The 230686-nt window shown below is 71.1% G+C and carries 200 protein-coding genes, 3 tRNA genes, 1 other RNA gene and 5 pseudogenes (1 of these 209 cut by a window edge); 94 read left to right on the top strand and 115 right to left on the bottom strand.

Annotation, left to right across the window (positions count from 1 at the left end; genetic code table 11):
* Positions 1-556, bottom strand: the beginning of a protein-coding gene (locus AB0E24_RS08150) for an aminotransferase class I/II-fold pyridoxal phosphate-dependent enzyme (protein WP_093705450.1). It extends 842 nt beyond the left edge of the window; the window shows 556 of its 1398 coding nt (coding positions 1-556); it begins with the start codon at positions 554-556; its stop codon lies off the left edge, out of view.
* 181 nt (positions 557-737) lie between these two features.
* Here AB0E24_RS08150 and AB0E24_RS08145 point away from each other — a divergent pair, with 181 nt between their 5' ends.
* The 5 genes from AB0E24_RS08145 (at position 738) to AB0E24_RS08125 (ending at position 5402) form a co-directional block, all read left to right on the top strand.
* Positions 738-1712 (top strand): substrate-binding domain-containing protein, encoded by a 975-nt coding sequence (locus AB0E24_RS08145; protein WP_093705448.1) that lies wholly within the window; start codon positions 738-740, stop codon positions 1710-1712.
* A 104-nt stretch (positions 1713-1816) separates the two neighbouring features.
* Positions 1817-2626 (top strand): deaminated glutathione amidase, encoded by an 810-nt coding sequence (locus AB0E24_RS08140; RefSeq protein WP_359375485.1) that lies wholly within the window; start codon positions 1817-1819, stop codon positions 2624-2626.
* A gap of 8 nt (positions 2627-2634) precedes the next feature.
* Positions 2635-3570 carry an ABC transporter substrate-binding protein gene (locus tag AB0E24_RS08135; RefSeq protein WP_079258083.1) on the top strand — a complete coding sequence of 312 codons (936 nt, stop codon included), beginning with the start codon at positions 2635-2637 and terminating at the stop codon, positions 3568-3570.
* A 24-nt stretch (positions 3571-3594) separates the two neighbouring features.
* Positions 3595-4593, top strand: coding sequence for an amino acid ABC transporter permease (locus AB0E24_RS08130; RefSeq protein ID WP_359375483.1), 999 nt, complete (start codon positions 3595-3597; stop codon positions 4591-4593).
* The gene (locus AB0E24_RS08125) at positions 4590-5402 is read left to right on the top strand and encodes an amino acid ABC transporter ATP-binding protein (RefSeq protein ID WP_370684907.1); all 813 of its coding nucleotides are present in this window, start codon (positions 4590-4592) and stop codon (positions 5400-5402) included. The genes AB0E24_RS08130 and AB0E24_RS08125 overlap by 4 nt, the downstream gene beginning before the upstream one ends.
* 82 nt (positions 5403-5484) lie before the next feature.
* On the opposite strand, the gene AB0E24_RS08120 is transcribed toward AB0E24_RS08125, so the two are convergent.
* The 5 genes from AB0E24_RS08120 to AB0E24_RS08100 form a co-directional block, all read right to left on the bottom strand.
* A complete protein-coding gene (locus AB0E24_RS08120) occupies positions 5485-5934 on the bottom strand; it encodes an NUDIX hydrolase (RefSeq protein ID WP_069860854.1) in 450 nt (149 codons plus the stop codon).
* Positions 5935-6041: 107 nt separating this feature from the next.
* Positions 6042-7685: a CHAD domain-containing protein gene (locus AB0E24_RS08115; protein ID WP_359375787.1), complete on the bottom strand. Its 1644-nt coding sequence runs from the start codon at positions 7683-7685 to the stop codon at positions 6042-6044.
* Between the two features lie 16 nt (positions 7686-7701).
* A complete protein-coding gene (locus AB0E24_RS08110; protein ID WP_069860855.1) occupies positions 7702-9957 on the bottom strand; it encodes an RNA degradosome polyphosphate kinase in 2256 nt (751 codons plus the stop codon).
* Between the two features lie 428 nt (positions 9958-10385).
* The gene (mshD, locus tag AB0E24_RS08105; protein ID WP_069860856.1) at positions 10386-11318 is read right to left on the bottom strand and encodes a mycothiol synthase; all 933 of its coding nucleotides are present in this window, start codon (positions 11316-11318) and stop codon (positions 10386-10388) included.
* A 62-nt stretch (positions 11319-11380) separates the two neighbouring features.
* The gene (locus AB0E24_RS08100) at positions 11381-12448 is read right to left on the bottom strand and encodes a PDDEXK nuclease domain-containing protein (protein ID WP_359375479.1); all 1068 of its coding nucleotides are present in this window, start codon (positions 12446-12448) and stop codon (positions 11381-11383) included.
* A 187-nt stretch (positions 12449-12635) separates the two neighbouring features.
* Here AB0E24_RS08100 and AB0E24_RS08095 point away from each other — a divergent pair, with 187 nt between their 5' ends.
* Complete coding sequence (locus AB0E24_RS08095) at positions 12636-14456, top strand: bifunctional metallophosphatase/5'-nucleotidase (protein WP_079258086.1); 1821 nt, start codon at positions 12636-12638, stop codon at positions 14454-14456.
* Positions 14457-14511: 55 nt separating this feature from the next.
* Here the strand turns inward: AB0E24_RS08095 and AB0E24_RS08090 are convergent, their stop codons facing one another.
* From AB0E24_RS08090 to AB0E24_RS08080, 3 genes are all read right to left on the bottom strand, one after another.
* A complete protein-coding gene (locus AB0E24_RS08090; RefSeq protein ID WP_359375477.1) occupies positions 14512-15687 on the bottom strand; it encodes a macrolide family glycosyltransferase in 1176 nt (391 codons plus the stop codon).
* 339 nt (positions 15688-16026) lie between these two features.
* Complete coding sequence (locus tag AB0E24_RS08085) at positions 16027-17013, bottom strand: NADPH:quinone reductase (RefSeq protein ID WP_079258088.1); 987 nt, start codon at positions 17011-17013, stop codon at positions 16027-16029.
* Positions 17014-17360: 347 nt separating this feature from the next.
* Positions 17361-18197, bottom strand: a complete 837-nt coding sequence (locus tag AB0E24_RS08080) for an enoyl-CoA hydratase/isomerase family protein (protein WP_079258089.1) — start codon at positions 18195-18197, stop codon at positions 17361-17363.
* A gap of 107 nt (positions 18198-18304) precedes the next feature.
* On the opposite strand from AB0E24_RS08080, the gene AB0E24_RS08075 reads away from it, so the two are divergent.
* The gene (locus AB0E24_RS08075; protein WP_079258090.1) at positions 18305-18697 is read left to right on the top strand and encodes a winged helix-turn-helix transcriptional regulator; all 393 of its coding nucleotides are present in this window, start codon (positions 18305-18307) and stop codon (positions 18695-18697) included.
* A gap of 135 nt (positions 18698-18832) precedes the next feature.
* On the opposite strand, the gene AB0E24_RS08070 is transcribed toward AB0E24_RS08075, so the two are convergent.
* From AB0E24_RS08070 to AB0E24_RS08060, 3 genes are read right to left on the bottom strand one after another with little or no spacing between them, the layout of a single operon-like run.
* On the bottom strand, positions 18833-19096 hold the full coding sequence (locus tag AB0E24_RS08070) for a DUF397 domain-containing protein (protein WP_332840718.1): 264 nt from the start codon (positions 19094-19096) through the stop codon (positions 18833-18835).
* Positions 19097-19101: 5 nt separating this feature from the next.
* Complete coding sequence (locus AB0E24_RS08065) at positions 19102-19413, bottom strand: DUF397 domain-containing protein (protein WP_308311479.1); 312 nt, start codon at positions 19411-19413, stop codon at positions 19102-19104.
* 12 nt (positions 19414-19425) lie between these two features.
* Positions 19426-20277 (bottom strand): helix-turn-helix domain-containing protein, encoded by an 852-nt coding sequence (locus AB0E24_RS08060; protein ID WP_359375472.1) that lies wholly within the window; start codon positions 20275-20277, stop codon positions 19426-19428.
* A gap of 127 nt (positions 20278-20404) precedes the next feature.
* Between AB0E24_RS08060 and AB0E24_RS08055 the strand changes: the two genes are divergently transcribed.
* The 4 genes from AB0E24_RS08055 (at position 20405) to AB0E24_RS08040 (ending at position 25199) form a co-directional block, all read left to right on the top strand.
* Positions 20405-20896: an ATP-binding protein gene (locus AB0E24_RS08055; protein WP_359375470.1), complete on the top strand. Its 492-nt coding sequence runs from the start codon at positions 20405-20407 to the stop codon at positions 20894-20896.
* A gap of 83 nt (positions 20897-20979) precedes the next feature.
* Positions 20980-21909, top strand: a complete 930-nt coding sequence (locus AB0E24_RS08050) for an RpnC/YadD family protein (protein ID WP_359375468.1) — start codon at positions 20980-20982, stop codon at positions 21907-21909.
* 7 nt (positions 21910-21916) lie between these two features.
* Positions 21917-22177 (top strand): hypothetical protein, encoded by a 261-nt coding sequence (locus AB0E24_RS08045; RefSeq protein WP_359375466.1) that lies wholly within the window; start codon positions 21917-21919, stop codon positions 22175-22177.
* Between the two features lie 565 nt (positions 22178-22742).
* Positions 22743-25199, top strand: a complete 2457-nt coding sequence (locus tag AB0E24_RS08040; protein WP_359375464.1) for an NACHT domain-containing protein — start codon at positions 22743-22745, stop codon at positions 25197-25199.
* 196 nt (positions 25200-25395) lie between these two features.
* Here AB0E24_RS08040 and AB0E24_RS08035 read toward each other — a convergent pair whose 3' ends face one another.
* Positions 25396-27921: an ATP-dependent Clp protease ATP-binding subunit gene (locus AB0E24_RS08035; protein ID WP_069860863.1), complete on the bottom strand. Its 2526-nt coding sequence runs from the start codon at positions 27919-27921 to the stop codon at positions 25396-25398.
* Positions 27922-28396: 475 nt separating this feature from the next.
* Here AB0E24_RS08035 and AB0E24_RS08030 point away from each other — a divergent pair, with 475 nt between their 5' ends.
* The gene (locus AB0E24_RS08030; protein ID WP_069860864.1) at positions 28397-28990 is read left to right on the top strand and encodes an SCO3374 family protein; all 594 of its coding nucleotides are present in this window, start codon (positions 28397-28399) and stop codon (positions 28988-28990) included.
* A gap of 5 nt (positions 28991-28995) precedes the next feature.
* Here AB0E24_RS08030 and AB0E24_RS08025 read toward each other — a convergent pair whose 3' ends face one another.
* The 10 genes from AB0E24_RS08025 to AB0E24_RS07980 all read right to left on the bottom strand — a co-directional run bounded on the left by AB0E24_RS08025 (position 28996) and on the right by AB0E24_RS07980 (position 37786).
* Entirely contained in the window at positions 28996-29331 is a 336-nt protein-coding gene (locus AB0E24_RS08025; RefSeq protein ID WP_069860865.1) for a histone-like nucleoid-structuring protein Lsr2, read from the bottom strand.
* 220 nt (positions 29332-29551) lie between these two features.
* Complete coding sequence (locus tag AB0E24_RS08020; RefSeq protein ID WP_069860866.1) at positions 29552-30073, bottom strand: amino-acid N-acetyltransferase; 522 nt, start codon at positions 30071-30073, stop codon at positions 29552-29554.
* 22 nt (positions 30074-30095) lie between these two features.
* A complete protein-coding gene (locus tag AB0E24_RS08015) occupies positions 30096-30491 on the bottom strand; it encodes a BlaI/MecI/CopY family transcriptional regulator (RefSeq protein WP_079258096.1) in 396 nt (131 codons plus the stop codon).
* Positions 30492-30702: 211 nt separating this feature from the next.
* A complete protein-coding gene (locus AB0E24_RS08010; protein ID WP_069860868.1) occupies positions 30703-30885 on the bottom strand; it encodes a hypothetical protein in 183 nt (60 codons plus the stop codon).
* Positions 30886-31004: 119 nt separating this feature from the next.
* The gene (locus tag AB0E24_RS08005) at positions 31005-31820 is read right to left on the bottom strand and encodes a hypothetical protein (protein WP_359375459.1); all 816 of its coding nucleotides are present in this window, start codon (positions 31818-31820) and stop codon (positions 31005-31007) included.
* 368 nt (positions 31821-32188) lie between these two features.
* On the bottom strand, positions 32189-32986 hold the full coding sequence (locus AB0E24_RS08000) for a type III pantothenate kinase (protein ID WP_069860870.1): 798 nt from the start codon (positions 32984-32986) through the stop codon (positions 32189-32191).
* A gap of 3 nt (positions 32987-32989) precedes the next feature.
* A complete protein-coding gene (nadC, locus tag AB0E24_RS07995; protein WP_069860871.1) occupies positions 32990-34030 on the bottom strand; it encodes a carboxylating nicotinate-nucleotide diphosphorylase in 1041 nt (346 codons plus the stop codon).
* Positions 34027-35886, bottom strand: coding sequence for an L-aspartate oxidase (locus AB0E24_RS07990; RefSeq protein ID WP_359375456.1), 1860 nt, complete (start codon positions 35884-35886; stop codon positions 34027-34029). The genes nadC and AB0E24_RS07990 overlap by 4 nt, the downstream gene beginning before the upstream one ends.
* Positions 35883-36854, bottom strand: coding sequence for a pantoate--beta-alanine ligase (panC, locus tag AB0E24_RS07985; RefSeq protein ID WP_359375454.1), 972 nt, complete (start codon positions 36852-36854; stop codon positions 35883-35885). Before panC ends, AB0E24_RS07990 begins: the two co-directional genes overlap by 4 nt.
* Positions 36851-37786: a Rossmann-like and DUF2520 domain-containing protein gene (locus AB0E24_RS07980; protein WP_069860872.1), complete on the bottom strand. Its 936-nt coding sequence runs from the start codon at positions 37784-37786 to the stop codon at positions 36851-36853. Before AB0E24_RS07980 ends, panC begins: the two co-directional genes overlap by 4 nt.
* A 147-nt stretch (positions 37787-37933) precedes the next feature.
* On the opposite strand from AB0E24_RS07980, the gene AB0E24_RS07975 reads away from it, so the two are divergent.
* The 3 genes from AB0E24_RS07975 to AB0E24_RS07965 all read left to right on the top strand — a co-directional run bounded on the left by AB0E24_RS07975 (position 37934) and on the right by AB0E24_RS07965 (position 41257).
* Positions 37934-39277 (top strand): threonine aldolase family protein, encoded by a 1344-nt coding sequence (locus tag AB0E24_RS07975; protein WP_359375452.1) that lies wholly within the window; start codon positions 37934-37936, stop codon positions 39275-39277.
* 306 nt (positions 39278-39583) lie between these two features.
* Positions 39584-40666: a DUF5937 family protein gene (locus tag AB0E24_RS07970; RefSeq protein WP_359375450.1), complete on the top strand. Its 1083-nt coding sequence runs from the start codon at positions 39584-39586 to the stop codon at positions 40664-40666.
* A 219-nt stretch (positions 40667-40885) separates the two neighbouring features.
* Positions 40886-41257 carry an ArsR/SmtB family transcription factor gene (locus tag AB0E24_RS07965; RefSeq protein WP_102935041.1) on the top strand — a complete coding sequence of 124 codons (372 nt, stop codon included), beginning with the start codon at positions 40886-40888 and terminating at the stop codon, positions 41255-41257.
* Positions 41258-41287: 30 nt separating this feature from the next.
* Here AB0E24_RS07965 and AB0E24_RS07960 read toward each other — a convergent pair whose 3' ends face one another.
* Both AB0E24_RS07960 and AB0E24_RS07955 read right to left on the bottom strand, forming a co-directional pair.
* Positions 41288-42001: a response regulator transcription factor gene (locus tag AB0E24_RS07960; RefSeq protein WP_069860877.1), complete on the bottom strand. Its 714-nt coding sequence runs from the start codon at positions 41999-42001 to the stop codon at positions 41288-41290.
* Between the two features lie 94 nt (positions 42002-42095).
* A complete protein-coding gene (locus AB0E24_RS07955) occupies positions 42096-43292 on the bottom strand; it encodes a sensor histidine kinase (RefSeq protein ID WP_100809307.1) in 1197 nt (398 codons plus the stop codon).
* A 108-nt stretch (positions 43293-43400) separates the two neighbouring features.
* On the opposite strand from AB0E24_RS07955, the gene AB0E24_RS07950 reads away from it, so the two are divergent.
* Complete coding sequence (locus AB0E24_RS07950; protein ID WP_359375447.1) at positions 43401-44423, top strand: SAM-dependent methyltransferase; 1023 nt, start codon at positions 43401-43403, stop codon at positions 44421-44423.
* A 337-nt stretch (positions 44424-44760) separates the two neighbouring features.
* Positions 44761-45903, top strand: a complete 1143-nt coding sequence (locus AB0E24_RS07945; protein ID WP_069860880.1) for an NADH-quinone oxidoreductase subunit D — start codon at positions 44761-44763, stop codon at positions 45901-45903.
* An 84-nt stretch (positions 45904-45987) separates the two neighbouring features.
* Here the strand turns inward: AB0E24_RS07945 and AB0E24_RS07940 are convergent, their stop codons facing one another.
* From AB0E24_RS07940 to AB0E24_RS07925, 4 genes are all read right to left on the bottom strand, one after another.
* Entirely contained in the window at positions 45988-47133 is a 1146-nt protein-coding gene (locus AB0E24_RS07940) for a hypothetical protein (protein WP_167746839.1), read from the bottom strand.
* A 141-nt stretch (positions 47134-47274) separates the two neighbouring features.
* A complete protein-coding gene (locus AB0E24_RS07935) occupies positions 47275-48234 on the bottom strand; it encodes an ABC transporter substrate-binding protein (protein WP_102935044.1) in 960 nt (319 codons plus the stop codon).
* A 217-nt stretch (positions 48235-48451) separates the two neighbouring features.
* Entirely contained in the window at positions 48452-49189 is a 738-nt protein-coding gene (locus AB0E24_RS07930; protein ID WP_069860883.1) for an ABC transporter permease, read from the bottom strand.
* Positions 49189-49872, bottom strand: coding sequence for an ABC transporter permease (locus tag AB0E24_RS07925; RefSeq protein WP_069860884.1), 684 nt, complete (start codon positions 49870-49872; stop codon positions 49189-49191). Before AB0E24_RS07925 ends, AB0E24_RS07930 begins: the two co-directional genes overlap by 1 nt.
* A gap of 141 nt (positions 49873-50013) precedes the next feature.
* On the opposite strand from AB0E24_RS07925, the gene AB0E24_RS07920 reads away from it, so the two are divergent.
* The gene (locus tag AB0E24_RS07920; RefSeq protein WP_232639482.1) at positions 50014-51171 is read left to right on the top strand and encodes a betaine/proline/choline family ABC transporter ATP-binding protein; all 1158 of its coding nucleotides are present in this window, start codon (positions 50014-50016) and stop codon (positions 51169-51171) included.
* A gap of 142 nt (positions 51172-51313) precedes the next feature.
* Here the strand turns inward: AB0E24_RS07920 and AB0E24_RS07915 are convergent, their stop codons facing one another.
* On the bottom strand, positions 51314-52447 hold the full coding sequence (locus tag AB0E24_RS07915; protein ID WP_359375441.1) for an alpha/beta hydrolase: 1134 nt from the start codon (positions 52445-52447) through the stop codon (positions 51314-51316).
* A 168-nt stretch (positions 52448-52615) separates the two neighbouring features.
* Between AB0E24_RS07915 and AB0E24_RS07910 the strand changes: the two genes are divergently transcribed.
* The 6 genes from AB0E24_RS07910 (at position 52616) to AB0E24_RS07885 (ending at position 57564) form a co-directional block, all read left to right on the top strand.
* Positions 52616-54448 carry a phosphatidylglycerol lysyltransferase domain-containing protein gene (locus AB0E24_RS07910; protein WP_069860887.1) on the top strand — a complete coding sequence of 611 codons (1833 nt, stop codon included), beginning with the start codon at positions 52616-52618 and terminating at the stop codon, positions 54446-54448.
* A gap of 35 nt (positions 54449-54483) precedes the next feature.
* Positions 54484-55362, top strand: a complete 879-nt coding sequence (folP, locus tag AB0E24_RS07905; RefSeq protein WP_079258109.1) for a dihydropteroate synthase — start codon at positions 54484-54486, stop codon at positions 55360-55362.
* Entirely contained in the window at positions 55359-55844 is a 486-nt protein-coding gene (locus AB0E24_RS07900; protein WP_069860889.1) for a nuclear transport factor 2 family protein, read from the top strand. Before folP ends, AB0E24_RS07900 begins: the two co-directional genes overlap by 4 nt.
* 208 nt (positions 55845-56052) lie before the next feature.
* Positions 56053-56412: a dihydroneopterin aldolase gene (gene folB, locus AB0E24_RS07895; RefSeq protein ID WP_069860890.1), complete on the top strand. Its 360-nt coding sequence runs from the start codon at positions 56053-56055 to the stop codon at positions 56410-56412.
* On the top strand, positions 56409-57002 hold the full coding sequence (folK, locus tag AB0E24_RS07890) for a 2-amino-4-hydroxy-6-hydroxymethyldihydropteridine diphosphokinase (protein ID WP_359375437.1): 594 nt from the start codon (positions 56409-56411) through the stop codon (positions 57000-57002). The genes folB and folK overlap by 4 nt, the downstream gene beginning before the upstream one ends.
* A 61-nt stretch (positions 57003-57063) precedes the next feature.
* Positions 57064-57564: a DUF3180 domain-containing protein gene (locus tag AB0E24_RS07885; RefSeq protein WP_069860892.1), complete on the top strand. Its 501-nt coding sequence runs from the start codon at positions 57064-57066 to the stop codon at positions 57562-57564.
* A 66-nt stretch (positions 57565-57630) separates the two neighbouring features.
* Here the strand turns inward: AB0E24_RS07885 and folE are convergent, their stop codons facing one another.
* The 6 genes from folE to dacB form a co-directional block, all read right to left on the bottom strand.
* Positions 57631-58236, bottom strand: a complete 606-nt coding sequence (folE, locus tag AB0E24_RS07880) for a GTP cyclohydrolase I FolE (RefSeq protein WP_069860893.1) — start codon at positions 58234-58236, stop codon at positions 57631-57633.
* A gap of 127 nt (positions 58237-58363) precedes the next feature.
* The gene (gene ftsH, locus AB0E24_RS07875; protein WP_069860894.1) at positions 58364-60406 is read right to left on the bottom strand and encodes an ATP-dependent zinc metalloprotease FtsH; all 2043 of its coding nucleotides are present in this window, start codon (positions 60404-60406) and stop codon (positions 58364-58366) included.
* Positions 60407-60649: 243 nt separating this feature from the next.
* Entirely contained in the window at positions 60650-61189 is a 540-nt protein-coding gene (hpt, locus tag AB0E24_RS07870; protein ID WP_069861363.1) for a hypoxanthine phosphoribosyltransferase, read from the bottom strand.
* Positions 61190-61250: 61 nt separating this feature from the next.
* Entirely contained in the window at positions 61251-62396 is a 1146-nt protein-coding gene (tilS, locus tag AB0E24_RS07865) for a tRNA lysidine(34) synthetase TilS (protein WP_079258111.1), read from the bottom strand.
* Between the two features lie 196 nt (positions 62397-62592).
* Positions 62593-63735, bottom strand: coding sequence for an Rv3626c family coenzyme F420 biosynthesis-associated protein (locus AB0E24_RS07860; protein ID WP_069860896.1), 1143 nt, complete (start codon positions 63733-63735; stop codon positions 62593-62595).
* An 87-nt stretch (positions 63736-63822) separates the two neighbouring features.
* Positions 63823-65421 carry a D-alanyl-D-alanine carboxypeptidase/D-alanyl-D-alanine endopeptidase gene (gene dacB, locus AB0E24_RS07855; RefSeq protein ID WP_147968404.1) on the bottom strand — a complete coding sequence of 533 codons (1599 nt, stop codon included), beginning with the start codon at positions 65419-65421 and terminating at the stop codon, positions 63823-63825.
* Between the two features lie 86 nt (positions 65422-65507).
* On the opposite strand from dacB, the gene AB0E24_RS07850 reads away from it, so the two are divergent.
* A complete protein-coding gene (locus AB0E24_RS07850; protein WP_069860898.1) occupies positions 65508-65999 on the top strand; it encodes an inorganic diphosphatase in 492 nt (163 codons plus the stop codon).
* Positions 66000-66127: 128 nt separating this feature from the next.
* On the opposite strand, the gene AB0E24_RS07845 is transcribed toward AB0E24_RS07850, so the two are convergent.
* The 3 genes from AB0E24_RS07845 to AB0E24_RS07835 all read right to left on the bottom strand — a co-directional run bounded on the left by AB0E24_RS07845 (position 66128) and on the right by AB0E24_RS07835 (position 69765).
* Positions 66128-67831: a threonine/serine exporter family protein gene (locus AB0E24_RS07845; protein ID WP_069860899.1), complete on the bottom strand. Its 1704-nt coding sequence runs from the start codon at positions 67829-67831 to the stop codon at positions 66128-66130.
* Between the two features lie 210 nt (positions 67832-68041).
* Complete coding sequence (locus AB0E24_RS07840) at positions 68042-68749, bottom strand: DedA family protein (protein WP_079258114.1); 708 nt, start codon at positions 68747-68749, stop codon at positions 68042-68044.
* A 257-nt stretch (positions 68750-69006) separates the two neighbouring features.
* Complete coding sequence (locus tag AB0E24_RS07835; protein ID WP_167502196.1) at positions 69007-69765, bottom strand: MerR family transcriptional regulator; 759 nt, start codon at positions 69763-69765, stop codon at positions 69007-69009.
* A 125-nt stretch (positions 69766-69890) separates the two neighbouring features.
* Between AB0E24_RS07835 and leuE the strand changes: the two genes are divergently transcribed.
* Entirely contained in the window at positions 69891-70586 is a 696-nt protein-coding gene (gene leuE, locus AB0E24_RS07830; RefSeq protein ID WP_359375784.1) for a leucine efflux protein LeuE, read from the top strand.
* Between the two features lie 66 nt (positions 70587-70652).
* Complete coding sequence (gene gad / locus AB0E24_RS07825; RefSeq protein WP_347235993.1) at positions 70653-72062, top strand: glutamate decarboxylase; 1410 nt, start codon at positions 70653-70655, stop codon at positions 72060-72062.
* A 37-nt stretch (positions 72063-72099) separates the two neighbouring features.
* Here the strand turns inward: gad and AB0E24_RS07820 are convergent, their stop codons facing one another.
* From AB0E24_RS07820 to AB0E24_RS07790, 7 genes are all read right to left on the bottom strand, one after another.
* Positions 72100-73689, bottom strand: a complete 1590-nt coding sequence (locus AB0E24_RS07820; RefSeq protein ID WP_359375429.1) for a hypothetical protein — start codon at positions 73687-73689, stop codon at positions 72100-72102.
* 72 nt (positions 73690-73761) lie between these two features.
* Complete coding sequence (locus tag AB0E24_RS07815; RefSeq protein ID WP_069860904.1) at positions 73762-74547, bottom strand: ABC transporter permease; 786 nt, start codon at positions 74545-74547, stop codon at positions 73762-73764.
* Positions 74544-75593 (bottom strand): efflux ABC transporter ATPase subunit, DrrA-related, encoded by a 1050-nt coding sequence (locus AB0E24_RS07810; RefSeq protein WP_359375426.1) that lies wholly within the window; start codon positions 75591-75593, stop codon positions 74544-74546. The genes AB0E24_RS07815 and AB0E24_RS07810 overlap by 4 nt, the downstream gene beginning before the upstream one ends.
* Before the next feature lie 147 nt (positions 75594-75740).
* Positions 75741-76370: a PadR family transcriptional regulator gene (locus tag AB0E24_RS07805; protein ID WP_079258118.1), complete on the bottom strand. Its 630-nt coding sequence runs from the start codon at positions 76368-76370 to the stop codon at positions 75741-75743.
* A gap of 155 nt (positions 76371-76525) precedes the next feature.
* Positions 76526-77092: a DinB family protein gene (locus tag AB0E24_RS07800; protein ID WP_069860906.1), complete on the bottom strand. Its 567-nt coding sequence runs from the start codon at positions 77090-77092 to the stop codon at positions 76526-76528.
* 113 nt (positions 77093-77205) lie between these two features.
* Entirely contained in the window at positions 77206-78663 is a 1458-nt protein-coding gene (locus AB0E24_RS07795) for an aldehyde dehydrogenase family protein (RefSeq protein WP_069860907.1), read from the bottom strand.
* A gap of 91 nt (positions 78664-78754) precedes the next feature.
* Positions 78755-79618 (bottom strand): Sco1979 family transcriptional regulator, encoded by an 864-nt coding sequence (locus AB0E24_RS07790; RefSeq protein ID WP_069860908.1) that lies wholly within the window; start codon positions 79616-79618, stop codon positions 78755-78757.
* Positions 79619-79923: 305 nt separating this feature from the next.
* On the opposite strand from AB0E24_RS07790, the gene AB0E24_RS07785 reads away from it, so the two are divergent.
* On the top strand, positions 79924-80412 hold the full coding sequence (locus tag AB0E24_RS07785; protein WP_174882588.1) for an ATP-binding protein: 489 nt from the start codon (positions 79924-79926) through the stop codon (positions 80410-80412).
* 145 nt (positions 80413-80557) lie between these two features.
* Here AB0E24_RS07785 and AB0E24_RS07780 read toward each other — a convergent pair whose 3' ends face one another.
* Positions 80558-81709 (bottom strand): site-2 protease family protein, encoded by a 1152-nt coding sequence (locus AB0E24_RS07780; protein ID WP_069860909.1) that lies wholly within the window; start codon positions 81707-81709, stop codon positions 80558-80560.
* 62 nt (positions 81710-81771) lie between these two features.
* Entirely contained in the window at positions 81772-82053 is a 282-nt protein-coding gene (locus AB0E24_RS07775) for a DUF397 domain-containing protein (RefSeq protein WP_100806878.1), read from the bottom strand.
* Between the two features lie 267 nt (positions 82054-82320).
* Here AB0E24_RS07775 and AB0E24_RS07770 point away from each other — a divergent pair, with 267 nt between their 5' ends.
* The 6 genes from AB0E24_RS07770 (at position 82321) to AB0E24_RS07745 (ending at position 88066) form a co-directional block, all read left to right on the top strand.
* Positions 82321-84009, top strand: coding sequence for a bifunctional 3'-5' exonuclease/DNA polymerase (locus tag AB0E24_RS07770; protein WP_359375421.1), 1689 nt, complete (start codon positions 82321-82323; stop codon positions 84007-84009).
* 248 nt (positions 84010-84257) lie between these two features.
* The gene (locus tag AB0E24_RS07765; protein WP_069860912.1) at positions 84258-85295 is read left to right on the top strand and encodes a rod shape-determining protein; all 1038 of its coding nucleotides are present in this window, start codon (positions 84258-84260) and stop codon (positions 85293-85295) included.
* Positions 85296-85448: 153 nt separating this feature from the next.
* Positions 85449-86045, top strand: a complete 597-nt coding sequence (locus AB0E24_RS07760; protein ID WP_069860913.1) for a sigma-70 family RNA polymerase sigma factor — start codon at positions 85449-85451, stop codon at positions 86043-86045.
* On the top strand, positions 86042-86854 hold the full coding sequence (locus tag AB0E24_RS07755) for a zf-HC2 domain-containing protein (protein WP_079258121.1): 813 nt from the start codon (positions 86042-86044) through the stop codon (positions 86852-86854). The genes AB0E24_RS07760 and AB0E24_RS07755 overlap by 4 nt, the downstream gene beginning before the upstream one ends.
* 112 nt (positions 86855-86966) lie before the next feature.
* Entirely contained in the window at positions 86967-87512 is a 546-nt protein-coding gene (locus tag AB0E24_RS07750; RefSeq protein WP_037955421.1) for an RNA polymerase sigma factor, read from the top strand.
* Positions 87509-88066 carry an anti-sigma factor family protein gene (locus tag AB0E24_RS07745; RefSeq protein ID WP_359375417.1) on the top strand — a complete coding sequence of 186 codons (558 nt, stop codon included), beginning with the start codon at positions 87509-87511 and terminating at the stop codon, positions 88064-88066. Before AB0E24_RS07750 ends, AB0E24_RS07745 begins: the two co-directional genes overlap by 4 nt.
* Positions 88067-88301: 235 nt before the next feature.
* Here the strand turns inward: AB0E24_RS07745 and AB0E24_RS07740 are convergent.
* The 5 genes and pseudogenes from AB0E24_RS07740 to AB0E24_RS07720 form a co-directional block, all read right to left on the bottom strand.
* A pseudogene (locus tag AB0E24_RS07740) lies at positions 88302-88625 on the bottom strand (signal peptidase II); the annotation flags it as partial.
* 377 nt (positions 88626-89002) lie between these two features.
* Positions 89003-90280, bottom strand: a complete 1278-nt coding sequence (locus AB0E24_RS07735) for a glycoside hydrolase family 5 protein (RefSeq protein WP_069860917.1) — start codon at positions 90278-90280, stop codon at positions 89003-89005.
* On the bottom strand, positions 90277-90624 hold the full coding sequence (locus AB0E24_RS07730) for a response regulator transcription factor (RefSeq protein ID WP_069860918.1): 348 nt from the start codon (positions 90622-90624) through the stop codon (positions 90277-90279). Before AB0E24_RS07730 ends, AB0E24_RS07735 begins: the two co-directional genes overlap by 4 nt.
* A gap of 284 nt (positions 90625-90908) precedes the next feature.
* The gene (locus AB0E24_RS07725; RefSeq protein ID WP_231981393.1) at positions 90909-91982 is read right to left on the bottom strand and encodes a glycoside hydrolase family 6 protein; all 1074 of its coding nucleotides are present in this window, start codon (positions 91980-91982) and stop codon (positions 90909-90911) included.
* A gap of 17 nt (positions 91983-91999) precedes the next feature.
* Positions 92000-93163 (bottom strand): S8 family serine peptidase, encoded by a 1164-nt coding sequence (locus tag AB0E24_RS07720; RefSeq protein WP_250854019.1) that lies wholly within the window; start codon positions 93161-93163, stop codon positions 92000-92002.
* Between the two features lie 294 nt (positions 93164-93457).
* On the opposite strand from AB0E24_RS07720, the gene AB0E24_RS07715 reads away from it, so the two are divergent.
* From AB0E24_RS07715 to AB0E24_RS07665, 11 genes are all read left to right on the top strand, one after another.
* Positions 93458-93967 (top strand): GtrA family protein, encoded by a 510-nt coding sequence (locus tag AB0E24_RS07715; RefSeq protein WP_069860920.1) that lies wholly within the window; start codon positions 93458-93460, stop codon positions 93965-93967.
* Positions 93964-95259 carry a glycosyltransferase gene (locus tag AB0E24_RS07710; RefSeq protein ID WP_069860921.1) on the top strand — a complete coding sequence of 432 codons (1296 nt, stop codon included), beginning with the start codon at positions 93964-93966 and terminating at the stop codon, positions 95257-95259. The genes AB0E24_RS07715 and AB0E24_RS07710 overlap by 4 nt, the downstream gene beginning before the upstream one ends.
* Entirely contained in the window at positions 95249-97699 is a 2451-nt protein-coding gene (locus AB0E24_RS07705) for a glycosyltransferase family 39 protein (RefSeq protein WP_359375412.1), read from the top strand. The genes AB0E24_RS07710 and AB0E24_RS07705 overlap by 11 nt, the downstream gene beginning before the upstream one ends.
* A gap of 24 nt (positions 97700-97723) precedes the next feature.
* Entirely contained in the window at positions 97724-99427 is a 1704-nt protein-coding gene (locus AB0E24_RS07700; protein WP_102935057.1) for a hypothetical protein, read from the top strand.
* Between the two features lie 255 nt (positions 99428-99682).
* Complete coding sequence (locus AB0E24_RS07695) at positions 99683-100027, top strand: hypothetical protein (protein ID WP_231981390.1); 345 nt, start codon at positions 99683-99685, stop codon at positions 100025-100027.
* Between the two features lie 2 nt (positions 100028-100029).
* Complete coding sequence (locus tag AB0E24_RS07690; RefSeq protein WP_069860924.1) at positions 100030-101937, top strand: PAS domain S-box protein; 1908 nt, start codon at positions 100030-100032, stop codon at positions 101935-101937.
* Complete coding sequence (locus tag AB0E24_RS07685) at positions 101934-102623, top strand: response regulator (RefSeq protein ID WP_147966554.1); 690 nt, start codon at positions 101934-101936, stop codon at positions 102621-102623. Before AB0E24_RS07690 ends, AB0E24_RS07685 begins: the two co-directional genes overlap by 4 nt.
* Positions 102624-102892: 269 nt before the next feature.
* Positions 102893-103591 carry a phosphatase PAP2 family protein gene (locus tag AB0E24_RS07680; protein ID WP_359375408.1) on the top strand — a complete coding sequence of 233 codons (699 nt, stop codon included), beginning with the start codon at positions 102893-102895 and terminating at the stop codon, positions 103589-103591.
* 5 nt (positions 103592-103596) lie between these two features.
* Positions 103597-104286: a response regulator gene (locus AB0E24_RS07675; protein ID WP_069860927.1), complete on the top strand. Its 690-nt coding sequence runs from the start codon at positions 103597-103599 to the stop codon at positions 104284-104286.
* The gene (locus tag AB0E24_RS07670; protein ID WP_359375406.1) at positions 104283-106208 is read left to right on the top strand and encodes a GAF domain-containing protein; all 1926 of its coding nucleotides are present in this window, start codon (positions 104283-104285) and stop codon (positions 106206-106208) included. The genes AB0E24_RS07675 and AB0E24_RS07670 overlap by 4 nt, the downstream gene beginning before the upstream one ends.
* 71 nt (positions 106209-106279) lie before the next feature.
* Positions 106280-107281 carry a polyprenyl synthetase family protein gene (locus tag AB0E24_RS07665; RefSeq protein ID WP_359375404.1) on the top strand — a complete coding sequence of 334 codons (1002 nt, stop codon included), beginning with the start codon at positions 106280-106282 and terminating at the stop codon, positions 107279-107281.
* On the opposite strand, the gene AB0E24_RS07660 is transcribed toward AB0E24_RS07665, so the two are convergent.
* Genes AB0E24_RS07660 through AB0E24_RS07650 form a run of 3 tightly spaced genes read right to left on the bottom strand, consistent with a single transcriptional unit; the run spans position 107266 to position 109028 of the window.
* Positions 107266-108459 (bottom strand): glycosyl hydrolase family 8, encoded by a 1194-nt coding sequence (locus AB0E24_RS07660; RefSeq protein WP_359375402.1) that lies wholly within the window; start codon positions 108457-108459, stop codon positions 107266-107268. The two genes, AB0E24_RS07665 and AB0E24_RS07660, sit on opposite strands and share 16 nt — an antisense overlap.
* Positions 108456-108626, bottom strand: coding sequence for a hypothetical protein (locus AB0E24_RS07655; RefSeq protein WP_167459922.1), 171 nt, complete (start codon positions 108624-108626; stop codon positions 108456-108458). Before AB0E24_RS07655 ends, AB0E24_RS07660 begins: the two co-directional genes overlap by 4 nt.
* Positions 108627-108671: 45 nt before the next feature.
* Positions 108672-109028: a PRC-barrel domain-containing protein gene (locus AB0E24_RS07650; protein ID WP_069860932.1), complete on the bottom strand. Its 357-nt coding sequence runs from the start codon at positions 109026-109028 to the stop codon at positions 108672-108674.
* A 182-nt stretch (positions 109029-109210) separates the two neighbouring features.
* Here AB0E24_RS07650 and AB0E24_RS07645 point away from each other — a divergent pair.
* Positions 109211-109285, top strand: a pseudogene (locus tag AB0E24_RS07645) (hydrophobic protein); the annotation flags it as partial.
* A gap of 118 nt (positions 109286-109403) precedes the next feature.
* Here AB0E24_RS07645 and AB0E24_RS07640 read toward each other — a convergent pair.
* Positions 109404-110297, bottom strand: coding sequence for an RNA polymerase sigma factor SigF (locus tag AB0E24_RS07640; RefSeq protein WP_359375399.1), 894 nt, complete (start codon positions 110295-110297; stop codon positions 109404-109406).
* Between the two features lie 366 nt (positions 110298-110663).
* On the opposite strand from AB0E24_RS07640, the gene AB0E24_RS07635 reads away from it, so the two are divergent.
* The 21 genes from AB0E24_RS07635 (at position 110664) to AB0E24_RS07535 (ending at position 132268) form a co-directional block, all read left to right on the top strand.
* Complete coding sequence (locus AB0E24_RS07635; RefSeq protein ID WP_069860934.1) at positions 110664-111041, top strand: ArsR/SmtB family transcription factor; 378 nt, start codon at positions 110664-110666, stop codon at positions 111039-111041.
* A 143-nt stretch (positions 111042-111184) separates the two neighbouring features.
* On the top strand, positions 111185-111907 hold the full coding sequence (locus AB0E24_RS07630) for a DUF4232 domain-containing protein (RefSeq protein ID WP_359375396.1): 723 nt from the start codon (positions 111185-111187) through the stop codon (positions 111905-111907).
* Positions 111908-112110: 203 nt separating this feature from the next.
* Positions 112111-112581 carry a MarR family winged helix-turn-helix transcriptional regulator gene (locus tag AB0E24_RS07625; RefSeq protein WP_069860935.1) on the top strand — a complete coding sequence of 157 codons (471 nt, stop codon included), beginning with the start codon at positions 112111-112113 and terminating at the stop codon, positions 112579-112581.
* Between the two features lie 37 nt (positions 112582-112618).
* Positions 112619-114148: an MFS transporter gene (locus tag AB0E24_RS07620; RefSeq protein ID WP_359375394.1), complete on the top strand. Its 1530-nt coding sequence runs from the start codon at positions 112619-112621 to the stop codon at positions 114146-114148.
* A gap of 3 nt (positions 114149-114151) precedes the next feature.
* The gene (locus AB0E24_RS07615; RefSeq protein ID WP_359375392.1) at positions 114152-115342 is read left to right on the top strand and encodes a M24 family metallopeptidase; all 1191 of its coding nucleotides are present in this window, start codon (positions 114152-114154) and stop codon (positions 115340-115342) included.
* On the top strand, positions 115339-116400 hold the full coding sequence (locus AB0E24_RS07610; RefSeq protein ID WP_079258134.1) for a hypothetical protein: 1062 nt from the start codon (positions 115339-115341) through the stop codon (positions 116398-116400). The genes AB0E24_RS07615 and AB0E24_RS07610 overlap by 4 nt, the downstream gene beginning before the upstream one ends.
* On the top strand, positions 116397-117476 hold the full coding sequence (locus tag AB0E24_RS07605) for an ornithine cyclodeaminase family protein (RefSeq protein ID WP_069860939.1): 1080 nt from the start codon (positions 116397-116399) through the stop codon (positions 117474-117476). Before AB0E24_RS07610 ends, AB0E24_RS07605 begins: the two co-directional genes overlap by 4 nt.
* A gap of 86 nt (positions 117477-117562) precedes the next feature.
* Positions 117563-118138, top strand: a complete 576-nt coding sequence (locus AB0E24_RS07600; protein ID WP_359375389.1) for a LeuD/DmdB family oxidoreductase small subunit — start codon at positions 117563-117565, stop codon at positions 118136-118138.
* The gene (locus tag AB0E24_RS07595; protein WP_102935066.1) at positions 118135-119412 is read left to right on the top strand and encodes a 3-isopropylmalate dehydratase large subunit; all 1278 of its coding nucleotides are present in this window, start codon (positions 118135-118137) and stop codon (positions 119410-119412) included. Before AB0E24_RS07600 ends, AB0E24_RS07595 begins: the two co-directional genes overlap by 4 nt.
* Complete coding sequence (locus AB0E24_RS07590; protein WP_359375386.1) at positions 119409-120659, top strand: 3-isopropylmalate dehydratase large subunit; 1251 nt, start codon at positions 119409-119411, stop codon at positions 120657-120659. The genes AB0E24_RS07595 and AB0E24_RS07590 overlap by 4 nt, the downstream gene beginning before the upstream one ends.
* Positions 120656-121156, top strand: a complete 501-nt coding sequence (locus AB0E24_RS07585) for a LeuD/DmdB family oxidoreductase small subunit (protein WP_100806863.1) — start codon at positions 120656-120658, stop codon at positions 121154-121156. Before AB0E24_RS07590 ends, AB0E24_RS07585 begins: the two co-directional genes overlap by 4 nt.
* Before the next feature lie 183 nt (positions 121157-121339).
* On the top strand, positions 121340-122296 hold the full coding sequence (locus tag AB0E24_RS07580) for a LysR family transcriptional regulator (protein ID WP_069860943.1): 957 nt from the start codon (positions 121340-121342) through the stop codon (positions 122294-122296).
* Positions 122297-122504: 208 nt separating this feature from the next.
* Positions 122505-123923: an MFS transporter gene (locus AB0E24_RS07575; RefSeq protein WP_359375383.1), complete on the top strand. Its 1419-nt coding sequence runs from the start codon at positions 122505-122507 to the stop codon at positions 123921-123923.
* A 52-nt stretch (positions 123924-123975) separates the two neighbouring features.
* Entirely contained in the window at positions 123976-125670 is a 1695-nt protein-coding gene (locus AB0E24_RS07570) for a dihydroxy-acid dehydratase domain-containing protein (protein ID WP_359375381.1), read from the top strand.
* 29 nt (positions 125671-125699) lie between these two features.
* A complete protein-coding gene (locus AB0E24_RS07565; RefSeq protein WP_359375379.1) occupies positions 125700-126989 on the top strand; it encodes an FAD-dependent oxidoreductase in 1290 nt (429 codons plus the stop codon).
* Between the two features lie 10 nt (positions 126990-126999).
* The gene (locus AB0E24_RS07560) at positions 127000-128301 is read left to right on the top strand and encodes an aconitase X (RefSeq protein WP_069860947.1); all 1302 of its coding nucleotides are present in this window, start codon (positions 127000-127002) and stop codon (positions 128299-128301) included.
* Complete coding sequence (locus AB0E24_RS07555) at positions 128298-128750, top strand: aconitase X swivel domain-containing protein (RefSeq protein ID WP_069860948.1); 453 nt, start codon at positions 128298-128300, stop codon at positions 128748-128750. The genes AB0E24_RS07560 and AB0E24_RS07555 overlap by 4 nt, the downstream gene beginning before the upstream one ends.
* Before the next feature lie 129 nt (positions 128751-128879).
* Positions 128880-129692, top strand: a complete 813-nt coding sequence (locus AB0E24_RS07550) for an IclR family transcriptional regulator (protein WP_069860949.1) — start codon at positions 128880-128882, stop codon at positions 129690-129692.
* A 286-nt stretch (positions 129693-129978) separates the two neighbouring features.
* Positions 129979-131046, top strand: coding sequence for a Rieske 2Fe-2S domain-containing protein (locus tag AB0E24_RS07545; RefSeq protein WP_079258142.1), 1068 nt, complete (start codon positions 129979-129981; stop codon positions 131044-131046).
* The gene (locus tag AB0E24_RS07540; RefSeq protein ID WP_069860951.1) at positions 131043-131312 is read left to right on the top strand and encodes a hypothetical protein; all 270 of its coding nucleotides are present in this window, start codon (positions 131043-131045) and stop codon (positions 131310-131312) included. The genes AB0E24_RS07545 and AB0E24_RS07540 overlap by 4 nt, the downstream gene beginning before the upstream one ends.
* Complete coding sequence (locus AB0E24_RS07535; protein WP_359375375.1) at positions 131309-132268, top strand: PDR/VanB family oxidoreductase; 960 nt, start codon at positions 131309-131311, stop codon at positions 132266-132268. Before AB0E24_RS07540 ends, AB0E24_RS07535 begins: the two co-directional genes overlap by 4 nt.
* Positions 132269-132409: 141 nt before the next feature.
* Here AB0E24_RS07535 and AB0E24_RS07530 read toward each other — a convergent pair.
* From AB0E24_RS07530 to bldG, 11 genes are all read right to left on the bottom strand, one after another.
* Positions 132410-132483, bottom strand: a tRNA-Thr gene (locus AB0E24_RS07530).
* A gap of 103 nt (positions 132484-132586) precedes the next feature.
* The gene (locus AB0E24_RS07525) at positions 132587-134131 is read right to left on the bottom strand and encodes an alpha/beta hydrolase (protein WP_359375373.1); all 1545 of its coding nucleotides are present in this window, start codon (positions 134129-134131) and stop codon (positions 132587-132589) included.
* A gap of 209 nt (positions 134132-134340) precedes the next feature.
* Positions 134341-135558, bottom strand: coding sequence for a DNA polymerase III subunit delta' (locus tag AB0E24_RS07520; RefSeq protein WP_283885970.1), 1218 nt, complete (start codon positions 135556-135558; stop codon positions 134341-134343).
* A gap of 428 nt (positions 135559-135986) precedes the next feature.
* Positions 135987-139274 carry a dTMP kinase gene (tmk, locus tag AB0E24_RS07515; protein WP_359375370.1) on the bottom strand — a complete coding sequence of 1096 codons (3288 nt, stop codon included), beginning with the start codon at positions 139272-139274 and terminating at the stop codon, positions 135987-135989.
* 147 nt (positions 139275-139421) lie between these two features.
* On the bottom strand, positions 139422-142262 hold the full coding sequence (topA, locus tag AB0E24_RS07510; protein WP_079258146.1) for a type I DNA topoisomerase: 2841 nt from the start codon (positions 142260-142262) through the stop codon (positions 139422-139424).
* A 212-nt stretch (positions 142263-142474) separates the two neighbouring features.
* A complete protein-coding gene (locus AB0E24_RS07505) occupies positions 142475-142672 on the bottom strand; it encodes a hypothetical protein (RefSeq protein ID WP_069860957.1) in 198 nt (65 codons plus the stop codon).
* 375 nt (positions 142673-143047) lie between these two features.
* Positions 143048-144622, bottom strand: a complete 1575-nt coding sequence (locus tag AB0E24_RS07500) for a DUF7059 domain-containing protein (protein WP_359375367.1) — start codon at positions 144620-144622, stop codon at positions 143048-143050.
* 207 nt (positions 144623-144829) lie between these two features.
* Entirely contained in the window at positions 144830-145396 is a 567-nt protein-coding gene (locus AB0E24_RS07495) for a small secreted protein (RefSeq protein WP_231981387.1), read from the bottom strand.
* Between the two features lie 238 nt (positions 145397-145634).
* Positions 145635-148073: a sodium-translocating pyrophosphatase gene (locus AB0E24_RS07490; protein WP_147966629.1), complete on the bottom strand. Its 2439-nt coding sequence runs from the start codon at positions 148071-148073 to the stop codon at positions 145635-145637.
* An 882-nt stretch (positions 148074-148955) separates the two neighbouring features.
* Entirely contained in the window at positions 148956-149384 is a 429-nt protein-coding gene (locus tag AB0E24_RS07485; protein WP_359375364.1) for an ATP-binding protein, read from the bottom strand.
* Positions 149385-149476: 92 nt separating this feature from the next.
* Positions 149477-149818: an anti-sigma factor antagonist BldG gene (gene bldG, locus AB0E24_RS07480; protein ID WP_014061729.1), complete on the bottom strand. Its 342-nt coding sequence runs from the start codon at positions 149816-149818 to the stop codon at positions 149477-149479.
* A gap of 54 nt (positions 149819-149872) precedes the next feature.
* Between bldG and sftH the strand changes: the two genes are divergently transcribed.
* A complete protein-coding gene (sftH, locus tag AB0E24_RS07475; protein ID WP_351372896.1) occupies positions 149873-152329 on the top strand; it encodes a DNA 3'-5' helicase SftH in 2457 nt (818 codons plus the stop codon).
* Between the two features lie 111 nt (positions 152330-152440).
* Here the strand turns inward: sftH and AB0E24_RS07470 are convergent.
* From AB0E24_RS07470 to ssd, 7 genes and pseudogenes are all read right to left on the bottom strand, one after another.
* Positions 152441-152743: pseudogene (locus tag AB0E24_RS07470) on the bottom strand (Rv3654c family TadE-like protein); the annotation flags it as partial.
* Positions 152718-153098, bottom strand: a complete 381-nt coding sequence (locus tag AB0E24_RS07465) for a TadE family type IV pilus minor pilin (protein WP_359375361.1) — start codon at positions 153096-153098, stop codon at positions 152718-152720. The gene AB0E24_RS07465 and the pseudogene AB0E24_RS07470, both read right to left, overlap by 26 nt.
* A 433-nt stretch (positions 153099-153531) precedes the next feature.
* Complete coding sequence (locus AB0E24_RS07460; protein ID WP_069860964.1) at positions 153532-153729, bottom strand: DUF4244 domain-containing protein; 198 nt, start codon at positions 153727-153729, stop codon at positions 153532-153534.
* Between the two features lie 258 nt (positions 153730-153987).
* Positions 153988-154806: a type II secretion system F family protein gene (locus AB0E24_RS07455; RefSeq protein ID WP_359375358.1), complete on the bottom strand. Its 819-nt coding sequence runs from the start codon at positions 154804-154806 to the stop codon at positions 153988-153990.
* A complete protein-coding gene (locus tag AB0E24_RS07450; protein WP_069860965.1) occupies positions 154796-155731 on the bottom strand; it encodes a type II secretion system F family protein in 936 nt (311 codons plus the stop codon). Before AB0E24_RS07450 ends, AB0E24_RS07455 begins: the two co-directional genes overlap by 11 nt.
* Positions 155728-156894 carry a TadA family conjugal transfer-associated ATPase gene (locus AB0E24_RS07445; protein WP_079258150.1) on the bottom strand — a complete coding sequence of 389 codons (1167 nt, stop codon included), beginning with the start codon at positions 156892-156894 and terminating at the stop codon, positions 155728-155730. Before AB0E24_RS07445 ends, AB0E24_RS07450 begins: the two co-directional genes overlap by 4 nt.
* A complete protein-coding gene (ssd, locus tag AB0E24_RS07440; protein ID WP_359375355.1) occupies positions 156891-158000 on the bottom strand; it encodes a septum site-determining protein Ssd in 1110 nt (369 codons plus the stop codon). Before ssd ends, AB0E24_RS07445 begins: the two co-directional genes overlap by 4 nt.
* Before the next feature lie 454 nt (positions 158001-158454).
* Here ssd and AB0E24_RS07435 point away from each other — a divergent pair, with 454 nt between their 5' ends.
* The gene (locus AB0E24_RS07435) at positions 158455-159291 is read left to right on the top strand and encodes an HAD family hydrolase (RefSeq protein WP_359375353.1); all 837 of its coding nucleotides are present in this window, start codon (positions 158455-158457) and stop codon (positions 159289-159291) included.
* A gap of 404 nt (positions 159292-159695) precedes the next feature.
* Here the strand turns inward: AB0E24_RS07435 and AB0E24_RS07430 are convergent, their stop codons facing one another.
* On the bottom strand, positions 159696-160523 hold the full coding sequence (locus AB0E24_RS07430) for a Fic family protein (protein WP_359375351.1): 828 nt from the start codon (positions 160521-160523) through the stop codon (positions 159696-159698).
* A 102-nt stretch (positions 160524-160625) separates the two neighbouring features.
* On the opposite strand from AB0E24_RS07430, the gene AB0E24_RS07425 reads away from it, so the two are divergent.
* Complete coding sequence (locus tag AB0E24_RS07425) at positions 160626-161630, top strand: ATP-binding protein (RefSeq protein WP_069860969.1); 1005 nt, start codon at positions 160626-160628, stop codon at positions 161628-161630.
* A gap of 178 nt (positions 161631-161808) precedes the next feature.
* On the opposite strand, the pseudogene AB0E24_RS07420 reads toward AB0E24_RS07425, so the two are convergent.
* A pseudogene (locus tag AB0E24_RS07420) lies at positions 161809-162012 on the bottom strand (hypothetical protein); the annotation flags it as partial.
* 547 nt (positions 162013-162559) lie between these two features.
* Between AB0E24_RS07420 and AB0E24_RS07415 the strand changes: the two are divergent.
* The 6 genes and pseudogenes from AB0E24_RS07415 to AB0E24_RS07390 all read left to right on the top strand — a co-directional run.
* A pseudogene (locus AB0E24_RS07415) lies at positions 162560-163531 on the top strand (carbonic anhydrase); the annotation flags it as partial.
* Between the two features lie 72 nt (positions 163532-163603).
* Positions 163604-165607: an acetate--CoA ligase gene (gene acs / locus AB0E24_RS07410; RefSeq protein ID WP_173963268.1), complete on the top strand. Its 2004-nt coding sequence runs from the start codon at positions 163604-163606 to the stop codon at positions 165605-165607.
* A gap of 317 nt (positions 165608-165924) precedes the next feature.
* Entirely contained in the window at positions 165925-167316 is a 1392-nt protein-coding gene (gene nhaA, locus AB0E24_RS07405; protein ID WP_069860972.1) for a Na+/H+ antiporter NhaA, read from the top strand.
* A 116-nt stretch (positions 167317-167432) separates the two neighbouring features.
* Positions 167433-167894 (top strand): phage holin family protein, encoded by a 462-nt coding sequence (locus AB0E24_RS07400; RefSeq protein WP_069860973.1) that lies wholly within the window; start codon positions 167433-167435, stop codon positions 167892-167894.
* Positions 167891-168817, top strand: coding sequence for an alpha/beta fold hydrolase (locus tag AB0E24_RS07395; RefSeq protein ID WP_079258157.1), 927 nt, complete (start codon positions 167891-167893; stop codon positions 168815-168817). The genes AB0E24_RS07400 and AB0E24_RS07395 overlap by 4 nt, the downstream gene beginning before the upstream one ends.
* 143 nt (positions 168818-168960) lie before the next feature.
* A complete protein-coding gene (locus AB0E24_RS07390) occupies positions 168961-169164 on the top strand; it encodes a hypothetical protein (RefSeq protein ID WP_075200444.1) in 204 nt (67 codons plus the stop codon).
* A 122-nt stretch (positions 169165-169286) separates the two neighbouring features.
* Here the strand turns inward: AB0E24_RS07390 and AB0E24_RS07385 are convergent, their stop codons facing one another.
* From AB0E24_RS07385 to nth, 3 genes are read right to left on the bottom strand one after another with little or no spacing between them, the layout of a single operon-like run.
* Positions 169287-170489 (bottom strand): MarP family serine protease, encoded by a 1203-nt coding sequence (locus tag AB0E24_RS07385; protein ID WP_069860975.1) that lies wholly within the window; start codon positions 170487-170489, stop codon positions 169287-169289.
* Between the two features lie 12 nt (positions 170490-170501).
* Positions 170502-171188: an NUDIX hydrolase gene (locus AB0E24_RS07380; RefSeq protein WP_173963267.1), complete on the bottom strand. Its 687-nt coding sequence runs from the start codon at positions 171186-171188 to the stop codon at positions 170502-170504.
* Positions 171185-172030 (bottom strand): endonuclease III, encoded by an 846-nt coding sequence (nth, locus tag AB0E24_RS07375; protein ID WP_359375345.1) that lies wholly within the window; start codon positions 172028-172030, stop codon positions 171185-171187. Before nth ends, AB0E24_RS07380 begins: the two co-directional genes overlap by 4 nt.
* A 248-nt stretch (positions 172031-172278) precedes the next feature.
* Between nth and AB0E24_RS07370 the strand changes: the two genes are divergently transcribed.
* Positions 172279-172953: a Crp/Fnr family transcriptional regulator gene (locus tag AB0E24_RS07370; protein WP_014061749.1), complete on the top strand. Its 675-nt coding sequence runs from the start codon at positions 172279-172281 to the stop codon at positions 172951-172953.
* A gap of 158 nt (positions 172954-173111) precedes the next feature.
* Here the strand turns inward: AB0E24_RS07370 and AB0E24_RS07365 are convergent, their stop codons facing one another.
* From AB0E24_RS07365 to sp36, 4 genes are all read right to left on the bottom strand, one after another.
* Positions 173112-173942 carry an MBL fold metallo-hydrolase gene (locus tag AB0E24_RS07365; RefSeq protein WP_069860977.1) on the bottom strand — a complete coding sequence of 277 codons (831 nt, stop codon included), beginning with the start codon at positions 173940-173942 and terminating at the stop codon, positions 173112-173114.
* Positions 173939-175000 (bottom strand): NUDIX hydrolase, encoded by a 1062-nt coding sequence (locus AB0E24_RS07360; protein WP_359375342.1) that lies wholly within the window; start codon positions 174998-175000, stop codon positions 173939-173941. Before AB0E24_RS07360 ends, AB0E24_RS07365 begins: the two co-directional genes overlap by 4 nt.
* A 234-nt stretch (positions 175001-175234) precedes the next feature.
* Positions 175235-175705: a RidA family protein gene (locus AB0E24_RS07355; RefSeq protein WP_069860979.1), complete on the bottom strand. Its 471-nt coding sequence runs from the start codon at positions 175703-175705 to the stop codon at positions 175235-175237.
* Positions 175705-175860, bottom strand: coding sequence for a Sp36 family protein (gene sp36 / locus AB0E24_RS07350; RefSeq protein ID WP_087684235.1), 156 nt, complete (start codon positions 175858-175860; stop codon positions 175705-175707). Before sp36 ends, AB0E24_RS07355 begins: the two co-directional genes overlap by 1 nt.
* 72 nt (positions 175861-175932) lie before the next feature.
* Between sp36 and bagA the strand changes: the two genes are divergently transcribed.
* Together bagA and bagB are read left to right on the top strand one after the other, a co-directional pair.
* Positions 175933-176910: an ATPase BagA gene (gene bagA, locus AB0E24_RS07345; RefSeq protein ID WP_069860980.1), complete on the top strand. Its 978-nt coding sequence runs from the start codon at positions 175933-175935 to the stop codon at positions 176908-176910.
* Positions 176911-176963: 53 nt separating this feature from the next.
* Positions 176964-178331, top strand: coding sequence for an ATPase BagB (bagB, locus tag AB0E24_RS07340; protein WP_069861390.1), 1368 nt, complete (start codon positions 176964-176966; stop codon positions 178329-178331).
* Between the two features lie 610 nt (positions 178332-178941).
* Here the strand turns inward: bagB and AB0E24_RS07335 are convergent.
* Positions 178942-179277, bottom strand: a complete 336-nt coding sequence (locus AB0E24_RS07335; protein WP_069860981.1) for a WhiB family transcriptional regulator — start codon at positions 179275-179277, stop codon at positions 178942-178944.
* Positions 179278-179662: 385 nt separating this feature from the next.
* Between AB0E24_RS07335 and AB0E24_RS07330 the strand changes: the two genes are divergently transcribed.
* Entirely contained in the window at positions 179663-181921 is a 2259-nt protein-coding gene (locus AB0E24_RS07330; RefSeq protein WP_093704865.1) for a transglycosylase domain-containing protein, read from the top strand.
* A 202-nt stretch (positions 181922-182123) separates the two neighbouring features.
* Here the strand turns inward: AB0E24_RS07330 and AB0E24_RS07325 are convergent, their stop codons facing one another.
* On the bottom strand, positions 182124-182594 hold the full coding sequence (locus AB0E24_RS07325) for a GatB/YqeY domain-containing protein (protein WP_069860983.1): 471 nt from the start codon (positions 182592-182594) through the stop codon (positions 182124-182126).
* 77 nt (positions 182595-182671) lie between these two features.
* On the opposite strand from AB0E24_RS07325, the gene AB0E24_RS07320 reads away from it, so the two are divergent.
* Together AB0E24_RS07320 and AB0E24_RS07315 are read left to right on the top strand one after the other, a co-directional pair.
* Positions 182672-183601: a metallophosphoesterase gene (locus tag AB0E24_RS07320; RefSeq protein WP_173963266.1), complete on the top strand. Its 930-nt coding sequence runs from the start codon at positions 182672-182674 to the stop codon at positions 183599-183601.
* Between the two features lie 106 nt (positions 183602-183707).
* Positions 183708-183781: transfer RNA gene (locus AB0E24_RS07315), tRNA-Pro, on the top strand.
* A gap of 254 nt (positions 183782-184035) precedes the next feature.
* Here the strand turns inward: AB0E24_RS07315 and AB0E24_RS07310 are convergent.
* Positions 184036-184440: a pyrophosphohydrolase domain-containing protein gene (locus AB0E24_RS07310; RefSeq protein WP_069860985.1), complete on the bottom strand. Its 405-nt coding sequence runs from the start codon at positions 184438-184440 to the stop codon at positions 184036-184038.
* Positions 184441-184677: 237 nt separating this feature from the next.
* Between AB0E24_RS07310 and AB0E24_RS07305 the strand changes: the two genes are divergently transcribed.
* The 5 genes from AB0E24_RS07305 (at position 184678) to AB0E24_RS07285 (ending at position 187823) form a co-directional block, all read left to right on the top strand.
* Positions 184678-185100: a TOBE domain-containing protein gene (locus AB0E24_RS07305; RefSeq protein WP_069860986.1), complete on the top strand. Its 423-nt coding sequence runs from the start codon at positions 184678-184680 to the stop codon at positions 185098-185100.
* Between the two features lie 179 nt (positions 185101-185279).
* Complete coding sequence (locus AB0E24_RS07300) at positions 185280-185855, top strand: TerD family protein (protein ID WP_069860987.1); 576 nt, start codon at positions 185280-185282, stop codon at positions 185853-185855.
* A 106-nt stretch (positions 185856-185961) separates the two neighbouring features.
* Positions 185962-186750: a hypothetical protein gene (locus AB0E24_RS07295; RefSeq protein ID WP_359375335.1), complete on the top strand. Its 789-nt coding sequence runs from the start codon at positions 185962-185964 to the stop codon at positions 186748-186750.
* Positions 186747-187337, top strand: coding sequence for a TerD family protein (locus AB0E24_RS07290; protein WP_069860989.1), 591 nt, complete (start codon positions 186747-186749; stop codon positions 187335-187337). Before AB0E24_RS07295 ends, AB0E24_RS07290 begins: the two co-directional genes overlap by 4 nt.
* Positions 187338-187394: 57 nt before the next feature.
* Positions 187395-187823, top strand: coding sequence for a DnaJ family domain-containing protein (locus AB0E24_RS07285; protein WP_100806842.1), 429 nt, complete (start codon positions 187395-187397; stop codon positions 187821-187823).
* A gap of 185 nt (positions 187824-188008) precedes the next feature.
* On the opposite strand, the gene AB0E24_RS07280 is transcribed toward AB0E24_RS07285, so the two are convergent.
* The gene (locus AB0E24_RS07280) at positions 188009-188395 is read right to left on the bottom strand and encodes a VOC family protein (RefSeq protein WP_069860991.1); all 387 of its coding nucleotides are present in this window, start codon (positions 188393-188395) and stop codon (positions 188009-188011) included.
* Between the two features lie 150 nt (positions 188396-188545).
* Positions 188546-189325: a VOC family protein gene (locus tag AB0E24_RS07275; RefSeq protein ID WP_069860992.1), complete on the bottom strand. Its 780-nt coding sequence runs from the start codon at positions 189323-189325 to the stop codon at positions 188546-188548.
* Positions 189326-189610: 285 nt separating this feature from the next.
* On the opposite strand from AB0E24_RS07275, the gene AB0E24_RS07270 reads away from it, so the two are divergent.
* Positions 189611-190888 carry a cytochrome P450 gene (locus tag AB0E24_RS07270; RefSeq protein ID WP_069860993.1) on the top strand — a complete coding sequence of 426 codons (1278 nt, stop codon included), beginning with the start codon at positions 189611-189613 and terminating at the stop codon, positions 190886-190888.
* A 334-nt stretch (positions 190889-191222) separates the two neighbouring features.
* On the opposite strand, the gene AB0E24_RS07265 is transcribed toward AB0E24_RS07270, so the two are convergent.
* Positions 191223-191597 carry a nuclear transport factor 2 family protein gene (locus AB0E24_RS07265; protein ID WP_069861392.1) on the bottom strand — a complete coding sequence of 125 codons (375 nt, stop codon included), beginning with the start codon at positions 191595-191597 and terminating at the stop codon, positions 191223-191225.
* 98 nt (positions 191598-191695) lie between these two features.
* Between AB0E24_RS07265 and AB0E24_RS07260 the strand changes: the two genes are divergently transcribed.
* A complete protein-coding gene (locus tag AB0E24_RS07260; protein ID WP_359375331.1) occupies positions 191696-193561 on the top strand; it encodes a S9 family peptidase in 1866 nt (621 codons plus the stop codon).
* Here AB0E24_RS07260 and AB0E24_RS07255 read toward each other — a convergent pair.
* The 14 genes from AB0E24_RS07255 to AB0E24_RS07190 all read right to left on the bottom strand — a co-directional run bounded on the left by AB0E24_RS07255 (position 193458) and on the right by AB0E24_RS07190 (position 209418).
* Positions 193458-194354, bottom strand: a complete 897-nt coding sequence (locus tag AB0E24_RS07255; RefSeq protein WP_359375329.1) for an SURF1 family protein — start codon at positions 194352-194354, stop codon at positions 193458-193460. The genes AB0E24_RS07260 and AB0E24_RS07255 overlap by 104 nt on opposite strands.
* A 190-nt stretch (positions 194355-194544) precedes the next feature.
* Positions 194545-195612 (bottom strand): hypothetical protein, encoded by a 1068-nt coding sequence (locus tag AB0E24_RS07250; protein ID WP_359375327.1) that lies wholly within the window; start codon positions 195610-195612, stop codon positions 194545-194547.
* 392 nt (positions 195613-196004) lie between these two features.
* Positions 196005-196580 carry a SigE family RNA polymerase sigma factor gene (locus tag AB0E24_RS07245; protein WP_030829843.1) on the bottom strand — a complete coding sequence of 192 codons (576 nt, stop codon included), beginning with the start codon at positions 196578-196580 and terminating at the stop codon, positions 196005-196007.
* Positions 196581-197028: 448 nt separating this feature from the next.
* Complete coding sequence (locus tag AB0E24_RS07240) at positions 197029-198120, bottom strand: aspartate-semialdehyde dehydrogenase (RefSeq protein ID WP_079258170.1); 1092 nt, start codon at positions 198118-198120, stop codon at positions 197029-197031.
* Positions 198117-199397, bottom strand: coding sequence for an aspartate kinase (locus tag AB0E24_RS07235; RefSeq protein ID WP_069860998.1), 1281 nt, complete (start codon positions 199395-199397; stop codon positions 198117-198119). The genes AB0E24_RS07240 and AB0E24_RS07235 overlap by 4 nt, the downstream gene beginning before the upstream one ends.
* 418 nt (positions 199398-199815) lie before the next feature.
* Positions 199816-200481, bottom strand: coding sequence for a DUF5063 domain-containing protein (locus tag AB0E24_RS07230; RefSeq protein WP_069860999.1), 666 nt, complete (start codon positions 200479-200481; stop codon positions 199816-199818).
* A complete protein-coding gene (gene recR / locus AB0E24_RS07225) occupies positions 200474-201073 on the bottom strand; it encodes a recombination mediator RecR (RefSeq protein ID WP_069861000.1) in 600 nt (199 codons plus the stop codon). Before recR ends, AB0E24_RS07230 begins: the two co-directional genes overlap by 8 nt.
* Positions 201074-201367: 294 nt before the next feature.
* Complete coding sequence (locus AB0E24_RS07220) at positions 201368-201703, bottom strand: YbaB/EbfC family nucleoid-associated protein (RefSeq protein WP_079152819.1); 336 nt, start codon at positions 201701-201703, stop codon at positions 201368-201370.
* Positions 201704-201832: 129 nt separating this feature from the next.
* Complete coding sequence (locus AB0E24_RS07215; protein WP_359375321.1) at positions 201833-204439, bottom strand: DNA polymerase III subunit gamma and tau; 2607 nt, start codon at positions 204437-204439, stop codon at positions 201833-201835.
* Positions 204440-204577: 138 nt separating this feature from the next.
* Positions 204578-204674, bottom strand: an RNA gene (gene ffs / locus AB0E24_RS07210) — signal recognition particle sRNA small type.
* Positions 204675-204868: 194 nt separating this feature from the next.
* Entirely contained in the window at positions 204869-206380 is a 1512-nt protein-coding gene (locus AB0E24_RS07205; RefSeq protein ID WP_359375319.1) for an MFS transporter, read from the bottom strand.
* Positions 206381-206552: 172 nt separating this feature from the next.
* Positions 206553-207902 (bottom strand): 1-acyl-sn-glycerol-3-phosphate acyltransferase, encoded by a 1350-nt coding sequence (locus AB0E24_RS07200; RefSeq protein WP_359375317.1) that lies wholly within the window; start codon positions 207900-207902, stop codon positions 206553-206555.
* Positions 207899-208747 carry a phosphatidate cytidylyltransferase gene (locus AB0E24_RS07195; protein WP_250849777.1) on the bottom strand — a complete coding sequence of 283 codons (849 nt, stop codon included), beginning with the start codon at positions 208745-208747 and terminating at the stop codon, positions 207899-207901. Before AB0E24_RS07195 ends, AB0E24_RS07200 begins: the two co-directional genes overlap by 4 nt.
* Positions 208744-209418 carry a CDP-alcohol phosphatidyltransferase family protein gene (locus AB0E24_RS07190; RefSeq protein ID WP_099014233.1) on the bottom strand — a complete coding sequence of 225 codons (675 nt, stop codon included), beginning with the start codon at positions 209416-209418 and terminating at the stop codon, positions 208744-208746. Before AB0E24_RS07190 ends, AB0E24_RS07195 begins: the two co-directional genes overlap by 4 nt.
* Positions 209419-209897: 479 nt before the next feature.
* On the opposite strand from AB0E24_RS07190, the gene AB0E24_RS07185 reads away from it, so the two are divergent.
* Positions 209898-209985: transfer RNA gene (locus AB0E24_RS07185), tRNA-Ser, on the top strand.
* Positions 209986-210595: 610 nt separating this feature from the next.
* Complete coding sequence (locus tag AB0E24_RS07180) at positions 210596-211657, top strand: hypothetical protein (RefSeq protein WP_069861006.1); 1062 nt, start codon at positions 210596-210598, stop codon at positions 211655-211657.
* Positions 211658-211765: 108 nt separating this feature from the next.
* On the opposite strand, the gene AB0E24_RS07175 is transcribed toward AB0E24_RS07180, so the two are convergent.
* The 3 genes from AB0E24_RS07175 to AB0E24_RS07165 all read right to left on the bottom strand — a co-directional run bounded on the left by AB0E24_RS07175 (position 211766) and on the right by AB0E24_RS07165 (position 214298).
* The gene (locus AB0E24_RS07175) at positions 211766-212296 is read right to left on the bottom strand and encodes a flavoprotein (protein WP_359375313.1); all 531 of its coding nucleotides are present in this window, start codon (positions 212294-212296) and stop codon (positions 211766-211768) included.
* A complete protein-coding gene (locus AB0E24_RS07170) occupies positions 212293-213567 on the bottom strand; it encodes a helix-turn-helix domain-containing protein (RefSeq protein WP_359375312.1) in 1275 nt (424 codons plus the stop codon). Before AB0E24_RS07170 ends, AB0E24_RS07175 begins: the two co-directional genes overlap by 4 nt.
* Positions 213568-214130: 563 nt before the next feature.
* Positions 214131-214298: a hypothetical protein gene (locus tag AB0E24_RS07165; protein WP_174882660.1), complete on the bottom strand. Its 168-nt coding sequence runs from the start codon at positions 214296-214298 to the stop codon at positions 214131-214133.
* 253 nt (positions 214299-214551) lie between these two features.
* Here AB0E24_RS07165 and AB0E24_RS07160 point away from each other — a divergent pair, with 253 nt between their 5' ends.
* Together AB0E24_RS07160 and AB0E24_RS07155 are read left to right on the top strand one after the other, a co-directional pair.
* A complete protein-coding gene (locus tag AB0E24_RS07160) occupies positions 214552-215718 on the top strand; it encodes a sensor histidine kinase (RefSeq protein WP_099014250.1) in 1167 nt (388 codons plus the stop codon).
* Positions 215706-216380, top strand: a complete 675-nt coding sequence (locus AB0E24_RS07155) for a response regulator transcription factor (RefSeq protein WP_069861010.1) — start codon at positions 215706-215708, stop codon at positions 216378-216380. Before AB0E24_RS07160 ends, AB0E24_RS07155 begins: the two co-directional genes overlap by 13 nt.
* Positions 216381-217029: 649 nt before the next feature.
* Here the strand turns inward: AB0E24_RS07155 and AB0E24_RS07150 are convergent.
* Both AB0E24_RS07150 and AB0E24_RS07145 read right to left on the bottom strand, forming a co-directional pair.
* On the bottom strand, positions 217030-219654 hold the full coding sequence (locus AB0E24_RS07150; RefSeq protein ID WP_359375308.1) for an FtsX-like permease family protein: 2625 nt from the start codon (positions 219652-219654) through the stop codon (positions 217030-217032).
* Positions 219651-220427, bottom strand: a complete 777-nt coding sequence (locus tag AB0E24_RS07145) for an ABC transporter ATP-binding protein (RefSeq protein ID WP_093706551.1) — start codon at positions 220425-220427, stop codon at positions 219651-219653. The genes AB0E24_RS07150 and AB0E24_RS07145 overlap by 4 nt, the downstream gene beginning before the upstream one ends.
* 386 nt (positions 220428-220813) lie before the next feature.
* Here AB0E24_RS07145 and gdhA point away from each other — a divergent pair, with 386 nt between their 5' ends.
* On the top strand, positions 220814-222160 hold the full coding sequence (gdhA, locus tag AB0E24_RS07140) for an NADP-specific glutamate dehydrogenase (protein ID WP_099014253.1): 1347 nt from the start codon (positions 220814-220816) through the stop codon (positions 222158-222160).
* Between the two features lie 75 nt (positions 222161-222235).
* On the opposite strand, the gene AB0E24_RS07135 is transcribed toward gdhA, so the two are convergent.
* The 6 genes from AB0E24_RS07135 to AB0E24_RS07110 form a co-directional block, all read right to left on the bottom strand.
* Entirely contained in the window at positions 222236-223351 is a 1116-nt protein-coding gene (locus AB0E24_RS07135; protein ID WP_102935120.1) for a PP2C family protein-serine/threonine phosphatase, read from the bottom strand.
* A 95-nt stretch (positions 223352-223446) separates the two neighbouring features.
* Complete coding sequence (locus tag AB0E24_RS07130) at positions 223447-224226, bottom strand: IclR family transcriptional regulator (RefSeq protein WP_069861014.1); 780 nt, start codon at positions 224224-224226, stop codon at positions 223447-223449.
* Positions 224227-224413: 187 nt separating this feature from the next.
* Positions 224414-224872, bottom strand: a complete 459-nt coding sequence (locus AB0E24_RS07125; protein ID WP_102935121.1) for an SRPBCC family protein — start codon at positions 224870-224872, stop codon at positions 224414-224416.
* Between the two features lie 124 nt (positions 224873-224996).
* Positions 224997-226262 (bottom strand): NAD(P)/FAD-dependent oxidoreductase, encoded by a 1266-nt coding sequence (locus tag AB0E24_RS07120; protein ID WP_250850636.1) that lies wholly within the window; start codon positions 226260-226262, stop codon positions 224997-224999.
* A gap of 182 nt (positions 226263-226444) precedes the next feature.
* Positions 226445-227869 carry an amidase gene (locus AB0E24_RS07115; RefSeq protein WP_359375304.1) on the bottom strand — a complete coding sequence of 475 codons (1425 nt, stop codon included), beginning with the start codon at positions 227867-227869 and terminating at the stop codon, positions 226445-226447.
* A gap of 165 nt (positions 227870-228034) precedes the next feature.
* Positions 228035-230431 (bottom strand): terpene synthase family protein, encoded by a 2397-nt coding sequence (locus AB0E24_RS07110; protein ID WP_359375302.1) that lies wholly within the window; start codon positions 230429-230431, stop codon positions 228035-228037.
* Positions 230432-230686: the final 255 nt, after the last annotated feature.

The following is a 230686-nucleotide window of genomic DNA, read 5'->3' as shown; positions in this document are numbered from 1 at the left end:
AGAGCAGTTGCACCCCTTCGTAACCACCGCCCACGGCCATCCAGGCGTCCGGCCGGTAGGGCCAGCTGTCCGCTACCGCCGCCAGCAGGCCGTCGGTGATGGCCGTCCGCGCGTAGTCGTTGAGCCGCGGGGTGCGTGCCCCGGCGAGCAGGGCACTCTCCAGCGGGGGCAGCAGGGCGGGATCGGGGGCCGCGACGGCGAGGTCAAGTGCGAGATGGTCGCCGAAGTCCCCGACGCGTTCATAGCGGGTGGGATGCGGAACGGTGGGCGGACCGCTGACGACGCTGCCGCGGCGGCCGAGTGTGGCGATCATCCGGTGCTTGCGCAGCACCGCCCATGCCTCCGCCACGGTGCCGGGGCTCACCCCCAGCCCGGCGGCGAGCGCGCGCACGGTGGGCAGCGCGCTGCCCGGCGCCAGTTCGCCCGCCCGGATGAGATCGGTCATGGCGGCCGCGATACCGCGTGCGCTGGTGTCCGGGATACGGGCGGCCAGCCCGGCCACGGAGGCCGGATCCCCCGGCCGTGCGACGGCCGGATCCGCGGTGTTCTCCTGCATCGGCACACCCCTCGTGGGTCCTGTCGGCCGGCGGACGGTCAGCAGATTACGACACGGAAAAACTATGTTCGGTAACAGAACAGACCTTGTCTACCGGAATCACTGAACAATAGCCTGCCTGGCATCGCGCAGCCGAATGCGAGCTTTGCGCCGAAAATGCCATGTGCAAGGAGTACGTACTGTGTCATCTCCCGTGATAAGACTGGGACTTCGCGACTGGGACCATCTGGTACCCCTCGCCTCCGGGCTCGTCGAGATCCCCGGTTTCACGGTCCGCGTCGATGCGCGGGACGTCACCCCCGACGTCCTGACCGAACCCGGGCTCGACGGCGGTGAGACCTCGTTCAGCCGCTATGTCCAGGCCCGCGCGGCGGGGGACGACCGTCTTGTCGGGCTCCCCGCGTTCGTGATGCGCGGCTTCCGCCACCGCTGCGTCCTGGTGCGCGAGGACAGTCCGCTGCGCTCCCTCGGGCAGCTCGCCGGGGCCCGTATCGGGCTCACCGGCTGGCCCGACTCCGGCAACACCTGGACCCGGGCCCTGCTGCGCGCCGCGGGAGTGGATCTCGCGGGCGTCCGGTGGCTGGTCGGACCGCTGACCGCCGACGAGACCGGCAAGGACCGGGTGGGCGGCCGGCCGCTGCCCGCGGGCGTCTCGGTCATGGCCGAGGGCGAATCCCTGGTGGACGAGCTGGCCGCGGGCCGGCTGGACGCGGTGCTCTCGCCCTTCATGCCGCGGGAGCTGTTCACCAGGACCAGCCGCTTCCGTCATCTGCTCGACGACCACCGCACCGAGGAGCGCGCCTACTGGGAGGCCACCGGGTTCGTCCCCGGCATCCATCTGGTGACGCTCAAACGGGAGGTGGTCGAGGCCCATCCGGAGCTGCCCGCCGCCCTGCTCGCGGGACTGGAGGAGTCCAAGCGCCGGTGGCTCGGCAGGCGCCGGCTGCTCGCCGACACCACACCGTGGCTGCTGCACGAACTGACCGAATCGGCACGGCTGTTCGGCGACGACTGGATGCCGTACGGGACCAAGAGCAACGCGGAGATGACCCGGGCCTTCTGCGAGGAGCTGTACGCCCAGGGCGTCTGGCCCGAGCCCATCGACCCCGAGGTGATCTTCCCCGACCCCGCCCTCGCCGCCGTCCCCGCGCTCTGAGCCCCGCCCTACGCCGCCGTCCCCGCACGCCGACCCCCGCTCCCGCCGCCCTTCCCGCACTCGCCGCCGTCCCCCGCACTCCGACCCACTCCGGAGCACCACATATGCGCATCGCCGTAGGACAGTTCGCCGCCACCCCCGACTGGAAGGACAATCTGGCCGCCTGCCAGGAGCTCACCGCCCAGGCGGTACGGGGTGGCGCGGATCTGCTCGTCCTCCCCGAGGGCGTGCTGGCCCGCTTCACCGAGGACCGCCACCGCATCCGCGAGGTGGCCCAGCCCCTCGACGGCCCCTTCGTCTCCGAGATGCTCGCCGCCACCGCCGGGTCGGCCACCACCGTGGTGGTCGGCATCCATGAGCCGTCCGAGGACGGCCGGGTGTTCAACACCCTGGTGGCGCTGCGCGACGGTGAGCTGATCGCCCGCTATCGCAAGATCCACCTCTATGACGCCTTCGGCGATCTGGAGTCGGCCAACGTCCGCCCGGCGGACGAGCCGCCCGTCGTCATCGATGTGGCGGGCACCAAGGTCGGCCTGATGACCTGCTACGACATCCGCTTCCCCGAGCTGGCCCGGCTGTTGGTGGACGCCGGTGCCGAGGTGCTCGCCCTGCCCGCGGCATGGGTGCGCGGCCCGGCCAAGGAACGGCACTGGGAGGTCATGATCACCGCACGGGCCCTGGAGAACACCTGCTGGGTGGCGGCGAGCGGCGAATGCGGTCCGCGCAACATCGGCAACAGCCTCGTCGTCGACCCACTCGGCACCGTCCGCTCCCGCCTCGCCGCGGCCCCCGGCCTGGCCTGGGCGGACGCCGCTCCCGACACCACCGCCGCGGCCCGTCGCGCCCTCCCCGTCCTGGCCAACCGCCGGTTCGCCGTCGACCCCACCGTCATCCCCCTCGGAGCGCCCCAGTGAGCATCCCCATGAGACGTCCCCTGGCCACCGCGGCCACCGCCCTGTCCTGCTGTCTCGCCCTGGCCGCCTGCGGGGCCAACCCGCCCCAGGCGGAGGGAGCCGGCGGCTCCTCCGGCGGCGACGCGAAGGCATCGGCCAAACTCCCCGAGGACAAGGCGCTGCACGCGCTGCTGCCCACGAAGAACCGCACATCCGGCACGCTGGTGTCGGTCAACAACGGCTCCTTCCCGCCGTACGAGATCGCCGGTTCGGACGGCCACAGCCTCACCGGAGCCTCCGCCGACCTCGCCGATTCACTCGGCCAGGTCCTCGGCGTGAAGATCCGGCATGTGACCACGGACGGGCTGCCCAGCCAGCTCACCGGCATCAAGGCGGGCCGCTACGACTTCGCCCTCGGCCCCGTCGGCGACTTCAAGGACCGGCAGGGCGCCAACGACTTCGTCGACTGGGTGCGGGAATTCGTCGTCTTCGCCGTGCCCAAGGGCAATCCGCACCACATCGGCTCACTGGCCGACACCTGTGGACAGCGGATCGCGGTGATGGCGGGCGGCTCCGCCGAGGGCGTCATCAAGAAGCAGGCGCTCACCTGCGAGAAGGACGGCAAGAAGCCGGTGAAGGTCCAGTCCTACAAGGACCAGCCCGGTTCCATCCTGGCCGTGCGCTCCGGCCGTGCGGACGCCTTCTTCTCCTCCCAGGCGCCGCTCACCTACTTCGTGGCGCAGGCCAAGGACCAGCTCGAACTGACCGGCACCGGCAAGGGCAACGGCTTCGACGACCTCTACCAGGGCGCGGTCGTGGCCAAGGGCTCCCCGCTGCGCGACGTGCTCCTCAAGGCGCTCCGGAAACTCATCGACGACGGCACCTACGGAAAGATCATGAAGAAGTGGGGCCTGTCCGCCAACACCCTCGACAAGCCGGGCGTCAACCTCGGCGGCGAGTCCTGATCCTGTGAGGAGGTGAGCCCAACCATGGCCACCACGCAACCGCCGGCCACCCGGGACGACCCCGGTGCGGCCGAGCTCCCGCCCGGCGCCGTACCCGACGTCGACGTGGCCGGGGCGTCCCCCGTCCGCCATCCGCTGCGCTGGCTCGCGGTCCTGCTCCTCGCGGTCCTCTGCGCCCAGCTCATCCACTTCCTGATCACCAACCCGCACTTCGAATGGGGCACCGTCGGCGCCTACTTCGGAGCCCAGGTCATCGGACAGGGCATCGCCACCACGGTCGAACTGACCGCGATCGCCATGCTCATCGGCGTCGCCGGCGGGGTGCTCGTGGCGGTGGGGCGGATGTCGGAGAACCGCGTGCTCAGCACGGTCTGCGGCGCCTACGTCTGGTTCTTCCGCGGCATCCCCGTCCTGGTGCAGCTGGTCTTCTGGTACAACCTCTCGGCGCTACTGCCGAGGATCTCCTTCGGCGTGCCGTTCGGCCCCGAGTTCATCAGCGGGCAGACCAACACGCTCATCACCCCCTGGCTCGCCGCCATCCTCGGCCTCGGCCTCAACGAGGCCGCGTACATGGCCGAGATCGTGCGCGGCGGTCTGCTGGGCGTCGACCAGGGTCAGACGGAGGCCGCCGCCGCGCTCGGCATGGGCCGCGCGAGGATCCTGCGGCGGGTCGTCCTGCCGCAGGCCATGCGCTTCATCATCCCGCCGACCGGCAGCCAGGTCATCAACATGCTGAAGGCGACCTCGCTGGTGAGCGTGCTCGCGCTGGCCGATCTGCTCTACACCGTCCAGTCGATCTACAACCGCACCTTCGAGACCATCCCGCTGCTGATCGTGGCGTGCCTGTGGTACTTGGTCATGACGTCCGTGCTGTACGTCGGCCAGTCGTTCATCGAGCGGTACTACGCCCGCGGGGCGACCCGCCACGCGCCCCAGGGCTTCTGGGCCTTCGCGCTCTTCCGCCGGCGCCCGGACACCCCGTCCCCGGCGGCGGACGGCCCCCTCGCCAAGGAGGAGACATGACGGTCCAGGACCCCCAGGCGGCCTCCGCCCCCGAGGCGGCCACCGAGGAGGTGCCGATGGTCGTGGCCCAGCGGGTCCGCAAGCGGTTCGGGCAGCTCGAAGTGTTGCGCGGTATCGACCTCGAGGTGCGCCGGGGCGAGGTCGTGGTGCTCCTCGGACCGTCCGGTTCCGGTAAGTCGACCTTCCTGCGCTGCATCAACCACCTGGAGCAGATCGACGCGGGCTCCATCCATGTGGAGGGCAGGCTGATCGGCTTCCGGAAGTCCGGCGGCCGCGTCCACCATCTGCGCCCGCGCGAGGTGACCCGGCAGCGACGCGACATCGGCATGGTGTTCCAGCACTTCAACCTCTTCCCGCACCAGACCGTCCTGGAGAACGTCATCGAGGCCCCGGTCGGTGTGCTCGGCCTCCCCAAGGCCGAGGCACGGAAGACGGCGACGGAGCTGCTGACGCGGGTGGGGCTGGCCGACAAGGCGGCCTCGTATCCGCGCCAGCTGTCCGGCGGTCAGCAGCAGCGCGTGGCCATCGCCCGCGCCCTGGCCATGCGGCCGAAGCTGATGCTCTTCGACGAGCCGACCAGCGCCCTGGACCCCGAGCTCGTCGGCGAGGTCCTGGCGACCATGCGCGACCTGGCCCGGGACGGGCTCACCATGCTCGTGGTGACCCATGAGATCGGGTTCGCGAAGGAGGTGGCGGACCGGGTCGTGTTCATGGACGACGGCCAGGTACTGGAGAGCGGCACCCCGCGCGAGGTGCTGGACAGCCCGACCAACCCCCGCACCCGGGCATTCCTCTCCCGCTTCCTCTAGCGGAGCCCGGCGCTGACGGGGAGCCGCCCCCGTCAGCGCACCGGGCCCCGGCAGCGCCTCGGGTCAGCACGCAGGGCCCGGTTCAGGACGGCCGCAGGGCGTGCAGCAGGGCGTCGATGAGGGTGCGGTCGTGGTCGTAGGTGAGGCGGTTACGGGCCATGTCAGGGGGCAGCCAGACCAGCCGGTCGACCTCGCGGTTGGGTACGAAGGTCTCGTCGTCGACCGCCTCCGCCGCCCAGTAGCGGACCTCCTTGGGGCGGCCCCTGGCCACGTAGTGGAGGGTGGGCAGCACCGCCCCCGGCGCGCAGCCCATCCCGGTCTCCTCGGCGACCTCGCGCACCGCGCCGCGCAGCGCGTCCTCGCCCTGCTTGAGCTTGCCCTTGGGGTGGGACCAGTCGTCGTAGCGGGGGCGGTGGACGAGGGCGATCTCCAGGCGGCCGCCGTGGGGGGACCGTCGCCACAGCACACAGCCCGCCGCCAGCACCGTCCCGGTGTCCGCTCCCCCGTCACCATGGGAATTCCGCCGGTTCATCCGCCGTCTCTCCGTTCCGTGGCTCTCGCTGTCCTCCGCGTGCGTCGTGCGTTCGTGCGTCGTGCGTTGTGTGGCGTGCGTTGTGTGGCGTGGGCCGCCGTCCGTCGTCAGGAGGCTCTGGCGGCCACGCGCCGCCAGATCCGGCCGAACGCGAAGCGGGCCGCCTCGACCTCATGCCGCTGATCGGCGTGGAGCACCCCCAGCGCGTACGCCGTCGCCGGGGCGATCCGGGGCGTACGGGCGGCCGCGGCCGCGGCGGCGGCCGCCTCGGCCGCGTCGCGGTGGCGCTCCAGCGCCTGCCCGGCGGCCAGCAGCCGTACGGACAGCGGCGGCTCGGCGTCCGCGGCGCCGGGGCCGGTCGGCCCGGTCCCGTTGGCCCCGCTCGGCCCGTCCTGCTGCCACGCCGCCCGGTCCAGCACCTCCAGGGCGTACCGCCGCAGCCGCAGCAGATGGCGCACCTGGTGCCAGGGGGCGTCCTGGCGCTCGCTGGCGGGCGGGGCGTCCGCGGCCGAGGTCGCCGCCAGGCCGTGGACCAGCGCCTCCGCGTTGTACGGATGTCCGGCGCGGATCAGCGGCAGCGCCTCCACCGCCTCGGTCAGCCGCCGGTTCGCCAGGTCGGCGAGCGGCGGCAGCACCTGTCCGGCGGGGCGGGCGGCGCCGGCGTCGTCGAGCGGGGCCTCGGAGGCGAGCAGGGCGACGGTGTCGGCGACCGCGTGGAAGCGTGAGGAGCCCAGCGCCTCCAGGGCCGCGGTGTGGGCCCGGGTCCTGGCCAGGGTGAGCTGGCGCTCCAGCAGCGCTCCGGCGCGGGCCGCGCCCACGGTCAGCGCGCCGCCGCGGGCCTCCTCCTCGGCACCGGCCCGCTGGTGGGCCGCGCCCGGCTGGCCGGTCCGCTCGCCCTTCTCGCCCTTGGTGCCCCGGCCGCCCTTGTCGCCGCGCTCGCCACGGCGGCGTCCGGCCGTCCGGCCCTCGTCCCGGTCCCTGGACGTCCCGGCCGCGCCCTCGGCGCCGCCGCCCGTATCGGCCGGACCGGGCCGCGCACCCTGCCCCCCGACAGGGTCCGCGGCCCCGCCTCCCGGCGCGCCGGCGGCCAGGGAGACGCTGCGGCGGGCGGCACGGGGGGAGCGGGGCACGGAGCCGGGGGCTCCGGGGGCGCCGGAGGGGCCGCCCGCGCCGTCGACCGCGACCGTGACCCCGCCGCGCGCCGTGCGCGCCGCGCTGGCGGCGGTGGCATGCGCGGCGTTCGCGCTCGCGGTGTGTGCGGCGCCCACGGCGCCATCGGGGAGCCGTTCACCGGGTGTCGTGGCCTCGGCCTCGCCCTGCGGCGACCGGTCCGAGGGGCCGCCCGCGCCCGAGAGCCGGTGCAGGGCGCCGCGCAGCCGCTCCAGCCGCTCCTCGTAGGCGTGCTCGCGCGCCAGCGTGCCGGACAGCCAGGCCAGCTCGGTCCGCAGCTCATCGGACCAGGCCGTGTCGGTGAGCGGGCGGTAGACGTAGAGTGCGCCGCTGATCCGCCGTGCGGAGCGGCGCAGCAGCCGGGCGGCCTCGGCCGCCTCCTGGACGTCGGAACCGCTTTCGCGGTGCAGCCGCAGGCTGCGGAGGAAGTCCCCGGCCTGCGCGTGCAGATACGCCGAGAGCACCTCTCCGGCCGTCACCGACTCCCACGAAGGTGCCGCCACGGCCTCCGCCGCCCGGTCCGTCACACCGTCGTTCCCGGGGCGGGACGGGTCGGCGGCCGGATCGGCGGCGCCCGTCATCCCGGCCGGTGGCAGGTCATGTCGTCGAACCACGCCGTCGCCTCCGGGCATCGATGAGCATCTCCTGAACGTTCCGCAGCGGCTGGCCGTCCGCGTCCGTGGCATGCCGGGTCCACTCGCCGTCCGGGCCGAGGTGCCAGGAGGAGGTGGAGTCGGACATTCCGGTATCCAGCAGGCGGTTGAGGGCGGCGCGGTGGCCGGGGTCGGTGACCCGTACCAGCGCCTCGATCCGGCGGTCGAGATTGCGGTGCATCATGTCGGCGCTGCCGATCCACACCTCCGGCTCGCCGCCGTTCCCGAACGCGAATACGCGCGAATGCTCCAGGAACCGTCCGAGGACCGAGCGGACGCGTATGTTCTCGGAGAGCCCCGGGACGCCCGGCCGCAGCGCGCAGATGCCGCGCACCCACACATCGACCGGCACCCCGGCCTGCGAGGCCCGGTAGAGGGCGTCCACGACGGCCTCGTCGACCATCGAGTTGACCTTGATCTTGATGTAGGCCGGGCGCCCGGACCGATGGTGGGTGATCTCCTTGTTGATCCGGGTGATCAGCCCGCCGCGCAGCGACTTCGGCGCGACCAGCAGCCGCCGGTAGTTCTCCCGCCGGGAGTAGCCGCTCAGCCGGTTGAAGAGGTCGGAGAGATCCGCGCCGACCTGCGAGTTCGCCGTCAGCAGCCCCAGGTCCTCATACAGCCGGGCGGTCTTGGGGTGGTAATTGCCGGTGCCCACATGCGAGTAGCGGGTCAGGGTGTCGCCCTCCTGGCGGACCACCAGCGACAGCTTGCAGTGCGTCTTCAACCCGAGCAGACCGTAGACGACATGGCAGCCCGCCTCCTCCAGCTTGCGCGCCCACTTGATGTTGGCGTGCTCGTCGAAGCGGGCCTTGATCTCCACCAGCACCAGCACCTGCTTGCCGGACTCGGCGGCGTCTATGAGCGCGTCGACGATCGGCGACTTGCCGGAGGTGCGGTAGAGCGTCTGCTTGATCGCCAGCACATCCGGGTCGGCGGCCGCCTGCTCAAGGAACGCCTGCACGGAGGTGGAGAAGGAGTCGTACGGGTGGTGGAGCAGGACGTCCCGCTCGCGCAGCGCCGCGAAGATATCGGGCGGCGAGGCGGACTCCACCTCGGCGAGATCCCGGTGGGTGCCCGCCACGAACTTGGGGTACTTCAGCTCCGGCCGGTCCAGCGCGGCTATGCCGAAGAGACCGGTGAGGTCGAGCGGCCCGGGCAGCGGATAGACCTCCGCGTCCGAGATCTTCAGCTCGCGCACCAGCAGGTCCAGCACATACGGGTCGATGGACTCCTCGACCTCCAGCCGCACCGGGGGCCCGAAGCGGCGGCGCAGCAGCTCCTTCTCCAGGGCCTGGAGAAGGTTCTCCGCGTCGTCCTCCTCGACCTCGAGGTCCTCGTTGCGGGTCACCCGGAACATGTGGTGCGCGAGCACCTCCATACCGGGGAAGAGCGCCTCCAGATGCGCCGCGATCACGTCCTCCAGCGGCACATACCGCTGCGGCGACGCCTCCAGGAACCGGGAGAGCGACGGCGGAACCTTCACACGTGCGAAGTGATCATGCCCGCTCACGGGGTTGCGCACCACGACCGCGAGATTCAGCGAAAGCCCCGAGATGTACGGGAAGGGGTGCGCCGGGTCCACGGCGAGCGGGGTCAGCACGGGGAAGATCTGCTGCCGGAAGAGGGTGAAGAGGCGGGACTGCTCCTTCTCGGTGAGATCCGGCCAGCGGACCAGATGGATGCCCTCCTCCGCGAGCGCCGGGGCGACGTCCTGCTGGTAGCAGGCGGCATGCCGGGCCATGAGCTCACGGGACCGGTTCCAGATCAGCTCCAGCACCTCGCGCGGCTGGAGCCCGGAGGCCGAGCGGGTGGCGACCCCGGTCGCGATGCGCCGCTTGAGCCCGGCGACCCGCACCATGAAGAACTCGTCCAGATTGCTGGCGAAGATCGCCAGGAAGTTGGCCCGCTCCAGCAGTGGGGTGGCCGGATCCTCGGCCAGCTCCAGCACCCGCTCGTTGAACGCCAGCCAGCTGCGCTCCCGGTCCAGGAACCGCCCCTGCGGCAGCTCCCCGCCGTCCGCGTCCGGCCCCGCGCCCTCCTCGTAGGAGTCCAGGTCGGCGTCGAGGTCAGGGTCGAGCGAGCGCACCGGTCGCATGGCGACAGCATGCGGCCGGTGGGCCGCGATGGACCCGACCGAGGGCTGGTGCTGAGGCTGGGGCTGCGGGGAAACCGATGCCGGACCGCTGGTGTGGCTCATGAACTCATTGTTCCGCGCCGGAGGCGAATACGGCGTGGCGGAAGCGGGTGCGGAAACGGCACGGAGCCTCCGGTTCGACGAATTCGGCACAGCGGGCTGCATTCAGTGATGCTCGCAACCGAGGTTGAATCGCCGGTAACGGACACATGGCGCGTAGGAAATCGGGACCCATCCCCCAGGGGTCCCGCCCTCTTCACGCCCCGGGCGCCCGGCCCGCCCCCGCTGGCTCAGGCCCGGCCCCGTGGGCCCGAATCACCGTCCTCGCGGGCTCAGGCCCCGCCCCCGCGGGCCCGAATCACCGTCCTCGCGGGCTCAGGCCCCGCCCCCGCGAGCTCAGGTCCCGCCCCCGCGGGCCCGGATCTCCGCCCCGCGGGCCCTGATCCCACCCCCGCGGGGCCGGATCTCGCCCCCGCGGGCCCGGATCCCGCTCAGGTTTCGGTCCGGTACATCAGATCCGTCTCATGGGTGACGAACCCGAGCCGTTCGTACACCGCCACCGCGGCGAAGTTGTCGGCATCCACATAGAGCATCGCGGTCGGCAGCCCCCGAGCCGCCAGATGCCGGAGCCCGACCGAGGTCAGCGCCTTGCCAAGGCCGCCGCCCTGGGCGTCCGGGCGCACCCCCACCACGTACACCTCCCCGAGCCGCTCCTCGGCATGCACCTTCGTCCAGTGGAATCCGACGATCTCCCCGCCGCGCTCGGCCAGGAAGAACCCCTCCGGATCGAACCAGGGCTCACCCTTACGGTCGTCAAGGTCGCGCTGGGTGAGCGAACCCTGTTCGGGGTGGTGGGCGAAGGCCGCAGCGTTCGCCGCCAGCCAGGCGGTGTCGTCCTCGCCCGGCCGGAAGGTCCGTACGGTCACGCCCTCCGGCAGCGCCGGCTCCGGAAGCCCCAGCTCCGCGAGCGACCCCAGGGGCCGCCGCATCTGGCGCAGCTCCCGGAACAGCGTCAGCCCCAGCACCTGCGCGAGATGCCGCGCCGAGGCATGCCCCCCGTGCGCCCACACCCGCAGCCGCTTCCCCGACTCCTTCAGCAGGGTCACCCCCAGCGCCCGGCCGTGCCCCTGCCCGCGCCGCGCCGGATGCACGACCAGTTCGGCGGCCGGGGCCTCCACCGGGTCGGTGTCCTCCAACTGCGCATACCCCGCCAGCTCCCCGCTCGGCTCGCGCAGCACCAGGTGCCGCACCCCCTCCCGCCGCCCTCGCAGCTGCAACCGCCCCTGCTCGGACACGGCCTGCTGCCCGTCGATGCGCGCGGCCTCCGCGATCAGCCGCAGCACATCCCGCGCCTCGGCGGACGACAGCTCCTCCAGCACATCGAGCCGCCGGGCACCGGATGTCTCGTTCACCACGTCATTCATGGGGCCGAGCCTACGGCGGCCCAATTGTGCAGCAAGCTGCTGGACAATTTGTTACCAGCGGGTCACCCGGCTGCCCCGTCCCCGTCGAGGATGTCGTCGGCGATACGGGAGAGGTCCTCGGCGCTGGGCATCAGCTCCCGCACATGGGGCGGCAGGGCGGCGTATGTGCTCACGGCGAGCGGTGCGTTGTTGCTCCGCAGGGCGTACTCGATCGTCCCCTTGTCGCGGCTCCTCGCGATGAGGATCCCGAGCGTCGGATCATCGCGCTCCTTGTCCCGCACCAGGTCGTCGACGACGGTGACATAGAAGCCCAGCTGGCCGAGGTGCGCGGGGCGGGCCTTGTCGGTCTTCAGCTCGATGACGACGTAGCGGTGCAACTTGCAGTGGTAGAAGAGCAGGTCGATCCGGAACTCCTCGTCCCCGACCTTGATGGGGTACTGCCGTCCGACGAAGGCGAAGCCCACCCCGAGCTCGGTCAGGAACCGGACGAGTTGCTGCACCAGCGCGTCCTCAAGGTCGCGCTCTGCCACCTTGCCCGACAGCCGGGTGAAGTCGACTCGGTACGGGTCCCTGACGACCTCGTTGACTGCGTCGGAGTCCTCCGGGACCGTGGCGTCGAAGTTGTTGAGCGCGGCGCCCTGGGTGAGGTGCAGCTGGGCGTCGATCCAGTGGTCGAGCATGACGCGGGACCACCCCTGCTGCACGGCCCGCTGAGCATAGAAGTCCAGCTCAGGGCGAGTCTTGCAGCGGCCCATCAGCAGGGTGATGTGGCCCCAAGGCAATTGGGCAACAGCTTGTTGCCCAATTTGTTCGGGCCATGTTCGAGCCATCTGCTGCATGTACTTGAGATTCCGCGCGCCGAAGCCTCGCTGGTTCGGAAAGGCAGTACGCAATTCGGTCGAGACCCGGTCGATGACCTTGGAGCCCCACCGCTCCCTCTCAGCCCGCTCAAGGATCGTCCGGCCGACTTCCCAGTACATCTTGATCATCTCGGTGTTGACCTTGAGCTGAGCGCGCACGCTCGCCTGCGTGACGATCGCCTTGAGGTCATCGACCAGTTCGAAGAAGCCCGGCGGGAGCTCGGACCCCTGTGCGGGGATGGGCGTCCGCTTCGTGAGTTCGTTCTGCATGATCCGCACGCTCACATAACGAACCGGCACCCAAACCGCCTATCGTTACATTTCCTCCGAACGGGCGAAGTCGCCCCACACCGTTGACCATCGGCCACCAGCTCTTAACCTCCCGCCCCTGCCCCGCTACGCGCGTTGACCGTAAGCTGCGCTGCACCATCCATCACGGGTCATACAAGGGGACGACATGCCAGCGAGACCTCAACGGCGCGGGGCGGGACGCCGGTTGGCCACGGGATTCGCGGTGCTGGCCGCCGCGGCCGGGGTGCTGACCGCCGTGAGCCCGGCGGGCGCGGACAGTGCCGCCGCCTCGGACGAGCACCGGCCCGGGAGCACCGTCGACGTACAGCTGCTGTCCTTCAACGATCTGCACGGAAACCTGGAGCCCCCGCAGGGCTCCTCGGGCACCGTCGCCGAGACCCAGCCGGACGGCACCACCAAGACGATCCCGGCGGGTGGCGCCGAATACCTCGCCACCTCCCTCCGTAACGCCCGTAAGGGCCACGACTACTCGATCACCGCCGCGGGCGGCGACATGATCGGCGCCAGCCCGCTGTTGTCCGGGCTCTTCCACGACGAGCCGACCATCGAGGCGCTCAACAAGCTGGACCTCGATGTCACGGCGGTCGGCAACCACGAATTCGACGAGGGCCGCACCGAGCTGAACCGGATTCAGAACGGCGGCTGCCACCCCAAGGAAGGCTGCTACGAGAAGGGCAAGACCTTCGAGGGCGCCGACTTCCCCTATCTCGCCGCGAACGTCACCGACGAGAAGACCGGCAAGCCCATCCTCAAGCCGTACACCGTGTGGCAGCACAAGGGCGTGAAGATCGGCTTCATCGGGGTCACCCTCGAGGGCACCCCGGACATCGTCACCGCCGAGGGCGTCAAGGGCCTGAAGTTCCACGACGAGGTCGAGACGATCAACAAGTACGCCAAGGAGCTCCAGCGCAAGGGCGTGAAGTCGATCGTCGCGCTGATCCACGAGGGCGGGCTGCCCGCCTCCTCCTCATACAACTACGACTGTGACAACGGCGGCGCGGGCAAGGGCATCTCCGGCCCCATCGTCGACATCGCCAAGAACATCACGCCCACGGTCGACGCCCTGGTCACCGGCCATACCCACCAGGCGTACACCTGCACCATCCCGGACCCGTCCGGCACCCCGCGCACAGTGACCTCCGCGGCCTCCTTCGGCCGCCTCTACACCGACACCACGCTCACCTACGACCGCCGCACCGGCGACATCGTGCGGACGAGCGTCAAGGGCGCCAACGCGGCGAACCACGTCGTCGACCGCGACCAGCCCAAGGCCCCCGACATGACCTCGCTCATCGGGCGCTGGAACAAGCTGGCCGCCCCGGTCGCCGGCAAGCCCGTCGGTTATATCTCCGCCGACGTCAACGGCCGCGGCTCCAGCGCGTACGAGACGCCCCTGGGCGACGTCATCGCCGACGGCCAGCTCGAAGCGCTCGCCCCGGCCGACAAGGGCGGCGCCCAGCTCGCCTTCATGAACCCCGGCGGTATCCGCTCCGACCTCGCCTACACGGCGTCGGGCAGTGAGGGGGACGGGGTGGTGACCTACGGCGAGGCGTTCACGGTCCAGCCGTTCACCAACATGATGAACGTGATCGACCTGACCGGCTCCCAGCTGATCACCGCGCTCCAGCAGCAGGTCAGCGGCTCCAACGAGGCGTCCCCCAGGATCCTCCAGGTCTCCAAGAGCCTCACCTACACCCTGGATCTGACCAAGTCCGGCAAGGACCGGATCGTCACGGACTCGGTGAAGCTGAACGGCGAGCCGATCGACCCCGCCAAGACCTACCGCGTCGCGCTGAACGAGTTCATCGCGGGCGGCGGCGACGGCTTCCCCGTCTTCAAGGAGGGCAAGAACAAGCTCGTCGGCGCCTCCGACCTGGACACGTTCACGGCCTACCTGGGCGCGCACTCCTCGCAGTCCGCGCCCCTGGACCCGCCGAAGGCGGACCGCATCACGATCGTGAAGTAGCCGCCCGACGCCCAACGATGGCCCGGCCGCTGGTGGCGGCCGGGCCATCGTCGTGTCACCGCAGCGCGTCCTCGATCAGATCGGCGGCCCGCCCGGTGCCGCCCTCGGCCCGCGCCTCGGCCTTCAGCCGCGCCGAACGCCGTGCCACCTCCGGATCCGTGGTGAGTTCGGTGAGCGCCGCCCGCAGCGCCCCGGCGGCGGCGTCCGCCGTGTCGATACGGCGGGCCACCCCCAGCTCCACGAGCCGGTCGGCGTTCATAGGCTGCTCGGCGCCCTGCGGTACGGCGATCATCGGCACCCCGCAGTACAGACCCTCACTGCTGCCGCCCATCCCCGCGTGGGTGATGAACGCGTCGGCCCGCTCCAGGATCGCCAGCTGCGGCACCCAGTTGTGGACCTCGATGTTCGCCGGGATCTCCCCCAGCTCGCCCGGGTCGACGTACTTGCCGATCTGGAGCACCACATGCCACCCGGGCAGCTCGCCGAAGGCCGCGACACACTCGCGGTAGAAGGCGGCCTGCCGGGTGTACGCCGAGCCCAACGAGATCAGCAGCACTTTCTCCGCGTCGGCGGGGCGCTCCCACCCGCCCTGGTCGGCACGGTCGCCGAGGCACGGTCCCACGAACGTCACCACCTCGGTGTTCACCCGGTCGGCGTTCGGCTGCATCGCGCGGGGAATGAGCGCGACACAGCGCGGCGGCAGACCGGAGAAGGCGTTCGGATCCGTGGTGGTCGCACCGGACTCCGCGAGCCACGTCGCGAACTTCTCCTGATACACCTCCGCGCCGGGAAGGCTCATGATCTGCGCCCCGATCTCGTCGTGATACCCCTCCCAGCCCACGATCGTCGGCGACAGCTGAACCAGCGGGCGCCCCTGTGTCTCGGCGAGCACCCGGGCGGGGTACGCGCCGATGTCGTACAGATACAGATCGGCCGGATCGCGGTCGTACACGGCGCGCAGCTGGGGCAGGGCCTGCATGGCGTCGTCCAGGAACAGGGTCATCGCGGCGATCGGGTCCGCCGGCCAGTCGTTGTCGGCCACCGGCAGGGTGGAGTCGAACGGCACGAACTCGGCACCGGTCGGCTTGATGACGTCCGCCATGGAGGCACCGTTGGCGTACGTCACCCGATGCCCGCGCGCCACGAGCTCACGGATGATCTCGAGGCTGGGAAGGGTGTGGCTGATGGCGGGGATGCCGACCATGGCGATATGCGCACGGCGACGGGACATGAGACATCACTCGTTTCAGATCTACGGCGAGATGGACACGACGGCCCGGCGCAGCGGCGATGTCGCCGGTGCGCGGGGCGAGACGGCGTGTCAGCCGTAGATCTGACGGAACGAGTCCATACGGATGACGGTACCCCGGTCGGGGACCGGTCCGCCTCTCTGTTTTGCAGCCTCGGCAAGCGGTAAGTACCCGCTCAGCGCCGGGCCCTGGGGTCACGAACGCGACGGGCCGTCGCGCCTTGGAAGTCATCTCGTCCGGCTGGGTGCGTTGTTGGCCGGCCGGCTCGATGGATGCGGCAAGCCGCGGCTACGAGTTCGTTGTGAACCCTGGTGGACCGATCAACGCAGGTCGAGTACGGCCTTCCCGATGATGCCGTTCTCGACGGCCTCGTGTGCGGCCGCGACGTCGTCGAGGCTGAAGGAGTGCACGGGCAGTGGCGTGAGGGCGCCCTCGCGCAGGGCCGCGGTGATCTCGGCGGCGGCACGCAGCAGCGCATCCCGCGGTTCGGTGAGGAACAGCGCGAACCGCAGCACCAGGTTGGACCACATGAGCCGGAAGACCGGCAGGGTCGGGTCGTCGGGCTGTGCCGCGTAGGTCACGACGGTTGCTCCCGGGCCGGTGACGGCCAGGTCCAGTTCGAGGTTGTCGGTCAGCGAGACCTCGATGATCCGGTCGACGGGCCCGACTCCGTCGAGGATCTGCCGGGCGGCGTCGGCGTCGCGGTAGTTCACGACGAGATCCGCACCCGCGGCCTTGGCCAACGCGGCCTTTTCCGGCCCGCTGACCGTCGTCACGACCCGTGCGCCCGCGATCCGGCCGAGTTCGATCGCGTAGTGCCCGACGGCGCCCGCACCGGCCGCGACGAGTACGGTGCGGTCGCGGGGCGAGCCATCGGCGTGCAGGCACCAGTGCGCGGTCATCGCCGGGATGCCGAGGCAGGCGCCGAGCTCGTCGGAGATCCCGTCCGGCAGCGCGACGGCCTGCTCGGACGGCACTACGGTCCACTCCGCCGCGGTCCCCCACGGATGGCCGGCGCCGGCCATCCAGATCCACACGCGTTCGCCGACCCGGCTCGGGTCGACGCCTGCGCCGACCGCGTCGATCGTGCCTGTGCCGTCCTGGTGCGGGATGCGGCCGGTGTGCTCGCCGACCCGCTGGAAGTCCTGCGGGGTGGAGTTCAGCCGCATGAACATGTCCCCCGGGTTGATCGCGGAAAGTGCGACGCGGACGCGGACCTGGCCGGGGCCGGGTTCGGGTCGCTCGACGTCGAGCACCCGCAGCACGCTCTTCGCTGGACCGGGCGTGTCGTAGAAGGCTGCCCTCATTGCTTCGTCTCTCCTCTTGGTTGTGGCGCGTTGGTTGTGGCGCGGTCCACGGCGCTGGTCAGGGACCGCGCACGGCACCGCGGCGGGGGCCGGTACCGCGTCGTGGTCTGATGTCCTCGGCCGTGAGATCGCCGCCTCGCGAAGGGTCGGCTGAGACGGATCGAACGTGCCGCGGATCATCGGCGGGCCCGATCGCGTTCGTCCCGCGTTGTGGCCGACAACTGGGACTTTGGGCCGTTTGTGCGTCGGCGAGCTGTCCGCCGAGGCGTGGGTCACATGGCCGACCGCGGGCTCACCGGGACGCGAGGGGGTGGCACCGGTCGGTCCAGCAGGCCATGACTTACGCCCTACAGGTCGGCAGCGACGCTTCGCATGACCGACTCCAGGTCGCGCTCGCCCGCCGGAGTCTGCGCACCTCGCTCCAGTGCCCCCGTCATGAGTCGTGCCGGCAGTTCCCCGCTCACCAGCTCGGCCCATGCGTCGTTTTCCGCTCGCAGGCCCTCGGTCAGGTCCGCCGGAGGCACCAGCTGCTTGGCGGCGGCGATGAGCTCCGGGGAGAGCGCGGCGATCTTCTCCGCCACCCCGTCGACGAACGCGTCCAGCCCGTCCGCGGGTACCGCACGGTTGATCCATCCGTAGGCGGCCGCGGTGTCCGCATCCACCAGGTCGCCGGTGAGCAGCAGTTCCAGCGCCCGGTTGCGCCCGACCCGGTCGCGCAGGTACTGCGTGCCTCCGCCACCCGGCACGATGCCCATCAGCACCTCGCTCTGGCCGATGCCCGCGGTTTCCCGCGCGGCGAAGGTCATGTCGGCCGCCGCGACGAACTCGGCGCCTCCGGCTCGCGCCTTGCCCGCCAGTTTGACGATCGTCACCTGCGGCTGGTGACGCAGCAGCTCACCGACCCCCTGGAAAAGGTTGGCGTCCGGGTTGAGGTCCGCGATCTCCCGCAGCTCTTCCATCTCGTCGAGGATGTGGATGTCGACGTGCGCGATGAAGAACTCGGGGTTGGCGCTGGAGAACACGATGACGCGGACCGAACGGTCGTCCCGCAGTGTCGCGAGGGCGTCGTGCAGTTCGCGGATCAGGGTTCCGCTAAGCACGTTGACAGGGGGATTGTCCAGGGTGATCCGCGCGACTCCGCCATCGATGACGCCGCGAAGTGTCGTGTACTGGTCAAGACTCATAAGTGTTCCAAGGTTTGCGGTGAGCTAGTAGGTTTGCAACGCATACCAACCCTGGTCTCCGCGCCATGAACGGTCAATAACGCACTTTTCGATAACCAAGGATCTTGATGGATACCAGCCCCACACCCCCGCCGCCCCAGGTCACTCCGCGATTCAGTGCCGAATGCCCGAGCCGACCCATCCTCGATCAGATCTCCGACAAGTGGTCGATGATGGTCATGGCGGTCCTGGAGCAACCGACGCGGTTCAACGAGATCAAGCGACAGCTGGAGGGCGTCACACAGCGGGTACTGACCCAGACACTGCGGAGACTCGAACGCAACGGCATGATCCGGCGCCGGGTGCTCGAAACCTCCCCGCTCGGCGTGGAGTACTCCCTCACACCACTCGGCGAGTCGTTCCGCGGCCCTTTCACATGCCTGCACAATTGGACGATCGAGCACAGCGACGAGGTCCTGTCGGCGCAGCATGAATACGACGCGCGATCATCGGGACGGTAGCCGCGCTACCCACCCCCGACGATCTCGGTGACCAAGCGGGCATAGACGGCCACATGGGGTCGAATGGCATGGGTGATCGAGCGGACCATGGCCTGGCCCGCCGGATGTCGCCGGCTACATCACCGCTACGACTTCTTACGCTCCGCCTTCCTGGACGCGGTCGAACGCGCCGGCCTTGGCCTCGCGTATGAGGAACCGCAACGCGGCCGGGGTGGCGGTCAGAACGATGTGGGGGTCATCACTTTCCCGGAGCCTGATCTTCCCGTCGCGTGCGGCAGCGACGTAGACGCAGGATGACGCCTCTTCGCTGAACGTGGACTTCCGCCACTCAGTGGCAATGTCGATGCAGTTCGACGACTCTCCGCTGTAGAAAGACCTCCGCCACTGGTTCGTGGGCACGTGTCTCAGTCCCCGAGAGTCCGGTCGAGGTTCCCGGCCCTTACGGCCTGTATGAAGGCGCGCAGGGCGGCGGGTGTGGTGGTCAGGACGATGCCGGGCTCGTCGCTCTCCCTGAGCAGGACGGCGAGGTCGCTCGCGGCGACGCCCACGCAGTTGCCCGCGTCCCCGCTGCCAGTGGACTTCCGCCACTCAGTCGCCACGTTCACGCAATTGCCCGCGTCCGCGCTGTGGGTGGACTTCCGCCAGTCAGCGGCGACGTTGATGCAGTTGGACGAGTCTCCACTGTAGGAAGACTTCCGCCAGTCAGATATGGGCACTTCGAAACCCCTTCAGATTCCTCGCGAGATGCGATGGATGAAGTCTCTTGACGCGGCCGGATCGAGGGCGCCGCCCTCCATACGTTCGAGCACAGTCCGATACTTGACCAACTGCGCCTCCGAGTCGAGAAACTCACAGCCGTGATGGACGTCGAGCTGCACAGTGTCGAGTTGCGGAACAGGACCGTGGACGTAGTCGATCGGTTGACCATTACCGGGGAACGTGCCCCGCCCGAAGGGGACCACCAGAACCGTGATGTTGGCTTCCTCGCTCATCTCGCCGAGGTGGGTCAACTGAGCGCGAGCCGTATCCGCTCCGCCGAACTGCATACGCAGCGCCGCCTCATGGATGATCGCCGTATAGCGCACGGGTTCGTCGCGGTGCAGGATCTCCTGCCGTCTGATGCGGAGGGACAACCGGTGCTCCACTTCGTACTGCCGTAGTGGTGGCACAACCTCCTGGAACAACGCGCGAGCGTGGTCCGTCGTCTGCAACAGGGCCGGAATGTGGATCGCCAGGGCCACCCGCAGCTCGGCGGCATGATGCTCAAGCTCCGCCACGTCGATGAGCGCGGCGGGCAGACGCTCTCGATACTCGTCCCACCATCCTCGCGTGCGTCCACCTGTCATGTCGGCCAAGGCGTCGACGAGGGCGTCATCAGGGCAGGTGTAGTTACGAGCGAACGCTCGCACCCGGCCCGAGCTCACCGGGTACCGACCGGCCTCGATACTGCTCAGGCGGGCCTGGTTGATGCCGTGCTGCGCGGCAGCAGCGGTCGAGGACAAGCCAGCGCGTTCCCGGAGCTTCCGAAGTTCGGCGCCCAGTCGGCGCTGCCTCACGGTAGGCGTGTTGTTTGGCGGCATCGGTTCTCCCCTATCACCCACACGAGTTCAATTAGCAGCCTTGCTGCTGATTTCGTAGCAGGTCTACCACCGACTGCCCTACGGTGTGGCCCAAGCCACCCAACTCCACCCGACCGAGGGAGACTCCATGGCCAACGTACCGCCGTCCTCCGACCCCTGGACGTACTCCCTCCGCCTGCCCAACGACCCACGGGCCGCACGCATCTCACGCGCCACCCTCCGGGCGGTCCTCGCCTCCCACGGCATGGCCGAGCTGACCGACACGGCGGAACTCCTGACCTGCGAGCTGGTCACCAACGCCGTCCGCCACTCCGACGGCCCGACCCAACTCCGCATCCGCCACCTCTGCGAAAGCCGCCTGCGCGTCAGCATCTGGGACACCAACCCCACCATCCCCGCACCCTTCGACGCCCCACCCAGCCGCCTCGACCGCTTCACCGCCCTCACCGAGGCCGCCGCCAACCTGGACGCGACCTCGGGGCGCGGCCTGCTCATCGTCCGGCTGTGCGCCGACAACTGGGGCGGCTACCCCCTCGCCGACGACCTCTTCGGCATCAGCGGCAAGCTCCTCTGGTTCGAGCTCACCCCCCACCAGCACGCTTACGAGATCGCCGCCTGACCCCACACGGACCTTTCCCCCAATCGGGTGATCACCGGTCATTTGCCCCGTGCACATGCTCCGATGACCCTACGTTCACACACATGGTCAGTTCGCGGCACGAGGCCGCACATCGCATCTTTCAAGAACGACCGGAGTTACTCACTCCGGTGTTCCGCATCCTGGATCTGTCGCCGCCCGAGAAAGCGGCGGTTGAAGTACTCACCCCGGATGCCACCGAGATACGGCCGCTGGAACGTCGCGTGGACAGCGTGCTGCGCGTCAAGCCGTTCGCCGGCGGTGACTTCCTCCTGGCGATCGAGGCCCAAGGGCGCTGCGACCCCGACAAGGCAGTCAACTGGGGGTACTACGTGTCGTATCTGGCGGCGAAATACAAGCAACCGGCTCTGCTGCTCGTAGTCTGCCAGGACAAGGCAACCGCCGAGTGGGCGACCGGCCCCTTCCGGGTTGGCGTGGACGACTGGACGGCGCTGTCCGTACATCCACTGGTCCTGGGCCCTGGGAACGTCCCAGTGATCCTCGACCCGGACGAGGCCGCCCAGGACCTGACCCTGGCGACCTTCTCGGCCTTGACGCATGGCAGCCACCAGGATGCCCCGGCCATACTGAAGGCCCTGGCTCGGGCCATGGGAACCGCCGACCCTGAGTCCGTCAGCTACTACTCGGAATTGCTGGAAATCGGCCTGGGGAGTACTACCCCAGCGGGAATCACCTGGAGGAACGAGATGAGCGTGGGTACCTACTTCCCCGGCCGTGGCACCCTCATCGAGGAGACCTTCCTGAAGGGGAAGGCAGAGGGCAAGGCAGAAGGCAAGGCAGAGGGGGCGGCAGAGGGGGAAGCCCGGGGCCGAGCCCAGGGCGTACTGGGCGTCTTGGAGAAGCGAGGCATCCCCACCCTGGCCGCGACGCGCGACCGCATCACCGACTGCACCGACCTCGGCACCCTGGACCGCTGGTTCGACCGCGCCTTCACCGTCTCCACCGCCGACGAGCTCTTCGCCGAGAACGGCTGACGACACCGTGGCCGTAGGTAGCTACTTCCCCGGCCGGGGGACCCTCGTCGAGGAGACCTTCCTCAAGGGCAAAGCGGAGGGCGAAGTCCATTCGCGGGTACAGGGTGTGCTGCGCGTTCTGGAGAAGCGAGGGATCACCACCCCGCCCGAGACCCGCGACCGCATCACCGACTGCACCGACCTCGGCACCCTGGACCGCTGGTTCGACCGCGCCTTCACCGTCTCCACTACCGATGAGCTCTTCGCGGTGGAGGAGTCGGACCGGTAGTCACCGGGCGGGCCCGGGGCCAACCCGGGAGCCGTGCCACCGCCGGGTGGTCGCCGACGCGGCGGGAGGGGGCGGGGTCGGAGGGGTGGTGTCCTGGACGCTTACGTGTATTTGTGGCGCCAATCTCCGGCCCACGCAAGTCCCCGGCTAATGGCGCCGTAAATATACGGTCCAGGGCGCCGCCCCGGAGGCCCCGCCCCCGGCACCCACCACGAACAGCAGGCGCCCCACAGCAACCACCCACGCACCCGCACCGCGCACCCACCACCCGCCGCACCGCACCGCACCGCGCACCCACCACCCGCCACACCGCACCGCACCGCGCACCCACCACCCGCCACACCGCACCGCACCGCGCACCCACCACCCGCCGCACCGCACCGCACCGCGCACCCAACAGCACCCCCGCGCCCGGCATCGCACCGCACCCACCGCCCGGCGCCCCCGCTCCGTGCGACCGGCCGCCCCCGGAACTCACGCCGAACCCCCACCCATCCGGCACCGACCGTGCCTACCCTGGTGGCTTCTGAACGGCGAACAACAGTCACCGGGGGGACGGGGCCTCATGGATCCCGCAGCCATAGCCACACTGGTCCAGGAACTCTTCGTCGCCGACGGGCCGGTGGACCGGCCCGTCCGCATCGCCTCCCTCGTCGCCTTCCAGGGCGACCACCGCACGCTCACCGAACGGGACCTGCCCCGGATCGCCTCCGCGCTCATCGAAGACGTAGCGAGAGAATTCGACGACGACACCACCGATCAGCCCCGCACCGAGCTGACCGACGCCCTCGCCCGCACCCTCCACGCCCTCGGCACCGTCGACCTGGACGACCTACGAGCTGTCCGCCTCGGCCCCGAAGCGTTCGCCCGCCATCTCGCCATCGCCGCCCCCGACGCCGACGCCGAACTGGACCCGGCGGACGCCCGTACGCACGCCTCGCTGCGGGAGGCCGTCTGTGCGCACATCCTGCGCTTCCTCACCATCCGCTCCCCCTTCGTCGCGGCCGCAGAGGACGCCGCGTTCGAGGAGCGCTACGCCCAGGACATCGTGGCCGCCCACGACCATCTGACGATCTACGGCATCGATCTGACCCACTCCCCCGACAGCTGGCCGCTGGACGCCGCCTATCTCAGCCTGGAGACCGAGACCGACGCGGGAGGCCCCAGCGCCCCCGCGGAACAGGCCCTCGCCGGACGCGACAGGGTGCTGCTGTGGGGCGTGGCGGGGTCGGGCAAGACCACGCTGGTGCAACGGCTCGCGGTGTCCGTGGCCCGTGGCGACCTCCCGGCCCCGCTGGAGGGGCTGCGCGGTCGGGTGCCGTTCGTGCTCCCCGTACGCCGGTTCCGCCGCGACGGCTTCCCGGAACCGGACGCCTTCCTGTCCGCCATCCGCTATCCGCACAGCGACGCCCAGCCGCCGGGATGGGCCGAGCGGGTGCTGTCCCACGGACGCGGGCTGATGCTCGTGGACGGCGTGGACGAGGCCCCGGAGGAGGAGCGTGAACGGCTCCGCGAAGCGCTGCGCGAGCTTCCGGCGCGCTATCCGGGAAATGTCTGGCTGGTCACCTCGCGCCCTTCCGCCGTACGGGAGAACTGGCTGGCCGCCGAGCGCTTCACCGAGCTGAAACTCTCCCCGCTCAGCCGAGAGGGCGTCACCGCGTTCATCCGGCGCTGGCATGCGGCGGCCCGCCAGGACATCTCCGACCCGGCCGATCTGGACCGGCTGAGCGGTTACGAGGAAACGCTGCTGGACGCCGTAAGGATTACCCGGGACCTCGGCCGGCTGGCCACCAATCCGCTGATGTGCGGTCTGCTGTGCGCACTGCACCGGGACCGCCGCGGCTATCTGCCACGGGGCCGGAAAGCCCTCTATGACGCGGCCCTTTCCATGCTCCTGGAACGGCGCGACCGCGAGCGCGCCATGCTGCCGCCCGATGGAATCGACCTCCCCCAGGAACCGAAGATCCAGCTCCTCCAGAAGCTGGCGCACTGGATGCTCGTCAACGGCCGGTCCGAAATGGACCGGGCCGCCGCCATCGAGACACTCGCCCGGTACATCCCGGCCATTCCGCACGCGGAGCGGCAGGGCGCACCGGAGGAGATCTACCGCCATCTGCTCAACCGGACCGGACTATTGCGCGAGCCCACACCCGGTTCGGTCGATTTCGTGCACCGAACGTTCCAGGACTATCTCAGCGCGAGAGCGGTCGTCGAACGGCACGATTTCGACTTCCTGATCGACCACGCACACCTGGACGACTGGGAAGAAGTGATCAGAATGTCCGTCGCTCTCGCCCGTCCCGATGAATGCGCCTACCTCCTGGAGGGGCTGCTGGCGGCCCGTAAAGACGCCAGGCCCGTCCATGCCCGCCATCGCAAACTCCTGGCGGCCGCATGTCTGGAACACGCGACGGAGCTGGACCCCGAGGTGCGTTCCCGGGTGCATCGCTATACCCGCGATCTGGTACGTCCGACCTCGCTGGAAGGGGCCCGGGCGCTGGGCTGGATCGGGCCTATCGTGCTGGAAATGCTCCCCGATCCCAGCGGGGTATCCGATGAGGAAGCCCACCGGCTGGCCGTCACCGCCACCTCGATAGCCGACGACCGCGCCATCGACTATCTGGTCCGGCTGCGGGACCGCGCCTCCTGGGCGGTACGGGCGCGGCTCGCGGCCGCCTGGCGGCGATATGACACCGACCGTTACGCCGAGGAAATCATCGCCCATCTCGATGAGCGGGAACTCGACTTTCCGGTGTCGGACCTGGAAGAGCTACGGGCGCTCCGCAGGCTGGGCGGCCGCCCCTGTGTCCAGATAGCCGGTGCGCTCACCCCGCAGCAGCTGATCGAGGGCCTGGTGGCCGAGCGGCTGACCGAGCTGTGGCTCGCCTACGACCTGGGCGCGGACCTGGATCTGAGCTGGCTGACCGCCTTCCCCCGGCTGACCATCCTGCGGCTGAGCCAGCGCAACACGGAGGTGACCGGGGTTCCGGAGGGCGTCCAGGTCATCGTGGCGGGCGCGTAAGCGCAGACCCCGAAAGGGCCCTGGCAGGCCCTCAGAGGCCCTGGAACCCGGGGGCGGGGCCGTCACCCCGGCACCCCAACCAGGCACGCTCAGGGCGCACCAGGGCCCGCCAGGAAGGCGTACGCACAAAAGGGGGCCGCCCCGGACCGGATGGTCCGGGGCGGCCCCTGGCATGACGGCGGCTGACTACACCGCGTCACGCCTCCTTGCTCAGGTTCGGGCCCGCGCCACCGGCGGCGGACTCGATCGGCGGGGTGTCCGGCAGCGCCGACTTCTCCTCGCCGCGGAAGGTGAACTTCTTCTCCTCACCCTCACCCTCGGTGTCCACGACCACGATGTGGCCCGGACGCAGCTCGCCGAAGAGGATCTTCTCCGAGAGCACGTCCTCGACCTCGCGCTGGATCGTCCGGCGCAGCGGCCGGGCGCCCAGGACCGGGTCGTAGCCGCGCTTGGCCAGCAGCTTCTTGGCCTCGCCACTGAGCTCGATGCCCATGTCGCGGTCCTTCAGCCGCTCGTCCACCTTGTCGATCATGAGGTCGACGATCTGGATGATGTCGGTCTCGGTGAGCTGGTGGAAGACGACGGTGTCATCGACACGGTTCAGGAACTCGGGGCGGAAGTGCTGCTTCAGCTCCTCGTTGACCTTGGCCTTCATCCGCTCGTAGCCGGTCTTCACATCGCCCTGGGCGGCGAAGCCCAGGTTGAAGCCCTTGGAGATGTCCCGGGTGCCGAGGTTGGTGGTCATGATGATCACCGTGTTCTTGAAGTCCACGACCCGGCCCTGGGAGTCGGTCAGCCGACCGTCCTCCAGGATCTGGAGCAGCGAGTTGAAGATGTCCGGGTGGGCCTTCTCGACCTCGTCGAAGAGGACCACGGAGAACGGCTTGCGGCGCACCTTCTCGGTGAGCTGGCCGCCCTCCTCGTAGCCCACGTATCCGGGCGGGGAGCCGAAGAGCCGCGAGACGGTGTGCTTCTCGCTGAACTCCGACATGTCGAGCGAGATCATCGCGTCCTCGTCGCCGAAGAGGAACTCGGCGAGGGTCTTGCTGAGCTCGGTCTTACCGACACCGGACGGGCCCGCGAAGATGAACGAGCCGCCGGGGCGCTTGGGGTCCTTAAGGCCCGCACGCGTACGCCGGATGGCCTGGGAGAGCGCCTTGATGGCGTCCTTCTGGCCGATGACGCGCTTGTGCAGCTCGTCCTCCATGCGCAGCAGGCGGGAGGACTCCTCCTCGGTCAGCTTGAAGACCGGGATACCGGTGGCCGTGGCCAGGACCTCGGCGATCAGCTCCTCGTCGACCTCGGCGACGACGTCCATGTCGCCGGCCTTCCACTCCTTCTCCCGCTTCGCCTTGGCGGCCAGGAGCTGCTTCTCCTTGTCGCGCAGGCCCGCGGCCATCTCGAAGTCCTGCGAGTCGATCGCGGACTCCTTCTCCCGGCGCACATCGGCGATCTTCTCGTCGAATTCGCGCAGGTCCGGCGGTGCGGTCATACGGCGGATCCGCATCCGGGAGCCGGCCTCGTCGATCAGGTCGATCGCCTTGTCCGGCAGGAAGCGGTCCGAGATGTAGCGGTCGGCCAGGGTGGCGGCCGCGACCAGGGCCGAGTCCGTGATCGAGACGCGGTGGTGCGCCTCGTAGCGGTCCCGCAGGCCCTTGAGGATCTCGATGGTGTGGGGCAGCGACGGCTCGGCGACCTGGATGGGCTGGAAGCGGCGCTCGAGGGCCGCGTCCTTCTCCAGGTACTTGCGGTACTCGTCGAGCGTCGTGGCGCCGATGGTCTGGAGCTCGCCCCGCGCCAGCATCGGCTTGAGGATGCTCGCGGCGTCGATCGCGCCCTCGGCGGCACCCGCACCCACCAGGGTGTGGAGCTCGTCGATGAACAGGATGATGTCGCCGCGGGTGCGAATCTCCTTGAGCACCTTCTTCAGGCGCTCCTCGAAGTCACCGCGGTAGCGGGAGCCGGCGACCAGGGCGCCCAGGTCCAGGGTGTAGAGGTGCTTGTCCTTGAGGGTCTCGGGCACCTCGCCCTTGACGATGGCCTGGGCCAGCCCCTCGACGACCGCCGTCTTGCCGACGCCGGGCTCGCCGATGAGGACCGGGTTGTTCTTGGTGCGGCGCGAGAGCACCTGCATGACCCGCTCGATCTCCTTCTCGCGCCCGATGACCGGGTCGAGCTTGGATTCGCGGGCGGCCTGGGTGAGATTGCGGCCGAACTGGTCCAGGACGAGCGAGGTGGAGGGAGTGCCCTCCGCCGGGCCGCCGGCGGTGGCGGCCTCCTTGCCCTGGTAGCCGGAGAGCAGCTGGATGACCTGCTGCCGCACCCGGTTCAGATCGGCGCCCAGCTTCACGAGGACCTGGGCGGCGACGCCCTCGCCCTCGCGGATCAGGCCGAGCAGGATGTGCTCCGTACCGATGTAGTTGTGGCCGAGCTGAAGGGCCTCGCGGAGCGACAGCTCCAGGACCTTCTTGGCACGGGGGGTGAAGGGGATGTGCCCGGACGGGGCCTGCTGGCCCTGCCCGATGATCTCCTCCACCTGCTGGCGGACCGCCTCGAGCGAAATCCCGAGGCTCTCCAGGGCCTTAGCGGCGACACCCTCACCCTCGTGGATCAGGCCCAGGAGGATGTGTTCGGTGCCGATGTAGTTGTGGTTGAGCATCCGGGCTTCTTCCTGAGCCAGGACGACAACCCGCCGCGCGCGGTCGGTGAACCTCTCGAACATCGTTAATCGCTCCTCAGAGCGGTCAGAAAGATCGGGGACGATCCCCTCCCTGTCCTTCCGCATGCTAGTCCCGCAACCCGGGACAGCTCATTCCAACTGCCGACAACCGTCCGGATCACCCCCGCTCGCGCGGGGCAAACAGCACTGGCCTCCTGCCCGAACAGCCGACAACTGCTTCAACCCGATGGTGCGAGACGATGTTCCCGCAGGCCAGGCATCTACGCCCACCGCCAGTACGCCGATGGCGAACGCCGCTTCCTCCCGACACGCGGACCGCCCCTCCCCACTAGGGATGTCTTACCCGCAAGCACAGATACTCCATGCCGTACGGGCCGGTTCCATCCGCTACGGGCGAACAACCTTGCGCCCGTTCACCGGCCCTGTAGGCCCTCTGGTGGGCACGGTGCGCACACGGACGCGTGCGGCGCGTCATCGCCCGCGTAACCAAGCGGGAGGGCGGGAAGTTCTGCTGGACATGATCCTCAGGGCCCACGGCGCGAGGCCGTCCGCACCGGCCGCCCGGTCACTCTGGTACGAGCGGGAGCTGGGCTGGCCGACGGCCGGCAGCGATCCCGTCGAACTGCTCACGGGGGTGGCCTTCGACGTGATCGAACTACCGGCCGTGGCCGGTTTCGCGATGCTGCGGCGCGTGCCGCGGACCGGTCCGGTCGCGGTGGAGGGCGCCTGGATGCGGCTCCTGGTGGCCCCGGGCAGCTCCGACGAGCTTCCGGGGCTGCTCGACTGGCTGGAGTGGGGCGGTGTGGCCCTGGACCTGGGCGCGATCGGCGCCGGAGGCCGGATCACCGCGCCGTGCCCCGCCCGCTCCTGGCCACCGCCCCTGGCCGCCGGGGCGCCCGGAGAGCGGTGCCCGCAGGAGGCCGCCGTATGGCTGCGACCTCCCGACCCGAAGGGCGAGGTGGAGCCGACGCTGCCGAGGGCAGGCTTCGGGGGCGATGGGGGCGCCCCCGATCTCGTACGGCTCGTGGGCGCGGCGGCTACGGAGTGCCACCGAGCCCGATTGTCGCGCGCCCGGCCGCTGCCCAGGCAGCGGCGAGCCGGGGATAGCTGACGCGCTCAGCCGTTGGCCTTCTCGTACGCCTCACGCACGGTCGCGGGAACACGGCCGCGGTCGTTGACCTCGTAGCCGTTCTCCTTGGCCCAGGCGCGGATCTTCGCGGTGTCCTGGCTGCCGCCCGACGCCGCGCGGGTCTTGCCCCGGCCGCCGGCAGCCCGGCCACCGGTGCGCCGGCCGCCCTTGGTGAAGGGCTCCAGGGCGTCACGGAGCTTGTCCGCGTTGTTGGTGGTGAGGTCGATCTCGTAGCTCTTGCCGTCCAGAGCGAACGTCACGGTCTCGTCCGCCTCGCCGCCGTCGAGGTCGTCGACAAGAAGGACCTGAACCTTCTGTGCCATGGGGTTCCTTTCAGGGAAACGGGGGGCTCGGGGGCACAGCGTTACCCGCTGATGACTCACCCCCCAGGTAATTACACTACGAGAGAATAGGAAACCGCTTTTCCCGGAAAAACACAAACCCCCCGCGAAGGTTCGACCGATCCACCAAGCGGGAAGGCTCATGGAAGGTCATGTTCCGGAGCTATGTGATAGGGGAGCGATTCGGACATAGGGCCCGCGATCACAGTTGCAGAAGCATCCGGCTGTTGCCAAGGGTGTTCGGCTTCACCCGTTCGAGACCAAGGAACTCGGCGACGCCCTCGTCATAGGAACGCAGGAGCTCGCTGTAGACATCGCCGTCCACCGGCGTCTCGCCGATCTCCACGAAGCCGTGCTTGGTGAAGAAGTCGACTTCGAAGGTGAGGCAGAAAATGCGCCGCACACCGAGCCAGCGCGCGGTCTGGAGCAGCTTGTCGAGCACCAGATGCCCAACACCGGTCCCCTTGAGAGTCCGATCGACGGCGAGAGTGCGGACCTCCGCGAGGTCTTCCCACATGACGTGCAGCGCTCCGCAGCCAATGACCTCAGCGTCCTCGTCGCGCTCGGCGACCCAGAACTCCTGGATGTCCTCGTAAAGCGTCACGGTGGCTTTGTCGAGCAGGATGCGATCGTCCACGTAGGAGTCGATGAGACGGCGCACGGCCCGTACATCGCCGGTCCGGGCACGGCGGACGGTGACTACTTTTGATAGTGGGGAGGACATGCCCGGACGCTATCGCCCCGGGTCATCGCCCCGACTCACCGGGGCTCTCCCCCGACTCCCCCAGTTGTGCGACACGCATGGCATCCCGCAGTGCGTCGCGCTGCTCTTCGGACATCATCCCGAAGAACGCGACGAGAGCGGCCGCGGGGTTGTCACTGGTCGACCACGCTTCGTTCATCAGTGCGGCCGAGTAGGCGGCGCGTGTGGAGACCGCGGCATATCGATAGGCGCGGCCTTCCACCTCCCTGCGCAACCACCCCTTGTGATGGAGGTTGTCCATTACGGTCATGACCGTCGTGTAGGCGATCGAGCGTTCCCGCTGAAGGTCTTCCAGGACTTCCCGGACCGTGACCGGGCGGTTCCACTTCCACACCCGCGTCATGACCGCGTCTTCGAGATCTCCCAATGGCCGAGGCACACCGAGAATAATAGTGGGAGATGTCCCGAATGTCCGGAGGTCCACGGAGTTTGCTCGGGAAAAGCCACACGCCCCGGGACGCGATGCGTCCCGGGGCGTGTTGCGACCGTGGTGTGGCGCAAGGGCGGCGGCGCCCAAACGGGTCCGATGAACCCGATCGATCCGGGTGGCCCGATCGATCCGGGTGGCCCGATCGATCCGATCAGGCCGATCAGGACGGCTCGCGCTCCGGGGCCGGGCGTTCCGCCTCGGCGTGGGCCGCCAGCGCCGCGTCCACCGCGGCGTCCTCCTTGGCCTTGTTGGCGCCGCCCTGGCTCTTCACCATCGTCACGATGAGCGCGGTGAAGGCCACGGCCATCACAATGGGCGGGACCAGCGCGGAGACGTAATCCATGGCTCTCGGCCTCCTTTTGCTCGAGACCACCAGATTACGCGGCGCGCCGCGGCCTCCCGGAGCCGGGCACCGCTCCCGGGCGGGGCGGCCCCGGGCCAGGGGGGGCGCCGGGCCGCGGGTCAGGCGGAGCGGGCCCCGGTGCCGGGGTCGAGCCTCGAATCGTGCTCCGGGGGCGGCGTGGGGCGGCGGCGCTTGGGCGGGAAGACCTCCGCCGGCGTGGGCACCGGACGCCCCGGGCGTGGCGCCCGGCGGCCCGGCTCCCGGCGCTTGGGCTCCTCGCGGTCGCCGTGCTCGGGCGCCGGGGGCTTCTTGCGCGGCTCCCGCTTCGGCTCGTCGGCCTTCTGCACGGCCTCCCGCGCGGCCTCCTCCCCCTTCCGGACCGGCCCCCGCACGGCCGTCCGGGGGCCCGCCGAGACCCCGCCGGGCAGGGCGCGCAGCCGGGGCGCCACCGGGCGCGTACGCGGCTCCACGACGGCGCCGGAGCGCTCCGCCAGCCGGGCGCGCACGCCCCGCTCGGCAAGGCGCTCGCAGTGGTTCAGCAGCGCGCGCCGGCGCGTCGTCTCACCGCCGCCCGCGGCCGACCCGCACAGCGTGCGGAGCGCGGCCAGATCCTCGGCCAGCGGCTCGTAACCGGCCGCGAGGGCGCCCTGGAGCTGCTCGAGATAGCCGACGGCGGCACCGGGCAGAGCGGCGCGGTAGCGGGCGAGCTCGTCGAGCAGGAACGCTCGCAGCCGCCCGCCCTCGCGGACCGCTTCGTCCACCGCCTCGGCGAGCCGGAGACAGTCCTGGACCTCCTCCGCCCGGTCCGGGCCGAGGGGGCCGGCAGAGGGAGTGACGGGGTCGGGTTGGAGGGCGATGGCGAGGGCGCGTCGGAGCACACGCAGCTCATCCGCACTGAACGCCATTCCGCCGCGGGATCCATATGGCGTGGGCATGGGGCGACTTTAAGTGCTAAGCGGACAAATTTCGCTGAGCGCCGGACGGTGCGGCGCGTTGCGGACACCAAGCCGCCATACGGACGCAAAGCCGCCATACGGGGGAAGTGCCGGACGGGACCGCGCCGAGGCGGTCCCGTCCGGACCCGGCACCCGGGGGCGGACCGTCGCATCCGGGTGCCGGTGTACATGGTCGACGGCCCTTCCGCTTGTCAATACGGAATTCGAAGTGCCGTCATTCCCTTGACCGCCCCTCGCCCCAATGGCGAAGAGCGATCAGCGCCCCCGACGAATCCAGAGCGCGGGAATTCGTTTCGGAATGCCGTCAATGCGGTCGAGCACGCAGGTGAAGAGGTGATCGCCGGTGCTCAGCCGCGCGAGACGTTCCGCTCGTAGACCAGTCTGAGGCCGATCAGGGTCAGCCAGGGCTCATGCTCATCGATCACTGAGGATTCTCCTAGCACCATGGGCGCCAGCCCACCGGTGGCGATCACGGTGACGTCCTCCGGATCCTTGGCCAGCTCCCGCGCCATCCGGCGGACGATCCCGTCCACCTGCCCGGCGAATCCGTAGAGGATGCCGGACTGCATGGCCTCCACCGTGTTCTTCCCGATCACGCTGCGCGGACGGGCCAGCTCGATCTTGCGCAACTGCGCCCCGCGTACGCCCAGCGCCTCGACCGAGATCTCGATACCCGGCGCGATCACCCCGCCCACGTACTCACCGCGGGCGCTGACCGCGTCGAAGGTCGTCGCGGTGCCGAAGTCGACGACCACGCACGGGCCCTCGTACAGCTCGACGGCGGCCAGCGCGTTGATGATCCGGTCGGCGCCGACCTCCTTGGGGTTGTCCACCAGGATCGGCACACCGGTCTTCACGCCCGGCTCGACCAGGACGGACGGCACATCGCCGTAGTAGCGGCGGGTCACCTCGCGCAGCTCGTGGAGGACCGAGGGGACGGTGGAGCAGATGGAGATGCCCGCGATGCCGTCGCCCAGCTCCTCGCCGAGCAGCGGATGCATGCCCATCAGGCCCTGGAGCAGGACGGCGAGTTCATCGGCGGTGCGGCGGGCGTCGGTGGAGATCCGCCAGTGCTCGACGATCTCGTCCCCGTCGAAGAGGCCCAGCACGGTGTGGGTGTTCCCGACGTCGATGGTGAGGAGCATGGGTCAACTCACCTCGGCGCCGCGCAGGTCCAGGCCGATGTCCAGGATCGGGGAGGAGTGGGTGAGCGCGCCCACGGCCAGATAGTCGACGCCCGTCTCGGCGTACGTACGGGCGTTGGCGAGCGTCAGCCGCCCCGAGGACTCCAGCGCGGCGCGCCCGGCCACCAGCTCGACGGCCTCGCGGGTCCGCTCCGGGGTGAAGTTGTCCAGCAGGATGAGGTCCGCGCCCGCCGCCAGGACCGGCGGGATCTGGTCGAGGGTGTCGACCTCCACCTCGATCGGCACGTCGGGGAACTCGGCCCGCACCGCGCCGAACGCCTCCGCGACGCCGCCCGCCGCGATCACATGGTTGTCCTTGACCAGCGCCGCGTCCGAGAGCGACATCCGGTGGTTGGCCCCGCCGCCGCAGCGCACCGCGTACTTCTCCAGGGCGCGCAGCCCCGGAGTGGTCTTACGGGTGTCACGGACCTTGGTCCTCGTCCCCTCGAGGGCATCGGCCCACGCACGGGTCGCGGTCGCGATGCCGGAGAGCCGGCACAGGAGGTTGAGCGCGCTGCGCTCACCGGTGAGCAGGTCGCGGGTGCGGGTGCGGACGCTGAGCAGCTTCTGACCGGCCGCCACCCGGTCGCCGTCCTCGACATGCCGCTCGACCTCGAACTCGTCGGTGCAGACCACGGACAGGACCGCCTCGGCGATCCGCAGCCCCGCGACGGTGCCCGCCTCCCGGGCCGTGAAGTCGCCGGTGGCGAAGGCGTCCTCGGGGACGGTGGCCACGGTGGTGACGTCCACGCCCTGGTCGAGGTCCTCCTCGATGGCCATATGGGCGATGTCCTCGACCTGCACGGGGTCGAGTCCGGCGCCGGTCAGCAGCTCGGCCAGATCGGGGTCCAGACCGCACTCCATCGGGTCGAGCCCCATGCCGTCGGCGTCGTCACCGCCGCAGCCGCAGGCGTCGCCGCAGCCCGCCCCCTCACCGGGACCGCCGATCTGGAGCAGCGGCAGGGACACGGGTGGTTGACGGTCTTCGGAAGTGCTGCTGCTCACGGGCGGGACTCCGTCTCGGCTCTGGGGGTGGTCGGTGGGGGAAACGCTTCGGAGTCCGTGGAACGGACATCGAGGGCGCCGTCCGGGCGGAGGGTGACCAGGAGGTGGCGGCGCCAGACGGCGTCGTCCCGCTCGGGGCGGTCCTCGCGCCAGTGGCAGCCGCGGGTCTCCTCACGGCGGAGCGCGGCGGCGACCAGGACCCGGGCGACGAGATGGAGGTTGGTGGCCTCCCAGGTCTCCACCCCGGGCTCGGCCGTCTTGCCGTCCCGCCGCAGCTGCGCCGCGGCGTCGTCGTGGACGCGGTCCAGCCGGTCGGCGGCGCGGGCCAGGCTCTCGGCGGAGCGGAGGACTCCGGCGCCGTGGGTCATGATGTGCTGGATCTCGTAGCGGGCCTCCGAGGCGAGCAGGGGCGCGCCGGCGGGGGCCCCGAGGGCGTCGGGAGTGTCGGTGGCATCCGGGTCCGACGGCCCCGTCCGCTCGCCCGGCCCCTCGGTCCGCCCGGCGGCCCCGGCGGGCTCCGCCCCGGCGGCGATGCCCTCTGCGATGCCCTCTGTGACGCCCTCTGTGATGTCCTCCGCGATGCGCTCCGCGAAGACCAGGCCCTCCAGAAGGGAGTTGGAGGCCAGGCGGTTGGCGCCGTGGACGCCGGTGCAGGCGACCTCCCCGCAGGCGTAGAGACCGGGGACGGTGGTGCGCCCGCGCAGATCGGTGCGGACCCCGCCGCTCGCGTAGTGCGCGGCCGGGGCGACCGGGATGGGCTCGGTCACCGGGTCGATGCCGTGCGTACGGCAGGCGGCGAGGATGGTCGGGAAGCGGCGCTCCCACATCTCGGCCCCGAAGTGGCGGGCGTCCAGGTACATATGCTCGGCGCCGCGCTCCCGCATCCGCCGCATGATGCCCTTGGCGACGATGTCACGGGGCGCCAGCTCGGCCAGCTCGTGCTGTCCCCGCATGAAGCGCACCCCGTCGGCGTCCACGAGATGGGCGCCCTCGCCCCGCACCGCCTCCGAGACCAGCGGCTGCTGGCCCTCCGCCTCCGGGCCCAGCCACAGCACCGTGGGATGGAACTGCACAAACTCCAGATCGCTGACCTCGGCCCCGGCGCGCAGCGCGAGCGCCACCCCGTCGCCGGTGGAGACGGCGGGGTTGGTGGTGGCGGAGAAGATCTGGCCCATGCCGCCCGTGGCGAGGACGACCGCGCCCGCCCGTACCGCGCCCACGCCGTCCCGGCGGCCCTCGCCCATGACGTGCAGGGTGACCCCGGCCGTCCGGCCGGCGCCGTCCTTGAGGAGATCGAGCACCAGGGCGTTCTCCACGGTGTCGATACCGGCCGCGCGCACCGCCTCGACCAGGGCCCGGGAGATCTCCGCGCCGGTCGCGTCGCCGCCCGCGTGGGCGATCCGGCGGCGGTGGTGGCCGCCCTCGCGGGTCAGCAGGATCTCGCCCGTGTCGTCGTCGGCGTCGAAGCGGGCGCCGGTGGCGATGAGCCGGCGCACCGCGTCGGGCCCCTCGGTGACCAGCGTCCGCACCGCCCGCTCGTCACAGAGCCCGGCGCCGGCCACCAGGGTGTCGTCCAGATGCTGCTCGGGGGTGTCGCCCTCGCCGAGGGCGGCGGCTATGCCGCCCTGGGCCCAGCGCGTGGAGCCGTCGTCCAGGCGGGCCTTGGTGACCACCGTGACCCTGGCCCCGGCCGCGGCACAGCGCAGCGCCACGGTCAGCCCGGCGACCCCGGAGCCGACGACCACGACATCGGCCTCGATGGCCCAGCCGGGGGCGGGGGCGCGCAGGGCGGTGGCGGGGGTGGCGGCGCGCGGAGCGAGGGCGGCGGCCGACGGCCGCCCGGTCGGACGGCTCATCGGGCGGCTCCGATCCACAGGCGGATGTTGTCTATCAGGCGGGTGGCGCCGACCTTGGCGGCGACGGCCAGCACGGCCTCGCCGGTGTGCGCGTCGGAGACCTCGGTGAAGTCGGCGGGATCGACCAGGCCCAGATAGTCCAGGGCGAGCGGCGGTTCGAACCCCGCCGCCTCGTCGAGCACCGCACGCGCCGCGGACCGCACCGCGGCGGGCGACGCGACCCGTATGAGCTCGTGCTCCTCGGCGCCGACCGGGCCCTCCCCGGCCGCCAGCAGCCCCGCGTCACGCCCCGCGAACAGCGCCCGGGACAGGGCCAGCGCGGTGTCCCGCTCCTGGGCCGACAGATAGCGGTTACGGCTGGAGAGGGCGAGCCCGTCGCCCTCCCGGACGGTGGGGACGCCGACGATCTCGACCGGGAAGTCCAGATCGCGGGTCATCCGGCGGATCAGCGCCAGCTGCTGGGCGTCCTTCTCGCCGAAGAAGGCGACATCGGGGCGGGTGATGTGGAGCAGCTTGGCGACGACGGTGAGCATCCCGTCGAAGTGGCCGGGGCGCGAGGCGCCCTCATAGCGCTCGCCCATGGAGCCCGCCGTGATCCGGATATGCGGCTCACCGCCCGGATACACCTCCTCGGCGGACGGGGCGAAGACGATGTCCGCGCCCGCCTCGGCCGCCACCTTCAGGTCGGCGTCCAGGGTGCGCGGATAGCGGTCGAGGTCCTCGCCCGCGCCGAACTGCAAGGGATTGACGAAGACGGTGACGGTCACCAGGCCCTTGGCACCCACCCGGGCGCGGGCGGTGCGGATGAGCGAGGCGTGTCCGTCGTGCAGCGCGCCCATGGTCATCACGACGGCCGCCCGCCCCGGCACGGCGAAGTGGGCGAACGCCGCGTCCAGCTCCGGGCGATGGCGGAACAGCTCCACATCAGGCTCCCCGGGCAGCGCCTTGGTCCACAGCTTCGGGCTCATGCCTCGCCACCTCCCCGGCCGCGTGCGTCGGTGACGTCCGAGAGCACGCCCAGCAGGTCCTCCGCGAGCTCCGGCTTGAGCAGGCCGTGCGCGAGCGCCCGGTCCGCGGTCGTACGGGCCATGGCCAGATAGCCGGCGACGGCGTGCGGGGCGTGCCGCCGCAACTCGGCGACATGGGCGGCGACCGTGCCCGCGTCACCGCGCGCGACCGGGCCGGTCAGCGCGGCGTCGCCGCTGCGCAGCGCGTTGTCCAGCGCGGCGCCGAGGAGCGGGCCGAGCATCCGGTCGGGGGCCTCGACGCCGGACTCGCGCAGCAGCTCCATGGACTGGGCGACCAGCGTCATGAGGTGGTTGGCGCCGATGGCGAGGGCCGCGTGGTAGAGCGGACGGGACTCCTCCGCGATCCACTCGGGCTCCCCGCCCATCTCGATGACCAGCGCCTCGGCCGCCAGCCGCAGCTCCTCGGGGGCGGTGACGCCGAACGAGCAGCCGGCCAGCCGCTGGACGTCCACCGGGGTGCCGGTGAAGGTCATGACGGGGTGCAGCGCGAGCGGCAGCGCACCGGCCCGCAGCGCTGGCTCCAGCACGCCGACGCCATAGCGGCCTGAGGTGTGCACCAGCAGCTGCCCGGGGCGCACCGCGCCGGTTTCGGCGAGGCCGCCGATCAGCTCGGGCAGCGCGTCGTCGGGGACGGTGAGCAGCACCAGCTCGGCCCGCGCCAGCACCTCCGAGGGCGGGACGATCGGGACTTCGGGGAGCAGGGCGGCGGCCCGGCGCACGGAGGCGTCGGAGACACCGGAGGCGGCGACCGGACGGTGCCCGGCCAGCCGGAGGGAGGCGGCGAGGGCGGGGCCGACACGGCCCGCGCCGACGACCCCGACCGTGAGCCGGGCAGGGCGGTCCCGAGGCTCGGGGAGTGGTTGAGCATTCACGCGACAGCGGCCTTCCGTTCCAGTCCTCAGGGGGTACCGGACGATTCCCCGCCATGCTACGCGAGTGGTTCCGGGGGGTTTGGCCGCACGCCCGGGCCTGTGGACAACTCTGTGGTCCGAAGGACAGCCGTGCGACATGATCTGCCCATGAAGGACGAGGCAGGCGAGGCGGACGAGACGGGCGGCACGGGCGGCACGGGCGGCGAGGCGGACGAGGCGGACGGGGCGTCAGCCGCGGCGGACGACACGGCGGACGACACCGAGGCGGCGGCGCGAGCCCGCCGCCTCGCGGCCTGGCACGGCTCGGAGCGGACGCTGGCGCACGGGCCCGCGGAGGGCCGGATCGCCGAGCGGCTGGCCGCCCTCACGGCCGCCCTTACAACCGGCACCACGACTGCGACCGGCACCACGACCGGCACCACGGCCGACGCCCCGCCGTACGGCGGGGACGGCTGGGTGGACGTCTACGGGGACGGCATCGTCGAGGAGCTGGAGCGGCGGGTCGCCGGGCTGCTCGGCATGGAGGCCGCGGCGTTCTTCCCCACCGGCACCATGGCCCAGCAGATCGCGCTGCGCTGCTGGGCGGGGCGCACCGGCGATCCGGTGGTGGCGGTCCATCCGCTGGCCCATCTGGAAGTGCATGAGCGGGACGCGTATGTGACGGTGAGCGGACTGCGCGCGGTGCGTCCGACGGGCGAGCCGCGGCCGCCCACCGCCGAGGAGATCCGCGGCGTCGACGAGCCGTTCGGCACGCTCGCCCTCGAACTCCCGCTGCGCGACGCCGGATTCGTCCTGCCCACGTGGGAGGAGCTGGTCGAGGTGGTGGAGGCGGCCCGGGAGCGGGACGCGGTGGTGCACTTCGACGGGGCGCGGCTGTGGGAGTGCACGGTCCACTTCGGCCGGGAGCTGCCGGAGATCGCCGCGCTGGCGGACTCCGTCTATGTGTCCTTCTACAAGTCGCTCGGCGGCATCTCGGGAGCGGCACTGGCCGGGCCGGAGACCCTGGTGGCGGAGGCCAGGGCGTGGCGCCACCGGTACGGCGGCCAGCTCTTCCAGCAGTGGCCGACGGCGCTGGCCGCGCTGGACGGCCTGGACCGCGAGCTGCCGAGGCTCCCGTCATACGTGGCACACGCGCGGGTGGTGGCCGAGGCGCTGCGGAAGGCGTTCACGGCCGCGGGGGTGGGGTGGTCCCGGGTGCATCCCGAGGTGCCGCACACCCACCAGTTCCAGGTGTGGCTGCCGTATCCGGCCGCGGTGCTGGACGAGGCGGGGGTGCGGCTGGCGGAGGAGACCCGGACGACGCTGTTCCGTCGCTGGCGGGAGCCGGGGCCGCCCGGTCTGGCCATGACGGAGGTGACGGTCGCCTCACCCGCACTGGAATGGACGGCCGACGACGTCACGGCCGCGGTCGGCGCCTTCCTCGCAACGGTCCGGGAGCTCATGAACGGGGACGGCGGACCGGCGCCGCAGGGCGGCCAGGCCCTCCCGTAGCGCCCTTATAGCGCGCAGAGCGTCCGTAAGGCGGCCATGGCGACCGCGGCGGCGGCCCTGGCGACCGGCCACCGCGGCCCGGACGTCGCGGTGCTCCCGCAGTTCCCGGAGGGTGCGCCAGTCGTGCCGGCCCGGTGCGGGCGGGGCGGATTCACCGCGCCGGGCGGCCCGGTACAGGTCGAGTACGTACTGCTCGGTGAGGGACATGGCTCGACGGTCCGCCCGGCCCCAGGCTCCGGTCACGCCGTTTGACGATGGACGTCAAACGAGGGCGGCGCGGGTGACGGGCTCCCGCACCATGGGCTCATGGCCAATGTCATCGACATCGCCGGGCTGCCGTCCGAGCGCATCGTCTTCAGCCCGTCCCCGCTCGCCGAGCTGGGCGCGGCGCTGCATGTGCTGTCCGAGCCCGCCCACCACCCCGGGCTGCACGGCTGGGCCACCGCCACCGCCTCCGGGCTGAAACCGGATCTCGCGGACCGGCTCTGCGAGGCGGACTTCCTGTGGCGCTCCGCCCGCTCCGATCTGCTGCTCCCGGCCGTCCCCGGGGCGACGCTCGCGGAGGAACTGGACGCGCTGGACCGGATCGACGACGAGACGTTCGTGGCGGCCGCCTTCGAGATCGCCTGCTCCACCTCGTACTCCCGGCAGACCCCCTCGCCGCTGGTCGACGCGGGCGAACGGGCCCGGGTCCGCGAGATGGCGGCCGCCCGGGGGCCGCGGCAGGCGGCCTTCACCGACCGCATGCTGGAGGACCCGGACGGGCTGCGGGTGTGGTTGCGGCGGCTGCTGGAGGACTGCGACCGGGCGTTCTTCGCCGACACCTGGCGGCGGGTGCGCATCCAGCTGGCCGCCGACGCCCGTCACAAGGCCGAGCTGCTGCACCACAAGGGGCTCGCGGAGGCGCTGGTGGCGGCCTCCGCCGCGCTGTCGCTGTCGGAGGACGGGGGCAGCATCGTCGTCGACAAGCTGGCGGGCGGCCGTACGAGGGCGTACGGCGACGGCATCACCTTCATCCCGACCACCTTCGGCTGGCCGCATCTCATCGTCGTGCACGCCCCCGGCTGGCGCCCGGTGATCCAGTACCCGGTGGCCACCCCCGAGCTCCCGCCGCCCGCCGCCCTGGAGCTCGTCCAGTGCCGCCTGGAGGCCCTGGCCCACCCGATGCGGATGCGGCTGTGCCGCACCCTGGCCCGCGGTCCGCACACCACCGGTGAGCTCTCCGAGTCGTACGGCATCACGCCCCCGGAGGTCTCCCGCCATATCGCCGTGCTGAAGAAGGCCGGTCTGCTCACCACCCGCCGCCGCGGCCGCTATGTGCTGCACCAGCTCGACCTGGCGTCGGTGGCCCGGCTGGGCAGCGACTTCCTGGAGGGCGTTCTGCGCTGAGCGGATCGGCGGAAGTCGGCTGCGGTTCGGTGGCGCCCCGAAGGGGCGCGGGGCCGTGTCGATCTGCGGCTCCGCCGCGCGGGCGCGACCAGCCACGACGGCGCCGCAGACGATCGACGGCAGGTCGCGGCACTTCCAGCTAAGCGCTTAGCTCCGCCTAAGATGCTCAACCGAGCGCGAACGGAGCCGGGGCCATGAGCGCCGAGGAGCGGAGCAGCGATGAGCGACCGAAGCCACCGGACCGCACCCGAGCACACCCACCCCGACGATGTGGCCGTGCGGACCGCGCTCGCGGCGCTCGCCGACCCCGTACGGCTCCAGCTGGTCCGCGAGCTGGCCGCGGCGGCCGACTGGGAGCACGCCTGCGGCACCTTCGACGTGCCCGTGGGCAAGGCGGCCCTCAGCCACCACTTCTCGGTGCTGCGCGCGGCCGGGCTGATCGAGCAGCGCGACATGGGCCCCAGGCGGGTCAGCCGGCTGCGCCGCCCCGAGTTCGACCGGCGCTTCCCCGGACTGCTCGACCTGGTGCTGCGCGAGCGGCAGGACGGGGGCGAGGACGGGCGGCAGGGCGAGCGTCCGCCGAAGCGGTAAGGCGGCCGTGTCGACCGTAAGGACGCCGCCTCAGCGAGCCGATCCGGCCGATCCGGCCGGCCCCGCCGGACCCCCGGCCCGCACCAGCCCCGTCTCGTAGGCCATCACCACCACCTGCACCCGGTCCCGCAGCTCCAGCTTGGTGAGGATGCGCCCCACATGGGTCTTCACGGTGGCCTCGGACAGCACCAGCCGCGCCGCGATCTCACCGTTCGACAGCCCCTGCGCGACCAGCAGCACCACCTCGCGCTCCCGGTCGGTGAGCCGCTCCAGCCCCGGACGGGCCCGGCCCCCGGAGCCACCGGCCCCGCCGCCCGGCAGCATCGGCGCGAACCGGTCCAGCAGCCGGCGCGTCGTACTGGGCGCGACCACCGCGTCACCGCTGTGCACCGCGCGGATCGCCGCGAGCAGCTCACCCGGCGGCACATCCTTGAGCATGAAGCCGGCCGCCCCGGCCTTCAGCGCCGAGAAGGCGTATTCGTCCAGGTCGAAGGTGGTCAGGATGATGACCTTCGGCGCGTCCTCGCGTTCACATATCCGCCGGGTCGCCTCCACCCCGTCGAGTTTGGGCATCCGGACGTCCATGAGGATGACGTCGATCGCCGTGGAGCGCACCGCCGCCAGCGCCTCCACCCCATCGCCCGCCTCGGCGACGACCTCCATATCGGGCTGGGCCGCGAGCACCATCCGGAAGCCGGTGCGCAGCAGCACTTGGTCATCGACGAGCATGACGCGGATCGACATCCGGACGGGTCCCTTCCCTCTGGCCTGACGGCCGGCTCCCTCTGGACGGGCAGCCATCCCACAGCACCTACGCCTGAAGCACCTACAGAATCGCTCAACGGACCGGCTTCAGCGGCAGCAGTGCGCTGATCCGGAAGCCGCCGCCCGGCCGGGGGCCCGCGTCGAGCGTGCCGCCCACCATGCCGACGCGCTCCCGCATCCCGATCAGACCGTGGCCGCTGCCGTCGGCGCCGCCGTCCTGGTACATCTCGCGCTGCGCGCCCCGTCCGTCGTCCTCGACCAGCAGCCCGAGGCCGTCGTCGAAGTAGGTGAGGCGGACACTGGCGCCCACGTCCGGCCCGCCGTGCTTACGGGTGTTGGTGAGCGCCTCCTGCACGATGCGGTACGCGGTCAGCTCGACCCCGCTGGGGAGCTGGCGCGGGCTGCCCACGACCTTGAAGTCCACCGGAAGCCCGGCGCCGCGCACCTGCTCCACGAGCTCGTCGATCTGCTCGACGTCCGGCTGCGGGACGTATTCGTTCTCCTCGCCCGGCTCCCCGGTGCGCAACACGCCCAGCAGCCGCCGCATCTCGGCGAGCGCCTGGCGGCCGGTGCCCGAGATCGTCTCCAGCGCCTGCCGGGTCTGTTCGGGCGAGCTGTCCAGGACGTACGCGGCGCCGTCCGCCTGCACCACCATCACCGACACGTTGTGCGCCACCACATCGTGCAGCTCCCGCGCGATCCGGGCGCGCTCGGCGGCCACCGCGACCTTCGACTGCGCCTCGCGCTCCTTCTCCAGCCGGGCGGCCCGCTCCTCGAGCTGGGCGTAGTAGGCGCGGCGGGTGCGGATCGAGTCGCCGAGCACCCAGGCCAGCACGAACGGGATGGAGACGAAGACCACCGAGACGACATCCTCCCACCAGCCCTGCTGGGAGTGCGGCCAGCGGAGGGTCGCGAGAGGGGCCGCGCCGAACGCCATCGCCAGCGCGAAGCGGGAGGCCGGGCGCGAGGAGGTGACCGCCACCGTGTAGACGATCACCAGCATGGCGAAGTCGGTCGGATTGGGCTTGAGGTTCGTGGCCATCTGGGCGAGACCGCACAAGATCGCCAGCACCAGCATCTTCTCGGGGGCGCGGCGACGCAGCGCGATCGTCGCTCCCAGCGCCAGGATGATCGGCGCGCCCACGGTGCGGGGGCCCCGGCCCATCGACGCCTCCGAGAGCCACAGGAAACCGAAGCCGACGAGGAGGACGGCCCAGAAGGTGTCCACCCCTGTCGGATGCCTGCGGAGAAATTCGTAGAGGCGCTGCACGTCACCCAGCGTAGGCACCGCTGAACCCTCTCGGGTCAGCCCGAGGGGCGATCCGTACCGCCCGGTCCTACTCCCCAAGGTGGAGACCACTCCGCATAGCGTGGCGGTGTGGCGAGTGAGAAGCATGAGTGGAGCGGATGGCGTACGGCGGCCGAACGGGCGCTGTACGGAGCGGGCGGCTTCTATCGGCGCCCGGAGGGCCCCGCAGGGCATTTCCGCACGTCGGTGCATGCCTCCCCGCTCTTCGCCCGGGCCGTGGCGAAGCTGCTCGGCCGGGTGGACGAGGCGCTGGGGCGCCCCGCCGAGCTGGCGCTGGTGGACCTGGGCGCCGGCCGCGGTGAGCTGCTCACCCGGGTGCTCGCCCTGGCCCCCGGGCTGCCGCACGGGCTGGGCCGGCGGCTGCGCCCGTACGCGGTGGAGCGGGCGGAGCGGCCGACGGGCCTGGACCGGCGGATCGCCTGGCTCGACGCCCCGCCGGACGGCTGCGCGGGGCTGCTGTTCGCCAATGAGTGGCTCGACAACGTCCCGGTGGACATCGCCGAGACCGACGAGGACGGGGTGCCGCGCCGGGTCGAGGTGGATCTCACCTCCGGGGACGGCACCGAGCGGCTGGGCGACCCGGTGGACGGCGAGGACGCCGCGTGGCTGGCCCGCTGGTGGCCCCTGGCGGGCGCCGAACCGGGGCTGCGCGCCGAGATCGGCCATCCGCGCGAGACGGCCTGGGCGCGGGCCGTGGGCTCCCTGCGGGCGGGGTTCGCGGTCGCCGTCGACTACGCCCATGAACGCGCCGCCCGGCCTCCCTTCGGCACGCTGACCGGCTTCCGCGAGGGGCGCGAGGTCCGGCCCGTCCCCGACGGCTCCCGCGATCTGACGGCGCATGTCGCGATGGACGCGTGCGCCGCCGCGGCCGGGCCCGGCTCCGGGCTGCTGACCCAGCGCGAGGCGCTGCGCGCCCTGGGCCTCGACGCCCGCCGTCCCCCGCTCGCCCTGGCCTCCACCGACCCCACCGCCTATGTCCACGCCCTCAGCGCGGCGGGCGAGGCCGCCGAGTTGACCGATCCGGCCGGTCTGGGCGCCTTCACCTGGCTGCTCCACACGGTGGATCTGCCGTACGACGTGCTCCGGCCGTAGCGGGTGTCACGGGGCTCGACGCCCGCGGCGGGCCGTTTCCCCCACCCGCCCCTTCCCACAACCGGGACTCCACCCCAGACCCCGGGCCCCACCACGCAGCACATCGGCACACGGCTCCCCCGCCGGGCGGGGCTCCACCCCTGGACGGGACTCCACCGCCCGGCGGGACTCCGCCACCGGGCGCGGCTTCCCCGCCCGGCAGGGCTGGGCCGCCCGACAGGACTGGGCGGCCCGACAGGGCCAGGCCCCTGGGCCCCGGGGTCCAGGGGCGGAGCCCCTGGTACGGGAAGGGGCGGGTAGGGGAAAGGCCCGCCGGGCAGCTGAGAGACTGGTACGCATGACGGAGACGACGGTCGGCATCGGCGGCGCCGCGGAGAGCACCGACATGGTGCTCAACATCGGCCCACAGCACCCCTCCACCCATGGAGTGCTACGGCTGCGGCTGGTCCTCGACGGAGAGCGGATCCGCAGCGCCGAACCGGTGATCGGCTATATGCACCGGGGCGCGGAGAAGCTCTTCGAGGCGCGCGACTACCGCCAGATCATCATGCTCGCCAACCGCCACGACTGGCTCTCCGCCTTCTCCAACGAACTCGGCGTCGTGCTCGCCGTCGAGCGGATGCTGGGCATGGAGGTCCCGGAGCGCGCGGTGTGGACCCGTACGCTGCTCGCCGAGCTCAACCGGGTCCTGAACCATCTGATGTTCCTCGGCTCCTACCCCCTGGAGCTGGGCGGTATCACGCCGATCTTCTACGCGTTCCGGGAGCGCGAGGACCTCCAGCACGTCATGGAGGAGATCTCCGGCGGCCGGATGCACTACATGTTCAACCGGGTCGGCGGCCTCAAGGACGACCTCCCGGCGGGCTGGCTGGGCCGTGCCCGGCAGGCGGTGGCCGAGGTCCGTTCGCGGATGGGCGTGTACGACGACCTGGTGCTCGGCAACGAGATCTTCCGGGGCCGCACCCGCGACGTCGGCGTGCTGGCCCGCGAGACGGTGCACGCGTACGGGGTCAGCGGCCCCATCGCCCGGGCCTCGGGCGTCGACTTCGACCTGCGGCGCGACGAGCCGTATCTGGCCTACGCGGATCTCCAGGACGTCCTGCGAGTCGCCATCCGCCAGGAGGGCGACTGCCTCGCCCGCTTCGAATGCCTGCTGGAGCAGACGCACAACTCCCTGGCGCTGGCCGACGCCTGTCTGGACCGGATCGACGAACTCCCGCCGGGGCCGATCAACCAGCGGCTGCCGAAGGTGCTCAAGGCGCCCGAGGGCCATACCTACGCCTGGACCGAGAACCCGCTCGGCCTCAACGGCTACTACCTGGTCTCCAAGGGCGAGAAGACGCCGTACCGGCTGAAGCTCCGCTCGGCCTCGTACAACAACATCCAGGCGCTCACCGAACTGCTGCCGGGCACCCTGGTGGCCGACATGGTGGCGATCCTGGGGTCGCTCTTCTTCGTCGTCGGCGACATCGACAAGTAAACATCGACGAGCCGCTGACGAGCCCCTGACGGGCCGCCGACGAGCCGCCGATGAGCCCGCGGGCGAGCCGCGCGGGCGATCCCCTTACGAGATCGCGCTGCGCAGCTCCCCGAGGTCGATCTGCTCCGTTTCGTCGTGTGCGGTCAGGTCGATGACCTCGCCCACGGCGCCCTTCCTGGTCTCCGCGATGGTCTCGTCGCCGATGACGTCCGCGAGGTCCTCCTCGGCGGCCGGTTCGGGCTCCCGCTTCTGCTTCTTCGGGTGGTGCTTCTTCTGGGTGCCGAAGTAGTCGAAGCCGCTCTCCGAACGGGAGGCGGCCCGGCGTGCCGCGGCATACGGCACCACCGCCGAGGCGGCCGTACGGGCGTGGGCGCGCGGCTCCTGGGGGCCGTCGCCGTCCTGCCCGCCGGCCGCCGGGGGCTTCCCCAGCGTGGCGGCACCGTCCTTGCCCCGGTTCTCGCGCCGGCCCTTACGGTCGTCGCGCTCCGGGGCCGTCTCCGGGGCCTGCTCCGAGTCGCTCTCCGGGCTGTTGTCCCGGTTGGTGTCCGGGTTGTTGTCCCGGCTGTTGTCCGAAGCCCCGGTCCGGGCGCCCTCGGCGGCGGCCTGTTCGCGCCGCTCCTTCTGCCGCCGGGCGCTCTCCCTGAGCCGGCTCAGCGCCTCGTCGGCCTTGGCGTACGCGGCGGGCGACGGCACGATGAGCAGGGCGGCGGACTCGTCCGGCTCATCCGGTGCCGTGGCCTCGGCGGCCCCGGCCTCCAGCGCCTTCGCCGGGGACGCGGCCTCCAGCGCGAGCCTGCGGCGCCCCTCCAGGGCGCTGGCCCGCTCGGTCTCGGCCGTGGCGTAGCGGCGCAGCAGTTCGGCGTGTTCATTGCGCAACCGGGCGAGCTCGGCGCGCTTGGCGCGCAGCCGGGTGTTGAGCGCGGTGCGGAGCTCGCTCGCCTTCTCGGCGTCCGCCTCGAGCTCCGCGATCCGCTCCTCGTACTTCATCTCCTGGCGCGCGGTCTCGCTCGCGGCCTCCGCGACCCGGCGGCCGGCCGAGCGGTCCCAGCGGCGCAGCAGAACGGCCCCGACGACCGCGGCGCCGGCCGCGGTCGCGGCAAGCCCACGGATCACGACCGTATCGCCGACCAGCCAGGCACCGGCGGCGCAGGTTATTGACACGACCGCGACCGAAGCGGAGGGGAGGAGCCTGTGCAGGGGTGGGGATTGGCGGTGGCGTCCACGTGGCATGGCCCGAAACTTACCGTGCAAAGGGGTCGCTTGGGTGCCCGCCGGGCCAGATCTGTTGTCAATCCGTTGGCAAATGCGGCGGTTGTGTGCCCGTGATCCCTTGCCGAGCCCTCCCGAGCCCTTGCCGACGGGGATTTGATCCTACTTCACCAGTCCCTTGTCCTTGAGGTAGTCGGCGGCCACATCCGCCGGCTTGAGCCGCTCGGCGTCAACTTTCTTGTTGAGTTGCCTCAGATCGGCGGTCGTCAGCACCTTGGTGAGCTTGTTCAGGGTGTCCGCGATCTTCTGCGAACCGGCGGACTTCGCATTCACCACGGGAAGTACGTTGTCGGCATTCTGGAGATTTTTGTCATCGTCGAGCAGGACGAGCCCGAACTGATCCAGTGTACTGTCCGTGGTCGTGGTCAGGACCATCTGGTCCTTGCCGTCCTTGACCGCCTGCTTGGCCTGGACGCTGCCGATGTCCAGCGGGTCGATCCCGGCGATGTCGATGCCGTACCTCTTCTCCAGACCCGGCTGGCAGAAGGGCCGCTGGGGGCATTCGTCGCCCGCCGCCAGGGTCACCTTCTGCTTCGACTTCCCCAGGTCGGAGAGCGTCTTGAGATCATGTTTCCCGGCGAACTCACGGCTGACCGCGAAGGCGTTCTGGTCCACGGCCTTGCCCGCGTCCAGCACCTTCAGCCCGCGCGGTTCGGCGAGCTTCTTCAGCGCCGTGACCGTCTTGTTGACGTCCGAGGAGGCCACCGGGGCGGCATTCGGCCCGTTCTTCTTCTGGTTCAGGAATTCCGCCAGCGTCGCCGCGTACTCCGGTACGACATCCATCTGGCCCTTCTCCAGGGCCGGTTCATACAGCTCACGGGCGTCCACCGTCTTGATGGAGGTGGAATAGCCGGAGTCCTTCAGAAGACCCGCGTACAGCTCCGCGAGGATCTTCGACTCGGAGAAGGAGGCGGATCCGATCACCAGCGAGCCCTTGCCCGGTTTCCCGGAGCTGTCGCCGCCGCCCGACTTCTCCAGGCTGTCCCCGCCGCAGGCGGTCAGTCCGGCCGTCAGTGCGGCGACCCCCGCCACGGCGGCAGCCGCCCGATAGATCTTGCTCATGATTCCCCATCCGTAGTTGTGGCCGCGTCGTCGGCGTTGTCGGCGCCTTCCGCGCTTCCCGCGCTTTCCGCGTCGTCCGCGATATATGCGTCATCCGCGCTCCGCACGGTGTCCGCGTTGTCCATCCGCGTTGTCCATCCGCGTTGTCCATCCGCGTTGTCCATCCTGGGGGACGCACGCATCGCGTCCGGCCTCGGGAGGGCCCGGCCCGCGGGTGCTACGTCGTGAGCGCCGGGGAGGCCGGTGCCTGGTCGGCGGGCGGGCGACGGGCCGCGGCCGACCGCCGCCCCGTCCTGCGCCGCATCGGGTCGAGCGCCAGCCCCAGCACCACGAAGACGCCCTCGACGACCAGCGCGAGGGCCGCGACCAGCACCGCACCGGCCACCACCTGGGGGGTGTCGGTGAGCCGGAAGCCCGCGGTGATGATCCGGCCGAGACCGCCGCCGCCGGGCAGCGCGGCCAGCGTCGCGGTGGCCACGACCTGCACGGCGGCCGTCCGTACGCCCGTCATGATGAGCGGGAACGCCAGCGGCAGCTCGACCCTGCGGATCAGCTGGCCGCCCGTCATCCCCATGCCGCGGGCCGCCTCCACGACCTCCCGGTCCGCCTCGTGCACCCCGACATAGGCGTTGGTGAGCAGCGGCGGGATGGCGAACAGCACCAGCGCGATGATCGTGGGCCACTGGCCGTGCGTCCCCAGCGGGCTGAGCAGCAACAGCACCAGTACGGCGAAGGTGGGCACCGCGCGCCCCGCGTTGGAGATGTTGACCGCGAGCGCGCCGCCCTTGCCGATATGGCCGAGGGCCACGGCGATCGGCAGCGCCACCAGGCACGAGATCGCCAGGCAGGCGAAGGTGAGGAAGAGGTGCTGGCCCAGCCGGTGCCACACCCCGTCGGGGCCCACCCAGTGCGAACCGGTGGCCAGCCAGGTCCACGCCTCGGTGACGATGTCCATCAGGTGGTGCCCTTCCGACTCTTGCGTGCCCACGGCGTCAGCAGCCGCTGGACGGCGAGCAGCAGCAGATCCGCCACGACCGCCAGCGCCACGCACAGCACCGAGGCGGTGAGCACCTCGGCCTTGAAGAAGCTGCGCATGCCCTCGTAGATGAGGTTGCCGAGGCCGCCGTATCCGATGATCGCGCCCACCGTGGTGAGCGAGACCGTGGAGACGGTGGTGATCCGCAGCCCGGCCATCAGCGCGGGCAGCGCGAGGGGCAGTTCCACGCCGAAGAGCAGCCGCAGCGGGCCGTACCCCATGCCCCGGGCCGCCTCCCGCGCCTCCTCGGGCACCGAGGCGAGCCCGGCCATGATGTTGCGCACCAGGATCGTGAGCGAATAGAGCACCAGACCGGTGATCACCACCGCGACCGAGACCCCGAACACGGGCAGCAGCAGCGAGAACATCGCCAGCGACGGCACCGTGTAGAGGATCGTGGTCAGCCCCAGCACCGGACCCGCCACGGCCCGCCAGCGGCGGGCCAGCAGCGCCAGCGGAAAGGCGACCAGGAGACCGATCGCCACCGAGGCGAGTGTGATCCATACATGTTCGAGCGTCGCGTCCGTCAGCTCTTGACCGCGTGTGCGTACATACTCACCGCATATCCACTCGTTACTGATCAGACAGTTTCCGTCGGCCATACGCTCACCTCCCCCGTCGGGTCGCGGGCCGGTTGCTCATCACAATTTCCAGGTGACCCTAACCCCGGGAGATGACAATCTCGTCCGATCGCCACACAACAGCAACAATCTCTGCCACGAATGCGGCAACAATGGGGAGCCATGATCCGTTTCGAACATGTCACCAAGCGCTACGGCGATGGCACGACGGCCGTGGACGACCTCTCCTTCGAGGTGGCGGAGGGTGAGCTGGTCACCCTGGTCGGCCCCTCGGGCTGCGGCAAGACGACGACGATGAAGATGGTGAACCGGCTCATCGAGCCGACATCGGGGCGGATCCTGGTGGACGGCGAGGACATCGCCGAAGCGGATCCGGTCACCCTGCGCCGCCGGATCGGCTATGTCATCCAGCAGGTCGGGCTCTTCCCGCACAAGACCGTGCTCGAGAACACCTCCACCGTGCCGCATCTGCTGGGCTGGCAGCGGAAGAAGGGACGGGAGCGCGCCGCCGAGCTGCTCGACCTGGTCGGCCTCGACCCGTCCGTCTACGGCGACCGCTACCCCGACCAGCTCTCCGGCGGCCAGCGGCAGCGCGTCGGAGTGGCCCGCGCACTGGCCGCGGATCCGCCGGTGCTGCTGATGGACGAGCCGTTCGGCGCGGTCGACCCGGTCGTTCGCGAGCATCTCCAGACCGAATTCCTGAGACTTCAGTCACAGGTGCGCAAGACGGTGCTCTTTGTGACCCATGACATAGAGGAGGCGGTCCGGCTCGGCGACCGCATCGCGGTCTACGGCTCGGGGCGGATCGAGCAGTTCGACACCCCCGCCACGGTGCTGGGCGCGCCCGCCACCCCGTATGTGGCCGACTTCGTCGGCGCGGACCGCGGGCTGAAGCGGCTGTCGGTCACCCCCATCGAACCCGGCGACCTGGAGCAGCCGCCCGTGGTCCACCTGGACGACCCGCTCTCCAAGGCGGCCGCCAAGCTGGCCGCGGAGGGGGCGCGCTGGGCCGTGGTCCTGGACGACGCGGAGCGGCTGCACGGCTGGATCCCGGCGGAGGCGGCCGACGGCGAGCGGGGGACCGTACGGGACCACGCCCGGCGGATGGAGGCATGGCTGCCGGTGGGGGCGCCGCTGAAGCAGGCGTTCAGCACGATGCTCCAGCACGACGCGGGCTGGATCGCGGTCCTGGACGAGGACCGCTTCCTCGGCGTCCTCACCCCGGCCCGGCTCCATGAGGCCCTGCGCCGCTCGATCGACGCCGACGCGGGCGGTATCGCGCGGGGGGAGGTCCGGCTCCAGACCGTCGCCGACGTGTAGGTCCGCGGGGGCACGGGGCTGTGTCGATGTGCGGCTCCGCCGCGGCTGGGTCGATGTGCGGCTCCGCCGCGTGGGCGACCGGCCACGACGGCGCCGCAGACGATCGACGGCAGCTCAGGGCACTTCCAGCAGCTCAGGGCACTTATAGCGGAGCGCTCAGGCGGCCGCCGAGCCATTCCAGGGCGGCGGGGACCTCCCGTTTCCAGGTGTTGAAGTTGTGGCCGCCGGTGCTCAGGATGATCGACGAGACGCGGGTCGGCTCCCCGCGCCGGTTCAGCCGCTTCACCTTGTTCACGAAGCGCACGGTGTCCCGGTAGTTGTCCTCGCCGTGCCGGCTGCTGGACACCAGGAGCGACACCGGCGGCGCGGGCTTGTGGTCCAGCCGCCACATCAGGTCGTTCTCCCGCTTCAGCCGCTCGCTGCCGCCGAAGAGATCGCCCGTGGTCGCGTCGATCGGGGCCTGGTACGACGGGGAGAGCCCGACCGCCGTGGAGTAGGCGTCGGGGTGACGCATCGCCATCTTCAAGGCGCAGTAGCCGCCGGTGGAACTGCCGATGACGCCCCAGTTACGGGCCCGTTTGCCCACCCGGTAGTGATCGGCCACGGCCTTCGGCAGGTCCTTGGTGAAGAACGTCTCGGTCCGCGGCCCGCCGGGCACGTCCACGCATTCGGTGTCGCGCGGCGGGGCGACCGTCGGCCGCATCATCACCAGGACGAGGGGTTGCATCCTCCCCGATTTGACCAGCTTATGCGAGTTCTGGGGGTATTTCAGGCCATTGATAAGAGCTTCGGCGGTGCCCGGGTATCCGGTGAGCACCAGTGCGGCGGGGAAGGTCCGCCGGGCGTACTCCGGCCGGAAGTACTCCGGCGGCAGATAGATGTACGCGGGGCTCGCGATCCCGGAGACCGGCCCCCGGATGTTCACCTTCTCCAGGCGTCCGGCGACCTTGGGCGCCGAGTCGCCCGCCACGGCCAGGCGCCGGGTGTCGGTGACCCGCACCCGGGTGCCCGGAGTGTCATGGTCCACCACGACACCCGGATCGTCCTGCGTACCGAAGAGGTCGGACCAGGAACCATAGAATCCGAAGGACTGATTGGCGAACAGTCCGAACGCCACGAACACGGACAGCTGCGTCCCCAGTAGCATGCCGACCCGGCCGAGCACGGGAGCCACTCCGCGCCCGGCCAGCCGGGGCCACAGCCATATCGTGGCCGCGAACAGCAGCAACGCCGCGACGGCCGCCGCGATCACGATGTTGTTGCTCGTGAGACCCATCACTATCTTTCTGCCGGGCGGCCGGCCCCCCGTGCCGCCGGGGGAACCTCCCGGCCGTAACCGGGGAATGAACCCCGTTCCTTTGAACGCCGTCTTACAGGGCGCAAATCGTGCGGATGCCGTGCAACAGAACCGAAGATTCTCTTGACCGAAGCGACGGGAATACACATGTCTGACAGTCAAGATGCCGAAACATCTGGGAAGGTTCCCACCCGGATACGGCGCCTGCTGCGCGGCCCCAGGCCGGAGGCGGTACCCACCGTCGTCGGCACCGCCTGCACGCTCATCGGGCTGATGGACATCGTCTTCCCCCGGCTGCGCCACAGCAGGGTGCACGCCCTGGCCGAGCTGCTGCCCGGCGCCGTGAGCTCCCTGGCGGCCGCCGCCTCGATCGTGGTCGGTCTGCTGCTGCTGATGCTGGCCCACGGCCTCAAACGGCGTAAGCGGCGGGCCTGGGTCGCGGCGGTGGGGCTGCTGCCCGTCGGCGCGGCCGCCCAGCTGCTCTACCGGCACTCGGTCATCGGCATGGTGCTCTCCATCGTTCTGATGGGGGTGCTGATCCGCTACCGCGCCGAGTTCGCCGCGCTGCCGGATCCGCGCAGCCGCTGGATGGCGCTGGCCAACTTCGTCGTCATGGGCGCGGTCAGCGTCACCCTGGGACTGCTCATCGTCCGTTCGCATCCGGACACCATCGAAGGAAGTCCGTCGCTCAGCGAACAGCTGGAGCATGTCCTCTGGGGCCTGTTCGGCTTCGAGGGGCCGGTCGACTACCGCCACGGCGCGGACTACACCGTCGGCTACTCGCTCGGCGCGCTGGGCCTGCTGACCGTCGCCACCACCCTCTATCTCGCCTTCCGCCCCGAACACCCCGCCGCCCGCCTCACCCCCGGGGACGAGGAGCGGCTGCGGGACCTGCTCGCCGCCCACGGGCGCCGCGACTCGCTCGGCCACTTCGCGCTCCGCCGCGACAAGGCCGTGGTCTTCTCCCCCACCGGCAAGGCCGCGGTCTGCTACCGCGTGGTCTCCGGGGTGATGCTCGCCAGCGGCGACCCGGTCGGCGATGTGGAGGCATGGCCCGGCGCGATCGCCCGCTTCATGGAGGAGGCGCGGGCCCACTCCTGGACCCCGGCGGTGATGGGGTGCAGCGAGACCGGCGGCGAGGTGTGGACCCGGGAGACCGGCCTGGACGCGCTCGAACTCGGGGACGAGGCCATCGTCGATGTGGCGGACTTCACCCTGTCCGGGCGCGCCATGCGCAACGTACGCCAGATGGTCAAGCGGATCGAACGGGCCGGCTACGAGACCCGGGTGCGGCGCGCCGCCGAGCTGGACCCCGAGGAGCTGGAGACCATCCGGCGCGCCGCCGCCGACTGGCGGGGCACCGACACCGAGCGCGGCTTCTCGATGGCGCTCGGCCGGATCGGTGACCCGGCGGACGGGGACGCGGTGATCGCCACCGCCCACAAGGCCGCCGACGAGGGCGCCGAGGAGGGTCCGTACGGGGACCTCAAGGCCGTTCTGCACTTCGTGCCGTGGGGCCGGGACGGGATGTCCCTGGAGCTGATGCGGCGCGACCGGAGCGCCGACCCGGGCATGAACGAGCTGCTGATCGTGGCCGCGCTGCGGGCCGCCCCCGGGCTGGGCGTGGAGCGGGTGTCGCTGAACTTCGCGATGTTCCGCTCGGCGCTGGCGCGCGGCGAGAAGCTGGGCGCGGGCCCGGTGCTGCGCGGCTGGCGGGCGCTGCTGGTGTTCCTCTCCCGCTGGTTCCAGATCGAGTCGCTGTACAAGTTCAACGCGAAGTTCCAGCCGCGCTGGGAGCCGCGTTTCGTGGTCTTCCGCAACACCCGCGACCTGCCCCGGATCGGCCTGGCCGCGATGCAGGCCGAGGGCTTCGTCTCGCTGGCCCTGCCCCGGCTGCTGCGCCGCGGCCGGCGCCCCGAGCCCCGGCCCTGCGCCCATCGGGACGTGGACGAGGGCCGGGCGCTGCAACAGGCGGCCTGATCCAGAAGGCGCCCCCCTGCGCCTAGGCTGGGCACATGAGCACGTTGCATGGGCGGGGCCGGGTGGCCGGATTGCCGGAGTGGGACCGGTGCGCGGTGATGGGCGTGGTGAACGTCACTCCCGACTCCTTCTCCGACGGCGGCCAGTGGTTCGACACCGACCTGGCCGTCAAGCACGGTCTCGATCTTCTCGCCGCCGGGGCCGACCTGGTGGACGTCGGCGGTGAGTCGACCCGGCCCGGCGCGGCCCGCGTCGACGAGGCCGAGGAGCTGCGCCGGGTGATCCCCGTGGTCCGGGAGCTGGCCGCGGCCGGGGCCGTGATCAGCGTGGACACCATGCGGGCCGCGGTGGCCGAACGGGCCGTGCAGGCCGGGGCCCGGCTGGTCAACGACGTCAGCGGGGGCGGCGCCGACCCCGCGATGGTGCCCATGGTGGCCGCGGCGGGGGTGCCGTTCGTGGTCATGCACTGGCGCGGCGAGTCGATCGACATGAACAACCGAGCGGTGTACGCGGACGTGGTCGGCGAGGTGGTCGCCGAGCTGCGGACCGGTCTGGAGCGGGCGGTCGCGGGCGGTATCGACCCCGAGCGGATCGTGGTCGACCCGGGGCTGGGCTTCGCCAAGAACGCCGGGCACGACCTGGCACTGGTGGCCCATCTGGCCGCGCTGCGCGAGCTGGGCCGGCCGCTGCTGGTGGCGGCCTCCCGCAAGCGGTTCCTGGGCCGCGTCCTGGCCGGCGACGAGGGCAGCCCGCCGCCCGCCCGGGAGCGGGACGCCGCCACGGCGGCGGTCTCCGCGCTCGCGGCGCGCGAGGGCGCCTGGGCCGTCCGGGTGCACGAGGTACGGGCCAGCGCCGACGCGGTGCGCGTGGCGCGGGCCATCGAAGCGGCCGAGACCACGGCGGGAGCGCTGTGACTTCCCTTACGGACAACGAGCGTGTGGCGCTGGTGAACACCGCGCTGTACGACGCGATGGAGCAGGGCGACCACAGCACCCTTCAGCGGCTGTGGCTGGACTCCCCCGACACCGAGGTGTCCTGTGTCCACCCGGGCTGGCCGGTGCTGCGCGGCCGGGGCGAGGTGCTCCGCTCCTACGCGCTGATCATGGCCAACACGGACTACATCCAGTTCTTCCTGACGGATGTCGAGGTGTCGGTGATGACCGACACCGCCCTGGTGACCTGCACCGAGAACATCCTCAGCGGCGCCCCCGCGGAGGAGGAGGGCCAGCTCGGCCCGCTGGTGGGCCAGCTGGTCGTGGCGACGAACGTGTTCCGCCGGACGGAGGACGGCTGGAAGGTGTGGTCGCACCACGGCTCCCCGGTGCTCGCGGAGAGCGACGACGACGAGCCGGGCGGTCCCGAAGGCCCCGCCGACGACGGGTTGCTGCCGGGCTGAGGTCACCCCGTTCGAGCCCCGCGAGGTGGGGGTAGAAGGCTGTGGCGCGGAGCGTCGGCAGCGGGCACCGCCCACCCCATGGGCGAGTGCCGTCGGAGCCCGCAGGTAGATTCGAGGCAGGTACCCCCGCATACGGCAGGGGACGGGTGGTGCGTTCCGGCCAGGATGGGACGTGCCCGCGTACCGACGACCAGCAGGAGTGATTCAGGTGGATCGTGTCGCGCTGCGCGGCCTGAAGGCTCGCGGGCACCACGGTGTGCTACCCCACGAGCGCGAGGAGGGCCAGGACTTCGTCGTGGACCTCGTGCTCGGCCTGGACACTCGGCCCGCCGCGGCTGACGACGACCTCGGCAAGACCGTCCACTACGGCGTGGTGGCGGAGGAGGTCGTGGACGTGGTGCGGGGTGAGCCGGTCGATCTGATCGAGACGCTGGCCGAGCGGATCGCGGACCGGTGCCTCAAGCACGACGTGGTACGGGAGGTCGAGGTCGTGGTGCACAAGCCGCAGGCCCCGATCACCGTGCCCTTCGACGACGTGACCATCACCATCACCCGGAGCCGAGTATGAGCAGCAGCGACCCGACCGTGCAGCCCGTTCCCATCTCCGTGGTGGAGCAGGTGGACGCCGCCGATGTGACGTTGAGCAACCCCAAACGGGCGGTGATCTCGCTCGGCAGCAACCTGGGCAATCGCCTGGAGACCCTCCAGGGCGCCATCGACGCGCTGGAGGACACCCCGGGCCTGCGGGTCAAGGCCGTGTCGCCGGTGTACGAGACGGACCCGTGGGGCGTGGCGCCCGGCACCCAGGCCACGTATTTCAACGCGGTGGTGCTGATCAAGACGACGCTGCCGCCGTCCTCGCTGCTGGAGCGCGGCCATGCGATCGAGGAGGCGTTCGAGCGGGTGCGGGACGAGCGCTGGGGCCCGCGCACCATCGACGTGGACATCGTGGCGTACCAGGACGTGGTGTCCGACGACCCCCAGCTGACCCTGCCGCATCCGCGCGCCCATGAGCGCGCCTTCGTGCTGGTGCCGTGGCACGACGTGGACCCGCAGGCCGAGGTCCCCGGGCGCGGGCCGGTCGCGGGGCTGCTGGCCGCGATGGGCCAGGAGGGGGTCCGGGTCCGCGTCGACCTGGAACTGCGACTGCCGGAGTAGACGTTGATCCGGATAGGTTCCGGACACGTTGGCACGTACTGAATTGAGGGGCGACCGCTCGGTGAAGCAACTTCGGATCGGGGTGCTGGTCGGGCTGTTCGCCGTGGCCGGCGTGGTGTCGTGGGCGGGTGCCCGGCTGTGGGACACCTTCGGATCGCTGCCCAGCGTCCCGGTGGCCGCGCCGATCGTGCTGGCCCTGATCGCGGTCGTGCTGACCGCCACCGCGCTGTCGCTGCGGTCCCGGCTGCGCGCCCAGCGGGAGCGCGAGCCCGACGCCAAGGGCGTGGACCCGATGGTGGCCGCCCGTGCGGTGGTCTTCGGGCAGGCCAGTGCGCTGGTGGCGGCGCTGATCGCGGGGATGTACGGCGGTGTGGGCGTCTTCCTGGCCATGGATCAGCTCGATGTGCCCGCCCGCCGCGATCAGGCGATCTACGCCCTGGGCTCGGTCCTCGCGGGCGCGGGAGTGGTGGCGGCCGCGTTCTTCCTGGAGCGGGTCCTCAAGCTGCCCGAGGACGACGACAACGACGGCGGCAACGGCCCGAGCGCCACGGCCCGCGCCTGAGGCCCACCGGGGCACGGCACGGCGCCACCGCTGGGCTCGATGCCTCGCCGAGCCGTGTGGCGCCGCTCAGCGGGCCATGATGAGGCTCATGGCCTCGGCCCGGGTGGCCGGGTCGCGCAGCTGGCCGCGGACGGCCGAGGTGAGGGTCTTGGCACCGGGCTTGCGCACCCCGCGCATGGTCATGCACATGTGCTCGCACTCCACCACCACGATCACCCCGCGCGGCTCCAGTATCCGCATCAGGGACTCGGCGATCTGGGTGGTCAGCCGCTCCTGGACCTGGGGGCGGCGGGCGAAGACATCGACCAGCCGGGCCAACTTGGACAGCCCGGTGATCTTGCCGTCGTGGGACGGGATATAGCCCACATGGGCGACGCCCACGAAGGGCACCAGATGGTGCTCACAGGAGGACATCACCTCGATGTCCTTGACCAGCACCATCTCGTCATGGCCCAGGTCGAAGGTGGTGGTGAGGACGTCCTCGGGCTCCTGGTGCAGCCCCGCGAAGATCTCCTTGTACGCACGGGCGACCCGGCCCGGCGTATCGCGCAGCCCTTCCCGGTCGGGGTCCTCGCCGACGGCGATCAGCAGCTCGCGGACCGCGTTCTCGGCGCGCTTCTCGTCGAAAACGCCAATGGGGCTCTCGCCGTCCAGCGTCACCGGGTCGGTCATGGAGCTGCCTCGTTCCTCACATACAACACACGAACGCGTAAATGCCGCGTCCACCAGGCTAGAACCTGGTGGACGCGGCATTCATTCCGGGGCCACCGGGGACGGACACCGCCCCCGGTGGCGGGGGTCAGTGCTCCGAGCCGGAGCCCGAGCCCTCGGGGTGCTCGGGGCTGTCCTCCGGGGTGGTGGCCTTGGTCAGCGAAGCCGCCGAGGTGGGCTGGGCACCGTTGGCCGGGGCGAGCTCCTTGGGGGAGAGCACCGGCGGACGGGTCGAGGGCGTACGCCGCGAGGAGCCGGTCCACGCCGGGCGGGCCGGGCGCTTGACGATCGGGGCGAAGATCTCGGCGATCTCCTCCTTGTTGAGCGTCTCCTTCTCCAGCAGCGCCAGCACCAGGTTGTCCAGGACGTCCCGGTTCTCGACGAGGATCTCCCACGCCTCGTTGTGCGCGGCCTCGATGAGCTTCTTGACCTCTTCGTCCACCAGCGCGGCGACCTCTTCCGAGTAGTCGCGCTGGTGAGCCATCTCACGGCCGAGGAACGGCTCGGAGTTGTCGGAGCCGAACTTGATCGCGCCGAGCCGCTCGGTCATGCCGTACTGCGTGACCATGGCGCGGGCCGTGGTGGTCGCCTTCTCGATGTCGTTGGACGCGCCCGTGGTCGGGTCGTGGAAGACGAGCTCCTCGGCCGCCCGGCCGCCCATCATGTAGGCGAGCTGGTCCAGCATCTCGTTGCGCGTGGTCGAGTACTTGTCCTCGTCGGGCAGGACCATGGTGTAGCCCAGGGCCCGGCCGCGGGAGAGGATCGTGACCTTGTGCACCGGGTCGCTGTTCGGAGACGCCGCCGCGACCAGGGCGTGACCGCCCTCGTGGTACGCGGTGATCTTCTTCTCCTTGTCGCTCATGATCCGGGTCCGCTTCTGCGGTCCGGCCACGACTCGGTCGATCGCCTCGTCCAGGAAGTGGTTGTCGATCAGCTTCTTGTCGCTGCGGGCCGTCAGCAGGGCGGCCTCGTTCAGCACGTTCGACAGATCGGCACCGGTGAAGCCGGGGGTGCGGCGGGCGACGGCCGACAGGTCGACGTCCGGGGCGACCGGCTTGCCCTTCTGGTGGACCTTGAGGATCTCCAGCCGACCCTGCATATCCGGGCGGTCGACGGCGATCTGCCGGTCGAAGCGGCCCGGGCGCAGCAGCGCCGGGTCGAGGATGTCGGGCCGGTTGGTGGCGGCGATCAGGATGACCCCGCCCTTCACATCGAAGCCGTCCATCTCGACGAGCAGCTGGTTCAGCGTCTGCTCGCGCTCGTCATGGCCGCCGCCCATACCGGCACCGCGGTGCCGGCCGACGGCGTCGATCTCGTCGACGAAGACGATGGCCGGGGCGTTGGCCTTGGCCTGCTCGAACAGGTCGCGGACCCGGGAGGCACCCACACCCACGAACATCTCGACGAAGTCGGAGCCGGAGATCGAGTAGAAGGGGACACCCGCCTCGCCCGCGACGGCGCGCGCGAGCAGCGTCTTACCCGTACCGGGCGGGCCGTAGAGCAGCACACCCTTGGGGATCTTGGCGCCGACGGCCTGGAACTTCGCCGGCTCCTGGAGGAACTCCTTGATCTCCTGGAGCTCCTCGACCGCCTCGTCGGCCCCCGCCACATCGGTGAAGGTCGTCTTCGGCGTGTCCTTGGTGATCAGCTTGGCCTTCGACTTCCCGAAGTTCATCACCCGGGAGCCGCCGCCCTGCATCTGGTTCATCAGGAACAGGAAGACCACGACGATCAGTACGAACGGGAGCAGCGAGAGCAGGATCCCGACGAAGGGGTTCTGCTTCGACGTCGAGACGTTGTACCCATCGGGGATCCCATTGGGCTTCTGAGCATTGGCCTGAAGAGTCTTGGCCAGATCGACGCCCTGGTCACCGATGTAGGTGGCCTGGAGCTTGTTGCTGCCCGAGATCTTGGCGACGTTGTCCTTGAGCTCGATCTTTACCTTGTGCTCGTCGCCGGTCGTCAGTTCGGCGGACTGGACCTGGTTCTGGTTGATCGCCTTGACGACCTGACTGGTGTCCACCGACTTGTAGCCGCCGGACGAGCCGACGACCTGCATCAACACGACCACGGCGAGGACGGCCAGCACGATCCACATGACCGGCCCACGGAAGTAGCGCTTCACGTCCATCCATACGGGGCGAAGCCGCCCCGTCCCTCCTGCCACAGTGAGGCACGGCACCTTGGAGGGGCGCCTGTGCGTGCGGTGTATTTGCGGTGTATGAGCTGTGTAATCCTCAGTCTCGAAAAAGACTGACCTTCGGACGGTACCCCAGCATTGTCACCCGACGCCGCCGTGGACTGTTAACAAAACCGCCTTCCCCTGCTCCAACGGCGGAAAACCCCGCCAGGTTCCCAGGGGCCGCGGCGCCCGTCAGCCGCCGTAGACGTGGGGGGCCAGGGTGCCGACGAACCGCAGGTTCCGGTATTTCTCGGCGTAGTCCAGGCCGTAGCCGACGACGAACTCGTTGGGGATGTCGAAGCCGACCCACTTCACCTCGATGGCGACCTTGGCCGCCTCCGGCTTGCGCAGCAGGGTGCAGACGTTCAGCGAGGCCGGCTCGCGCGAGCCCAGGTTCGACAGCAGCCACGACAGCGTCAGTCCGGAGTCGATGATGTCCTCGACGATCAGGACGTGTTTGCCCTTGATGTCGGTGTCCAAGTCCTTCAGGATACGCACCACACCGGAGGACTGGGTGCCCGCGCCGTAGGACGACACGGCCATCCAGTCCATGGTGACGGGCGAGGACAAGGCGCGCGCCAGATCCGCCATCACCATGACCGCGCCCTTGAGCACGCCGATGATCAGCAGATCCTTGTCCGCGTACTCCTCGTCGATGGCGGCGGCCAGTTCGGCCAGCTTCGCGTTGATCTCTTCCTCGGTGATGAGGACCGACTTGAGGTCGGTGCCCATGTCCTTGTCGTCCACCCGCGCCACTCTCGTTCGACTAACCGGCTCAACTGGCTCGGGCGGATCAGCCCTGCCGGATGACCAGTCTGCCACCCTCCCGGCGGACCTCGACGCGGCCGGGGAGGTTGATGGCCCGCTGCCCCCGCCAGCCGGTGATCAGCCGGTCCACCTCTTCGATATGGCGGGCGAAGAGCGAACCGGCGGGGGCGCCCGCGGCGATGGCGGCGCGGCGCAGCACCCGGCGGCGGACGGCGGTGGGCAGTCCGCGCAGGCCGACGGTGTCGAGGTGCACGGCCTGCGCGCCACCGGCCGCCGCCGGTGCGGTGGTCATCACATCGGCCTCGGCGCGGGCGGCCCAGGCGTCGAGGGCGTCGGCGTCGTCGCGGGAGAGCTGGGCGGTGCGGGCGAGCGCCTCGACGACGCCCTTGCCCAGCGCCTTCTCCAGGATGGGCAGCGCCTCGTGGCGGACCCGGGAGCGGGTGTAGGACGGGTCCACGTTGTGCGGGTCGTCCCAGACGGGCAGCGACTGGGCCAGACACGCCTCGCGGACGGTGTGCCGGTCCAGCTGGAGGAAGGGGCGGCGGTAGCGGCCGCCGGTCCCGGAGACCCAGGCCATACCGGACAGCGAGCGGATGCCGGAGCCGCGGGCGAGCCCCAGCAGAACCGTCTCGGCCTGGTCGTCACGGGTGTGGCCGAGCAGCACGGCGGTGGCGCCGTGGCGCTCGGCGGCGGCGTCCAGCGCGGTGTAGCGGGCGTCCCGCGCGGCGGCCTCGGGGCCGCCGCCCCGGCCGACGGCCACGGCGATCGCCTCGACCGGCGCCAGGCCCAGGGCCCGCATCCGGTCGGCGACCTCGGCGGCGCGGGCGTCGGACCCCTGCTGGAGGCCGTGGTCGACGGTGACCCCGCCGGCGCGCAGACCGGCCCGCGGGGCCTCGAAGGCGAGGGCGGAGGCGAGTGCCATGGAGTCGGCGCCGCCGGAGCAGGCGGCGAGCACGAGGGGGGCGTCGGGGCGGGGAGCGGAGCCGCGGAGGGCGGCGGCCGGACGCGCCGGAGCGGGGGCGGAGGCCGGGGAGGGAGCCGGGGGCGAGGTGGGAGCGGAGGCCGGGGAGGGGGTGGCGGCCGGGGGCGAGGCCGAGTGGGCGACGAGGATGTCGTGGAGGACGCGGCGGACCGCGAGGCGTATCGCGGCGACCGCTGGATGGGGACCCATGTCCGTTTCCCATCTGTCATTCGAGGGGGTGCCTCGGGGGTGCGAGGGGGACTGTTCGTCACGCTGTGTATGTCGATGGTGACAGAAGCGAGCTGTTCCCCGAGCATCGCACGCCTACCCGTCGCCAACGGTCCCTCGGACGAGTGATTAAAGGGGGCGTTCGTCCGTTTCCGCGTGTGCCGGAGGTGTGCCGGTTCTAGGACTCCGCCTTACGGTGCACCCGCGCGACCCACTCCCCGGGTTTGCTGATCTCCGCCTTGGTCGGAAGGGTGTTGGGCGAGGTCCAGACCCGGTTGAAGCCGTCCATGCCGACCTGGTTCACCACGGCCCGTACGAATCGCTCTCCGTCACGGTACTGCCGCAGCTTGGCGTCGAGCCCCAGCAGCTTGCGCAGCGCCTGGTCCAGCCGGCCCGCGCCGCTCGCCCGGCGCTTCTGGAACTTCTCCCGGATCTCCGCGACGGTCGGCACGACCTCCGGCCCCACCCCGTCCATCACATAGTCGGCGTGGCCCTCCAGCAGCGACATCACCGCGGTCAGCCGGGCCAGGATCTCGCGCTGGGCCGGGGTCTGGACCAGCTCGATGATGCTGGGCGCCCCCCGCCCGTCCTCGTCGTGCCCCTCGTCCCCGGGGCGGCCGCCGCCGCTGAGGGACTGGACGGCCTCGCGGACCCGCTCCAGCAGGGTGGCCGGGTCCACGTCGGTCTCGCCGAGGAACGCCTGGATCTCGGACTCGATGTGGTCGCGCAGCCACGGTACGGCGGTGAACTGGGTGCGGTGGGTCTCCTCGTGCAGCGAGACCCACAGCCGGAAGTCGTGCGGGGCCACGTCGAGCTCGCGCTCCACATGGACGATGTTGGGCGCCACCAGCAGCAGCCGCCCGCCGCCCGGGGAGCCGGGCAGATCGCGGGTGGCGGGCGCGAAGGTCTCGTACTGGCCGAGCACCCGGGAGGCGAGGAAGGACAGCAGCATTCCCAGCTCGACCCCGGTCACCTTGCCGCCCACCGCGCCCAGCACGGCCCCGCCGGGCAGCCCGCCGCGCCGGTCCTGCACCTTGCCGAGCAGCGGTTTGAGGATCTGCCGGAAGCCCGCCACATTGGCCCTGATCCAGCCCGCGCGGTCCACGACGAGGACGGGGGTGTCGGAACCCGGGCCGCCGGAGACGGCCATCCGGGTGAAGGCGCGAACGTGCTCCTCCGAGGACTTGGCGTGTCGGCGCAGCTCCGCGACGACGGCACGCGCCTCGTCGCGGCTCACCTCGGGCCCCGGGCGCACCAGCCGGGTCGCGGTCGCGACCGCGAGATTCCAGTCGACCATCTCCACACCACCGATGCTCGTCATGGCTTCACGGTACGTGGCCCGCGCCCCATCCGGGAGGACACCAGGGTCCGCACAGGCGGCCGCCCGGCGTCCGGAGCACCCCCGCGCTCAGCGGCAGCCGCAGTTGGCGAGGGCCGAGGCCATCCGGTCCAGGGCGCGCTGGGCGCCGTTGGCGTCGGTGGTTCCGTTGGTCATGAACGCGAAGACCAGCAGCCGCCCGTCCGCGTCCACGACCGAGCCCGCGAGGCTGTTGACCCCGGTGAGGGTGCCGGTCTTGGCGCGGACCACGCCCCGGCCGACCGCGTCCTGGGCGTAGCGGGTGCGCAGGGTGCCGGAGAAACCGGCCACCGGCAGCCCGGTCAGCAGCGACCGCAGTTCGGGGTGGTCGCGGTCGGCGGCGCGCACCAGCACCTGGGCGAGCAGCCCGGCGGACACGTGGTCGGCGCGGTCCAGCCCGCTGCCGTCCGCGATCCGCGCACCGCCCAGCGGCAGCCCCAGCTTCCGCAGCCGCTGGGTCACGGCCTTCGCCCCGCCCTCGAAGCTGGCGGACCGGCCGGCGGCGAGGGCGGTCTGCCGGGACAGGGCCTCCGCGATGTCGTTGTCGCTGGTGGTCAGCATCCGCTCGACGAGCGAGGACAGCGGCTGGGAGCGGACGGAGGCCACCGTCCGGGCGCCCTTGGCGGCCTTGCGCGACCGGGGCTCGTCCTTCACCTCGACCCCGCGGTCGCGCAGCATCGACGCGAAGGTGGCGGCCGCGTCGGCGGCCGGGTCCTCGGCGCGCGGGGCCGGGCCGTGGTCGCTGTCGTCCTTACGGCCTTCATCGGCCATCAGGGGGACGACGGGCGAGAGGTTCTCGTTGGGGCCGATCGGGTGGAGCTTCGCCCCGGAGTACAGCGAGGTGTCGTAGCCGAGCCGGTAGGTGCCCGCACCGCGCTTCTTCAGGGCGCGGGCGGTGTCATCGGCCAACTGGCGCAGTGCGGCGGGGTGGTCGTCCCCCTTGACGGCCCGTGCGGTGAGCGTGGGGTCGCCGCCACCGACCAGCACGATGTCGTTCTTCCCCGCGCCCGCCACGACGCTGGTCCTGATGCGGTGGTCCGGGCCGAGGGCGGAGAGGGCCGCGGCCCCGGTCGCGAGCTTGATCGTCGAGGCGGGGATCGTGGCCGTGCCCGCCTTGGCGCCGAACACCTGCTGACCGCTGGTCACATCCATCACCGCCACCGAGCGCTCATCGCCCAACGCGGGGTCGTCGAGCAGCGGTTCGAGCGTGTCGGCGAGCCCCGCCCCGGTGGGCGGCGGCACGGCGTCCGCACCGCTGTCCGGCGACCGGGGCGCGGACCGCGCGCCGAGCGCGGCCAGCACGGGCGCCGCGCTGGGCGCGGGCTCACCCGAACCGCCGTCCCGCCCGTCGCCCGGGGCCCGCCCGTCGGCGGCGCGGGCCCGTTCGGCCGTCCGCTGACCGGCGTCCCAGGGCCCGGCCACGAGCACCGACACCACGGCGACCACCAGACCGGTCGCGGCGGAGACCGCCACCAGCTGCCAGGTCCGCTGCTGTTCCCGGGGCGTGCGCCGCCACTCGCGCCGGGCGCGGGCGCGTACGCGGTTCCACTCGCGCAGCCCACGGCCGCGCACCCGGTCGAACTCGCGTCGCCCGCGGCTCAGCCGGTGCCTCAGCCACTCCCTGACCTGCCACGATCGGGCTTCAGGCACGACCGACCAGCCCCTTTCGCCACCACACACCTGCGTGGGGGACACTTAATCACCAGACGTATGTGTTGATCATGGAGGAGCCACCCGTGGAGTTCGACGTCACCATCGAGATCCCGAAGGGTTCGCGGAACAAGTACGAGGTGGACCACGAGACGGGTCGCATCCGCCTTGACCGGCGACTCTTCACGTCGACCAGCTACCCCGCGGACTACGGCTTCGTCGAGAACACCCTCGGCGAGGACGGCGATCCGCTGGACGCACTGGTCATTCTCGACGAGCCGACGTTCCCCGGCTGCCTGATCAAGTGCCGTGCCATCGGCATGTTCAGGATGACGGACGAGGCAGGTGGCGATGACAAGCTGCTTTGCGTACCGGCCTCGGACCCCCGGGTGGAGCACCTGCGTGATATTCACCACGTTTCAGAGTTCGATCGCCTGGAAATCCAGCACTTCTTCGAGGTCTACAAGGACCTTGAGCCGGGGAAGTCGGTCGAGGGGGCCGATTGGGTGGGCCGCGCCGAGGCCGAGGCCGAGGTGGAGGCGTCCATCAAGCGTCTCGAGGCCGCGGGCGGCCACTGAGCCCCCGTGCGGAATTCTTGAGTGTTCTTGAGTCCTGATCACGCCGGGAGGGCGGGGCACCGTGTCGGGTGCCCCGCCCTCCCGCGTATCCGGGACATCGGCGGCCGCCGGGGCGGGCGCCGCCCCGGTCAGAAGCCCCTCGTGCGCTTGGCGGCGCGGCGGTCGGCGGGGGCGGTCGCTCCGGGCGTCTTCAGGAAGAGGCGCGCGGCTTCGCTTCCCAGGTTCACCCCTATGGCGATCGCCAGGGCCAGTGCCGCCGCCTGGGTGAGGTGCGGAATGCCGCGGTCCAGGTTGCCCTGGGCCAGGGCGAGCAGCCCGAAGTAGGTCGCGCTACCGGGCAGCAGCGGCCCTATCGCCGCCGTGACGTACGGCAGCGCCGAGGCGTATCGATAGCGCGAGAGCAGCTGGCCGAAGAGGCCGACCACACCGGCGGCGACGGTCGTGGCGGCCACGGGCGGGACGCTCGCGGTGTCCGCCAGCGCGCCGTAGACCACCCAGGCGACCCCGCCGTTGAGCGTGGCGAACAGCACGGTGTGACGTTCCTGCTGGAGCAGGATGCAGAAGGTCAGCGCGAGCAGCATCGCCGCCAGGATCTGGATGTACGGCCGCTCCACATGGCGCAGCGCCGCCTCCGGGTTGAGCTTGGCATCGAGCTGGAGGCCCCCGTAGAGCACCGTGAGCACCCCGCACACGATGCCCACGATCAGATAGCCGACCTCCAGAAGGCGCGCCGCCGCGGTGATGTAATAGCCGGTCAGCCCGTCCTGGACGCCCGCGACCAGCGCCCGCCCCGGGATCAGCGCGAACAGCCCACCGGTGATCACGGCGGACGCCTGGAGCCCGGAGTTCGCGAGGCTCAGCGCCACCCCTATCGCGGCGGGCGGCATCGCCGCGGCCACGAACTGGTAGAACTCCGGAAGCCCGCGCCCGGAGGCCAGCCACGCCAGCCGGTCACCCAGCATCGCGCCGAGGGCCGCCGCGAAGAAGACCGGCCAGTCACCGCCGACCAGCATGCTCGCCGCGCCGGCCAGCCCTCCACCGGCCACGGTGAGCGCCCAGCCGGGGTAGGGGTGGCGGTTACGGCGTATCTCGGCGAGCCGCCGGTACGCCTCCTCCAGGGTGAACTCCTCCTGCGAGGTGATGTCGTCCACCAGCCGGAAGACCGCGGAGAGCCGGGTGTAGTCGGTGCCCCGGCGCCGTACGGTCCGGCTGGCGGTGACCGGGTCGTCGACCAGCGAGGGCTGGTAGCTGACCGACAGCAGGGTGAAGGTGACGGTCGGCTCGCAGCGGTCCAGCCCGTAGGCGTGCGCCACGCCGAGCATCGCCGCCTCGACGTCCTCGGCCCCCTCGCCGCCCGCGAGCAGCAGCTCGGCGATGCGGAGGGTGAGGTCGAGCACACGCGGCACGGCCGGACCCGTGTCGTCCTGCCGCTCGATGCGCTCGGGGGCCGGGCGCTCGCTGATCGGCATGCGCAGCATCGTGCGCATCCGGTCCTGCCAGGGGGCGTCCTTGGTCAGCCGGATGACGGGCAGGCCGTTCGGCGGGGTGATGGCGGGGAAGCCGCCGGTGGTCTGGTTGTTTGAAGGGGTGATCACCCCTGCGGGCGGTACGAAGGCCGAGCCCTCGGGTTCGGCGGGAGCATCCGCGGTCAGCCCCTCGGGGACGGCGAACTCCGAGGTCGGGTGCTCGTCCTCGGGTGGCGGCGGCAGGGGTATACCCAGGGGCGGTGTGAAGGCGCTGTGTGCCTCGTCGGACAACGGCTTCTGGTTCTCCCCCGTGTCCGCGTCCACCGCGCCCGTCCCACGCGGCACCTGCTGACGATCCGACCTCACGTCTCCTCGCTCCTCACCAGCCCTCCCCGTTCGATTCCCGGCGGCCGAGGATGCAGCATCGGCGGCCACCGGAGCCCATTGTGCGGGGCGGTGACCGCCGAGGGGGAGTGGGGGCGGTGTGTGGCGGGTGTGAAGCCCGCTGGCAGGAGCGGCGGAGAGACGGCGGAGGGGTCGCGTGGCCCCGCGGGCGGGTCCGCGCGGCCCCTGCGGTCAGCGCTTGGCGTGGCGCCCGCGCGGCCCCTGGGAGGGGGCTCCAGCGGCCGGTCCCTGGGGCTCCGGCTGGGCGGCGGCCTCCTTCTTCGCCTTGCCGCGGGCCCGGAGGAACTCGATCACGATCGGGACGATCGACAGCAGCACGATCGCGATCAGCATCAGCTCGATGTGCTGATGCACGAAGTCGACCTTCCCGAGCGCCGACCCGAGCAGGGTGACACCGGTGCCCCACAGCACGCCGCCGATGACGTTGAAGATGATGAACGAGCGGTAGTTCATCCGGCTCACGCCCGCGATGATCGGCGTGAACGTCCGCACGATGGGCACGAAGCGGGCGAGGATCAGCGACTTCGGGCCGTGCTTCTCGAAGAACTCATGCGCCTTCTCCACGTTCTCCTGTTTGAAGAGCTTGGAGTCGGGGCGCCGGAAGAGCGCCGGTCCCACCTTCCGGCCGAAGAGATATCCGACCTGGTCACCGACGATCGCGGCGATCGCCACGGCCACGCACACCAGCCACAGCTCCTGCTTGATCACATCGGTGGTCACCAGCAGACCGGTGGTGAAGAGCAGTGAGTCGCCCGGCAGGAAGAAGCCGATGAGCAGGCCGGACTCCGCGAAAACGATGGCCAGGACGCCGAGCAGACCGAAGGTTTCGATCAGATAGTCCGGGTCCAGCCATTGAGGGCCGAGCGCGAGGGTGTACACGGGTGTGAGGCTCCTGGGTCGAGGGAAGCAGGCTCGTGCGCGGCCCGGCCGCAGGGTCGGGGCGGACTGATGGGTCTTCGCAGTGTGCCGCCCAAAGCTATCAACGCCGTGTGCGTGCCCTTGGTTCCCACCGCCCAGGAGGCCCCCAACGGCCCCACCGCCCAGGGATGCCCCTAGCGGTCACCCTCCGGGGATGCCCTTGGCGGTCACGGTCGCCCTCCGGGGATGCCCTTGGCGGTCAGCGCCCAGGGATGCCCCTAGCCGTGCCGCTCCGCGTTGGCGAGGATCGCGTCCCGGAGATAGGCGGCCAGCCCCGGCCCGGCCTTGTCGATGTTCTCGGTGAAGCGGTGGTCCGAGACATACATCCGGCCCAGACAGGCGTGCAGCTCATGGCCGCACTCATAGTGGTTCCGGCAGATCCCCTGCCGGTGCTCCTCGGCGAGGTCCATCGCCGCCTCGGACTCCGGCGGGGTGCCCGCGGCCATCAGCGCGAGGAAGCGATTGCTGAGCTCGTCCGCCTCCTCCTGGATCCGCTTCCAGTCCTCCTTGGTGTACGAGGCCGTCCTGCGCTGGGACTCCTTGTACGCCTCGGTGCTCCCCCAGCGCTGCTCGACCTCCTCCTGGTAGTCGTCCGGGTCGAAGTCCCCGAAGACCTCGAACTTCTCCTCGGGGGTCAGATTGATGCCCATCTTCCGCGCCTCCATGGCCCGTTCGACGGCGGCGGCCATCTTCTCCAGCCGCTCGATCCGGTCGGTCAGCAGCCGGTGCTGACGCCGCAGGTGGGCCTGCGGATCGATATCCGGGTCGTCGAGCAGCACCGCCACCTCCTCGAGCGGAAAGCCGAGCTCCCGGTAGAACAGGATGCGCTGGAGCCGGTCGAGGTCGGCGTCGTCGTAACGCCGGTGCCCGGCCGCGCTGCGGGCGCCGGGGCGCAGCAGCCCGATCTCGTCGTAGTGGTGCAGCGTGCGCACCGTGACGCCGGCGAAGCCCGCGACCTGTCCCACGGAGTAGCTCATGGCCTGGTCCGCTCTCCTTCAGTTCGGTACGGGTTCCACGGTGCGTCCTCACGTCGCGTGAGGTGCAAGTCCGGATGGCGAAATCCATTGGGCGGCGTGGCGAGGCCGCTGCCATCCTGCCGATTGTGCTGGGGATAACTGATCTTTCAACGTATCTGGCCGGTCTGGCGCTGATCGTCCTGTTGCCGGGTCCCAATTCGCTGTATGTGGTGTCGGTCGCGGCCCGCCGTGGCCCCCGTACCGGCTATCGGGCGGCGGCCGGGGTGCTGTGCGGGGACGCCGTGCTGATGGCGCTGTCGGCGGGCGGGGTGGCCTCGCTGCTGCACGCGAGCCCGATGCTCTTCGCGGTGGTCAAGTTCGCGGGTGCGGGCTATCTGACCTGGCTCGCGGTGGGCATGCTGCGCGGGGCGCGGACGCTGTGGCGCCGCCGGCCGGGCGCCGCGGAGGCGGCCCGGAGCGCCGCGGCGGAGCGGGACGCGGACGGGGCCGTGGACGCGGCCGCCGGATCCGCCGAGGGTGAGCGCCCGTACCGCCGAGCGCTGGTCATCAGCCTGCTGAACCCGAAGGCGATCCTCTTCTTCATCTCCTTCTTCGTGCAGTTCGTGGATCCGGACTACGCCCATCCGACGCTGTCCTTCATGGCGCTGGGCGCCTGGGCACAGCTGTTCAGCATCACCTATCTGTCGGTGCTGATCTTCAGCGGTACATATCTCGCCGCCACCCTCCAACGGCGTCGGCGACTGCGGGCGGGGCTCTCAGCGGCCGCGGGCACGGCGTTCCTCGGCTTCGCGGCGAAGCTGTCGCTCAGCAGCGCGGGATAGCGGGCCGGGCGCGGGGCACGGCGCGGGACCGGGGCATACGAGAGATATACGCCTAATTTAACGAAGGTGGCACTTCATAAAGGCACTCCCGGCCCACGCCGGGACGAACGCTCCGAGTTCTCCACCAACCCGGTCTACGACGAGGCCAATCCGGTCAGCGGGATGACCGGCAAACCCCCGCGCCACTGCCTCCCCGACGGGCCGATGGCGCCCACGACCGCGTATCAGTTCGTCCATGACGAGCTGATGCTGGACGGCAACGCCCGCCAGAACCTCGCCACCTTCGTCACCACGTGGATGGAGCCGCAGGCGGGCAAGCTGATGTCCGACTGCCTCGCCAAGAACATGATCGACAAGGATGAGTACCCGCGCACCGCCGAACTGGAACGGCGGTGCGTGGCGATGCTCGGCCATCTGTGGCACGCACCCGACCCGGACGCCGTCGTGGGCTGCTCCACCACGGGGTCGAGCGAGGCATGCATGCTGGCCGGAATGGCCTTCAAGCGGCGCTGGGCCAAACGGAACCCGGTGAGCTATCCGGCGACCGCCCGCCCCAACCTGGTCATGGGGACCAATGTCCAGGTGTGCTGGGAGAAGTTCTGCGACTTCTGGGAGGTGGAGGCGCGGCAGGTGCCCATGGAGGGCAACCGGTTCCACCTCGATCCCCAGGCCGCCACCGAACTGTGCGACGAGAACACCATCGGCGTCGTGGCGGTCCTCGGCTCCACCTTCGACGGCTCCTACGAACCCGTCGCCGAGGTGTGCCGGGCGCTGGACGACCTCCAGGAGCGCACGGGCCTGGACATCCCGGTGCATGTGGACGGCGCCTCGGGCGCGATGATCGCGCCGTTTCTCGACCCGGACCTGCGGTGGGACTTCCAGCTGCCGCGGGTCGCCTCCATCAACACCTCGGGCCATAAGTACGGCCTGGTCTACCCCGGGGTGGGGTGGGCGCTGTGGCGTACGGCGGAGGTGCTGCCCGAGGATCTGGTCTTCCGCGTCGACTACCTCGGCGGCGACATGCCGACGTTCTCGCTCAACTTCTCCCGCCCCGGCTCCCAGGTGGCCGCCCAGTACTACACCTTCGTACGGCTGGGCCGGGCGGGCTACCGCGCCGTCCAGCAGGAGGCCCGCGATGTGGCGTGCTCGCTCGCCGAGCGGATCGAGGCGTTCGGGGACTTCACCCTGCTGAGCCGCGGCGATCAGCTGCCGGTGTTCGCCTTCACCACGGCGGAGGGGGTCGGCGCCTTCGATGTCTACGACGTCTCCCGGCGGCTGCGCGAACGCGGCTGGCTGGTGCCCGCGTACGCCTTCCCGCCCAACCGGCAGGACCTGTCCGTGCTGCGGGTGGTGTGCCGCAACGGCTTCTCGGAGGACCTCGCCGATCTCTTCCTGGCGGACCTGGGGTCGCTGCTGCCCGAGCTGCGGTCACAGCCCGCGCCCACGGGGAAGACCGTCACGGCGTTCCACCACTGAGGCGCCGGGCCGCCGTCGGCTCCGGAAGTGGCGGCGGTCAGCCCGTCTGGGCCGGGGCCCGGAGCAGTTCGGCCCGGCGCCGGACCGCCTCCAGCGCACCGGGTCTGCGGCCGGGCACCCTCCCCCGCAACTCGATCAGCAGCGGGGCGAGGGCCCCGGCCCTGACCCGGTCCTGGACGAACTGCCACTGGTGGTGCGCCCGGTCCACGGCCCCCTCGACCTCGGGGTGCCCGGCCGGTTCCCCGTTGCCGAGCCGCGCGTCGGCCACCGCGAGCCACAGCTCGCAGGCGCGGGCCGGGTCCCCGGCGATACGGGAGAGATCGGCGCGGACCTCCAGCCAGTGGATCGCCTCGTCGGAACGGGGACCGGCCGTCCGGAGGGCCTCCTGCTCCCAGGCGGCCGCCATCGAGGCCGCCTCGCTGTGCCGCCCCGCGTTGGCCGCCTCGAATATCGCGATGTGTGTCGCGAAGAGCGGATCGGACACGGGCGCCTGACCGGGCGGCGGGGGCACGGAGGCCCGTCCGGGCGGCGGGGGCACGGGGGCGTGTCCAGGTGGCGGAGGCACGGGGGCGTGCGTCGGCCGGGGCACGCGCAGCGAAGGGGGCGCCGGCAGGGGATCGGCGGGGCGGAACGATTCTGGAGGGCCAGGCGGCATGGGCGGCGGGGCGGTTACCGCCGGTCCGACGGGTCCGGCCGCGCCGAGGGGTCCGGTCGCCCCGGCCGGTCCAGTCGCCCCGGCCGGTCCGGCCGCTCCTGTCACCCCCGCCTGCCCGGCCGATATGGCCTGCTCGGCTGCTCCGGTCGGCCCGGCCGATACGGGCTGCCCGGCCGATACGGGCTGTGCGGCCGATACGGGCTGCGCCCCTGCTCCGGTCCGCCCCGTCCACACGGCCCACGGGGCGGCCCCCGGGGCGGGGGCGGCGTCCGGGTCCGGGTACGGCTCGCCCGGCCCAGCGCCGTCCAGCAGCAGTTCGGGGCCGGTGCCCAGCCCCGCCTCCATCGCCGCCCGCTGGTGCAGCAGCGCGAGCGGCGGTCGTTCGGCGGCGGCCCGCAGCAGCCCGGCGAACGCCCGGCTGTAGTCCGGCGTCGCCGTCTCCCGCCTGGGCGGGGCGGGCGCCACCGTGCCGTACAGCGTCAGCCCGGCGGCGAGCGCGGACGGTCCGGCGGCCCGCAGCGGCTGCCAGGCCGTCTCGTCGGCCACCAGATCGGCGACCACGACGGTGCTGCCCGGCGGCCGTCCGCCAAGCTCGGACGCCAGCCAGTGCCAGGGCAGCGCCGTGTAGCGCGCGGTCCTCGGCGTCGTACGGGCCAGCGCCAGATGCGGCAGCCGCTGCTTCGCGTCGAGGGTGAGCTGGCCCGCGAGATGGACCAGCACCGGGCCCGGATGCGCGGCCGCGGTCCGCAGATGTGTCAGCACGGTCTGCGGGTCGACCGGGTCCACGAGTTGGACGACGCTGGCGCCGCCGGGCGTGCCCAGCAGCGCCGCCGGTGGTACGGCGGCGAGCTGGGGCAGCGCGGCGGCCGCGTCCATCAGTCGCTGTTTGCCGGCCGGGCCGGCGGCGAGCAACAGGGCGTATCCGGGCCCGCTCACCGTCTCCGCCCCCGTGCCCGACCTGTCGTTCCCCATACCCGCACCGTATCCGCAACCGACGACGACCGGAGGGGGCGCGACCGCGCGGCGCCCGGATCCGGGCCGCCGTCAGCGGCTGAGGCGGCCGTAACGCCGCACGGCGAGCGGGAGGAAGACCGCGATCAGCCCCAGCGGCCAGCAGACCGCGAGGAGTTGGGCGTGGTCCGCGGACCAGGAGCCGCCACCGCCGCCGGGACCGCCGAACAGATCGCGGATCGAGGTGGCCGTCGCCGACATCGGGTTCCAGTCCGCGAGGGCGCCGAGCCAGCCGGGCATGGTCTCGGGCGAGGCGAAGACATTGGAGAGGAAGCCCACCGGCCAGACCAGGATCTGCACGGCCTGCACCATCTCCGGGCGTCCCGCGGCCATGCCCAGGTAGATGCCGAGCCACAGCATCGCGAACCGCAGCCACAGCAGCAGCCCCACGGCGAGCAGCCCGTCGCCGAGCCCGCCGTGCCAGCGCCAGCCCATCGCCAGACCGACCCCGAGGAGGACGAACAGCCCGAGCGCCGACTGGAGCATGTCCAGCACACTGCGCCCGACCAGGACCGCCGAGCGGGCCATCGGCATCGAGCGGAAGCGGTCGATGACGCCCTTGTTGAGGTCCTGGGTGATGGCGAGCATCGTCCCTTCGAGGCCGAACACCATGGTGAGCGCGAGCGTGCCCGGCACCAGGTAGTCCTTGTAGTCGCCGCCGCCCGGGACGGTCATCCCGCCGCCGAGGAAGTAGGCGAACATCAGCAGCATCATCACCGGGAAGACCAGCTGGACGGCCACCTGGACGGGCTGCCGGGCCCAGTGGGCGAGTCCGCGGCGGGTCATGGTCCAGGAGTCGATGAAAGTCGCGGTCGTCATACGGAGCTCTCCTCCTTGGCCGTCTGCTCCTTGGCCGTGCGAGCCGTGGCCGTGCCCGTGCTGGCCGTGGCCGTGTCGGCCCTGGACGTGTCCGCCGTGGCCGGCTCCCCGGTGAGGTGCAGAAAGACCTCGTCGAGGGTGGGGCGGCGCAGCACGATGTCCTCCGCCTCGATCCCGGCCGACGCCAGGGCCCGTACGGTCTCGGTGAGCGCCGCGACCCGGTCGGTGACCCGTGCGCCGAGCCGCCGCCGGTCGGGGTCGGTCTCGACCTCGGCGGCGTGGGTCGCCATGCCCACGACCGAGGCGGCGGCGGACAGTTGGCCCGCGTCGCGCAGCACCACCTCGATGCGGTCACCGCCGAGCCGGGCCTTGAGCTCGTCGGCGGTCCCGTCGGCGATGGACCGCCCGCCGTCGATCACGCAGACGCGGTCGGCCAGTTGGTCCGCCTCCTCCAGGTACTGGGTGGTGAGCAGCACGGTCGTACCGCCGTCCACCAGCGAGCGGACCGCGTTCCACACCTCCGTACGGCCCCGGGGGTCGAGCCCGGTGGTCGGCTCGTCCAGGAAGAGGATCGGCGGCCGCATGATGAGGCTCGCCGCGAGGTCCAGTCTGCGCCGCATACCGCCGCTGTACCGGCCGACGGCCTTGGTACCGGTGGATTCGAGGCCGAACCGCTCCAGCAGCTCGTCCGCGCGGGCCGCCGCCCGGCGGCCGCCCAGGTGGTAGAGGCGGCCGAACATCTCCAGGTTCTGCCGTCCGCTCAGCTCCTCGTCCACCGCGGCGTGCTGGCCGACGAGGCCGATGCGGTAGCGGACCTGGTCGGGGTCGCGCAGCACGTCGTACCCGGCGACCTCGGCCCGGCCGCCGTCGTGCCGCAGCAGGGTGGCCAGAATCCGTACGCAGGTGGTCTTGCCCGCGCCGTTGGGGCCGAGCACGGCGTGCACGGTGCCCTGCGGGACGGTCAGGTCGAGTCCGGCGAGGGCTTGTTTGTCCCGGTAGGTCTTCCGTAGCCCTTCGACGACGATCGCGGAATCGCTGTCGGCCAAGGTCTTCCCCTCTCCCTCTGCACTTCTCCGCACCGCGTAGTCAAGTTTGACTACGTGCGCCGGAAGGTACTGCCCGAAGCGGTCCCTAGTCAAACTTGATTAACACCGACGGCCGCCGTCAGCCGCCCTCGGCCGGCATGGATTTCCTCAGTCCGTATCGGGCGCGGCGTACGGGTTGGGGACGCCGTCCGGCAGGACGTCCACCGAGCGCTCCCCCTCGCCCGCCATCACATACGCCCCGCCCTCGAGCCGCTCGATCAGCCCACGGGTCCACTCAGCGCCGCTGTCCGCGGAGTGCACCCAGAACTTCATGATCTCGCCGATATGGCCCCACTCCTCGGGGGTGCCCTCCGGCGGCGTCCAGTGCCGGGTCACCTCGGCCCGCCACTCCTCCAGCGCCGACACCCGCCGCTTGAGCAGGTCGATCGCCTCGGCCCGGGGCAGGTCGACGATGAATCCCACCCCGGCCGTCAGCTCGTCGACCTTCTGGTCATGGCGCAGCAACGCCTCCCGCAGCAGCCGGAAGAACTCCTCCTCGCCCGCCCCGGTCAGCTCGTACTCGGTCCGGGGCGGCCCACCGACCGTGCTCGGCGCCACGTCGTGCGCGAGCATCAGGCCCTGCTTCGCCATCTGCTTCAGGGCGTGGTAGATCGACCCGGGCTTGGCGTTGGACCACTCATGCGCACCCCAGAACTCCAGGTCGTTACGGACCTGATAGCCGTGCGCCCGCCCGTGCTGGCGCACGGCCCCCAGCACCAGCAGCCGGATCGCTGACATGCCCGCTCTTCTCCATCCTGGTCCCGCTCCCCGCGGTGACCAGGCTAGGGCCTGTCGTCAAAGGGGGCCGCCCTGGTCCCGACGCCCGGCACGGCCGCTCGCGGCCGGGCGCCCCCTTCGACGACAGGCCCTGGGCCGTCACCGGCCCCGGCGGATCACCGCTCCAGGATCGACCAGTCGGGCTCCGGCGCCGCCCCCGTCTCGAAGACGAGGTCGAAGGCGCCCTTGCCGTCGATCGTCTCGCGGATGATGTCGGCGTGACCGGCGTGCCGGGCGAGCTCCTCGATCAGGTGGAGGACCGCCCAGCGCCAGGTGCGGGTGCCGCCCTCGTCCCAGGGGAGCCGGAGCGCCTCGAACGTCTCGTCCAGCGACGGCAGGGCCCGTACGGCCTCCTCGGTCTCGCGCGCCACCTCGTCGTACAGGGCGAGCAGCGCCTCCACCGTCTCGTCCTCGGTCGGCTCGAAGGTGCGCTCCCACTCGGCCATCTGGTCCCTGGGGTCCCCCACCTTGCCCTGGAGGACGCGCAGCCAGCCGCGCTCACCCGTGACCGCGTGCTTGAGCAGCCCGGCCAGCGAGAGCACGCTCGCGCTGGGCACGCTGCGCGCCTGCTCCTCGGTGAGGCCGTACACCGAGCGCCGGATGCCGCCGCGCTGCGCCTCCAGGTACGCGAGCAGCGCGCCCCGCTCGTCCTGACATGCCTCGGGGCTCACGATCACGGGCATGGCTGCCGCCTCTCATCTGGAGGGCGCCCGGGTCCGGCGCCCTTCGATGAACCCCACGCTAGGAAGGCTTGCGGTCAGCTTCTGTCCGCGAGCCGTCCCCGCCCCTCCCGGCCTCAGAACGGGAACTGGCTCCGGCCGTGCTGGATGGAGATCCACTTGGTGGTGGTGAAGTCCTCGATCATCGACTCCCCGTTGAGCCGACCGAGACCGGAGTGCTTCTCGCCGCCGAACGGCACGATCGGCTCGTCGTGGACCGTGCTGTCGTTCACATGGATCATGCCGGTGTGGACCCGCTGGGCGAACCGCACCCCGCGCTCGATGTCGCTGGTGTGCACGGCGCCGCTGAGCCCGTAGTCCGTGTCATTGGCGATCCGCACCGCCTCGTCGTCGCCGTCGAACGGGATCAGCGTCACCACCGGGCCGAAGACCTCCTGGCCGAGAATCGCCGACCCCTCCGGGACCCCGCTGAGCACGGTCGGCCCCATCAGGCTGCCCTCGGTGCGCCCCCGGACCAGCGCGGTGGCGCCCTCGGCGATCGTCTGGTCGACGAGCTGGGCGATCGCCTCGGCCTGGCCCTCGTTGATCAGCGGGCCGATATGGGTGGTGGGGTCGCCCGGGTCGCCCACCTTCAGCGTCTCCACCTTGGCCACGAACCTCTCGGTGAACTCCCGCTCGATCGCCCGGTCCACCAGCACCCGGTTGGCCGCCATGCAGACCTGCCCCTGGTGGACGAAGCGGCTGAAGACGGCCGCGTCCACCGCGTAGTCCAGATCGGCGTCGTCGAGCACGACCAGCGCGCTGTTGCCGCCCAGTTCCAGGACCGTGCGCTTGAAGTGGGAGGCGGCCACGGTGGCGACGTGCCGGCCGACCTTGTCGGAGCCGGTGAAGGAGAGCACCTTCGGTATGGGGTGCTCGATCAGGGCGTCGCCGATCTCCGCGATGTCGGTGATCACGACATTGAGCAGCCCGGCGGGCAGCCCGGCCTCCTCGAAGATCTTGGCGACCAGGCCGCCGCCGCAGACCGGGGTGTTCTGGTGGGGCTTGAGGACGACGGCGTTGCCGAGGGCCAGCGCGGGGGCGACCGACTTCAGCGACAGCAGGAACGGGAAGTTGAACGGGCTGATCACACCGACCACGCCCACCGGCAGCCGGTAGAGGCGGTTCTCCTTGCCGTCGACCGGCGACGGCAGGATGCGGCCCTCGGGCCGCAGCGCGAGGTGGATCGCCTCGCGCAGGAACTCCTTGGCGAGATGCAGCTCGAAACCCGCCTTCACATGGGTGCCGCCGCACTCCGCGATGATCGTCTCGGTGAGCTCCTTCTCACGGTCCTCGATGATCCGCAGCACCCGCTCGAAGACCGCCCGCCGGGCATAGGGGTTGGTGGCTCCCCACTCCGGCTGCGCCCGCTCGGCCGCCCGGTAGGCCAGGTCCACCTCCTCGACGGTCGCCACGGTGATGGAGGCCAGCTTCTCCCCGTTGTAGGGGTTGAAGTCGACGATGTCCCAGGAACCGCTTCCGCCGCGCCACTCGCCGTCGATGAACTGAAGGGCCAACTCGGAGAAGTAGGACATGTCATCCCTATCTGCTGGCCGCGGTGTCGATCACCGACGGCCGCGCACGTGTGGGGGGATATTCCTGACGTCATGTCATCCTACTGACGGGTCAATCCTCGTGAAGGAGCCCGTGGAGCAATTCCCGGCTGTCCCCGGGCGAGAGGCTGTCCGCGCTGAGCCGCTCCAACACCCGCTCGTACTGGGCGACTTCATCCCTCTTGTCGAGGTAGAGCGCGCTGGTGAGCTGCTCCAGATAGACGATGTCGGGCAGGTCGGACTCCGGGAAGCGCAGCCGGGTGAACGCCCCGCTCTCCCCCGCGTGCCCGCCGAAGGCGAACGGCATCACCTGGAGCGTCACGTTCTGCTGCTCGGAGACCGTGATCAGATGGCGCAGCTGGGCGGCCATCACACCGCGCCCGCCGTACGGGCGGTGCAGCGCGGCCTCGTCCAGCACCACATGGAACGCCGGGCCGCGCTCGGAGACCAGCAGCTTCTGCCGCTCGAGCCGCAGCGCCACCCGCCGCTCCACCTCCCCGGAGCACGCCTGGGGCTGGCCGCGGGTGACCACGGCATGGGCATAGCCCTCGGTCTGGAGCAGACCGTGGATGAACTGGACCTCGTAGCAGGCGATATCGGAGGCGGCGCCCTCCAGGCCGACATATGTCTGGAACCAGCCGGGAAGCACATCGCCGTAACTGTGCCACCACCCGGCGACATTGGCCTCGCGGGCGAGCCCGAGCAGTGCCGTGCGCTCGGCGTCGTCGGTGACCCCGTACAGCGTCAGCAGGTCCTCGATGTCCCGCGCCTTGAAGCTCACCCGGCCCAACTCCATCCGGCTGATCTTGGATTCGGAGGCCCGGATCGAATAGCCCGCCGCCTCGCGGGTGATGCCTCGGGCCTCGCGCAACCGCCTGAGCTGTGAGCCCAGGAGGATGCGGCGCACCACCGATCCACTCGACTCGCCTGCGGCCATTTCCGCGACCCTCCCTGTACGGAAAGCATCCTTGCGAACGGCGCCCCCGCGGTCCCTGGGGGCGAAGTCTGCCACTGATCGGGCTCCGCGCCGTATGCGCGTCGTTACTCAACCCGAGGATGTACGCCAGTGTACGGAGTCAGAAATCCTGCTAAAACCCCTCGGATCGGACCAACTGGCCCGCGTGCACGTGCATCTGCCCTTGCATCTGACGTGGGCATTCGGAACCATAGGTTGTGCGCACGTGCTAGCTGGTACGAAATCTGGCCAGAGTTCGTCACGGCCACGGATGCAGGAGTGCTCGCATGGGGAGCGAAGGTTCGGCCCTGCTGGAACCCTTGTGGCAAGGGCTTACTGTCATCGACCCCTCCGCCGTCTCCGGATCCGTCTCCTGCGTCCTGCCCGCCCGCTATGAAGCGGTCAAGGACGCCCGCCAGTTCACCGGCTGGACGTTGCGGCAGTGGGACATCCCCGAACTACTCGACGAAGTGGCGCTCGTCGTCTCCGAACTGGTCACCAACGCGCTCCGGCACGCCCTGTCCGGCGCCGGAGCGGCCGGTGGGCCGGAGCGGCCGGTGCGGCTCCATCTGATGCGCGGGCCCTCCCGCCTGGTGTGCGCCGTACGCGACCCCAGCGAGGTGGGCCCGGTGGCGGGCGAGGCGGGCTGCGGCGAGGAGTCCGGGCGCGGGCTCCATCTCGTGGAGTCCTTCACGGACGGCTGGGGCTGGCAGCCGCTGGTGGGCACCCCCCGCGGCAAGATCGTCTGGGCCGTGTTCCTCCTTCCCTCGGCGTGAGCCCCGGCTTCCCGCGCCCGGGACCGGCTTCCCCCGCCTGAGGCCGCGGTCTTCCTGGAGCCGGCGCGGAACGCGGACGGCTGCTTCCCGCCGCCGCCCGGGTACCGTCTTCCCCCCGCGTGAGACCGGCCGCTGGGCCGGGCGGTCACGGACGGCTGGACTCCGGCGGGGCCGTGGTGATGCCCAGGCCGTGCAGCTGGAAGAGCCGCTGCACATCGTGCATCGTGACGATCCCCTCGAGCTGCCCGTGGTCCACCACCAGCACCGGCATCCCGCCGCCGCCAGGACGCGCCCGCTCCAGCACCTCGCTCAGCAGCTCACCGGAGTCGGCCACCGTGCACCGCGCCAGCGGAATCGCCACATCGCGCACCCGCTGGGTCTCCCGGGCCTCGGCCGGCACCGCCGCGAGCGCGCGCAGCTGGACGACCCCGCTGGGCCGTCCCTCGAAGTCCAGCAGCGGCATCACCGAATGCCGGGCATGGGCCGCCACATCGTCGATGAACCGCCCCACGGTCAGCCAGTCGGCCCCGGCGGCGACCGGCGCCGTCATCGCGTCCGCCACCCGCACCCCGCGCAGCGCCGTGTTGACTCCGGCCCGCTGCCGCTCCGCGTTGGCGATGATCACCATGAAGAGGCCGATGAGCGAGAGCCACAGCCCGCCGGTGTTCCCGCGCAGGAAGGAGATCCAGCCGGCGGCGATGAGCAGCACGCCGAGGACCTGCCCGCTGCGCCCGGCCGCCCGTTCGGCGCGGTCCCTGTCCCCGGTGCGCCACCAGATCACCGCCTGCACCACCCGTCCGCCGTCCAGCGGCGCGGCGGGCAGCAGATTGAAGACGCCCAGCAGCAGATTGGCCCAGCCGAGCCAGATCAGAACGGCCGTCGGCACGCCCCAGCCGGTGAGCGCGTGCACCCCGACCCCCGCACCGACGGCGACCCCGCCGATGACCAGGCTGGTGAGCGGCCCGATGACGGCCACCCAGAACGCGACCCCGGCGGTGCGGGGCCGTCCCATCTTGGTCATGCCGCCAAGCGCCCACAGCGTCACGTCCTCCACCGAGACGCCCTTACGGCGGGCGGCGACCGCGTGCGCGGCCTCATGCAGCAGCAGGCTGCCCATCAGCAGCACGGCGCCGACGATGCTGGCGAAGGCGTAGACCGCACTGGTCCGGCCGGGGGTCCACGCGGGCAGCGTCTCGTGGCCGAGCCCGTAAGCGAGCAGCACTATCAGGACCGGGACGCTCCAGTGCATCCGCAGTGGAACCCCGAGTACTCGTCCGACGCGGACCGAGCCGTTCATCGCCGTCTCACATGGGTCGGGTCCCCCCGCTCACCATTACCAGTGTCGCGCGTCCGCGGCGATCAGCCCAGACCGGCGGGATCGTGCGCCAGATGGTCGAACTCGCCGTCCTTGGCGCCGAGCAGCATCGCCTCGACCTCGGCCGGGGTGTAGATCAGCGCCGGGCCGTCGGGGAACCGGGAGTTGCGGACAGCCACGTCCCCGCCGGGCAGTTTGGCGAACTCGACACAGGACCCCTGGGAGTTGCTGTGTCTGCTCTTCTGCCAGACGACCCCCTGAAGGTCCGCGGCCGCCATGCCGTTGTAGGGGTGGTCGCGCACAGGGCTTCTCCACTGTTCGTGCATACGTGCAGCTGTCAACTGTCCGGGATCATAGCTGCGTTCCTTTGCCAACGCATGGGCGAATGCATTTGCGTATGCGCAGGTAGATGCATAAGCAGATGCACGTGCACCATGCGTATCTGCATGATCACCCGGCACCCGCAATCTTCTGCCCGGAGTGAAGAAGAACAGTCGTCATGAATGACGTCCGGGTCCCCCTCCGGGTTGAGCGGGCCTCGTCCTCGGGCCGTCGCCGGACCGTTGTCGGACCCCCCTGCCAGACTCACCGGCATGAGATGGGCCGCGGCGGAGACGGACGACGGGGGTGTTCGTCTCTGCCCGCTCGGCCCCGGGGGAGCGGCCGCCGGACCGGTTGTCGAGGTCACGGCGGAGCAGGGCGGGATCGCCGAGGCCGTGCGGTCCCGCCCCGAGGCCGACCGATGGGTGTGGCGGTCCACCGCCGAGGTCTATCCACGGCTGCTGGCCGCCGGGGTCAGGGTCGAGCGGGCCTATGACATCGAGGCGGCCGAGGCGCTGCTCCTCGGCCATGAGGGGCGCTCGGGCGCCCCGCGTTCACTCGCCGCCGCCTGGGCGCGGCTGCACGGGCTGCCCGTCCCCGAGGATCCGCCGCCCCGCGTGGCCGGGGCCCAGCCCTCGCTCTTCGAGCCCGGTCCGCCGCCGCTGCCGCCGGGCACCGATCCGCTGGACGCGCTGCTCGCGGTGTACGCGGGGCAGCTGGTGCGCACCGAGGCGGCCGAGCACCCGGACCGGATGCGGCTGCTGACCACCGCCGAGTCGGCGGGGATGCTGATCGCCGCCGAGATGCGGCGCGCCGGGGTGCCCTGGCGCGCCGACCGCCACCGCGAGCTGCTGGACGAGCTCCTCGGGGAGCGCTATCCGGGCGGTCTGAAGCCGCAGCGCCTGGTCGAGCTGGCCGAGGAGGTGTCGCGCGCCTTCGGCACCCGGGTGCGGCCCGATCTGCCCGCCGAGGTCATCAGGGCGTTCGCCCGCGCGGGCATCGCGCTCGGCTCGACCCGCGCCTGGGAGCTCGAGCGGATCGACCACCCCGCCGTGGAGCCGCTGCTGCGCTACAAGAAGCTCTACCGGCTGCACACCGCCCACGGCTGGGCCTGGCTCCAGTCCTGGGTGCGCGACGGCCGCTTCCGCCCCGAGTACCTGCCCGGCGGCACCGTCTCCGGCCGCTGGACCACCCACGGCGGCGGGGCGCTCCAGATCCCCAAGGTGGTGCGGCGCGCGGTGGTGGCCGATCCGGGGTGGCGGCTGGTGGTGGCCGACGCCGACCAGATGGAGCCCCGGGTGCTCGCCGCGATCTCCCGCGACCCCGGGCTGATGGAGGTCGCGGGCAGCGGCCGGGATCTGTACGCCACACTGTCCGACCGCGCCTTCTCCGGCCGGCGCGACCTGGCCAAGCTGGCGCTGCTGGGCGCGGTGTACGGCCAGACGTCCGGCGACGGGCTGAAGCATCTCGCGGCGCTGCGGCGGCGCTTCCCGGCGGCGGTCGCGTATGTGGACGACGCGGCCCGCGCGGGTGAGGAGGGTCGGCTGGTGCGCACCTGGCTGGGCCGCACCTGCCCGCCCGCGGGCGGCGGCGCCGGGGAGCCGGCGGACGAGGCGGGGCTGCCGCGCGATCAGGAGGAGCCGTCGTACGGCAGCACCGCGAGCGCCCGCGCCCGGGGCCGCTTCACCCGGAACTTCGTGGTGCAGGGCAGCACCGCCGACTGGGCCCTGCTGATGCTCGCCGCGCTGCGCCGGTCGCTGACCGGGGCTGGGCTGCGCGCGGAGATCGTCTTCTTCCAGCACGACGAGGTGATCGTGCACTGCCCCGAGGCGGAGGCCGAAACGGTCCGGGAGGCGATCGCCGAGGCGGGCGAGACGGCCGGCCGGATCGCCTTCGGCCCGACCCCGGTGCGGTTCCCCTTCACGATGGCCGCGGTGGAGTGCTACGCGGACGCGAAGTAGGACACGCAGCAGGCACGAAGCGGGACACCAAGCGGGACGTGAAGCGGGCACGAAGCGGGACACCAAGCAGGACACGAAGCAGGCACGAAGCAGGGCACCGAGCAGGACGCGCCGTGGACGGCCCAGGGGTGCGGCCGCTCCCCCGACCGGCGCAGCCCCACAGGCAGCGGGCCGGATCGTCCCCACACGATGAGAGCGGAGGGCCGCCGTGCCGCGGCCCGCCACGCCGCCCACAGGGGAGACCTGCCATGACCATCAGTCTCGAGGCACTGCGCCGCTGCTCCATCGCCGTCGACCTCGGCGCGGCCAGGACGCGTGTCTACCTCAGGCGTACCGGGCTCATCGTCGACGAGCCGACCGTCGCCGCCGTGAACACCCACACCGGCGGGCTGATCGCCGTCGGCACGCTGGCGGAGCGGATGACCGGGCGGACACCCGCGCATATCCGGGTCGTACGGCCGGTCTCCAACGGCACCGTCGTCGACATCGCCATGGCCCAGCGGATGCTGCGGCTGCTGCTGGGCAACAAGCTGCGGCGCGCCTGGCGGCGGCGGCCGCTGGTCAGCGCCGCTGTCTGTGTGCAGCACGACGCCGACCCGCTCGCCCAGCGCGCCGCCATGGAGACGCTCATCGGTATCGGCGCCAAGCGGGTCGAGCTGGTGGACGCCCTGATCGCCGCCGCCGTGGGCTGCGGTCTGCCGGTGGAACGGCCCGAGGCAACGATGATCGTGGTGTGCGGCGCGGCCACCACCCAGGTCGCGGTGTTGTCGCTGGGCTCGATCGTGGCCGCCGAGCGGGTGCCGGTGGGCGGGGAGACCGTGGACCACGCCGTCGTCCAGCATCTGCGCAACGAACACGCGCTGATGCTGCCCAGTCAGGCCGTCCGCCCGCTGCATCTGCTGCTCAAGGATGTCGCGGACGGGGCGCAGACCGCGGAGAGCACCGAGGTGCACGGCCGGGATGTGGCCACGGGGCTCGCCCGGACCGTACGGATCGATGTCGAGAGCGTGCGCACCGCCATCCGAACCCCGCTCACCGCGGTGCTGGACGCCATCGGCACGGTGCTGCGCCACTGTCCGCCCGATCTGGTGGCCGACCTCGCCGACCGCGGCATCATGCTGGCCGGCGGGAGCGCGACGCTGCCCGGGTTCGACACGCTGTTGCGCGAGGCCACCGGAATGCCACTGAACATCGCCGACCACCCCGACGTCTGCGCGGTCGAGGGGCTCGGCGCGATGCTCGACGGCAAGGTGCAGCCCCTGCTGCTGGACGCGATGGTCTCCTGACCCGTCCCACGCCTCCATGCCCAACTCCTGACCGCTGATCGGAAATTCTTCGCGACGCGTTGAGCGGCTGCCTGCCCCCGTGCGTAGAGAAGGGGGAAGAGGCCGACATGGCCGCCGATCCCCCCCGGGGCTCAGACCGGGAGTCGTCCGTTGATGTTGTCCAACTCAGGTCAGGTCCTGGAGGTTCAGGTGCACGACGACGCCGCCGTGGCCGATGAGCGTCCGTCAAGATCCCGGCGTGGTACGCCCGACGAACGGCTCATGCGCGCGCTCTACCAGGAGCACGCCGGACCGTTGCTCGCGTTCGTGCTGCGTCTGGTCGCGGGCGACCGTCACCGTGCGGAGGACGTCGTCCAGGAGACCCTGGTGCGCGCCTGGCGGAACGCCGACCAGCTGTCCCGGGCCACCGGCTCCATCCGGCCCTGGCTGGTCACGGTCGCCCGGCGGATCGTGATCGACGGTCACCGCAGCCGGCAGGCCCGGCCGCAGGAAGTCGACCCCTCCCCGTTGGAACTCATGCCCGCGGAGGACGAGATCGACCGTGCGCTGCGGCTCATGACCCTGACCGACGCGATGCAGGACCTCAGCGACGCCCATCGCGAGGTGCTGGTCGAGACCTACTTCAAGGGCCGGACCGTCAACGAGGCGGCCCAGACCCTCGGCATACCCAGCGGGACGGTACGGTCCCGGGTCTTCTACGCGCTGCGCTCCATGAAGCTCGCGCTCGAGGAGAGAGGAGTAACGGCATGACAGCGCAGACGCACCACGCGGGACATGACGCCGTTGGCGCGTATGTGCTCGGCGTGCTCGACGAGGCGGACGCCACCTATTTCGAGGAGCATCTGGCCGGCTGTGACCGATGCGGACGGCAGCTGGACGAGCTGACCGGACTGGAGCCGCTGCTGGCCGATCTGGCCGCCGACGTCCCCGGGATCCACGGCAGCCCCGGGCGGCCCCAGGTCACGGGCCACACTCCGCATGCCTTCAGCGCCACTCCCAACGCCATCGAGACCCTCACCGCGCGCCCCGGCCCCACCCTGCTCCACCGCATGGTCGGCGAGGCGGCCGCGTCCCGCGCCAAGCGGCGGCGGCGCGGGCTGTACCTGGTCGCCGCGGCGGCCGTGCTGATCGTCGGCGGTCCGGTCGGCACGATCGCGGTCACCTCAGGCGGCTCGGACAGCTCCGTCTCGGCCGCCCCCACCGAGAGCGCCCTCTTCCAGGGGATGCCCGACAAGGTGCAGGCCACCGACCCGGACACCAAGGTGAACGCGGCGGTCGCACTGGAGGACAAGATGTGGGGCACCGATGCCGTTCTGCGGCTGAAGAACCTCAAGGGCCCTCTGGAGTGCAGCCTGGTCGCGGTCTCCAAGGACGGCCATGAGCAGACGATGATGACCTGGACCGTGCCCGAATGGGGCTACGGGATCAAGGACAGCCCCAAGCCGGAGGCCAGAGATCCGCTGTGGGCCCATGGCGGCGCGGGCATGAAGCGTGCCGATATCGAGCGCTTCGAGATCCGTACGGCCGAGGGAAAGCGGCTGATCTCCCTGAACGTCTGAGTCGCCACTCGGATCGCCGATCATCCCATGCGGCGTGGTGAGCGGGATGTTACACAGAGTGTGATATGTCGTGCGTCGCGTCCCGGGGGGTCTTGATCCGAGGAGGCACCCCGTGGCTGACCCGGACGCCCATCAGCAGCGCATGTTCGCTCAGTATGTGCTGCCCGAGGTGGAGGTGCTGCTGCGCGTGGCCATGTCGCTGACCACCCAGCGGGCGGACGCCGAGGATCTCGTGCAGGACACGTTACTACGGGCGTACCGGGCAGTCGGCCGTTTTGACGGGAGACATCCACGGGCCTGGCTGCTGACGATCATGCGGCATGCGGAGGTCAGCCGGCGCCGCCAGCGCCGGCCCCGGCTGCTCGACGATCCGGACACGGAGCTGGAGCGGCTGGTCCCGGCCCGGGACGCGACACCGGAGGAGCTGGTGGTCGACACGACGTTCGACGAGGCCGTGGACGCGGCGTTCACGGCGCTTCCGCTACGGGATCAGCAGGTGGTGCGGCTGGTGCATGTGGACGGGCTGTCGTACGCGGAGGCCGCACAGGTGCTGGACGTCCCCAAGGGGACGGTGATGAGCAGGCTGCACCGGGCGCGCAAGCGGATCCGGAACCAGCTGCTGGCCGCGGGAGTGGAATCGGAGCGAGGTGGCGCATGAGCAGATGGACATGGTGGCGGACCGCACGCACCACGCGAACCAGGCAGCCCACCGGACGGCTCCGGACCACCCGGTGCCCCCTGGGCGCGCCGCTGCTCCAGTCGTACCTGGACGGGGAGCTGGACGCGCCGGCCGCGGCCCGGGTGCGCGGCCATGTGGCCGAGTGCCACCGCTGTGCCCGGGAGCTCGCCGTCTACCAGCGCATCAGCGAGGCGCTGGCCGCCCGCGCGACGATCGACGAGGCGGTGCTCGACCGGCTCAGGGACTTCGCGGAGTCCCTGGCGGAGCGGGAGAAGTCTCTCGTGGAGCGGGAGAGCCGGGAGCCTGGGGCGGAGGCGGCGCCGCCGGAGCCGGTCCCGGGGACGGAGACGGTGCCGACGGAGCCGGTCCCGGGGACGGAGACGGTGCCGACGGAGCCGGTCCCGACGGAGACGGTGCCGACGGAGACGATTCCGGGGACGGCGGAGACGATTCCGGCGGAGACGGTCCCCGGGACGGCGCCGGGGGCGGATCGGGACGCGGATCAGGGCGCGGTGCACAAGGCCGGAGGCTGACGGCCACCGGATCGGGCACCACGCCCGGGACACTCGTAGCCGGGGCACTCGTAGCCGGGGCACTCGTAGCCGGGGCACTCGTACCCGGACCGCCCGTAGCCGGACCGCTCGCGCCCGGACCGCTCGCGCTCGCGCCCGGCAGCGTGGCCGCCCGTTCGCGGGAGGTCCTGCGCAGCAGCAGGGCCGCGATGAGCGCGGTCCCGGTGATCAGGGCCACATCGGCGAGGTTGAACACCGGCCCGTGGGCCTCCAGCGTGATCCAGTCGATGACGGCGCCGCGCAGCGGGCCCGGCGACCGGATCATCCGGTCGGCGCCGTTGCCCATCGCTCCCCCGGCGATCAGCCCCAGGCCCAGCGCCGCGCCCCGGCCGCGGGCCCGCAGCCCCGCGGCGGCCGCGCCCAGCGTGGCCACCGCGCCCGCGATCGTGATCACCACGATCAGCGCGGGCCTGCTGTGGCCGAGGCCGAAGGCCACCCCGGTGTTGCGTACCAGCAGCGCGCAGAACGGCCCGAACCGGTCCTGTGGCCCCACGGTGCCGCTCCAGGCGGCCAGCGCCATCGCCTTGCTCAGCTGATCGGCCACGATCACCACGAGCGCGACCAGGGGGAAGAGCAGCCGGCCGGTCGCCGGACGGGGCTTCATCATCGGCCTCCCTGGGGTGGGGGGCCGGTCCGCGGGCGCGGTCCGCGGCCCGGGAAGGAAACCCACCGGGCCGCCGCCCCGCTTCCCTTTCGGCGGAACGATTCCGGGCGAATGGGATCCAAGGGCCCGGGAGCCCTGGGGCCGGAGGCCGGGAGCCTGGGGCCCGGGAGCCCGTAGCCCGGAGGTGAAAAGGCGAGGGCCCGCAGGCGGCTGCCTGCGGGCCCTCGCTGCCGACCACTGCCGAGATCCGCCATGGGGTCATCGGCGGTGTACCGAAGGGGTCACTCCGACGATCACTTCCCCTTCTTCGGCTCCAGGAGCGGCGTCTGGTACTTGGCCAGCATCTTCATCTTGTTCTGGTCGATGGTCTTCCAGTCGTTCTTCAGCACACCGCCGGTGTCACCCGAGTCCGGGTTCCAGGTCCAGTAGGTGTAGCTGATCTGGTTCTTCTTGAGGTAGTCCATCAGGGCGTTCTGCCAGACGGCCTCGGAGCTGTTACCAGCGGTCTTCCGGCCACCGAACTCACCCAGCAGCAGCGGGGCGATGTTCTGCTTCTTGATGTACGCCCAGTGCTTCTCCCAGATGGCCGGCATGTTCTTCGGGAAGTCCTTCGCCGTGAACCAGTTCTGGTTGTAGACGCCCGGCCCGTAGTCATGGGCCGAGTAGACGACCTTGTTCGGCTCATCGAGCTTCACCGGGTACTTCTTCACACCCTGGAGGTCACCGCCCCACCAGAACTGCTCGTTCTTGTGGCGGTCCGTACCCTCGACGAAGATCAGCCAGTTCTTGTTGACCTTGTGGATGGCGTTACCGGCCTTGGTGGCCGCCAGGCGCCAGTCGGTCTTGGGGTTGCCGTCGCCCCACGTGGCCTGGCCACGCGGCTCATTGTGCAGGTCGGCGCCGATCACCCGGTCGTTGTTCTGGTAGCGCTTGGCCAGCTTGACCCAGTCGCTCTGCCACTGCTCCTCGGTGAGCTTCTGGGAGTACCACAGCTCACTCTGGCTGTACTGGTCCGGACGGTGCTGGTCCAGGATCACTCGCATGCCCCGGTCGGTGGCACCCTTGACGATCTTGTCCATGAGCTGCTGAGCCGTGAGGCCCTTCAGATCGGGGTTCTTGTGGAAGTCGATGCCATTGGGCTTGGACGACGACTTGAACATCTCGTTCGAGTACGGCAGGCGCAGCGTGTTGAAGCCCTGCTTGGCCATCTGGTCCAGCATCGACTCCCAGCTACGGGTCCACAGGCCGTGCGGCGCGAAGGTCTCGGTCTCGAAGCCGAACCAGTTCACACCGGTCAGGACGACCTTCTTACCGTCGGCGTCGACGATGTCGCCCTTCTTGGTGGACAGGGGGCCCTCGGCACCCGCACCGGTGGCCTTGACGCCGGCGGCGGAGGTGGTGGTGACGGCCGACTGGCCATCGTTGTTGTTCACCGCGAAAGCGGTGACAGTGCCACCCACGGCAGCAGCAGCGACGACGGCCGCCGCGATACCGAAGCGGAGACGCTGCGAGCGCGGCGCGCGCTTGGTCTCGGTGGTCGGGGCGTTGTTCTGGTCCATGGGGGAATTCATTCGCTCATGCTCCTGAGGAATTCGGGTACTGCGGTTTTCAGGACGCTGGGGTTTTTCGTCGGAGATTCCAGACATTCCATCTGCGGGTCGGAGACTGCGGTAAGCCGGACAATCCGCGCGTACGGTAGGAGTTCGCCGATCAGGCGGACCAACCGCGGCGTTTGCCGACTGCGCTCATCCACGTCGATCAGCACCACATCCGGCTGCATATGGTGGACCAGAGAAATTGCTTCTCGGGCCGACCCTGCAATTCCGGATAGCTCCAGTCCGGGCTCCTCGACTACGAGATCGGCGAGAGCGCTCAACACCAATGGGTGGCGCTCCACGACGAGGACTCTGTGCATCGATGGGAGCTCCTTCGGGGCTTGTCCTTTCGCTTCACGACATTAGGTAGTAACCGCTGCCGGAATCGCCGTACGCCTGGCTGAAATCTGCGTACCTCAATTGAAGGGATTCCGGGCACACCAAACGGCCGAATTCCGCGTACCTCAATTGAGGTACGAGAATTCGGCCGTTTTGTATGGGTTATGTCTGATTTGCGGGGGTGCTCCGGGGCGGTCAGGGCATACGAAAGGCGCCGGTCACGGGGTGACCGGCGCCGAAGCGGGGATCGGAGGGGGCCTGGAGGTCAGCGCGTCAGCCGGTACGCGTAGCCGGGCACGAACATGCCCGCACCGGCGGCGCAGCCGTCCGCCTGGCCCGGCTGCTTCACCCACAGGAAGGCATCGATCCCGGGGATGCCCGTGGCGGCCGTGGGGGGTCGGCCCAGCTTGCGGCCCGGCGGATCGCAGAAGCTGTGGTTACGCGTGGCCCCCGCCCCGTTACGGCTGGTGTCGATCACGACCCCCAGCCGGGGCAGGCGTAGCGCCCTGATCACGGACAGTCCGTAGCGCACCTCGTCGGCGGTGGTGTTGAAGTTGGAGACGTTGACCGCTATCCCGTCCCCGTACCGCTCTATACCGGCGCGCCACAGCCGCTCGGCCATGGTGGACGGGGGCAGCCAGCCGGAGTTTCCGGCGTCGTAGTAGATCCGGGCCCGTGGGGCGCCGCGCTGGAGCGCCCGCGCCGCGTACGACAGCGCCGCGTACCGCTCGGCCTGCTGCCGCCGCTTGAGACAGCTCATATGGGCGAGCGCGTCCGGTTCGATGATGACGATGGCGCGCCCGCGCCCTATCCCCCGGGTGAGGGCGTCGCTCCAGCGCTGGTAGGCGGCCGTGTCCCCGGCGCCGCCCGAGCTCATCTGCTGGCAGTCGCGCTGGGGGATGTTGTAGGCGACCAGCACCGGCAGGCGCCGGTCGGCGGCGGCGGTGCGGACGATGGTGCGGGCCCGCTCCTCGATCAGGGACTCATCGGTCTCGGTGAGCCAGGCGGCCTGTGGCTCGGCGGCGATCCGCCGGGAGATGGCCGCCGCCCGCCGGTCGTGCGGATGGTCCCGTACCCAGGTCGCGGCCGGGTTGTGGGGGTCGGTGTAGAAGCGGGTCGTGGCCGGGAAGAACGGTTTGGCGATGGGGAGCGACGGCTTGGCGGCGGGCCTTCGCACCGGGCCCACGAACAGGGCCTGGACCGTGGTCGCCGCCATCACCACCTCGACCACCAGCACCATCACGATCAGCTGGGCGACGCCCCGCCCCGCCCGGGAGGTGCGTCCGCCCGCCGGCGGACGGGGGCCGCGATCGCGACCTCGCAGTTTCGTGATCATCATGGCGAGTCCAGCCCGGCTCAGCCGTTGTGGGAGTTGTCGGGCGGCGGCCTGCGCCGGCTGATGAGCACCACCGCCACCACCGCGAGCACCACCAGGACCCCGGCCACCACCCCTATCGTGACCAGCGCGGATTCATCCCCCTCGGCTCTGGAGGCGGAGGCGGCCGGGGAGGCGTCCGAATGGCGGCGGGGGGCGGAGAGCTCGGCGGAGGCGGGCGGCGCGGCCCGGTCGGCCAGCGCCTTGGCCGGGGCGATCACCCCGTACCCGTAGCGCGGGTCATGGCCCGCGGACCCCTTGCGGTCAGCGGTGTCGATCAGCTTCTGGACGACCTGCTTGGCGTTCCAGCGGGGGTGCTCCGAGCGCAGCAGCGCGGCGCCCGCCGCGACCCAGGGCGCCGCGAAGCCGGTGCCGTCGCCGGTCCAGTAGTCGTTGTTGCCGGAGGTGGTGAGGATGGCGACGCCGGGGGCGGCCAGCAGGGTCTTCCCGCCGTGGTGGGAGGAGGTCCACACGGCGCCCTTCTTGTCGGTGGCCACCACGGCGACCACACCGGGGAGGGCGGCCGGGTAGGTGGGCCGGTTGCCGATCTTGCCGTTGTCGCCCGCGCCGGCCACGACCACGGCGTCCTTGGCCACGGCGTATTTCACCGCGGCCCGCAGCGCGGGGGTGGGGCGCTTGAAGGAGACGGCCAGATCGATGACGCGCGCGCCATTGCCGACCGCGTGGCGAATGGCCTTCGCGGTGGGGTCGGCGAGGGGTTTTCCGTCGCGGTAGACGCCGAGCGGCATCACCTTGGCCTCGGGCGCGAGGCCGTACACCCCGTCGCCGCGGTAGTTGCGGCCGGTCCCGGCGATGATCCCGGCGGCATGGGTGGCCTGCTCGGCCGTCTCGTCGTCGTCCCGGGTGCTGTAGCCACCGGTGCCGCCCGCGAAATCCTTTCCGCGGACCACGCGCCCGCGCAGATCAGGATGGGATGCGTCGACCCCGGTGCCGATGACCGCCACGGTCACTCCGGCGCCTTTGCTGATTTTCCAGGCGCGCTCCGCCTTGAGCGCGGTGAGCGCCCATTCGGAATCGTGCAGCCCACCGGAATCGGAATCACTTGCCGCAGCCGGCGTGGCCAGTGCAAGAGTCATCACCGCGATGACCGCTCCGGCCCGGCCGGCGAATGGATGGCGTGACATCACATGACCTGACATTACGTCACCTACTCTCCTCGCACAGGACGCAAGGCCGTCCGGCCCATTTCATCTTTGGGCATCCCCCGCAGGTACTGACACCCGCGGGAGGGTGAACGACCCGTCCCTTCTTTGGGGGACCGGCCCGGATAGCCGGAACCCGGCTCTCCCCAATACGGGGGACCGGAGGGGTCCGCCGAAGGTGTACCACCCGCTCCCCCGGGCGCGGGTACTACCTCCTTTTCGGGTGACGCACTCTTGGGTCAATGGCGATAAGAGCCTCCTGTCGAGGGAGTCGCGATGCAGCGTTTCCGAACGTTCAGCGAGCGCACCGGAGAGCGGGACGAAGAGGCGGATACCACCGCCGGTAATGCCCGTAGGCGGACCGGAATACTCTCGCGAGCCCTCCCGGCCCGGAACCCGATGGCCGGTATGCCCGGTCTGGCCCTGCGCTTCGCGGTGGTCGGCGGAGGCGGTGTGGTGGTGAACACGCTGGTCCTCTACGCCCTGTATCACTGGGCAGGACTGCCGCTGCTTGCTGCGTCGTCGATAGCGGTGGAACTCGCGGTGGTTCACAACTATCTGCTGAACGACCGGTGGACCTTCGCGGCGGGCGATCCGTCCCTCCGGCGATTCATCAAGTTCAATATCACGGTCCTGGGCGGACTCGGGGTCAATGTGCTCATCGTCTGGACTCTGGTACGCACCGGAATGCATCTGCTGCTCGCTAATTGCCTCGGCATCGCGGCGGCTTTCGCGGTCAACTTCGCGTCGAGTACCGGTTGGGTCTGGGGGAGGCGGAGCCGATGATCGTCCCCATCATCTACCTGGTGCTGATCGTGGTCTCGATTCTGCTCACCGTGCAGTCGGCCCATGTCCTCTATCTCATGCTCTACACCTGGGACCGGGCGGATGCCGAACGGAGGGCCAGGGCGCCGGATGAATTCCTGCCGCCCCAGATCTCCTTCAGTGTCCTACTGCCCGCCCGGCATGAGGAAGACGTCATCCAGAGCACCATCGAGCGCGTGGTGCGGGCCAACTATCCGGCCGAACTGCTGGAGGTCTTCGTGATCTGCTCACAGGACGACGACGGCACGATCAAAAAGGCCGAGGAGAAGATCGACGAGCTGAAGCGGGAGGGGCTCCACAATGTGCGCGTCGTGGTGTTCGACGACCAGCCGGTCAACAAACCGCACGGCCTCAACACCGCTCTTCCGCACACCGCCAACCAAGTGGTGACGATCTTCGACGCGGAGGACGACATCCACCCGGAGATCTTCAGCCTGGTGAACACCGTGATGGTGCAGGAGAAGGTCAGGGTGGTCCAGGCCGGAGTGCAGTTGATGAACTACGAGTCCAACTGGTACTCGACCCTCAACGTCCTGGAGTACTTCTTCTGGTTCAAGAGCCGGCTGCACTACCACGCCCACTTCGGCTCGATCCCGCTCGGCGGCAACACCGTCTTCTTCGCCCGTGAACTGCTGCTGCGGCTCGGCGGCTGGGACGACCGCAACCTCACCGAGGACGCCGACATGGGCCTGCGGATATCCGCCATGGGCGAGCGGGTGCGCGTCGTCTACGACGACCGGTATGTGACCAAGGAGGAGACCCCGCCGACCCTCGGCCACTTCATCCGGCAGCGCACCCGCTGGAGCCAGGGCTTCATGCAGACCCTGAAGAAGGGCACGTGGAAGAAGATGCCGACGCGCAAACAGCGCTGGCTCGCCTTCTACGTCCTGGTGTTCCCGCGCGGGCAGGCGCTGCTGGGCCTCTATCTGCCGATCTCGCTCGGCATGATCCTGATCCTCAAGGTGCCGGTGCTGATCGCGCTCTGCTCGTATCTGCCCGTACTGCTGCTGGCCGCGCACTTTCTGGTCCAGGCGGTCGGTCTGTACGAGTTCACCGGCGCCCATGGCCTCGAAGCCTCACCGAAGGCCCTCGTGCGCATGGCCATCGCCTGGTTCCCCTTTCAGATGGTCCTCGCGTACGCCGCGCTGCGGGCCATGCGGCGCGAGATGCTCGGCCGCCACGACTGGGAGAAGACACAGCACGTAGGCGCCCACCGAGCCACCACCGAGGAGGCGGAGTCGCGTGTCGGATAACACCACGCCCTCGCGGCCGGCGGCCCTCGGCGCGGAAGGTCGGAAGACCGCGGCGGACAAGAAGACCGCGCCGGACGAGAGCACCACGCCGACTGAGGGCACCACGCCTGCCGAGGGCACTGCACCGGACAGGAGTGCCCCGCCGGACAGAAGTGCCGCGCCGGACAAGAGCGCCCCACCGGACAAGAGCACCGCGCCGGGTAAGAGCACCGCGCCGGGCAAGAAGACCGCGAGCGCCAGGCCGGATAGGGGCATCGCACCGGGCAAGAAGACCACACCGGGCACGAGCACCACACCGGCCAAGGGCACCGTACCGGCCAAGAAGACCACGCCCGACAAGAGCACCGCGGCGGCCAAGAACGCCGCGGCGGGCAGGAAAACCGCGCCGGGCGACAGGCCGATGACGGGCAAACCCACCACACCGGCCAGGAGCACCGCGCCGGGCAAGACCACCGCACCGACCAGGAGCGCCACACCAGGCAAGACCACCGCACCGAACAAGAGCGCCACACCAGGCAAGAAGACCGTGGCGGCCAAGAGCGCCGCGCCGGGCAAGACCACCGCGGCAGCCAAAAGCACCGCACCCGGCCAGAAGACCGTGCCGGGCACGAGCGCCACACCAGGCAAGAAGACCGCGCCGGGCAACAAGCCGATGACGGGCAAGACCACCGCACCGGGCAAGAAGACCGTGCCGGGCAGCAAGCCCATGACAGGTAAACCCACCGCACCGACCAAGAAGACCGCACCGACCAAGAAAGCCGCGGCGGGCAAGAAGACCGCGGCGGGCAAGGGCGCCGAGGCGCCCGCGCGGCGTCCGCGCCGCGGCCCGCGGTTCTCCGTGGCGCGCGGCTGGTTCCCCCCGCTGGGCACCAAGGGCAGGATCGCCCTGATCCTCTCCCTGCTGACCGGGCTGGTCAGCCACGGCTACCACCTGTTCCGCTATCCCCTGTACCTCACCGACGAGGGCATCTATATGCAGCGGGCCTGGTCGGTGGTGCGGGAGACCAGCCTCTCCCCGTACACCTACGACTACGACCACGCCCCGCTGGGCTGGATCACCCTGGCCGGATGGGCCTTCCCGCTGCCGAAGCAGTTCGAGGCATTCGGGAACGCGATCAACACCGGACGGTTTCTGATGCTGCTGGTGCATATCGCCAGCGTCTATCTGTTGTTCGAGATCGCCCGGCGGCTGTCCGGCAGTGTGCTGGCCGCCACCGTCACCTCGTTCCTCTTCAACGTCTCGCCGCTCGCGGTCTACTTCCAGCGGCAGGTCCTGCTGGACAACCTAATGATCTTCTGGCTGCTGCTGAGCCTTTTCATGCTGCTCCGCCGGGAAGTCACGATCAGATCGGTGTTCGGCGGCGGAATGGCGCTTGGAATCGCCCTGATCACCAAGGAGAACGCGATCTTCTTTGTGCCCAGCTTCGTATATCTGCTCTATCGGAGGGTCAAAGGCTCGGCCAGCAGTCGGTTCACCAGCACCCTCTGGCCATTCGCCGCGGCCACCCCGATCGGCGCCTATGTGACCTACGCACTGCTCAAGAACGAGCTGCTGCCGAGCGGATTCGACTTCGATCTGAACAATCCACCCGCGGACCACGTCTCGCTGCTCTACACCCTGTGGTGGCAGCTCAACCGTAACCAGGGCACCCTCTTCAGCCACACCGGACTGCTTCAGACCAGCTGGCTGGTCCGGGACAAGTTCCTGCTGATCGCCGGGGTGTGCGCGATGGTGATCTGCCTGTGGATCGGCCTGCGGGACCGCAAGCGCAATCTGGGCTTCCTGGTCGCCGGGACGCTGGCCCTCGGATACGCCTTCTATCTGGTGCGCGGCAGTGTGGTGCTGGACTTCTATGTCACCCCGCTGATCCCGATGCTCGCGCTCAACCTCGGCATGGTGACGGACCGGCTGCTCAAGGGCACGTTCGCCAATCGGTTCATCCGTGGTGCGCATTCCGTGACCCGGGTCGCCGTGCCATCCTTCGCGGCCTTTCTGCTGCTGGCGTCGCCGGCCTCCGGATATCTCGTCCACACCAATACAGAGGGCCATACGCAAATCGCCGACCAGTACCAGTCGAAGATCAATCTCACCGGAATGCAGCATGCCCAGATCGCCTGGGTGCGCAAGCATGTACCGCCGAATTCACGCATCATCATGGACGACGACCTGTGGGGTGAACTGCACGATATCCGCCCCTTCTATCCGTACGCGCACTCCCACTGGAACGCCTCGTCCGACCCGGATGTCCGCGACAAACTGTTCAAGAAGAGATGGCAGAACGTGGACTACATCATCATGTCGAACAAGATGCGCAGATCCATGATGCTCAACAACTCCGACGGCCGGGAGAACTGGATCCTCCAGGCGCTACGAAATTCCACCCGCGTCTGGTCGGTGACCGAGGGCAACATCAGGCTGGAAATCTACCGTGTGCAGTAGCCATGGGAAGAGGAGGTGAAGGCCATGCCTGAGTACGACGACGACTGGGATGTTCCGGAGAACAGGGATGATCCCGAGAACGAGGATGAAACCCCCGACGAGGAGGAAATCCCCGAGGAGGAAGACGTCTCCGCGGAGGAAGAAATCCCCGAAGAGGAAGACACCCTCGAAGAGGAGGAAATCCTCGAGGAAGAGGACGTCCCCGAGGAGGAGGAAGAAATCCTCGACGAGGAGGACATCCCCGAAGACGAGGAAGAAATCCTCGAGGAGGAGGAAGTCCCGGAGGAGGAAAGCCCGGCGGAGGAAATCCCCCTCGCCGAGGAGAACCTCCCCCACCAGAAGAACACCCTCGACGAGGAGAACACCCCTGACGGTGGCAAGAAGAAGAAGCTCACCTGGAAGACCGTCCTGCTCGCTCTCGTGGTCTTCGCGATCATAGGATCGCTCGTCCAGGTGGTCGCGCGCGGCGGTTTCGGAGGCGCCCTGAACACCACCGGCAGCGGAGGCGGGAGCACCCCGAAGAAGGGGCAGCACTCCCGGCAGGAGCAGGAGATACGCCCGCCCAAGCAGCCCAAGACCATCAGGCTGGGCAACCAGCGGGTGCCCCAGGCGTCCGGGCCGATCATCGTGATCAACCCCGGTCTGGTCACCCCGGGCGGCAGCGCCGCGGTCGAGGGCGGTGGCTTCGACAAGAAGGCCACGGTGGACATCCTGCTCAAGGCCCGGAAGTCGGACACCAAGGGCCGCGCCATCGGCAGTGTGCGCTCGGACCGGTTCGGATCGATCTACGCCCGGTTCACCATGCCCGAGACCGCGGGCAACCGGCCCGCGACGCTGGTCGCCCAGCAGCGCGGCAGCAGCAAGACGGCGGAGGCCAAGGTGATCACCGGTGGCGCGGTCGGCACCGCGAAGATCAACAAGATGGTCGGCCGCCCCGGCGATGTGGTGACGGTCACCGCCCGCGGCTTCCGCCCGGGTGAGCCGATCGACGTCTTCTGGGGACGGACCACCGGCATCCCCGTGACCACGCTGCGCACCGACAGCAGCGGCAGCGTCGGCCAGGCGGCGATCAAGGTGGGCGTGGCCCCGACCGGCTCCAGCACCCTGGTCCTGGTGGGCAAGCGCAGCAAGACCACGGCCACCGCGCCGTTCCAGATGCTGGCCATGTACCCCGCGATGAAGTCCAAGCCGTACGCGCTCAAGGCCGGTCAGCGGATCACGCTGTCCGCCAACAAGTTCGCGCCCGGTGAGCGGGTGCTGGTCTACATCAACTCCACCGGCGGGCTGCCGGCCTTCACCGCCCAGGCGAACGGCATGGGGCAGATCCGCGATGTGGCGTTCAACGTGCCGTTCGGCCTCAAGGGGCGGCAGACGCTGATGGCGATCGGCGACCAGAGCCGGGCCGTGGTCCGCTCGGGCTTCACCGTGCTGCCGTACACCCCGTCCGCCGAGCCCAGCGCCTTCGGCGGCAGGGCGGGCACCACGCTCAGCTTCTATGTCGCGGGGTTCGCCCCGGGCGAGACGGTGGACGCCTACGCGGGTTCGGGTTCGAAGGGCCAGCGCAAGATCGGGACCTTCCAGGTGGACAGCCGGGGCAAGGCGTCCGCCGTGGGCTCGTACAAGATCACACCGGCCGATGAGAGCGGTGTGGCCTTCCAGCTCGTCGGCCAGAAGAGCGGTGGCATCGCGAAGGCGAGCATCAACATGTCCCAGGGACACGGAGATTAGGGACGGCAGACGGCACCGGGGAAGAACGTGGGCCGGACCGCGCCGGACCGGGGGAGACGGCGGGAACGGCGAGCAGAGCGGACCCACGTTCCAGGGAGTGGCCGGCCGCCGGCGGCCGTAGGGCTGCTCACCAGTTCCATAGATGTACCATGCGTCCTGGAGTGTCCTATGAGCGTAATTTTCGGCCCAAACTCACGAAGAGTCCTACAATTCCTGACCCATATCGAGGACCTCTCCCCAGAGGAAATCGACCGAGTGGCCGATCTGTGGAAGCAGACGTCCAGCCAGACCCGCGCCGAGGGCTGGGCGGTGGTCCACCGCACCACCACGGCCGAGGAGCGGTACCGGATCCTGGTCGCCGCCTCGGTGGCGCGCCGGGCTGCCCTGGACACGGCGCGTCACCACCAGCGACACGACTGGGCCTTCTGGGCCGCGGTATGGGATGCCGCGACCGCGGTCGCCGTCTGCGACCGCATCGGAAGCCACTACAACGTGCTGGTCGCACCGCTGGCGGCGGTCATGCCGTCGCTGGCGCACTGCCGGCGCGATGAACTCAGCACCCGCGAGCTACAGGGTGCCGTCCTCAAGGGAGGTGGGTAGCGATGGGCGACAACCGGATCGATGTTGTGGTGGCCGATGACGACCCGGCCGTCCGGGAGGCGCTCGCCGACCTCATCGACTCCCACCCGGACCTCGAGCTGGTGGGCCTGGCCATCAACCATGAGCAGGCCGTACGCGCGGCGGTCGACCACCGCCCGCAAGTCGTGATCATGGATGTGCATATGCCCCGGGGCGACGCCCCCAGCAGCGTCCGGGCCATCCGCGACCAGGTTCCCGACGCCCGGGTGGTGGCGCTTTCCGCTCACGGCGAACGCGAGACCGTACTGAACATGCTCGCCGTCGGAGCCAGCGGCTATCTGGTCAAGGGCACCCCCGCCGAGGAGATCCTCGAGGCGATCATCCGGGCCGCCCGCGATCAGTTCAGCATGTCCGCGGAGCTCCTGGCCGACTGCGCGGAGCCGCTGCGCCGCGCCGAGCGCGCCTCCTGGCGGTTCGAGGACCTCGTCGGCAACCGCCTCGAGGACTCCTATCTGGAGCTGCTCGGCCACGCACCGTGCGGAGTCCTGATCGTCGGCCCCCGCGGCCGGATCGAGTACGCCAACCCCCACGCCCGGCACATGTTCGGCTACGGCTCGGCCGAGCTGCGCGACAAGCGGCTGCGGGACCTCGTTCCCGAGCGCTACCGCACCGCCTCCGAGCAGCTGATCGGCCGGGTCTTCACCGCGCCCTCGGCGATGACCGGCCGCCGCCGCGACGGCACCGAGTTCCCCGCCCAGTTCAGCGGCGGTCACCTCCAGGGCCGGCAGCCCCGCGGAGTGGTCTTCATCGCCGACCTCAGCCAGCTGCGGGCGGCCGAGAGCCGGTTCCGCCAGCTCATCGAGTCCTCCCCGGACGCGATGCTGATCGTGGACACCGGCGGCCGGATCCAGGCGGCCAACAATCGCACCGAGGCGCTCTTCGGCTACGACCGCGACCATCTGATCGGCCGCGCCGTGGAGGCGCTCCTGCCCGACCAGCCGCTCACCGTCTCGCTGCGCGAATGGGACGACAGCCTGGAGGAGCCCGTGGGCCACAGCATGGAGCTGGTGGGCCGGCGCAGCGACACCAAGCAGTTCCCCGCCGATGTCAGCATCAGCCCGCTGCGTACGGAGGAGGGCCTGCTCACCGTCCTGACCATCCGCGACATCACCGAGGTGCAGCGTGCCCAGTTCGTCCTGGAGCGCAGCCTGGAGCTGCTGGAGGTCACCGACCGCGACCGCCAGGCGCTGCTCAGCCATCTGGTCCACGCCCAGGAGGCCGAGCGCGGGCGGATCGCCGCCGATATCCACGACGACACCATCCAGGTGATCACCGCGGCCAGCCTCCGCCTCCAGCAGCTGCGCCGGCGGCTGCGCGACCCGGATGAGCAGCGGGTGATGGACAAGCTGGACGAGACCCTGAAGCTCTCGCTCAGCCGGCTGCGCCAGCTGATCTTCGACCTGCGGCCGTCCAGCCTGGAGCACGGCTGTCTGGCCGGGGCGCTGCGCGGACTGCTGGAGCAGATACGCACCGAGACCGGTCTCACCTACCGGCTGGAGGACCGGCTCACGGCCAACCCCCCGGCCGAGACGATGGCGCTGATCTACCGGACCGCCCAGGAGGCGCTGGTGAACGTGCGCAAGCACGCCCACGCCAAGACGGTCCACGTACAGCTGCTCGGGCTCGACGACGGCTGCCTGGTGCGGATCGTCGACGACGGCGAGGGCTACAACCCGCTCGAGGTCGAGTCCCGCCCCGGCCACCTCGGAATATCCCTGATCCAGGAACGGGCCCAGATCGCGGGCGGCTGGTGCCGGATCGAAAGCGCTCCGGGCGCCGGCACCACCGTGGAGTTCTGGGTGCCGCTCGGCGCTCCCCCGGACGCGCCACTCGGCGCCGCCGACTCCCCCGAAGGGGACCCCCAGCCGTGACCGCACCTCCCGATCTGACGAAGGTGCTGATAGTCGAGGACCACCGGGTGGTGGCCGAGGGGCTGTGGGCCCTGCTGGCCGAGTACTCGGATCTGACGGTCGTCGGCTGGGCCGACTCGGTCGCCGAGACCGTGCCCATGGCCAAGGAGCTGAAGCCCGATGTGGCACTGGTCGACTTCCGGCTGCCCGATGGCACCGGGGCCGACGCGGCGGGCGGTATCCGGGCCCATGACCCGTCCGTCGCGATCGTGATCCTCAGCGCCGACGCCAGCGACTCGGCGCTGCTGGCCGCAGTGGAGGCGGGCGCCTGCGGCTATCTGCTGAAGTCGGCGAGCGGCGACGAGATCGCGGCCGCCATCCGCTCGGCCGCCGAGGGCGAGACCCTCATCCCGGCCAGCACGCTGGTGGAGGTGCTGGCGCGGCACCGCGAGGACGCTCGGTCCACCGCCGAGCAGACCGAGCGCCTGGAGAGCCTGACCCCGCGCGAGCAGGAGATCCTCACCCTGATGAGCCAGGGTCTGGACAACCGGGCGGTCGCGGAGCGGCTGAGCATCAGCTACGCCACCGTGCGTACGCATGTGCGCCGGATCCTGGAGAAGCTGGACGCGCGCTCACAGCTGGAGGCGGTCGCGAGGGCGGCCGAATTCGGCTTCAAGCCCGCGCAGCCGGACGGCCCGGAGGAGTGACTCGGTGACGTGCGTGCGTGAAGTGCGTGCGTGAAGTGACGGGCTGATCCGGCCCGCCCCCTATCCGCCTTCGGCATGGCCGTGGCCCCCTCTGGCGCAGGGGGCCGTTCGTCGTAGCGGGCGGATCCCCCGCATGGGCCGGTACGGATGGGGGCGGGACCAGTGGGGGTCGGGCTTGGGGGGCCGGTGCGGGGTCGCCCGGGGCCGAATGGGGCAAAAAGTCCCCCTTCGGATGGAATCACGGGGATACCGAGACGGGTTTCCTCCCCATGCGAGTCCCTGGACGGATCCGGATCCGATGCCCGCTGAGCCGCGGGCACGCGATCGCCTTCCTGGTGGTCGCCGCCTGTTACGCGGCGGTCCTCGCGGCCGTGTCCAGCGGCTCGCAGCTCGTCCGGTTCGACTGGCAGGTGGCCCTGTTCAAGCCGTACAAACAGTGGCCGCAGCTCCGGCCGGTGCTGGACGCCTTCGTCATCACCGGCCAGCGCGGCCCCACCGCACTGGCCGCCCTGGCCTGGGCCGTCTGGCGCGGTCGGCGGACCGGAAGCCTGCGTCCGCCGCTGGTCGTGGGCGTGGCGCTGCTGCTGCTCAATGTGAGCGTCGGCGCCGTCAAGATCCTCACCGGGCGGCTCGGCCCGCACGAGGCCCGGATCCCCGGGACCGCCGAGCTCCTCCACGGCGGCATGGTCTTCCCCTCCGGTCACACCGCCAACGCCGTCGTCGTCTGGGGCACCCTCGCCTATCTCGCCGGCCACCACCGGCGGACCGGTGCGGCGGCCGCCTGTGTGATGGCGCTCGGCGTCGGTCTGACCACCGTCTATCTGGGCACCCACTGGGTGAGTGACGTCCTGGGCGGATGGGCGGCGGGCGTCCTCGTCCTGCTGGCCCTCCCGCTCTTCGAACCGCTGATAGCGACCGTTTCCGCGTATGTCTCCGCTCATGTGGCGGGGTACTCCATGGGCAGGTGAACCAAGTGGCGCTTCGCGTGCTGATCGCAGACGACCATGCGGTGGTCCGGCAGGGCCTGCGCATGATCCTTGGCCTCGACAACGAAATCAAGGTGGTCGGCGAGACCACCAACGGCCGGGAAGCCGTGCGGCTGGCCCGGGAGCTGTGCCCCGACGTCGTCCTGATGGATCTGCTGATGCCGGTGATGGACGGCGTATCGGCCACGGCGGAGATCCGCCAGGACCTCCCCGAGGTCGAGGTGGTGGCGCTGACCAGCTCCCTCGACGACGCCATGGTCATGGGCGCGGTCCGGGCGGGGGCCATCGGCTTCCTGCTGAAGAACGCCGAGGCCGACGACCTCCGCAACGCGGTGAAGGCCGCGGCCGCGGGCCAGATCCATGTCTCGCCCGCCGCGATCTCCCGGTTGATGGGCCAGGTCAGGGAGCCGAGCGGTCCGGAGCAGCTCACCGAGCGGGAGACCGAGGTCCTGACCATGCTCGCGCGCGGCAAGGCCAACAAGGAGATCGCCCACGATCTGCGGATCGGCCAGCAGACGGTGAAGACGTATGTGAGCCACATCCTGACCAAGCTGGGGGTGCACAGCCGGACCCAGGCGGCGGTCTACGCGGTGCAGTCCGGCCTGGTACCGGCAGGTGAGCTCACCCCTCCGGAAGCAGTCGAGTCGACGACGAGGGAGCAGTGGTGGTCGGCGTGATCAATACACGGTGGACCCCGATCCGGCGGAGGCGGAGCGCCAGCGCGCTCGCCGAGGTCACCCAACACATCCTGGCGGGCGAGACCGCCGACGCGACACTCCGGCTGATCGCCCGCCGGGTGCGTGAGCTCCTGGGCGCCGATATGGCCCGGGTGATGGTGCTGGAACCGGGCGACGTCCTGACGATACGGGCCACCGACGGCGCCCCGTGGACCGCGCCGAGCGGACCGCTGACGCCCGGCGGGTCCTCCCCCGCCCGTCAGGCGATCCGCGCCGGACGGCCCACGGTCTCCGGCGACGAACGGCGGCCGCGCCGCCGCGGCCGGGACCCCCGGCACGCGGTCCCGGCCTCGGTGCTGGACGCGCCGCTGCTGGTGCGCGGCCACCCCGTGGGGGTGATCGAGGTGGCGAACCGCGGCGGCGGGCGCGTGCTCACTCACGCCGATGTGAGCACCGTGGGGCTCTTCGCGGCGGCCGCGGGCCATGCGGTCGCCCAGATCCGGCACCGGGAACATCTGCGCCGGCTGGCGTCCGCGGCAGCCGGACCGGGCGCCTCCTGTTCCGGTTCCTCGGGGCCCTCGGGGCTTCCGGAGGCTTCCGGGTTCGCGGGGGCGTCAGGGGCTTCGGCTCCCTCGGGGGCTTCGGGTCTCCTGGGCCCTTCGGGCCGCTCGGCCTCTTCAGGTCTCCCGGGCGCTTCGGGTCCCTCGGTCCTTCCCGGTCCCGCCGGTCCTTCGGCTGCTCCCTGGGGCACGCCGGTGTCCCCCCGTCCCTCCGGCCCCTCCGTACGGCGGACCCTGGACTCCCTGGCCGCGGGCGCGGTGGCCCGTACCGGCGCCGCGAGCTGCACGGTCTATCTGCTGGAGCCCGGACCGTCGGCGAATCTGCGGCTGGTCGGCGGCGGCCACGGCCACACCCCGCCCTCGCGCAAACCGGCGCTGGAGGCGATCGCCGGCGCCGCGCCCGTCATCCACGGCGGCGGCCGTACCGGCGCGGACGGCGAGGGACCGGCGCGGGGCGCGGTGGCCGCCTGGCCGCTGCTGCGCGAATCCACCGCGATCGGCGCGATGTGCTGCCACTTCCCGCCCGGCCGCGACCCCGGCGAGGCCGACATCACGCTCCTGGAGGTGATCGCGGGGCATGCGTCCTGCGCGGTGGAGAACGACCGGCAGCGGGGGGCCACCCAGGAGAAGGCCGTCCACGAGGAGCGGCAGCGCATCTCGCGCGAGCTGCACGACTCGGTCTCGCAGGCGCTCTACGGCATCGCGCTGGGCGCCCGTACCGCTCGCGAGATGCTGGAACGCGACATCGACAGCGCCGAGCCGGTGGAGCGGACCGAGCCGGTGAGCCGGGTGGAGTTGGCGGGGCGGACCGATCCGGCGGCGGTGCACGAGACCGTCGCGGAGGTGGTGGACCTCGCCGAACTGGCCGAACTCGCCGAGCCCATCGAGTACATACGGCGGCTCGCGGACGCCGCGATCGCCGAGACCCGGACCCTGCTGTGCCGGCTGCGGCCCGAATCGCTGGAGACCGAGGGCCTGGTCGCCGCGCTCACCCAGCATGTCGAGGCGCTCCGGGCCCGGTACGGCATCGCCACCGAGGCGAAGCTGGACGCCGAACCGGAGACCACCCCGGAGGCCAAACACGCCCTGTACCGGATCGCCCAGGAGTCGCTGCACAACGTCGCCAAGCATTCGCAGGCCCGGAACGTACGGCTCCATCTGCTCAGCGAACCCGGAGCCATCACGTTGACGGTCGCCGACGACGGCGTGGGCTTCGACTGCAAGGGCTCCTTCCCCGGCCACCTCGGGCTGCTCTCCATGCGGGAGCGGGCCCGTGAGGTGGGCGGCACGCTGAACGTGGACAGCCGCCCGGGGCAGGGCAGCCGCATCCGGGCCAGGGTCCCGGCCACGCCGGACCCCTGAGCCGCCGCGCTGAGATCTGCCACCGACCGGCCGGCGACCAATCGCTAACGACATATGAGACATTTCTCTCCATGCAGCCGACCGTGCGGGACCGCGCGCTGGCGGACGGCCTCCGGGCCGGACAAGCGGCGGTGGAAGAGGGCCTGTTGCGGGCCACCAAGAGCGATGTGCCGTTCATCACCGAGGCCGCGCGGGAGCTGACGCGCTCGGCCGGACGACCGCTCCGGCCGCTGCTGGTGCTGCTGGCGGCGCGGTTCGGCAACCCCGGCGCCCCGGGCGTGGTGCCCGCCGCCGTCGTCGTCGAGCTGACCCATCTGGCCACCTACTACCACGACCACGTCCGGGGCGAGGCGGCCGCGGGGCACGGCGCCCCACGCCCGGACGCCGACTGGGACGACGACGCCAACTGGGACAACACGGTGGCGGTGCTCACCGGTGACTTCCTCTTCGCCCGCGCCTCGCACCTCCTCGCCGACCTGGGGCCACAGGCCGTACGGCTCCAGGCCCAGGCGTTCCGGCGGCAGGTCACCGGCCAGATCCTGGAGACGACCGACCCGCGCGGCGGCCGCGACCCCGTCGAACACCATCTGGAGGTGCTGGCGAGCCGGACCGGCTCGCTGACCGCCGTCTCCGGACAGCTGGGCGCGCTGGCCTCGGGGGCGGACGCCGACGTCACGGACGCCCTCGCGCGGTACGGCGAGTGGCTGGGCCTGGCGAGCCATCTCGCCGAGGAGGTGGCGACCCCCATCGCCCGCCGCCCCACCCTGCCCCTCCGGCTGCTGGCCGGTGGCGCCGACCGGGAGCTGTACGAACTGCTCACCGGACCCGCCGATCGGGCCGGATACGCGGAGGCGATGGCGCGGCTGCGCACCCACCCGGTCCTGGACCGGACCCGCGAGGAGACCGTCCGTCAGGCCGACGCGGCCCGCGCGGCCCTGTCGACGCTGCCCGACTGCCCGGCGAGGGACGCCCTGGAATCGCTCTGCGAGACGGTGACCCGGCGGGCCGCCGCGTCACCGTCGCACGGGCCGGACGCCCCTGGTTCGGCCGAGCGCCCTTACGGCACCCAGTAGTTGCGGCTGACCACCAGCATCGACTGGAGCTGTACCCCCGCCGCGTAGGCGCGGGCCGGATCGGGCGGGGAGCCGCACATACGCGCCCACAGCGCGTCCAGCCACCCCTGCGCCCCCGCACCGTCCTCATCGTCGTCTCCACCGTCCGTCATCGCGGCGACCGCGAACGGCGCGAAGAAGGCGGGCGAGCCCGGGTCACCGTAGCCCGTGCCGTCGAGCCGGTATCCGCTCCGGATCCGCGCGGGATCGCCTCCCGTCGCCGCTCTCGCCCAGCGGCTGAATCCTCGGGCGACGGCCCGGGTCCGTGCGTCGCCGCTGGTCACCGCGTCGGCGCCGAGCCGCCAGGGGTCGCGGCAGGCGTTCCAGTGGTAGTCGCCGTCATGCGGGCTCTCCAGGACCTGCCCCCGCGCGGGCCGCGGATCGCCGGACGTGGTGTCCACGACGAAGTCGGGGAGCAGCCCGGTGGCCGGGGCGTGGCGGGTGCGCAGCGCACCGGTCAGCGACAGCTGCGCGGCCAGCACCTCGTCCCACCGGGGATCGCCCGTGGCCGCCCGGAACGCCCGGAAGTGGTCCGGCATCCAGTCCGACGTGCGGGAGATCTCGTCATAGCGGCCGGATGACCAGTCGCCCAGCTTGGTGAGCCGGGTGGCGCCGTGCACCTCGCTCTCCATGACGGCGTCGATCCGCCGCAGCGCGAGCGCCCTGTAGTCGCCGTGGCCGCCGCCCCACTGCCGGTCCGCGAGCAGCAGCCCGTACGCGATGTCGAGGTCGCCGTCGGTCGCCGAGTCCCGTCCCCCGGCGTCGCGGCCACCGGCGTCCTGCTGGGCGGCGTGCAGATCGGGGTGGTTGACGGAGGGGTGGGCCAGGACATGCCGGAGGATGCCGTCGAAGAGGGCGTGGGCGTCGGGGTCGGCGCCCGCCATCAGCGCGGTGATCACCAGCCCGTAGCCCTGGGCCTCGGCGACGAAGGGGTGCGCCGCGTCGGGGGTGAGCACCGCGCACCGGCCCGGACCGCCCACCTCGTCGCCCGACCGGAGGAAGTACGCCTTCCACCGCCGGTAGTGCTCCAGGACCCGCCGGTCGGCCGCCGCCGGGTCGCCGGAGGGCCGGAGCGTACCGGGGGCGTAGGGGATGGCCCGCGCCCCGAACGGGACCCTGGCCTCGTCGCGTCCCGTCATCGGATCCGGCGCCGCCGGGACCGCCGCACGAGCCGCACCAGCCCGAGCACGATGTCGACCACCAGCACCACCGCGCCGATGATCAGCAGATAGCCCAGGCCGTGCACCACCCAGCCGATGATGCCCAGCACGATGGCCACGATCACCAGAAACAGGAAGAGCGCCACGGCCGACACCTCTCCTCGAACGTCAAGCGTCCTCGACTTCGGCCATCAGCGGCGGGCGAGCTGCCGCCCACCGCCCGGACCCGACTGGTACGACTTCCCGTAGTGCTGGAAGATCGCCCCCTCCTGCTCCGCGGGCAGCACATCGTCCATGCCGAGCGAGGGTGCCTTCTTCACCAGCGACCGCGTGTAGGAGACCCGCACATAGCCCGGCCCCAGCACGGCGTCGTCCACCGGGACGAACACCAGACGGTGACGGGTGGGCAGCCCGGTGCGGACGGTGGCCATGGCGGGCTCGTCGGTGGCCGTGGCCACGTAGATCGCCTCGAGCACACCGATCTTGCGGCCCTGCTCATCGACGACATCCTGGTCGCGCCACTCACGGATATCGGCTGGCTGGATCATGACGTATCACCCTCTGACCTCTGCCCCTCCAGCCTGCCTCCGCTCACGGTGAGACGCCACGCCATCCCTCCACCAGGAGTAATCGGACCGGTTAAGATCTGCGGCTCCGCCGCGCGGGCGCGACCGGCCACGACGGCGCCGCGGACGATCGACGGCAGGTCGGGGCACACCCAACGGAGCGCTTGGCCGTCTGGCTGCTCGGGTTCATCGTCCGGCCGACGGCCGGTGGGCGGCGCGGCCGGTGGTACCGCTGGTAGCCGGAGGAGGTACGGACAGTCCGAAGGGGCCCGGCCGGAGAAATCTCCGGCCGGGCCCCTTCGACGGGTGTTCCGTTGTGATCACCGATACGGCGGCCGTGCGATCACACGCGCGCGCCTACTCCTCGGTGAGCATTCCGCGCCGCAGCCGGCCGAGCGCACGGCTGAGCAGCCGGGAGACATGCATCTGGGAGACGCCGAGCTCGGCGCCGATCTCCGACTGCGTCATCTCCTCGCCGAACCGCATCTGGAGAATGCGGCGGTCCCGCTCACCGAGCTGCTCCATCAGCGGCTTGAGCGCGTGCAGGTTCTCCACCGCCTCCATGGCCGGGTCGACGTCGCCGAACCGGTCCGCGTACGTGGTCACGCGCGCGGCCCCGGTCTCCTGGTCGGCGGGCGCGTCCAGCGAGGTGGTGAGATAGCCGTTGCTGGCCACCAGCCCGTCGATGACCTCGTCCTCGGTCAGCTGAAGGTGCTCCGCGAGCTCGGCCGTGGTGGGCGAGCGGTCCAGCCGCTGGAACAGCTCCTCGTTCGCCTTGGCGAGATCGATCCGCAACTCCTGGAGCCGGCGGGGCACATGCACCGCCCAGCTGGTGTCCCGGAAGAACCGCTTGATCTCACCGACGATGTAGGGGACCGCGAAGGTCGTGAACTCCACCTCGCGGCTCAGGTCGAACCGGTCGATCGCCTTGATCAGCCCTATGGTGCCGACCTGGACGATGTCCTCCATCTCCACCGAGCGGTTGTGGAACCGCCGGGCGGCGTACCGGACCAGCGAGAGATTGAGCTCGATAAGGGTGTTCCGCACGTATTGGTATTCGTGCGTCCCCTCGTCCAGCTCCGTCAGCCGGTCCAGGAACGTCTTGGTCAGCGCCCGCGCGTCCTTGGGCGCCACCTTCGCCGGATCGTCCACCAAAGGCAGATCGGCCGGTCCGGCGGTCTCAACTGTCTTCAGTGCAATGTCATTTACCCGAACATCATGTGCCTGCTCAGCTTCGGCTGCTGTCAGCATCGACATTGTCACGGGTGCCGTGTCGTTCACTGTCGCACTCCCTGTATCGGCTGCATGCATAGGCTGATTGGGGTCCCGCCTACCCACCCTCCATGTCCCCATGCCTCATTCCTCCGGACGCGCGGTGAGTCGGCCAGGACCACCAGGCCCCCGACGAGGGCCAACGCCATGAGCACGGCCCCGAAGACGGTCGTTCCCGTCGTCAGCCTCACCGCGTCACCGAGGTAACTCACCGTCACCGGCAGTACGCCCGCGGGAAGATAGGTCCGCCACGACGACTCCCCCCGACGCTAGTACGACTTCAGTCGAACCCAGCATGCAGTACGATCGGACTCGTACAGAGAGTCGCGCGACGAGGACCCGCCCATGACCCCGCACACCACCCGCCCCGCCATCCGGACGCTGTCCGAACCCCCCGACCTCCCGCCCCCGCTCCCCGAGCCGGCCGTGGAGGACATCCGGCTGGAAACGGTCCTGGCCGCCCTGAGCGACCCCCTCCGCCTCCGGATCGTGCGCAAACTGCTCCTCGAATCGGAGCGGTTCGACCACACCTGCGGCTGGTTCGGGCTCGACCGCCCCAAGTCCTCCCTCACCCACCACTTCAAGGCCCTGCGCGAGGCGGGCATCACCCGCCAGCGCCAATACGGCCTGGAGCGCCGCAGCCACGTCCGCATCGCCGACCTCAACGCCCGCTTCCCCGGGCTCCTGGACCTCGTGGCCGACTGGACCCCGCCCGAGGGATGACGGGGGTGACAGCAGGCGGGGGTGACAGCAGGGGAGGCGAGAGGGCTGACGGCACGGGCTGACGGCGAGCGTTAGCCGGACGTTAGCGAAGCGGCAGCGGTCGTTAAGGGAACGCCAGCGGCGGCCGACACCATGGATGGTGCGTGAGCAGGAACCGCACCTACCGGAAGCCCTTGGGGGTCGTCATGTCGCACCACATCCGTAACCGCCGCATCCGCAAGGCCGGGGTGGCCGCGCTGATCGCCGCCGCCTCGGCCGTCGCCCTCACCGCGTGTGGGAGCAACGACTCCTCGTCCGACGCCAAGGGGAGCTCCTCCTCCCACGCGTCGTCCTCCGCGAGGTCGTCACAGTCGGACGCCTCGGTCCACAGCCAGGCGGGCAACCAGGCGGACAAGCAGGCGGCGACCCTGGGCGGCGGGACCGACAAGGCGCGGGCGGCCACCGAATGCCAGCCGGGAACGCTGCGGGCGAAGCTGGACACGGCAGGCATCTCCCAGGCGGGGATGAACCACCGGGGGACCTTCCTGCGGGTGACGAACACCGGCGACGAGACCTGCGTCATCAGCGGCTACGCCGGAGTGGCCCTGGAGGGCGCCGGACACACCGCCATCGAGACCACCGCCCGCCACGGCAGCACCTACTTCGCCACCGACCCGGGCTCCCACCCGATCACCCTCGCACCGGGCAAGAGCGCCTGGGCCGACCTGGTGTGGACCACCACCGGCGCCTCGACCGCCCATGCGAAGTACCTCCAGATCTCCCCGACGGGCAGCAACTCCCACAGCACCGTCCCCTTCGCCCAGGACCTGGACAACGGCACCCTGTCCCTGACCGCCTGGTCCTCCAAGCCGCCCATCAACGGCTGACCGACCGCCGAAGCACGAAGAACCCCGTAGGGCTGCTGAGCAGCCCTACGGGGTTCTTCGTGCTTCGGCGGCCCGCACCGCGAACTTTCGGATCCGCGCCCGCGGAATTTCTTTGGAACGCCCCCTTGCCCCACCCATCCGGGCGGTTGTAACTTCCTCGCACAACAACACTTCGGGCACCGGACAGTATGGAGACCTAACTGATGGTGGATCACGATTCCCTTGGGCCCGCACCGGAGCCCGTCGCCACTCTCGGAGAGGTTCTTCTGGCGCTCGGCGGGCGCCTCACCCGACTACAGACGGAGATTCTCGCCGGGCTCGGACAACCGCTCACGATCCGGCAGTACCGCATCCTCTCCAGGGTCGACGCCGGAAATACCTCGCTCACTTCGCTGTCGAAACTGGCGCGCCGGAATCTCTCCACCATGTCGCAGAGCGTCGACAAACTCGTCCAGCAGGGACTGCTGACCCGGAAGACCTCCGAGAGCAGCCGTCGCACGATGCAACTCGCGCTCACCGCCGAGGGTGCCGCTGCCCTGGACGCGGGAAACCGGGCGCTGGCGAAGTTCACCTCTGAACTCACCACGCGTATGCCGCAGGAGCTCCAAGACCAAATTCTGCCGGCGCTTCAACAGTTGTTCACCGACGTCCAGGGGGACCTTGACGACCGCTGATCAAGGGGGCGTAAGCCACAAGGAGGTGGCATCGTTCGTGACCGACGCATACCCGACCGGCAGCCGACAGAAGACCGAGCACGGCTCGTCGGAACTTCTCACCGCACTGGATGACTCCGCGTTCACCAAACGGCACGGAGTCATCTATGGGACCGCACTCGCCGGGCATTTCCTCGACGGTTTCGTCATCAACACGACGGGCGTCGTCCTGCCGGGAGTCATCGCCACCTACCACATCACCAGCAAACAGGCGGGCTACCTCAGTTCGGCGCTCTTCCTCGGCATGCTGGTCGGCGCGGCGATCGCGGGAATCGTCTCCGACCGGCTGGGCCGGAAGTTCCCCCTCGCCGTCTGCCTGCTGATCTTCGCCGGCTTCTCCGTGCTGGCGGCCCTGTCGTGGAGCTATCCGTCGCTGATGGCGGCGCGGTTCTGCCAGGGCATCGGGCTCGGCGCCGAGATCGCGGTCGTACTGCCGTACATCACGGAGTTCGTACCGTCCCGGCACCGTGCGCCGCTGGTCACGACCGCCACGGCGGCCTGGCTCGTGGGGCTGCCGGTGTCCGCGCTCGTCGGCACGGCCGTCGTGCCCACGTTCGGCTGGCGCTCGATGTTCTACATCGGGATCGCGCCCGTCGTCGTCAGCGTCGTGATGCTGGCCGTCCTGCCGGAGTCGGTGCGCTATCTGCTGCGCAAGCAGCGTCATGCGGAGGCACAGCGGGTGGTATTCGCCCTGTCGACCGCGCGGCCGGCGTCGTCGGCGGCCCGGCCCGCGAACACCGCCGCGAACGTCCCGTCCGCACCTGAACAGCGCACGGCGGGCTCCGTACGGAAACTCCTCACCGGCCGCTATCTGAAATTCACGGTCTCGCTCTGGTTCATGGAACTGTGCGCCGGAGCCTTCCTCTACGGCCTTTCCACCTGGCTCCCCTCCATTCTGGAGAAGAAGGGAATCGGGCTCATCGGCAGCCTCGCCTACACGGCGATCATCACCGCGGCCGGTGTGCTGGGCGCGCTGCTCGCCGGATATGTGGCCAAACGCGTGGGACGCCGTCCTGCCATTGTCTGCGGGCTGTTGCTCAGCGGTCTTCTCTGCCTGTGGTGGGGCGCCGTCTCCACCACACTGCCCGTCATCATGATCGGCTGTGTCGCGACGTTCTTCGGCAGTGGAATAGCGGGCAGTACGCTCTTCGTCTACGCGAGCGAGCTCTATCCGACCTTCAACAGGGCCACCGGGCTCGGCTGGGCCGCCGCATGGCAGAAAGCCGGCGGGCTCGTCATTCCCACCGTCATCGGCTGGGTTCTCGCCCTGCACTCCTCCAATTACATCTTCTTCGTTCTCTTCGCGGTGATCTCACTGCTGGCCGGTATCTCCGGCCTCGTCGCCACCTTTGAAACCAAGGGAAAGACGATCGAGCAGATCGCCGCGTTCCTGGAGCCGGACCGGACGCACAACATCGGCGAAAGCCTCGTCGGCGCCGCGGCCTCCCCCTCTTCCCCCTCTTCCCCCTCTGCCCCACATCCCGTCACCGGATTCACCGCACAGTACGACCAAGAAACAGGCAGGTGAAGAATGACCACGGTCAGCGATGCAGCGACATCCGCATCGGCCACCGCGTCCGACGGCCCTGAAGCCGACTCCACGGAACGCACTCTGCGACACGCCAAAGTCCGCGCCGCCATGGCGGAGAACGGACTCGACGCCGTTCTCGCGTACGGCCCCGGCTGGCGCCGGGAGAATGTGCGCTATTTCGCCGACGCCCGCGTCACCGGCAGTTCGTCCTTCGTGCTCTTCCCCGCGTCCGGTGAGGTCGCCGCCTTCTCCACCCGCCGCAGCGACCTGCCGGAACTGCGCCGCAGGGGCTGGGTCGACAGCGCGGACACCCTCGACGTCTGGGACCCGGCGCCGCTCACCGACCGGCTGCGCGAGCTGCGGCCGCGGCGCATCGGCATCGCCCACTACGAACTGCTGCCCGCGATGCTCGCGAACGCGCTGCGCACCGCGCTGCCCGGCACCGAGATCGTCTCGGCCACCTCCCTGCTGGACGGGGTGCGGATGGTCAAGAGCGACTGGGAGCTGGCCCGGATGCGGCGCAGCGCCGCCGTATGCGCCGCCGGCTGGGACGCGTTCGTGGACGTACTGGAGCCGGGCCTGCCCGAGTACCGGATCGTCGCCGAGGTCGAGGCCCGGATCAAGGAGCTGGGCGCCGAGGACAACTTCATGCTGATCGCCTCCGGCAAGGACGAGGTGCGCGGTATGACGGCGCCGACCCCGCGGGTCCTCCAGGCCGGGGACATGGTCCGCACCGAGCTGACCCCGCAGATGGACGGCTACTGGCTCCAGATCTGCCGCTCCGCCGTCGTCGGGAAGCCGAGCGAGGGCCAGTACCGCTCGTTCGACCTGTTCAACGAGGCCGTGGAGGCCGGTATGGCGGCGGTGCGCCCCGGCGTCACCGCGCACGACGTGGCCAAGGCGCAGAACGACGTCTTCCGTGCGCACGGCTACGGCGAGTACTGCACGAGCCAGTACACCCGGGTCCGCGGCCACGGTCACGGTCTGCACCTGGACGAGACCCCGATCATCGAGGGCAACGAGACCGTCCTGCCCGAGAACGCGGTCTTCATCATCCACCCCAACACCTTCACCCCGCTGGCCGGATACCACGTGCTCGGCGACCCGGTGCGGGTGACGGCCGACGGCTGCGAAGTGCTGATCTCCACCGAACGCAAGCTGTTCCACAGCGAGAAGGGGGTGTCGGCGTGAAGCGCGGACTCGTGGTGCTCGACCCGGCCGAGGTTCCTGCCGACGAGTGGCAGGCGCGCACGGCCGCCGTCCAGGCCGACCTCGCCGCCCAGGGCGTCGATGTGGCGCTGGTGTACGGCGATGTCTTCGCCTCCGACGACATCGCCCATCTGACCAACCTCTGCATCTACTGGAACGAGGGCATGCTCGCCGTGCCCGCCTCCGGCGAGACGGTCTTCCTGACGAAGCTGTCGCCGCGCGTCCACCCCTGGATGCGGCGGATCTCCACCGTCGAGCGCATCGAGAGCGGTCGCGGCTTCGGCGCGCTCGTCACCAAGCTGCTCGGCGAGCGGCCCGCGGGCACGGTGGGCCTGGCCGACGCGGCGCGCTGGCCCGCGGCGATCGTGGACGAGGTGCGCGCCGCCCTGCCGGGCTGGCAGGTGCGGGAGCTGCCGGGCCTGGTCGGCGACCGGCGCGCCGTGGTCTCCGAGCATGAGCTGGCGCTGCTGCGCACCGGCGCGGAGGTCGTCGGACGGGCGGCGCACGAGGCGTGTGGCGCGGGCCTGACGCCCTTCGCCCGCACGGCCACGGTCGAGCGGATCGTACGTGGCGCGGGGTTCCTCGACGTCCAGACCAACACCACCCAGGCGCCGGACGGCGTGGTGGGCGTCCAGGTCACCGGCCAGTACCGGACCGGCTGGCTGCACGCCGCGCGCCTCGCCGGCGCCGAGGACAGCGCCTGGGCCGGCACGCTGCGCGCCGCGCTGGACGCGGCCGTCGATGCCGCCAGGGCGGGCGCGACGGGCGAGACGCTCGCGGAAGCCGCCGCCCCCGCGCTCGCGAAGCTGCCGGAAGGCACCGACGCACAGGTGCGCTGGGTCAACCAGACCGACCTCGCGTCGGCCGGTGAGTACCGCAGGCGCGCCGCCTCGGACCCGCTGCCCGCCGGGGCCGTCGTCGCCGTCACCGTCGATGTGCTCTTCGCCGCGGGCGACTACGCGGCGCTCGCCGACACCGTGCTCGTCACCGAGGGCGGCGCGCGGAACCTGACCGGCACGCACGAGGAGGCCGCGAAGTGAGGATCCTGTCCAACGACGACATCCAGAAGGTGCTGACCGCCGAGGAGTGCCTCGACACGCTGGCCACCGCCTACCGGGAGCTGTCCCGCGGCCAGGGCGCCAACCGCCCCCGCAACCACACGTACTTCCCGGTCAAGGACGACCGCTGGCCCGGCTTCGGCTTCCGCTTCAAGTCGCAGGAGGGCGGCAACGTCTCCAGCGGCGTATGGGCCCTGCGGATCACCTCCGACATGGCGGGCGTCGAGACCCTGCCGAGCGGTGTGCAGCGCCGCCGGCTGATCCCGGCGGCCCCCGGCAAGCGGTACGTGGGCCTGGTGACCCTCTACAGCCTCACCACACTGGAGCCGCTGGCGATCCTGCACGACAGCTTCGTGCAGAAGATGCGGGTCGGCGCCACCTCGGCGCTCGGCATCCGTGAGCTGTCCCGCGAGGACGCCACGGTGGCCGGGATGTTCGGCTCGGGCTGGCAGGCAGAGGCGCATCTGGAGACGCTGCTGCTGGTGCGCCCCGGGATCGAGGAGGTGCGGGTCTACAGCCCGACACCGGAGAACCGCGAGCGGTTCGCGGCGACGTGGAGCGAGCGCACGGGCCGCAGGATCGTCCCGGTCTCCGACCGCAGGGACGCCGTGTCGGGCTGTCAGATCGTCACCTGCGCGACGGCCGCGATGGATCCGTGCTTCGACGGCGCCTGGCTCGACCCGGGCACCCATGTCACGGCGATCACCTCGCCCGACGGCACGGCGACCCGCCGTGAGCTGGACGACACGACCTTCGACCGGGCCGACCGGATCACCGTCCTCTCCCGCGAACAGGTCCACCACGACAAGCAGTTCGACATCCTCGGGCCGGTCGAGCGCGGCCGGCTCGCCTGGGACGACATCCGCGAACTCGGCGAACTGCTGCTCGGCGACGCACCGGGCCGCACCTCCCCCGACGACATCACCGTGTTCGCCAACAACACCGGTATGGGCGTGCAGTTCGCCGCGGTGTGCGCACGTGCCCTGGAACTCGCCGAGCGGGAGGGCCTGGGCCACGAGGTGCCGACGGACTGGTTCCTGGAGGAGACCAGCCCCTGATCCGGGCCCGCGTACCGGCAGGCCCGCCCTCTCCCCCCGGCGGGCCTGCCGCCCGGCCACGGACGACAAAAGGAGAACCACACACCATGAGCACACCGACCCAGGACGCCGCCGCGGACGCGGCGGCCGGCCGCCATCGCGTCGGCGGCCCCACCATCACCTTCGGCGAGAGCGTCAACACCGACGTCATCATCCCGGGCCGCTACCTCGTCAGCATCGACCCCGCGGAACTCGCCGAGCACGCCTTCGAGCCGCTCGGCCCCGAGGTGCAGCAGCGGCTGCGGGCCAGCAGGATCGTCGTCGCGGGACGCAACTTCGGCTGCGGCAGCGCCCGCGAGCAGGCCGCCACATGTCTGATCGGCGCGGGCGTCCAGGCCGTCGTCGCGGCCTCGTTCTCCCGGGTGTTCTTCCGCAACGCCATCAACACCGGCCTGGTCGCCGTGGAGTGCCCCGACGCGGTCGCGGCGCTCAAGGCCGCCGGTGGCGAGGGCGACATGTGGGTGGACTACGACGCCGGCACGGTCGAGGTCGCGGGCCGGACCTTCCACTTCGCGCCGTACCCGCAGGGCCTCAAGGACATCCTCGACGACGGCGGCCTCATCCCGCATCTGATGCGGGACTCCGCACCCAGTACGACAGAACAGGAGGGGGCGGCCCGATGACCACCACCGCACCCAGGACGTTCGCGCAGAAGGCGATCGAGCGCGCGTCGGGCGAGAGCGGTCTCGCCCCCGGACAGATCGTGGACGCCTACCCGGACGTCTATATGAGCCACACGGCCAGCTGGCGCTGCATCCGCACGCTGGAGCGCATGGGAGTCGACACGCTGTACGACCCCGACCGGGTGGCCATGGTGATGGACCACATCTCGCCCGCGATGAACGCCAAGACGGCCGCCGACCACCGGCTGTGCCGCGAGTTCGCCGACCGTATGGGCATCAAGAACTTCTACGACGTCAACGCGGGCATCGCGCACATCGTGCTGATGGAGAACGGCCTCATCCGCCCGGGGCAGTTCGTCATCGGCACCGACTCCCACTCCACGATCTACGGCGCGCTCGGCGCGTTCGGCACCGGCGTCGGCTTCAGCGAGATCACGGCGGCCTGGGTCACGGGCAAGCTGTGGGTGAAGGTACCGGAGTCGGTCCGTATCGAGATCGAGGGCGAGCTGCCCGCGGGCAGCTACGCCAAGGACGTCATGCTGAAGCTGATCGGCGACCTCGGCGCCGACGGGCTCACCTACTGCTCGGCCGAGTTCGGCGGCTCCTACGTCCGCTCCCGCTCGGTGTCCGAGCGGATGACGTTCTGCAACCTCGCCATGGAGATGGGCGCCAAGAACGCCTATGTGGCACCCGACGCCACCACCCGCGCCTACCTCGCCGACGAGGCGGGCGTCGGCGCCGACGGCTACGAGGAGCTGCTGCCCGACGAGGGGGCCGACTACCGGCAGACGGTCACGCTCGACGGCACCGCCCTCACCCCGAAGATCGCCGTCCCGCACACCGTGGACAACGTCGTGGACGTCGACGAGGTCAGCGGCACCCGTCTCGACCAGGTCTTCATCGGCTCCTGCGCCAACGCCAAGTACGACGACCTGGAGATCGCGGCCGGTGTCCTCAAGGGCCACAAGATCGCCCACGGGGTGCGCCTGGTGGTGACCCCCGCGTCCAGCGCGGTCATGGCGAAGGCGTCCGAGACCGGTGTGCTGGCCACCCTCGTCGAGGCCGGGGCGATGATCACCAACGCGGGCTGCGGCGCCTGCGCGGGCAACGGCGGCGCGATGGCCGACGGCGAGGCCACCCTGTCCACGGCCAACCGCAACTTCCAGGGCCGTATGGGCAGTTACCAGTCGAGCATCTACCTCGGCAGCCCGGCGACCGCCGCCGCCTCCGCGATCACCGGCGTCATCACCAACCCCGCGGAGGTGTTGAAGTGAACCTGGTCGAGAAGATCCTCGCGCGGGCGAGCGGCAAACCGTCCGTGGAGCCCGGCGAGATCGTCATCGCCGAGGTGGACATGCTGCTGATGCACGACCTCAGCGGCTATCTCACCTCCGGCGTCTACGACAAGCAGGTCGGTCTGCCGATCCCGCACCCCGAGCGCACCCTGATGGTCTTCGACCACCACTACTCGCCGCCCACCGAGCAGCAGGCCGATGTGCTCCACCACAACCGCGAGTGGGCCCGCCGCACCGGTATCAACCTCCTGGACTGCGGCAACGGCAACCTCCACCACGCCGCGGTGCGCGGCGGCTTCGTCAAGCCCGGCATGATCGTCGTCGGCTCCGACAGCCACACGCCCGTGCACGGCGCGCTCGGCGCCCTCGCCGTGGCGCTCGGCAACGACTCGCACGCCGGCACGGTCCTCCCGTACGGCAAGGCGTGGTTCCGGGTGCCCGAGACCGTGCGGATCGAGCTGACGGGGGAGCCACGGCTCGGCACGACGCCCCGGGACATCGCCCTGTGGCTGACCGCGGAGATCGGCGAGGGCACGATGAACTACAAGGCGCTGGAGTTCACCGGGCCCTACGTCAAGCAGCTGGCCTTCTGGGACCGCTGGCTGTTCCCGCTGCTCTGCGTGGACCTGGGCGCCAAGAGCAGCTACGTGGAGCCCGACGAGGTCACCGAGGCGTTCGTGCGCACTCTGCCGGGCGGCCTGCCCTACGACCTGCCGCGCGGTGACGGCGGCGAGGCCGCGACCGTGCTGCGGTACGACGTGAGCGATGTGGTGCCCCAGGTCGCCTGCCCGCCGACGGTCGGCAACGCCAAGGCCGTCTCGGACGTGGCCGGCCGCCAGGTGCGGTACGCGGAGCTCGGCGGCCACGGCGGCGGCCGGATCGAGGACATCAGGACGGCCGCCGAGGTGCTGCACGGCCACACCGTCCACCCGGACACCCGTTTCAACATCGTGCCGTCGAGCCGCGAGGTGTTCGCGCAGGCCGTGCGGGAGGGTCTGGTGCTCGCGCTGCACGAGGCCGGCGCCACGTGGTTCCCGCCGAGCACCGGCTCCAACCAGGCCATCAACATGGGCGCGATGGCGGCGGGCGAGGCCATGATCTCCACCCATGCCCGCAACTTCCCCGGGCGCAACGGCAGCACCCGGGCCGAGATGTACCTGGCGTCCGCGCGGACCGTGGCGGCGTCGGCCGTGGCGGGCGAGATCGCCGAGAGGAGCACCCGGTGAGGTTCGAGGGCAGGAGCTGGACGTTCGGGGACAACATCCCGACGGACCGGCTCGTGAAACCGCAGTACGTGTTCGAGCCCGTGGAGGTCATGGCGCAGCATGTGCTGGAGGACCTGGACCCGGAGTTCCCCCTCCAGGTCGCCGCGGGCGACATCGTGGTGACCGGACGGCACTTCGGCCAGTCCTCCGGCCGCGCCATCGCGACCAAGGCGCTCAAGGGCACCGGCATCGGCTGTGTGGTCGCCGAGTCCTTCGCCCGCACCTTCTACCGCAACTGCTTCGAGGTGGGGCTGCCCGCCATCGAGGTGCCCGGCATCAAGGACCTGGTGAACCGGGGCGACGTGCTCTCGGTCGACCTCTCGGCCGGCGAGGTGGTCAACACCACGACGGGCGCACGGGCCACCGGCTCGCCCGCGGACCCGTTCCTGATCGACATGCTGGAGGCCGGCGGCCTGATCGCGCTCGCGGCGAAGCGCCCGGAGCTGTTCGGCACCTGATTCCGGCATCTGATTTCGGCACCAGATTTCGGCATCTGATGGGGACGCCGTCGGCACGCCGCCGGCCCGGCACCGCGGCCGCGGACCGACGGCCGGCGGCCGCCGGGACGGCCCCGGCCGACCGGACATCCCCGGAGCGGAGGATGGAAAGAGCCGGCCTGCCTGCGGCAGAATCCCGAGCCCATGAGCCCACGGCAGTCCCGCCCCACGCACCTCGCCAACCTCGACCTCAACCTCCTGGTGACGCTCCGAGCGCTGCTGCGCGAGCGGAACGTCACCCGGGCCGCCCGGAACCTCGGCGTCACCCAGCCCGCCGTCAGCGCGGCGCTGTCCCGGCTGCGCCGGCATTTCGGGGACGAGCTGCTCGCCCGGGTACACGGCGCCTACGTCCTGACGCCGCTCGCCGCGCAGCTGGCCGGGCAGGTCGAGACGGTGTGCGCGGCCGCCGAAAGGCTCTTCGCGACCGGCAGGGCGTTCGACCCCGCGACCACCGAGCGGGAGTTCACCCTGCTGATGGCCGACTACCCGGCGACGGTCCTGGACCCCCCGCTGTCCCGGCTGTTCGACCACGAGGCACCCCATGCGGCGCTCCACCTCCAGCTCATCAGGGAGACCCTGGGCAGTGGCGCGGGCGACGCGATCCGGCTCGTCGACGCCATGGTCTCCCCGCCGCTCGGCCACTTCCGCACCCCGGGGGTCGCGTCGGTTCCGCTCTTCCACGACCGGTGGGTCTGCGTCGCGTCCGCCGGCAATCCGCTGTGCGAGGCCGAGTCGTTCGGCATCGAGGACCTGGCGCGGCTGCCGTGGGTGGTGCCCTACCACCGGGACGAGGGCTACCCCTCGGCCGCTCCGGCGACCCGGCAGCTGACCGCCCTGGGCATCCGGCCGCGCATCGCCGTACGCGTGGAGAGCTACCGGGCCGTACCCGACTTCATCACCGGAACGCGGCGGGTGGCGCTCGTTCCGGAGCGGCTCGCCGCACCGATCGCGTCCGCGCACGGGCTGCGCACGCTCACCTGCCCGGTACCGCTCGATCCGCTGGAAGAGCATCTGTGGTGGGACGCGAGCCACGACGAGGACCCGGCGCACAGCTGGCTGCGCGACCTGATGGTCCGCGCCGCGGCCTGCCTCGACGCATAAACGCCGTTGATGCCGCCCAGTCGAACGCTCTATTGACCTGGGCATTCCCTCCGGTGAAGCGGGCTGCCTACGGTGCGGGGCACGCGATGAGAGCCGCCTTCGCGGCACAGCCCCCTTCCCCAGGAGCCCTCATGCCCCATGCCCTGACAGAGCTGTGGTCATCACCCGCGTCCCCATCGTGGCCGGCCCCGACGGCGAGGAGACGGCCATGAGCGCCACCCGACCCGTCGTGGAAGTGGCCCCGATCGTCGAGCGCCAGCGCGCCAGCCGCTACTGGCTGCTGATGTACGCCGTCTGCTGTCTGATCACCTTTCTCGACGGCTTCGACTTCCAGATCCTGTCGTTCGCCGCCACCTACATCCGCAAGGACTTCGGGTTCACCGGGACCCAGCTCGGCACCCTGGCCACGGTCGGTCTCTTCGGCACCATGATCGGCGCGCTGATCATGGGCTATCTGGCGGACCGTATCGGGCGCCGTCCCACCATCGTCGCGTCCGTCGCCGGTTTCGGCCTCTTCATGCTCGGTTTCGCCTATGCGGACACCTACGCCCACCTGTTCGCCCTGCGGTTCGTCTCCGGGCTCTTCCTCGGCGGGGTGCTCCCGCTGACCTGGGCCCTGGCGGCCGAGTACGCGCCGAAGCGGTTCCGGGTGACCGCCGTCTCCATCATCATGGTCGGCTACACGCTCGGCGGCGCCGCCGGTGGTCCCGTCTCCAACTGGCTGATCCCCGAGTACGGCTGGCGATCGGTGTTCGTCGTCGGCGGCGTCTGCTCCCTGCTCACCCTCCTCGCGGTGCTGCCGCTGGTGCCCGAGTCGGTGAAGTTCCTGGTGCTGAAGGCCCGCCCCGGCAGCGATGAGCGCGTTTCCCGCATCCTGCGCCGCTTCCAGCCGGGCCTGTCCATCGAGCCCGGGACCCGCTTCACCACCGAGGCCCAGGAGCAGGCGCACTCGGGGAAGCGGTTCACCCCCACCCAGCTCTTCCGCGGCCACCTCGCCGCCATCACACCCCTGCTGTGGCTGGTCTACCTCCTCTCCTCGGCGCTGATCTACTTCCTGGTCTTCTGGACCCCGATGATCAACGAGCAGATGGGCTTCAGCGTGAGCGCGGCCGCCACCATCGCCGCCCTGGCGAGCGTCGCGGGCGCCGTGGCGCAGCTGTTCATCAGCCGGTTCGTGGACCGCAAGGGCGCGGGCATCATCCTGTGGATGCCGCTCGCGGCCGTCGTCTGCATGCTGACACTGGGCACCGGAGTTCTCGGCCCGGCCGTCTACGTCGCCTTCGTCATCGGCGCCAAGATGTTCGTCAACGGCGGCCATGGCGGTATCACCAGCATCGCCGGCACCTTCTACCCGACGGGCATCCGCGCCAACGGCGCCGCCTGGGCCTCCTCGGTCGCCAAGGTCGGCGCCATGGTCGGCCCCTGGCTCGGCGGCGTCATCCTCGACGCCGGTCTCGGGGCACACGGCGCGTTCACCGTGTTCGCGGCCTGCCCTGCCGTGATGGTGCTGGTGCTGTTCGTGCTCGGCCGGGTCCAGCGCCGGCTGCCGGCCGAGGCGGAGGGGGCGCTGTCCGTGGAAGCACCCACGACCGGCGTGACTCCGGTGAGAACGGCGGCCCCCTCCTGACCGACGCCTTGGCCACAGAAGCGACCACGAAGAACGAGGAAGGAGTCAAGGGATGTCCACCGAGCCGCGCAGCAATCATCCGGTCGGGTCGTCTCGCTGGGCGACGACGCGTACGCAGTGGAAGGCGCTGGGCTACGACGACGAGGAGATCCGCCGGCCCAAGATCGCCATCGTCAACTCCTCTTCCGGGCTCGCGCCGTGCTTCGCCCATCTCGACGAGGTCGCGGAGGCCGTCCGCCGGTCGGTGTACGACGCCGGCGGGCTGGGCTTCGAGATCCGCACCGTCGCGCCCACCGACTTCATCATGGCCGCCGGCCGGGGCGGCGGGTATGTGCTCTCGGGCCGCGACCTGGTGTCCTACGACATCGAGGCGGTTGTCGAGGGCGCGCGGCTCGACGGGATGATCTGCCTCGCGTCGTGCGACAAGACGACACCCGGTCAGCTGATGGCGGCCGCGCGGACCGACGTCCCCACCGTGATCGTCGCCTGCGGCTACCAGAGCTGCGGTGTCCTCGACAACGGCCGCCGCGTCGACATCGAGGAGGTCTTCGCCGATGCCGGCAAGCTCGCCGCGGGCGCCATCGGCTTCGACGACCTCTGCCGGATGTCCGACCGCGCCATCACCGGCCCCGGTGTCTGCCAGGGGATGGGCACCGCCAACACCATGCACATCGTCGCCGAGGCGCTCGGCATGGCGCTGCCCGGCTCGGCCCCCACCCAGGCCAACAGCGAGACGATGTGGGCGGCCGCGCGGGCGGCGGGACCGGTCGTCATGGCCGCCGTCGAGGCTGACCGGCGCCCCAGCTCGGTCATGACGCCCGCCGCGTTCCGCAACGCGGTGACGGCGGTCATCGCGGTCAGCGGCTCGATCAACGCGGTCAAACATCTGGAGGCGATCGCCGCGGAGTCGCCGTACGACATCGATGTCCACCGGCTCTTCGAGGAGATCGGGCGGGATGTCGGCCCGATAGCCGCGGTCCAGCCCAACGGGCCCACGACCATCGACGAGTTCGACGCCGCGGGCGGCGCCCGGGGCGTGCTCCGGCAGCTCGGCGACAGGATCGGCGGCTCGGCCATCACGGTCTCGGGCACATCGATGGCCGAGGCCGTCGCCGGTGCCCCCGTCGACGCGGAGGTGATCCGCGCCGAACCGATGCGCCCCGAGTCCACCATCGTCGTGATGCGCGGCAATCTGTGCCCCGACAGCGGAATCGTGAAGCTGTCGGTCACCGAGAACCGGGCCCGCACCTTCCGCGGTGCGGCGCGCGTCTTCGAGTCCGCGCCGGAGGCCACCGAGGCGATCGAGCGCGGCGAGGTGCTGCCGGGCGAGGTCCTTGTGCTGCGGGGTCTTGGCGTCACCGGCACACCGGGGATGGGCATGGCCTCCAACGTGGTCTTCGCGCTGGCCGGTTCCGGCCTGAGCGAGCGAGTGGCGTTCGTGACCGACGGGCAGCTCTCGGGCCTCGTCAACAAGGGCGTCGTCGTCGGCGAGATCTCCCCGGAGGGAGGCGTGCCGGGCCCGCTGGGGACCGTCCGCACCGGTGACGAGATCGCGATCGACGTCCCGAACCGGACCGTCGACCTCCTGATCGACGCCGAAGAGCTGAACCGCCGGATCGAGGCGTACGCCGAAACACGCGCGCCACGGACCTGGCCGGCGCGGCCCGGCTCCTGGCTCGGTGTGTACGCCGGGGCCGTGGAGCCGCTCGACCGGGGCGCCACGCTGCGCCGGCCCGCCGCCAACTGACCAACCACCTTCCGGGAGAAGACCACACCATGCCCCACCCCCTGTCCGATCTCGTCGTCCACACGGTCACCAAGCCGGCCGACGCTCCGGCCGAACGGCTCGACGCCGACATCCTCGTCGTCGGCGCCGGTATCGCCGGGCTCTCGGCGGCCATCCAGGCGCGCCGCCTCGGCCGCGATGTCGTCCTGGTCGACGCGCTCCCGGTCCTCGGCGGCCAGTGCGTCAATTCGATGATCGGGCTCTTCTGCGGGATCTACGGCAACGCGCCCGACTACCGCCAACTCACCCACGGCATCTTCGGCGAGCTCTTCGCGGCGCTGGAGAAGACCGACGACCTCCACTACAACCGCACCCACACCCAGACGGTGACCTACGACGAGGTCGCCCTCGGCCGCTGGTTCGAGAACATCGTGGACGAGCTCGGCATCCGGGTGGTCCTCGGCGCCTCCGTCAGCGGCGTCGGGATCGAGGGCGGCGTCATCGAGCGGGTCGACTTCGCCACGCGCTTCGGCCCGGTGAGCGTCACCGCCCGCGGTGTCGTCGACGCGACCGGCGACGCGGCGCTCGCCTGGGAGGCGGGGCTGCCCTGCCAGGTCCCGGACCGTACCGTCTGGGGCTCCCAGCAGATCCGGCTGGAGGGGCTGGACGAGTCCGGCAAACCGGAGCCCGCCGAGCTGGTGGCCCGGGTCGATGAGAAGGCCGCCCAGTACGGCCTGGTCCGCCGTGACGGGCTCGCGTTCTTCTTCCCCGGCCGCGACACGGCGGTGATGAACATGACCCATGTCGAGGCCCCCTTGGGCGCGGTCGAGGCCGCCGACGCGCAGCTGCGGGGCCGCGCCCAGGCGGACCGGGTCGTGGAGTTCCTCCGGCGGGAGTTCCCGGCGGCGTTCCGCAACGCGCGGGTCCGCGCCTATGGGTTCCCGGGGCGCCGGCAGACCCGCTGGCTCGCCGCCGCCCACCGGCTGACCCTGGACGAGGTGCGGGGAGAGACGAGGTTCGAGGACGCCGTCGCCCGGACCGCCTGGCCGGTCGAGCTGCACGACCGGGTCGAGGGCTACGTCTGGGAGACCTTCGGCCCCGACCACGTCCACTACGTCCCGCTGCGCAGCATGCTCTCGCCACGGGCGCGCAACCTCGTGGCCGCGGGCCGCTGTGTCGACGGGGACGCCGCCGCGCTCTCGAGCGTCCGGGTGATGGGTCCGTGCTCGGCGATGGGCCTCGCCGCCGCGCACGCCCTCGATCTGACCCTGGGCGAGGACGTCCACCAGATCGATCTGACGGCGCTGCGCGACCGCGTCCGCGAGAACGTCGAGGGCTGAGGAGGAGTCGATGGTCGCTCTGACCGACGAAGAGAAGGCCATGCGCGACGGCCGGGACGGCGATGCCGTCGCGGCGGCGATGGACCTGCTCATCAGATACGCCGACGCACTCGGTGCCGCGCACCTGTGCGAGACCCGCAATGTGGCGGGGACCAACACCCAGCCCTCGCCCGCCAAGACGCAGCTGTTCGAGGAGGGCGGCTGGTCGAAGGCGTTCGCGGTGATCAGCCTCGACTGCGACGACGACATCGAGGTGCCGCGGATGAAGGTGCCGACCTGCCAGCTCCAGCACGGCTTCGGCGACGACGCGCTGGGGATCATGCCGTACTCCGAGCGCAACATCGAGCTCCAGGCCGACGCCGAGTCGTTCTACAGCTCCAAGGGCGTCAACGTCCTGGCCACATGCACGCCCTACCAGGTGGGCAATCTGCCGACCTACGGCGAGCACATCGCCTGGATGGAGTCCTCGGCGGTGGTCTACGCCAACTCGGTCCTCGGCGCGCGCACCAACTGCGAAGGGGGCGCCTCGACCGGGTCGGCGAGCATCACCGGCCGGATCCCCTGCTGGGGCAACCATCTGGTGGAAAACCGCTACGGCACCCATCTGATCGAGTCCGGGCTGCGGATGACCGGCTTTCAGGACTGGGGCATGTTCGGCTACTTCGTCGGCGACGCGGTCCAGGAGGCGCGCCCGGTCATGGTCGGCGACCTCGGCCAGCCCGACCTGGCGGACCTGAAGCACTTCGGGGCGGCCGCCGCCTCCTCGGGCGGCGTCGAGATGTACCACATCCCGGGGCGCACCCCCGATGCGCCGACGCTGGAGGCGGCCTTCGGCGGCGCCGCCCCGCCCGAGCCGCTGCGCTACGGCGAGGCGGAGCGCCGCGCGATCTACGACTCGCTCAACTCCATCGGGAACAGCGACGATGTCGACTTCGTGCTGATCGGCTGCCCGCACGCCTCGCTCGAACAGATCGGCCGGGTCGCGCGGGCGCTCGAAGGCCGCACGCTGTCGGCCGGGACCGAACTGTGGGTCATGACGCCGCGCGCGCTGCGTGCCGTCTCGGACCGCAACGGGTGGACGGCCACCATCGAGCGCGCCGGGGGCCGGGTCCTGACCGACTCCTGCCCGGCCATGTCGCGGGTCGCGCCCACGGGCACCAAGGTGTTCGCCACGGACTCGGCCAAGCAGGCGCACTACCTGCCGGCGATCCTCGGCATCGAAGCCTGGTTCGGCACCACCGAGGAGTGCGTCGATGCCGCCGTGACCGGTCGCTGGCGCGGCTCCCTGGCCCCCGCGGCGGTGGTCCGATGACCAGCGCCGCGGGGACCCGGCTCGTGCTCCGCGGCCGCGGCATCGTCCCGGGGCGCGTCGAGGGCCGGGCCCTGGTCTCCCACGAGACCATCTCCGGCTGGGGCGGGATCGACCCGGCCACCGGCACCATCATCGAGCGCAGACACGAGCTCTACGGCGTCTGCTTCACCGGCAAGGTGCTGGTCTTCCCGGGGGCGAAGGGTTCCTCGGGCTGGTCCGGCTTCTTCCAGTCGACCCGTCTGATGGGCACCGCGCCGCTGGCGATGGTCTTCACCAACCTGACCACGAAGGCCGCCCTCGGCGCGATCGTGACCCGCGTCCCGACGGTGACCGAGTTCGACGACGACCCGGTCGCCAGGATCGCGACCGGCGACCGGGTCGAGGTCGACGCCGACAACGGGCTGGTGGTCGTGTACGGACCGCGGTCGCGGCCGGGTCATCCGCGATGACGAGCCCGCGCTTCACGGCCGTCCTCGAAGAGGCCCGCTCCGGCCGGTACAGGACCGGCCGGTACATCGTTGGACGGGCCTCGCCCCCGGCGGTCCCCCGCCGGGGGCCCGAGCGTCCCGAGGCCGCCCATGCCCGGTAAGAACGCCACGACGGGCGGGCGCGACGCCCGTTCCCTCAGCCTCCGCACACTCGATGTGCTGGGGGCCTTCGGTGCCGCCCGGCCGCGGCTCACCCTCTCGGAGCTGTCCCGCGCGAGCGGCCTCTCGCTGACGACCACCCACCGCATCGTCGCCGACCTCCTCGAATGGGGTGCGCTGGAAGAGGCCGACGGCGGCTACCAGGTCGGACTCCGGCTCTGGGAGGCGGCGTGCGCGGCGCCCCGCGGGCTCGCGCTGCGGGAGACCGCGCTGCCCGCGATGGAGGACCTCTACGAGGCGACCCACGAGAACGTGCAACTGGCCGTGCGCGAGGGGCTCGAGGTCGTCTACGTGGAGCGCATCACCGGCCGTGGCGCGGTCCGGGTCCTCACCAAGGTCGGCGGGCGCTTCGCCCTTCCGGCCACCGGCGTCGGACTGGTGCTGCTGGCCCACGCGCCTCGGGAGGTTCAGGAGCGGGTGCTGGCCGAGCCGTTGCGGCGCTGGACGCCGTACACCGTCACCGACCCCGCGGTGCTCCGCAAGATGCTCGCCGACGTGCGGTGCGCCGGGACGGCCCGCAGCGACCGCCAGGTGACGGAGGACGCGTTCTCGGTCGCCTGCCCGGTGCGTGGCGTGGGCGGTGAGGTGGTGGCGGCGCTCTCCGTCGTGGTGCGCTCCGACGGCCCCCTCACCCCGAAGGCGCTGACCCCCGCGGTACAGGCGGCCGGCCGCAGCATCTCCCGGGCCCTGGGCTGGGAACCGGCCCGGCCGGCGGGTGGCGGGCGTCTGCTGGGCGCGGGCTGAGATTCCGATGGGGCGAGCCGAGATTCCTTCCGGACATCGGAAGTGCCCTAGGCCGCGGAGGGCGGCGTCGGCCACCGTTGGGCGGACCCGGTCGTCGCACCGGGGCGTGGACCGGGACTCGGAGCGGGACTCGGACCGGGACTCGGACCGGGCTCCGGACCGGGCTCCGGACCGGCGTTCGTTCCGGGCCTGGACCAGGCGAACGCCGGTCCGCGCCTCGCGGTTCGGCGCGGCGTTCGGCCGGTCGAGGGACAGTCGGCCGGTCGAGAGACAGAAGGAGACACCGATGCCCAGTTGGCCCTTGAACCAGTGGTACATCGCCGCGTACGGCGAAGAGATCGGCGACGGCCTGCTCGGCCGCACCATCTGCGGAGAGCCGCTCGTCTTCTACCGGACCGGCGAAGGCGAGGTCGTCGCGCTGGCCGACCGGTGCGTGCACCGCCGGTACCCGCTGTCGCGCAGCCACCTCAAGGACGACCAGATCATCTGTGGCTACCACGGCTTCACCTACGACAAGACCGGCGTCTGCGTCGCCGCACCGGCCCAGAAGCGGATCCCGCGCACGGCCCGCGTCCCCGCCTGGACCGTCCATGAGCAGGACTCGCTGGTGTGGGTCTGGATCGGTGACCAGGAACTGGCCGACACCGCCCTCATCCCACGGGCACCCTGGCTGGACTCACCGGACTACACGGTCGTCCGCGGCATGGAGCCGCTCAAGGCGCGCTACAGCCTGCTGGTCGACAACCTGTTGGACCTCTCCCACGAGACCTACCTGCACGGCGGCTACATCGGCACCCCGGAGGTCGCCGAGACGCCGATCACGACCGAGGTGGACGAGGACGCCGACGTCGTCTACGTGAGCCGCCATATGGACGACGCCGAATGCCCGCCGTTCTACTCCAAGTCCACGGGCATCGAGGGCCGGATCACCCGCTGGCAGGACGTCGAGTACCATGCGCCGTGCCTCTATCTGCTGCACAGCCGGATCGCCCCGACCGGCGTCCTGCCGCCGGAGGATGGCCCGGACGACCAGGCATTCCATGTCGAGGTGACCTACGGGATCACCCCCTCGACCGAACACGAGACCCTCGACTTCTGGATGGTCGCGCGCGACTTCGCGCTCGACGACGAGACGGTCACCGAGTTCCTCGCGACCAACAACCACACGGTGGTCATGCAGGACGTCGTCGCCCTCGACCTGCTCGAAGAGGTCGTCGAGAGCGAGAAGGAGAACTACCAGGAGCTGTCGATCAACATCGACACCGGCGGCCTGGCCGCCCGCCGGATCCTCGCCAAACTGGTCGCCCGCGGTGAGCGGAAGACGGCCGGGGCGGCGCCGGTGGCCACACCATGAGCAGCGTGAACCAGGTCGGCCCCGCCGCCCCCGTACGCGCGGATCTGCCGTCGCCGACCAAGATGCTCAAGGGGCGGACCGTCTACCGGGTGGTGTGGAAGCTCCACACCGACGTGCTCGTCGGCTATTGCTGGTGCGGCGCCGAGCATGAGGACATCGACCCCATCGCATTGTGGGAATGGCTGCTGGCGCACCCGGACACGCACGGCGACAGCCGGGCCGACTCCGACGCGCCCGACCCCGAGCCCGAGTTGGTGGACGCGTGAACGCGGAGACCGAACTGGAGCTGGTCGTCGCGGCCGCCGCACAGGCCGCCGCGGACGTCCGGCTCCTCGAACTGCGCAGCCCCGACGCGGCCGAGCTGCCCGCCTGGTCCGCCGGAGCCCATATCGACCTGCTGCTCGACGACGGGCTGGTGCGGCAGTACTCGCTGTGCGGCGACCCGGCCGACCGCGGCCGCTGGCAGGTGGCCGTGTTGCGCGAGCCGGAGAGCCGCGGCGGCTCGGCACACGTCCACGACAAACTGGGCGCGGGCGACCCGATCAGGGCACGCGGCCCCCGCAACCACTTTGAGCTGGAGCCGGCGGCGGCGTACGTCTTCGTGGCGGGCGGCATCGGCATCACGCCGATCCTCCCCATGCTCACCGCGGCCGACGCCGCAGGCGCCGACTGGCGGCTCCACTACGGCGGCCGCACCCGGGGCTCGATGGCCTTCGTGGACGACCTCGTGGCCCGCCACGGCGACCGCGTCGTCATCTGCCCGCAGGACGAGACGGGACTCCTCGACCTGAACCGGATCGTCACCACCCGCCCGCCCGGCGCCCTGCTCTACGCCTGCGGCCCGGCACCACTCCTCGACGCCCTGGAAACCGCCTGCGCGCCCCTGCCCACCGGCACCCTGCGAACCGAACGCTTCACGGCGCTCGATGCCGACCCGGATGCCGTATCCGCGGGTTTCGAGATCGAACTGGCCGACTCCGGACAAGTCCTCCAAGTGCCGCCCGACAAATCGATCCTCGAGGTGCTGGAGGAGGCCGACATCGAGATCCTCTCCTCCTGCCGTGAAGGCACTTGCGGCACCTGCGAGACCGGCGTCCAATCGGGCACGATCGACCACCGCGACGCATTGCTGACAAGCGAGGAGCGAGCGGCCAACGACGTCATGTTCATCTGCGTCTCCCGCGCCGCCCCCGGCTGCCCAAGACTCGTCCTCGACCGCTGACCACCCACACCGTGCGGCGACCCACAACGAGTTGAGCGCCCCCGCCCCCCGGGGCACCAAGCTGATCGCCAACCGGCCCCGCGACCCCGCCGACACGAAGAACCCCAGCCCGGACACTGTCCGGACTGGGGTTCTCGGCTGAGCCGCCTAAGGGAATCGAACCCTTGACCTACGCATTACGAGTGCGTCGCTCTGGCCGACTGAGCTAAGGCGGCATGCTGCGGAGCCAGATTGGCAGCAGCAGCGTCGCCAAGTCTACACAGTTTCGAGGGGTGCTCCGTACGGGGCCGGGCGGGCCCGGAGGCGGGACGGGGCTGGTCAGTGGCAGCGGGTGTGGGCGGCGGGTGGGCGGCCGGTGAGGAGGTAGGTGTTGATCGCGTTGTCGATGCAGCCGCTGCCGCGGCCGTAGGCCGTATGGCCGTCGCCGTCGTAGGTGAGGAGGGTGGCGGAGGAGAGCTGGGAGGCCAGGCCGCGGGCCCAGGGGTAGGGGGTGGCGGGGTCGCGGGTGGTGCCGACGACGACGATGGGGTCCGCGCCCTTGGCGCGCAGGGGGTGGGGGGTGCCGGTCGGGCGGACGGGCCAGTAGGCGCAATTCAGGGCCGCCCAGGCGAGGGCCTTGCCGAAGACGGGGGACGCCTTTTCGAAGGCGGGGACGGACTTCCTGACCTCGGCGGGGGTGCGGAAGGCGGGTGGCAGGTCGAGGCAGTTGACGGCGGGGTTGGCGTACATGAGGTTGGCGTACGAGCCGTCGGTGTCGCGCTCGTAGTAGAGGTCGGCCAGGTTGAGCAGACCGCCGCCGTGGCCGCTCATCGCGGAGCGGAGGGCGGTGCGCAGCTGGGGCCAGGCGGTCTCGTCGTACATGGCGGAGATCACGCCCATGGTGGCGAGGGACTCGCTCAAGGGGCGGGGTCCGCCGGTGCCGACCGGGTGGGAGTCGAGGCGGGCGAAGAAGGCGCCGAGCCGGTCGCGGGCGGTGGCCACGGAGCCGGTGCCGAGGGGACAGCCGGTGCGGCGCACGCAGTCCTTGGCGAAGGCGGTGAAGGCGGTTTCGAAACCGGCGGTCTGGTCGCGGTTGATGCGCCGGGAGGACAGCGTGGGGTCGAGCGCGCCGTCGAGGACGAGACGGCCGACGCGGTGCGGGTAGAGGTCGGCGTAGGTGGCGCCGAGGAAGGTGCCGTAGGAGGCGCCGACGTAGTGGAGCTTGCGGTCGCCCAGCGCGGCGCGCAGCACATCCATGTCGCGGGCCGCCTCGACCGTCGAGACATGGCCGAGGATCCGGCCGGACCGGGAGGCGCAGCCGTCGGCGAACTTCTTGTAGGCGGCGACGAGGCGATCGGTCTCACCGCGGCCGTCGGGCGTCTGGTCGGTCTGGGTGAAGGCGTCCATCTGCTTGTCGCTCAGACAGGTGATGGGCTCGCTCTCGGCCACGCCGCGCGGGTCCATCGCCACCATGTCGTAGTGGGCGCGGACCCGGGTGGGGTAGCCCACGGCCGCGAAGCTCTGGAGATAGCCGACCGCGGAGCCGCCGGGGCCACCGGGGTTCACCAGGAGCGAACCGAGGCGGCGGCCCGGGCCGGTCGCCTTCTTGCGGGAGACCGCGAGCCGTACGTCCCGGCCGGTGCCGGGTCTCGTGTAGTCGAGCGGGGCCTTGAGCGTGGCGCATTCGAAGTCCGCGCCGCCGCAGAGGCGCCAGCTCAGCGTCTGCTCGTAGTACGGCTTGAGGGCGGCGGGGACGGCCTTCTTCGACAGCGCCGCGGCGCGCGGCGCGGGGGCGTCGCCCGAGCAGCCGGACAGCAGCAGGGCGGCGGCCGCGAGGGCGGCGCCGAGGGTCCGGAGCGGGCGGCTGCTGTGTCGGGTGTCCATGGGCTGATCCCTCGGTTCGCGGTCGAGTCGCGGGATCGCACCGGCCGGATCACCTTGATCACCCGGATCCTGGAGATCGGTTCCAAACGCTTCCGAGCGGATCCGCTCGGAACCGAGCGGATCCTGGAGATACGACCGATTCGCCCCCTTACGGAGGGTATCCAACCGGACACGCTCCATGCGCCCGGGGACGAACCCGTACGGGTGACTCAGCCGGCCCGCAGCGCCATGGTCATCGCCTCGACCGCCAGCAGCGGCGCCACATTGCTGTCCAGCGCCTGACGGCAGGCCCTGATCGCCTCTATCCGGCGCAGCGTCCGCTCGGGCTTCGAACCCGACGCGATCCGCTCCAGCGCGTCCCGTACGTCGGTGTTGGCGAGCGCGACCTCGGAGCCGAGCTGGAGGGCCAGCACATCCCGGTAGAACGCGGTCAGATCGGTGAGCGCGAGGTCGAGGCTGTCGCGCTGGGTGCGGGTGGCACGGCGCTTCTGGCGGTCCTGGAGATCCTTCATGGCCCCGGCCGTGCCGCGCGGCAGCCGCCCGCCCGTACCGGCGGCGGCACCCAGGGCGGCGCGCAACTCCTCGGTCTCCTTGGTGTCGATCTCCTCCGCCACCTGCTTGGCGTCCTCGGCCGCCGCGTCGACCAGCTCCTGGGCCGCCTTCAGGCAGCCGCCCACGTCGTCGACGCGCAGCGGGAGCTTCAGGACGGCGGCGCGGCGGGTGCGGGCCCGCTCGTCGGTGGCCAGACGGCGGGCGCGGCCGATATGGCCCTGGGTGGCGCGGGCGGCGGAGGCGGCGAGCCCGGGGTCGATGCCGTCGCGCCGGACGAGGACGTCCGCCACGGCGTCCACCGAAGGTGTACGGAGGGTGAGGAGGCGGCAGCGGGAGCGGATCGTGGGCAGCACATCCTCCAGCGAGGGCGTGCACAGCAGCCATACGGTGCGCGGCGCGGGCTCCTCGACGGCCTTGAGGAGCACATTGCCCGCGCCCTCGGTAAGGCGGTCGGCGTCCTCCATGACGATCACCTGCCACCGGCCGCCGGCGGGCGACAGCTGAGCACGGCGGACCAGGTCACGGGTCTCCTTGACGCCGATGGTGAGCATGTCCGTGCGGACCACCTCCACATCGGCGTGGGTGCCGACGAGGGCGGTGTGACAGCCGTCGCAGAAGCCACAGCCGGGGGCGCCGCCGAGCGCCCGGTCCGGGCTGACGCACTGCAACGCGGCGGCGAAGGCGCGGGCGGCGGTGGACCGGCCGGAACCGGGCGGCCCGGTGAACAGCCAGGCGTGGGTCATCTTGGACGACGCCATGGGCTCCGCGGCGGACGCGTCGGCCGCCCCCGTGACCAGCACGTCCGCATCCCGCGCGGCAGCCGTCAGCTGGGCCGCTACTCGGTCCTGCCCGACCAGGTCGTCCCACACCGCCATGGCTGCCTCCGCCGTTCGTACCTACGGCAACCCATTGTGGGCCACCCCACCGACAGCGCCGCCCACCGGCAACGGCACCTGCCCGGACGGTCGGCAGACCCCGTCGGCAGACCACCGTCAGCGCCCCCATCGGCACCCGCCGCCATCTGGACACGGCCAACGGCCGCGCCCGGCCGGTCAGCGGTCCCACCAGCCCCAGGCCGGTCAGCGCCCTGCCGCCAGGCGAGGCTCCATCGGCGGGCCCGGCAGCACCTGACGAGCGCCGCGACCGGCCGTCATCGGGCTCCCGTCAGTGCCCCGCCCACGGTCCTCCGCCAGCGCCGGGCCGGTCAGCGGCCTGCCGTCAGTGGGCTTCCAACGGCGCCCCGCCGCCAGCGGGCCCGCCCTCAGCCCCCACCGCCCTCAGCGCTCTGCCGTCAGCCCCGCGATCAGCGGCGGCGGCCGTCCTCGTCGTCACGGGGGCCGAGGAGCTCGTCGGCCAGTGACGGGAGGTCGTCCAGCGGGGTCTCCTCCGCCCACTCGGGGCGGGGACGGCGTCGGCGCTGTGGTTCCGCCCCGGCCCGCGCCTGGCCCTGGTCGTACCCCTGGCCCGGGCCCTGGCCGTACTGCGGCATCTCGCGCGTGCGCTCGTTCCCCTGGCCGTGCTCCTGGCCATGGTCCTGCCCCTGGCCCTGGTCCGGGCGGAACAGCCACGGCGGGACGCGGTCCACCGGGTCGGCGGTGCCCTCGTCCCGTACGGGCGGCAGCACGGCCGTCTCGTCGGCCGCGTTCGCGGGCGGCTGGGGCAGGACGGTCGTCTCCTCGGAGTCCGAGCCGCCCCGGCGCTCCGGCCCGTCCTGGGGCCGTACGGGCGGCAGCACGGCGGTCTCGTCGACATCCGGGCCGTTCTGGGACGGCACGGGCGGCAGCACCGTGGTCTGGTCCGCGTCCGAACCGGCGGCCGTGGGACGCCCGGAGGCGCCTTCGCCGCCGTACCCCGCCCGCGGGTCGAACCGCGGCGTCTGGACCGTCTCCGTCGTGTCCGGGCTGCCGGCGGCGGGGCCCGCCGCGTTCCGGGGGCCGCCGGTGCCGCGGGGGCCGTCCTCCTCGGGGGGCGGGGCCGGGGCCTCGGTCTCCACCGTCGGCGCGTCCGACCCGGAGGACGCCGCGTCCGCCGCCAGCCGCGCCTGCTCCGCCCGCAGCAGCGCCTCCTCGGCCTTGCGCTGCTCCTCCTGGCGGCGCGCCTCGGCCTCCGCCCGGCGCAGCGCCTCCGCCTCAGCCTCGAGGCGGCGCCGCTCCTCCTCGGCGGCGCGGGCGCGGTCCTCGGCCTCGATCCGCTTGCGGTCCTCCTCGGCCCTGCGGCGCGCGTCCTCGGCCCGCTGACGGGCCGCCTCCGCCTGCCGCTCGGCCTCGCGCTGGCGGGCCTCCTCCAGCTCGCGGCGCTTGCGCTCCTCCTCCTCGGCGCGCGCCTTGGCGAGCGCCTCCTGGCGCTCGCGCTCCAGCCGCTCCTCCTCGGCCTTACGGGCGGCCTCTTCCTCGGCGCGGCGGCGGGCCTCCTCCTCGGCGGCCTTACGGGCCTCCTCCTGGGCCTTCACCTCCGCCTCGGACAGCGGCAGCATCTGGTCCAGGCGGTGGCGCACCACGGAGGTGACCGCCTCCGGCAGCTGCCCGGCGTCGACGACGAGGTAGCGGGCCGGGTCGGCGGCGGCGAGGGCCAGGAATCCGGCGCGTACCCGCTGGTGGAACTCGGCGGGCTCGGACTCGAGCCGGTCCGGGGCCTCGGTGAAGCGCTCCCGCGCGGTTTCCGGCGAGACGTCCAGCAGGACGGTCAGATGCGGTACCAGACCGTTCGTCGCCCAGCGCGAGATGCGGGCGATCTCGGTCGCGGCGAGGTCGCGCCCCGCGCCCTGGTAGGCGACGGACGAGTCGATGTAGCGGTCGGAGATGACGACCGCGCCGCGCTCCAGGGCCGGGCGGACCACGGTGTCGACGTGCTCGGCGCGGTCCGCCGCGTACAGCAGCGCCTCGGCACGGTGCGAGATCCCGGCGGACGAGACGTCGAGCAGGATGGAGCGGAGCCGCTTGCCGACCGCGGTGGCGCCCGGCTCACGGGTCACCACGACCTCGTGCCCCTTGGCCCTTATCCACTCGGCGAGCGCCTCCACCTGCGTGGACTTGCCCGAGCCGTCGCCGCCCTCGACGGCGATGAAGAAACCGGTGGTGGCCGGGGCCTCGTCGGCGCCCCCGCCGAGCAGCGCCTCGCGCAGATCGCGCCGCAGCGGTACGCCTTGCCGGTCGTCGGTCCGGCCGAGGACCAGCGCGGCGACGGGCAGCAGCAGCGCGCCCACCAGCATCAGCGTGAAGGCGGCGCCGCCGTGGGCGAAGACGAAGTCGCCGCTGCCGAGCCGGTGCGGTCCGATGACTGCGGCGAGCAGCGGCGCGGCGACGGCGCCAAGCCCGATGCCGACGCGGACGACGGCCTGGAGATGCTCGGTCGTACGGGGCCGGCGGGCCTCCTCGGACTCCTGGTCCAGGAGGGAGTGGCCGGTGTTGGCGGCGACACCCGCCGACACGCCCGCGAGCAGGGCGATCAGCACCACGGTGGTCGTGTCGTGCACCAGGCCCACCGTGAGCAGCGCGAGCCCGGTCAGCGCGACCGACAGCGCCAGCAGCCTGCGCCGCGAAAGACCCGGGAGGACCTTCGGGGCCCAGCGGATGCCCAGGGCCGGGCCGCCGGTCAGGACGAGGACGAGCAGGGCGAAGCCGACCGGCCCGCCACCGAGGTCCGTGGCTTGCAGCGGCGCGACGCCCACGGCCGCGGCGATCGCGGCGGCCACCCCGGCGCAGGCGAGCACCAGCAGCGGAACGGCTCCGGTGCGGCCCTTGTCGGTGCCGGTACCGGACGCGGCGCGGGGTCGGCGCAGCCCCTCCAGGGGGGAGCGGGTGCGGCTGGTCTGCGCACCGGGCAGCTCGACGAAGGTGAGGATCGAGATCGACGCGGCGAAGAGCCCGGCGCCGACGTACGAGCCGAGGGCGGCCTGGTGGGTGTGGAACCACTCCACGCCGGTGCCCAGCAGCCTGCCGATGAGGGTGACGACGAGCAGCCCGGCGGCGGCGATCGGCAGCGTCAGGAAGTTCGTACGGAGCGAGAGCCGCCGCAGCGCGTCCAGGTGGTCGGGCAGCGGGCGCACGGCGGCGCCCTCGGCGGGCGGCGCCGGGAGCAGCGAGGGGGCCGCGCCGTCCTTGGCGACGGTCCAGAAGCGCTCCACGACGCCGACGACGAAGGTCGTGATCAGCAGCCAGGCGACCGCGTCGGCCGGGGCCCAGTCGATCCACAGCGGCGCGATGAGGAGCAGCACCAGCCGCAGACCGTCCGCGCCGATCATGGTCCAGCGGCGGTCCAGCGGACCGGTGGGACCGATGAGCGCGGCGAGCGGTCCGAGGAGCACCGCGCCGAACAGCACGGTCGCGAAGAGCCGTACGCCCAGCACCACCGCGACCGAGAAGGCCGCGCCGCGATACCCGCCGCCGAAGGAGCCGGCGGCCACGGACGCCTGAAGCGTCAGCAGCACCAGCACCAGCACGGCGAGCGCGTCCCCGGCGCCGCCGACGAGTTGTGCGCTCCACAGCCGCCGCAGGGGCTGATAGCGCAGCAGGGCTCGTACGGCACGCTCGCGGGAGTCCGCGGCAAGGGCGCCGGAAGTGGGGGTCACGTCCGTTGGCTGCTCTCGCGTCATCCCGCCAGCCTATCCGGACCACATGAATCCACGGCCCCCCGGCCGAACAAACGGGCGGTGAGCCGTGGATGGCACGTGGATTGCTCCGCCTTGCTCCGCTTTCCTGCCCGCCGCCGGCGGGCTGCCCGACCGACCGGCGTCGCCCGGCTACTCGGCGTTGGCCGACGACTTCTCGGCCGCCGCCGTCTTCTTGGCGGCGGTCTTCGCGGTCGTCTTCTTGGCGGTCGTCTTCTTCGCCGCGGTCTTCTTGGCGGTGGTCTTCTTCGCCGCCGTCTTCTTGGCCGCGGTCGTCTTCTTGGCCGCCGCCTTCTTGGCGGTCTTCTTGGCCGGGCCCTTGGCGCGCTTCTCGGCGAGCAGCTCGTAGCCGCGCTCGGGCGTGATGGTCTCCACGTCGTCGTCGCGGCGCAGCGTCGCGTTGGTCTCGCCGTCCGTGACGTACGGGCCGAAGCGGCCGTCCTTGACCACCACGGGACGCTCGCTGACCGGGTCGGTGCCCAGCTCCTTCAGCGGCGGCTTGGCCGCGGCCCGGCCGCGCTGCTTGGGCTGGGCGTAGATCGCCAGCGCCTGCTCGAGCGTGATGGCGAAGATCTGGTCCTCGCTCTCCAGCGACCGCGAGTCCGTGCCCTTCTTCAGGTACGGGCCGTAGCGGCCGTTCTGCGCGGTGATCTCCACGCCCTCGGGGTCGGCGCCGACCACACGCGGCAGCGACATCAGCTTGAGCGCGTCCTCCAGGGTCACCGTGTCCAGGGACATCGACTTGAGGAGGGACGCCGTGCGCGGCTTGATCGCGTTCTTGCCGCTCTTGGGGGTGTCCTCGGGGAGCACCTCGGTGACGTACGGACCGTAGCGGCCGTCCTTGGCGACGATCATGCGACCGGTCTCGGGGTCGGGGCCCAGCTCGAACTCACCGCTCGGCTTGGCCAGCAGCTCGTCGGCGAGCTCCACGCTCAGCTCGTCGGGCGGCAGGTCGTCGGGGACGTCGGCACGCCGGCCGGTGCCGCCCTCGACCTCGGCAGGGCGCTCGACGTACGGCCCGTAGCGGCCGACGCGCAACACGATGCCGTCGCCCACGGGGAAGGACGAGATCTCCCGGGCGTCGATCGCGCCCAGGTCGGTGACCAGCTCCTTGAGGCCGCCGAGGTGGTCGCCGTCGCCGTTCCCGGCCTCGGCGGCGCCGCCCTGGGCGCCCTCGCCGAAGTAGAAACGCTTCAGCCACGGCACGGCCTCGGCCTCGCCGCGCGCGATGCGGTCGAGGTCGTCCTCCATCTTGGCGGTGAAGTCGTAGTCGACCAGTCGGCCGAAGTGCTTCTCCAGCAGGTTGACGACGGCGAAGCTCAGGAAGGAGGGCACGAGCGCGGTGCCCTTCTTGAAGACGTAGCCGCGGTCGAGGATGGTGCCCAGGATCGTGGCGTAGGTCGAGGGGCGGCCGATCTCGCGCTCTTCGAGCTCCTTGACCAGCGACGCCTCGGTGTAGCGGGCCGGAGGCTTGGTCGCGTGACCGTCGGCGGTGATCTCGTCGGCGGTGAGCCGGTCGCCCTCGGCGACCTGCGGCAGCCGGCGCTCGCGGTCGTCCAGCTCGGCGTTCGGGTCGTCGGCGCCCTCCACGTACGCCTTCATGAAGCCGTGGAAGGTGATCGTCTTACCGGAGGCGGAGAACTCGGCGTCCCGGCCGTCGCTCGCCCGCCCGCCGATCTTGACGGTGACCGAGTTGCCGATCGCGTCCTTCATCTGGGAGGCGACGGTCCGCTTCCAGATCAGCTCATAGAGCCGGAACTGGTCGCCCGTGAGGCCGGTCTCCGCGGGGGTGCGGAAACGGTCTCCCGAGGGGCGGATGGCCTCGTGCGCCTCCTGGGCGTTCTTGACCTTGCCCGCGTAGGTGCGCGGCCTGTCCGGCAGATAGTCGGCGCCGTAGAGCTGGGTCACCTGCGCCCGGGCCGCCGCCACCGCCGTGTCCGACAGGGTGGTGGAGTCCGTACGCATATAGGTGATGTAGCCGTTTTCGTACAGCTTCTGCGCGACCTGCATGGTGGCCTTGGCGCCGAAGCCCAGCTTGCGGCTGGCCTCCTGCTGCAAGGTCGTCGTACGGAACGGCGCGTACGGCGAGCGGCGGTACGGCTTGGACTCGACCGAGCGCACCGTGAAAGCGGTGTCGGCCAGGGCCGTGACCAGGGAGCGGGCGCCCGCCTCGTCCAGGTGGAGGACGTTGAGGCCCTCCTTGAGCAGCCCGAGCGAGGTGAAATCACGCCCCTGGGCGACACGGAGCCCGTCGACGGCCGTAAGGCGGGCACCGAAGGTGCCGGGGTCGCTGATGTCACCCGCCCGGCCGGTGGCAAAGGTGCCGGTGAGGTCCCAGTACTCGGCGGAGCGGAAGGCGATGCGCTCGCGCTCGCGCTCGACGACGAGACGGGTGGCGACCGACTGGACCCGGCCTGCGGACAGGCCGCGCATGACCTTCTTCCACAGGACCGGCGAGACCTCGTAGCCGTAGAGGCGGTCGAGGATGCGGCGGGTCTCCTGGGCGTCGACCAGGCGCTGGTTCAGCTCGCGCGGGTTGGCCACGGCGGCCCGGATGGCGTCCTTGGTGATCTCGTGGAAGACCATCCGGCGGACCGGGACCTTGGGCTTGAGGACCTCCTGGAGGTGCCAGGCGATGGCCTCGCCCTCGCGGTCCTCATCGGTGGCCAGGAAGAGCTCGTCGGAGTCGGCGAGCAGCTCCTTGAGCTTCTTGACCTGGCTCTTCTTGTCCGCGTTGACCACATAGACGGGCTGGAAGTCATGTTCGACGTCCACGCCGAGGCGCCGGACCTCGCCGGTGTACTTGTCGGGGACCTCGGCCGCACCGTTCGGCAGATCCCGGATGTGCCCGACGCTGGCCTCGACCACGTAGCCCGGGCCGAGGTAGCCCTTGATCGTCTTCGCCTTGGCAGGCGACTCGACGATGACGAGTCGGCGGCCGCCCTGTGCGGTCTCGCTGGTGGTCGGGGACAACTTCGCTCTTCTCTCCGGTCGACGCTCGGTGAACGGGCAGTGCCGCGTGGGTAACGCTCACACGGCCTCCCTCTACGGTGACGCTGCGGAGTGTGACGGTACATCCCGCCCCCGTGTCAAACGGAAAAAGCCCGCAACGCCACTCGAACGGTAACCCGACAACCGTCCTGTCTGCCGCCCGGACCGGCACGAGGCAGCGCGGAAGGCCCCTGTCAGGCGTAACCCAGACACCAGATTCCGCCGCCCAGTGCGGCGATGCCGAAGAAAAGGGAGAGCACCGCGGAAGCGACAGGACTCACACCATGCGCGACCGGCGCACGCAGCCTCAGGCGCGCCGCCGTCCACAGCAGCAGCGCGGCGCCGAACAACACGAATGCCGTTCCGGCGAAGATCGCAGGTCCGCTCTCCATGGCGGGAGCGTGGCACGCGCGGGAGGCGTGAGCGCTAACCCCGGGTGAACAGCGCGCGTCGCCCCGTCCGGACCATATCCGGCCACGTCCGGCACCGTCCCTACGCCTTCGGCCCCCTTCCGGCCCCGTCCGTACGCCCTCGGCGCCCGTCCGGGCCGCTCCCCCGCGTCACCACCCGCGAACGGCCTGTTCCACGCCCGTCCGCGCCCATCCCGAGCGGGCCCTTCCGCGTCCCCGACGGCAGCTTCCTGCCATACGGGAGCGCGGCGGAGGGCGCTGTACCACCGGCGCACGCCCCCTGCACGCACCCGGCGCGTTCCATCACGCCCCTTTGCCGCCACAGCGTCCTTAGGCCGTCATGGCATCCCTATGCCGTCATGGCGCCTCTATGCCGTCGTCGCCGACCGGCAGCAGAAAACCCTGCTCGACCAGGAGCCGGATGGACCGCGGGGTGCGGTCGCGCAGCACCACCGGGTCCTCCCCGAGCAGCTGGGCGATGGCGTCCAGGATCCGGCCCGCGCTCAGTGTGCCGTCGCACACACCCGCGAAGCCCGCCTCCACCGTGTCCACCTTGGTCGCGCGCCGCATGCCCCGGTGCTGTCTGAGCACCACATGCTCGGGGTCCTCGGCACCGGGCGGGCCCACCTGCTCCTGGACGACCTCGTCCGCCAGCGTGAAGTGGGTGGCCAGCAGCGCCGCGTCGTCATGCGTACGCAGGAAGTCCTGCCGGTCGAAGTGGGCCATGACCTCGCCCCCCAGCGGCTGCTCGACCGGATGGGGCCACTCCTCCACGGTCACCGAGGGCCGGTCGGCGCCGGACTTGCGCAGGGTGATCCAGCCGAAGCCGACGGCCGTGGTCTTCCGCGCCCCGAACTCGTCCAGCCACGCGTCGTAACGTGCCGCGTACGCCTCGGGGCCTGCCAGGTGCTCACCCGCGTCGCGCAGCCACAGCTCGGCGTACTGGGTGACGTCCTGCACCTCGCGCTGCACGATCCACGCGTCACAGCCGGGCGGGACCCAGGAGGCCAGCCGCTCATGCCAGTCCTCCCCCTCGACGTGCTGCCAGTTCGCCAGCAGCTGGCACCAGCCGCCGTCGGCGAGATGCCCGGCGGCCTCCTGGACGAGGGTGCGGCACAGATCGTCCCCGGACATCCCGCCCTCCCGGTAGACCAGCTCACTGCCCTCCGGGGAGCGGGGGGAGATCACAAAGGGCGGGTTGGAGACGATCAGGTCGTACGTCTCGTCACGGACCGGCTCGAACAGCGACCCCTCCCGCAGATCCGGCTCCGGCGCCCCGGACAGGGCGAGGGTCAGCCGGGCGATGGCCAGGGCGCGCGGATTGCGGTCCGTGGCGGTGACACGGGTGGCGTGGCGGCCCGCGTACAGCGCCTGGATACCGGAACCGGTGCCGAGGTCGAGGACCCGGCCCACGGGCGCGGGCACGGTGAGCCCCGCGAGCGTGGTGGACGCGCCGCCGACGCCGAGGACGAGCCGGGAGCGGTCCTCCCGGCCACGCGCGCCGCCCGGGCCGCCGATCCCTCCCGCACCGCCGACCGCGCAGCCCAGGTCGGAGACGATCCACCAGTCCTGGCCCTCGGGCCCGCCGTAAGGCCGCACATCGACGCTCGCGCGCACCTCGTCGCCCTCGCGCACCAGCCAGCCGTCCGCGAGGCAGTCCTCGGCCGGCAGGACCGCGGCCGCCCGCTCGTACGCCACCGGGCGCTGGAGCAGAAAGAGCCGCACCAGGGTCTCCAACGGGCCGCTCCCACCTCGGCTGGCGCGCAGCGCCGGGACGGTCTCCCCGCGCGCCAGGGCCGCGTAGGCGGACGAGCCGAGCAGATCCAGCAGACCGTCGGCGGTGAAGGAGGCGGCCGACAGCGCCTCGCGGAGGCGGGCGGTGCGCTCGGGGTCGGCGGTGGGGAGGCGGAACGAGGGCTGGTGCGTACTCACGCCCCCATTGTCGGGGCAATCACCGACAGCGGGCGACACACTCGTCGGAACGAGATCGCCCGCGTCGTCGGTAAGGTGACGCGCCGCCAAAGGGGGCGTACGGCGGGGGCGTTGACCCCCTGGCGGCGGGATGTACCAGGACGGCGCCGTGGCGAACCCAGGTCAGCGCCGTGGCGAGCCCAGGACTACGTCGTGGCGAACCCAGGACTACGTCGTGGCGCTGCCGGCCGTCTTCGGCTTCTGGCAGCCCGGCTGCTTGGCCATCGCCGAGCCGACCTTTCCTTCCTGGAGCTTCTGGAGGGCCTGGTCACCCGACTTGCTGAGCTTGTCGAGATCGTCGGCGACGCCCTTCAACCCCTGGGCGAACTTGGACTTGTCCGAAGTGTCCAGCTTGTCGACGGCCGCCTTCAGCTTCGTGTACGCCCCCGAGGTGGCGTTGAGCTCCTTGACCGCCTGCTGCTGGGTCTTTTCGCCATTGTCGACGGGCGGCGGGCCCGCCTTGCTCACGGCCTTGGCGAGCGCCCCGTAGGACGCGGAGATCTCCTGGAACGCCTGGGCGTCGGTCTGCTGGAGCTTCTTGGAGTCCTGCTCGTCGGCCGCACCCTGGATCGCGGTGTTGGCGCCCTGGATCTTCTTCAGCTGCGGCTGCACCTCGTCACAGACCGACTTGGCCCAGTCGTTGACCTTCTTGTCGTCGTCGCCGCCCCCGCAGCCGGTCAGCGCCAGTACGAGTGCCGCACCGCCGGACAGTGCAGCCACAAGCTTCTTGTTCACCGGATTGGTCCCTTCCATGGCTCTCGGCCCCGGAACATACACGTCCATCCGGCGAGACCCACCCGACGGGGGCCCCTTATGGATGCTTTTCAAGCGATTTACACCCCGCTCGTTGTGGACATGGCCTCATCGAGCGGACGGGGCACCGCGGACAGAGAGGCGGGCGGACGATGTGCCATCGCACACCGCCCGCCCGCATGTCGCGGGGGCACTCCCGGCCCCCTGGCCCCTTCCGGGGTTAGGACACCACCGCCGCGTCGGCTGACTTCGCCACCCGCTCGGAGTTGCCTTCGTCACCTACGACGATTCCGCGCCGCTTGGAGATGTAGACCGCGGTCACGATGATCACGACGGCGAGCGCCGCGACGACCGCGCGCAGCCCCGGGCTGGCATGGTCCCCGTAAGAGAACTTCACCACCGCGGGGGCGATCAACAACGCCACCAGGTTCATCACCTTCAGCAGCGGGTTGATCGCGGGGCCCGCGGTGTCCTTGAAGGGATCGCCGACCGTGTCACCGATCACCGTCGCGGCATGGGCCTCGCTCCCCTTGCCGCCGTGGTGACCGTCCTCGACCAGCTTCTTGGCGTTGTCCCAGGCACCGCCGGAGTTGGCGAGGAAGACGGCCATCAGCGTGCCGGTGCCGATCGCGCCCGCCAGGAACGAACCGAGCGCGCCGACCCCGAAGGTGAAGCCGACGGCGATCGGCGCCATGACGGCGAGCAGACCCGGTGTGGCCAGCTCGCGCAGCGCGTCCTTGGTACAGATGTCGACGACCCGGCCGTACTCGGGCTTCTCGCTGTAGTTCATGATCCCGGGCTTCTCGCGGAACTGCCGCCGCACCTCGAAGACCACCGCGCCGGCCGACCGCGACACCGCGTTGATCGCCAGTCCGGAGAAGAGGAAGACGACGGCGGCGCCGAGGACGAGGCCCACGAGGTTGTTGGGCTGCGAGATGTCCAGGTTCAGATTCATCTCCCCGGCCACGGAGGTGTGCACCTCGCTCACGGCCTCGGCGATGGCGTCGCGATACGAGCCGAAGAGCGCGGCCGCGGCGAGCACCGCGGTGGCGATGGCGATGCCCTTGGTGATCGCCTTGGTGGTGTTGCCGACCGCGTCGAGGTCGGTGAGCACCTGCGCGCCCGCGCCCTCGACATCGCCGGACATCTCGGCGATGCCCTGGGCGTTGTCGGAGACCGGACCGAAGGTGTCCATGGCGACGATCACGCCGACCGTGGTGAGCAGACCGGTACCGGCGAGCGCGACCGCGAACAGCGCCAGCATGATCGAAGTGCCGCCGAGCAGGAACGCGCCGTAGACGCTCAGACCGATCAGCACCGCCGAGTAGACGGCGGACTCCAGACCGAGCGAGATGCCGGAGAGCACCACCGTGGCCGGGCCGGTCAGCGAGGTCTTGCCGACGTCCCGCACGGGGCGCCGGGTGGTCTCGGTGAAGTAGCCCGTGAGCTGCTGGATGAGCGCGGCCAGCACGATGCCGACGGCGACGGCGACAAGCGCGAGCACACGCGGGTCACCGCTGTGGCCGAGGATCTCGCGGCTGGTGACGCCATCGAGATCCGCGTAGCTGGACGGCAGATAGACGAAGACCGCGATCGCCACCAACGCCATCGAGATCAGGGCGGAGATGAAGAAGCCGCGATTGATGGCGGTCATTCCGCTGCGGTCGGTGCGGCGCGGGGCCACGGCGAAGATCCCGATCATGGCGGTGAGCACACCGATGGCCGGAACGAGCAGCGGGAAGGCCAGCCCGGAGTCGCCGAAGGCGGCCTTGCCGAGGATCAGCGCGGCCACCAGGGTGACGGCATACGACTCGAAGAGGTCGGCGGCCATACCGGCGCAGTCCCCGACGTTGTCGCCGACGTTGTCCGCGATGGTGGCGGCGTTGCGCGGGTCGTCCTCGGGGATGCCCTTCTCGACCTTGCCGACGAGGTCGGCGCCGACGTCGGCGGCCTTGGTGAAGATGCCACCGCCGACCCTCATGAACATCGCGATCAGCGCGGCGCCGAGCCCGAAGCCCTCCAGCACCTTGGGCGCGTCGGCCGCGTAGACCAGCACCACACAGGAGGCGCCCAGCAGGCCGAGGCCCACGGTGAACATGCCCACCACACCGCCGGTCCGGAAAGCAATCTTCATTGCCTTGTGCGAGACGGCCGTGAGATCCACGCTCGGCTTACCGGGCGAGGACTCGGCCGAATCGCCATTGACGGGTGTGGTGGGTGGTTCGGGAGTGGCCTCACGGGCGGCGGCCGCGACGCGCACATTGCTGCGCACGGCGAGCCACATCCCGATATAGCCGGTCGCCGCCGAGAATGCCGCACCGATCAGAAAGAACGCCGAACGCCCGATGCGTTGCGACCAGTCGTCCGCCGGCAACAGCATGAGCAGGAAGAACACCACCACGGCGAATCCGCCGAGAGTGCGGAGCTGCCGGGCCAGATAGGCATTGGCGCCTTCCTGAACGGCCTCGGCGATCTTCTTCATACTGTCCGTGCCCTCGTCCGCCGCGAGGACTTGTCGTACCAGCACCACCGCGACCGCGAGTGCCGCGATCGCGACGGCGGCGATCACCAGCACGATCACACGGTTGTCGTTGGTCAGCTCTGCGGCGGCCAGGGTTGGGGTGAGGTCCAGCTGATGAGGGGTGAGAGGCCCCGCCATTCGTCCTCCTTGACGTTTGGCACATGGGCGCGCAGCAGTTCTGCGACCGCAGAAGAGCCGCCACGCTCAGGCGTCCTGAGCTCGAGATGTGGACGGATTGTAGGGAGCGTCACACGATCAAAACAGGGCGCCGGAATGGGAATTCGCCCGCACCAGCGAAGATCAATAGGTTTGGCGGTATGAATTCCTTCGGAAGAAGGAAGGTCGACAATTCACTGACGGATGTAAAGTGATCTCTATAAATGATCAATATAGATGATCTCATTGGTGATCGCGCGGCAGTAGCGCGACGCTGAGAAAAGCGCTGTTCAGAGCGTACGCCCGAGATCGAAAAAGCGCGCGCCGAGAGGTGCGGGGTGGCCATGCGGCCGACCGGGCGCGGACATGCCGACAGCCGGACCGTCGATCATGAAACGGCGGGTCCGGTGGTCCCGCGGGCCGGGGGAGGGACGGCGGACAGAGATCCCGAAAAAGGTGCCCGGTACGGCGGCCACGGCGAGCGAGGCGCGCGTCTTCGGGGCGGGGCCAAGCAGAGGCTGAGGGGCCCGGCCCGATACGGACGGCCCCGGGGCCTACCGGGGCAGGACCGAACGGCAGGAGAAGGACCCAGCCCGGCACGGGAGAGCCCCAGACCACGCAGGCAGGGCCGAACCGGCGGGAGCAGGCCCCGAACCACTGACGGGTGGGGCCCGAACCGCTACGGGCATGCCCCAGCCCGCTGTGGGCGGGTCCCGAACCACTATGAGCGGGCCCCGAACCGCTGGGACAGGGCAGAAGCTGGCGGGAGCAAGGCCCAGACCGCTGAGGCAGGGCCCGAACCTCTGGGCAGGGCGCCAGAGCCTTGGGCCAGGGACCCAGGACCCAATGCGCCAGAGCCTTCGGCTAGGACACCAGAGGCTGGGGTGAGGTCGGCCAGCTCATCCGGATCACTCCGCCGGACTCGCTGCTCGTCACCTCGACATCGTCGACGAGCCCGCTGATGACGGCGAGCCCCATCTCGTCCTCGCCCTCGGCCTCGTCGTCCACCTCCGGGTGGGAACCGGTCGCCAGGGCCGCCGAGGTCGGGGATTCGTCACCGACCTCGATGGAGAACTTCTTCTCCTCCTCGGTCAGGATCACCCGCACCGGCGCCTCCACCCCATTGCTCAGGTGGAGCCCGACCGCACGCGTGCAGGCTTCGCCGACCGCGAGCCGCACTTCGTCGAGCACGGCCTCATCCACCCCCGCACGGCGCGCCACTGCCGCCGCGACAAGACGGGCGGTCCTGACGTGCTCGGGCAGCGCGCTGAAGCGGAGTTCGACGGTGGCCATGCCATCCCCCTCGGGCGTAAGGGCGTGCATATGGGGAGGGCCGGGCGAGCGCCGCCCGGAACCCCCTTCTGTGTCTTCCTTCGGCGATCTTGTCAGTCGGTCGCCGCGACAGCGTCCTCGACCGAGGTGTGAATCGGGAACACCTTGGTCAGGCCGGTGATGCGGAAGATCTTCAGAATGCGCTCCTGGTTGCAGACCAGGCGCAGCGAGCCCTCGTGGGCCCGCACTCGCTTGAGCCCGCCGACGAGCACGCCGAGTCCGGTGGAGTCGAGAAAGTCGACGCCCTCCATGTCGACGACCAGGTGGTAGTTGCCGTCGTTGACAAGCTCGACCAGCTGCTCGCGCAGCTTGGGCGCGGTGTATACATCAATCTCGCCACCGACCTCGACGACCGTGCGGTCGTCGACGGTCCGAGTCGACAGGGACAGGTCCACGGATCCTCCAGCACCTTGCATCGAGCGGTCGCCCCCCATGGATCGGCAGCCGCGATGGCATTCAATCACTTACCAGCAGGCGTGCACGACGCCTTGAGACCATTGTCCGTCAGACCAGTGACACACTCGGTGTCGATGGCCCAGAACCAAATCCCGCGGCAGGCGGGCATACGCCCCTCACCCCGGGCCGTCCTCGGTCGGCTGAGCACCGGGGCGGGCCGGGGCACGCGCATCACTCATACGGAGCACTTGCCCCCGCGCCAGGGAACCCATGCCGACTGGCCCTCGGCGATCCGGCCGGAGGTGATCGACGCCATTCAATCGGCTGGAATCGAGCGCCCCTGGGCCCACCAGGCCCGCACCGCCGAACACGCGCTGCGCGGGGAATCCGTGGTCGTGGCCACCGGAACCGCCTCCGGCAAGTCCCTCGCCTATCTGGCCCCCGTCCTCAGCACCCTGCTGGACGGCGCGGAGGAGCCCAGCGGACGAGGGGCGACCGCCCTGTATCTCTCCCCCACCAAGGCGCTGGCCGCCGACCAGCGGCGCGCGCTGGCCGACCTCACCGCCCCGCTGGGCACCGGCATCCGGGCGGCGGTCTACGACGGCGACACGCCCGTCGAGGAGCGCGAGTGGGTCCGGCAGTACGCGAACTACGTGCTCACCAACCCCGACATGCTCCACCGGGGCATCCTGCCCGGCCACCCCAGATGGTCCTCCTTCCTGCGCACGCTGCGTTATGTGGTGATCGACGAGTGCCACACCTACCGGGGTGTCTTCGGCTCCCATGTGGCCCAGGTGCTGCGCAGGCTGCGCCGCGTCTGCGCCCGCTACGGCTCCTCGCCGGTGTTCCTGCTCGCCTCGGCCACCGCCTCCGATCCGGCGGTCGCCGCGGGTCGGCTGACCGGCGTGCCCGTCGTGGAGATCACCGAGGACGGCTCGCCCCGCGGCGAGGTCGTCTTCGCCCTCTGGGAGCCGCCGCTGACCGAGCTCCACGGTGAGCAGGGCGCCCCCGTGCGCCGCACGGCCACGGCCGAGTCCGCGGATCTGCTCACCGACCTGGCCGTCCAGGGCGTCCGTACGGTCACGTTCGTGCGCTCCCGGCGGGGCGCGGAGCTCATCGCGCTCATCGCCCAGGAGCGGCTCGCCGAAGTGGACCGCTCGCTGCCGGACCGGATCGCCGCCTATCGCGGCGGCTATCTCCCCGAGGAGCGCCGCGCCCTGGAGCGGGCCCTGCACTCCGGTGAGCTGCTGGGGCTCGCCGCCACCACCGCCCTGGAGCTGGGGATGGACATCGCCGGGCTGGACGCCGTGGTCGTGGCGGGCTATCCCGGCACCCGCGCCTCCCTGTGGCAGCAGGCGGGACGGGCCGGGCGCACCGGCGAAGGGGCCCTCGCGATCCTGGTCGCCCGGGACGACCCGCTGGACACCTATCTCGTCCACCACCCGGACGCCCTCTTCCGGCAGCCGGTGGAGTCCACCGTCCTGGACCCGGACAACCCTTACGTCCTCGCGCCGCACCTCTGCGCGGCCGCGGCCGAGCTTCCGCTCACCGAGCCCGACCTGGAACTCTTCGGGCCCGCCACCGAGGAGCTGATGCCGCAGCTGGAGCAGCGCAAGCTGCTGCGGCGCCGGGCGACCGCGTGGCACTGGACACGCCGTGAGCGCGCCGCCGACCTCACCGACATCCGCGGGGCGGGCGGCAGCCCGGTCCAGGTCGTCGAGGCGGCCACCGGGCGGCTGCTGGGCACCGTGGACGCCGCGGCCGCCCACACCACCGTCCACGAGGGCGCCGTCCACCTCCATCAGGGCCGGAGCTATCTCGTCAAGCAGCTCGACCTCGACGACTCGGTCGCCCTGGTGGAGGAGGCCACTCCGCCCTACTCGACCACGGCCCGCGACACCACGGCGATCTCCATCCTGGAGACCACCACCGAGATCCCCTGGGGGGACGCGCGGCTGTGTTTCGGCTCGGTCGAGGTCACCAACCAGGTCGTCTCGTTTCTGCGCCGCAAGCTGATCACCGGTGAGGTCCTCGGCGAGTCCAAGCTGGACCTTCCGCCGCGCACCCTGCGCACCCGGGCCGTGTGGTGGACGGTCACCGATGACCAGCTCGACGACGCCCGGGTGCACCCCCAGGCCCTCGGGGGCGCCTTGCACGCCGCCGAGCACGCCTCGATCGGCATCCTGCCGCTCTTCGCCACCTGTGACCGCTGGGACATCGGCGGGGTGTCCATCCCGCTGCACCCGGACACGCTGCTGCCGACCGTCTTCGTGTACGACGGGCACCCCGGGGGCGCGGGCTTCGCCGAACGCGCCTTCCACACGGCCGCCCGCTGGCTGGCGGCCACCCGCGAGGCGATCGCCGTCTGCGAGTGCGAGGCGGGATGTCCGTCCTGCATCCAGTCGCCCAAATGCGGCAACGGCAACGACCCGCTCGACAAGAAGGCCGCCATCCGTCTGCTGACGACCCTGCTCGCCGGCGCCCCCGAACAACCGCCGGCCGCCGAGTGAACGCTCCCCGCCGCCCGGCGCCGACGGCGGTCCGCTGACGGGAGTTCCCGCAGGGCCCGCCCGTGCCCGGGCCCGGAGGGTGAAGGGGCCGGTGCGCACCTCCGCCGTGAGATCCGCTATCTCACCGCTCAGGGCGCAGCGCACCACGCGCGCCCCCTGCGCGGAGGCCACCCGCCGGGCGAGACCGCAAGCCGTACGAACGCCTTCCAAGCCGTGGTCCGCCGCCGCGAGCGCCGCCAGATCGGCGGCTCCGCCCGCCCGATGGCGTGCCACCATGGCCTGCCCGGCTGCCAGTACGACCGCGAACACGGCGCACAGGGCTGTCGCGGCCAGCGCTACCCAGACAGTGGCCGACCCCCGGTCGTCCGCCCTTCTCACGGCACCCCTCTCACGGCCCCGCCTCCCGGGCCGCATCGCCCCCGCCCGTCGCGCCCACCGTGTCCTCGGCGAGCGCGGCCGCCTCGCCGCGCAGATTCACCGCCAGCGGACCGGGTCCGGCCGCGTGGGTCCGGACCCGCACCCGCACCAGGTCCCCCTCCCGCCACAGCTCGACCCGCGCTCCATCGGGCGCAGCCGAGCGGGCGGCGGCCATCGCGTCCGCTCTCGGCTCCGAACGCGCCGCCGCCCTCGCCCCGGCTCTGGCCGCGTCCACGCACTGAAGCTGCGCGGACGCGGCCATCAGCCCCCAGATCAGCATCAGGGCGAACAGCGCCAGCACCGGCAGCGCGACGGCCGCCTCCGCCGTGACGAAGCCACTGTCCCGCCCCATGCCTCGGATCCTCAGGACGCTTCCGACCTTCGGAACACCCTGTGCCCTGGGAACACCCCAGGTCCCAGGGATGCCCCGAGCCCTTGGGGCGCCCGCGAACGTCGGGATGCCCCGGGCCCTGAGAACACCTCGGGCCCCGGGGATGGCCCACCCCCTTGGGACGCCCTGAGCCCTTGGAACACCGGCGACCGTCGGGACGCCCCCGGCCCTGGGAACGCCTCGGGCCCCGGGGATGGCCCAGGCCCCAGGGACACCCTGAGCCCTTGGGGCGCCCCCGACCGGCAGGACGGCCCGGGTCCTGAGAACGCCCCGGACTCCAGAGATGTCCCGGGCCCGTGGGGCACCCCCGACCGTCGGGGTATCCCGGGGCCCGGAAACGCCCCGCACGCCGCTCCCGGCGCGCGGGGCGTTCCACGTCGCCGTCCTCAGCTCCTCAGAACTGCGCATCGAGCGCCCGTCCGATGACCGATTGCAGCGCACCGCTGACGGTCCCGCTGGTCACCACCTTGTAGAGCACCGCGGCGAACCCGCATGCCGCGATCGTCCCCATCGCGTACTCGGCGGTGGCCATGCCCGCATCAGCCTTCGCACGCGCCGCCGCGTACCGCCGTACCCACCACTGCTTCACCATGTCGGCCCCCTTGTCCTGTCCGCAGTCCTGTCCGCGGTGCCACTGACCGCGGTGTCGTCGTTCGTCGTGCTGTTCCCGTGCCGCTATCGCCCGAGTTGCTGTCGCTCGTTCGGCTGTCGCTCGTACAGCCGTCGTCCGTGCTGCCGCCACCCGTGTCGCCGCCATCCGGGCAGCCGCCACCCGTGCCGCTGTCGTCCGTACAGCCGCCATCCGTGCCTCTGTCGCCCGTGTCACTGTCACTGCTGGTCTCACCAGCGCTCAGGGGCCGTCACCTGCCAGGCCGCGGGCGAGCCCGATCATCACCGGGGCCAGACCGATCAGCAGGAACGCGGGGAGGAAGCAGCCCGCGAGCGGTGCGTTGACCAGCACGCCGGTGCGGTCGGCCCGTCTCATCGCCTCCCGCCCCTGCTCGGCCCGGCATTCGGCCGCCAGCCGGGACACCGGCTCCACCGCCGGGGCGCCCGTCGTCCCGGCGCGTTCCAGAGCGTGCGCCAGCCCCTGCGCTCCGGGCAGCGCCGCGATGCGCCCCCAGGCGTGGGCCGGTTCGCCTCCCAGCCGCAGCTCCGCCGCGGTCTGGGCGAGCCGCTCGCCGACCGGGCCGCCGAGCGAACCTCCCACCGCCTCCGCCGCCTTCCGCGGGCCCGCTCCGGCCGCCAGGCAGGCGGTCAGCAGATCGGCGGCCAGCGGGAGCTGACGGGCGGCGAGGGCCTCCAGGTGCCGGTCACCGCCTGACCGGCCGGGCGTGGCCCGGCGGTGCCGCTGCCACCGCCAGAGGCCGCAGCCAGCGGCGAGCCCCAGCACCCACCCCGGCAGCCCTCCGACGAGGACCACGGCGATCGTCAGGGCACCGCCCGGCGCGGCCCAGGCGGGCAGGGCGCCCGCACCGGCCCCGGCGCGCCACCGCCGCCACGGCCGGGCCCGCTTCGGCCGCCCGTCCTCCGCACCCGGAATCAGCGCCGTCAGCCGTCGTCGGACGCCCCGCTCCCGATGGGCCTCGGCCATCGCCATCGCCGTGCACACGACCGCCGCCAGAACGGACAGCGAAATCCCCAGGCTGTGGACAACTTCAGCGCTCATCGGCCACCGGCCGCCCCGGCTCACGCGCCGCCCGCACCATCCGGCCGGTCCAGACCAGGCCCGCCCACTCCAGCAGGCCGCCCACCAGCAGACAGCTCAGGCCGGCCGGGGTGTGCAGCAGCTCATGCAGCGGATCGGAGCCCAGCAGACCGCCCAGCACCAGCCCGACGGCGGGCAGCACCGCCAGCGCGAGGGCGGTGGCCTTGGCCCCCGCCAGCTTGGCGTCCAGGCTGTCCCCCTGGTCCCGCTCGGCGCGCAGGGCGGCGGCCACCCGATCGAGCCCCGCGGCCAGCCCCGCCCCCTCGTCGACCGCCACCTGCCAGCAGGCCGCGACCCCGGTCAGCCCCTCGGCACCCGGCAGCCGGGCCACCCTCCGCAGCGCGTCCGGCACATCGCCGCCGAACCGCGCAGCGGCCGTCACCAGCCCCCAACGCTCCCTCAGGTGCCCCGGGTCCACCGCCAGCAGTGCCTCGCCGGGATGCCGCCCGGCCCGCAGCTCGCCCGCCACGGTGACACAGAGCTCGATCACCCCGGCGGCACGCCGCACACGGTCCCGCTCACGCCGCCGGGACCGCAGCCACCGGCCGACGGCCGGAGTGGCCAGCACCGCCCCGAGCAGCGGCAGAACCGACGCGCCCAGCAGCGCGAGCACACATCCGACCGGCAGGCACAGCAGCTCACGCCCCATCCGCCCGCCGTACCCGAGCCGCCAGCGCTCCCTCAGCCCGGCGGCCGTCTCGGACAGCCGCCGCACCGGATCGACACCAGCGGACTCGACGGGCTCGACGGGCCCGCCGCCCGCGAACAGCAGCCTGGCCCGGCGCAGCTCCCGGTCCCGCCCGGTGAGCAGCCATACGGCCGCCCCCGCGCACAGCACCGCGGCGCACAGCGCCAGCGCCCCCTGGTCCACTCCAGCGCCCGTCATGCCGCGCCTCCGCCCCGTGCGCACAGCCGCTGGAGCCGGTGCCAGCCCGCCGCCCGTTCGAAGCCCTCCGGGCCCCATACGGCCGCTGGGACGGTCGTGACGAAGCCCGCCCGGTCCCGGTCCAGCACATGCAGCTCGGCGATCCTGCGCCGCCCGCCGCGGTCCCGCACCAGGTGGACTACGACCGACAGCGCCGCCGCCAACTGGCTGTGGAGCGCGGCCCGATCCAGACCGGCGGTCGAGCCGAGCGCCTCCAGCCGCGCGGGTACGTCGGCCGCCGTATTGGCGTGGACGGTCCCGCAGCCGCCCTCGTGGCCGGTGTTCAAGGCCCCCAGGAGATCGGTGACCTCGGCGCCTCTCACCTCCCCGACCACCAGCCGGTCGGGGCGCATCCGCAGCGCCTGCCGCACCAGATCCCGCAGGGTGACCTGGCCCCGGCCCTCCTGGTTGGCGGGGCGGGTCTCCAGCCGGACCACATGCGGGTGGTCGGGCCGCAGCTCGGCCGAGTCCTCGGCGAGGACGATCCGCTCCCGCGGGCCGACCAGCCCCAGCAGGGTGCTCAGCAGCGTGGTCTTGCCCGAGCCCGTGCCGCCACTGATCAGGTATGACAGCCGGGCGTCCAGCATGGCCCGCAGCAGCCGCGCGCCACCCGGCGGCACCGTGCCGGCCGCCTCCAGCTCCGCGAGGGAGAACGCCCGGGGGCGCACCACCCGCAGCGACAGACAGGTCGAGCCGACCGCGACCGGAGGGAGCACCGCATGCAGCCGTGTCCCGTCCGGCAGCCGGGCGTCCACCCACGGCCGGGCGTCGTCCAGCCGCCGCCCGGCCACCGCGGCGAGCCGCTGCGCAAGCCTGCGCACGGCGGCCGCGTCCACGAAGGTGACCGCGGTGCGCTCCAGCCCCGAGCCCCGGTCCACCCATACCTCGTCGGGGGCGGTGACCAGGACGTCCGTGACATCGGGGGCGGCCAGCAGCGGCTCCAGGGGGCCGGTGCCGACCAGTTCGGAACGCAGTGTCTCCACCACCCCGAGCACCTCGGTGTCGCCGAGCAGCCGCCCCTCCTCGCGCAGGGCCGCCGCCACCCGCGCGGGCGTGGGCTCCGCGCCGCTCCCGGCCAGCCGCAGCCGCACCGCGTCCAGGAGATCCGGCGATACGGCGCTCATGCGGTGACACCCCCCTCGTCGGCGAGCGCACGCGCCCAGAACTCGGCGCAGAACCGGCCGAGCGGTCCGCAGGGGCTGCCGCCCGGGGGCTCCCCGCCCTCGAACGCGTCCGCCAGACCGGGCTCCGGCGGCAGCTGACCGGCCAGCGGCAGCCCGAGCAGGTCCGCGATCTCCTCGTCGCCGAGCTCCGGCCCGCACGGGCCCCGCACCACCGCCCGCAGATCGCGCAGCACCATGCCGACGGTGGACGCCACCCGATGGGCGGCGGCGACCGCTCGCAGCTCCGCCGGGACGACCAGCAGCCCGAGGTCGATCTGGGCCAGGGCCTCGGCCGCCGCGTCGTCCACGCGGCGCGGCAGATCCACCACCACGACCCCACCGCGCCGTCTGGCGGCCGCCAGCACCGCCCGCATCGCGGACGCCGGGATGACGACCGAATCGCCGCGGTCCCAGCTGAGCACCCGCAGCGAGTGCAGCTCGGGCAGCGACTCCTCGAGGGCGCTTCCGGCGACCCGCCCCCGCGACTCGGCGAAGGCGGGCCATCTCAGCCCCTGCGCGCCCTCGCCGCCGAGCAGCACATCGAGCCCGCCGCCCAGCGGATCGCCGTCGATCAGCATGGTGCGCCGGCCGGAGCGGGCTGCGGTGACCGCCAGGGCGCAGGCCAGGGTGGAGGCGCCCGCGCCGCCGCGGCCGCCGATGACCCCGATGGTCAGGGCCTGCCGGCCCACGCCCTCGGCGACATCGGCGATCCGGTCCACCAGCCAGGTCTCGGCATCGGGCAGGAACGCCACATTGTCCGCGCCGAGCGCCACCGCCCGCTGCCAGATGCCGTGGTCGTCCAGATCGCGCCCGATGAGGAGCACGCCTTCTCGGCGGGCTCGGTCGCACAGCCGGGCGGCCGAGTCGTCGCCGACCAGAATGAGCGGTGCGGATTCCCAGCTGCCCCGGCGGGTGAGCACGCCATGGGCCACTTCCGGTTCGGCTCCGGCCGCCGCGCACAGCCGCAACAGATCGTCCAGAAGCTCCTCGTCCTCGGTGACGATGAGCGGTCTGCCCCGCTGTCCTTCGGCTGTCGAAGGGCGTTCCGGTGTGATGGATGCAGTCACGATCCCCTCCATAAATCCGTTACGCGCTCTCACTCCCGCGAACAGCGAGTGCGAGCATCGCGGAGAATCACCGTGCTGCGATCCAGAAAATCTTGGGGATCTTGGTCCAAAACTGTGGACAACTCATCAGTTGTGAATATCCCAGTCACCTAAAGCAGTGACTTCCGGAGAGCAGCCTAGCGATTACGCACGGTTACCTCTCAAGCTGTGGAGAGGCGGGGCCACACAGGCCCGAGGGAAGGGAGCAAGATCTCATGAGAACGCTGAAAATGCGTCCGGACATGCGACGACCCCCGCCGGGGGGGAGAGCGGGGGTCGTCCCCACGGCCGACTCGGGGGGGGAGGAGTCGGGCCGGGTTAGCACGGTCGCGAACGATCCGTGACTTCCATGGTGTACCCGAGAGCCTTCTCAGGCAAACCCACGCGCCTCAGCTTACGCCGAATGGTGGGCCCTATGCTCGGCGTCGTGGAAAACCACTCCTCGCCTCGGACAGCTGCCTTCTTTGACCTGGACAAGACGGTCATTGCGAAGTCAAGCGCTCTCACCTTCAGCAAGTCCTTCTACCAGGGTGGTCTGATCAACCGCCGGGCTGTACTGCGTACTGCCTATGCACAGTTTGTCTTCCTCGCGGGCGGCGCCGATCACGAACAGATGGAGCGGATGCGCGAGTACCTCTCCGCGCTCTGTCGAGGATGGAATGTCCAGCAGGTCAAGGAGATCGTCGCGGAGACCCTGCACGACCTCATCGACCCCATCATCTACGACGAGGCCGCCTCGCTCATCGAGGAGCACCACGCCGCCGGCCGCGATGTGGTGATCGTCAGCACCTCCGGCGCCGAGGTGGTCGAGCCGATCGGTGAGCTTCTGGGCGCGGACCGCGTGGTGGCCACCCGACTGGTCGTCGAGAACGGGGTCTTCACGGGAGAGGTGGAGTACTACGCCTATGGCCCGACCAAGGCGGAGGCGATCGCCCAGCTTGCGGAGTCGGAGGGCTACGACTTGTCGCACTGTTACGCCTACAGCGATTCGGTGACCGATCTCCCGATGCTGGAGGCGGTCGGCCACCCCCACACCGTCAACCCGGACCGGGCGCTGCGACGCGAGGCGGCGGCCCGCGGCTGGCCGGTGCTCTCCTTCAACCGCCCGGTACGGCTGAAGCAGCGCAGGCCCTCCCTCTCCATGCCACCCCGACCGGTGCTCGCGGTGGCCGCGGCCGTCGGCGCGGCCGCCGCCACTGCCGGTCTGGTGTGGTACACCAATCGGCGTCGTGCCCTTTATGCCCGCGTTTAGGGGTAACAGCAAAGATCTGTGGTGAGGGGTTCCACTTGACCTCCCGCAGGAGTACAAAGGAATCGAAGGCCCGCGAGACCAGGGGTATCCGGGAGGAAACCCCCAGACGCCAAGGCCCCACGGACCGAGCACAGATGCTGAGCACCCACGCGACGTCGACCCGTCGATTACGGGCCAGCCGCACCAGGTGACGGGCAAGAGTTCCCGACCTGATGGGCGAATAGGATTGCACGCATGGTAACCCGGCAGCTGTGCCAGCGGCGGTACCCACGTGGTACCGCCGCAACTCTTGTCCGGCCCCCCGCCGCTCCCGTCCGGCTTCCCGCTGCTTTCGTCATGCGTCCGGCCGCACTTGTCCGGCGTCCCGCCGCTTTCGTCCGACGTCTGGCCGCATTTGTCCCGCGTCAGGCAGCCCCGCGCTGAAGGGCCTCGCAGACCGCCGTGGACTCCCGCACCCCGAGCTCAACCGCCCGTCCGCAGTGCGCGATCCACACCGCCATCCCCTCCGGCGTCCCGGACGCATAGCCCTCAAGCGCCGCCATATACGGCCCGGCGCCCAGCTCCGCGTACCCCACCTCGGCCGGGCAGATCGACTTGGGATCGAGACCGCTGCCGACCAGCACGATCCGCTCCGCCGCGCGCGCCACCAGACCATTGCGGGAGACAAAGGGCCGCAGGGCGAGCAGTTCGCCGTGCACCACCGCCGCCGTCACCAGCGCCGGAGCCTCGCTGCCCGCGAGCAGCAGCTGGGCCAGCCCTTCGAGTCGTCCCGCCACCTCGTCCGCGTCCGGCAGCGGCAGATCGGACCCGATCAGCGGCTCGTCCACCGGCTCACCCGACTGCCGGGGGCGCCCGACCCGCTCGTCACCCTCCGCCCCGCCCGCCGCGACCAGATGCAGCCGGGCCAGCACCCGCAGCGGCGACTGACGCCAGATGCTCAGCAACTGCCCCGCCTCGGCCGTCAGCCGCAGCGCCGCGCCCACCGTGCGCGGCTCGCCCTCGGCCCCGAAGTCGGTGCGGCGGCGCACCTCTTCCAGCGCCCAGTCCGCACCGGCCAGCGCGGCGGAGCCCCGCGCCCCGCGCAACGCCGCCTCGGAGGTGACCTCATTGCTGCGGCGGCGCATCACCCGGTGCCCGTAGACCCGGTCCACGGCGGTCCGTACGGCGTTCACGGACTCGGTCACACCGGGCAGCGCGGCCAGGGCGGCGAGCGGATCAGCTGTCGTACTCATGAGTACGACACTACGCACCCCGCACCGGGCGCCCCTCGTTGGAGTGGTGTTCTTCACGTAAATCCCTCATGGTCCGGGATCACTCACCTACGCTAGGTGAACATGAAGATCGCTTTCGTAGGCAAGGGTGGAAGCGGCAAGACCACGCTGTCGTCGCTGTTCATCCGCCATCTCGCCGCCGCCCACGCCCCTGTCGTCGCCGTCGACGCCGATATCAATCAGCATCTGGGTGTGGCGCTCGGACTCGACGAGGCGGAGGCCGCCGCACTGCCCGCCATGGGCGCCCATCTCCCCCTGATCAAGGACTACTTGCGGGGTACGAACCCTCGCATCGCCTCGACCGAGACCATGATCAAGACCACTCCGCCGGGTGAGGGGTCGCGACTGCTGCGGATCGGCGAGGACAACCCCGTCTACCAGGCATGCGCCCGCGACCTGCCGCTCGGCGACGGGTCGGTGCGGCTGATGGCGACCGGCCCCTTCACCGAATCCGACCTCGGTGTCGCCTGCTACCACTCCAAGGTCGGCGCGATCGAGCTGTGTCTGAACCATCTTGTCGACGGGCGCGACGAGTTCATCGTGGTCGACATGACGGCGGGCAGCGACTCCTTCGCCTCCGGCCTCTTCACCCGCTTCGACATGACGTTCCTGGTGGCCGAGCCCACGCGTAAGGGTGTCTCCGTCTACCGCCAGTACAAGGAGTACGCCCGCGACTTCGATGTGGCGCTCCGGGTGGTCGGCAACAAGGTGCAGGGCCCGGACGACCTGGACTTCCTCCGCGCCGAGGTGGGCGATGACCTCCTGGTCGCGTTCGGCCACTCCGATTGGGTCCGGTCGATGGAGAAGGGCCGTGCGCCTGGGTTCGAGGAGTTGGAGGAGACGAACCGCGGCGCGCTGCGAACGCTGCACGAAGCGGTGGACGCCTCGTACGAGCGGCGCGATTGGCAGCGATACACCCGTCAGATGGTGCACTTCCATCTGAAGAACGCGCAGAGCTGGGGGAACGCCAAGACGGGTGCCGATCTGGCCGCCCAGGTGGACCCCGCCTTCGCACTACGGGAGTTCGCGCCGGAGGAGGGCTCGGCGACTACTCCCGCTCCCGCTTAGCCGTATGCGTGGGTGCTCGGGCGTCCGGGGAACGGCCGACTCCGCGGCCGGATAGCGCTTCCAGCGGCCGCCCGACGGCCGCATCCCGACGTCCAGCACCCGCAGCTTCTCCAGAACGAGGGGGTTCTGCACGTCCGGCCAGTCGACCAGCTGCCTGAAGGAGACGCAGCGCACACCCTTGACCGGCGCCGTCCCAGGAGAAGACGACGAACTGCGGTGGTTTCTCTCCCGGTTCGAGCCGCTCGGCCGTCGGCCGATGGGGCTGGGGACCGGTGTCGGAGGTCGATCCATCGCCGATGAGGCGTACCGCCTTCAGGGCCTTGTCCGGATGATTCGGGGCTCCCGGACCCTGCCGCGGCGGCGACATGCCTTCTGGCCCCATACCGCCACCTCGCCCCTCGTGTCGTGCGGTGCCCCGGTAGATCCGGCCGGGTGAGAGCCAACCTCGCATGAGCCGCCAAGGCCGAGGAAAGACAGACGATGAAAAGTCATTTTGAATGACTATTCACCCTATAGGGGGAATAGCAGCTCACTTCACCTTAAAAGACTTCCCAGCGACTTTACTCAGCATTACGATTCATTTACCAACACTTGAGAGTCAGGACCGCAGTACGCCGTGACCCACGGCCGCGCTCATATCCGCGACCGAAGCCCCGGAGGAGACGGGAATGTTGAAACTCTTGGACCGGATCCGCCAGGTCTCCCGCCTCAGACCCGGAGACCTCTCCGCCCCGGCCGTCCTCTTCCTGTTCGCCATTCCTCTCTCACTGGGTATCGCCTCCACCTCACTGGGCGTCGCATCGACCGGCGGCAGCTCGCTCCAGGCCGGGCTCATGGCCACCGTCACGGTCCTCGCGGTCGCCTTCCTCACCGTGCTCCGCCGGCTCTCGGGCCCCGGTCGGGCCGCGGCCGATGGATTGACGGCCGATGGACGAGTAACAGCCGATGGACGAGCGGCGCGGCGGATCGCGGAGGCGGGCGGCGGCCGGGCCTGCCGGCCGTGGATGCCCTGGCGTGATCACCACTGCACCCGCCCCGCCCCGGCGGCCGCGGGCGTCGGGGCGGGCGCCGATGCCGGCGGGCACGCGGGCGGTCAGCTGCTCGGCGGGGTGAGCGCGTTCCAGCGCCATACGGCGCCGGTGGTCCGCGATGAGCTGGCCCGGCTGGCACGGGAGGGGCAGCGGCCCGGCCAGCTGTTCCTCACCTGCGCCGACTCCCGCCTGGTCACCAGCATGATCACCTCAAGCGGCCCAGGCGATCTGTTCACCGTGCGCAATGTGGGCAATCTGGTGCCGCCACCGGGCACCGATGGCTCCTGCGACTCGGTGGGCGCGGCCATCGAGTACGCGGTGGAGGTGCTGAAGGTCAGCAGCATCACGGTGTGCGGCCACTCCGGATGCGGTGCGATGCAGGCACTGCTCGACTCATCGGCACCGGTCAGGGGGCCGTCCCAGCCCGGGGCGTCCACCCGCCGGGAGCGGACGCCGCTGGAGCGCTGGTTGCGGCACGGCAGACCGGCGCTGGCGCGCATGGAGCGGATCGGTCGGCTGGGGCGCGGCGAGGTCGCCCTGTCGAGCCGGGCGGTGGCCGACGATGCGGAGCGGCTGGCGCTGGTCAATGTGAGACAGCAGCTCGACCATCTGATGGAGCACGCCTGTGTGGCCCGGCGAGTGGCCGAGGGCGGGCTGGCGCTACATGGGATGTACTTCCATGTGGCGGAGGCCCAGGCATATGTCCTGGACGCGGGTTCGGGGCGATTCCTGCCCATTCGCCCGGACCACGGCCCGCCCGTACCCGTCTGCCTCGCCACCGCGGCCCCCGCTCGGGCCGGAAGCGGCGACTCCGGCATCACGGAGCGAGGTGGCGACCCGCTCCAGGGCGCCTTCGAGCCGGGGCGGTGATCTACACTACAACAGGTCTAAACCAATTTTCGACGACAACCCTTGTCAGGGTGTGCCATTGGCTGATGAGCTATGGCGTGGGACACAACGGACACCCTGGGAATGGGAGATGTCGTGAGTAACGAGAGCCTGGCCAACCTTCTTCGGGAGGAGCGTCGCTTCGCGCCGCCCACCGAGCTGACCGCCAACGCCAATGTCACAGCCGAGGCGTATGAGCGGGCGAAGGCTGACCGCCTGGGCTTCTGGGCCGAGCAGGCCCGTCGGCTGTCCTGGGCGACCCCGCCGACCGAGACACTCGACTGGTCGAACCCGCCGTTCGCGAAGTGGTTCGCCGACGGCAAGCTCAATGTGGCGTACAACTGCGTCGACCGGCATGTCGAGAACGGTCTGGGCGACCGGGTGGCGCTCCACTTCGAGGGCGAGCCCGGCGACACCCGCTCCCTCACCTACGCCGAGCTCCAGCGCGAGGTCTCCCAGGCGGCCCATGCGCTGACCGAGTTGGGGGTCCGGTCGGGCGACCGGGTCGCCATCTATATGCCGATGATCCCGGAGACCGCGGTCGCGATGCTGGCCTGCGCCCGTATCGGCGCCCCGCATTCGGTGGTCTTCGGCGGCTTCTCGGCCGACGCCCTCGCCACCCGTATCCAGGACGCCGACGCCCGCGTCGTGATCACCTCGGACGGCGGCTACCGCCGCGGCAAGGCATCCGCGCTCAAGCCCGCCGTCGACGAGGCGCTCACCCGGCCCGGCACCGAGAATGTGCGCAGTGTGCTGGTCGTCCGCCGCACCGGCCAGGAGGTGGACTGGCACGAGGGCCGCGACGTCTGGTGGCACGAGATCGTGGAGCGCCAGCCGGAGCAGCACACCCCCGAGGCGTTCGACGCCGAGCACCCGCTGTTCATCCTCTACACCTCGGGTACGACGGGTAAGCCCAAGGGCATCCTGCACACCTCCGGCGGCTATCTCACCCAGGTCTCCTACACCCACCACGCGGTCTTCGACCTCAAGCCGGAGACCGATGTCTTCTGGTGCACGGCGGACGTCGGCTGGGTCACCGGCCACTCGTACATCGTCTACGGCCCGCTCTCCAACGGCGCCACCGAGGTGCTCTACGAGGGCACCCCGGACACCCCGCACCAGGGCCGCTGGTGGGAGATCGTCCAGAAGTACGGCGTCACCATCCTGTACACCGCCCCGACCGCGATCCGCGCCTGCATGAAGTGGGGCGACGACATCCCGGCCAAGTTCGACCTCTCCTCGCTGCGCGTCCTCGGCTCCGTCGGCGAGCCCATCAACCCCGAGGCATGGATCTGGTACCGCAAGCACATCGGCGCCGACACCACGCCCGTCGTCGACACCTGGTGGCAGACCGAGACCGGCGGCATCATGATCAGCCCGCTGCCGGGCGTCACCGCGACCAAGCCCGGTTCGGCCCAGGTCCCGCTGCCGGGCATCGCCGCCACCGTCGTGGACGACGAGGCCAATGAGGTACCGAACGGCCATGGCGGCTATCTGGTGCTCACCGAGCCGTGGCCGTCGATGCTCCGCACCATCTGGGGCGACGACCAGCGCTACCTGGACACCTACTGGTCCCGCTTCGACAAGCGCTACTTCGCGGGCGACGGCGCCAAGAAGGACGACGACGGCGACATCTGGCTGCTCGGCCGGGTCGACGATGTGATGCTGGTGTCCGGCCACAACATCTCCACGACCGAGGTCGAATCGGCGCTCGTCTCGCACCCCAAGGTCGCCGAGGCGGCGGTCGTCGGCGCCACCGACCCGCAGACCACCCAGGCCATCTGCGCCTTCGTGATCCTTCGCGGCAGCGCGGCCGAGGACGATGGGCTGGTCGAGGAGTTGCGGGCGCATGTCGCCAAGCACCTCGGCCCGATCGCCAAGCCCAAGCGGATCCTGCCGGTGGCCGAGCTGCCCAAGACCCGCTCCGGCAAGATCATGCGCCGCCTGCTGCGCGATGTCGCCGAGAACCGGGCGCTGGGCGATGTCACCACGCTCACCGACTCCTCCGTCATGGACCTGATCCAGAGCAAGCTGCCCTCCGCCGCCAGCGAGGACTGACCGCACCGCCGCGGATTCGGCACGACAGAGCCGCGGATTCGGCACGAGATGAGCTTCGGCACCCCATGAGTGAGGGGCGCTCCCGCCCGGCGGGGGCGCCCCTCACTCGTTCCCGGGGTTCCCCGCCCCGCCCCCACCGCCACGCCCCCAGCCCCGCCTCACACGTTCCGGGCCCCGCTCATCCCCCACCCCTCGCTCCCTGCCGGGGCAGGTGGCTGTCGCGCAAAAATTGCGACAAGATGAGGGCAGGAGCGCCGGGAAGTCTGGTCGGCATACGCCATACGTGTATCCGCACCCGACACCCAGGAGGCCCGCCCGTGGCCGCGCCCACCAGCCGTAAGTTCCTCGGACGCCCGTCGCTGCCCGAGCGGACGTTCGTCATCGACGCGCTGCGCACCGAGACCGTCGGCGGTGTACTCCTCCTCGTAGCCGCCATCGTGGCGCTGATCCTCGCCAACACCCCGCTCAGCGGCGTCTACGGCGACATCAGGGACTTTTCCTTCGGCCCCCAGGCGCTGCATCTGCATCTCTCGGTCGCCTCCTGGGCCACCGACGGTCTGCTGACGATCTTCTTCTTCGTGGCCGGTATCGAGCTGAAGCGCGAACTGGTCGCGGGCGAGTTGCGCGACCCCAGGACGGCCGCACTGCCCGTGATCGCCGCCGTCTGCGGTATGGCCGTGCCCGCGCTCGTCTATGTCACCGTCAGCGCGAGCGGCGGCGGCAGTCTCAAGGGCTGGGCCGTGCCGACCGCCACCGATATCGCCTTCGCGCTCGCCGTCCTCGCCGTGATCGGCACCGCACTGCCCGCCGCGCTGCGCGCCTTCCTGCTCACCCTCGCGGTCGTCGACGACCTCGGCGCCATCCTGATCATCGCGATCTTCTTCACCCAGCACATCAACCTCATCGCCCTGGGCCTGTCCCTCGCCGCGCTCGCCCTCTTCTGGCTGCTGCACCACAAGGGAGTCCGGACGGCCTGGATCTATCTCCCGCTCGCCGTGGTGACCTGGGCGCTGATGCACGCCAGCGGTGTGCATGCCACCATCTCCGGCGTCGCGATGGGCCTGATGCTGCGCTGCACCGTACGGGACGGCGAGGAGCGCTCCCCCGCCGAGCGCATCGAGCACCGGATGCGCCCGGTGTCGGCGGGCGTGGCGGTGCCGCTGTTCGCCCTGTTCGCGGCCGGGGTGCCGCTCTCCGGCGACGCCGTGGCGGATGTCTTCACCCGTCCGGAGACCCTCGGCGTCGCCCTGGGCCTCGTCGTGGGCAAGGCCATCGGCGTCTTCGGCGGCTCCTGGTGCGCCGCCCGTTTCACCAGGGCCGAGCTGAACGAGGATCTCGCCTGGGCCGATGTCTTCGCCGTGGCCACCCTCGCCGGAATCGGCTTCACCGTCTCCCTCCTCATCGGCGAACTCGCCTTCCCCGGCGATCCCACGCTCGCCGGGGAGATCAAGGCGGCGGTCCTCATCGGCTCGCTGACCGCCGCCCTGTTCGCCGGGGTCCTCCTCAAACTGCGCAACACCAAGTACCAGCGGCTGTGTCAGGAGGAGGAGCGGGACGAGGACATGGACGGCATCCCTGACGTCTATGAGCTGGACAGCCCCGAATACCACCTGCGGATGGCCGCCATTCACGAGGCAAAGGCCGCCGAGCACCGACGGCTTGCCGAAGTGGCCGCCGCGAACGACTCCGGCGACGATGGTCCGGCATGATCTGAGAGGCTTGACGCCCGTAGAAATGCGCAGAAGACGTAGCAAGCGCAGACGACGTACCGCGCGCGAACGACGCAGCACGAGCGTAAGACGCACAAGAGCAGAGGGAGATGGCGATGAGCGCAGCCGACCACGGCGGCAACCGCAGCCTCGGCCAGCTGGTGACGACGGCGACCACCGAGCTGTCGGCGCTGATGCACGACGAGATCGCGCTGGCCAAGGCGGAGTTCCGGGTGGGGGCCAAGAAGGCCGCGGTCGGCAGCGGCGCGGGGGTGGCGGCCGGGGTGCTGCTGCTGTTCTCGCTGCCGGTGCTGAGTTTCGCCCTCGCCTACGGCATGCGGTCCTGGACCGGACTCGGCCTCGCCTGGTGCTTTCTGATCGTGGGCGGTATCTACTGGCTGTTCGCCGGGATCCTGGGTCTGCTGGCGCTGCTGAAGTTCAAGAAGGTCAAGGCGCCGAAGCGGTCGATCGCCTCGTCCAAGGAGACGGCCGCCGTACTGGGGAGCGTCAAACCGCATCCGCGTGCCGAGAGCAATGGCGGACGCCCCGCGCGGGATGTGACACGCTCGTCAGCATGACGGCCCCTGATACCGCCGCGTCGGTCGTACGGCTCGACGGCCCCTGGACCCACCGGGATGTCGCGGCCAACGGCGCGCGCTTCCACATCGCCGAGCTGGGTGACGGCCCGCTGGTGCTGCTGTTGCACGGCTTTCCGCAGTTCTGGTGGACCTGGCGGCACCAATTGCCCGCGCTCGCCGACGCCGGCTACCGCGCGGTCGCGATGGATCTGCGCGGAGTGGGCGGCAGCGACCGTACGCCCCGGGGCTACGACCCGGCCAACCTTGCCCTCGACATCACCGGTGTGATCCGCTCGCTGGGTGAGCCCGACGCCGCGCTCGTCGGCCATGACCTGGGCGGATATCTGGCGTGGACGGCCGCGGTGATGCGGCCCAAGCTGGTACGGCGGCTCGCGGTGGCCTCGATGCCGCATCCCCGCCGCTGGCGCTCGTCGATGCTGGCGGACGTCAAGCAGAGCACGGCCAGTTCCCATATCTGGGGGTTCCAGCGGCCCTGGCTGCCCGAGCGCCAGTTGGTCGCGGACGACGCGGCGTCCGTGGGGCGGCTGATCCGCGACTGGTCCGGACCGCGGCTGCCCGAGGACGAGGCGGTGGAGGTCTACCGGCGGGCGATGTGCATCCCCTCGACCGCGCACTGCTCGATCGAGCCGTACCGCTGGATGGTGCGGTCGCTGGCACGGCCGGACGGTTTCCAGTTCAACCGTCGGATGAAGCGGCCGGTGCGGGTGCCGACCCTGCATCTGCACGGATCACTCGACCCGGTGATGCGCACCCGCAGCGCGGCGGGCTCCGGGGAGTATGTCGAGGCCCCCTACCGCTGGCGGCTTTTCGACGGGCTCGGCCACTTCCCGCACGAGGAGGACCCCCGGGCCTTCACCTCTGAGCTGATCAACTGGCTGAAGGACCCCGAACCCGACCGCTGAGCGTCATTTACCGTACGCATTTCGACCACGTCACCACGGGCGTGCGAACATCTGTTTTTCGAACAGCCAATTGCCTCGAGCATAGGCCAATTGCCGCAGCCAGCGGCGATTACGGACCTTGGGTCAGGGGCACACACCGAGGTATGGGCTGGACGCACGACTACCGTGACGCACCAAACAGCCGCGGCCCCGAGGCCGCCGCTACCGCCAATGCCGCGCTGAGTGTTTCCGAGCGGGGCGGCTCCGGGCCTACCCAAGGCCATGACCCGAACATCGGGATTCCCCGCATCATCCGCCGCCGGGCCCGGTGGGTCTCGGCGCGACTGCGCCATCCACGCAGCCGATAGCAGCACTCCGGCGCGGCCCGGGGCACCGGCGACACCGGAAACCCCTGGTATCACGCTCGGTATAGCACCGGCATCACCCGGCTCCGGAGAGCACCACTCCGCTCTCGAGGGCTTCACCGGGATCAGAGGGCACACCCCTGGCTGTCCACCGGCTGATCGGCCGTACGACCCTTCTGGATGTCCTCGCTCACCTCGTCCGCCGTCAGCGCATACCCGGTGTCGGCGTCGTCGAGGGACTTGGCGAACACCACGCCGTACACCCGCCCCTGCGGGGTGAGCAGCGGACCGCCGGAGTTGCCCTGCCGCACCGTGGCGTACAGCGAGTACACATCACGGTGCACGGTGGAGCGGCGGTAGATGTCGGGGCCGTTGGCCTCGATACGGCCGCGGACACGGGCGGCGCGCACATCGAAGGCGCCGTTCTCCGGGAAGCCGGCGACGATCGCGCCGTCACCGGTGCGCGCGTCGTCCTGGGCGAACTGAAGCGCCGGGGCTTGCAGCGAGGGCACATCGAGGACCGCGATATCGCGCTTCCAGTCGTAGAGCACGACCTTGGCGTCGTAGAGCCGGCCCTCGCCGCCTATCTGTACGGTCGGGTCGCTGACACCGCCGACGACATGGGCGTTGGTCATGACCCGGTTCGGTGCGAAGACGAAGCCGCTGCCCTCGAGGACCTTGCCGCAGCTGGGGGCGGTACCGACGACCTTGACGATGCTCTCCTGCGCCCGCGTGGCCACCGGGGACTGGGCGAGCGCGGGGTCGGGCTGCGGTACCGAGGTGATCGGCTCGTTGGCGAACGGCGAGAAGACCTGCGGGAAGCCGTTCTGCGCGAGCACGGACGAGAAGTCGGTGAACCAGGTGTTCGCCTCGTCCGGGACGACGCGCGAGACCCCGAGCAGCACCTTGGAGTCACGGACCTCCCGGCCCAGGGTGGGGAGCGAGGTCTGGGCCACCAGCGAGCCGATCAGCCAGGCCACCAGCAGCATCGCCAGGACGTTCACCAGCGCGCCGCCGGTCGCGTCCAGGGCGCGCGCCGGTGACCAGGTGATATACCGCCGCAGCTTGTTCCCCAGGTGAGTGGTGGCGGCCTGGCCCACCGAGGCACACACGATCACCAAGGCGATCGCCACCACCGCGCCGACGGTGCCGGGAGAGGTCTTGTCGTCGGTGGTGCCGTCCCATATGAGCGGCAGCAGATAGACCGCGATCAATCCACCTCCTATGAACCCCGTCACCGACAGCACGCCGACGACGAAACCCTGGCGGTAGCCGACGACCGCGAACCAAACGGCAGCGAGCAGCAACAGGATGTCCAGCACATTCACCGGAACACCGTCTCACGCGCGCCAGTCGAGTGGGACGTGCTTCGCGCGGTCCCAGGGCCGCTCCCACCCCGCGTAATGCAGGATGCGATCGATCACTCCGGCGGTGAAACCCCAGACCAGAGCGGATCCCACCAGGAAGGCGGGTCCCCGGTGGCCGCTGGGATGAACGGTTGTGGCCCGATTGGCCGGATCCGTGAGATCCGCCACGGGAACCGTGAAGACCCGGGCCGTCTCGGCCGGGTCCACCGCCCCGACCGGGGTGGGCCGGTGCCACCAGCCGAGCACCGGGGTGACGACGAAACCGCTCACCGGGATGTAGAGCCTCGGCAGCACCGCGAAGACCTGGACCCCCGACGGGTCGAGCCCCGTCTCCTCCTCCGCCTCGCGCAGCGCGGCGCGCAGCGGGCCGTCCTCGTCGGGATCGCCGTCCTCCGGGTCGAGGGCGCCACCGGGGAAGGAGGGCTGACCGGCGTGCGAGCGCAGCGAGCCGGAGCGCTCCATCAGCAGCAGCTCGGGGCCCCGGGGGCCCTCGCCGAAGAGGACCAGCACCGCGGAGGGGCGGCCTCCGCCCTGCTCGGGCGGTAGAAAACGGCTCAGCTGGCGCGGCTCGATCGTCTCGGCCAGCCGCGCCACCGGCAGCAGCCACTCGGGCAGCCCCTGGGCGCTGATCTCCACATCCCCGCCGTACGTGCTCGTCACTCGGCGGCTCCCAGGGGGGCGGCGGGACGGCCGGGGTAGTCGGACGGCGGGCGCAGGCGCTGGCCCGGCTGGCCGCCCATCTCGTACTTCAGCAGCTTCTTCGCCTTGTCCGGATCGGTCTCGCCCTCCCCGTACGCCGGGCAGAGGGGAGCGATCGGGCAGGCGCCGCACGCGGGCTTGCGGGCGTGGCAGACGCGGCGGCCGTGGAAGATGATGAGGTGCGAGAGCATCGTCCACTCGCTCTTGGGAAAGAGCGCGGCGATCTCCGCCTCGACCTTCTCGGGGTCCTCCTGGGCGGTCCACTTCCAGCGCCGCACCAGCCGGCCGAAGTGGGTGTCCACGGTCAGACCGGGCACTCCGAAGGCATTGCCGAGCACCACATTGGCCGTCTTACGGCCGACACCGGGCAGTGTGACCAGGTCCTCGAGCCGGCCCGGGACCTCGCCGCCGAAGCGGTCGCGAAGGGCGGCGGACAGGCCCAGCAGCGATTTGGCCTTGGCGCGGAAGAAGCCGGTGGGCCGGATCAGCTGCTCCAGGACCTCCGGATCGGCGGCGGCCATGTCCTCGGGCGTCGGATAGGCGGCGAAGAGCGCGGGCGTGGTCTGGTTGACCCGCAGATCGGTGGTCTGGGCGGACAGGACCGTGGCCACCAGCAGCTGGAACGAGTTCTCGAAATCCAGCTCGGGATGGGCGTACGGATACACCTCGGCGAGCTCGCGGTTGATGCGGCGGGCGCGGCGGACGAGGGCGAGTCGGGACTCGGGGCGGGCACCTTTCGAGCCCTTGACCGATTTATGCGGTTTCGCTACTTCTGTCGACTCGGCGGACTCTTGTTCGCCCACAGCGGAATTACGAGGTGCGGTCACTCGTCCGGCCCCCTTGCCCTGTGCTCTCACCGGCCTATTGGACACCCGGCCAGCCTAAGCCCACCCACTGACATCCGGCCCGGCCACCGCGAAGAGGCCCCGAATCGGACCCCTGCCGCACAGCTCGGCAGGCCAGTGCGTCAAACTTGTGATTGATCGCACTGTTTTACCGTCCGGCATCATGGGGACGTCGGTCCCCTGTGCATGTCGACAAGGAGAGACTCGTGGACGACGTTCTGCGGCGCGCCCCGCTCTTCGCGGCGCTCGATGACGAGCAGGCCGCTGAGCTGCGCGCCTCCATGGGAGAGGTCACCCTCGCGCGGGGTGACGCGCTCTTCCACGAAGGGGATCCCGGCGATCGCCTGTACGTGGTCACCGAGGGCAAGGTGAAGCTCCACCGCACCTCTCCCGACGGCCGCGAGAACATGCTGGCCGTGCTCGGCCCCGGCGAGCTGATCGGCGAGCTCTCGCTCTTCGACCCCGGCCCGCGCACCGCCACCGCCACCGCCCTCACCGAAGTCAAGCTGCTCGGCCTCGGCCACGGCGATCTACAGCCGTGGCTGAACGCCCGGCCCGAGGTCGCCTCCGCGCTGCTGCGCGCGGTCGCCCGGCGTCTGCGCAAGACCAACGACCAGATGTCCGACCTGGTCTTCTCCGACGTTCCGGGCCGTGTCGCCAGGGCCCTGCTGGACCTGTCGCGCCGCTTCGGCGTGCAGTCGGAGGAAGGCATCCACGTCGTCCACGACCTGACCCAGGAGGAGCTGGCCCAGCTGGTCGGCGCCTCCCGCGAGACCGTCAACAAGGCGCTCGCCGACTTCGCGGGCCGCGGCTGGCTGCGGCTGGAGGCGCGCGCGGTGATCCTGCTGGACGTCGAGCGGCTGGCAAAGCGCTCCCGCTGACGCCGGAACGTACACACCGTAAGGGCTTCGCCGGGACTCCGGTGGGGCCCTTACGGCGTGCCGGACGGGGCAACCCCACGGGCTGCGGACCAATATGTCCTCGCCATATGTCCTCGCCATATGTCCTCGCCTCGCCCAGGCTCCGGGACGGGCCGGTCTCAGATCAGCCCGTGCTCACGCAGATAGTCCAGCTGGGCCCGGACCGACAGCTCCGCCGCCGGCCACAGGGACCGGTCCACGTCCGCGTACACATGCGCCACGACCTCCGCGGGCGACCGGTAGCCGTCCTCGACCGCCGTCTCCACCTGCGCGAGCCGGTTGGCGCGATGCGCGAGGTAGTACTCCACGGCGCCCCGGGCGTCGTTCAGCACCGGCCCATGGCCCGGCAGGACGGTGTCCACCCCGTCGTCCACCGTCAGCGAGCGCAGCCGCCGCAGTGAGTCCAGATAGTCGCCGAGCCGTCCGTCCGGATGCGCGACGACGGTCGTGCCCCGCCCGAGCACCGTGTCCCCCGTAAGGACCGCGCCATCGGCCGGGAGGTGGAAGGACAGCGAGTCGGCGGTGTGGCCGGGCGTGGACACCACCCGCAGTTCCAGACCGCCGGTGGTTATGACGTCCCCCAGCTCCAGCCCCTCGTCGCCCAGCCGCAACGCCGGATCCAGCGCCCTTACCGACGTCCTGGTGAGCTCGGCGAAGCGCGCCGCGCCCTCCGCGTGGTCCGGGTGGCCATGGGTGAGCAGCGTCAGCGCGACCCGCCTGCCCGCCCGTTCGGCGGTCGCGATGACCTCCTTGAGGTGCGCGTCGTCCAGCGGCCCGGGGTCGATGACGACGGCGAGGTCGGAGTCGGGCTCGGCGACGATCCAGGTGTTGGTGCCGTCCAGCGTCATAAGCGAGGCGTTCGGCGCCAGGACGCAGACGGCCCGGTCGGTGGCCGGGCCGCCGATGGTGCCCCCACGCGGCTGGCCGGGCAGTGCGGATGCGTAGGTCATGCGGAAGGTCCCCCCGTGGCTCCCGGGATGTGCTTGGTGAACTCATCATGGCCCGGCCAGCTCAGCACCAGCCCCCCGTTCTCCATCCGCGCCCGGGCCAGGACGGGCGTCATGTCCTGGTCCGCCGCCGCGGCCAGCGCCTCGGCGACCGAGCCGAAGGCCGCGAGCTGGCGCAGCGTCGCGATCGTGGGCGGCATCATCAGCAGCTCGCCCTGGTCGTAGCCGTCGGCCGCGTCCCCCGGACGGATCCAGACGGTCCGGTCCGCTTCCGTGGAGGCGTTACGGGTGCGCTGCCCGCGCGGCAGCGCGGCCACGAAGAACCAGGTGTCGTAGCGGCGGGGTTCGAACTCCGGGGTGATCCAGCGCGCCCAGCAGCCGAGCAGATCCGAGCGGAGCACGAGCCCCCGGCGGTCCAGGAACTCGGCGAAGGACAGATCCCGGGCGACCAGCGCCGCGCGGTCCGCCTCCCAGTCGTCCCCCGTCGTGTCCGCGACCACGGTGTGCGGTGTCGGGCCCGCGAGCAGCACGCCCGCCTCCTCGAACGTCTCCCGGACCGCCGCGCACACGATGGCCTGCGCCCGCGTCGCCTCGCTCGGGTCCAGGCCCAGCCGCCCCGCCCACTGCGCCCGCGAGGGACCGGCCCAGGTGACCATCCGCTCGTCGCGCGGGTCCACGGAACCGCCCGGATAGGCGTACGCGCCTCCGGCGAAGGCCATGGAGGCGCGTCTGCGCAGCATGTAGACGGCGGGCCCGCCGGGCCCTCGTGCCGTGTCCCGTAGGCCCTCTGGGGGCCCTTCAGGGCTTTCCGGGGCCTGCGCGGACTCCGGCGCCGCGCCGAGCTCCCGCGGCTTCTCCGGTGTGTGCTCCCCGTCTTGTGCGTCCTGTGTGTCCTGCGGTGCGCCCTGCCCGTCCGTTGCGTCCGGTCCGCCCGGCCCGTCCCGCAGCAGCAGCACGGTGGCGGCCCGGCGCGGTGTCACCGGTGTGAGCTCACCGGTCGACAAGAGGCGGATCCGCTCTGGCCACTCGGGTGGATACCACTGGCCATTCGTAGTGGACATGGGCGGATGCTATGCGCTGACGCGCTGATGTTCGAGTGGCACCGGCGGCGGCACGCCGGGGCCGGGCCGCGTACCGGCCGTCACACCGGGCCGCGCCCGCCGCCGTGTCCGCTTCCGCGCCCGCCCACCGCTTCCGCGCCCGCGCGCACCCACCGGTTCCGCGTCCGCGCCCGCCCACCGGCCCGCTCGTGGGCCCGCCGGCGGGCCCGGCCGGGCCACCCACGGGACCGCTCGCTAGTCCGCGACCTCGACCTGGATCTCGACCTCGACCGGCGCGTCCAGCGGCAGCACCGCCACGCCCACCGCGCTGCGCGCGTGCACGCCCGCGTCGCCCAGGGCCTCGCCCAGCAGCTCGCTCGCGCCGTTGACGACACCCGGCTGGCCGGTGAAGTCCGGCGCCGAGGCGACGAAGCCGACGACCTTCACGACCCGCACGATCCGGTCCAGGTCGCCGACGACCGACTTCACGGCGGCCAGCGCGTTCAGCGCGCAGATGCGCGCCAGCTCCTTGGCCTCCTCGGGGGTCACCTCAGCGCCGACCTTGCCGGTCACGCCCAGCTTCCCCTCGACCAGCGGCAGCTGGCCCGAGGTGTAGACGTACGGGCCGGTGCCGACCGCGGGTACGTACGAGGCCAGCGGCGCCGCGACCTCGGGCAGCTTCAGGCCGAGCCCGGCGAGCCTGCCCTCGACCGTGCCGCTCCCCATCAGCCCTTCTCCCGCTTCAGATAGGCCACCAGCTGCTCCTGGTTCGGCCCGGGGACCACCTGGACCAGCTCCCAGCCATCCTCGCCCCAGGTGTCCAGAATCTGCTTCGTGGCGTGTACCAGCAGCGGTACGGTCGCGTATTCCCACTTGGTCATGGGGCCGACTGTAATGCCTCTCCGCCGGGCCCTGGTGCGTAGGGCGAGGGGCGACTGGTTAGGCTCCCCACTGTGAGCAGGCTCCATGTCGTCAGTGGCAAGGGCGGAACCGGCAAGACCACGGTCGCCGCCGCACTCGCGCTGGCCCTCGCGGCCGATGGCAGGCGCACCCTGCTGGTCGAAGTCGAAGGCCGTCAGGGCATCGCACAGCTCTTCGAGACGGAGCCGCTGCCCTACGAGGAGCGAAAGATCGCCACCGCACCGGGCGGCGGGGAGGTGCACGCTCTGGCGATCGACCCGGAGTTCGCACTTCTGGACTATCTCCATATGTTCTACAAGCTGGGCTCGGCCGGACGTGCCCTCAAGAAGCTCGGCGCGATCGACTTCGCGACCACCATCGCCCCGGGGCTGCGGGACGTCCTGCTGACCGGCAAGGCGTGCGAGGCGGTGCGCCGTAAGGGCAAGGACGGCCGCTTCGTCTACGACTCCGTGGTCATGGACGCGCCGCCCACCGGCCGCATCACCCGCTTCCTGAACGTCAACGACGAGGTGGCGGGGCTGGCCAGGACCGGTCCGATACACAACCAGGCACAGGCCGTGATGCGCGTCCTGAAGTCGCCTCAGACGGCGGTCCACATGGTGACCCTGCTGGAGGAGATGCCGGTCCAGGAGACCGCGGACGGCATCGCCGAGCTGCGCGCCGACGGCCTTCCGACGGGCGGCGTCATCATCAACATGGTGCGGCCCGCGATCCTCGACCACGAGGCCGTCGAGGTCGCCGCCAACGGGCAGCGCGCGGCCGTCGCCAAGGCGCTCTCCCAGGCGGGCCTGGGCGGTGCGCGCCGCGGCGGCCTGGCCGAGCGGCTGGTCGACCCGCTGCTCGAGCAGGCCCGCGAGCACGCCGAGCGGGTGGCGCTGGAGCGGGCTCAGCGCGCCGAGCTGACGGGCCTGGGCCTGCCGCTGCACGAGTTGGAGCTGCTCACGGACGGCATCGACCTGGCCGGGCTGTACCGGCTTGCCACGGACCTGCGCAAGCAGTGGCCGGCGTGAGCGGCGCCCGCCGTAAGGGCGCCACGGACGAGGAGTCGTACGCAGGAGGCGGCATGAGCATGGACGTGGCACCCCGGCTGGACATCGACGTCCTGCTGGACGACCCGGAGACCCGCATCGTGGTGTGCTGCGGCTCCGGCGGCGTCGGCAAGACCACCACCGCCGCCGCCCTGGGCGTACGGGCCGCCGAGCGCGGCCGTAAGGTCGTCGTCCTCACCATCGACCCGGCCCGTCGGCTCGCACAGTCCATGGGCATCGACGCGCTGGACAACATCCCGCGCCGGGTGGAGGGCATCGGCGGCGACGGCGGCGAACTGCACGCCATGATGCTGGACATGAAGCGGACGTTCGACGAGTTCGTCGAGGCGCACGCCGACCCCGAGCGCGCCCGGGCGATCCTCGCGAACCCCTTCTACCAGTCGCTCTCGGCCGGTTTCGCGGGCACGCAGGAGTACATGGCCATGGAGAAGCTCGGCCAGCTCCGGGCCCGCGACGAATGGGACCTGATCATCGTCGACACCCCGCCCAGCCGGTCGGCGCTGGACTTCCTGGACGCGCCGAAACGTCTCGGCTCCTTCCTGGACGGGAAGTTCATCAAGGTCCTGATGGCGCCGGCGAAGGTGGGCGGCAGGGCGGGGATGAAGTTCCTGAACGTGGGCGTGTCGATGATGACGGGCACGGTCAGCAAGGTGCTCGGCGGGCAGCTGATGCGCGACGTTCAGACGTTTGCTGCCGCGATGGACACCATGTTCGGCGGATTCCGCACTCGCGCCGAGGCCACCTACCGGCTACTACAGGCCCCCGGTACCGCCTTCCTCGTGGTGGCCGCACCCGAACGGGACGCCCTGCGGGAGGCCGCGTACTTCGTCGAACGCCTGGCCGCGGACCAGATGCCGCTGGCCGGACTGGTGCTGAACCGGGTGCACGGCAGCGGGGCCGAACAGCTGTCGGCGGAACGGGCGCTGGCCGCCGCGGAGATCTTGTCCCTGGCGATCGATCCGGCGGATCCGGACGATGCTCCCGCGAACGCCGACGATCCTCCCGCGAACGACGCGGAGGGAAGCGATCCGGCCAAGAACCGCCCCGGGACAGAAAATCTTGCCGACTGCGGATTTGTCGATCCCCCCTCAGGGAATGCTCAAGCGCGGAACCCCTCGGCAGCGGACCCCGACGTCTCCCCCACGTCGGCGGACACGTCGGCGGAGCGGCTCGCCGCAGGACTGCTTCGGCTGCACGCGGAGCGTATGCAGGTGCTCGGACGCGAGCAGCGCACACACGACCGCTTCACGGCGCTCCACCCCGAGGTTCCGGTGGCCCAAGTGGCCGCACTCCCTGGCGACGTACACGACTTGGCAGGACTGCGGGCGATCGGAGAACGCCTCGCGGTCCCTCTGGAACGGACCAAGCGCGCGGCGGGCTGAGTCGGTGCCCGCGCCCGCCCTGGCGGACGGCCGCGCGCGCATGGAGGAGACGCACGGCACAGCACGACGAACGCATGCATACGCACATAACGAACAGTGGTGGCACCGGCGGTATCCCCGGTACGCCTGACCGCACCCGGTGACGGTCGCCGAGGCGGACCACAGGCGCGCAGGCGCCCGCAGTGGACCCTGGCGTCTACGGCCGCCGCCCAGCAGTGCTGCGGGCAAGCAGCAGACACCGATGGCGTAGACGGCGGGTCAACCCTCGGCCCGCACGGCCCCGTTGGACCACGTCACACGCGGCATCGTCAGGCCGTGTCACACGCGCCCAGACCAGGCCGTATGACATGCGCCCAGACCAAGCTGCGTCACGCACCCGCGCCCAAGCCGTGTCACGCACCCCAGGCCGTGCCACCCGTCCCACGGCCGACCGCGACTCTGGCCGCGGCCGCGCTCGGAGGCGTGCGCGTACCCATGCCCGCCCCTGACGAGGCGCGCCCGTACTCGCACCCCCGCTCGCGCCGATGACGAGAGGTGGGTGAGGTGATGATGAGGCGAGACGCTCACACCGGCAGGTCGTCAGCCGACCGCAGGCGAGCCGCCGTCCGGTCTACCCGACCGCGGCGAAGCGCTCGTACTCCTCGTCGTCGAACGGCAGAATCCCCGCACTGCGCTCGTACTCGATACGCGCGGTCTCCAGGAGCCTGCGCCAGGAGGTCACCGTTGGCCGGCGGCGCAGCAGTGCTCGCCGCTCGCGCTCGGTCATCCCTCCCCACACACCGAACTCCACGCGGTTGTCCAAGGCATCCGCAAGGCACTCGGTGCGCACCGGGCATCCGGTGCAGACCGCTTTGGCCCTGTTCTGTGCCGCGCCCTGGACGAACAGTTCATCTGGATCAGTAGTGCGGCAGGCGGCCTGCGCACTCCAGTCGGTTACCCAGCCCATGCTGGCGCCGTCCTCTCCCGAATCGGAGCTCCCCCACGGCGACAAACGGCATATTCACCGTCGCCAGTTGAGGACGTTACGGAAGCGAGACAAGGCGCAACACCCCCTGCGGGCCCAATCTTGGATGGTCCGAACGGACTATGGGTACGCGGCAGATCACCCAACGGAGTGAGCTGACGACATTTGCGATTACTAGTGCAAATCAGGGCAGTTCACCCGCCGAACAGCGGGCACCTCAGGACAGGGGCCGCAATCCGGACAGGTCTCATCACTCACTTGAGTGGTGGTGGAGGTGTGGCTCAGCCACTCACCTGTGGCTGGCGTGAAACAGCGTATGCGAACACCCGGTCCCCTGTCCGGCGATTCGAGACGTAGGCTGCCCCCTATGGGAAACACGCGCTCGAGCGGCGGGCCGTCCACCGCTCAACAGGCCGCCAAGTTCCTCGGCGTCAGCGCGCTGGCCGGTGCCGTGATGGCCGGCCTCGCGCTTCCCGCCGTCGGGGCGCTCGGCCTCGCGGCCAAGGGAACCGTCGAGGAGTTCGACGGGATTCCGGCCAATCTCAAGACACCGCCGCTCAGCCAGCGGACAACGATCCTGGACGCCAAGGGCGGAGAGATCGCGAAGGTCTACTCCCGCGACCGGACGATCGTGAAGCTGAAGGACGTCTCCCCGTATATGCAGCAGGCGATCGTCGCGATCGAGGACGCCCGCTTCTACCAGCACGGGGCGGTCGACCTCAAGGGCGTGCTGCGCGCGGTCAACACCAACGCACAGGACGGCGGGGTCTCCCAGGGCGCCTCCACCCTGACCCAGCAGTATGTGAAGAACGTGTTCGTCGAGGAGGCGGGCGACGACAAGGACAAGGTCGCCGAGGCCACCCGGCAGTCCATAGGCCGCAAGATCAAGGAACTGAAGTACGCGATCAAGGTCGAGAAGGAACTGGGCAAGAAGCGGATCCTCGAGAACTACCTGAACATCACCTTCTTCGGGCAGCAGGCGTACGGCATCGAGGCGGCGTCCCAGCGCTACTTCAGCAAGTCCGCCAAGGATCTGAAGCTGGAGCAGGCGGCGCTGCTGGCCGGTCTGGTCCAGTCGCCCAGCCGCTACGACCCGATCAACGCCCCGAAGACCGCCAAGGAGCGCCGCGACACCGTTCTCCGGCGGATGGCCCAGGTGAAGGACATCACTCCGGCGCAGGCCGCCGAGGCCCAGAAGAAGCCGCTCGGCCTCAAGGTCAGCATGCCCAGGAGCGGCTGCATCACGGCCGTCCAGGGCGCCGGGTTCTTCTGTGACTACGTCCGCGAGACCCTGCTCAACGACCCGACCTTCGGCAAGACGGCGGAGGCGCGCGCCAAGCGCTGGACCCAGGGCGGCCTGACGATCCGTACGACGCTCGACCCGCAGGCCCAGGAGTCGGTCCAGAAGTCGATCAAGAACCATGTCTACCAGTCCGACCCGGTGGCCACGGCGGTGACGCTCGTCGAGCCGGGCACCGGCAAGGTGCTGGGGATGGGCCAGTCCAGGCCGTACGGCTTCGGCCAGAACGAGACCCAGATCAACCTGTCCGCGGACAAGTCCATGGGCGGCTCGAACTACGGCTTCCAGGTCGGCTCCACCTTCAAGCCGATCACCGCGGCGGCCGCCATCGAGCAGGGCAAGAAGCCGTACCAGCGCTACTCCTCGCCGTACCGGATGAAGTACCCGAGCCCGGTCACCACCTGCAAGGGCACCTGGAGCAACGACGAGGGCGCGACCGTCGAGAACGAGAACGAGAAAGAGGTCGGCCCGTACGGGATGAAGGACGCGACCGCCAAGTCGGTCAACACCTACTTCGTCCAGCTGATCAGCGACATCGGGGTCTGCCCGGTGACGCAGATGGCCGACAAGATGGGGGTGAAGCGCGCCGACGGCAAGGAGCACAACCAGGTGCCTTCCCTCACCCTCGGCTCCGAGGGCTTCTCGCCGCTGACGATGGCCAACGCGTACGCGACCTTCGCCAACCGCGGGATCTACTGCTCCCCGGTCTTCATCGAGTCGATCACCGGTCCGGGCGGCAAGGCGCTGAAGGTTCCGCAGTCGAAGTGCTCCCGGGCGATGTCGACGAAGACCGCGGACACCATCAACACACTGCTGCGCGGCGTGGTCGAGGACGGCACCGGCAAGCAGGCCGGCCTCCAGAGCCGGCCGAGCGCCGGTAAGACGGGTACGACGGACGAGCGCAGGGCCGCCTGGTTCGTCGGCTACACCCCGAACATGGCCGGTGCGGTGTGGGTCGGCGGCGCGGGCGCCAAGGGCGTCAAGATGGAGAACATCACCATCGGCGGCGTCCACCACGACAAGGTCTACGGTGCGGACACCCCCGGCCCGATCTGGAAGGACGCGATGAGCGGCGCGCTGGACGGAAAGCCGGCGCCGAACTTCGTGAACGTCTCGATCAAGGACCCGAACCAGCGCAAGCCCCACGACGACAAGAAGCCGGGCCGTGACCACAAGCCGGGCCGTGACCGCGGCGACGACAAGGGCGACAACGGCGGCCAGGAGAACCCGTGGCCGGACATCTCCCTGCCCCCGGACGTGATCAGCGGCGGCAATGGGAACGGCGGCAACGGCAATGGGAACGGCGGCTGGCACTGGCCGCAGTAGCGGTACCCGCGTGATGGAGCGCTGAAGGGGGCCGGACAGGGATGTCCGGCCCCCTTCTTCTGTGTGCGCGTATGTCTTCTGTGCGCACATGTGCGCACGCCATCCTTACGGCGGCCATGGGCGCCTTACGGCGTACACCGCACAAGAACGCAAAGCATGCGGCCGACGACACAACGCGACAAAGGCACCGCTTACGCGAGTGCTACCCGCCCGCCAGCTGCCGCTTCACCGCGGCGGCGACCCGGCCGCCCTCCGCCCGCCCGGCGATCTTCGGGTTCACGATCTTCATCACGGCGCCCATGGCCCGTGGCCCCTCCGCGCCGCCCGCCGCGGCCTCCCGCACCGCATCGGCCACCAGGGCGTTCAGCTCGTCGTCCGTGAGGGGCTTCGGCAGATACTCGGCGAGCACCTCGCCCTCCGCCCGCTCCCGATCGGCCTGCGCCGCGCGTCCACCCTTCTCGAACGCCTCGGCCGCCTCACGGCGCTTCTTGGCCTCCCGCGCGACGATCTTCTCCACCTCGGCGTCGGACAGCTCACGGGCGCTCTCGCCCGCGACCTCTTCCTTCGTGATCGCGGTGATGGTGAGCCGGAGGGTCGAGGAACGCAGCTCGTCGCGCGCCTTGATCGCCGCGGTGAGATCGGCCTGAAGCCTGGACTTGAGCGTGGTGGTCATGGCGTCGAGTCTGCCAGCACTGGCCGGGAATCACCCGAAGATTTCTCCCCCGGCCCCGTTCTGCGACCATGGACGACATGCGCGCGCGATACGGAGTACCCCTGGGAATCACGGCGGTCGGCGCGGCCGGCCTCGCCTACGCCGTCGGCTTCGAAGTCCGGTCCTTCAGGCTCCGGCGGATCACCGTTCCGGTGCTCCCGCGCGGGATGCGACCCCTGCGTGTCCTCCAGGTCTCCGACATCCACATGGTGAGCGGACAGCGCAAGAAGCAGCGCTGGCTCCAGTCCCTCGCCGGGCTGCGCCCCGACTTCGTGGTGAACACCGGGGACAACCTCTCGGACCCGGAGGGCGTACCGGAGGTCCTGGACGCGCTGGGCCCGCTGATGGAGTTCCCCGGAGCGTATGTCTTCGGCTCGAACGACTACTACGGACCGAAGCTGCGCAACCCCGCCCGCTATCTGATGGAGAAGGCCAGCGGCCGGCACGGGCTGAACGGCAACGCCCCGGCGGTCGGGGCCATCCACAACCCGTGGACTGAGCTGCGGGACGCCTTCGACGCGGCGGGCTGGGTCGGGCTGTCGAACACCCGCGGCCGACTGAAGCTGGAGGACATCGAGATCGCCCTCACCGGCCTCGACGACCCCCACATCAAGCGCGACCGCTACGCCGAGGTGGCCGGCGGCCCCGAGTCCGGCGCCGACCTCTCCCTGGCCGTGGTCCACGCCCCGTACCTGCGTGTCCTCGACGCCTTCACCGCCGACCGCTACCCCCTGATCCTCGCCGGCCACACCCACGGCGGCCAGCTGTGCATCCCCTTCTACGGTGCCCTGGTCACCAACTGCGACCTCGACACCCGCCGGGTCAAGGGCCTCTCCGAGCACCACGCCGGCGGCCACACCTCCTACCTCCACGTCTCCGCGGGCTGCGGCACCAACCGCTACACCCCGGTCCGCTTCGCCTGCCCCCCGGAAGCCACCCTCCTCACCCTGACCCCCCAGACCCCCTGACCCCACCCCGCCCGTCCGGCTCGTCCGGAACGCCCCGACCTGCGAGACCCTCGAAAACCGGATTTCGTCTCTGGCCACAGGTCCGCTAAAGTAGAGCTCGTTGCTTCGGGGTGTAGCGCAGCTTGGCAGCGCGCTTCGTTCGGGACGAAGAGGTCGTGGGTTCAAATCCCGCCACCCCGACTGAAGGAACAGCAGGGGCCCGGTCTACTCATATGAGTAGACCGGGCCCCTGCTTCGTCTGTGTGTCTGAGTCCGAACTCCCGGGGCCGCTTGTACCGCGCGAGTTGAGATGAGGCATCTCAGGTGGATAGCCGAGCGCGCAAGTGACCGGGTCAACTCGCCGGTGTGGCGCCGTAGATGGCGAGCGCCGGGGCGGTGTTGCGCGGGGATCAGGTCGCGGCCATGGGAGCGGCCCAGGGCCCCGCGCTGGCGGCCTATTCGGCCGTGCCGGTCCAGCCCTGGCGGCGGAGGACGGACGGGATGTCGGGGGCCTGGTAGTGGGCGCCCTTGAGGACCTTGCCGTCGGCGCGGAGGGTGGGGAGGCCGTCGGGGCCGAGCTTGCTCATATTGGCCCGGTGGATCTCGGCGATCACCTCGTCCAGGTCGATGCCGTGGACCAGGGCGGTGCCATAGGCGACGTAGACGACATCGGCCAGTTCATGGGCGAGGTGGTCGAGGGAGCCGTCGGCGCTCGCCTCGGCCACTTCGGCGCACTCCTCGGCCAGAAGGTCCTGACGGTGGGCGGCGAGCTTCGGTGAGACCTCGGTGGGGGTCGTACGGGCGTCGAGGCCGAAGGTCAGGTGGAATTCGCGAACGAGATCGGCGGGAGAGGGGCGCATTCGTCCGATCGTACGTGGGCGGCGGGGCGGCCGGATGCCGTACGGGATTCGGGTGATCGTATGACGGCGTACACCGCCGGGAGAGCCGTAGCGCGGGGCCCGTATGGGCGTGCGCCGCCGGGAGCCCTCGTACGTCGCCGCCGGGAGCCTTCCGTACGTCGCCGCGCGGATCCTTGATCGTGTGCCTAGGGTGAGGCGTATCAGGCCCTCGACCTCCGCCTCCGGGGTGGTGCACCCATGAGTCTCAGCATCCGCAACCAGCTTCCCGCCACCGTCGTGTCCGTGACACCGGGCGAGGCCATGGCCACGGTCCAGGGGCGGCTGTCCGGAGGGCAGCTGGTGACGGCCGCCGTGACCATGAGCGCCGTGAAGGAGCTCGGCATCGGGGAGGGGTCCGAGGTGACGGCGCTGGCCAAGGCCACCGAGGTGGCCCTGGCCACGGGGGAGATCTCGGGGCTGAGCATCCGCAATCGCTTCCCCGGCACCGTCGCCCGCCTCACTCTCGGGGCCGCCATGGCCACCGTCGTGATCTCCATCGGCGGCGGCCAGGAACTCACGGCCGCCATCACCCAGGACGCAGCGGCGGAGCTCGGGCTCACGGAGGGCAGCCGCGTCACCGCCCTGATCAAGTCGACCGAGGTGTCGCTCGCCACGGCGTAGGCCGATGAGCCCGTGGCCGACGGGCGGTGGGTGGTGTAGTCGGGGGTGGTGCGTCGGAGGGGGCCGATTGTCGACGTCGCCGCCCCTTCGGATCGCGCCAACCGCTCCATCCCCCACCCCACCAACTTCTACAGTGATGTAGATTTTGACTCAGGTCCACCGAGCACCTGGAGGAGATCGTGGGAGTTTCCCTGTCCAAAGGCGGCAACGTCTCGCTGAGCAAGGAGGCGCCGGGCCTGAGCGCGGTCGTCGTCGGCCTGGGCTGGGACGTGCGGACGACGACCGGCACCGACTACGACCTCGACGCGAGCGCCCTGCTGTGCGATGAGGCCGGTAAGGTCGCGTCCGACCGGCACTTCGTCTTCTACAACAACCTCACCAGCCCCGACGGCTCCGTGGAGCACACCGGCGACAACCTGACCGGTGAGGGCGAGGGCGACGACGAATCCATCAAGGTCAACCTGACCGCCGTGCCCGCCGAGATCGCCAGGATCGTCTTCCCGGTCTCCATCCATGACGCGGACGGCCGGGACCAGAACTTCGGCCAGGTCCGCAACGCCTTCATCCGGGTGGTCAACCAGGCCGACAACGTCGAACTCGCCCGCTACGACCTGAGCGAGGACGCCGCGACCGAGACGGCGATGGTCTTCGGCGAGCTCTACCGCAACGGCGCGGAGTGGAAGTTCCGCGCGGTCGGCCAGGGGTACGCCTCGGGGCTGGCGGGCATCGCCTCCGACTTCGGTGTCAATCTCTGACACCCTCCTGCGGCCGCCGGGCCCGGCCTTTCCCCTGGGCGGGCCCGGCGGCCGGTTCTTATAGCTCGCGCGCTCACCCCGTTTCGGACTCTTCGAGGAAGCGGACATGACCGCCCCACCCGGGTTACAGGCCGAGGACCGGCCCGACTTCGAGCGGGCGCTGCACCAGGCGCTGCGTACGGCGGAGATCCGTGGGGCCCTGCGGCGCGACGGGAGCCCCGGGGACGCGGACATCCAACGGCTGCGCTCCCAGGCGCTACTGGAGAGCGAGACGATCGCGACGGCCGCCGCGCCCGAATACGCCGCGTACTTACGGCAACGTGCCGCCGCCGGGGCGACGGCCGCGTCCACCGCGCCCGTTGCATCTGCCGTATCCGCCTCACCCACTCCATCGGCAGGCGTCGGTGGGCCGCTGTCGGCGGTCGCCGTCCTCGCACCGGCGCTGGCCGGCGCCTCGACCGTGGCCTTTCTGCTCCTCGGCGGGCTGCTGAGGCTCTTCGACTCCCAACGCGAGCTGTCCGATGCACTGTTGACCGCCGGGCTGACCAGCGCGACGATCGCGGCGGTAACTCTCGCGGCGGGGGTGGTCTGCCTGCTCGTCACCGCCGTACGCCACCGCACCTCGGCCCCCGACCAGCGCCCACGCCCCTGGCCCGTACGCCCCCACCGGCAGCCACGCCGCCCTCCGCATCCACGCCCCCACCCGCATCCACCTACGCACCCGCCCTACGTCAGGCGCCGGGATGACGCGGCCGTGGCCACAGCCCGCGACGCCTGGCTCAGGGCCCTTCTCCACCGCGGCATCCTGCCGTTTCTGCGCGACCGGCTGAAGATGTCACACACGTCATACAACCTGTCCCGGATAAGTCAGAAGAGTGAGAAAGGAAGCACATGACCGTAAATCTGGCCAAGGGCCAGCGGATCAGCCTGAGCAAATCCGACGGGGGTGAGCTCACCGCTGTGCGCATGGGCCTGGGCTGGAAGGCCGCGCCGCGGAAAGGGTTCCTCGCCCGGCTGACCGCCAAGGAGATCGACCTGGACGCCTCGGCCGTGCTCTTCGCCGGGAAGGAAGCCGTCGACGTCGTCTTCTTCCAGCATCTGACGAGCGACGACGGATCCGTACGGCACACCGGCGACAACCTCGTCGGCGGCGCCGGTCAGGGCGGCGACGATGAATCGATCCTGATCGATCTACAGCGCGTTCCGGTCCATGTCGATCAGATCCTGTTCACGGTGAACTCCTTCTCCGGACAGACCTTCGCCGAGGTGGAGAACGCCTTCTGCCGCCTCGTCGACGAGACCAATGGACAGGAACTGGCCCGCTACACCCTGAGCGGCGGCGGCCCCTATACGGCCCAGATCATGGCCAAGGTGCATCGCGCGGGCGGGGCGAGCAGTGCCTGGCAGATGTCGGCCATAGGCGTGCCCGCCACCGGCCGGACGTTCCAGGATCTGCTGCCGGCCCTCTCCTCCCACCTCTGACAGGCGGGCCGAAACGGTCTGTGGCGCGTTCCGTGCCATCCGAGGGAGAATCTGAGGATGACCGAGCGAAAGCCACCGGGAATCAGCTTCGAAACGTGGGCCGACCGACAGATCCGCGAGGCGGAGGAACGCGGCGCGTTCGCCGACCTTCCGGGAAGGGGAAAGCCCCTCCCCAATCTCGACAGGCCCTACGACGATCTGTGGTGGGTCAAGGAGAAGATGGCCCGCGAGAATCTGTCGTTTCTGCCGCCGACACTCGTGCTGCGCAAAGAGGCGGAGGACGCGCTCGCCGCCGTGGAGAAGGCGCCGTCGGAGCGGGTGGTGCGGGACATCCTCGCGGAGGTCAATGACAAGATCCGTGAGGCGATCCGGCGACCCCCGCCCGGCCCGCCGCTCAATCTCGTGCCCTTCGATATCGACGAGATCGTCCGGGAGTGGCAAGAGCGCCGGGAGCGGACGGAGAACGAGGACCACCGACCGGAATGACCGCGACGAAGGCGGGCCGGGGCATACACGCCCCGGCCCGCCCGTGGTTCAGGGTCTGCCCCTGTTCCGGGGTCCGCCCCTGTTCCGGGGTCCGCCCCTGTTCCGGGGTCCGCCCGTGGTCTCAGGGCCTTCCCGATTCAGGGCCTCCCCGGCTCAGGGACATCCCGGCTCGGGGACTTCCCGGACTATTCCTCGTTCCCGTACGGGCGAGTGATGATCTCCATGCCATGGCCGGCCGGGTCCATGAAGTACAGCCCGCGCCCCCCGAAGTGGTGGTTGATCTCGCCCGGCTGCTTCAGATGGGGGTCGGCGTAGTACGTGACCCCCTGCTCCCGGATCCGCCCGAAGGCCGCGTCGAACTCCTCGTCCGAGATGAGGAACGCGTAATGCTGCATGACGATCGACTCGCCGGGAATAGTGGCGAAGTCCAGGGTGACGCCGTTACTGGTTTCCACCGGAACGAACGGACCCCATGCTTCTCCCACCTCGAGACCGAGGATATTCGCCAGGAATTCCGCTGATTCGTGGTTGTCCAGAGAATGGACGATCGTGTGATTCAACTCGACAGACACTGTGGAATGCCTCCGTAAGGCAATCTCACGGGCACCTCCATGCCTCACCCAGCCGGTGACCGACACGCGATGCCGTACTTCCAATCGTAGGCGGCACCGCCCGCGGCCGTCGAGGCCCGGCGCTCGACCCACGGCCCCGTGTGCTCTTCCTCAGCCTCGGCCCGCGGAAGTCGTTCCCTCGGCGGCTTCCTTCCTGACCGCCGCCACGCTGAAGATCCCGCCCTCCGGGTCGCGCAGCCCCGCGATGCGCCCATAGGGGGTGTCGGTCGGCGGGGAGAGGACGCCGCCGCCGAGTTCCGCGGCGCGTTCGGCGACCTCGTCGACGTCCTTCACACAGAAGTAGACCCGCCAGCGGGGGCGGATGTTCGGGTCCGGGGCCGCCTCGATGGCGCCGCCGCGCAGCCCCGCGACCGCCTTACCGTCGATATGGAGGACCACCCGGTCGTGTTCGAAGCGGACGTCGCAGCGCTCCCGCTCCTGGGCGTCCCAGCCAAAGACCTGCCCGTAGAAGAGCGCCGCCTCGAAGGCGTCACGGGTGCGCAGCTCCAGCCATACGGGCGCGCCGGGTCTGCGCTCGCCCCACCAGGCGGAGGTCAGATCGCCCTCCCAGATGCCGAAGTTGGCCCCGTCCGGGTCGGCCGCCCAGGCCACCCGGCCGCTGCCGAACTCCAGCGGCCCGACCGCGACCGTGCCACCGCGCTCCTGGATGCGCGAGGCCACCTCGTCCGCGCTGTCCGCCGCGAAGTACGTGGTCCAGGTGACCGGGAGGGACACTCCCGCCGATGGGGACGAGGCGCCGATGCCGACGGTCGGTACGCCGCCCTCGGTGTACGCGATGGTGTAACGGCCGTGCCCCTGCCGGGTGGGGCGGAAGCCCCAGCCGAGGAGCTCTCCGTAGAAGTGGTGCGCGCGGTCCAGATCCGCCGCCATGAGGCTCACCCAGCACGGTGCGCCCTGGACAGCACGGAACCTCTCCCGCAAGGCCGCTCACCTCACTCATGTCCCTGGGGGCGCCACAGACGTCCCGCAGGCAGCCGTCATCGCTCGGACCTCCTGCCCGATATCTACACTTTCCTCCGCTTTCGCGGTCTGCGCCACCTTCACGCCCACCGGCGCGCCCGCCCGGAAGGGAGCGCATGCGTTGTGGCGTATCACACCGGGGCACCTCCGGCATCGGAGCACGGCCGCCCGGCCATGGCAGGGCAGTATTGCGCCATGTCGAATCTCCGCTCAAACATCGTCGCCTGGCTGGGCCGCAAGTACTTTTCGAGAATTCAGAAGAACGGCTTCGACTTGTCCAAGATGTCGTTTCTCCCGGACGCCACACTGGCGCCCTTGAGGCGCGATGGACTCGACCCCATTCCCGATCTGTCCCGAACCAGGGCAAAAGAACCCATCAGCAAGATATGGCTGCCTTTCGGCATCAATGCCTGGCTTGTCACTGGATATGACGAGACCAAGGCGGTACTCGGAAAGGCGAAGGGGTTCAGCTCGGATTTCACCAATCTCGCGGATCGGAACATCGGCGTCGCCCCGCAGCAGAATCCAGGAGGTCTCGGCTTCAGCGATCCACCGACGCATACGAGACTGCGACGCCTGCTGACCCCCGAATTCACCATGCGGCGGCTCAGCAGGCTCACCCCGCGCATCCACTCCATCGTGGAGGAGCGCCTCGACGAGATGGCCGCGGCCGAGGGCCCGGTGGACCTCGTGCAGGCGTTCGCCCTCCCCATTCCCGCGCTGGTCATCTGCGAACTGCTCGGTGTGCCGTACGAGGACCGCGATGACTTCCAGCGCCACAGCACGGCGCGGTTCGACCTCTTCAGCGGGGCGAACGCCTCCTTCGGCGCGATGTCGGACTCCCTCTCCTATCTGCACGGAATCGTCCGGAAGCAGCGCGAGACCCCCGGTGACGGACTGCTCGGCATGCTGGTGAAGGAGCACGGCGACGAACTCGACGACCAGGAGCTGGCCGGGCTCGCCGACGGTGTGCTGACGGGTGGTCTGGAGACGACCGCGAGCATGCTGGCGCTCGGCACACTGGTGCTGCTCCAGGCTCCCGAGCAGTTCGCCGCGATACGGGATCAGGACGATGTCGTGGACCCGTTCGTGGAGGAGCTGCTGCGCTATCTCACGGTGGTGCAGGTGGCCTTCCCGCGGTTCGCACGCGAGGACATGGAGATCGCGGGCACGCGGATATCCGCCGGTGATCTGATGCTGTGCTCGCTGAGCGGGGCCAACCGGGACGAGAAACTGGGCCCGGACATGGAGCGGGTCGATCCGCACCGGCAGGCCCCCTCGCATCTGGCCTTCGGATACGGCATCCACCGCTGCATCGGCGCCGAACTGGCCAAGATGGAACTCCGGGCCGCCTATCCCGCGCTCGTACGGCGGTTTCCGGAGATGCGGCTCGCGGTACCGGCGGAGAAGCTCTCGTTCCGGAAGCTCTCCATCGTCTACGGCGTGGATGAGCTGCCGGTACTGCTGAAGTAGCCGGGCCCGGAGAGGGACGGGGTGAACGGGAGGGGGCAGGGGCCGGGGAAGCGGGGCGGGAGGGGCGGGAACCGGGGGCAGGGACCCGGGGCAGGGCGGGATCGCGTACGGCAGGGTGCGGCCTGAGGCGTGCGTGCGCGGGGGTACGGACGGAAGTGCTCGGTCCGCTGCCCGGATGGATCGACCGGGAGCGGTCGGAAGCGGTCGGAAGCGCCCGGAGAGGCCGTCCGGACGGAGGTGCGTCCGGGAAACGCTCAGAGGGGCCAGGAGGGGGCCGGAAGGGGCCACGTCCACAAGCGCCCGGAGAACCGCCCGGAGGGGCGTGCAGAAGCGCTCAGAAGCGCTCGACCAGATGCTCGCGCTCGCTCGGCGCCTCGTACGACGTCGGCCAGAAGTCGGTGATGGTCTGGATCCGACCGTCCGCCGAGGCGGTGAAGAAGCTGATCGCCTGCGTCTCCTCCTCGTCCACGCTGTAGCGCACCCAGGAGACCGCCTGCTCGCCGTCGGCCACGACGCGCTCGACCTCCAGGCTCCACTCGCCCACGTACTCGGCGTTGAACCGGATCACACCGTCCCGGCCGAGCACCCGCTCGCGGGTCTGCGGCAGTTCGTAGCGGACGTCGTCGGCGAGGGTGGCGCCGAATGCCCGCCAGTCCCTGGCCTGGGCCGTTGCCCAGTACGTCTCCACCGTCGCGCCTATGTCGGCCATCAGCTCCCCCTCGGTTGCGCGGCCTCCGTCCATCCCGTCGGGAACGTTATCCACAGGCGCGGGACGACGCCAGCGCGGATGTCGGGGTGCGGCGCAGAATGGTGGGCATGACTGAGAGCACGGAGTCCATGCCGGACTGGGAAAAGCGCTTCCGGGCGCCGCGAGTGGGGCTGCCCGACTGGGCGGAGGACGCCCCGGACCACTCGCTGTTCGTCTCGAATGCCACGGGCACGTATGAGCTGTACGCATGGGACCGGGCGACCGGCGCACAGCGACAGGTCACGGACCGGCCGAACGGGACGACCGACGGGGTGCTGTCGCCGGACGGCCGGTGGATCTGGTGGTTCTCGGACACCGACGGCGATGAGTTCGGGGTGTGGCTGCGTCAGCCGTTCCGCGGCGGCGAGGAGGGTGAGCGCCCGGCCGACGAGCCCGCGGCCCCCGGTCTGGCCCCCTCCTACCCCGCGGGGCTCGCGCTAGGCCGCGACGGCACGGCGGTCGTCGGGCGGTCCACCGACGAGGACGGCTCGACCATCCATGTGGTACGGCCGGGCGGCGAGACCGAGGAGATCTACCGGCACCGCGAGTCCGCCGGAGTGGGCGATCTCACCCATGACGGGACGCTGATCGCGATAGAGCACACCGAGCACGGCGACGCGATGCACTCGGCGATCCGGGTCCTGCGGCTGGACGGGACGGCCGTCGCGGAGCTGGACGACACCAAGGGCGGCACCGAGGAGCTGGGCCTGTCCGTGATGGGCTTCGCGCCCGTCGCAAGGGACACCCGGCTGCTGGTCGGGCACCAGCGGCGCGGCCGGTGGGAGCCCATGGTGTGGGATCCGCTGACCGGTGTGGAGACCGCGCTGGCGATCGACCTGCCCGGTGACGTCGGGGCGGATTGGTTCCCGGACGGATCGGCGCTGCTGGTCGAGCACAGCCATCACGCGCGCAGCGAGCTGTGGCGGTACGACCTCGCCGCTGCCGAGCTCACCCGGCTGGAGACCCCGGCGGGCACGATCTCGGGCGCCACGGCGCGGCCGGACGGCTCGGTGGAGTTCCTGTGGTCATCGGCCCAGAAGCCGCCCCGGGTGCGGTCCACGAGCGGGCGGACGGTGCTGGACCCGCCCGGGTTCACGGCCCCGGAGTCGGTGGCGGTCACCGACGTCTGGGTGGACGGGCCCGGCGGGCGGGTGCACGCGCTGGTGCAGAAGCCCGACGGCGAGGGCCCCTTCCCGACGGTCTTCGACATCCACGGCGGGCCGACCTGGCACGACAGCGACGCCTTCGCGGCGGGCCCGGCGGCCTGGGTGGACCACGGCTTCGCCGTGGTGCGGGTCAACTACCGCGGCTCCACCGGTTACGGGCGGGCGTGGACGGACGCGCTCAAGCACCGCGTCGGGCTGATCGAGCTGGAGGACATCGCGGCGGTACGGGAGTGGGCGGTGGCCTCGGGGCTCGCCGACCCCGAGCGGCTGGTGCTGGCCGGCGGTTCCTGGGGCGGCTATCTGACGTTGCTGGGGATCGGCACCCAGCCGGATTCATGGGCGCTGGGGCTGGCCGCGGTCCCGGTCGCGGACTATGTGACGGCCTACCACGACGAGATGGAGGCCCTGAAGGCGATGGACCGCACCCTGCTGGGCGGCACCCCGGAGGAGGTGCCGGAGCGGTTCGAGGCGTCGTCCCCGCTGACCTATGTGGATCAGGTGCGGGCGCCGGTCTACATCTCGGCGGGGGTCAACGACCCGCGCTGCCCCATACGGCAGATCGACAACTATGTGGAGCGGCTCGAGCGGCGCGGCGCCCCGCATGAGGTCTACCGCTACGACGCGGGGCACGGCTCGCTGGTCGTCCAGGAGCGGATCAAACAGGTGCGCCTGGAGATCGAGTTCGCTCAGCGTCATCTGGGGTCCGGTCCGCGTCCGGCGCCGTCGGCGCCGTCGGAGCCGTCGGCTCGGGCGGTGTGAGGCCGAGGGCCAGATCGCGGGCGGTCTCGGCCTCGCGGCGGAACAGCCGGAACCACATGAAGACCACGAAGCCGGCGAAGACGAACCACTCACCGGTGTAGCCCAGGTTCTGGAACGCCTTGATGTCGAGCCCGGTGCCCTCCGCCGCCGTGGGGGGCACCGGCTTCAGGGCCCCGGGAGCCTGGGAGGAGGTCACCCAGGCGTCGTACACCTGATACGGCACCAGGTTGACCAGGGAGGCGGCGCTGATCATGCCCAGCTGACCGCGGGGGAGGCCACCGCTCGCGCTCACCCCGTCGCCGCCCTGGTGCTCGGACGCCTGAAGCGCCCCGGTGACGGTCACCTCACCGGAGGGCGGTGCGGGCACCTTGGCTGTGGCCGCCGGGTCGTCGGCGTCGCCGGGGAGCCAGCCACGGACGACGGGGAGCGCCTTGGCCCCGGCGCCGCCGCCTCCGTTCGCGCCCCCGTCCACACGCAGCAGGGTCAGTACATAGAAGCCGTCGCGGCCGTCCAGCCGCCGGTCCGGAATGAGGAGTTGATGTGCGGTGTCGTATCGGCCGGTGGCGGTCGCCCGCTCCCCGGAGGTCTTCGCGGTGACCGGCAGCAGATCGCGCAGCGGCCGGGCCTCGGCCTTCTGCTCGCCCGACGCCTCTTCCTGCTGCTGGTTATGCGTGTTGACACGCGTCTCGAAGCGGCTGAGCTGCCAACTGCCCATGAAGAGACAGACCGGGATCGCCAGGACGGTGAACACATTGATCACCCACCAGCGGGGGGTCAGCAGAAACCGATACACACCCCCACGGTACGGGCTTCGCGTCGCGGCCCCGGCGGCGGGGCCGCCCCACGGACCCCCGCGTCGCGGCCCCCGGATCCCGCCATGGCGCGCCAGGACGGCCGTAGGGCCTCCCGGGCGCGGGGCACCGGAAGGCGGCTCGGGGAGGCCGCTGCCCGCGGCTCTGGGAGGGCGGAGGCCGCTGCCCGGTCTAGGAGGACGCCACCAGACCGGTGCGGTAGATCGTTCCTGCGCAGGCGCCGCCGATCGTCACGCTCGCCGCGGCCGGGTCGCCCGCCTCGGGGGTGTGGCTGACCAGGACGCTCGAGTCCGGCGGCTCACCGCCGTCGCCACCGCCCGGGGTGCCGCCCGGGGCGCCCGTGGTGGGATCGTCCTGCGGCCCGTCCTGGGCCGACTCCGTGGACGGATCCGGGGTCGGGGTGCCGGTGGTGGAGCAGCCGCTGGTGCCGCCGCCCGACGTCGGGATCCAGGCGAACTTGACCTCGTACGCCTGGCCGGGCCCGAGGATGAGCGTGCCCGGCTGGGTGGAGGGGTCGGGCAGCCCCGCCGCCGCATCCCCCGCCGTATGGTCCACGACGAGGATCCGCGAGGCGTCCGCACCGCCCTGGGCGCTCGCGCCCACCGAGCCGCTGCCCTCGACCGTGCAGGACTGGTCCGAGATGTTCACGACGCGGAACGAGCCGTAGACCCGCCCCTCCGCGTCGGCCGCCCCGACCGATCCGGCGCCACCGCTGGTGAGCTGGGTGCGGCTGCATGTGGGGGAGGTGGCGTTCAGCGTGTTGGAGGGGTCGGGGGCCGTGCCCCCGGAGCCGCCCTCCTCGCCCTTCGGCGGCTTGTGCTTCCCCTTGTCCTTGCCCTTGTCGCCCTTGTCCTGTTCGACCGTGTCGGCGGGCCCGTCGGAGCCCTTGCCGCCGCTGCCCTCACCGTGCCGGCCGCCGCTGACCTCAGGGGTGCGGTGGCTGCTGGAGGCGTTGGCCGGCTGGTCGTTGCCGCCGTCGCTGGTGGTCGCGACATGCACCAGCGCCGGTACGGCCGCACAGCCGAGCACCACCGCCGCCGCGGCCCCGACCAGGGCCTGGCGCCGCCGCGCACGGCGGGCGGGCACGGCGCGCCGCAGATGGTCGAGGGTGTCGGGGGCGGGCTCGAGGTCATCGACGGCGCGGTGCAGCAGCCGCCGCAGCGACTCCTCGTCCTCACCGCCGGGCCCGTCGTCGTCCAGCCGAATCCGCAGGGGCGTCACCTGCCCCTGCCCGGACACGGCGGACCGTCCGGCCCCGGCGGACCCGGTGGAGTCACCGGCATCCGTGCTCTCGGCGGACCCGGTGGAGGCATCGAGCTCCCGGGCCTCCGCGGACCCGGGGGAGTCAGCGGCGCCCCTGGCCCCGGCGGACCCGGTGTGCCCACCGGCCTCCGTAGATCTAGCGGATCCCGAAGACCCCGCGGACTCCCCGGATCCCGCGGACTCCTCGGATCCCGCAGACCCCGCGGACTCCCCGGATCCCGCGGACTCCCTCGGCTCTGCCGATTCCATCGGCTCCGACGGCTCTATCGGTTCCATCGGCTCCGTGGACTCCACTGGCTCTCCGGAATCGGCCCCGTCGCCGTTCCGCCGACCGGGATCCCCCGGGCCCGGCGTAGGTGTGATGTGGTTCATGCCGGAGCCTCCATGGCGACGCGGAGCGCCGCGATGCCGCGCGAGCCGTACGCCTTGACCGAGCCGAGCGATATCCCCAGCGTCTCGGCCACCTGGGCCTCGGTCATATCGGCGAAGTAGCGCAGCACGAGAACTTCGCGCTGACGGCGCTGAAGTCCCCTCATCGCCTTGATCAATTGATCCCGTTCAAGCTGTTCGTACGCCCCCTCCTCGGCACTGGCCATATCGGGCATCGGCTTGGAGAGCAGCTTCAGCCCGAGGATGCGCCGGCGCAGCGCGGAGCGGGAGAGATTGACGACCGTCTGCCGCAGATAGGCGAGGGTCTTCTCGGGGTCCCGGACTCGCTTGCGCGCCGAGTGCACACGGATGAACGCTTCCTGCACGACGTCCTCGCAGGACGCGGTGTCGTCGAGGAGGAGCGCGGCGAGACCGAGGAGCGACCGGTAGTGGGCGCGGTAGGTCTCGGTGAGGTGATCGACTGTGGTGCCCGCTGCCATCGCGTCGTCAGTGTCCTCGCGCCCTGTTGTGATGTGCGCGGGGCGGGCCGTCGGCCACGGCGCGATCACCGGCATGCCACCTGGTGCGCGCGGGGGGCGTACTGCCGCGCCGCCGCGCACTGGACCCGTCGCGATGCCGAATACCTCTGCCACGCCTGTTGGACACGCCGCCCCCTGTCAGGGTTGTACGCGCGGAGCATCGCTTTTGACGATGCGTTCAATGCCCCCATGCGCACCAACTCTTCCCCAATGCCCCAGTTATCCCAGCGCCCACTGCGGGGCGGCTGGAAAGACGCTCCCCGCCCGCTGCCGGTTGCAGCGGGCGGGGAGCGAATACGTCGACCACATCAACGGCCCAGCTCAGCTGGTCCAGGCCGGTGACACGCGCACAGGATATTCACATCTGCCGGACGACGCACCTGCTGAAACGTCACTTTAAGACGGTCGCTCACGTTCCGGCGGCCCGGCCCCCTTGGACGGCCGTCCGACCGCTACACAGTCGGCCGACTGCCCATGGGCCCCGTCACCTCGCGGCGGCCCCGCCAGTCAGCTCGGCCGCGACGACCTCCGCGATCTGCGCGGTGTTCAGCGCCGCGCCCTTGCGGAGGTTGTCGCCGCAGACGAACAGCTCCAGCGCCTTCGGGTCGTCCAGCGACCGCCGAACCCGCCCCACCCAGGTGGGGTCGGTGCCCACGGCGTCGGCGGGGGTGGGGAATTCGCCCTCCGCCGGGTTGTCGCACAGCACCACACCGGGGGCGCCCGCCAGGATCTCGTGCGCCGCCTCGACCGTCACCTCGTTCTCGAACCGCGCGTGCACGGCCAGCGAATGCGTGGTGATCACGGGCACCCGTACACAGGTCGCGGTGACCCTCAACTCCGGCAGCCCCAGGATCTTGCGGGACTCGTTGCGCACCTTGAGCTCCTCGGAGGACCAGCCGTCCTCCTTGAGCGAACCGGCGAACGGCACCACATTGAGCGCCATCGGCGCCGGGAACGGCCCGGTGTCGCCCACCGCCCGCCGTACGTCCCCGGGGTGGGTGCCCAGCTCCGTACCGGCGACCAGCGCGATCTGCTCGCGCAGGGCGTCGATGCCTTCCTTGCCCGCACCGGAGACCGCCTGGTACGAGGAGACGATCAGCTCGCTCAGCCCGAACTCGGCGTGCAGCGCGCCCATCGCGACAATCATCGACAGGGTGGTGCAGTTGGGGTTGGCGATGATGCCGCGCGGGCGGACACGGGCCGCGTGCGCGTTCACCTCCGGCACCACCAGGGGGACATCGGGGTCCATCCGGAAGGCGCCGGAGTTGTCGACGGCCACCGCGCCCTTGCTCGCCGCGATGGGCGCCCACTGCGCCGACACCTCGTCCGGTACGTCGAACATCGCGACGTCAACGCCCTCGAACGCCTCTTCGCCCAGCGCGACGACCTCGACCTGCTCACCCCGGACGGTCAGCTTCCGGCCGGCCGAGCGGGGCGAGGCGATCAGCCGGATCTCGCCCCAGATGTCGGCGCGCTCCGAGAGGATCGAGAGCATGACGGTGCCGACCGCGCCGGTGGCACCGACGACCGCGAGGGTGGGCTTTTCGCCACCGCCGGCACCGCCAGGGCGAGTCATCGGCCGGTACCTCCGTAGACCACCGCTTCGTCGCTGTCGCTGTCCAGGCCGAAGGCGCTGTGCACGGCCACGACCGCGTCCTTCACATCGTCGGCGCGGGTGACGACCGAGATACGGATCTCGGAGGTCGAGATCAGCTCGATGTTGACCCCGGAGTTCGACAGCGCCTCGAAGAAGGTCGCGGTGACCCCCGGGTTGGTGCGCATTCCGGCACCGATCAGGGAGATCTTGGCGATCTGGTCGTCATAGCGCAGCGAGTCGAAGCCGATCAGCGCCTTCGCCTTGGTCAGCGCCTCCATCGCCCGGTGGCCGTCGGTCTTCGGCAGCGTGAAGGAGATGTCGGTCAGCCCGGTCGACGCGGCGGAGACGTTCTGCACCACCATGTCGATGTTGATCTCGGCGTCGGAGATCGTACGGAAGATGGCCGCGGCCTCACCCGGCTTGTCCGGCACCCCGACGACCGTGACCTTGGCCTCGGACGTGTCGTGTGCGACCCCGGAGATGATCGCCTGCTCCATGCCTTCTTCTCCTTCTCGCGCTTCCGGCCGGTTGCGCACCCAGGTGCCCTGGTGGCCGGAGAAAGACGACCGTACGTGGATGGGGATGTTGTACCGGCGCGCGTACTCCACGCAGCGCAGGTGCAACACCTTGGAGCCGCTCGCGGCCAGCTCCAGCATGTCCTCGTACGGAATCTCGTTGATCTTGCGAGCCTTCTTCACCACCCGTGGATCGGCGGTGAACACGCCGTCCACATCGGTGTAGATCTCGCATACCTCGGCGTCCAGGGCCGCGGCCAGCGCGACCGCGGTGGTGTCCGAACCGCCCCGGCCGAGGGTGGTGATGTCCTTGCTCTTCTGGGACACGCCCTGGAAACCCGCGACGATCGCGACCGCGCCGAGTTCGAGCGCGTCACGGATACGGCCCGGCGTGACGTCGATGATCCGTGCTTTGTTGTGAACCGCGTCGGTGATGACTCCCGCCTGGCTGCCGGTGAACGACAGCGCCTCATGACCGAGGTTTTTGATCGCCATCGCCAGCAAGGCCATGGAGATCCGCTCCCCGGCGGTCAGCAGCATGTCGAATTCACGGCCAGTAGGGATCGGGGATACCTGCTCGGCGAGATCGATCAGCTCGTCCGTCGTGTCGCCCATCGCGGAAACCACGACGACCACCTGGTGGCCGTTCTTCTTGGCTTCCACGATTCGCTTGGCGACCCGCTTGATGCCTTCGGCATCGGCAACGGAGGAGCCTCCGTACTTCTGCACGACAAGGCCCACGTGCGCTCCTCGCAGCTCTCAATAATGCGGTCGGCTCAGTCTAACGAGCGGCCGGAATGTGCCCTCCCAATATCACATAGCGAGACGAATGCCTCACAGGGTGATCAGGAAAGACAAGGGGCGTCGAGGGCGCAGCGTCCACGCACCCGCGAGATTCCCCGCATCCCTCCCACCCGCTCAGCGACGAACCCTGCCCGCTCACCGCCGAAGCACACGGGAACGTAATCCAGCTCACAGGTGCGGGCGGCCCGGCGGGCCGTCGCGTGGACCGTCTCTCGCGAGTCGCCCCCGGGGCCGACCCGGGGGCCGCGGGGCCGACCCGGGGGCCGCCTTCCAGGCCGCGCCGGACGCTCCTCAGCGCGGCCCCGGGACGTTCCTCAGCGCGACCCGGACATTCCTCAGCACGTCCGGACCTTCCTCAGCTCGGCCCTGAGCGCAGGCCGAGCGGCGCCGCGATCTCCGCCGCCATGACCCGGCCGGCCTCCTCCGCGAGCTGCTCGTCACCGCCCGCGTTGCTGTCCGTGTCCAGTCCGTCCAGCTCGTCCAGCGGGCTGTCCAGCCGTACGTGCGCGACCAGCGACTGGAGCGCGCGCAGGGCCGCCGAGGCGGTCGTCCCCCAGTTGGAGAGATACGAGAACTGCCACCACCACAGCGCCTCGCTGATCCGGCCCCCGCGGTAGTGCGCCATCCCGTGCCGCAGATCGGTGATGATCCCGGCCAGGTCGTCGGAGATCCGGCAGGCGACGGGCTGACTGCGCGGCACGTACGGGTCGAAGACCTCCGAGTAGATGTCCACCGGCTCCAGCAGCTGGGCGAAGCGCTCACGCAGCTCGTCGACGTCCGGCTCCGGGCCGGCGTCCGGTTCGTACCGCTCGTCCGGGACGAAGTCCTCGTGCGCGCCGAGCCGGCCGCCCGCGAGGAGCAGCTGGGACAGCTCGAGCAGCAGGAACGGCACGGCGCTGTCCGGCTCGTCCCCCTTGGCGACTTCGGTGACCGCGACGATGAAGCTCTCGATCTGGTCGGAGATCTGGACCGCGAAGTCGTCCGGGTCCGGGTGGGCGTCGTGCAGCGTTGCGTCAGACATCGAGAAGTCTTCTCCCTTCGAAGGCACGACCGAGCGTGACCTCGTCGGCGTACTCCAGGTCGCCACCGACCGGAAGGCCGCTGGCCAGGCGGGTGACCTTCAAACCCATGGGCTTGATCATGCGCGCGAGGTACGTGGCGGTGGCTTCGCCCTCCAGATTCGGATCGGTGGCCAGGATGAGCTCGGTGACCGTACCGTCCGCGAGCCGCGTCAGCAGCTCCCTGATCCGCAAATCGTCCGGGCCGACGCCTTCGATGGGGCTGATCGCCCCGCCGAGCACGTGATAGCGGCCCCGGAACTCACGCGTCCGCTCGATCGCGACGACGTCCTTCGGCTCCTCGACCACACAGATGACCGCGGAGTCACGACGGGGGTCCTGACAGACGCGGCACTGCTCGGCCTCGGCGACGTTCCCGCAGACCGCGCAGAACCGCACCTTCTCCTTGACCTGCGTCAGCGCATGCGCGAGGCGGCGGACGTCGGTGGGCTCGGCCTGAAGGATGTGGAAGGCGATCCGCTGAGCGCTCTTGGGACCGACGCCGGGCAGTCTGCCCAACTCGTCGATGAGGTCCTGGACCACGCCCTCGTACACGCCTTCATCCAATCTCGCGCCGCCGCGCGGTGGCCGTACTTCACATGAATATTCGGTTTCGCCGCGCCCTCACGGCCGGGGCTTTCGCGCTCTTACGGCTGGAGCCTTGATCTTGCTGGGGCCATTGCTCTTACCGCTGGGACCGCACCGCTCTCACGGCCGGGGCGCCGCGTCCGGGCCGCCGGGTCGGGGCCGCCGGGTCGGGGCCGGGGAGCCCGAGGATCCGGGACGCCCCGAGGCCCGGAATGCTCCGGAACCCGAGGTGATGCCCCGGAACCCGAGGTAACCCGAGGTTCAGAACGGGAGCCCGGGCATACCGCCCAGCCCTTGGGCGAGCGGGCCCAGCTTGCGCTGCTGGAGCTCCTGCGCGGCGTTGTTGGCGTCACGGACGGCCGCGACGACCAGATCCGCGAGGGTCTCCGTGTCCTCAGGATCCACGGCCTTGGGGTCGATGACCAGGCCCTGCAACTCACCGGCACCGGTCACGGTCGCCTTCACCAGGCCACCGCCCGCGGAACCCTCGACATGAGTCCGGGCCAGCTCCTCCTGGGCCGCGGCGAGGTCCTGCTGCATCTTCTGAGCCTGTTGCAGCAGCTGCTGCATATTCGGCTGGCCACCACCGGGGATCACGGCTTCGCTCCTGGCGCTCGACAGTCGTTCTCTTCGATAGCCCGAGCCTACGTGCTCCCCGTGCGCCTTGCTCTACGCCGTACGGAGGAGACGCGGCGACGTGGAGCACGGGCGCGGGGCCCGCGCCTCCTACTCGTTGACGATCTCTTCGATCACCGTGGCACCGAGCTCGCGGACGATCAGGTCGTGGCCGCTCAGCGCGGAGTCGTCCAGGTCCGCGTCGTCCTCGGCCGGCATGTCGTCCTCCAGCGCGACCCGCGGAGGCTCGGGCTCCCGGTAGGCGGGCGCCGCCTCGGGGGGCGGGCCCGCGTCCGCCGATCCGGACGGTGCGGAGGGCGCGGCCGGGGGCGGGGAGGCGGGCGCGGGCCGGGGTGCGGGCTGCCGGGGCGCGGCGGGCTGGCCACCGCCGCCGAAGCCGCCGCCGCCACCGGCGCCGCTGCCGCCTCCGAAGCCGCCGCCGGTGGCGCCACCACCGCCTCCGCCATGGCCGCCGGGACCGCTCGGGCCACCGGCACCGCCGAAGCCGCCCGGACCAGCTGGGCCGCCTGGACCACCTGGGCCGCCGCCCTGCTGTCCGGCGCCGCCCGAGGGATCGACGATCGCCTCGATCCGCCACTGCACGCCGATGGCGTCCTGGAGCGCCTGCCGCAGGACGTCCTCGCTGCCGCCGCCCACGAAGCTGTCCCGCGCGCCCGCGTTGGAGAAGCCGAGCTGGAGGGTGGTGCCGTCGAAGCCGGCAACCGTCGCGTTCTGGCTCAGCAGGATCCAGGTGAAGCGGCGGCGGTTCTTGACCGCCTCCAGGATGTCCGGCCACATCTGCCGCACCTGCACGGCGCCCTGCGCCATGCCCGGTGCGCCCTGCGCGGGTGCGGAAGGGGCGGCCGGCGCGGCGGGTGCGGAAGGCCCGGTCGGCGCGGAGGGCGCCGCGGGTGTCTGTGCGGGTGGGCCGCCGCCCTGCCCCGGCGCGGTGGCCGTGGGCCAGCCGCCGGGCTGCCGGGCGGGCGCCCCGGCGCCCCGTCCACCGCCACCACCGGAAGCGCCACCACCGGAGGCACCGCCGCCACCGGAAGCGCCGCCCGGGCCGCCCGGACCAGGCGCACCGCCCGCACCGGACGCCCCGGAACCGGGCGCGGAAGCCGTGGGCCAGGCTCCGGGCCGCGAGCCGCCGCCCTCCGCCGCTGGGGACTGAGCGCCCGACGGCCAGGCCCCTGGCCGCTGCCCGCCGCCGCCCTCAGCGGGCGCGGCAGGGGCACCGCCCTGCTGTCCACTGTCACCGGCGCCACCCGGACCGCCGCCCTGGCCGCTGTCCGCGGCGGGCCGCGCACCCGCGGGCCACCCACCAGGGTCCTCGGCACCGCCCGGCCCGCCTGGGGCCTGCCCCTGGCCGGGCCCGCCCCCGGCCATCGCCGCACGCGCGGCGGCCGGACCGGACGGCCCGGCGAGGGGCGCGGCGGGAGCGTGGGCGTCGGGCCCCGGTACGTACCCCATGGCGGGCCCGGGCCCAGCCGGCCCCGCGACGCCACCACCGGCAGCGCCGCCGACACCGGCACCGCCACCACCGCCCAGGCCGCCCGCGAGTGCCCCGCGCTCCAGCCTCTCCAGGCGCGATTGCACCGAGCGCTCGTCGTCGAAGGCGGCGGGCAGCAGCACCCGGGCGCAGATCAGCTCCAGCTGGAGCCGCGGCGAGGTGGCGCCACGCATCTCCGTCAGGCCCTCGTTGACCAGGTCCGCCGCACGGCTCAGCTCGGCGCCGCCGAAGACCGACGCCTGCGCCTGCATCCGCTCCACCACATCGGCGGGGGCGTCGATGAGCCCCTTCTCCGCCGCGTCCGGCACGGCGGCGAGGATCACCAGATCGCGCAGCCGCTCCAGCAGATCGGCGACGAAGCGCCGGGGGTCGTTGCCCCCCTCGATCACGCGGTTGACGACCTCGAACGCCGCCGCCCCGTCGGTCGCCGCGAAGGCGTCCACGATCGAGTCGAGCAGCGAGCCGTCCGTATAGCCGAGCAGCGAGGTCGCCATGGCGTAGGTCACGCCGTCGTCGCTCGCGCCCGCGAGCAACTGGTCCATCACCGACATCGAATCCCGCACGGACCCGGCCCCGGCCCTGACGACCAGCGGCAGCACCCCGTCCTCGACCGGGATCGCCTCGCGTCCGCAGACCTCTCCCAGATAGTCGCGGAGCGTCCCGGGAGGCACGAGCCGGAACGGATAGTGGTGCGTACGCGACCGGATGGTGCCGATGACCTTCTCCGGCTCGGTGGTCGCGAAGATGAACTTGAGGTGCTCCGGGGGCTCCTCGACCACCTTCAGCAGGGCGTTGAACCCCGCCGAGGTGACCATATGGGCCTCATCGATGATGTAGATCTTGTAACGACTCGACGCGGGCCCGAAGAACGCCTTCTCCCTCAGCTCACGGGCGTCGTCCACACCACCGTGGGACGCGGCGTCGATCTCGATCACATCGATCGACCCCGGTCCGTTCCGCGCGAGGTCCTGGCACGACTGGCACTCGCCGCAGGGCGTCGGGGTGGGACCCTTCTCACAGTTCAGACAGCGGGCCAGGATGCGCGCGCTGGTCGTCTTGCCACACCCGCGGGGACCGCTGAACAGATACGCGTGGTTGACCCGGTTGTTGCGCAGCGCCTGCTGCAACGGGCCGGTGACATGCTCCTGCCCGATGACCTCCGCGAAGGTCTCGGGGCGGTAGCGGCGGTACAGCGCAAGGGACGACACGCTTACGACGATATCGGGGACCACGGACAACGAGACCACACCCGCACCCGCACACCCCACGCACCCGGCCCGCCCGCGGCCCCCACAGACGCAAAAGGCCCCCGGACGCGAAGGGCCCCGGCGCAAAGGCCCTCAGACGCGAAGGGCCCCCCACGTACCCGCCAGAGCCCACTTACCCTTGCTGCCTTCCGGCCCTGGGGGAGTTCGGTGAGATAGCGCCACGTGAGGGGCTGCGCCCCACCTTAGCGGATCGACCGGGGTGCGAACGACTTCGCGGGTGCCCCTTCCGGTCGTGGACCGTTTTCGGCCAGGATTCGGCCGAAGGCCGGTGGGGCACACCGCCGGGGCGGGACGGCCCCGCGGAAGGGCGGCCTCGGAAGGGCGTCCCCGCAGAAAGACGGCCCCAGGGCGGGGCGGCCCCGGCAGGCGTCATCCGGTGGCTTCCGGGGCTTCCGGGGCTTCCGGCTCACGATGGGTGGCGAGGTACGTCCCGGCGCTGATCACGGGGATCACGGCCAGCACCCACCAGACACGGTGGTAGTCCCCCAGGATCGTCGCGCTGGTCGGTGTCCCCAGGACGGCCACGAACACGCTGACGCCAAGTAGGGCGCCCAGCTGCCGGAAGCTGTTGTTGATCGCGGTGCCGACGCCGAAGCGCTCCGGTGGCAGCGCCTTCGCCGCGGCGCTGTTGAGGGTGGAGAGGGCCAGGCCGACCCCGATGCCGTTGAGCACAAGGGTGGGAAGCCAGTGCGCGGCCCAGTGCGGCGAGGCGCCGGTGCGCAGGGCGAGAGCGGCGGCGCCCGCGGCGTAGAAGAGGGCGCCGGTGACGAAGACCGGGCGGTAGCCGAATCGTTCGGCCAGCCGGCCGGCCAGCGGGGCAACGAGCGCGGTGACGAGTGCGCTGGGGCTGACGGCCAGTGCGGACTTCAGCACGGAGTAGTGCCAGACGTTCTGGAGGAACAGCAGGCTGGAGAGCAGAACGGCGAAGAAGGCCACGGAGAAGACCAGCGTGGCGACATTGGACGCCTGGAAGTTGCGGATCCGGAACAGGCTCAGGTCGAGTGCCGGCCGCACGGCGCGCCGGGACCGCAGGATCAGCAGCGGGATCAGGACGACACCGGCCACCGCGGTCGCCAGGACACGCGGGTCGTCCCACCCCAGGCGCGGCCCGTAGATGACGGCGAAGCTGAGCAGGGCGGGCGCCGCGGCGCTCATGGCGACGCCGAGGGGGTCGGGGAAGCCTCCGTTCCGGGAGCCGCGGGTCTCGGTCAGCAGGCGTGCGCCCCAGGCGGCGGTGAGCAGGCAGACGGGGACGTTGAGCAGGAAGACCCAGCGCCAGGTGGTGTATTCGATCAGGAGCGCGCCCAGGGTCGGGCCGATCGCGGTGGCGACGGCCGCCATGGCACCCCAGGTGCTGATCGCCGTGGCCCGGCGCTCCAGGGGGAACGCGGGCAGGAGAAGCGCCAATGAGGCCGGAACGATGATGGCGCCGAAGACACCTTGGGCCGCCCGTGCCGCGATGAGCACGCCGAGCCCGGGGGCGAGACCGCACAGGGCACTGCTGAGCGCGAAGCCCACGAGACCGATCTGGAACAGACGCTTGCGGCCGTAGGCGTCGGCCAGTTGCCCGGCCGGGATCAGGAACGCGGCGAAGACCAGGGTGTACGCGTTGAGGACCCACACCAGACGGGTGATCCCGGCATCGAAGCTGGTGCTGATCGTGTCGAAGGCGACATTCACGATCGTGGTGTCGAGGAAGACGATGAACACGCCGAGGCTGGTCAGCGCGAGGATGCGGCGGGCATCCCGGTCCGGTACCGACGGGGCGGATGCGACCGGGGCCGTCGCCTGCGAGGCGGACGGGACGGACGGCATGGACGAGGTGGGCGGGGACGACGAGGTGGACGGGGACGAGGTGGGCGGGGTGGACGGGCTGGACATCGGCGCGCGGCTCCTCATACGTCGGTCGGGGTCGTCCTCACACGGCTGTACACGGCTGTTCACGGCTTCTCGGGTCCGCCGGCCGCGGACACCGCGTCGGCGGAGCGTGCGGCAGGGGTACGTCGGCAGGGGGTACGGCAGGGGCGCGATGGCCCCCCGAAGGGGGTACGGGTCACTGCCACGAGCCGATGACCAGCGTGAACAAGGCGACGAAGGCCACCCCTACGAAGATCAGGTACTGCGGGAAGAAACGCCGCCAACGCTGGGTGAGCACGCCGATCAACGTGAGTACGAGCCCGACGCCGACGATGCGCTCCCCCCGCGCGGCCGTGGACCGCAGCACCCACTCGCCCGCGGGCACCCCGGCACGCCCCGCCTCGGCCGCGTACACCTTGTACGGGATACCGCTCGCGGGCTGGTGCCGTACCGCGCGGGCACCCTCAGAGCGGATCTCGTTCTGCGCCGTGGTGTGCATGCGGGTGGTGGTCAGCGGCTGGGGCAGCTCGACGGAAGTCCCCGAGTACAGCGCGAGCGCGACCAGACCGCCCGCGACGCTGGCCACGGCGGCGCTCACGGTCAGCCGCAGCCCCGCCCTGGGCGCGGCGACGCACAGCACGGCGAGCGCGAGCTCCGGCAGCAGCGGCCAGCTCAGCGCCTCGGTGAAGGACCAGGCGGCCACCAGGCCAAGGCCCGTCCAGGACATCGCCAGCCGGGCGATCCGACGCCGGACCCGGCTGTCGCGGGGCCGGCACTCGGCGAGGAGTTCGAGGACCGCCGTACGGGCAGTGTCGGCGTCGGGGTCCGCCAGCGGCCGCCCGATCCGCACCCGGACGGCGTGCGGACGCAACCGTCCGCGCTTGGGCAGCAGTTCCGCGGTGCCGGACAGGGCGACGGGCACCACCGGCACACCGTTGGAGACGGCCAGTTCGACCGCGCCCCGGCGGAACGTGCCCACGCGGCCCCCTCCCCGGGTGCCTTCGGGAAAGACGACCACCGCGTGTCCGGCGCGCAGCATGGGACCGGCGATGTCCTGGAGGTCGGAGTAACCGCCACCGTGGCGGCGTACGGGAAATGCGGCGGCCAGGACCGAACACACCAGGCGGCGCACGCGGTTCCGGAACCAGTAGTCGGCGGCCGCCGCCACCCGGGGAGCGCGGGCGACGCCGAGGGCGGCCAGGAGCACTGCCGTGTCCGCGTGCGAGGAGTGGTTGGCCACCACCACACAACCGCCCTTCGGCAGCTTCCCCTTGACGGTGAGACCGCCGGTGAGGAAGAGGACGGTCCGCCAGAACCGCCGGCGCAGCCACGCCGCCACCAGAAGCCGGAACGCGGGCCGCGCCGGCCGCCCGGCGGCCACCGCCGCCCCGGCGGCCTCGTCGGTGACGTCACCGAGGACTCCACCGGCGACCCCGCCGGGAACCCCGCCGGTGACGAGTCGCTCGGGCCGCGTATCGCCCTCCGTACCGCCCCCCGTGGCGCTCCGCACCGTGGATAACGATCCGGTCGGCGCGTCCTTCGTCATGGCAAGGCTCCCAACAGGAGAAGGGTCACGAGAAGAGAGTCGATGCGATCCAGGAGCCCCCCGAATCCGGGCAGCCAACGGCCCGCGTCCTTGACCCCGGCACCTCGTTTGATCATGGATTCGAGCAGGTCGCCCAGTGCGCAGCCGCACAGCACGGCGAGCCACCGCAGCGGAGTCCAGGCGTCCATGGCCCACAGGGCCAGACCGGACAGTGCGGCGGAGCCCACAACTCCGCCCCAGGTCTTGGCCGGTGAGAGCGAGGACAGCGGACGGCTCAGGGGTCCGGAGCGGCCCAGCGCCCGCCCGCCGCACCAGCCGCCCACATCCGCGAAGGCCACGCTGACGCAGATCGCGATGGCGAGGTCCCCCAGGAACACCAGTCCGGTGAGGGCGAGGGGCAGCCAGATGAGGCCGAAGGTGGTCCTGACCGCGCGGTCGGCGCCATGGGCCACGTCCTCGCCCACCAGAGGCGGCAGCGCGGCGGCGCAGAGCAGGACACCGGCCATGGGCAGCGTGAGCGCTCCGGGGCGCAGCCAGGCGACGAGGGGCAGAAGCACCCCGGCACACACCAACAAGGCGGCGTCGGCGCGGCGCAGACCCACCAACCGCACATACTCGACCGAACCCACCACGGCGAGCCCGGCCGCGAACAGAGCGGCCCCGGGGGCGCCGAAGGCCAGCGTCCCGCAGACGATCAGCGCGGTGACGCACCAGGTCCGCCAGCGACGGCGCAGTTCGACGTTGCGGACGAAGAGAAGGGCGAGGCCGCTCACGGTGAGCGTCCCGGCGAGGAGCGGTACGGCCCGCGCCAGCTCCGGTGGAAGCGGACCCGCGAAGGGGGTCACAGCCGACCACTCAGAGGACCGTGTTCACGATCCTCACCAACACGACCGCTCTCGCCGCTACGACCACTTTCACCGGCGTGGCCACTCTCACCGGCACGGCTATTGCAGAGCGCCACAACCTGAAACAGCCGCACACCGGCGGTCAACGCGGAACCGACCACGATCACCACCGCGGCGGGCACATACCACCCGGACGCCGCGGCGACCGCGACGACGAGGCAGCGCTCGGTCTTACCCATCGGTCCGCCGTTGATTCTCCGCACCCCGGCCGCGGCCCCGGCGATGGAGATCCATGACGGCGCCGAACTGGCCAGCAGCGCACCGAGTACAAGCGAAGGCGATATGTGCGGCAGAAATCCCAGAATCACCAGGAGATCCGCCGCTCGATCACCGATTTCATTCAGCAACGAACCCAGGCGGGTCTGCTTTCCGGTTTCCCTGGCAATGGAGCCGTCGAGATTCGCGCAGGCCAACCGAGCCGTCAGAAAAACCACAACGGGAACCACGGCCCAGGGAGCGGGCAGCAGGGCAAAAGATGCCGCGGCAGCGCCCGCGCAGAGCATTCCCGCAAAGGTGACCGCATTCGGAGAGACGCCGCTCCGGATCAACTTCCGCCGGAGCAGGGTTAATCGGCGGGCGAACCACGGTTTAAGCGCGTACAGCCCATTCATGGCCAGACGATAACAAGCGGGTGAACAAATTGGCACCACCCATCCCTAAAGCTAGTGGATGCACCAGAGATGCGCTTACGGCGCTAGTGAATACACCAGAGCCCACGCTTTACAGACATCCTCAATCCCCGTTTTCGCATCGGATTCCCCGACCCGCACCGACCCGGCCCCGGCAAATCCCCGAATGGACGGCGAGGCAGCTTCGCCCCGACGATCAACGCTTTTCTCTGAAATCGCCCGCTACGGACCGCACACCCATCTCCACACCCACACCCACACCCACATCCGGCACCGACCACCCCGGCCGTAATCCCGAGGCCACTCCCACCGACCATCACCCGAAGAAGCACGTCCGGTTTATCTCGATTCCGCCGGACATTGACTCCCTCGAACCGACAATGTGGCGCGTCCCACAGGACCCCCGGTGCACCCCGCCGGCCGTGTCAGCGCACCTCATCAAGTGGGGTAGAGTGTCCCACGGAGGATTCGCCTAGAGGCCTAGGGCGCACGCTTGGAAAGCGTGTTGGGGGCAACCCCTCACGAGTTCGAATCTCGTATCCTCCGCCAGCCCAGAGGGCCGGACCGCGCAAGTGGTCCGGCCCTCTGGCGTATACCCGTCCCGGTTTCCCTCCCGGTCGGCCTCAGGCAGTTCCCCAGGGCGCACCGCCGACCCGTCGGTGACGCGCGCCGGGCCCGCGTCCGCACCGCACCCCCGGGCCCCATCCCAGGATCGCGTCGATCACGACGTCCGGATGCCGAGGAGCAGGACCTGACTCATGACTTACCTCCGGTAGAGGGCAGTTGGCACCTCCACCCGCCCCCCCGGTCAGGACAGCGCCCGGACAAGCTCTCCGGCGAGAGGCTCCGGCGAAGCGGGGCCATGGAGAAACTGCGCGACAAAGGCGTCTGGACAGTGGCGGCACCGCACGGATTGAAGAGGCATCCGCGCCGAATAAAGCCCGTGGCGGGCAAAGCCCAGAGGTAAGCCATCCACCAACGGCATGCCTTTCCCCGGACGAGGGCCGCCAGAGGCGGAAACCGTTTGGCGGCACTCCACGTGAGCTCGCGATCACTTTCGGTTAAACATGACACGTCATCTTGTCATCCCGGCTGACCAGCACGGTCGCTGCGTGCCGGTGATGCGCCGCTTCACCCCAGCGCTGAGGAAGGCGTAACGATGAGGATCATTTCGCGGGCCGGCGCCGTGACCGTCGCGGTCGGTGCGGGACTGTCGCTTGCGGTCTTGCCGGCCGGATCGGCCGACGCAGCCGACGCGGCCGACGACGTTCAAGACGTTCAAGTGGAGTGCAACGACATCCCCGGTCTGGTGAACGCCATCAACCAGGCCAACGCCAATGGTGGTCGCATCACCCTCGCGTCCCACTGCACCTACACACTGACCGCACCGAACAACCCGGACGATGGGCTTCCGGAGATCACCGGGGATGTGACCATCTCCGGCAAGGACAGCACCATCCGACGCGATCCGGACGCCACGGAGGTCTTCCGCGTCTTCCACGTGGCGCCCGGCGGCACACTGACCCTGAAGTCGCTCACCGTCAGCGGCGGCGCCAGCGGATCCAATGGCGGCGGCGCCCTGAACGACCAGGGCACGCTGAACCTGAACGACACGGTCTTCAAGGAGAATCGCGCGGTTGACGGTGGTGGCCTCTACAACAACGGTGGGCAGCTCAACCTCGACCGCACCACCGTCGAGCGCAACACCGCGAACGGCTTCGGCGGCGGAGTCGTCAACGACGGCGGCGGCACGATGACGATGAAGGGCGGATCCCTGCTCAAGAACCGGGCGACCATCAGCAATGGTGGCGGTTTGGAGAACATCCTGGGCACCGCGTCCCTGGAGTCCGTATCGGTCCGGGGCAACACCGGCATCAACGGTGGCGGCATCCGCAACGTGAACGGTTCCACCCTGAACCTGAAGTCGACCACTCTCAAGGACAACATCGCCGTGCGAGGCGGGGGCCTTTCGAACCTCGCCAGTCCCGCAACACTCGTCGACTCCCTGGTCACCCGCAACACGGCGATCACCGCCGGCGGCGGCATCGACAACCAGTCGAACGGTCAGGTGACGCTCACCAACACCAAGGTCGTAGACAACACCCCCGACAACTGCGCCCCCGAGGGCAGCGTCCCCGGATGCACCAACCCCACCGCCACCATCGACCCGCCCCCCGCACAAGGGCTCCTGCCTGACGACGACGTCAAAGACCCCGAGTGAGCAGCCTGGTCCGAACCGCGGCCATGAGCTCCTGACCACAACGACGCGGAGGGGCGGGACCCACCCCGCCGGGTCCCGCCCGTCCGCACATCGCCCACCTCGCGCTCATCACACCTGGGGGCTCAGCAACTCCAGCGCTTGCTCCCACCGGAACTTGTCACGACCGCCACCCGCCTTCGGCTGATGCGGCTCGTAGTCGGCGATCAGCACACCCATGCCCCGTAGCCGCTCCAGGCTCTGCCGGTATGCGGGATGGGCGGCCTGTGCGGCGTTCAGATAGGGCAGGGCAACGGTGGGGACGCCCAGGCCGTACGCCTCGCACAGAATGCCCACCGCCAGGGTGTCCGAGATCCCGGCGGCCCACTTGTTGATCGTGTTGAAGGTCGCCGGGGCAACGGCGATGGCATCCGGCGGCGGAAGGGGACGCGGATCGCCGGGCGAGCGCCAGGCGGAGCGGACCGGATAGCCGGTCTGAGCCTCGACAGCTTGGACCTCGATGAAGCCCAGACCCTGCGGGGTGGCGACAACCCCGACGTTCCAGCCCCGCTCCTGCGCCGCGGTGATCAGCTTGCCGACGTCATCGGCGATCCCGGCCGCACAGACGACGACGTACAGGAACGGTTTGCTCCGCTCACTCACGCAGGCACTCCCAGCTGTCGGCCGAAGTGATGCAGCTCGGGCACGGCTCGACGGCGGTCGCGGGCAACCATGTCAGCCACCAGCTCACGCACGGCCGGCCGCCGGATATCCTGGGCCGCGCAGCTTTCCGCGATCCGCAGGGCCCGGTAACCGTCGGCGAGCCTGCCTTGTTGACCGTACGCACGAGCGGCGTCGACCCACAGCGCCGCACGCCGTTCGGGCACGGGGATCGGCCTGCGCATGAGCGGTCGAGCCGTCTCCAGGGCCAGGCCCGAATCCCCGAGGGCGACTGAGGCGCTGACGGCGTGCAGCTCGACGTTGGTGGGACTGAAGTTGGCCCAGGCGTCGGGGCGGTCAAGGGCCACGTAGCGGGCAATGTCCTTCGCCTCGGTGAGAAGGTCCTGCGTTGCCGCACGGTCTCCGGCGGTACTCGCCGCCGTGACACCGCGCAGCAGCATCAGCCCCAGGGCTGCGAGATATCGCGGAGGGCGACGATCGTAGAAACCGGCGAGTTGCTCTGCGGTGTGGCGGACGAGCGTCACGGCGTGAGCGGTGTGCCTTTCGCGGGCGAGGACGTGGGCGTGTACGCGGACGCTGGACGCCAGGACGACGGGGTCCCCACAACGTTCCGCCTCCGCCATGGCCCGGCCCACAGCCATCCACGCATGACCGACGTCGCCGAGCTTGAGCAGCAGGCTCGCCGAGGTCTGGTAGGCCGTGGCCAGCAGGCTGATGACGGTCGTCGTAGGGGAGGAGTCGGCTGCCACACGCCGCAGGTCACCGATCAGCGGGGGCAGGACGCGGCCCAGCTCTGCGTAGTCGCACATAGAGAACAGGCGACGTACCGCCGCGACCCGGTCACTCAGCTCGGTGGCAGTCATCTCGTCGGCGATGGGGGCGGGCGGCTGCGCGGGCAGCAAGGCGTGAATCAGATCCTCGTGGGCCACTGGGCTGGGCGTCGGCGGCACCGCGAGGGAGGCGATGCTGGCGGCCAGGAAGGTACGGCGGTGCATGTCCTCCGTCTCAGTGTCTGCGGTGTGCGGAGCCGGTGGGGCGGCCAGGCCCAGTTCGTGAAGCGGGATGCCGAGCACCTTGGCCACGTCCCGTAACACGCGGGTGTCTTCCGTGCCCCGTCCGTTCTCCAACCGGCTCACCTTCGCCTGGTGGTAACCCAGGGCTGCGGCCACCTGTGCCTGCGAGCGCTTCTGCCTCAGTCGAGCTCGGCGGATGACCCGACCGAGCCGTCTCGCCTGTTCCTGTGCATCGGTCATCTCCCCCGCGGCCCCCTTCTGTCGCCACCAATCCTGCCCCTTGAACCGAGCCTAGGTCAGCCGAGATTCGCCGTAATGCGGCTTGTGCATACGTCATGCCCTAGTGGCGCGGACCGCGGCCTCCGGGCGCCGATGAGCAGTTACGGGGAACGGCCCCACACGTTCCGGAGGCGCACATGGAAACGCACCAGCTCAGCTTCAACCTCCCCAGCACACCAGGTGCCGTCGAGCCCGGACCTTGCCATCGAGCGCCGGTACTCCACCGGCGCCCGTCAGGCCCTTCGTGGTCTTCTGTCTCGGCTCCGGGTCTGCGAACTCATACGGGTTACGTGGTACGGGGCGTGGACGCGGCCGACTCGGCGTCGGCGGCGCGTTCCGCTCGCTTCGCTCCTTACGGGGTGCGTCGCCCCTCACGGGGTGCGTCGCCCTCGACGGGTGCGTCGTTCCTCGACGGGTGCGTCGTTCCTCGTACGTAACGACGTGTCGCCCGGCCCGGTTCCCTCCCGCCGGCCCCCGGCGCGGCCTGTGCGAGGTGATGGAGCGGCCGTCGCACGGGGCGGGGCTCAGGCGGCCCGGCGGTCGCGGGTCAGGTAGAGGCCCGTGGCGGTGGCGATGACGGTAAGGCCGGTGACGCCGCTGACCACCATCTGCTCGATGCCGCTGAAGGCGAAGCTGGAGGCGACGTTGACGACGGCGGCGATGGCGAGGACCAGCCAGAGCACGAACTTCATGAGGGGTTCCTTCCGGAGGGGCCCGTGATGGACCGGGCGGTGCGTCGGGCGGTGGATCGGGCTGTGCGTCGGGCGGTGAATCGGGTGGTGGATCGGGCGTTCCTTGGCTGATGTCTACGATCCCGGTTTCGCACCGCCGCCTCGATGGGCCGCGCCCCCGAACCCATGGTGTAGCCCGCTACACCCCGGGCTTCCCCCGCCGGAGCGCGCACCCGGCTCCCGTGGGCCGACCGGGTCGCTTAGCCTGACGACCATGCGGGAGACGGTGCGGCGGGCCGGGCGGGCCTCGGTCGAGTTGCTGCGGGCGGCTGGGCTGTCCCTGGCCTCGTATTTGTTCATCGGGGTGGTGATCTTCGCCGCCGTGGCCATGGCCACCGTCGTGGGCGCGGGGGTGCTGCCCGAGTCGGTGCTGCTGCTGCGCAAGACCGCCGGGTACAAGCGGCGGTGGGTGGGCGGCTGGACGGGGAAGCCGGTGCCCGAGGCGTACCGGCCGCTGACCGGGGAGGCGTTCGAGCGGGCGCGGGTGTCGGTCGGGGATCCGGCCACGTACCGCGATCTGCGCTGGCTCGCGGCCCACGCGGGCTACGGCTGGCTGCTGGCCTGCTGCGCGATGCCGGTGTGGGTGATGGGGCTGCTCATCGACGGGGTGTGGTGCGGGCTGCTGAAGCAGCGGGCCGTTGCGCTGCCGCTGATCGAGCGGCTCGTCGACCTCGACGCGGAGTGGTCGCGGGCGCTGCTGCTGCCGTCCCCGGAGGCGCTGCGCAGCGCCCGGCTCGCCGAGCGGGTGGCGGAGCTGTCCGAGACCCGGGCGGGCGCCGTCGCCGCGCACGGGGCCGAGCTGCGGCGCATCGAGCGGGACCTGCACGACGGTACGCAGGCGCGTCTGGTGGCGCTCTCGATGCGGGTGGGGCTGGCGCGGCGCGCGTACGAGAAGGACCCGGACGCGGCGCACAAGCTGCTGGAGGACGCGCAGGACCAGGCCGAGGAGGCCCTCACCGAGCTGCGCCATGTCGTACGCGGCATCCATCCGCCGATCCTCACCGACCGCGGACTCGTGGGCGCCGTAAGGGCACTCGCGGCGGGCAGCGGGCTCGAGGTGTCCGTACACGACGACGGGGTGGAGGACGGGCCCCGGGCACCGGCGGCGGTCGAGGCGGCCGCGTACTTCGTGATCGCGGAGGCTCTGACCAACGCGGCCAAGCACAGCGGGGCGCGGCAGGCGTCGGTCCACCTCGTCCGGCTGCCCGATAGGTTGAGGGTCGCGGTACGGGACGAGGGGCGGGGCGGGGCCGATCCCTCGGGCGGCAGCGGGCTGCTCGGCATGCGGCGCCGGGTCGCGGCGCTCGACGGGACCGTGGAGATGACCAGCCCCGTCGGGGGGCCGACGCTGATCGAAGTGGAGCTGCCGTGCGTGTGGTGATCGCCGAGGACAACGCTCTGCTGCGGGAGGGCATGGTCCTGCTGCTGAACTCCGCCGGGCACGAGGTGGTCGCGGTCGCCTCCAGCGGCCCCGAGGTGTTGCCCGCCCTCCTCGAACACCGCCCCGACGCGGCCGTGCTCGACGTCCGCATGCCGCCGGGCTTCCGCGACGAGGGGCTGCGCGCGGCGCTCGCCGCGCGGCGGGAGATCCCCGGTCTGCCGGTGCTGGTCCTCTCGCAGTACGTCGAGGAGACCTACGCCGCCGAGCTGCTGGCCGATGGCGCGGGCGGGCTCGGCTATCTGCTGAAGGACCGGGTGGGGCGGGTCGAGGAGTTCCTGGACGCGCTGGAGCGGGTGGTCGCGGGCGGTACGGCGCTGGACCCGGAAGTGGTCAAGGAGCTGATGACCCGGCGCCGGAACGATCCGGTGGACTCCTTGACGCCGCGCGAGCGCGAGGTGCTGCATCTGATGGCGGAGGGCCGGGACAACACCACGATCGCGCGGACGCTGGTGGTCTCGGAGCGCGCGGTCAGCAAGCACATCGGCAATGTCTTCGCGAAGCTGGGCTTGCCGCCGAGTGACAGTGGGCACCGGCGGGTGCTGGCGGTTCTCGCGTATCTCAACAAGGGGGAGTCGGCGGATAAGGGGGGCGGCAGGGGGTAGGCGGCGGCGGGCGGTAAGCGGCGGGCGGGATGGCTCCGGCCGATCCGGCGGCCGACCGGGTTGCCGACCCGGTGACCCTGTAGCGGGCCCTGCTCGCGCCCTTGGCCGCGTCGGCATCGCCCGCGGCGGCGTGAGCCGTGGCTTTCCCCACCCCGCCCCTTCCCGAAAGTGGGGGCTCCGCCCCCACACCCCCGCCGGGGCTCCGCCCCGAACCCCGCTCCTCGACCGCCTTACCGCGGATACCGCCCCCGCAGTCGCCACCACCACCGAGACGATCACCACAGCCTCCACCGGAGGCAGGCACGGCACCGTACCCACCATGGCCCGCCCCCACCGGGGCTCCGCCCCGAACCCCGCTCCTCGACCGCCTTACCGCGGATACCGCCCCCGCAGTCGCCACCACCACCGAGACGATCACCGCAGCCTCCGCCGGAGGCGGGTACGGCACCGTACCCACCATGGCTCGCCCCCGCCATGGCTCCGCCCCGGACCCCGCTCCTCGACCGCCGGAGGGGCCGAAAACCCCTACCGAGACGATCACCACAGCCTCCACCGGAGGCGGGTACGGCACCATGCCCACCCATGGCCCGCCCCCACCGGGGCTCCGCCCCTCACCCCGCCCCACACCCCCCGAAGAGGCCGAAAACCCCTACCGCGGATACCGACCCCGCAACGTCCCCCACACCGGCGGCAGCGACCCCGCCGCCGCTGTCGCCACGACCACCGAGACGATCACCGCGGCCTGCGCCGGGGGCAGGTACGGCAGCGTGCCCGTCGTGGCCATGCTGAAGGCCAGCAGGGGTACGGACGCCACGGCGGCCCCCACCACCAGCCCGGTCACCACCGTGGCCGCTGCCTCCAGCCGGAGCATTCGGCGGAGTTGGCCGCGGCCCGCGCCCGCCAGGCGCAGCAGCCTCAGTTCGGGGCGGCGTCCGGTGGCGATGAGGGCGAGGGTGCTCAGGACGGCGATCACCGTGAAGCCGCCGACCGCGCCGACCACCGACACCGACACCACCTCGGCCAGCGCCTGCTCGGCCGCCTCGCCCCGCACCGGCGCCGGGTCGGGCTCCACCCGGGCCCCGGGCACCGCCCGCGCCAGCGCGTTCGTGACCGCCTTACGGTCGGCATCGGGCGCGGTCGCGACCAGGACCCTGCCCGCACCGGAGGCCGCGGGCAGCGACGTGTGGCGCAGCAGGTCGTCGCGGGAGAGGAGGAAGTCCCCGAGCGCGATGGAGCGTTGGTACGTCGCCACGACCCGCAGCCGGGCCTCCTGGCCGTCGCCGAACCGCAGGGTCACCGTGGAGCCGGGCCGTACGCCGAGGGAGTCCGCGCGGTCGGCGCCGACGGCGACCGTGCCGGGCCGCAGCCGGGCGAGGTCCCCGCTCCGCGGCCCCGGGTCGAGGGTGCTCGTCAGCCGTTCCGGGGTGACGCCGAAGACCGGCAGCCGCTCCAGTTCGGGCGCGCCGAGTTGGCTGCGCGCCAGCAGCACCGTGCCGGGGACGATCTCCGTCGCCGCCCGTACCCCCGGGACCTCGCGGATCCGTTCCACCGCACCGGCCGGTAGCCCGCCGTCCGCGTGCACCGCGAGGTCGGCGCGCAGCACCTGGCGGGCCTGGGCGTCGCCCGCGTGGGTCAGCGTCGCGCCCCCGGAGAGCTGAACCCCGGCGAACGCGGTGACCAGCACGATCGGGGTGATCGCCGCGCCCAGCCGGTGTGCGGACGCCGCGCAGTTGGCGGCGGCGAGGCGGCCGCCGGGGCCGAACAGCCGCAGCGGAGCGCCCAGCAGCCGCATCGCCCCCTCGGCGATCCACGGTCCGAGCACCGCACAGGCGATCACCATGGTCACCGCCGCCGCACCGGCCGCGGCCGCCGCGGTCGCGCCCCGCTGGAGGGCGGCCGTCCCGGCGGCGCTCGCGCCCACGCCCAGCAGCACCAGCCCGGTGATACCGCGCCCCCTGCCGGGCGCCCGCTCGCGCAGCGCCTCCGCCGGACGCGCCGTGGCGGTCCTGGCGCCGCCGATGAGCGCCGCGACCTGGGCCACCAGGACGGTGACGGCGGCGGTGACCAGCGGCGTGAGCCACAGCGGCGGAAGAAGCGTCAGGTCGAGTCCGGTGGGCAGCGCGCCCCGCGCGTCCAGCAGCGCGCGCAGCCCCAGGTACGCGGGGGCCGCCCCGGCCGCGCCCACCAGCGCCGCCCAGGCCGCGACCCGCCCCACCTCTCGGCCCACCGCTGCGCGCAGCTGCCCCGGTGTGGCGCCTACCGCCCGCAACAGGCCCAGTTCATGGGAGCGTTGACGCAGCGCCTGGACGATGGTCGACGACACCACCAGCAGCGACACCAGGACGACGGCTCCGGCCACGGAGCCCAGAGCCGCCAGCAGCTCACCACGGGCCGGCGCGGCGGCCAGGAACTCCGCCTCGCCCCGGTCGTCCCCGGTCAGGACGCGCACGGTGGCCGGGTCGCCGTCCGCGCGATGCCCGACGTCGGTGACTCCGGCCGTGTCCAGCGCCTTCCGCACCCGCCCGGCCAGCTCCCCCGCGCCCGTGCCGGATTCGGCGACGACCCCGATGGCGTCCAGCGCCTCCGGGTGGCCGGACAGACGACGGGCCTCGGCGCCGGTGAACCAGACGGCGGTACGGGGGCCGTCGGCGACGCCCACGACGGTGTACGCCATGTCGTGACCGCCCACGCGCAGCGTCAGCCGCTGGCCGACGCGGTCCGCCCCGCCGCGTTCGGGGCCGCCACCGCCCGCCACGACCACCTCGTCCGCGCGCTGCGGGGCGCGTCCCGTCCGTAGCGCGTAGGGGGCCAGCCGAGCGGCCTCCCAGGGCCGTCCGGTGGCGGACTCGGTGGCGGACTCGGTGGCGGACCCGGTGGCGGACTCGGTGGCGGACCCGGTGGCGGACCCGGTGGCAGCCGACCCCGCGAGGCCCACCGGGAATTCCACGTCGGCGACGGCCGCCCGCACCCCTGGCACCCCGCGCACCACGGTCAGCGCCGTGCGGGGGATGCGGACCCGTTCGGTGAGCCCCGCGCTCACGGTCTCGCGTTCGCCCAGCGACGCCGCGCTGAAGCGGGTGGTCTGGTCGCCGGCCACGACGAGATCGGCCCCGGCGTACCGCTCCACCCGTGGATGCGCGCTCCAGGCCGAGACGAGAGTCAGCCCGAAGGCGCCGAGCAGCAGGGAGGTGAGGGTGAGCGCGGCGAAGACCGCGGTCCACGCCTTACGGTGGGCACGAGTGGCGCGAGTGGCCAGCAGGGCGGCGACCTTCATGCCGTCCGCCCTCCCAGGTCCTTCAGGACGCGGCGTATGTCGGCCGCCTCCGGCCGCTCCTGCCGCCACACCAGCTTCCCCCGCATCAGAAAAAGTGCCTCGTCGGCCCAGGCGGCGGCGAACGGGTCATGGGTGACCATGACGACCGTATGGCCGTCACGGTCGACGGCCTGCCGCAGCAGCGTCAGCGCCTCCTCCGCGGCAGCGGGGTCGAGCGCCCCCGTCGGTTCGTCGGCGAAGACGATGTCGGGCGAGGTCACCAGCGCACGGGCGATCGCCACCCGCTGGCACTGCCCGCCGGACAGCTCCGACGGCAGGGCGCCGCCCCGGTCCCCCAGCCCGACCGCCGCGAGTGCCCGCCGCTCCCGGCCGTCGACCGGCCGGCCGCCGAGCATCAGCGGCAGGGAGACGTTCTCCGCCACGGTGAGCGACGGCACCAGATGGTGCGCCTGGAAGACGAAGCCGATCCGCTCCCGCCGCAGCCGGGTCAGCGCCGCCTCGTTCAGCGAGGACAGCTCCGTGCCGCCGATGCGCACCGTGCCCGCCGTCGGCCGGTCAAGCCCGGCGGCGCACTGGAGCAAGGTCGACTTCCCGCACCCCGAGGGCCCCATCACCGCGAGGAACCGTCCGCGCGGCACCGTCAGATGGATGGGGTGCAGCGCCACGGCCCCCGGCCGGTACTCCCTGGTGACCCCGTCCAGGGCCAGCGCATGGTGCCAGGTCCCCGTCCGCTCCACGGTGGCCGTCCTGCGGCCGCGCCACTGCCGGTTCATCTCTCCGCCCCTCCGTCACGTCCGGGCGGATCAAACGGGTCCGCCTGTCACCGAGAACGCTAGAAACGGGCGCGGCCGCGCGGCAGAGAGCGCGGTCCCGTACTGGAAGTGGTACGGACCCCCGCCCGGGGGTGGGGCCCACTCCACCATCGCCGCGTCTTCCACGCGGTTCCGCCCGGTCTCGCGACCGGTCCGCGGTCCGGTCTCCCACACGGTTCCACCGGGTCCGGCATCCGGTCCTCCGTCCGCTCTCGCGTCCGAACTTCCCCGTCCGCGGGCGACATCCGGGCGCGCCGCCGTGGTGAACCCCGCCGGGGACAAGATCCTGGACACCCCCACAGGACCGGCATATGAGACAGAAGACCACAGAGAGGCACCAGACACCCATGGACGTCAGCGCCCGTATCGAGGCCGTCTACGCGCAGATCGTGCACCGCAACCCCGGGGAGTCGGAGTTCCACCAGGCGGCGCGCGAGGTGCTGCCGGCCCTCGCCCCCGTGCTCGGCGCGCATCCGGAGTATGTGGACGCCCGGATCGTGGAGCGGCTGTGCGAGCCGGAGCGGCAACTCGCCTTCCGGGTGCCCTGGGTGGACGACGACGGCGAGGTCCAGGTCAACCGCGGCTTCCGGGTGGAGTTCAGCAGCGCGCTTGGCCCCTACAAGGGGGGCCTGCGCTTCCACCCCAGCGTCAATCTGGGCATCGTGAAGTTCCTCGGCTTCGAGCAGATCTTCAAGAACGCGCTGACCGGTCTGGCCATCGGCGGCGGCAAGGGCGGTGCGGACTTCGACCCCAAGGGGCGCTCGGACGGCGAGGTGATGCGGTTCTGCCAGTCGTTCATGACCGAACTCCACCGCCATCTGGGCGAGCACACCGATGTGCCGGCCGGGGACATCGGGGTGGGCGCCCGTGAGATCGGCTATCTCTTCGGCCAGTACAAGCGGCTGACCAATCGCTTCGAGGCCGGTGTGCTGACCGGCAAGCCGGTCGGCTGGGGCGGTTCACACGCGCGTACCGAGGCCACGGGTTACGGCACCGTCCACTTCGCCCAGGAGATGCTGCGCACCCGTAAGAAGGATTTCGACGGCCTTACAGTCGTCGTCTCCGGATCCGGCAATGTGGCGCTCTACGCGATCGACAAGGTCCACGCCCTCGGCGGCCGAGTGGTGGCCTGCTCCGACTCCTCCGGCCATGTGGTCGACCCGGACGGTATCGACGCCACCCTGCTGAAGGAGATCAAGGAGGTCCGCCGGGGGCGGATCGACGCCTACGCCACCGCCAAGCCGGGCGCCGTCTTCTCCGGCCGCGGCTCGGTCTTCGAGGTGCCCTGCGAGGTCGTCCTGCCCTGCGCGACCCAGAACGAGCTGACCGAGCAGTGCGCGATCACCCTGGTCAAGAACGGCGTACTGGCCGTGGCCGAGGGCGCCAACATGCCCTGCACCCCGGCGGCGATCGAGATCTTCCGGGAGGCCGATGTGCTCTTCGGCCCCGGCAAGGCCGCCAACGCGGGCGGAGTGGCCACCTCCGCCCTGGAGATGCAGCAGAACGCCTCCCGCGAACGCTGGACCTTCGCCCAGACCGAGGCCCGCCTCGCCGCCGTCATGACCGAGGTCCACACCCTGTGCCGCACCACCGCCGACCGCTACGGCTGCTCCCCCGACGACTACGCCCTGGGCGCGAACGCCGCCGGGTTCGTGCGGGTCGCGGAGGCGATGGCCGCCCAGGGCATCGTCTGAGCCGGTCGGGCGCGGCCGGGCCGATCACCGACAGAGGCCGGAGGCCATACGGACAACCAACACTGACGGCACAGATCACATCGACGGCATTTCGGCCGCCCCGCGCATCGCGCCCAGCACCGGCTTGCGGAGCAGCATCAGCGCCGCGTCGTCGTGGAGCCGGCCGCCCACATGGGACAGCAGTTCGGCGTGGAGCGAGGCGAGGGTGCGGGACGGCTCGTCACAGATGTGCCGCGGCACCCGTTCCAGCAGCGGGAAGTACTCCCGGCCGCGGTCCCGCGCCTCGATGACCCCGTCGGTGTAGAGCAGCAGTTGGTCACCTTCGATGAACGGCACCACCTGGAGGCTCGGCAGCTCGCCGCCCAGGGAGGCCAGGCCGAGCGGCGGGGCCGGACGGATGGGCTCGACGGCGCTGACCCCTGACTCGCCGAACAGCAGCGGCGGGGCATGTCCGCAGTTGACGAGCTCCATCCGGCCCTCGCTGGGGTAGCCGGCGACCACGGCGGTGACGAAGTCGTCGGGCGCCAGGTTACGGGCCAGGCTGCGCTCGATCCTGCCGACGACGTCGAGCAGATCGCGTTCGTCGTAGGCGGCCTCCCGGAAGACGCCGAGCACCAGCGCGGCGGTGCTCACCGCGGGGAGCCCCTTGCCGCGCACATCGCCGACGATCAGCCGGACCCCGTGCGGGGTGGACAGCAGGGCGTAGAGATCGCCGCCCACCCGTGCCTCCGCGGCGGCGGCGCTGTAGCGAACGGCCACCTGGAACTCGCCGACCTGGGCGGGCACCGGCGTGAGCAGGGCGTTCTGGGCGGCCTCGGCGACCGAGCGAACGGCGGCGAGCACCTGCTCACGGCGCTGGCGCATGGCGCTGGCCCCACAGCTCGCCAGGGCCACGGCGGCGGGCGTGGCCAGCATGATCGCCTGGGTGCGCAGAGTCTCCTCGCCCTGGGTGCCCAGCAGGGCACCCACCCCCACGGCGAGCAGCCCGATGCGCATCACCCCGTACGGCCCCCAGTGGGCGGCGGCGAGCGCAGGGCCGACGGCGAGCATGGGCAGCCAGCCGAGCCCCTCCGAGGTGACGAGGGCCAGCAGGGCCACACCAATGATGATGAATACGGGGACCGCGGGGGCGATGAGCCCTGTGCCGTCCATCTGGTCCGGGTCGTACGTGCGGAGTCGGGCCGGGTACATGACCTGCTTCGCTGCTCTCTTCCACGAGTGATACCGGGGGTGTCCGTTTCATCCAGAGAAACAGCGATTAGATAGGTTTCGCAAGGGACGCGTTTTCAGATAGTGAGCGAGAGGTTCCTGCTCACCCGGCTCGCCGTCGGGACCAGATGGGTCCGGAACAGCTCTCGGTGCGGATCCAGCTTCGCCAGCCGCGCGAACCGGTCCGCGGGCAGCGAGATCCCGAGCGAGCCGAGCCGGTCGCCGTAGTAGATCGGCACCGCGAAGCAGACCGTGCCCAGGGCGTACTCCTCCAGGTCCGCGACCAGCGGACTGTTGGTCGGGGAGTCCAGCCGGCGCAGCAGATCGCCGGGGCGGGTGACGGTCCGCGGTGTGAGATCGACGAGCTCATGGCGGGACAAGTACTCGTGGCGGGCGTCGTCGTCCAGCTCGCGCAGTACGCATTTGCCCAGCGCGGTGGCGTGTCCGGCGTCCTCGAACCCCACCCACAGATCGACCCGGGGCGCCTGCGGGCCGTCCACGATCTCCACCACCCGGATCTCGCCCTCGTCGTAGAAGGTGAGGTAGGCGGCGGCGGAGAGCTCATCGCGCAGCGAGGCCAGGGTGGGGCGGATCCGGGAGAGCATCGCCTGGCCCCGGCTGCCGGACTCGAGGGTGCGCAGCTTGTCGCCGATCACGAAGCCGCCGTCCTCCAGCCGGTGCACATAGCCTTCGTACGCCAGCGTCCGCAGCAGGTGGTACGTGGTGGCGAGCGGCAGCCCCGTCTCCCGGGCGAGCCTTTTGGCCGGCGCACCACACTCGTGCGCACCCACCGCCTCCATCAGCCGGAAGGCCCGCTGTACGGATGTGATCAGCGTAGGCGCCGCCTGAGCACCCATATGTCCAGCTTGCTCCTGGTAGAGGGGATGAGCAAGATCTGCGCGGTCGGACGCGGGCGAGGGCGCCGGCCGACGTGGCCGACGCCCTCGCGGACGTGCACTCGCGGGCAGGTGGACCGGTGCGACCGTGCCACCGGTGCGGTCGGTGCAATCGGTGCAATCGGTGCGACCGATGCGACCGGCGCGGTCAGCCGGGTGAGATCCGGCCGCGCCAGGCGCCTTCCGCCTCGCCGCGCCGCTCGATGAAGTCCTTGAACCTCCGCAGATCCCCCTTCACCCGCCGGTCGAGCGTCCCGGTCATGTCCGCAGCCTTCTCCGCCATCCCGCTCGGCTCGAAGACCATGGCCAGATTGACCCGGGTGTGGCGCTCGTCGACGGGCTCGAAGGTCACCAGACCCTGCTGCCGCACATCACCGGAGGTGGTGCGCCAAGCGATGCGCTCGTCGGGAAGCTGATCCACGATCTCGGTGTCGAACTCCCGGTGCACACCGGCGATGGAGGTCGCCCAGTGGTTGTGGCGATCGTCCACCTGGATGACCTGGTCCACGCCCTCCATGAACTTCGGGAACTCAGTGAACTGCGTCCACTGGTCATAGGCGGTGCGGAGCGGAACCCCAACCTCGACGGACTCCCGCACGGTGCTCATCGGTGGCTCCTTTCGACGTTGTCGCAACGCTCAGCACGGCGGGTTTCCGAGACCGCAGGGCCAAAACATGCCGCGCCCAGGCGGTCTGTGCGACCGAGAGGGGGGATGGACGGCAGGCGGCGGCTCAGCGCAGCGGATGCAGCGGGGCCAGTTCTGCCGGGGAGGTGCCGGTCGCGATGGCCTCGGCCAGCAGCCGTCCGCTGAGCGGTCCGAGCGCCACGCCCCACATGCCGTGGCCGCCGTTGACGTAGACCCGCGGGGAGCCGGTCGGGCCGATCAGCGGCAGTCCGTCGGGGGTGCACGGGCGCGCGCCGACCCAGGTGTCCGTACGGGCCGCCCAGTCGATGCCGCGCAGCAGCGGACGGGCCGCCGCGATGATCGCCCGGATCCGGCGCGGGTCCACCGGCCGTTCCGCGGGCGCCAGTTCCATCATCCCGGCGACCCGCACCCGGCCCTCACCCAGCGGGGTGCAGACGACCTTCTGGGCGGCCAGATACGTGGGCCGGGTGGGGGCGCCCTCGGCCGGCACGCTGAAGCTGTAACCGCGTCCGGCCTGGACCGGCACCCGGACCCCGAAGGGGCGGACCAGCGCGTCCAGCCAGGCGCCGGTGGCCACGACGGCGACGTCCGCGTGGAGTTGGCCACCGGAGGTGGTGACGGCCACGCCCCGCCCGAGGTCCCGGATTCCGGACACCTCCGTCCGCTCCAGGATCTCGCCACCGCGCTCGCGCACCGCGTCGGCGAGGGCGCGCACGAAGTTCCCCGGGTTCAGATAGCGCTGGCCGTGGAGTTCGACGGCCGCGCCGATGGCGTCGCCGAGCGCGGGCTCCAGCGCACGGGCCCGGTCCCCGTCGACGGGCTCGTACGCGATCGTGAAACCGGCCGCGCGGGCCTGCTCCAGCTCCTCGACCATCGCGGCCCGCTCGGCGGCGGTGCGGAAGGCGATCAGACAGGGTTCGGCGGGCCGGGTGGGCTCGGCGACGCCGTCCGCCGCGAGGGTGTCGTACGCGTCCAGCGCCTGGCGGCCCAGCGTGGCGAAGGTGGCGGCCAGGACCCGCCAGCGGCGCGGGGTGCAGTTCCGGGTGAAGGTGAGCAGGAAGCGCGCGAGCCGGGGGTCGGGCCGGGGCGGGATGTAGACGGGCGACTCGGGGGAGAGCAGGCTGCGCAGCCCGTAGCGGAGCGCGGCCGGTTCGGGCAGCGGCAGCGTCAGGGCCGGGGACAGCCAGCCGGCGTTCCCCCAGGACGCCCCGGCCGCGGGGTGGCGCCGCTCCACGACGGTGACCTCGACGCCGTGGTTCAGCAGCGACCAGGCGGTGGCGAGGCCGACCATGCCGGCGCCGACGACGACGGCGCCGCGCGGTGGGCGGGACGGACCTATGGCAGTGGGCACGGATGCGCTCCTTCCCATGGGTGAAACGCCATCATCGGTGGAACGGGCCGGGCACCGCACCCGCCCACGGCCCTGATCGCCCTCTGGCTGCCGGATGCTGTGATCGCCCCCTGGGGCGCCGATCACCCCGGGCCGCCCGGGGCCCTGATCGCCCCGGCTGTCCGAGGCCCTGGTGGGCCCCGCTACCCGAGGCCCGCCGGGTGCCGTCGCCAGTGCCCGGTGGCCTGCTCGAAGGCGTGGCCGACCTGGAGGACCGCGAAGTCCGCCCGGTGCGGCCCGACGATCTGCACCCCGACCGGAAGCCCGCCGGGCGTGAACCCGGCCGGTACGGACAGCGCCGGGCTGCCGGTCGAGCTGATCAGATACGCCGAGCGCATCCAGTCCAGATAGTCGTCCATGGCCACCCCGGCGATCTCGGTCGGGTACTCGATCCCGACGTCGAAGGGCACCACCTGGCTCACCGGGAGCAGCAGCACGTCATAGCGGCCGAAGAACTCCCGGACACGGTGGAAGAGCTGGGTGTGCAGCACCTCCGCGCGGGCGACGTCCGGCCCGCTGAGCTTGCGCCCCTGCTCGGCGTTCTCCCGTATGGCCCGCTTCAGCCCGTCGGGGTGCGCGTCCATGAGCGCGCCGAAGGCGACCTCGAACGCCGAGGCGCGCAGCGTACGGAAGACCTCCTCGGCCTCGGCCAGGTCCGGACAGGCCCGCTCCACGACGCAGCCGAGGCCGGTGAAGACCTCCGCCGCCGCCGCGACCGTCTCGGCCACCTCGGGCTCGACCGGCACCAGCCCCCCGAGATCCGGCGACCAGGCCACCCGCAACCCCGTCAGATCGCGGTCCAGGGGGCGGGCGAAACGGGCGCCGGGCTCCTCCAGGGCGATCGGTGACCGGGCGTCGGGTCCGGCGATGGCGGACAGCAGCAGGGCGGTGTCGGCCACGGTACGGGCCATCGGCCCTTTGACGCCGAGGGTGCTCCAAGCGGTCATGGAGGGCCAGTTGGGGACGCGCCCGGGCGACGGGCGCAGACCGACCACATTGCAGAACGAGGCCGGGTTGCGCAGCGAGCCGCCGGTGTCGCTGCCGTCCGCGATCGGGACCATGCCGGAGGCCAGCGCGGCCGCCGCGCCACCGCTGCTGCCACCCGCGCTGCGGCCCAGGTCGTACGGGTTGTGGGTGGCGCCGAAAATGGGGTTGAAGGTGTGCGAACCGGCCCCGAACTCGGGCACGTTGGTCTTGCCGATGGTGATCGCCCCGGCGGCCCGGATCCGTTCGATCAGCAGATCGTCCTGGTCGGGCACGCCGTCGACGAGCGGCGAGCCATGGCTGGTGCGGATGCCCGCGGTGTCGTGGAGGTCCTTGTGGGCGATGGGCAGCCCGTGCAGCGGCCCGAGCTCCTCTCCCGCCACGATCCGCTCATCGGCCTGCCGGGCCGCCTCGCGGGCGTGGTCGGCGACGAGGGTGACGATCGCGTTGACGGCGGGGTTGACCCGTTCGATACGGGCCAGATGGGCCTCGAGCAGCTCGCGCGCGGACAGCTCGCGGGTGCGCAGCAGATGGCCGAGGTCCAGGGCGGTCCTGAAGCAGAGATCGTCATCGGTCGTCGTCACGGTCGCTCGCCTTCCTCACGGGGCCCAGGGGCGGAACCCATCGTTCGGGAAGCGGCGGGGTGAGGGAAGAGCGTCGGGCCGGAGAGCCGACACCGGCCGCCTCGCCCTGTCCCGCGGACAGGGCGAGGACGCCGGCCGAGGTCCTTACGGACGTGCTTGCGGTCCTTACGGACGCGCTGACAGACCTGCTCCCACGGGCACCGGAACCCGCGCGGCCGAGGTGCCGAGCCCGGTGGGCCCGTGCCACGGGGCCACCGCCCGCGCGCCCGCACCGGCCCCGGCCGCCACCGGCCGCCGTCCGGCGCCCATCGGCCGCCGGTGGACGCGGAGCAGCTCCTCCTCCCGGTAGCGCGGGACCTCCCGGTGCCAGTTCAAGATCCCGGTCATCCAGTGGCTCAGCTCCTCCACATAGCCGTCCATCGCCTTCCTGGCCTCCGGCCCCAGGCCGAAGTCGTCGTACAGCACGGGGAGCTCATGCTCGGCGACATGCTGGAACTGCCGCATCCGGGAGGTCATCAGGTCGTTCACGATGGCGACCCCGGTCGGATAGTCGCAGTCGAAGAAGTTCTGGACGACGAGGACGCCGTTGTGGACCTCGCCCTCGAACTCGATCTCCTTCTGGTAGGAGAAGACATCGTTCAGCAGCGTCGCGTAGTTCGCGGCGGCGCTCTCCAGCGACTGGACCGGGCCGCTGCGGTAGATCTCGGGCGGCACCCGCCGTCCGTGCGCCAGTCGGCACAGGCTCATGGTGAGGTCGGAGCCGAAGGTGTGCCTGCGCATCTCGATGTAGTCGACCGGATCGGGGATCCGGTGCTTCGTCTGGTTGGCCAGCTCCCACAGCCAGCTGGCGGTCATGTCCTCGATGGCCTGGCGGAGGTCGCGGCGCGCCGCGTCCTCCATCGGGCCCGCCGTACGGCCCCACAGATCGGCCAGCGAGCGCTCCAGCGCGTTCGCCGGGACGGGGGTGGGGCCCGCGTCGAGCGGCATGAAGGCCCCGAGCCTGGCGTTGCACGCCCTCGCTCCGGCCAGGTCGTGGGTGCGGCCGAAGACCGCCGGATAGTAGTCGTCCGCGTAGGTGCCCCAGGCCAGCCAGCCCGACGCCACGTCGAGCTCGTCCGGGGAGCCGTCCGGATGGATGCCCGCCGCGCACAGCGGGAGGTCGGCGGCGAGCAGCCGCCGCTCGTCCCAGACCTGCGAACCAGGGACGCCGGGCTGCGGTTCGAGGATGCCCATCCGGTGTGCCCAGTCGACCAGATGGCGGCGGGCGGTGGGCAGATGCGCGTTGAGCCGGAGGGTGAACGGCATGGAGAAGTCCGGCAGCAGCGACGGCCCGGTCCTCTGGAACGGGACATGGCTGAACCTGCGCGCCCTGGCCGCCTCCGCCCGGCCGGTGGTCAGCGGCAGGCTGGCCGCGGAGACGCCGAGGCCGGTGAGCGCGAAGGGGGACCATGGAGCGCGCTCGCTCCGCCGACCGGTGCCACCCGCACCGTTCGTACCATGAGCGCCACCGGCCTCGTGCACGCCGTGAGCCCCGCGCGGCCCGTCCGCACCATGCGCCTCGCTCGCCTCGTGCGCGCCGTTCATATAGCGGCTGGAGCGCATATGCCACTCATGGCCGCCCGACTGCCAGTCCTGGAGCCCCTTGACGTAGGCGAGGACGCCCGCACAGGCCGCCGGGTCCAGCCCGTGCTCGGCGAAGAGCGGGCCGAGCTCGGTGAGCGCGGTGTCCTCGAACTGCTGGAGCCGCGAGGTCAGCAGCTCGTTGACGGAGTCGGCCGCCTCCTGGGTGGTGCAGTCCAGGAACGTCTCCAGGACCAGGACGCCATTGCTGAGCTCGCCCTCTTCCTCGATCTCCCGCTGATAGGAGAACAGGTCGTTGCGAAGGTGCACCGCGTCCGCGAAGGCGTCCCGCAGCACCCGCATCGGCCGCGACCCGGCGATCACCGCCGGCACCTCGGCCCGCACCGCATGCTCGACCAGCCCGGCCGACCAGGGCGCGCCGCCGACCTTACGGCGCATCTCGATGTACTCGACCGGATTGGGCACCCGGTCGATGTTGATGTTCGAGAGCTCCCAGAGCGATTCGTTGAGCAGGTTCTCGGTGCTCTCCCGGAACCGGGCCCGCCAGTCCGACGACATGGAGGGCACCGTCCGCGCCCACAGATCCGCGAGCCCCGCCTCGACCGGGTTGGTGGGCTCGGGTGTCCCGTCGGCCGGATCCATCGGCATGAAGGCGGGCAGCCGGTCGAGATACGCCTTACCGGCCGCACGGTCCTGGGAGCGCTTGAACGTCTCCAGGAAGTGGTCGTCGAAGAAGAACACCCACACATACCAGTCGGTGACCAGCGAAAGCTCCGTGCCGGAACAGTCGGGGTGGGTGTACGCGCACAGCAGGGCGTAGTCGTGGGCGTCGAGATCCTCCTGCTCCCAGATCCCCGAGCCCTCGAGCATTTCCATCTCGCGGGCCCACTGGGTGGAGTGCTCCCGTGCCTCCTGGACATGGGGGTTCAGCCGCGCCGGATACGGCATGTAGAAGTCGGGGAGTCGAAAGGGCTGTGTCACTGCTGAGCCGGCACCTCTCCGTGCGACGGTGGCCCGCAGCGGGACGGCTACGGACCGGGGTCGGCTACGGGCTACCCATGCCGCTACCGGCCTATCCGAAAGCCCCATTAGTCACACAAGTGCGCGCCTCCCACCCCCGGCGCGCCCCCTCACCGCAAGGTGAGGAGGCGTCTGGACGCCAAGACCGCGCTGTACCGCAGTCTGCTGGCGGGGCGGCGGATGCTGATCCTGCTGGACAATGTGGTGGACTCCCAG

It is taken from the genome of Streptomyces malaysiensis subsp. malaysiensis, assembly GCF_040653035.1.
GTDB lineage: Bacteria > Actinomycetota > Actinomycetes > Streptomycetales > Streptomycetaceae > Streptomyces > Streptomyces malaysiensis.
Note: the sequence above shows the minus strand (reverse complement) of the source record. Positions and strands in the feature narration are given on the sequence as shown.

Coding starts and splice junctions, on each gene's coding strand:
- AB0E24_RS07635 (WP_069860934.1), top strand. CDS start 110,664: ATGACCCCGCACACCACCCGCCCCGCCATCCGGACGCTGTCCGAACCC.
- AB0E24_RS08000 (WP_069860870.1), bottom strand. CDS start 32,986: ATGCTCCTCACCATCGACGTCGGGAACACCCACACCGTGCTGGGCCTC.
- AB0E24_RS07180 (WP_069861006.1), top strand. CDS start 210,596: ATGAGGATCATTTCGCGGGCCGGCGCCGTGACCGTCGCGGTCGGTGCG.
- AB0E24_RS07975 (WP_359375452.1), top strand. CDS start 37,934: ATGAAGGACGAGGCAGGCGAGGCGGACGAGACGGGCGGCACGGGCGGC.
- AB0E24_RS07690 (WP_069860924.1), top strand. CDS start 100,030: ATGGGCGACAACCGGATCGATGTTGTGGTGGCCGATGACGACCCGGCC.
- AB0E24_RS07945 (WP_069860880.1), top strand. CDS start 44,761: ATGACGGAGACGACGGTCGGCATCGGCGGCGCCGCGGAGAGCACCGAC.
- AB0E24_RS07745 (WP_359375417.1), top strand. CDS start 87,509: ATGAGCAGATGGACATGGTGGCGGACCGCACGCACCACGCGAACCAGG.
- AB0E24_RS07625 (WP_069860935.1), top strand. CDS start 112,111: ATGGTGGATCACGATTCCCTTGGGCCCGCACCGGAGCCCGTCGCCACT.
- AB0E24_RS07240 (WP_079258170.1), bottom strand. CDS start 198,120: ATGACTCGCCCTGGCGGTGCCGGCGGTGGCGAAAAGCCCACCCTCGCG.
- AB0E24_RS07355 (WP_069860979.1), bottom strand. CDS start 175,705: ATGGGGAGCGGCACGGTCGAGGGCAGGCTCGCCGGGCTCGGCCTGAAG.
- AB0E24_RS07560 (WP_069860947.1), top strand. CDS start 127,000: ATGGTCGCTCTGACCGACGAAGAGAAGGCCATGCGCGACGGCCGGGAC.
- tmk (WP_359375370.1), bottom strand. CDS start 139,274: ATGACGCGAGAGCAGCCAACGGACGTGACCCCCACTTCCGGCGCCCTT.
- AB0E24_RS07330 (WP_093704865.1), top strand. CDS start 179,663: ATGGGAAACACGCGCTCGAGCGGCGGGCCGTCCACCGCTCAACAGGCC.
- AB0E24_RS07915 (WP_359375441.1), bottom strand. CDS start 52,447: ATGGGTCTCACGAGCAACAACATCGTGATCGCGGCGGCCGTCGCGGCG.
- AB0E24_RS07665 (WP_359375404.1), top strand. CDS start 106,280: ATGCAGCCGACCGTGCGGGACCGCGCGCTGGCGGACGGCCTCCGGGCC.
- AB0E24_RS07460 (WP_069860964.1), bottom strand. CDS start 153,729: ATGGTGAAGCAGTGGTGGGTACGGCGGTACGCGGCGGCGCGTGCGAAG.
- AB0E24_RS07755 (WP_079258121.1), top strand. CDS start 86,042: ATGACAGCGCAGACGCACCACGCGGGACATGACGCCGTTGGCGCGTAT.
- AB0E24_RS07760 (WP_069860913.1), top strand. CDS start 85,449: ATGTTGTCCAACTCAGGTCAGGTCCTGGAGGTTCAGGTGCACGACGAC.
- gdhA (WP_099014253.1), top strand. CDS start 220,814: ATGGACGTCAGCGCCCGTATCGAGGCCGTCTACGCGCAGATCGTGCAC.
- AB0E24_RS07290 (WP_069860989.1), top strand. CDS start 186,747: ATGACCGTAAATCTGGCCAAGGGCCAGCGGATCAGCCTGAGCAAATCC.
- AB0E24_RS07260 (WP_359375331.1), top strand. CDS start 191,696: ATGGTGGGCATGACTGAGAGCACGGAGTCCATGCCGGACTGGGAAAAG.
- AB0E24_RS07125 (WP_102935121.1), bottom strand. CDS start 224,872: ATGAGCACCGTGCGGGAGTCCGTCGAGGTTGGGGTTCCGCTCCGCACC.
- AB0E24_RS07525 (WP_359375373.1), bottom strand. CDS start 134,131: ATGGACACCCGACACAGCAGCCGCCCGCTCCGGACCCTCGGCGCCGCC.
- AB0E24_RS07365 (WP_069860977.1), bottom strand. CDS start 173,942: ATGACCTACGCATCCGCACTGCCCGGCCAGCCGCGTGGGGGCACCATC.
- AB0E24_RS07295 (WP_359375335.1), top strand. CDS start 185,962: ATGACCGCCCCACCCGGGTTACAGGCCGAGGACCGGCCCGACTTCGAG.
- AB0E24_RS07575 (WP_359375383.1), top strand. CDS start 122,505: ATGAGCGCCACCCGACCCGTCGTGGAAGTGGCCCCGATCGTCGAGCGC.
- AB0E24_RS08140 (WP_359375485.1), top strand. CDS start 1,817: ATGCGCATCGCCGTAGGACAGTTCGCCGCCACCCCCGACTGGAAGGAC.
- AB0E24_RS07680 (WP_359375408.1), top strand. CDS start 102,893: ATGCGAGTCCCTGGACGGATCCGGATCCGATGCCCGCTGAGCCGCGGG.
- AB0E24_RS07150 (WP_359375308.1), bottom strand. CDS start 219,654: ATGAAGGTCGCCGCCCTGCTGGCCACTCGCGCCACTCGTGCCCACCGT.
- AB0E24_RS07815 (WP_069860904.1), bottom strand. CDS start 74,547: ATGACGACCGCGACTTTCATCGACTCCTGGACCATGACCCGCCGCGGA.
- folK (WP_359375437.1), top strand. CDS start 56,409: ATGAGCAGCAGCGACCCGACCGTGCAGCCCGTTCCCATCTCCGTGGTG.
- AB0E24_RS07570 (WP_359375381.1), top strand. CDS start 123,976: ATGTCCACCGAGCCGCGCAGCAATCATCCGGTCGGGTCGTCTCGCTGG.
- AB0E24_RS07360 (WP_359375342.1), bottom strand. CDS start 175,000: ATGTCCACTACGAATGGCCAGTGGTATCCACCCGAGTGGCCAGAGCGG.
- tilS (WP_079258111.1), bottom strand. CDS start 62,396: ATGGGTCCCCATCCAGCGGTCGCCGCGATACGCCTCGCGGTCCGCCGC.
- AB0E24_RS07390 (WP_075200444.1), top strand. CDS start 168,961: ATGGGCTGGACGCACGACTACCGTGACGCACCAAACAGCCGCGGCCCC.
- ftsH (WP_069860894.1), bottom strand. CDS start 60,406: ATGGACGTGAAGCGCTACTTCCGTGGGCCGGTCATGTGGATCGTGCTG.
- AB0E24_RS08075 (WP_079258090.1), top strand. CDS start 18,305: ATGGATACCAGCCCCACACCCCCGCCGCCCCAGGTCACTCCGCGATTC.
- AB0E24_RS07325 (WP_069860983.1), bottom strand. CDS start 182,594: ATGACCACCACGCTCAAGTCCAGGCTTCAGGCCGATCTCACCGCGGCG.
- AB0E24_RS08090 (WP_359375477.1), bottom strand. CDS start 15,687: ATGTCCCGTCGCCGTGCGCATATCGCCATGGTCGGCATCCCCGCCATC.
- AB0E24_RS07130 (WP_069861014.1), bottom strand. CDS start 224,226: ATGGGTGCTCAGGCGGCGCCTACGCTGATCACATCCGTACAGCGGGCC.
- AB0E24_RS08030 (WP_069860864.1), top strand. CDS start 28,397: ATGATCCTCAGGGCCCACGGCGCGAGGCCGTCCGCACCGGCCGCCCGG.
- AB0E24_RS07730 (WP_069860918.1), bottom strand. CDS start 90,624: ATGCACAGAGTCCTCGTCGTGGAGCGCCACCCATTGGTGTTGAGCGCT.
- AB0E24_RS07435 (WP_359375353.1), top strand. CDS start 158,455: ATGCTCGGCGTCGTGGAAAACCACTCCTCGCCTCGGACAGCTGCCTTC.
- AB0E24_RS07520 (WP_283885970.1), bottom strand. CDS start 135,558: ATGGCGGTGTGGGACGACCTGGTCGGGCAGGACCGAGTAGCGGCCCAG.
- AB0E24_RS07660 (WP_359375402.1), bottom strand. CDS start 108,459: ATGACGGGACGCGACGAGGCCAGGGTCCCGTTCGGGGCGCGGGCCATC.
- AB0E24_RS07600 (WP_359375389.1), top strand. CDS start 117,563: ATGAGCACACCGACCCAGGACGCCGCCGCGGACGCGGCGGCCGGCCGC.
- AB0E24_RS07205 (WP_359375319.1), bottom strand. CDS start 206,380: ATGTCCAGCCCGTCCACCCCGCCCACCTCGTCCCCGTCCACCTCGTCG.
- AB0E24_RS07710 (WP_069860921.1), top strand. CDS start 93,964: ATGATCGTCCCCATCATCTACCTGGTGCTGATCGTGGTCTCGATTCTG.
- AB0E24_RS07285 (WP_100806842.1), top strand. CDS start 187,395: ATGACCGAGCGAAAGCCACCGGGAATCAGCTTCGAAACGTGGGCCGAC.
- AB0E24_RS08100 (WP_359375479.1), bottom strand. CDS start 12,448: ATGCAGAACGAACTCACGAAGCGGACGCCCATCCCCGCACAGGGGTCC.
- AB0E24_RS07910 (WP_069860887.1), top strand. CDS start 52,616: ATGTCTGACAGTCAAGATGCCGAAACATCTGGGAAGGTTCCCACCCGG.
- AB0E24_RS08130 (WP_359375483.1), top strand. CDS start 3,595: ATGGCCACCACGCAACCGCCGGCCACCCGGGACGACCCCGGTGCGGCC.
- AB0E24_RS08135 (WP_079258083.1), top strand. CDS start 2,635: ATGAGACGTCCCCTGGCCACCGCGGCCACCGCCCTGTCCTGCTGTCTC.
- AB0E24_RS08010 (WP_069860868.1), bottom strand. CDS start 30,885: ATGGATTACGTCTCCGCGCTGGTCCCGCCCATTGTGATGGCCGTGGCC.
- AB0E24_RS07580 (WP_069860943.1), top strand. CDS start 121,340: ATGAGCCCACGGCAGTCCCGCCCCACGCACCTCGCCAACCTCGACCTC.
- AB0E24_RS07310 (WP_069860985.1), bottom strand. CDS start 184,440: ATGCGCCCCTCTCCCGCCGATCTCGTTCGCGAATTCCACCTGACCTTC.
- folE (WP_069860893.1), bottom strand. CDS start 58,236: ATGACCGACCCGGTGACGCTGGACGGCGAGAGCCCCATTGGCGTTTTC.
- AB0E24_RS08085 (WP_079258088.1), bottom strand. CDS start 17,013: ATGAGGGCAGCCTTCTACGACACGCCCGGTCCAGCGAAGAGCGTGCTG.
- AB0E24_RS07800 (WP_069860906.1), bottom strand. CDS start 77,092: ATGCCCGTGATCGTGAGCCCCGAGGCATGTCAGGACGAGCGGGGCGCG.
- bagB (WP_069861390.1), top strand. CDS start 176,964: ATGAGCATGGACGTGGCACCCCGGCTGGACATCGACGTCCTGCTGGAC.
- sftH (WP_351372896.1), top strand. CDS start 149,873: ATGGCATTCAATCACTTACCAGCAGGCGTGCACGACGCCTTGAGACCA.
- AB0E24_RS07935 (WP_102935044.1), bottom strand. CDS start 48,234: ATGAGCAAGATCTATCGGGCGGCTGCCGCCGTGGCGGGGGTCGCCGCA.
- AB0E24_RS07305 (WP_069860986.1), top strand. CDS start 184,678: ATGAGTCTCAGCATCCGCAACCAGCTTCCCGCCACCGTCGTGTCCGTG.
- AB0E24_RS07450 (WP_069860965.1), bottom strand. CDS start 155,731: ATGACGGGCGCTGGAGTGGACCAGGGGGCGCTGGCGCTGTGCGCCGCG.
- AB0E24_RS07485 (WP_359375364.1), bottom strand. CDS start 149,384: ATGGCCACCGTCGAACTCCGCTTCAGCGCGCTGCCCGAGCACGTCAGG.
- AB0E24_RS08055 (WP_359375470.1), top strand. CDS start 20,405: ATGGCCAACGTACCGCCGTCCTCCGACCCCTGGACGTACTCCCTCCGC.
- AB0E24_RS07785 (WP_174882588.1), top strand. CDS start 79,924: ATGGGGAGCGAAGGTTCGGCCCTGCTGGAACCCTTGTGGCAAGGGCTT.
- AB0E24_RS08040 (WP_359375464.1), top strand. CDS start 22,743: ATGGATCCCGCAGCCATAGCCACACTGGTCCAGGAACTCTTCGTCGCC.
- AB0E24_RS07540 (WP_069860951.1), top strand. CDS start 131,043: ATGAGCAGCGTGAACCAGGTCGGCCCCGCCGCCCCCGTACGCGCGGAT.
- AB0E24_RS07145 (WP_093706551.1), bottom strand. CDS start 220,427: ATGAACCGGCAGTGGCGCGGCCGCAGGACGGCCACCGTGGAGCGGACG.
- AB0E24_RS07775 (WP_100806878.1), bottom strand. CDS start 82,053: ATGCACGAACAGTGGAGAAGCCCTGTGCGCGACCACCCCTACAACGGC.
- AB0E24_RS07965 (WP_102935041.1), top strand. CDS start 40,886: ATGAGCGACCGAAGCCACCGGACCGCACCCGAGCACACCCACCCCGAC.
- AB0E24_RS07430 (WP_359375351.1), bottom strand. CDS start 160,523: ATGAGTACGACAGCTGATCCGCTCGCCGCCCTGGCCGCGCTGCCCGGT.
- AB0E24_RS07930 (WP_069860883.1), bottom strand. CDS start 49,189: ATGGACATCGTCACCGAGGCGTGGACCTGGCTGGCCACCGGTTCGCAC.
- AB0E24_RS07505 (WP_069860957.1), bottom strand. CDS start 142,672: ATGGAGAGCGGACCTGCGATCTTCGCCGGAACGGCATTCGTGTTGTTC.
- AB0E24_RS08050 (WP_359375468.1), top strand. CDS start 20,980: ATGGTCAGTTCGCGGCACGAGGCCGCACATCGCATCTTTCAAGAACGA.
- AB0E24_RS08120 (WP_069860854.1), bottom strand. CDS start 5,934: ATGAACCGGCGGAATTCCCATGGTGACGGGGGAGCGGACACCGGGACG.
- AB0E24_RS07565 (WP_359375379.1), top strand. CDS start 125,700: ATGCCCCACCCCCTGTCCGATCTCGTCGTCCACACGGTCACCAAGCCG.
- AB0E24_RS07545 (WP_079258142.1), top strand. CDS start 129,979: ATGCCCAGTTGGCCCTTGAACCAGTGGTACATCGCCGCGTACGGCGAA.
- folP (WP_079258109.1), top strand. CDS start 54,484: ATGAGCACGTTGCATGGGCGGGGCCGGGTGGCCGGATTGCCGGAGTGG.
- AB0E24_RS07445 (WP_079258150.1), bottom strand. CDS start 156,894: ATGAGCGCCGTATCGCCGGATCTCCTGGACGCGGTGCGGCTGCGGCTG.
- AB0E24_RS07550 (WP_069860949.1), top strand. CDS start 128,880: ATGCCCGGTAAGAACGCCACGACGGGCGGGCGCGACGCCCGTTCCCTC.
- AB0E24_RS07725 (WP_231981393.1), bottom strand. CDS start 91,982: ATGATGATCACGAAACTGCGAGGTCGCGATCGCGGCCCCCGTCCGCCG.
- AB0E24_RS07170 (WP_359375312.1), bottom strand. CDS start 213,567: ATGACCGATGCACAGGAACAGGCGAGACGGCTCGGTCGGGTCATCCGC.
- AB0E24_RS07765 (WP_069860912.1), top strand. CDS start 84,258: ATGACCATCAGTCTCGAGGCACTGCGCCGCTGCTCCATCGCCGTCGAC.
- AB0E24_RS07990 (WP_359375456.1), bottom strand. CDS start 35,886: ATGAGCCGTCCGACCGGGCGGCCGTCGGCCGCCGCCCTCGCTCCGCGC.
- AB0E24_RS07780 (WP_069860909.1), bottom strand. CDS start 81,709: ATGAACGGCTCGGTCCGCGTCGGACGAGTACTCGGGGTTCCACTGCGG.
- AB0E24_RS07165 (WP_174882660.1), bottom strand. CDS start 214,298: ATGAAGTTCGTGCTCTGGCTGGTCCTCGCCATCGCCGCCGTCGTCAAC.
- AB0E24_RS08005 (WP_359375459.1), bottom strand. CDS start 31,820: ATGCCCACGCCATATGGATCCCGCGGCGGAATGGCGTTCAGTGCGGAT.
- AB0E24_RS07735 (WP_069860917.1), bottom strand. CDS start 90,280: ATGAATTCCCCCATGGACCAGAACAACGCCCCGACCACCGAGACCAAG.
- AB0E24_RS07265 (WP_069861392.1), bottom strand. CDS start 191,597: ATGGCCGACATAGGCGCGACGGTGGAGACGTACTGGGCAACGGCCCAG.
- sp36 (WP_087684235.1), bottom strand. CDS start 175,860: ATGACCAAGTGGGAATACGCGACCGTACCGCTGCTGGTACACGCCACG.
- AB0E24_RS07190 (WP_099014233.1), bottom strand. CDS start 209,418: ATGAATGGGCTGTACGCGCTTAAACCGTGGTTCGCCCGCCGATTAACC.
- AB0E24_RS07835 (WP_167502196.1), bottom strand. CDS start 69,765: ATGAGCTACTCCGTGGGACAGGTCGCGGGCTTCGCCGGCGTCACGGTG.
- hpt (WP_069861363.1), bottom strand. CDS start 61,189: ATGGGCACCGACCTCAAGTCGGTCCTCATCACCGAGGAAGAGATCAAC.
- AB0E24_RS07615 (WP_359375392.1), top strand. CDS start 114,152: ATGACCACGGTCAGCGATGCAGCGACATCCGCATCGGCCACCGCGTCC.
- AB0E24_RS07715 (WP_069860920.1), top strand. CDS start 93,458: ATGCAGCGTTTCCGAACGTTCAGCGAGCGCACCGGAGAGCGGGACGAA.
- mshD (WP_069860856.1), bottom strand. CDS start 11,318: ATGAATGACGTGGTGAACGAGACATCCGGTGCCCGGCGGCTCGATGTG.
- AB0E24_RS07200 (WP_359375317.1), bottom strand. CDS start 207,902: ATGACGAAGGACGCGCCGACCGGATCGTTATCCACGGTGCGGAGCGCC.
- AB0E24_RS07920 (WP_232639482.1), top strand. CDS start 50,014: ATGATCCGTTTCGAACATGTCACCAAGCGCTACGGCGATGGCACGACG.
- AB0E24_RS07805 (WP_079258118.1), bottom strand. CDS start 76,370: ATGTCAGCGATCCGGCTGCTGGTGCTGGGGGCCGTGCGCCAGCACGGG.
- AB0E24_RS07925 (WP_069860884.1), bottom strand. CDS start 49,872: ATGGCCGACGGAAACTGTCTGATCAGTAACGAGTGGATATGCGGTGAG.
- AB0E24_RS07320 (WP_173963266.1), top strand. CDS start 182,672: ATGCGCGCGCGATACGGAGTACCCCTGGGAATCACGGCGGTCGGCGCG.
- AB0E24_RS07395 (WP_079258157.1), top strand. CDS start 167,891: ATGACGGCCCCTGATACCGCCGCGTCGGTCGTACGGCTCGACGGCCCC.
- AB0E24_RS07455 (WP_359375358.1), bottom strand. CDS start 154,806: ATGAGCGCTGAAGTTGTCCACAGCCTGGGGATTTCGCTGTCCGTTCTG.
- AB0E24_RS07790 (WP_069860908.1), bottom strand. CDS start 79,618: ATGGCCGCAGGCGAGTCGAGTGGATCGGTGGTGCGCCGCATCCTCCTG.
- AB0E24_RS07795 (WP_069860907.1), bottom strand. CDS start 78,663: ATGTCCTACTTCTCCGAGTTGGCCCTTCAGTTCATCGACGGCGAGTGG.
- AB0E24_RS07275 (WP_069860992.1), bottom strand. CDS start 189,325: ATGGCGGCGGATCTGGACCGCGCGCACCACTTCTACGGAGAGCTCCTC.
- AB0E24_RS07960 (WP_069860877.1), bottom strand. CDS start 42,001: ATGTCGATCCGCGTCATGCTCGTCGATGACCAAGTGCTGCTGCGCACC.
- AB0E24_RS07595 (WP_102935066.1), top strand. CDS start 118,135: ATGACCACCACCGCACCCAGGACGTTCGCGCAGAAGGCGATCGAGCGC.
- panC (WP_359375454.1), bottom strand. CDS start 36,854: ATGAGCCCGAAGCTGTGGACCAAGGCGCTGCCCGGGGAGCCTGATGTG.
- AB0E24_RS07940 (WP_167746839.1), bottom strand. CDS start 47,133: ATGCCACGTGGACGCCACCGCCAATCCCCACCCCTGCACAGGCTCCTC.
- AB0E24_RS07640 (WP_359375399.1), bottom strand. CDS start 110,297: ATGCTGACAGCAGCCGAAGCTGAGCAGGCACATGATGTTCGGGTAAAT.
- AB0E24_RS07335 (WP_069860981.1), bottom strand. CDS start 179,277: ATGGGCTGGGTAACCGACTGGAGTGCGCAGGCCGCCTGCCGCACTACT.
- AB0E24_RS08125 (WP_370684907.1), top strand. CDS start 4,590: ATGACGGTCCAGGACCCCCAGGCGGCCTCCGCCCCCGAGGCGGCCACC.
- acs (WP_173963268.1), top strand. CDS start 163,604: ATGGCGTGGGACACAACGGACACCCTGGGAATGGGAGATGTCGTGAGT.
- AB0E24_RS07700 (WP_102935057.1), top strand. CDS start 97,724: ATGCCTGAGTACGACGACGACTGGGATGTTCCGGAGAACAGGGATGAT.
- AB0E24_RS07135 (WP_102935120.1), bottom strand. CDS start 223,351: ATGTACCCGGCCCGACTCCGCACGTACGACCCGGACCAGATGGACGGC.
- AB0E24_RS07860 (WP_069860896.1), bottom strand. CDS start 63,735: ATGACGAGCATCGGTGGTGTGGAGATGGTCGACTGGAATCTCGCGGTC.
- AB0E24_RS08110 (WP_069860855.1), bottom strand. CDS start 9,957: ATGAGCCACACCAGCGGTCCGGCATCGGTTTCCCCGCAGCCCCAGCCT.
- AB0E24_RS07770 (WP_359375421.1), top strand. CDS start 82,321: ATGAGATGGGCCGCGGCGGAGACGGACGACGGGGGTGTTCGTCTCTGC.
- AB0E24_RS07400 (WP_069860973.1), top strand. CDS start 167,433: ATGAGCGCAGCCGACCACGGCGGCAACCGCAGCCTCGGCCAGCTGGTG.
- AB0E24_RS07245 (WP_030829843.1), bottom strand. CDS start 196,580: ATGCCGGTGATCGCGCCGTGGCCGACGGCCCGCCCCGCGCACATCACA.
- AB0E24_RS07490 (WP_147966629.1), bottom strand. CDS start 148,073: ATGGCGGGGCCTCTCACCCCTCATCAGCTGGACCTCACCCCAACCCTG.
- AB0E24_RS08025 (WP_069860865.1), bottom strand. CDS start 29,331: ATGGCACAGAAGGTTCAGGTCCTTCTTGTCGACGACCTCGACGGCGGC.
- AB0E24_RS07720 (WP_250854019.1), bottom strand. CDS start 93,163: ATGTCACGCCATCCATTCGCCGGCCGGGCCGGAGCGGTCATCGCGGTG.
- AB0E24_RS08035 (WP_069860863.1), bottom strand. CDS start 27,921: ATGTTCGAGAGGTTCACCGACCGCGCGCGGCGGGTTGTCGTCCTGGCT.
- AB0E24_RS07820 (WP_359375429.1), bottom strand. CDS start 73,689: ATGGGGAACGACAGGTCGGGCACGGGGGCGGAGACGGTGAGCGGGCCC.
- AB0E24_RS08080 (WP_079258089.1), bottom strand. CDS start 18,197: ATGAGTCTTGACCAGTACACGACACTTCGCGGCGTCATCGATGGCGGA.
- AB0E24_RS07425 (WP_069860969.1), top strand. CDS start 160,626: ATGAAGATCGCTTTCGTAGGCAAGGGTGGAAGCGGCAAGACCACGCTG.
- AB0E24_RS07465 (WP_359375361.1), bottom strand. CDS start 153,098: ATGGGGCGGGACAGTGGCTTCGTCACGGCGGAGGCGGCCGTCGCGCTG.
- AB0E24_RS07650 (WP_069860932.1), bottom strand. CDS start 109,028: ATGATCCAGCCAGCCGATATCCGTGAGTGGCGCGACCAGGATGTCGTC.
- AB0E24_RS07555 (WP_069860948.1), top strand. CDS start 128,298: ATGACCAGCGCCGCGGGGACCCGGCTCGTGCTCCGCGGCCGCGGCATC.
- AB0E24_RS07970 (WP_359375450.1), top strand. CDS start 39,584: ATGGCCAATGTCATCGACATCGCCGGGCTGCCGTCCGAGCGCATCGTC.
- AB0E24_RS08095 (WP_079258086.1), top strand. CDS start 12,636: ATGCCAGCGAGACCTCAACGGCGCGGGGCGGGACGCCGGTTGGCCACG.
- AB0E24_RS07230 (WP_069860999.1), bottom strand. CDS start 200,481: ATGTCTGACGCAACGCTGCACGACGCCCACCCGGACCCGGACGACTTC.
- AB0E24_RS07160 (WP_099014250.1), top strand. CDS start 214,552: ATGCGGGAGACGGTGCGGCGGGCCGGGCGGGCCTCGGTCGAGTTGCTG.
- AB0E24_RS08115 (WP_359375787.1), bottom strand. CDS start 7,685: ATGACGGGCGCCGCCGATCCGGCCGCCGACCCGTCCCGCCCCGGGAAC.
- AB0E24_RS08060 (WP_359375472.1), bottom strand. CDS start 20,277: ATGCCGCCAAACAACACGCCTACCGTGAGGCAGCGCCGACTGGGCGCC.
- AB0E24_RS08020 (WP_069860866.1), bottom strand. CDS start 30,073: ATGTCCTCCCCACTATCAAAAGTAGTCACCGTCCGCCGTGCCCGGACC.
- AB0E24_RS07270 (WP_069860993.1), top strand. CDS start 189,611: ATGTCGAATCTCCGCTCAAACATCGTCGCCTGGCTGGGCCGCAAGTAC.